Genomic DNA, 227995 nt, shown 5'->3' with positions numbered 1-227995 from the left:
TTGAACCAGTCCAGCGTCCACTGATTGCTCACCGCATAGCGATAACGCCCGGCCAGCAATTTCTCCAGCACCTGCTCCTGATTGCGCGCATCTTCGCGTTGCAGTCGGTCGGCATCGAACAGCGGTTGCAGGGTAGGGTAGGTGTAGCCGAGGACGGTGCCGATGGATTGGCGGGGCAGGTGAGCGGGATCGGCACTGGCCGGTTGATCCTTGCGGCTGATCAGCAGGTCTCGCTGAAACAGCAGCGGAAGGCTCCAGATGTAATCCCCCGACTGATTCGGCAGCCACGATTGCGCGGCATAGCAGCGCACGTCGATCTCGCCGTGCTCCATGGCGGTCTGCACGCGGGCGCGGGGCAGGACGTGAAACTCGGCCGGTACGCCGACCTGCGTGGCCAGGCTGAGCATCAGGTCGTAGAGAATGCCCTGGGTCGGGCGGCCGCGTTCGAATTGCACCATGGGCATGGCCCAGCTGTCGGGCATGGCGAAGCGCAACGGGGTTTCCGCTGCCGTCACGCTCAGGCTGATTGCCAGTAGTGCCCCCAAGGCCCAACGCATAAACGCTCCGGTAATTCCCGATCCCGAGCCGATAAAAGCCTCTGCTCATGCAGCTTAGCCATATTAGACGAGGACACCGGATGCAATTTTGCCCCTGCTCCGCTAGCATTAGCCGCTTCAGCTTCCTTCGTTGCGACGGTTTTCGATGAGTTATCAGGTTCTTGCACGTAAATGGCGTCCACGCTCGTTCCGCGAAATGGTCGGCCAGACCCATGTGCTCAAGGCTCTGATCAATGCCTTGGACAGCCAGCGGCTGCACCACGCGTACCTGTTCACCGGTACGCGCGGGGTGGGTAAAACCACGATTGCGCGGATCATTGCCAAATGCCTGAACTGTGAGACAGGTATCACTTCAAGCCCCTGCGGCGAGTGTTCGGTGTGCCGTGAAATCGATGAAGGTCGCTTCGTCGACCTGATCGAGATCGACGCCGCGAGCCGCACCAAGGTCGAAGACACCCGCGAGCTGCTCGACAACGTGCAGTACGCGCCAAGCCGTGGGCGCTTCAAAGTCTACCTGATCGACGAAGTGCACATGCTTTCCAGCCATTCCTTCAATGCGCTGTTGAAAACCCTTGAAGAGCCGCCGCCGTACGTCAAGTTCATCCTGGCGACCACTGACCCGCAGAAACTTCCGGCAACGATTTTGTCGCGCTGCCTGCAGTTCTCGCTGAAGAACATGACGCCGGAACGCGTGGTCGAGCATTTGACCCACGTGCTGACCGCCGAAAACGTGCCGTTCGAAGACGATGCACTGTGGCTGCTCGGTCGCGCCGCTGACGGTTCGATGCGGGACGCAATGAGCCTGACCGATCAGGCGATTGCCTTCGGTGAAGGCAAGGTACTGGCCACCGACGTGCGGGCGATGCTCGGCACGCTGGATCACGGTCAGGTGTATGACGTCCTGCATTCGTTGATCGAAGGCGACGCCAAGGCGTTGCTTGAAGGCGTGCGTCATCTGGCCGAACAAGGCCCGGACTGGAACGGCGTGCTCTCGGAAATTCTCAACGTGCTGCACCGCGTGGCCATCGCTCAGGCGTTGCCCGAAGGCGTCGACAACGGCCATGGCGACCGCGATCGCGTGCTGGCTCTGGCGCAGGCCTTGCCGGCCGAAGACGTGCAGTTCTACTACCAGATGGGCCTGATCGGTCGCCGCGATTTACCGCTGGCGCCGGACCCGCGCGGAGGCTTCGAAATGGTCCTGCTGCGGATGCTGGCCTTCCGGCCGGCAGATACGGCGGACGCCCCGAGGCAACCGCTAAAGCCAGTGGGGATCAGCCAGGCCACAGTTGATTCCGCAAACTCCGTGGCTGCCGCGCCTAAACCTGCGCCGGTAGTCGCTGCGGCTGTTGCGCCAACGCCAACGCCTGCTCCTGCGCCAGTGGCTGCACCTGCACCGGCTCCCGAGCCTGCGCCGGTTGCTCAAGTTGCTCCCGTTGCCGAGCCAGAGCCAGAGCCAGAGCCAGAGCCTGCGCCTGTCGTCGCCGAAGCAGTCGTCGACTTGCCGTGGAATGATCCGGTAGAGCCCGAGCCCGAACCCGAAACCGAGCCCGCGCAGCAACCTGCCGTCGAGCCCATGCTGGAGACGTCCGCCGAGCAACCCGAGTTGCCGCCGATGCCGCTGCCGACTCCGGACAGCGTCGTGCCGGAGGCGCCTGAGTGGGCTGCCGCACCGATCCCCGAGCCATCCGTTGCCGACGTTGATGCCGCCACCCCGGGCATGGACCTGGACGACGAGCCGCCGCTCGACGAGGACTACATCGAGCCGGACATCGATTCGGCTTACAGCTATCTCGACGAACTGGCCAGCGAGCACGCTGCCGAACCGACCCCGGAACCTGAGCCGGAACCAGCGGCGGCACCGGCCACCGGTCTGGCATTGCAGTGGCTGGAGCTGTTCCCGAAATTGCCGATCTCCGGCATGACCGGCAGCATCGCCGCCAACTGCACATTGATCGCCGTCGATGGCGACCATTGGCTGATGCACCTCGACCCGGCGCACAGCGCGCTGTTCAACGCCACGCAGCAGCGGCGTCTGAACGACGCGTTGAACCAGTTCCACGGTCGCACGCTCAGCCTGACCATCGAACTGATCAAGCCCGAGCAGGAAACCCCGGCCCAGGCCGCGTCCCGTCGCCGTGCCAACCGTCAGCGCGAGGCGGAGGAATCGATCCACGGTGATCCGTTCATCCAGCAGATGGTTCAGCAGTTCGGCGCGGTGGTGCGACACGATACTATTGAACCTGTCGACGCCTTGGTCGCCCAAGGCTAATAACTGAAGGCGCCTGGCCGTGCTGGCCGGGCGCTGTTTTGATCCAAGTACTTTTGAGGTGATTCCCATGATGAAAGGTGGCATGGCCGGCCTGATGAAGCAGGCACAGCAGATGCAGGAAAAAATGGCCAAGATGCAGGAAGAACTGGCCAACGCCGAAGTCACCGGTAAGGCCGGCGGCGACATGGTCACCGTGGTGATGACCGGTCGTCACGACGTGAAGAGCGTGAGCATCGATCCAAGCCTGGTCGAAGGCATGAGCGAAGACGACAAAGAGATGCTGGAAGCGGTCATCGCCTCCGCCGTCAACGACGCCGTGCGCAAGATCGAAAAGAACAGCCAGGACAAAATGGGCAACATGACCGCCGGCATGAACCTGCCAGCGGGTATGAAACTGCCATTCTGATTCGCCATTCGGCGGCAGATGAGCTACACAAAATGCCAGGCATCGCGCCTGGCATTTTTGTTTCTGGCTCTTGGCGGTGCGGTGTCTTTGAGGTCGCCTTCGCGAGCAGGCTCGCTCCCACATTTGGAATGCATTCTCCTGTGGGAGCGAGCCTGCTCGCGAATGAACTCACCTCGTTACAACTGAATAAACATCGAACGCGCAAAAGCCACAACGGTCTGCTCCCTATACCCGCTGAATTCATCATTCACAGGAGACGCTGACATGTCCGACCCTCTCACGCTCAACCAACGTTTCGTCCTCGCTTCGCGTCCGGTCGGTGCGCCGACCCCGGAAAACTTCCGCCTCGAGCGCGAAGCGCTGCCGGATCTTGCCGACGGTGAAGTGCTGCTGAAAACCCTCTACCTGTCTCTCGATCCCTACATGCGCGGGCGCATGAGTGACGCACCGTCCTACGCCGCGCCGGTACAAATCGGCGAGGTGATGACCGGTGGCGCGGTCAGCCGTGTCGAGGATTCGCGTCATCCGAAGTTTCATAAAGGCGATCTGGTGGTTGGGGCCACCGGCTGGCAGAGCCACAGCATCAGCGACGGCCGCAACATCATCCCGATCCCTGCCGGGCTACCGAGCCCATCGATGGCCCTTGGCGTGCTCGGTATGCCGGGGATGACCGCGTACATGGGCCTGATGGACATTGGCCAGCCCAAAGAAGGCGAGACCCTCGTTGTCGCCGCAGCTTCCGGGGCGGTCGGCTCGGTGGTCGGCCAAGTGGCGAAGATCAAAGGCCTGCGCGCCGTGGGTGTGGCGGGCGGGGTGGAGAAGTGCAAATACGTGGTCGAGGAACTCGGTTTTGATGCCTGCGTCGATCACAAGGCCGCCGATTTCGCCGAGCAACTGGCCAAGGCCTGCCCGAATGGCATCGACATCTATTACGAGAACGTCGGTGGTCATGTATTCGACGCCGTGGTGCCGCTGCTCAACGCCAAGGCGCGGATTCCGTTGTGCGGCCTGATCGCCGGTTATAACGCCGCCGAGGCGCCGCAAGGCCCGGATCGTCTGCCGATGCTACAACGCACACTGTTGACCAAACGCGTGCGTATTCAGGGTTTCATCGTGTTCGACGACTACGGCGACCGTCAGCCGGAATTCATCAGCCACATGGTGCCGTGGGTACGCGACGGCAAGGTGAAATTCCGCGAGGACGTGGTCGATGGCCTGGAGCAGGCGCCCGAGGCGTTTATCGGTCTGCTGGAAGGGCGCAACTTCGGCAAACTGGTAGTGAAGGTCGCCCAGGACTGAGTATTTGACGCTGGCCGGAGGCGCGGGTATAAACCGCGTCTCGTTGTTTTGTCGGACTTGTTACCCATGAGCTTCAGCCCTTTGATTCGCCAACTGATCGACGCCCTGCGCACCTTGCCGGGCGTGGGTCAGAAAACCGCCCAGCGCATGGCGTTGCAGCTGCTCGAACGTGACCGCAGCGGCGGTTTGCGTCTGGCCCAGGCCCTGAGTCAGGCCATGGAAGGGGTCGGTCACTGCCGCCAGTGCCGCACGCTGACCGAAGACGATCTGTGCCCGCAATGCGCCGATACCCGCCGCGACGACACGTTGCTGTGCGTGGTGGAAGGGCCGATGGATGTGTACGCGGTCGAGCAGACGGGCTTTCGTGGCCGCTACTTTGTGCTCAAGGGCCATTTGTCGCCGCTCGATGGTCTCGGGCCTGAGGCCATCGGCATTCCGCAATTGATGACGCGGATCGAAGAGGCGGGGACGTTTACCGAAGTCATTCTCGCCACCAACCCGACCGTGGAAGGTGAGGCGACGGCGCATTACATCGCGCAACTGCTGAGCAACAAAGGCCTGATCGCTTCGCGGATCGCGCACGGCGTGCCGTTGGGCGGCGAGCTGGAACTGGTCGACGGCGGCACGCTGGCGCATTCGTTTGCCGGGCGTAAGCCGATTTCCCTCTGATTTTGCAGCGTCTGAACTGACGCTTTCGCGAGCAAGCTCGCTCCCACATTGGTTTTGTGTCGTTTACAAATCCCCTGTGGGAGCGAGCCTGCTCGCGAATGGCGCACCTCGGTCTATCTGATTCACACAATTGAGTTGAAAACCAAGCAAGCGCTCGGTTAAGTTCGGCGGACCCTTCCGTGGAGCTCGCCCATGCCTGCCTTTCAGGAATACTTCGACCCCAGCCACCAATTGGTTCGCGACAGCGTCAGACGTTTCGTCGAACGCGAGATCCTGCCGGACATCGATCAGTGGGAAGAAGCCGAAAGCTTCCCCCGTGAGCTGTACCTGAAGGCCGGCGCGGCGGGCATCCTCGGCATCGGTTACCCCGAGGCACTGGGAGGCAGCCATACAGGCGATCTGTTCGCCAAGGTCGCCGCCAGTGAGGAGTTGATGCGTTGCGGCTCTGGCGGGCTGGTGGCGGGGCTCGGCTCGCTGGATATCGGCCTGCCACCGATCGTCAAATGGGCCCGTTCCGAGGTACGTGATCGTGTTGTGCCCCAGGTGCTCAGCGGCGAGAAAATCAGCGCCCTGGCGGTCACCGAGCCCGGCGGCGGGTCCGACGTCGCCAACCTGCAAACCCGTGCCGTGCGTGACGGCGATGTCTATCGGGTCAGCGGCAGCAAAACCTTTATCACCAGTGGCGTACGCGCCGATTACTACACCGTGGCGGTGCGCACCGGTGCGCCGGGTTTCGCCGGCATCAGTCTGTTGTTGATCGAGAAGGGCACGCCGGGCTTCACCGTTGGCCGTCAGTTGAAAAAAATGGGCTGGTGGGCGTCGGATACCGCCGAATTGTTCTTCGACGATTGCCGCGTGCCGGTGGGCAACCTGATCGGCGCCGAGAACATGGGCTTCGCCTGCATCATGGGCAACTTTCAAAGCGAGCGGCTGGCACTGGCGCTGATGGCCAACATGACGGCGCAACTGGCGTTGGAGCAGAGCCTGAAATGGGCGCGTGAGCGTGAGGCGTTTGGTAAGCCGATCGGCAAGTTTCAGGTGATCAAGCATCGCCTCGCCGAGATGGCGACGGCGCTGGAGGTCTCGCGTGAGTTCACTTACCGGCAAGCGGCGAAAATGGCGGCGGGGCAGAGTGTGATCAAGGAGATTTCGATGGCGAAGAACTTTGCCACGGACACCTCGGACCAGATCACCACCGAGGCGGTGCAGATTCTTGGCGGGCTCGGTTACATGCGTGAGAGCTTGGTGGAGCGGCTGTATCGGGATAACCGCATCTTGTCGATTGGCGGCGGGACGCGGGAGGTGATGAACGAGATCATCAGCAAGCAGATGGGGCTTTAGGTTTTGCAGTGAGGCTGTCGGCCCCTTCGCGAGCAGGCTCGCTCCCACAGTTGGAATGGGTTCCCCTGTGGGAGCGAGCCTGCTCGCGAAAGCGGTCTAAGAAGCGCTGCTTACTTATCGGTCAACGCAAACTGCGTCAGGCAGAAAGTAGGGATACCCATGTCTTCCAGGCGCTGCGACCCGTTCAGCTCCGGCAGGTCAATAATCGCTGCCGCCTCATGCACCCGCGCACCCATCCGGCGAATCAGGTTGGCTGCGGCAATCAACGTGCCGCCGGTGGCGATCAAGTCATCGAACATCACCACCGAATCGCCTTCACACAGGCTGTCGGCGTGCACTTCCAGAAACGCTTCGCCGTACTCGGTCGCGTAGCCTTCGGCCAACACGTCCGCCGGCAGTTTGCCTTGCTTGCGGAACAGCACCAGCGGCTTGTTCAACTGGTAAGCCAGCACCGAGCCGATCAGGAAACCGCGCGCATCCATCGCGCCGATGTGGGTGAAGTCGGCTTCCACATAGCGGTGGGCGAAGCTGTCCATCACCAGGCGCAGGGCCTTGGGCGATTGAAACAGCGGGGTGATGTCGCGAAAGATCACGCCCGGTTTCGGGAAGTCGATCACTGGGCGGATAAGCGATTTGATGTCGAAGGAGTCGAAGACCATCGTCGAGGTGTCCTGGCAGGGCTGCAAACGGCGCAGTATACCCGCGGCTGAAACGGTTCGCTCAACCGCGGATCGACATTAACCTTCGATCGAGCCACCGGCCAGCGCGCACAGCTGGATCGGGTCGAGGATGTGAATCTCTTTGCCCTCGGCGGCGATCAGTTCGTTCTGCTGGAAGCGGGTGAACACGCGGGACACGGTTTCCACCGCCAGACCCAGGTAGTTGCCGATTTCATTGCGCGACATGCTCAGGCGGAACTGGTTGGCCGAGAAGCCGCGAGCGCGGAAGCGCGCCGACAGGTTGACCAGGAAAGTGGCGATGCGCTCGTCGGCGGTTTTCTTCGACAGCAAAAGCATCATTTGCTGATCGTCGCGGATTTCGCGGCTCATCACGCGCATCAACTGGCGGCGCAGTTGTGGCAATTGCAGGGCCAGTTCGTCAAGGCGTTCGAACGGGATTTCGCAGACCGAGGTGGTTTCCAAGGCCTGCGCCGACACCGGGTGTTTTTCGGTGTCCATGCCGGACAGGCCGACCAGTTCGCTCGGCAGGTGGAAGCCGGTCAGTTGCTCTTCGCCGCTGTCGCTGAGGCTGAAGGTCTTCAGGGCGCCGGAGCGTACTGCATAAACGGAATCGAACGTGTCGCCCTGACGGAACAGGAACTCGCCTTTTTTCAACGGGCGACCACGTTTAACGATTTCGTCCAGCGCATCCATGTCTTCCAGATTCAGAGAAAGTGGCAGGCAGAGAGGGGCCAGGCTGCAATCCTTGCAGTGAGCCTGGTTGTGAGCGCGCAGTTTAACTGGCTCGGACATTTCTTGGATCCTTGTGGGAAAACACACATAAGCCGTAAGGGTAACCCACGGGAGGACATTCAGGCCAGTCTGGGGCGACTTTGCCCTACAGCCATAAAGCCCCAGGACCAGCAGCCGATAAACAGGTATCAAAGTGCGTACAAGGAACCAATCGATGGCCACCATCGGCACGCTGGGCCCCGGTAACAGCGACGTTGCGGCAGTGCCGGAAACGTTTAAAGCTGCGTCGGGCAATGCGCGCGACCCGGCTTCGAGCGAAGAGGCAACCCCGACCTTGGTCGAGGGCGTCAAAGTGTCGCTGTCCGGTGCATCGATCGAAAAATCCGCCGGCGCTGGCGGCGATAATCGTGATATCGAAGAAAGCGGTTTGCCGGAGAACATCCAGCAATTGCTGAAGATGATCCGCAAATTGCAAAAAGAGATTGCCGAGAAAAAGGCGCTCATCGAAGCGGTGATGGCTGACAAACGCCTTTCCAACGAAGAAAAAATCATCAAGGTTGCCAGCCTGCGCGGCGCCATCGCCGCGTTGAACACCGGGCTGATCACGGCCAATCTTGCCCTGTCGAAAGTGGTCGGGCAGTCCGGCCTGACGGCGGATCAGAATATGAAAGTCGGCTCGCTGCTGATGAAAAACTAAATCACCCGCGAAAAGCGCTGGCGGTTCTGCTGTTCCAGGTAGGCATCGAACACCATGCACACCGAGCGCACCAACAGGCGTCCCGCCGGCGATACCGCGATCCGCTCGCGATCAAGGACAATCAGGCCATCGTCGGCCATGCCTTGCAGTTGCGGCCACAGCGCACCGAAGTAGCCCTGAAAATCGATGTTGAACTGTTGCTCGATCTCGGCAAATTCCAGGCTGAAATTGCAGATCAGTTGCTGAATCACGGCCCGGCGCAGACGGTCATCGGCGTTGCACACCAGGCCCCGGCTGGTCGCCAGTTGCGCGGCGGCAAGCGTGTTCTGGTACTGGCTGAGGTCGCTGCTGTTCTGGCAGTACAGGTCACCGATCTGGCTGATCGCGGAAACCCCCAGACCAATCAAATCGCAATGACCGTGTGTGGTGTAGCCCTGAAAGTTGCGTTGCAGGGTTTGTTCTTCCTGAGCAATCGCCAACTCATCGTCGGGCAGGGCGAAGTGGTCCATGCCGATGTAGCGGTAACCGGCGGCGGTCAGTTGTTCGATAGTGCGCTGGAGCATTTCCAGTTTCTGCGCCGGGCTCGGCAACTCATGGGCGTTGATCCGCCGTTGCGGCATGAAGCGTTCCGGCAAATGCGCGTAGTTGAACACCGAGAGTCGGTCCGGTTGCAGACTGATGACCTCCTCGACGGTGCGGGCGAAGTTGTCCGGCGTCTGCTTCGGTAAGCCGTAGATCAAGTCGATGTTGATCGAGCGAAATTGCAGGGTGCGCGCGGCGTCGATCACCGCGCGGGTTTCTTCCAGGCTTTGCAGGCGATTGACCGCGCGCTGCACCGCCGGATCGAGATCTTGCAGGCCGATGCTGACGCGGTTGAAACCCAGTTCGCGCAGCAGGCCCATGGTCGACCAGTCGGCTTCACGCGGGTCGATTTCGATGCCGTAATCGCCGGAATCGTCGTCGAGCAGATTGAAATGTTTGCGCAGGTGCGCCATCAACTGGCGCAGTTCATCGTGGCTGAGAAAGGTCGGCGTGCCACCACCGAAGTGCAGTTGCTCGACCTTCTGCGCCGGGTCGAGGTGACAGGCGATCAGCTGGATTTCCTGCTCCAGCCGCTGCAGGTACGGCAGGGCACGGCCGCGATCCTTGGTGATGACCTTGTTGCAGGCGCAGTAGTAGCAGATGTTCGCGCAGAACGGCACGTGCACGTAGAGCGACAACGGGCGCAGCGCCTTGCGGCTGTCGCGCAGGGCGTGGAACAGGTCGAACGTGCCGACCTGACTGTGAAATTGCACGGCCGTCGGATACGAGGTGTAGCGCGGCCCCGCCAGGTCGTAGCGGCGGATCAGATCAGAGTCCCAACGAATGGCGTCGAGCATGCGGGCATTCCCCCGGATAGGCTGGCAGTGTGGCGAGTCTATCGGTGGGCGGCGATGGGGCTGTTGATTTGCATCAACGGGGGAGGAGGTGTGTTGATCATGCGGGCCTCTTCGCGAGCAGGCTCGCTTGTATGTTTAGACTTGAAGGGGTGGTGCAACACAAATCTCCTGTGGGAGCGAGCCTGCTCGCGAAGGCTGCGCCGCCGATTTAATGGCCCATCAACCAATGCTGATGCGGTCCCGGCAAAGTCCAGATGCCGAACAGAATCACCAGCAAACCACCGGCCATGCGCACGCTGCGTTTGCGCAAAATGGCCGTGACGCGTTCTGCCGCAAGGCCCGTGGCGAGCAACACCGGCCAGGTGCCGAGGCCGAATGCGAGCATCAACAACGCACTGTCCAGCGCATTGCCCTGACTCGCCGACCACAGCAACGTGCTGTAAACCAGTCCGCACGGCAGCCAGCCCCACAATGCGCCGAGCAATAACGCGCGCGGCACACTCGACACCGGCAACAAGCGGTTGGCCACCGGCTGAATGTAGCGCCACAAGCCGCGTCCAAGGCTTTCAATGCGCGTCAGCCCGCTCCACCAGCCGGCCAGGTACAAACCCATGGCGATCAGCAGCAACCCGGCCAGCACGCGCATGAACAGCGCCGCCGGACTGTTGGCCACCGCCCATCCGGCCAAGCCAATCAACAATCCGGCCGTGGCATAACTGAGAATCCGCCCGAGGTTGTACGCCAGCAACAAGCGGAAACGCCGGCTGCGTTGTTCCTTGGGAATCGCCAGGGTCAGCGCGCCCATCAAACCGCCGCACATGCCCAGACAATGCCCTCCACCGAGCAAGCCGAGAATCAGTGCGGACACCAACAGCGGCGCCAATTCAAGCATGAGGGGGCGCCTTGTCGTCCGGTTTTTGCGCGTTGGCTTCGTCCACCGCAGCGGTGTGGTTCGGGTCCTGATCGTCGAACAGAATGCTGTGGGCAGGGCCGTCGAGATCGTCGTACTGACCGCTGTCCACCGCCCAGAAAAAGATGTACACGGCGATGGCCACGATCAGCAGGGCGGCCGGGATCATCACGTAGAGAGCTGGCATCTGTACTCCAGGCCCACGCGGCTCAGGCCGGCAGCGGGCGGGTTTCTGACCGGGAGCTGACTGGCGGCGGGCTCGGCAAGCGAGTCAGGCGCAAGGCATTGAGTACCACGGTCAACGAACTGATCGACATGCCGACGGCGGCCCACACCGGAGTGATCCAGCCGAGGGCGGCGAACGGCAACATGAGGCCATTGTACAGCGCGGCCCACAGCAGGTTTTCGATGATTACCCGGCGGGTGCGCCGCGCGAGGGTGAAGGCCTGGACCAAGGCGTCGAGGCGATTGGACAGCAGCACGGCGTCGGCACTGGTTTTCGCCAGATCGGTGGCCGAGCCCATCGCCACGCTGATGTCAGCCGCCGCCAGTACCGGCACGTCATTGACGCCGTCACCGAGCATCAGCACTTTGCGGCCCTCCTTGTGCAGCTGTTGCAGCACTTGCAGCTTGTCGTCCGGGCGCAGGCCGCCGCGTGCCTCATCAATGCCCAGTTCGGCAGCCACACTGGCGACCATCGGCGAACTGTCGCCGGACAACAGTAATGTGCGCCAGCCACGCGCCTTGCACGCGGCGAGCAGGGCGGGGGCGTCGTCGCGCAAGCGGTCGTCGAGAACGAACCACGCCAGCGGCCCTGACGTGTCACCGAGCAGCAGCCATTGGCCAGCCTCATTAGGCATGACCGGCACGGCCGCGCCGCTGAGGGCGCAGACAAACTCGGCCTGGCCGATGCGTAGGCGCTGCCCGCCCACCAAACCTTCAAGGCCAAGCCCCGGCGTGCTGTGGACTTCTTCAGCGGCCAACGGGGCACGGCCGAACGCCCGGGCAATCGGGTGTTCCGAACGGTTTTCCAAGGCCGCGGCAAGGCTCAGGCATTGATCGCTGTCAGGCGCGCCGAGTGGTCGGATCGAGCGTAACACCAAGCGGCCTTCAGTCAGGGTGCCGGTCTTGTCGAAGATTACTGTGTCGATCTGATTCAGGCCTTCCAGCACGTGGCCACGGGTCAGCAGCAAACCGAGTTTGTGCAGGGTGCCGGTGGCCGCGGTGAGGGCGGTCGGCGTCGCCAGCGACAGCGCGCACGGGCAGGTGGCGACGAGCATGGCGAGGACGATCCAGAACGCCCGCGACGAATCCAGCTCCCACCACAACAGGCCGATGGCCGCTGCGGCGATCAGTGACAACAGCAGAAACCACTGCGCGGCGCGGTCGGCGATCTCCGCCAGCCGAGGTTTTTCCGCCTGGGCGCGGTCGAGCAGGCGGACGATGGCTGACAGGCGCGTGTCTTGCCCCAGCGCCTGCACTTCAACAGTCAACGCGCCTTCGACATTGAGCGTGCCAGCGGTCACCGCGTCACCCGGCGTGCGCGGTTGCGGCAGGTATTCGCCCGTCAGCAGCGACTCATCGATGCTCGACTGGCCATCGATGATTTTGCCGTCGGCCGGCAGGATCGAGCCGGCTTGCACCAGAATTCGGTCACCGAGGCGCAGCTCGCTGAGCAGGATGCGTTCACTCTGGCCGCTGTCGTCGAGGCGCAGGCACGAGGCCGGGAGCAGATTGACCAGTTGCGCCGTGGCAGCGGCAGTGCGTTCGCGGGCGCGGCGCTCCAGATAGCGACCGGCGAGCAGGAACAGCGCAAACATGCCGACCGCGTCGAAATACAACTCGCCGACGCCGGTGATCGAGGTCCAGATCCCGGCGATGTAGGCGCTGCCGATTGCCAGCGACACCGAGACGTCCATGGTCAGGTGGCGCGTGCGCAGATCGCGCATCGCCCCTTTGAAAAACGGCGCGCAGCTGTAGAACACAATCGGCGTGGTCAGAAACAGCGCGACCCAGCGCAGGATCGTGTGCAGCTCGGGGCTGAGGTCGATGTTGAATTCCGGCCAGGTGGCCATGGTTGCCATCATTGCCTGAAACCACAGCAGTCCGGCCACGCCGAGCTGGCGCAGGGCCAGACGGTTTTCGCTGGCCAGTTGTTCGCTGGCGCGGTCGGCTTGATACGGATGGGCGGCGTAGCCGATGTGGCGCAGTTCGGCGAGGATCTGGCTGAGCGGCAATTGCGCGTCGGCCCAACTCACGTGCAAACGATGGTTGGACAGATTCAGCCTTGCTTCGGCCACGGCGGGCAGCGTACGCAGGTGCTTCTCGATCAGCCAGCCGCAGGCGGCGCAACTGATGCCTTCCATCAACAGCGTGGTTTCGGCCAGATCGCCCTCGTGGCGAACGAAGGGTTGCTGGACATCGGCGCGGTCGTACAGCGCTAGTTCGTCGGTCAGTTGCACCGGCAAGGCTTCAGGGTTGGCTGACGCTTCGCTGCGGTGTTGGTAATAGCTTTCCAGTCCGCCGGCAACGATGGCTTCAGCCACGGCCTGACAGCCCGGGCAGCAGAACTCGCGGGACTCCCCGAGCACAACGGCGGTGAAGCGGCTGCCGGACGGAACGGGCAGGGCGCAGTGGTAGCAGGGGAATGGGGTGGTCATGGCATCGTCGAGGGGGTAAGCCGTTGCATTGGAGTTGTCCGCTTGCCCTCACCCCAGCCCTCTCCCGGAGGGAGAGGGAGCCGATCGGTGTGAGCCGGAAGAACAGGTTCAGTCGCTGGCATCGTCACTGTCATACGTAACGCCTGCAAGCGCTCAAGATCAGTCCCCTCTCCCAGGGGGAGAGGGAGCCGATCGGTGTGAGCCGGATAAACAGATTCAGTCGCCGACATCGTCACTGTCATACGTAACGCATAGGAGCGCCCGAGATCAGTCCCCTCTCCCAGGGGGAGAGGGAGCCGATCGGTGTGAGCCGGAAAAACAGGTTCAGTCGCTGGCATCGTCACTGTCATACGTAACGCATAGGAGCGCCCGAGATCAGTCCCCTCTCCCTCCGGGAGAGGGTTAGGGTGAGGGGCTTCTGAGCTTGACTCACTTCTTCAAGTCTTCTGCGCCTTGCAGCGGCTCATCACCGAGCAACAGATCCTTGTCATGGTTGACCAGTTCTTCTTCGAACATGCGCCAGACGTGATCATCCTGGCTGCCGAGCAATTCGACAAAGCGACGACCTTCAACCTTGTCGTTCAACTGACCGATGTAACGGCCGGTTTCGGTTTCGCTGCGGGTCAGGACGATTTTGCGATCCTTCTCCGGCTGCGTCGGCGAGATCAGGTTCAACTCCAGGGTCTTCGGTTGGCTGTCGCCGCTCAGGCGCAAGTCGACTTCACCGGTGACATCATCCAGATGCACAGCCGCACGCATCTTCAGATTCTGCGCCAACAATTCACGGTCCAGCGAACGGTTGATGCCTTTGCCGGCCTCGTAATAGTTGTCGTTGACCAGGTTGTCCGGGTTGTTCACCGCGATGGTCACCATCGACAGGGTCAGGGTCACCGAACAGGCCAGAATCCCGATGATGATCCATGGCCAAAGGTGCTTGTACCAGGGACTTGCGGCGTTTGCTGCGGGCATGTTCAGTACTCTCAACGGATTTGTGGGCCGATGAATCGGCTCTTGGCTTCAACGTGGACGCTGTCGTCATCGGCATCCTTGAGGATGAATTTCACCTCGTTGGTGCTCGACGGCAGTTGTTCCGGTGCGCTCGACAACTCGACCGGCATGCTGAAAATCTCGCCGGCCGGCACTTTGATTTCGCGTTTGCCTTGCAGGCGCAGATCCGGCAAACCGCTGGCTTCCAGCACATAGGTGTGGTCGCGCTGGTCCTTGTTCATGATCTTCAGGCTGTAGACGTTTTCGATCCGGCCTTCGGCGTTCTCGCGGTACAGCACACGGTCCTTGCTGACGTCGAAACCGACCAGCGAGCGCATGAAGAACGCGGTGACCAACAGGCTGATCATCGCCAGCAGCACGATGGCGTAGCCAATCAGGCGCGGGCGCAGTTTATGGGTTTTCTGCCCGGACAGGTTGTGCTCGGTGGTGTAGCTGATCAACCCGCGCGGGTAATCCATTTTGTCCATGATGCTGTCGCAGGCATCGATGCATGCCGCGCAGCCGATGCACTCGATCTGCAGGCCGTCACGGATGTCGATGCCGGTCGGGCAGACCTGCACGCACATCGTGCAATCGATGCAATCGCCCAGGCCCAGGGCCTTGTAGTCGACGCCTTTCTTGCGCGGGCCACGGCTTTCACCGCGCCGCGGGTCGTAGGAAACGATCAGCGTGTCCTTGTCGAACATCACGCTCTGGAAGCGCGCATACGGACACATGTAAATGCACACCTGCTCGCGCAGCCAACCGGCGTTGCCGTAGGTGGCGAGGGTGAAGAAACCGACCCAGAAGTACGACCAGCCGTCAGCCTGGCCGGTGAAGAATTCGAAAACCAGTTCGCGGATCGGCGAGAAGTAGCCGACGAAGGTCATGCCGGTGACAAAACCGATCAACAGCCACAGCGCGTGTTTGGCGAATTTGCGCGCGAACTTGTTGGCGCTCATCGGCGCCTTGTCGAGTTTGATGCGCTGGTTGCGGTCGCCTTCGGTGACCTTCTCGCACCACATGAAAATCCACGTCCACACACTTTGCGGACAGGTGTAGCCGCACCAGACTCGGCCGGCATACACGGTGATGAAGAACAGGCCGAACGCGGCAATGATCAACAGGCCTGAGAGCAGAATGAAATCCTGCGGCCAGAAGGTCGCGCCGAAGATGAAGAACTTGCGCTCGGGCAAGTTCCACCACACGGCCTGATGGCCGCCCCAGTTCAGCCACACCGTCCCGAAATACAGCAGAAACAATGCGGCGCCGCCCATCATCCGCAGATTGCGGAACAGGCCAGTGAAAGCGCGGGTGTAGATTTTTTCTCGAGAGGCGTAAAGGTCAACGCTGTTGTTCGCGTTTTTGCTCGGTGGTGTGACGTCGTGTACCGGAATCTGGTTGCTCATCATTGCATCCCACGGCAGTGGAAAAATGCCTCGGTCGATACGTGCCAACCAAGGTCAAAAAGGGTCGTTGCAGTGGCGCAATGATACGCCGGTCGCTCTGGCTCAAGGGTGCGACCTTTGGTCGCGTTGGGTAAAAAACCTGAATGGTGTAGCGAATGCAGCAAAGCATGATGCAGGTCAATTGACTTGTTGAGTATGGCTGAGTTTTTGGTCGCTGCAGACAAAACGGTGGACAGGCTTTTCGCAACAATCTCGCAAAGGCATTAGCTAAGTGTAATGTTTTTAATATGCAGGCAAGTTGTTGCAAGTCTGGGTTAATTAATTTGCAATGGAATAGCGGTTCTATTGTTTTAGGTTTTCAACTAACTTTTGCCTGCGGTTGTTTTGGTTGCCGCGATTTTAATGATAGACAAAAGGAATTGTATGAAAGGCTTATTTAAGTTTTCGCGTGTCTGTGCGCTTGTGTGGGTTGTCGGTTTTATTCCGTCGATGGTGTTCGCTGGGCAAACTCCAAACCACTTGGTATTTGCGTCCGATCCACAATATCCATGGACTGATAAAACGGACAGTGGTGAGGCTGAGTCCCAGTCGGTCAAAGAGGAGCGTTCCCGTGCGTTGATCGAGAGCCAGTTTTCGGATATCGCAAGCTTTCGGAAAAATTTCAGTACATCGCCGGAGAATATCCCGGTCATGATTAATGGCGATATAACGGCCTATGGTCATGGTTGGCAGCGTAGTTGGTTAAGGCCAGTGTTGAACAAATACTTTGGTAGTCACGTGCTTTACGGTCTTGGTAACCATGATTACGAGAAGAATGACTGTTTTTCCGAAAGTTGTGCTGCCGGTAGTATCACCGATTTTGAAGAACATCATCGTGACAAGGTCCAGAATCTGGACCTGAAAATCAGTGGCAGTGCGGTTAACAGACTTTATTCTGGAAGCCTGGCTTATTCCAGGGATGTTGGCGATGTGCACCTTGTCCAGTTGCACAACGAGCCGACATATTCAGTACAGATTTCTCACTTCTTGAATCCGACGACGTTCGATATCAAAAACTCCCTGGACTGGCTGGAAGAGGACTTGAAGGCGGCGCGCAAGAAAGGACAGATTATTATCCTCAACATGCACAAACCCTCCCGCTGGCAGGGCAACGATGAGCAGATCAAGCGATTCACCCAGATCATCGAGGATTACAAGGTCACGGCGGTGTTCGCCGGCCATTTGCATACAAGAGCAGGGCGCTTCTGGCAGGCCCATAATTTCGGCAGCGTACCCGTTTATCTGAGCGGTGCCGCTTCTCAGCAAACTTACCTGATTGCCAGTTTTTCCAAAGACAGGAAGAGTCTGGACATCAGCAAGGTTGAGAATAATAGCTGGCCGAGTCGGCGAGTGGTGGACACGATTCCGGTCAAATAAGTAGGGCTGGCCAGCGCGAACCCCGTCAGTGATCTGGCGGGGTTTTTTGCGCTCAGCTATTGGCAGCGATCCATGGGTTGATCAGATGAACGCCGCTGAGTTGAAAGTCCGCAACATTGCGGGTGACCAACGTCAGCCCATGGACAAGTGCGGTGGCGGCAATTAAGGCGTCGCATTCATTGCTGCGATCAGGCACATGCAGTTGAGCGCATCGGGTGGCGACGGCGGTATCGACCGAAAGAATTCTTCCCGAGAATGCGGGTTTGACGTGACGTTCGAGCCAGTGACGCAGCATCCCGCCTTGTGCCGAGTCGCGGCGTTCGATGCGCAGAATGCCGGTTTCCAGTTCCAGCACGGTGATGGCCGATAAATACAGGCTGGCCGGGGCAACGCTGTTCGCCCATGTCACCACTTGCCGGTCGGCTTGGGGTTTTCGCAGCTCGGAAACGACATTGGTATCCAGTAGAAACATCAGGACAGGTCCACGCTGCGAGGGGTGATGACGGCGCGCTCTGGTTCGAATTCGATGTCAGGCGCATTCGGCATGACCAGCAGTTCGACAATGCTGGTCTGGCTGCCGGTCAGTTTCTGGTACTCCTCAATGCTCAGCAGTACATGGGCAGGCTTGCCACGATCGGTAATGAAGACCGGGCCTTGATGTGTAGCCTTTTTGGCAGCACTGGTGTCCTGGTTGAATTCGCGGCTGGAAATGGTCGTGATGGCCATCATGTTCGGCCTCCGGTAATTCTGATGTAGAAACGTTACTACTTTGCGCTTTGTCCAGCAATCGAAAAGGTGGGTTGCGGACGATCGGTTTATCACTGTCATAACGACACCGGCGAAAGCGCCTCCGTCAAAGGGCGGGGCGCTGGATGTTGGAAGAAAATTCGCTGTGTTTTGCTGCAATGGTCAGGGCAGTCTGCCGCCGCCGAGGCCGTCCAGACCGCCACCATGACCTGGATGGCCCATGGTGTCTGGTGAGCGTGAGCAGGCGGGCGCCACAGGCGTCTTAATCGGTGCTGCGTCCTGAGCAGGGCGGGGCTGCAAACGTTTTGGCAGTGTGCTTTGGGCATTCTTTGACATCTGGACTTCATCCTTGAAGGTTGCCCCGATGCTGTTCATCGAGGTGGGGAAAACCTACAGGGCAGTGCTGTTCAGGTCTATCGAGCAAATGTCTCAAGGCATGAATGCCAGCATGCAAAAAGGCCCCGCCAATCAACATTGGCGGGGCCTTTTTTTGCTTCAGGCGTTGGCCTTATTCGGCGTTCGCTTGCGGTGCTTTTTCACCGTGGGACAGGCTGTAAACATACGCCGCCAACAGGTGAACCTTATCGTTGCCTTGCAGTTGTTCCTGCGCTGGCATCTGGCCCTGACGGCCGTAACGGATGGTCTGTTGCAGTTGCGCGAAGCTCGAACCGTAGATGAACGCGGCCGGATGAGTCAGGTTAGGTGCGCCCATCGCTGGCGTACCTTTGCCTTCCGGGCCGTGGCACGCCACGCAGTTGCCGGCGAACAGTTTCTGGCCGTTAGCGACATCTGCCTTGGTACCTTCCGGCAGCTTGCGACCATCAAGGTTGCTCACCACGAAAGCGGCAACGTCGGCAACGCCTTGCTCGCCAATCACTTCGGCCCAGGCCGGCATCACTGCGTGACGACCGCCCATGATGGTGGTCTTGATGGTTTCCGGCTCACCGCCCCAGCGCCAGTCGGCGTCGGTCAGGTTAGGGAAACCGTAGGCACCCTTGGCGTCGGAGCCGTGGCACACCGAGCAGTTGGAGGCGAACAGGCGGCCACCCATTTTCAGTGCCTGCGGATCCTTGGCGACTTCTTCGATTGGCATCGCCGCGAACTTGGCGAAGATCGGACCGAACTTGGCGTCCGAACGGGCCATTTCCTTTTCCCACTCGTGCACGCCGGTCCAGCCGGTCTGGCCGTTGGCGAACGCGGTCTGCTTGTCGTTATCGAGGTAGTTGTAACCCGGCAGCAGGCCTTTCCAGTTGCCCAGGCCCGGGTAAAGCACCAGGTAACCCAGGGCAAAAACAATGGTGCCAACGAACAGCATGAACCACCATTTCGGCAGTGGGTTGTCGTACTCCTCGATCCCGTCGAAGGAGTGCCCGACCGTCTCGTCCGTCTGTTCGCTGCGCTGGCCCTTGCGGGTCGACAGCAGCAGCCAGGTCAGGGAAAAGATCGTACCGAGACTGAGGACTGTGACGTACAGACTCCAGAATGTAGTCATTCTTTGTTACTCCTAGAAGCTTGCTCGACGTGCTTGATGGCTTCGGGATCATCCGCAAAAGGCAACAAGGTCGCGTCTTCAAACTCCGACTTGCGCTTGGGGCTGAACACCCAGAGCGCCAGACCGATGAAGGCCACCATCACAACAACGGTGCCCAGGCCACGAATCATCCCGATATCCATCTAGATCACCGTTTGCTTTTGATGATGGTGCCCAGGCCTTGCAGATAGGCCACCAGCGCGTCCATTTCGGTTTTGCCCTTCACGGCATCCTTGGCCCCGGCGATGTCTTCGTCGGTGTAAGGGACGCCGAGCGTGCGCAACACTTCCATTTTCTTGGCGGTGTCTTTGCCGTCGAGCTTGTTTTCCACGAGGAACGGGTACGCCGGCATTTTCGACTCAGGCACCACGTTGCGCGGGTTGTACAAGTGCGCACGATGCCAGTCATCGGAGTAACGACCGCCGACACGGGCCAGGTCCGGCCCGGTACGCTTGGAACCCCAGAGGAACGGGTGATCCCAGACGCTTTCACCGGCGACCGAGTAGTGGCCATAGCGTTCGGTTTCAGCGCGGAACGGACGGATCATCTGCGAGTGGCAGCCGACACAACCGTTGGCGATGTAAACGTCGCGACCTTCCAGCTCCAGCGCCGAACGAGGCTTCATGCCTTCGACCGGCTTGTTGGTGACGTCCTGGAAAAACAGCGGAACGATTTGGGTCAGGCCGCCAACGCTGACGGCAATGACCATGAAGAAGGCCAGCAGGCCAATATTCTTCTCGACAGCTTCATGCTTCATCAGTGAGCTCCAACGACAGCGATCTGGGCAGCGGCTTCGGCTTCAGCCGGGTTCGAGGCGCGCACGGTGCGCCAGACGTTGTAAGCCATCAGGAACATGCCGCTGGCGAAGAACGCACCGCCCAGGGCACGAACGATATAACCCGGGTGGCTGGCTTGCAGCGCTTCAACGAACGAGTAGGTGAGGGTGCCGTCGTCGTTGATTGCACGCCACATCAGGCCCTGAGTGATGCCGTTGACCCACATCGAAGCGATGTACAGCACGGTGCCGATCGTCGCGAGCCAGAAGTGCGCGTTGATCAAACCAACACTGTGCATCTGCGCACGCCCGAACAGTTTCGGGATCATGTGGTAGATCGCGCCGATCGAGATCATCGCCACCCAGCCCAGCGCGCCGGCGTGTACGTGGCCGATGGTCCAGTCGGTGTAGTGCGAGAGCGAGTTGACGGTCTTGATCGCCATCATCGGACCTTCGAAGGTCGACATGCCGTAGAACGCCAGGGAAACCACGAGGAAGCGCAGGATCGGGTCGGTGCGCAGCTTATGCCAGGCGCCCGACAGGGTCATCATGCCGTTGATCATGCCGCCCCAGCTTGGCGCCAGGAGAATGATCGACATCGCCATGCCCAGCGATTGTGCCCAATCCGGCAGTGCGGTGTAGTGCAGGTGGTGCGGGCCGGCCCAGATGTACAGGGTGATCAGTGCCCAGAAGTGCACGATCGACAGGCGATAGGAGTAGATCGGACGTTCGGCCTGTTTCGGTACGAAGTAGTACATCATCCCGAGGAAACCGGTGGTCAGGAAGAAGCCCACCGCGTTGTGGCCGTACCACCACTGGATCATCGCATCGGTCGCGCCCGCGTAGGCGGAGTAGGACTTGAACAGGTTCACCGGCAGCGACATGTGGTTGACGATGTGCAGCATCGCCGTGACGACGATGAACGCGCCGTAGAACCAGTTACCCACATAGATGTGCTTGGTTTTGCGCTTGGTGATGGTGCCGAAGAACACCAGACCGTAGGTGACCCAGACAATGGCCAGCAAAATGGCGATCGGCCATTCCAGTTCCGCGTATTCCTTGGTGGTGGTGTAACCCAGCGGCAAGGTAATGATTGCGCCGACGATGACCGCTTGCCAGCCCCAGAAGGTGAAGGCGGCGAGGCTGTCGGAGATCAGTCGCGTCTGGCAGGTTCGCTGCACGACATAGTAGGAAGTGGCAAACAGTGCACAACCACCGAAGGCGAAAATCACCAGGTTTGTGTGCAACGGGCGCAGGCGTCCAAAGCTCGTCCACGGCAGACCGAAGTTCAACTCCGGCCAGACCAGTTGCGAGGCGATGAAGACACCGAGCCCCATGCCAAGGATCCCCCAGACCACCGTCATGATGGCGAACTGGCGGACTACCTTATAGTTATAAGCAGTCGGACTGATTGCTGTGCTCATTCTAAGGTTCCACGGTTTGGGTGTTTTATTAGGATTAAAATCGGCCGCAAGTATGCAGAGAGCAGGGGGTCATTGCAACGCGCCATGACCTGGGTCAATGCTTTCCAAGGCTGATTCTGCGGCCTTTCCATGCGCCGCGTAAGGACAAAATCAGCCTCGGACAAAATGTCGCAGCGGACGAAAAAAGCGAGGGGTTCAGGTCACTTGTAACGAGGTATGTTCGAACGGCCAGTTCGCCTGATGAATGGCAATCGGCGCGACAGCCGGTATCTACCGGCCTTTGCGGCGAGTCTGTCAGCCAATTCATCGAACACATCGCTCGGGGTCGACCTGGAACCGGCACGGGCCAGTCCGCATCGAGCAAGCGTAGACCCGAATCCGGGGAACCGAAAGGTGAGGGTGTGAAGGGGTGCGACAATGCGTCGCAAAGGGGCAGGATGCTGCCGCACCGAGAAAGGTGCGGCATAGGTGTACGCAATGTGTACTACTTGTTGTCTTCAGTAATAAGTTTTTCTGTATTCAATTCGTGCGACAGGCTGTACACATAAGCGGCGAGCAATTGCACTTTATCGTTACCCAACAGTTCGTTCTGCGCCGGCATGTGACCCTGACGGCCATGGCGAATGGTCTGTTCGAGTTGGGTCAGGCTGGTGCCATAGATAAATCCGGCCGGGTGCGTCAGATTCGGCGCACCCATGGCTTCAGTGCCGTGGCCGGTTGCCCCATGACAGGCTACGCAGGTGGTGCTGAACGCTTGCTGTCCGGCTTGCAGGTCAGCCTTGTTGTCGGCGGGCAATGGCAGACCGGCCAGTTCATGACGCACATAAGCGGCCACGTTTTTCACCCCGGCCTCGCCCAACACTTCGCCCCAGGCCGGCATCGCCGCCATCCGGCCACCCATGATGGTGGTCTTGATGGTGTCGGCGTCACCGCCCCAGCGCCAGTCGCTGTCGGCAAGGTTAGGGAAGCCGAACGCGCCTTTGGCGTCCGAGCCGTGGCATACCGAGCAGTTGGAGGCGAACAAGCGGCCGCCCATTTTCAGCGCCTGCGGATCCTTCGCCACTTCTTCCACCGGCATGGCGGCGAACTTGGCGAAGATCGGTCCGAATTTGGCGTCGGCCTTGTTCATTTCCTTTTCCCACTCGTGCACGCCGGTCCAGCCATCCTCGTAACCGGGCAGGATGCCTTTCCAGTTGCCCAGGCCTGGATAGAGGATCAGATAGCCCACGGAAAACACCAGCGTGCCGGCGAACAGCATGAACCACCACTGCGGCAGCGGATTGTCGTACTCCTCGATGCCGTCGAAGCTGTGCCCCATGGTCTGGTCGACGCTGCCTTTGGTTTCGCCCCGGCGGGTGCCGATCAGCAGCCACGTCAGGCCGATCAGGCTGCCGATGGTCAGTACGCAGATCCACGTACTCCAGAAGGTGGTCATGGCCGGGTACTCCTTGTCTCATTTGCTTGGGTTGTTTCGGCTTGCGGTTCGTCGGCGAACGGCAGCAGACGTGCTTCGGCGAATTCCGGCGTGCGCTTGCGGTTGAACACCCAAAGCGTCAGACCGACGAAAGCGACGAACACCACGACTGTGCCGAGGCCGCGGATCAGGCCTGCACTCATTTCAATGACCATGGCTCACCTCTTGCTCTTGATCGCAGTGCCGAGCACTTGCAGGTAGGCGACGAGGGCGTCCATTTCGGTCTTGCCCTTGAGGCTGGCCACCGCGCCGCTGATGTCGTCGTCGGTGTACGGCACGCCGAGGGTGCGCATGACTTTGAGCTTCGTTTCGGTGTGGCTGCTGTCGACCGCTTGCGTGACCAGCCACGGGTAGGCCGGCATCTTCGATTCCGGTACGACGTTGCGCGGGTTGTACAAGTGTGCGCGGTGCCAGTCATCCGAGTAGCGTGCGCCGACCCGTGCGAGGTCCGGACCGGTACGTTTCGAGCCCCACAGGAACGGGTGATCCCAGACGCTTTCACCGGCCACCGAGTAGTGCCCGTAGCGCTCGGTTTCGGCGCGGAACGGACGGATCATCTGCGAGTGGCAACCGACGCAGCCTTCGCGGATATAGATGTCGCGACCTTCCAGTTGCAGCGCGGTGTAGGGCTTCATGCCTTCCACCGGTTTGTTGGTGACGTCCTGGAAGAACAGCGGGACGATCTGGGTCAGGCCGCCGATGCTCACGGCAAAGACCATGAGCAACATCAACAGGCCGACGTTCTTTTCAATCGTTTCATGTTTCATGGCGGACTCCTCAGGCCATCTGCGCGGCAGCAACGACGTCAGCAGGCTGCGAGGCCCGCACGGTGCGCCAGGTGTTGTAAGCCATCAGGAACATGCCGCTGAGGAAGATCGCCCCACCAATCAGCCGCACGACGAAGCCTGGGTGGCTGGCCACGAGGGTTTCGACGAAGGAGTAGGTCAGCGTGCCGTCCTCGTTGACTGCGCGCCACATCAGGCCCTGGGCGATGCCGTTGACCCACATCGACGCGATGTAGAGCACGGTGCCGATGGTCGCGAGCCAGAAGTGCGCGTTGATCAGGCCGACGCTGTGCATCTGCGCCTTGCCGAAGATTTTCGGGATCATGTGGTACAGCGCACCGATGGAAATCATCGCTACCCAGCCGAGGGCGCCGGCGTGTACGTGGCCGATGGTCCAGTCGGTGTAGTGGGAGAGGGCGTTGACGGTCTTGATCGCCATCATCGGACCTTCGAAGGTCGACATGCCGTAGAACGCCAGCGACACCACGAGGAAGCGCAGGATCGGGTCGCTGCGCAACTTATGCCAGGCGCCCGAGAGGGTCATCATGCCGTTGATCATGCCGCCCCAGCTCGGTGCCAGCAGAATCAGCGACATCACCATGCCCAGCGACTGCGCCCAGTCCGGCAGTGCGGTGTAGTGCAAGTGGTGCGGGCCGGCCCAGATGTACAGGGTGATCAGGGCCCAGAAGTGCACGATCGACAGGCGATACGAGTACACCGGACGCTCGGCCTGTTTCGGCACGAAGTAGTACATCATCCCGAGGAAACCGGCGGTGAGGAAAAAGCCTACGGCGTTGTGGCCGTACCACCACTGCACCATCGCGTCGGTTGCACCGGCATACACCGAGTAAGACTTGGTGAAACTCACCGGCAACTCAAGGTTGTTGACGATGTGCAGAATCGCCACGGTGATGATGAACGCGCCGAAGAACCAGTTGCCCACATAAATGTGCTTGGTCTTGCGCTGCATGATCGTGCCGAAGAACACGACGGCGTAGGCGACCCAGACGATGGTGATCAGGATGTCGATCGGCCATTCCAGCTCGGCGTATTCCTTGGAGCTGGTGTAACCCAGTGGCAGGCTGATGGCTGCCAGCAGGATCACCAGTTGCCAGCCCCAGAAACAGAACGCGGCGATTTTTGGCGCAAACAATTGGGTCTGGCAGGTGCGTTGCACCGAGTAAAACGAACTGGCGAACAGCGCGCAGCCGCCGAACGCGAAGATCACCGCGTTGGTGTGCAGCGGGCGCAGGCGGCCAAAACTGGTCCAGGGCAAATTGAAGTTGAGTTCGGGCCAGACCAATTGGGCCGCGAGAAAAACCCCGAGCCCCATGCCGACGATGCCCCACACCACCGTCATAATGGCGAATTGGCGGACCACCTTGTAGTTGTAGGCGGTACTGATAGAAGTGTTCATGGTTCCCCATCCACGGTTCAGCCGAAGTGAGCGCGCGCAAGACACGCGGCGAATCCTTCGTCTGGAGTTATAGGCAGACTAAAAGCGAGGCAAGCATGGACAAACAGCACAAGGCCAGTATTGACTGGGATCAATGGGCGCAGTGCGTGCGTGATCATGGATGGTTGTGGGATGCCGCCACGGGTAAGGCTTCGGCGACGTTGATCCTGGCGCATGGGGCGGGGGCGCCGATGGATAGCGAGTGGATGAACGACATGGCTGGGCGCCTTGCCGGGCTTGGGGTGAATGTGTTGCGGTTTGAGTTTGCGTATATGGCGCAGCGGCGGGTGGATGGGGTTAAACGCCCGCCGAATCCTGCTGCGAAACTGCAGGAATGTTGGCGTGAGGTGTATGCCGAGGTGCGGCGTCATGTCGCTGGGGGTTTGGCCATTGGCGGGAAATCCATGGGTGGGCGGATGGCCAGTCTTTTGGCTGACGAATTGGGTGCTGATGCGTTGGTGTGTCTGGGCTATCCGTTTTATGCGGTGGGGAAACCGGAGAAGCCGCGGGTTGAGCATTTGGCTTCTTTGCAGACGCGGACGTTGATTGTGCAAGGCGAGCGGGATGCGCTTGGCAATCGTGAGGCTGTCGAGGCTTACACCTTGTCACCGAGTATTGAGGTGACGTGGTTAGCGGCCGGCGATCATGATTTGAAGCCGCTCAAGGTTTCCGGGTTGACCCATGAACAGCATTTGGCCAGCGCTGCGCAGAAAATAGCCGAGTTTCTCAGCAACTGACCGAGGCGGGCTGAGATTTTGAACTGCACGAAGATCTGCTCCCTTTCCCCTCGCCCCCATGGGGGAGAGGGCTGGGGTGAGGGGGATGGATCTTGGATGCGCTGCAGTTTTCGTTTTGGGTACATATCCATTCCTGCGGCAACGGCCACTTAGGGTTTCGCCCTGACGGCGACTCACTTTTTTTACAAACGCCTAAAAAAAGTAAGCAAAAAAACGCTTGCTCCTACGTACGGCCCGCTCGCTAAAGCTCGGGGTTCCTTCGCTNNGATCCGGGCGCAGCGCCTACGGTTTGCTTCGCTGCACCTCCTCTCGCTGTGTTTGGCTGCGCCAAACGGTCGCTGCGCTCCCACCCCCGGATCAATCCCTCCACTCAGCCTTCCGACGTCGCCCGTGGATCAAGATCAAGAGCAGGCGAGCTGACACTCGGCCTATTGAGTGGTGAAGAGCACGGCGTGGCCGGCTTTTGATTTGCGTTGGATTCGCCCCTCACCCCAGCCCTCTCCCGAGGGAGAGGGAGCCGATTGGTGAGCTTTTCAAAATTTGCGTTCAACGCGGTATCGCAAGTCGGCGCACCTTGCCCAAACACCTCGGTCAGTCCCCTCTCCCTCTGGGAGAGGGCTAGGGTGAGAGGCTTTTGATCTGTTTCAGAATCTGAGCTCGACTCGGTATTTCACGTCGGCGTACCTTGCCCAAACACCTCGGTCAGTCGCTTCTCTCTCTGGGAGAGGGCTAGGGTGAGGGGCTTTTGATCTGTTTCAGAATCTGAGCTCGACTCGGTATTTCACGTCGGCGCACCTTGCCCAAACACCTCGGTCAGTCCCCTCTCCCTCTGGGAGAGGGCTAGGGTGAGGGGCTTTTGATCTGTTTCAGAATCTGAGCTCGACTCGGTATTTCACGTCGGCGTACCTTGCCCGAACACCTCGGTCAGTCCCCTCTCCCTCAGGGAGAGGGTTAGGGTGAGGGGCTTTTGATCTGTTTCAGAATCCGAGCTCGACTCGGTATTTCACGTCGGCGTAACTCTCCCAAACACCTCGGTCAGTCCCCTCTCCCTCTGGGAGAGGGTTAGGGTGAGGGGCTATTTCGCTGACACGATAAAAAACTGGAAGCGCTCACTGTCCAGCATTTCCTGTGCGTAAACGTGATTCCGCGAGCGCGTTTAAAGTACACGAACCGTTACGCCATAACGGCTACAACACCTTGCGCCGTTACCTACGCGTACGCCAGAATCCGCCGGCTTACAGGGCTATGGGGTGGGCTATATCGTTTGCCTGTCACTGCAAATCAGTGATCGGGTTTGGTAGCCCGTCTGTAATAGTTGTGTGGCAACACCTTATAAAGTCTCTTTTTTGAAGATCGATTTTATGGTGGTCATGCGTGGGGCTCACTCGTGAGCGCCGGGTTCCTATTGCAGCCGGTCTACCAACCCGCGTATGGCCACCACCCACGCCAAACTCGCCAAAATTTCGCCCCGTCTATCTCGTCGACCCCACGCTGGATGACGAAACCCCGCTTGTCGAAGCGAGCGAGTCGCTTCTACGCCCACGCCATGGCCGGCAACATCACCAACTCAATCGGCGGCCCGGAGCGCAAGCCACTGCTGGCGCTGCAACAGGTGATCATGCTCAACGAACTGTTGGTCAATCGACTATTGGATAAGCTGAAGTTGCCTTAGTAGTTATGGGGTCAGCCCTCACCCTAACCCTCTCCCAGAGGTAGAGGGGACTGACCGAGGTGCATGTGCGAGGTACGCCGACTTGAGATGCCGAATCGAACTCAAATTCTGAAACGCACAGGGATCGGCTCCCTTTCCCCCTCGCCCCCTTGGGGGAGAGGGCTGGGGTGAGGGGGAATGTTCACTGACCCAATAAAAAACCCGGAAGCTCTCGCCCTCCGGGTTTTTTGTTATCGCCAGTTCAATCAGCGGTTAAACCGCTCCACCAACGAATATTGCGTGTTAGCCGTCTTCGTCAGCTCTTCACTCAGCAACGCCGAGTTATGCGCCTGCTCCGACGTCTGATCCGCCAACTCCGAAATATTGCTGATGTTGCGACTGATCTCCTCAGCCACCGCACTTTGCTCTTCCGTCGCCGCAGCGATCTGCGTGGTCATGTCGGTGATGTTGGCCACCGCTTCACTGATCCCGACCAATGCCTGATCCGCTTCCAGCACCCGCGCTACACCTTCTTCCGCCTGGCGATGCCCGGCTTCCATGGTTTGCACGGCGCTGGATGCAGTCTGTTGCAGCTTGGCGATCAGAGCATGAATCTGCCCGGTCGATTCGCTGGTGCGTTGCGCCAGTTGGCGAACTTCGTCTGCTACCACGGCAAACCCACGACCCATCTCACCGGCACGTGCCGCTTCAATCGCAGCGTTAAGCGCGAGCAGGTTGGTCTGGTCAGCGATGCCTTTGATCACGTCGACCACGCCGCCGATTTCGTCGCTGTCCTTGGCCAATTGGGTCACGGTCAGGCCGGTTTCGCCGACCACCACCGACAAGCGCTGAATGGCTTCGCGGGTTTCGCCGGCGATGTCACGACCGCGACCGGTCAGGCGATTGGCTTCCTGAGTCGCGTCAGCCGTGCGCTGTACGTGGCTGGCCACTTCTTGAGTGGTCGCGGCCATCTGGTTGACGGCGGTGGCGACCTGTTCGGTTTCCACGCGTTGACGTTCCAGGCCGCTGGAGCTGTTGTGCGCCAGGGCGTCGGATTGTTTGGCCTGATCGGTCAGGTGTTCGGCGGTGTCCTGCAGGCGGGTCAGGCAGGTTTTCAGGCGTGCTTCCTGACTGAGGATCGACATTTCCAGACGCGCCTGGGCGCCACGGCTGTCGGTGTACATCTGCGCGATCAACGGGTCGGAAGTGGTCTGCTCGGCCAGGCGCAGCAGGCGCTTGAGCCCGCGTTGCTGCCATTGCAGGCCCATCAGGCCCAGCGGCACCGACAAACCGGCAGCGAGGGCGAAGCCCCAATGCGAGTTCAGCGTCGCGCCGATCACGAAGCTCAGTTGGCTGACCAGAATGAACGGCAGCCAGTCCTGTAGCACCGGCAGCCATTTATCGCTGGAAGGGATCGCCGACTTGCCTTGGTTGATGCGTTGGTAGAGCGCTTCGGCGCGGCGGATCTGTTCGGCGGTGGGTTTGATCCGCACCGACTCGTAACCGACCACCTGACTGCCGTCGAACACCGGTGTGACATAGGCATTAACCCAGTAATGGTCACCGGTCTTGCAGCGATTCTTGACAATGCCCATCCATGGCAAGCCTTGTTTCAGTGTGCCCCACATGTGCGAAAACACCGCAGCCGGGACGTCGGGGTGACGGACCAGGTTGTGCGGCGCACGGATCAGTTCCTCACGCGAAAACCCGCTGATTTCGACGAAAGCGTCGTTGCAGTAGGTGATCACGCCCTTGGCGTCGGTTGTGGAAATCAACCGCTGCTGAGCCGGGAAAGTCCGTTCGCGTTGTGTAATGGGCTGGTTATTACGCATGGTTTTTCAATCCGCAAGGCTTTGAAAGGTTGTCGGCGGTGACAGCTTTTTATTGAAATTTTTTTTCAATAATCAGCACGGCGTCGCAAAACGGCGCTTGCTTCAGCCAGCGAGCATCGGATAGGTGAACAAGCCGAAATGCAGCAGGTTCAGGCCGAAATGCGTGGCGATCGCCGCGCCGAGTCCGCCAAAACGGTAGGCCAGACCATAGCCGACACCCGCCAGGCCTGCCAGCAACACCCAGGTCCAGCCTGCGCCGGCGTGCACCAGGCCGAACAGCAGCGAGGCCAGTAACAGGGCGAGGTTTTCGCCATACGGCAGGTGTTTGAAACGCTGACTGAGGCCGCCCTGTATATAGCCGCGAAACAGCGCTTCCTCGACCAAAGTCACCAGCAGCAGGTTGTTCAGGATCCACAACCATGCCTGATCCGGCCACTTCGGTGCCCAACTGATCACGCCCAGCAACAGCGCGCCGCCGAGGGCGAGAACCGCGCTCAGGGTCAGGGCGAGGGTGGTGGCGTACACGCTCAGACGCAATGACCGCCGCGCGACAAGCCACGGGCACACCAGCAGCAGCCAGAAACCAATCAGCGGTTTATCGAGATTGAGGTACATCGAGAACGGCACGGCGTCGTCGGTGAAACGCTGCGGGTCGATGGCGCGACCGTTGGCGAAACCCGGCAGCCAATGCAGGGCCAGCGCCAAAGCCAGCACGATAAACAGACCGTGACCGAGAAAACGGGCGACCGGCACCTGTTGCTGGCGCACCGCAAAGCCTGCAAATACCAGAAGCCCAATGGAAATCAAAGCGAGCCAGCCGAGGTGACCGTAGCTCAGCGCCCATCCGTAACCGAGGCTGAGAAGCGCCAGATAGAGCCATGGCAAAGCCTTCATCGAAAGTCCCTGTGTAAATTTGTGGAAGGGCTTTCTACACGGGCGAGGGCGTGGGGACAAGTGAAGGTGAGGCGGTAAAGCGGGACAACTCCGATACCGTTGGCCAAACATAAATCCCCTGTGGGAGCGAGCAAGCTCGCTCCCACAGGGGATTAGTATTCCAGAAAGGGTTTTGCGTTTGGCGTGGGATCTAGTGCAGGTTAAGTTTCGCTGCCGCGCGCCCGGTGATTTCCGTGCGCAGCTTCAGCGATGGCGCCGCCCGCAGTCGGGCTTCATCGACAATCGCACCCGGCGCAGTCTCCGGGCTGCCGGAATTGAACGGCGGCGCCGGGGCATATTCCAATTGCAACTGGATCAGTTGCGCCGCGTCGGGGCCCACCAACTCTTCAGCCAACACCAAAGCAAAATCAATTCCCGCGGTAATCCCGCCGCCGGTAAACAGATTGCCGTCACGCACCACCCGATCCTTCACCGCGATCGCACCCAGTGTCGGCAACAGATCGTGATAGGCCCAGTGCGTGGTCGCCCGTTTGCCCTTCAGCAAACCCGCTGCGCCGAGCACCAGCGAGCCGGTGCACACCGATGTCACATACCGCGCCTGCGCGGCCTGACGCTGGATGAAGTCCAGCGTCACCTCGTCTTCCATCAACGCCCCGACGCCACCGCCACCCGGCACACAGATCACATCCAGATCCGGGCAATCCTCAAACGTCGTGGTCGGTTTCAGCAGTAGGCCGGTGCTGGCGGTGACCGGCATCAGATCCTTCCAGATCAAATGCACCTGCACACCCGGCAACGACGCGAGTACGTCATAGGGCCCGGTCAGGTCGAGTTGCTGAACCTGCGGAAACAACAGAAAACCTATCTGCAACGTCATCGTTCTTACTCCATGAAAAGGGGTGGACGGCTTCACTGTAGGCGCGTAGGTTCTGGCGCATACGCCAATCACCCCACGAATTACGCCAAATGCCCAAAGCCATTCACGTACTCGCGTTTGCCAACATGCAGATCCTCGACGTCACCGGGCCATTGCAGGTGTTCGCTTCGGCCAATGACCTCGCCCGTCAGCGCGGCTTGCCAATGCCTTATGCGCCGAGCGTGATCGCCAGCGGCGGCGGGGCGGTGATGTCGTCGGCGGGGCTGGCGGTGTTGGCCGAACCGTTGCCCGAAGCGCCCAGCGATACGTTGATCATCGCTGGCGGCTGGGGCATTTATCCGGCAGCCGAAGATGCGCTATTGGTGGATTGGGTGCGCGAGCATGCCGGCAAATGTCGGCGCGTGGCCTCGGTCTGCACCGGCGCGTTTCTGCTGGCGGCCAGTGGCTGGCTCGACGGCCGGCGCGTGGTCACTCACTGGACCCGCTGCGAGCAACTCGCGCAGCAGCATCCGAATTTGCACGTCGAGGCCAATCCGATTTTCATCAATGACGGCCCGGTGTGGACTTCGGCAGGGGTCACCGCCGGTATCGACTTGGCATTGGCAATGGTCGAAGAGGATCTGGGTAGCGACATCGCTCTGGACGTCGCCCGCCATCTGGTGGTGTTCCTCAAACGTCCGGGCGGGCAATCACAATTCAGCGTGACCCTGTCACTGCAGAATCAGGGCAACCGGTTTGATGAACTGCACGCGTGGATCGCCGAAAATCTGACCTGCGATCTTGGCGTGCCGACCCTCGCCGAGCAGGCGGGGATGAGCGAACGCAGTTTCGTGCGCCATTATCGCGCCGACACCGGCCAGACCCCGGCGCGGGCGATTGAGCTGATCCGCGTCGAAACCGCCCGGCGCTTGCTCAGTGATACTGGCCTGCCGGTGAAACGGATCGCCGCCAATTGCGGGTTTGGCAGTGAAGAAACGTTGCGGCGCAGTTTCCTGCGGGCGATTGGCGTGACGCCGCAGGCGTATCGGGAGCGGTTTTCGGTCAGGGCTGCAGCAGATGCGGTGATGCCTTGAGGGAATGCCTAACCGAACAATACTTTCAACCAATGATCTTCGCCAACAATGGCGATGGGGACGCCGTTTTCTCTGAGTTCAACGGCTTTTTTTATCTTGGTTCCATAGGTACTGTGCAGCCATTGTTCGTTGCCGATGTTGCCAACGACCAGATAATGAACCTTTTTGCTGACGGAACCACCGATCAGTCCGCCTCGTTCGAGGATCAGGGATTCACATTCCTTCCGTGGTCCATACGACATCACGCCGGTAAACAGGAACACTCGATCAGGCAAACTAAGTTCCGGGGCAGGATTATCGAAAGGAAGGCTCGTAGGCGCGTAAGACATAGTCGCAGCACCGGTTGGCAAACCAGTGAATTGATGAAGCATTCCCAGTAATTCCACAGACTCGTCGGCATCCAGCACGCCGTCACTGAGCATGTTGGCAAGACGTCTATAGAGAATGTTTACGACCGGATCTTCCAAGTGCACCAAGTGAGTTTCGATCCAGGTCTTGAGAAACTCGGCTTCCTGCTGGTTAATCTTTCCGTCTGCGGCGAGCCCGACAGCAATACCTGCCAGAGCATCCGCCGAACGCCTGTCTATCCGCGCTTCGTGAAAGAAACGGCTGTTCTGAAATTCCTGATGTAAATCGACCATCGCTGCTTCTCCTTAAGCCTCGGCTTCCGCCACCTGATTGAAATACTTCGTCCGATCCGGGGTAAACGTGACCAGCATCTTTGTCCGCGAGCAGGTCAGCGAACGCTCTTCGCTCAAATCAATATCCAGATCCTCACCGCGCAAACCCTGCCATTGGGCCAGGTATTTCAGCGAGCCATATTTTTCGTTTTTCTTCAGGCTGCGGCTCACGCCACCTTTCCAGCCGAGCACGGGCAGTTCGCCGGTGAGGCATTTTTGTGCGAGGTCGGGGAAGCGGGTGGCGCGCTGGCGGCCGATTTCCCAGCATTTGATCAAGCCTTTGTCCGCGGCTTCCCAGAGCTGGGTGCGGGTCAGGCCCTTGCGAAGAGGGGAGTCGATGCTGCGCTGGACGTGCTGGGACATTCTGGTTCCTTGAATTCGGGTTTTATTGGACAGCTCCGCTGTGCCCGTTGCGGTGGATGGTAGGGGCGGATGTAACAGCTGGCAACAGGGTATTTCCGCGTGTGACTGCGAGTTGCAGGGTAGGGACGGGGCAGAGAATGTTGACCGTCTGTAGTCTTGTGACAGTTGAAAACTGTGGCGAGGGAGCTTGCTCCCGCTCGGCTGCGTAGCAGTCGCAAAGCCAGGCAATTCGGTGCTTCTGGGGGATTGGGGAGGCAGGTTTCGGGGCCGCTTCGCGACACGGCGGGAGCAAGCTCCCTCACCAAAGGGGGAGGGAGCCAGACTGTTTTCGTGTAGGTATCAGTCCTACATCTTGGCGCTGGTGCGGGATATTTCCTACAGCTCTTGGTGATTATTACGGCTGCCACTCACTCTTTTCCCCGCTCAAGCGGCGATCCAGAAAGCTCGCCGCACTGATCAGCGCCAGATGCGTCAGCGCTTGCGGCGTATTACCCAAATGCCGGCCATGGCTGTCGAATTCCTCGGCGTACAAGCCCAGCGGGTTGGCGTAACGCAGCAATTGCTCAAATTCCAGGTGCGCTTTTTCCACCTGCCCCGCGCGGGCCAGGCATTCGACGTACCAGAACGAACACGCGGCAAACGCGCCTTCGGTGCCGACCAGGCCATCGATATTGCTGTCGTCGTTGCGATAGCGGTAAACCATGCCATCGCGCACCAGATGTTTTTCAATCGCCTCAAGTGTCGACAGCCAGCGCGGATCCTTGGCGCTGACGAAGCGTACCAGCGGCATCAACAGCATCGAACCGTCGAGCGCGGTGCCACCCTTGTACTGCACGAAGTGCCCGCGTTCCTCGTCCCAGAAGTTGTCCCAGATATCGGCGTAGATCGCCTGACGGGTCTGATCCCATTGCGCAAAAGGTGCCGGCAGCGAGCGTTTCGAGGCCAGACGAATGGCCCGATCCAGCGCGACCCAACACATCAGCCGCGAATGCAGAAAGTGGTGCTGTTCACCGCGCATTTCCCAGATGCCGACATCGGTGGTCTGCCACGTCTCACAGACCTGATCGACCACTTCGCGCACATGCTTCCAGCCTTCGTGGGAAATCGCGTCGCCGTACTTGTTGACCAGATAGACCGCGTCCATCAGCTCGCCAAAGATATCCAGCTGGATCTGGTCATACGCGCCATTGCCGATCCGCACCGGTTGCGCGCCGCCATGGCCGGACAAATGCGTGAGTTCGGTTTCCGGCAATTCCTGTTGTCCGTCGATGGCGTACAGAATATTCAGTTTCATCGGTTGCCCGTGGCAATCGCTGACCCGTCCGCGCAGCCAGCCCATGTAAGCGTTGGCTTCGCCGACAAAGCCCAGGCGCATGAACGCGTACACCGTGAACGAGGCGTCGCGGATCCACGTGTAGCGGTAATCCCAGTTGCGTTCGCCGCCGGGCGTTTCCGGCAGACCGAAAGTGGCGGCGGCGAGAATCGCGCCGTGTTTGCGCGAGGTCAGCAGCTTGAGCGCGAGGGCCGAACGGTTGACCATTTCGCGCCAGCGCCCGCGATAGATCGACTGGCCGAGCCAGTCGCGCCAGAACTTCAGGGTGCGCTCCATGCACAACTGCGCGGCGCCTTCCTCGAAACGCGGATCGTCTGCGCCGCCGAGCATAAACGCCGCCGTCTGATCCTGTTTCAAGGTAAAGGAGGCCAACGCTGCGTCGGTCTCGATGTGCAACGGTTGATCGGAAGTCAGTCGCATCGATGGCTGGCCATCGGCACTGAAGATCACCGCTTGCTGGTCCATCCGCGCACGGGTGTTGGCGCGCGCATAGTCATGGCGCACCGCGCAACGTACGTGGAAGGTCGCTTCACCGCTGACCACGCGCACCCGGCGCATCAGCAACGGCAAATCGTCTTCGTTATCGGCCACCGGCAGCAGGTCGGTGACCTCGACCACCGCACGCTCACTCAGCCAGCGGGTTTGCAGGACATTGGTGTCGGGCAGGTAGATCTGCTCGCGGCGTGCATCGGGCAAGTCCGGTGCCAACTGGAAAATCCCCGCGTCGGGGCTGTCCAGCAACGAACAGAAAATCGACGGACTGTCGAACTCGGGCCAGCAGAAAAAATCCACACTGCCGCGATCATTGACCAGCGCTGCACTGCGCATGTCGCCGATGATGCCGTGGGCGTCGATCGGACTTTGTCGTTCCAGGTGATGCTCAGCCATTGCCGCGAAACTCCGGATAGAGGCTCATGCCGCCGTCGATGAACAGGGTGGTGCCGACGATGTAGTCGGATGCATCCGAGGCGAGAAAGACCACCGCGTTGGCGACGTCTTCGACATCACCGATACGGCCGTAGGGGATCAAGTCCAGCAACTTTTCGCCGGCAGCGCCTTCGGTGGCGTCCTGATTGATCGCCGTGCGAATGGCGCCCGGTGCGATGCTGTTGATGCGAATGCGTTGATGGCTGACTTCCTGCGCGAGGGTCTGCATCAACTGATCGACGCCACCCTTGGACGCGGCGTAATTGACGTGCCCGGCCCAGGGAATACGCTGGTGCACCGAACTCATGTGAATGATCTTGCCGGCGGCGCGGGACACGCCTTGGCGAACGCCCTGACGAGTGAAGATGCGCAGGGCGGCGCGGGCGCAAAGGAACTGGCCGGTGAGGTTGACGCCGATCACCGCGTTCCAGTCTTCCAAAGTCATATCCACTGCGGCCGCGTCTTTCTGCATACCCGAATTGGCTACCAAAATGTCCAGCGAGCCGAAGCCCGCGAGGGTTTCAGCGAACAGCCGTTCAACCTCGTCCTCCTTCGACACGTCGGCGCCGATGGCCAGCGCTTGACCACCGTCGGCAATGATCTGCCGGGCCAGTGCTTGCGCCGGTTGTGCCTGGCGGTTGTAGTTGATGACGACGGCGGCGCCGGCTGCGGCCAGGGCTTTGGCGGCGGCGTGGCCGATGCCGGAGCTGGCGCCGGTGATCAGGGCTACTTGTCCGGTGAGGGAGATGTGCATACGGTGGCGCGCCTTGAGTGAGGGCTTACATAGCTGACCGGTTGCCAATAGTGAGAGTTCATTCGGCAGAAAGGGCTGTGGTGATTTCGCCGACGCTTTCGCGAGCAGGCTCGCTCCCACAGGGGGATTTGTGTACACCACTGATCCAGTGTGGGAGCGAGCCTGCTCGCGAAGGGGCCTTCACATTCCACCAACAATTCCCCGCTTCCACGCCTCCCGGCGCTATGGCAACTTGGCGGCCCCAGTTGAGGCAGCCCCCCATGGCAAACCCCTACCGCGAGTTATTCACCGCCCCCGGTGCACGCAATTTTGTGCTGGCCGGGATGATCGCGCGCATGCCGATTTCCATGACCGGTATAGGCGTGATCACCATGCTTTCGCAACTCAAGGGCGGTTATGCATTGGCCGGTGCGGTGGCGGCGACGTTTGCCCTGGCGACGGCGTTTTGCGCGCCACAGGTGTCGCGTCTGGTCGACCGTTACGGTCAGCGAAAAGTGCTTCCGGTGTCGGCGTTGATCGGCGGCGGGGCGCTGTTGATGTTGCTGCTCTGTACCCGTTTGCAGGCGCCGACCTGGACCTTGTTTGTGTTCGCCGCGCTGGCCGGGTGCATGCCGAGCATGTCGGCGATGGTGAGGGCGCGCTGGACTGAAATCTATCGTGGCCAGCCGCAATTGCAGACGGCCTATGCGCTGGAGTCGGTGCTCGATGAAGTCTGTTTCATCGTCGGCCCGCCATTGTCGGTGGGGTTGTGCGTGGCAGTGTTCCCCGAGGCCGGACCGTTGGCGGCGTTGTTGGCGCTGGCGATTGGCGTGACGGCGTTCGTCGCTCAGCGCAGCACCGAGCCGGCGGTGCATCCGCACGCGTCGCACGATCAGGCGTCGATCATTCGTTCGACCGACATTCAACTGCTGCTGGCGCTGATGACTGCCATGGGCATCATTGTCGGTGTGATCGACGTAGTCAGCGTCGCGTTTGCCCAGCAGCAAGGGCAACCCGCAGCCGCCAGCATCGTCCTGTCGGTGTACGCCATCGGTTCGTGCCTGGCCGGGATCGCCTTCGGTGCGATGCGTTCGAAACTACCGTTGCCACGGTTGTTCCTGTACGGCGGGGTAGCGACGGCGGTGACGACATTACCGTTGTTACTGGCGAGCAATATTGTCGAGTTGTCGCTGGCGGTATTCATTGCCGGGCTGTTCTTCGCGCCGACGCTGATTGTGGCGATGGCGCTGGTCGAACGCATCGTGCCGCCGGCCAGGCTCACCGAGGGCCTCACCTGGCTGGTGACCGGTTTGAGCATCGGTGTGGCGGTAGGTGCCGCTGGCTCCGGCTGGCTGGTGGATGCCTTCGGCGCGCGCAGCGGTTTCTGGCTGGCAATAGCGGCCGGAGCGGTGGTGCTGGGTGCGGCTGTGCAGAGTTTCCGTCACTTGAAATGACTGGATAGACGCGCGCGGGCTAATTTCTGCTGGGCCGCCTTCGTTCTTTTATACAGACAACTTTTCGAGGTAAGCCGGGTGACTCAGCTGACATTGCTGTGCCTTCCTTATTCGGGCGCCAGTGCCATGGTTTACAGCCGCTGGCGGCGCAAACTGCCGCAGTGGCTGACGCTGCAACCGGTAGAACTGCCGGGTCGCGGCGCACGGTTTGGTGAAGCGCTGCAAACCGATATGCGGGCGCTGGCCCGTCAGTTGGCCAGCGAACTGCAAACGACCCTGCGCGCGCCTTATGCAATTTTCGGCCACAGCCTTGGCGCGCTGCTGGCCTGCGAGCTGGCCCATGCCTTGCGCGCCCTGGGGTTGCCGGAGCCGGTGGCGCTGTTCGCCTCCGGCACGGCAGCGCCGACGCTGCGCAGTGAATATGATCGCGGTTTCGCCGAACCGAAAAGTGATGCCGAACTGATCGAGCAGTTGCGCACCTTGAATGGCACCAGCGAAGAAATTCTCGCCAATGCCGAATTGATGAGCCTGACCCTGCCGGTGCTGCGTGCCGACTTCCTGTTGTGCGGACGTTTTCAGCCCATCCAGCGCCCATTGCTCAAATGCCCGGTGCATGTGCTCGGCGGCACCACCGACCGGGCGACCACCGAGCAATTGATCGGCTGGAGCAAGGAAACCCTCGGCAGTTTCTCCGTGGACATGCTCGCCGGCGGTCATTTCTTTATTCATGAACACGAAGCCAAAGTGCTGAAAGTCATCAAGGATCAGCTCGACGTTCATCACCGCCGGCACTCAATGCCCGCCACTGCCTGAATATCAGCACATTTCCTGAGGGAGCAAGCGCGCTCCCACAGGGTTTCCTGCCCGTCTGAAAATCCCCGCCTGCCTCGCTCCTGATACTTCTTCTCATTCGCTAATTTTTCCGGTGTGCATTCGTTTTATAGGGACGACGTGCCTTTGTGCTTCCTGCCTACTGATCCGGATGCTAAGAAATGAATGCTGAAGACTCCTTGAAACTTGCTCGCCGGTTTATCGGGTTGCCCCTGGAAAAGCGCCAGATGTTCCTTGCGGCCCTGCAAAAGGAGGGCGTGGATTTCGCCCGGTTCCCGATTCCCGCCGGGATCGAGGCCGACGATCGCCAGGCGTTGTCTTACGCGCAGCAACGGATGTGGTTTCTCTGGCAACTGGACCCGCACAGTGGCGCCTACAACTTGCCGGGTGCGGTGCGCCTGAGCGGGCGGCTGAATCTGTCGGCACTGGAGCAGGCGTTTGCCGTACTGGTCGCCCGCCATGAAACCCTGCGCACGGTGTTCCAGCGGCAGGCGGATGACAGTCTGCAGCAAGTGCCGGCCACGGCGACCTTGAACATCCGTCACGAAGATTTCAGCGCGCTGCCGGCCGCCGAACGCGAGCAGGCTGTCGTTCGTGCCGCCGAGCAGCAATCGGTGTTGCCGTTCGATCTGGCCGTCGGTCCGTTGCTGCGGGTCACCTTGCTCAAGCTCGCCGAGCAGGAGCACGTATTGCTGCTGACCCTGCACCACATCGTTTCCGATGGCTGGTCGATGAACGTGCTGATCGACGAATTCATCCGTTGCTATGACGCCTTTGATGCCGGCCAGCCACCGGCGCTGGCAGCGCTGCCGGTGCAGTACAGTGATTACGCGCTGTGGCAACGCCGTTGGCTGGAAGCCGGCGAGCAGGCGCGGCAACTGGAATATTGGCAGGCGCAGTTGGGGGATGAGCACCCGGTGCTGGAGTTGCCGCTGGACCATTCGCGCCCGGCCATGCCGAGCTATCGCGGCACGCGCTACGAGTTTGCCGTCGACGGTCAATTGGCCGAGCAACTGCGCGCCACCGCGCAACAGCATCAAGTCACGTTGTTCATGTTGTTGCTCGGCGCGTTCAATGCGCTGCTGCACCGTTACACCGGGCAGACCGACATCCGCGTCGGCGTGCCGATTGCCAACCGCAATCGCGCCGAGATCGAAGGCCTGATCGGTTTCTTCGTCAACACCCAGGTGCTGCGCACAAAAGTGGATGGCCAGACCCGCGTCGATGCGTTGCTGCAAGCGATCAAAGAGACGGCGCTCGGCGCTCAGGCCCATCAGGATCTGCCATTCGAGCAACTGGTCGAAGCGCTGAAACTGGAACGCAGCCTCAGTCACACGCCGCTGTTCCAGGTGATGTACAACCACCAGCCGCAGGTGGCCGATATCGCCGCCCTCAGCACGGCCTCGGGCCTGGTGCTCGACAGCCTCGAATGGCAAAGCCGCACCACCCAGTTTGACCTGACACTCGACACCTACGAGAAGGGCGGCAAGCTACACGCTGCACTGACTTACGCCAGCGATCTGTTCGACGCGCCGACCATCGAACGGATGGCGCGCCACTGGTTGCGCCTGCTCAAGGCAATGGTTGCCGATCCTGCGCAACGCATTGGCGAACTGCCGTTGCTGGACGCGGATGAGCAGCACACGCTGGTGCATGCCTGGAACACTACAGCAGCGGTTTATCCGAGCGGGCAGCCGATTCATCAATTGATCGAAGCCCAAGTGGCGCGCACCCCGAATGCCCCGGCGCTGGTGTTCGCCGAGCAAACCCTGAGTTATGCGCAACTGGATGCCCGGGCCAACCAATTGGCGCATCTGTTGCGTGAGCAAGGTGTGCGGGCCGACAGTCTGGTGGGCATTTGCGTCGAGCGCTCGCTGGAAATGGTGATCGGCCTGCTGGCGATTCTCAAGGCCGGCGGCGCCTATGTGCCGCTGGATCCGGAATACCCGCAAGAGCGTCTCGCCTACATGGTCGAGGACAGCGGCATCACTTTGCTGCTGACCCAGAGTGCGCTGCTGGCGTCCCTGCCGACGGCGGGGGTGAACGTCATTACCCTCGATCAGGAAGCTGACTGGCTGGATCGCTACAGCGAAGGCCGTGTCGATGTGGTCGTCGATCCGCTGAATCTCGCGTACGTGATTTACACCTCCGGCTCCACCGGCAAACCGAAAGGTGCCGGCAACAGTCATGCGGCGCTGGTCAACCGTTTGTGCTGGATGCAGGAGGCTTACGGACTGGATGCCAGCGATTCGGTGTTGCAGAAAACCCCGTTCAGCTTTGACGTGTCGGTCTGGGAATTTTTCTGGCCGCTGCTGACCGGCGCGCGTCTGGTCGTGGCCGCACCGGGTGCGCACCGCGATCCATCGCTGTTGATCGAAACCATCAACCGCTACGGCATCAGCACGCTGCACTTTGTCCCGTCGATGTTGCAGGCGTTTATTCATGAGCCGGGCGTCGAGGCCTGTGTCGGCCTCAAGCGCATTGTCTGCAGCGGCGAAGCGCTGCCGCTGGATGCGCAACTGCAAGTGTTCGCCAAGCTGCCGAACGCCGGGCTCTACAATTTGTACGGCCCGACCGAAGCGGCCATCGACGTCACCCACTGGACCTGTGTCGACGAAGGCGCCGACAGCGTGCCGATCGGTCGGCCGATCGCCAACCTGCGCACGCATGTGCTCGACGCCGAACTGTTGCCGGTGCCGAGCGGCGTCGCCGGTGAGTTGTATCTGGGCGGGGCAGGGCTGGCGCGCAGTTATCACCAGCGCCCGGCGCTGACTGCCGAGCGTTTTGTGCCGTGCCCGTTCCACGACGGCGCGCGCCTGTACCGCACCGGTGACCGGGTGCGCCAACGTGCCGACGGCGTCATCGAATACCTCGGGCGTCTCGATCATCAGGTGAAGTTGCGCGGCTTGCGTATCGAGCTGGGCGAAATCGAAACCCGCCTGATGCAGCATCCGCTGGTGCGTGAAGCCGTGGTGCTGGTGCAGGGCGGCAAACACCTGGTCGGCTATCTGGTGCTGGAAACTGCTCAGGCAGACGAACAATGGCCACAGGACGTCAAGGCCTGGCTGCTCGGCAGCCTGCCGGAATTCATGGTGCCAACCTACCTGCTGACGCTGGACCGGCTGCCGGTCACCGCCAACGGCAAGCTCGATCGCAAAGCCTTGCCGCAACCGGATGCCGCGCCGCAGCAAGCCTTCGTTGCGCCGCAGGATGCCATGCAAAAGGCCCTGGCCGCGATCTGGGAAGACGTGCTCGGTCTGCAGCGTGTGGGTCTGGAAGACAACTTCTTCGAGCTGGGCGGTGATTCGATCATTTCGATTCAAGTGGTCAGCCGCGCGCGGCAGGCCGGGATCCGCATCAGCCCGCGCGACCTGTTCCAGTATCAGACTGTGCGCAGTCTGGCGTTGGTCGCAATCCTCGACAGCCACAGCTCGGTGGATCAGGCGCCGGCGACGGGCGAAGCGTTGCTGGGGCCGATCCAGCAGCAGTTCTTCAGCCGGACTATGCCGCAGCGTGAGCACTGGAACCAGTCCCTGTTGCTGGCCCCGCGTGAGGCGCTGAATGCTCAGTGGCTCGACACGGCATTGACCCATGTAATTAATCACCACGATGCCTTGCGCCTGCGTTTTGTCGAGGGCGTCGACGGCTGGCAGCAAGCGTACGCAGCACAGATCGAACGCGCTGACGTGTGGCTGCGCACGGCCGAGACGACCGAGCAACTGAGCGCCCATTGCGACGAAGCCCAGCGCAGTCTTGATCTGGCCAACGGGCCGCTGTTGCGCGCGGTGTTAGTGACCATGGCCGATGGCAGTCAGCGCCTGTCGCTGATCCTCCATCACCTGGTGGTGGACGGTGTGTCGTGGCGCGTGTTGCTGGAAGATTTGCAGCAAGCCTACGAACAACTCGCGGCGGGCGGTGGTGTGCAATTGCCGGCCAAGACCAGTGCGTTCCAGCGCTGGACGGCGCGCCTGAGCACCGAGGCTTCGCGCTTTGAGGATCAACTGGCTTACTGGAAAGCCCAGCACAACACCGCGCAGGATCTGCCGTGCGAACGCCCTGAAGGCAGCCTGCAAAACCGTTTCGGTCAAAAGATCGAATGGCGTCTGGACGCCGAGCGCACCCGCCAATTGCTGCAACAGGCACCGGCGGCCTATCGCACCCAGGTCAACGATCTGCTGCTGACGGCATTGGCGCGCACCATCAGTGGCTGGAGCGGTCAGCCGGGCACCCTGATCCAACTGGAAGGCCATGGTCGTGAAGACCTGTTCGACGACATTGACCTGACGCGCAGCATCGGCTGGTTCACCAGCCTGTTCGCCGTCAATCTGGTGGCGACCGAGGACCTCGACGGTTCGATCAAGGCGATCAAAGAACAACTGCGCGCGGTACCGGACAAAGGTCTGGGTTACGGCGTGCTGCGTTATCTGGCCGCACCGTCGGTGCGCGAAGAACTGGCTGCATTGCCTGCGCCGCGCATCACCTTCAACTATCTGGGGCAGTTCGACCGTCAGTTCGATGAGCAGGCGCTGCTGGTGCCGTCCACCGAGTTTGGCGGTGTCGCCCAGGATCAACAGGCGCCGCTGGATAACTGGTTGACGGTCGAAGGCCAGGTCTATGGCGGCGAATTGAGCCTGAGTTGGGGTTTCAGCTCGCAGATGTTCGATAGCGCCACTGTGCAGCGTCTGGTTGATCGCTACGCCGCAGAATTGACTGCCCTGATCGAGCACTGCTGCGCCCTCGACACTGCGCAAGTGACGCCGTCGGACTTCCCGTTGGCGCGCATCAGCCAGGCGCAACTGGAGGCGTTGCCGGTCGCCGCCGCTGTCATCGAAGATGTTTATCCGTTGTCGCCGATGCAGCAGGGCATGTTGTTCCACACCCTGTATGAACCGCAGGTCGAGGCGTACATCAGCCAGATGCGCCTGGACATCCAGGGCCTCGATCCGCAGCGTTTTGCCGACGCCTGGCAAGCGACGCTGGCGCGTCATGATGTGTTGCGCAGCAGTTTCCACTGGCAAGGCCTGGACAGCGCCCATCAAGTGATCAGCCGCCAAGTGCAACTGCCGCTGCAGGTGCTGGACAACACGGACACCGATGCGCTGGCCGAGACGGAGCGGGCGCAGGGTTTCGAACTCGACTGCGCGCCGTTGTTGCGCCTGAAACTGGTGCGCACCGGTGCCGATCACTGGCACTTGATCTACACCAGCCATCACATCCTCATGGACGGCTGGAGTAACGCGCAACTGCTCGGCGAGGTGATTTCGCACTACGCCGACGCGCGTTCATTGCCGGCGCCGGTGGGGCATTACCGCGATTACATGGGCTGGTTGCAGCAGCAATCGGCAGACGCTGGCAAGGCGTTCTGGAACGCTGCGCTGGCGCCGTTGCAGGCGCCGACACTGCTTGCCGATGCCGTGCGTGCGCCCGTGGCTGGCCACGGCACAGACGAGCATCGCGAGGTGATCGACGCCGCCGCAACGCGGCGTCTGGGCGAGTTCGCCCGTCAGCAGAAAGTCACCCTCAACACGTTGCTGCAAGCGGCCTGGAGCCTGTTGCTGCAACGCTACACCGGGCAGGACTGCGTGGCGTTCGGCGCCACGGTGGCCGGTCGTTCGGCGCCGCTGCCGGGCATCGAGCAGCAACTGGGGTTGTTCATCAACACCTTGCCGCTGGTGTGCAACCCGCGCCCGGATCAGCACGTCGGGCAGTGGTTGAGTGATCTGCAGGCGCAGAACCTCGCCCTGCGTGAATTCGAGCATGTGCCGTTGTACGACATTCAAGGCTGGGCAGGGCATCAGGGCTCGGCGCTGTTCGACAGTCTGCTGGTGTTCGAAAACTTCCCGGTCGCCGAGGCGCTGAAACAGGGCGCGCCGGCCGGGTTGAGCTTCGGCAACCTGCATAACCATGAACGCACTCACTATCCGCTGACGCTGGGCATCGAACTGGGCGCCACGCTGAGCCTGGAGATGAGCTACGACGCCGCGCGATTCAGCGCCGCGCAAGTGCACATGCTCTGCGCCAACCTGCGCCACTTGCTTGAGCAATTGATCACCAACGTCACCGCTTGCCTCGGCAACCTGACGTTGCTCGATGAAGCTGCAACGCACGCCATGCTCGCCCATTGCCAGCCGCCGGCGCTGCAATTGCAGCACACCGGCCTGGTGCACGAGCGCATTGCCGCGCAGGCCAAAGCCACACCGCAGGCACTGGCCGTACAGTGCGGTGAACAGTGTCTGAGCTATGACGAACTCAACCGTCAGGCGAATCGCCTTGCTCACCGTCTGCTGGCCAGCGGTGCCGCACCGGGCAAACGCATCGGTCTGGCGCTGCGTCGTGGCCCGCAAATGATCGTCAGCTTGCTGGCCGTGCTGAAGACGGGCGCCGCTTACGTACCGCTGGATGCCAACTACCCGGCCCAGCGTCTGGCCTACATGATCGAAGACAGCCGTGTCGATCTGCTGCTCGATGAGTCCGCTCTGCTGCAAGACGTGCCGCTGCCGGCAGGTCTTGAACATTTGCACCTGGGCGAAATCATCGAGACGCTGGGCGCTTATCCGGACAGCGATCCGCTGAATCACGCCACGGTCGATGACCTGGCGTACGTGATTTACACCTCGGGTTCCACCGGCCAGCCAAAAGGCGTGGCGATTGCTCACGCGGCGCTGCGCGAATTCTGCCAGACCGGTGCCGAGTATTCGGCGCTCACCGCCGAGGATCGCGTGCTGCAATTTGCGACGTTCAGCTTCGACGGTTTTGTCGAGCAATGTTATCCGCCGCTGTGTGTCGGTGCGGCGCTGATCATGCGCGGTGACGAACTCTGGGACGTTATCCAGTTGGCCGACCAGATCGTCGGCCATGGCGTGACCCTGGCGGACTTGCCGGCGGCTTACTGGTTCTTGCTGGCGCGTGAATGCGCTGGCGGCAACATCGCCAGCCTGGGCCCGTTGCGTCAGGTTCACGTCGGTGGTGAAGCGATGTCGGTCGAAGGCCTGCGCCTGTGGCACGAGGCCGGGTTGAGCCACGTGCGCTTGCTCAACACCTACGGGCCGACCGAGGCGACGGTGGTGTCCAGCGTCCACGATTGCCGCCTGAGCGATGCCAGCGATAGTTTCGGCATTCCGATTGGCCGAGCCATCCCCGGCCGCGCGTTGTACGTGCTCGACAGTGCCGGGCAGTTGCTGCCGGCCGGTGGTGTCGGCGAGTTGTGCATTGGTGCGAGCGCCTGTCTTGCGCAGCAGTATTTCGACCGTCCGGCCCTCACCGCCGAACGCTTCCTGCCAGACCCGTTTGCCGCCGAGGCAGGGGCGCGGCTGTACCGCAGCGGCGACCTGGCCCGTTACAACGAAAACGGCGATCTGGAATACGCCGGGCGGATCGACCACCAGGTGAAGATTCGTGGCTTGCGCATCGAGATGGGCGAAATAGAAGCCTGTCTGCAAGCGCAGGAAGGCGTGCGCGCCGCCGCAGTCATCGCTCAGGATTTCCCGGGGGGCGCACAACTGGTGGCTTATGTGGTGCCCGAAACAGGCACAAAACCGGCGACCGCGCAGGCGCAGTGGCTGGGCTCGCTCAAAGCTTCGCTGCAACAAGTGCTGCCCGATTACATGGTGCCGGCGCACTTGCTGTTGCTGGATGCGTTGCCCCTGAACAACAACGGCAAACTGGATCGCACCGCGCTGCCGAAAGCCGAACTGAGCCAGGATTTGTGCGCTTATGCCGCGCCGCAGACCTTGCTGCAGGTGCAACTGGCGCAGATCTGGGAAGCCGTGCTGGAGTCCGGCGCGGTGGGGCTCAACGATCACTTCTTCGAACGCGGCGGCCACTCGTTGCTCGCCACCCAGGTGATTTCCCGGGTCCGCCAGACGCTCAAACTCGATGTGCCGATGCGCACCCTGTTCGAGCAGCCGACGCTGCAAGCCTTCGCGGCCGCCTGCGCGACCCTGCAACACAGCGAAAGCGCGCCAATGCTGGCGGTGCCGCGCGGTGATGCACTGGCGTTGTCTTATGCCCAGGAACGTCAGTGGTTCCTCTGGCAGCTGGAGCCGGACAGCGCCGCTTACCACGTGCCGAGTGCACTGCGTTTGCGCGGTGCGCTGGACATCGCGGCGTTGCAGCACAGCTTCAATCAACTGGTGGCCCGTCACGAGCCGTTGCGCACCACTTTCCGTCAAGACGACGAACGCACCGTGCAGATGGTGCATGCGCAGGGACAATTGACGATTGAACAACACCGCCTCAACACCGAAGAGGGTCTGGCGGATTGGGTGCAGGCGCAGATTCGCCAACCGTTCGATCTGTTGAACGGGCCACTGTTGCGTGTCGCCCTGCTACGGATGGCCGCGGATGATCATGTGCTGGTGATCACGCAGCACCACATCGTTTCTGACGGCTGGTCGATGCAAGTGATGGTGCGCGAACTGATGGCGATGTATGCCGCAGAATGCGCCGGACAACCGCTCGAACTGGCAGCACTGACGCTGCAATACGCCGATTTTGCCCAGTGGCAACGACAGTGGATGGAGGCCGGCGAACGTCAGCGTCAACTCGATTATTGGAGGGCTCAACTCGGCGGCGAGCAACCGGTGCTGGAGCTGCCGCTGGACCATTCGCGTCCGGCGGTGCAGAGCTATCGTGGCGCGCGGCTGGATGCGCCGCTGGAATCCGCGTTGAGTACGCAATTGCAGGAGGTTGCCCGACGTGAGGGGGTGACGATGTTCATGCTCTTGCTGGCCTCGTTCCAGACCCTGTTGCACCGCTACAGTGGTCAGGACGATATCCGCGTCGGTGTGCCGATTGCCAACCGCAACCGCGCTGAAACCGAAGGCCTGATCGGCTTCTTCGTCAACACCCAAGTGATGCGTGCACAGTTTGCCGGCGACCTGAGTTTCCGTGATCTGCTGGCGCAGACTCGTCAGGCCGCAATGGGCGCCCAGGCGCATCAGGATTTGCCGTTCGAGCAATTGGTCGAAGCGCTGGCGCCGGAGCGCAGCCTGAGCCACAGCCCGTTGTTCCAGGTGCTGTTCAACCACCAGCGCGATGCCGCGCCGGTCACCGATGTGGCGGGTTTGCGCATCGAAGGCTTGCCGTGGAACAGCGCCACCGCCCAGTTCGACCTGACCCTGGACACCACCGAAACCGCCGCCGGGCTGATGGTCAGTCTGACCTACGCCAGCGATCTGTTCGAGGCGACGACCATCGCGCGCCTGTTCGAACACTGGCAGGCATTGCTGCGGGCGATTGTCGCTGCGCCGCAACAGGCGATCGCCGCGTTGCCGATGCTCGCCGCACAAGAGCGTCAGCAGATTCTCGAAGACTGGAACGCCACTGCCACCGAGTACCCGCTGCACCTGAGCGTGCAGCAGTTGATCGAAGCGCAAGTGCTGCGCACGCCGGACGCCATGGCGCTGAAATACGCCGATGAATGCCTGAGCTACGCGCAACTCAATACCCGCGCCAACCAGTTGGCGCACAAGCTGATGGCGCTGGGAGTCGGACCTGAAAGCCTGGTCGGCATCGCCGCCGAACGTTCGATCGAAATGGTCGTCGCGCTGTTGGCCGTGCTCAAGGCCGGTGGCGCCTACGTGCCGCTGGACCCTGAATACCCGCAGGATCGCCTGGCCTACATGATCGAAGACAGCGGCGTGCAGCTGTTGCTGACTCAGGCGCATCTGCTCGATGCCTTGCCGCTGAGCGGACAGGTGCAAACCCTGTTGCTCGAAGCATCGCTGGAGGGCTTTGCCAGCCACAATCCGGATGTAGCGGTCACGGGTGAAAACCTTGCCTACGTGATTTACACCTCCGGCTCCACCGGCAAACCGAAAGGCGCCGGCAACCGTCATGTCGCCCTGACCAACCGTCTGTGCTGGATGCAGCAGGCCTATGAAATCGGCGCGGGCGACAGCGTGCTGCAAAAGACCCCGTTCAGCTTTGACGTGTCGGTGTGGGAGTTCTTCTGGCCACTGATGACCGGCGCACGTCTGGTCGTCGCAGCCCCGGGCGATCACCGCGATCCGGCGAAACTGGTGGCGCTGATCAATCGCGAACACATCACCACGCTGCACTTTGTGCCGTCGATGTTGCAAGCCTTCCTGCAAGACGCCGACGTCGCCACCTGCACCAGCCTGCAACGCATCGTCTGCAGCGGTGAAGCGCTGCCGGCTGATGCGCAACAGCAAGTCTTCGCCAAACTGCCAACTGCCGGGCTGTACAACCTTTACGGCCCGACCGAAGCGGCCATCGACGTGACGCACTGGACGTGTGTGGAGGAGGGCCGCGACAGCGTGCCGATCGGTCAGCCGATTGCCAACCTCGGCTGCTACATCCTTGACGATAACCTTGAGCCGGTGCCGACCGGCGTGCTCGGCGAGTTGTACCTGGCGGGCGTCGGTCTCGCGCGCGGCTACCACCAGCGTCCGGCGCTGACCGCCGAACGTTTTGCGGTCAGCCCTTATGGCGCCGGCGAACGGCTCTATCGCACCGGTGACCTGGCGCGCTACCGCGCCGACGGCGTGATCGAATACGCCGGCCGAATCGACCATCAGGTCAAGCTGCGCGGCCTGCGTATCGAACTCGGTGAAATCGAAGCGCGTCTGCTCGAACACGCCAATGTCCGGGAAGCCGCGGTGTTGGTGATCGACGGCAAACTGTTGACCGGTTACGTGGTGCTGAACGAAGAACGCGCGGACTGGCGCGACATTCTGATGCGTCATCTGCACGCCGGGCTGCCGGAATACATGGTGCCCAACCAGTGGCTGACGCTGCCGCAGATGCCGTTGAGTCCCAACGGCAAGCTGGATCGCAAGGCGCTGCCGAAGCCTGAATTGGGCGCCGGCAAAGCCGAATACATCGCGCCGCGCAATGAGCTGGAGCAGCGTATCGCTGCGGTGTGGGCCGATGTGCTGAAACTGCCGCGAGTCGGCTTGGCCGATAACTTCTTTGAACTGGGTGGCGATTCGATCATCTCGATTCAAGTGGTGGCTCGTGCCCGTCAGGCCGGAATCCGCTTTACCCCCAAAGACTTGTTCCAGTACCAGACCGTCCAGGCGCTGGCGGGCGTCGCGACGCTGGGCGATGGCGCGGCGCAGATCGATCAGGGCGCGGTCAGTGGCGCCACGCCGTTGCTGCCGTTCCAGCAGTGGTTCTTTGCGGCAGACATTGCCGAGCGGCATCACTGGAACCAGTCGGTGATGCTCAAACCGGCCGTGAGCATTCAGGCAAATGCGCTTGAGCTAGCCTTGCAAGAACTGGTCGCGCATCACGATGCCTTGCGCCTGTCGTTCACCGAAACGGCCAGCGGCTGGACCGCAAATCATCAGGCAACAACGGTGCAACACAGCCTGCTGATGCAGGCGAGTGTCAGCGATGAACAACAGTTGCAGGACGCTTGCCTTGAGGCACAACGCAGCTTCGACCTGGCTCACGGCCCGCTGTTGCGTGGCTTGTTGGTGACTCTGGCCGATGGTTCGCAACGCTTGCTGCTGGCGGTGCACCACTTGGTGGTGGACGGTGTGTCCTGGCGGATTCTGCTGGAAGATTTGCAAAGCGCTTACCAGCAGCGCATCGACGGCAAGACCCCGCGCCTGCCAGCCAAGACCAGTGCCTTCAAGCACTGGGCCGAACGTTTGCAACAACACGCGCCGCAACGCGCTGGCGAACTCGAACTGTGGCGCGCACAACTGGCGGGTGCGCCTGTCGACCTGCCGTGCACCCATCCGCAGGCCAGCCTGCAAAACCGCGATGCGCACACCGTACAGACGCGCCTCGATCAAGTGCTGACCCGACAACTGCTGCAACAGGCGCCGGCGGCGTATCGCACTCAGGTCAATGACCTGTTGATGACCGCGCTGGCCCGCGTCATCTGCCGCTGGACGGGGCACGCCTCGACCTTGATTCAGCTGGAAGGCCACGGTCGTGAAGACCTGTTCGACGACCTCGACCTGAGCCGCAGCGTCGGCTGGTTCACCAGCCTGTTCCCGGTGCGCCTGACCCCGACCGCGTCGCTTGACGGTTCGATCAAGCAGATCAAGGAACAGCTGCGGGCGATTCCTGACAAGGGCCTGGGCTTCGGCGTGCTGCGTTACTTCGGCGACGAAGCGACCCGCCGTGAGCTGGCGGCGCTGTCGACACCGCGCATCACCTTCAACTACCTCGGCCAGTTCGACAGCCAGTTCGATGACGGCGCACTGTTCGCCCCGGCCAGTGAAAAGGCCGGCGACGAACAGAGCCCGTTGGCGCCGCTGGGCAACTGGCTGGAACTCAACGGTCAGGTCTACGGTGGCGAGTTGAGCCTGGGCTGGACGTTCAGCCGGGAAATGTTCGATGAAGCGACCATTCAACGTCTGGCCGATGAGTACGCGATCGAACTGGCGGCGCTGATCGAGCATTGCTGCGCCGCGCAGAACGCCGGCATCACGCCGTCGGACTTCCCGTTGGCGTCGCTCAACCAGCAACAGCTCGACGCCTTGCCGGGTGCCGGCGCCGATGTCGAAGACATCTACCCGCTGTCGCCGATGCAACAGGGCATGTTGTTCCACAGCCTGTACGAACAAGGATCGGGCGATTACATCAACCAGATGCGCGTCAGCGTTGAAGGCCTGGATCCCGAGCGCTTGCGTCAGGCCTGGCAGGGTGCGGTCGACCGCCATGCGATTCTGCGTACGCGGTTCGTGTGGATCTCCGAGCAGGAACAGCCGCTGCAAATCGTCCAGCGCCAGGCCGAGTTGCCGTTCAGCCTGCATGACTGGCGAGATCGCGCTGACCTGCCGGCGGCGCTCGACATGCTGGCGCAGGAGCAACTGCAACAGGGCTTCGACCTGTTGCAGGCACCGTTGCTGCGTCTGGCGCTGGTGCGCACCGATGATGACCGCCACGAAATGATCTACACCAGCCATCACATCCTCATGGACGGCTGGAGCAACTCGCAGTTGCTCGGCGAAGTGATGCAGCGCTACGCCGGTGCAACCCCGGCCGCGCCGCTGGGCCGTTATGCTGATTACATCGGCTGGCTGCAGCGTCAGGACGGTCAGGCCAGCGAACGCTTCTGGACTGAGCGACTGGCTGACCTGGATGAACCGACTCACTTGGCCCGCAGCTGCCTTGATACGCTGGCGACCGCTGGCCAGAGCGGTTACGACCAGCAAACTCGTTGGCTGGACCGTGAGCAGACGCAACGTCTGGGCGCATTCGCCCGTCAGCACAAGGTCACCCTCAACACCGTGGTGCAGGCTGCCTGGTTGCTGTTGTTGCAGCGTTACACCGGGCAACCGACCGTGGCGTTCGGCGCGACGGTCGCCGGGCGTCCGGCCGAGCTGCCAGGCGTCGAGCAACAGGTCGGGTTGTTCATCAACACCTTGCCGGTGATCGCCACCCCGCGTGTCGAGCAACCCCTCGGTGAGTGGTTGCAAACAGTGCAGTCGCTGAACCTGGCCATGCGCGAATTCGAATACACGCCACTGGCCGACATCCAGCGCTGGTCGGGGCAGCGTGGCGAAGGCTTGTTCGACAGCCTGTTGGTGTTCGAGAACTACCCGGTGTCGGAAGCGCTGAACAGCGGTGCGTCGCAAGGCTTGCGTTTCGGTCAGGCGTGCAGCCAGGAACAGACCAACCTGCCGTTGACAGTGCTGGTGGACCTGAGCGACAGCCTGTCGTTGCAATTTGCCTATGCCCGGCAACATTTCAGCGCTGCGCAGATCGAGCAGATAGGCGGCCACTTGCAGCACTTGTTGCAGCAAATGGCCGACTCGCCGGCGCAACGTCTGTTGGCCGATCTGAGTGTGTTCGATGCCGCGCAGCACCGGGTGGTGTTGCAGGACTGGAACCGTGCGCCGGCCACCTTTGCGCCAACCCGCACCCTGCCACAGCTGATCGAAGCACAAGTGCGTCGGGCACCGCAGGCCATTGCCGTGAGCCTGGGCGAGGAGCAATTGAGCTACGGCGAACTCAACGCCCGTGCCAACCGCCTGGCCCATGCCCTGATCGCACGGGGCGTCGGCGCCGATGTATTGGTCGGTCTGGCTGCCGAGCGTTCGATCGAAATGATCGTCGGCCTGGTCGCCATCCTCAAGGCCGGCGGCGCTTACCTGCCGCTGGATCCGCAGTACCCGGCCGAGCGTCTGCAATACATGATCGAAGACAGCGGCATTGCCTTGCTGCTGATGCAGCCGGGGGTGCTCGATCACCTGGCGGTGGCCGACAGCGTCGAAACCCTGCTGCTGGGGGATGACAGCCGCTGGCAGGATCAGTTGGCAACCGATCCGCAGGTCTGGGCCGACAGCGCCAGCCTCGCTTACGTGATCTACACCTCGGGCTCCACCGGCAAGCCGAAAGGTACGCTGCTGGCTCACGACAACGTGCTGCGTCTGTTCCAGGCCACGGACCCTTGGTTCAGCTTCGGTGCCGAGGATCGCTGGACGCTGTTCCACTCGTACGCGTTCGACTTCTCGGTCTGGGAAATCTTCGGCGCGCTGTTGCATGGCGGGCGTCTGGTGATCGTGCCGCACAGCGTCAGCCGCTCGCCGCAGGAGTTCCATGCGCTGCTGAGCCGCGAGCGCATCACCGTGCTCAACCAGACGCCGTCGGCCTTCAAGCAACTGATGCAAGTCGCCTGCGACGCACCGCAGGATGCGCAACTGTCGCTGCGTTACGTGGTGTTTGGCGGTGAAGCGCTGGAAGTGCGCAGCCTGCGTCCATGGTTCGAACGTTTCGGTGATGCTGCGCCACAACTGATCAACATGTACGGCATTACCGAAACCACGGTTCACGTGACTTACCGTCCGTTGACCCTGGCCGATCTCGAACAGGATGCCGGCAGCCCGTTGGGCGAACCGATCCCGGACCTCGGCTGGTACGTGCTCGACGCCGACCTGCAACCGGTGGCCAAGGGCTGCATCGGCGAATTGCACGTCAGCGGCGCCGGGCTGGCACGCGGTTATCTCAAGCGTGCCGACCTCAGCGCCTTGCGTTTCGTGCCCAACCCGTTCGCTGACGACGGCGCGCGGCTGTACCGCACCGGTGACCTGGCGCGCTATCGCGCCGATGGCCGGATCGAGTACGCCGGACGCATCGACCATCAAGTGAAGATCCGTGGTTTCCGGATCGAGCTGGGGGAAATCGAGGCGCAATTGTTGGCGCTGCCGCAAATCCGTCAGGCCGTGGTGCTCGATCAGCCAGGCGCCGGTGGCGTGCAACTGGTCGCGTATCTGGTGGCCGATCAGTCGGTCGAGCTCGATCAACAGGGCCCGTGGCGTGAGCACCTGCGCCAGGCGCTCAAGCACAACCTGCCGGATTACATGGTGCCGGCGCACCTGTTGTTGCTCGACAGCCTGCCGCTGACCGCCAACGGCAAGCTCGACCGCAAGGCCCTGCCGCAACCGGATGCCAGCCTGCTGCAAAACACCTACGTGGCGCCTGAAAGTGAACTGCAACAGCAGATCGCCGGGGTCTGGGCCGACGTGTTGAAGCTGGAGCGAGTCGGCCTGACGGACAACTTCTTCGAACTCGGCGGCCATTCGCTGCTGGCCACTCAGGTGGCCCTGCGTTTGCGCGAGTTGTTGGGCTTCGAAGTGCCGTTGGCCAGCCTGTTCGCCAGTGCCGATCTGGCGGCTTTCAGCGCCGCCGTACAAGCCCTGCAACCTGATTTGCAGCCCGTTCATGATGTTTTGGCTAAATCCTTGGAGGCTCTCAATCGTTTATCAGCAGATGAACTTGAAAAACTGATTTCCTGAGAGGACCACGGCATGCAGCAGTTGATTGAATCGGTAGGCGCGCTTTCTCCCGAGAAACGCAAGGCGCTGGCGATTCTACTGGGCAAACAGGGCATTAACCTTTATGGCATCGCGCCGATTTTCCGGCGCACCGAAGGTGAACCGCTGCTGTTGTCTTATGCCCAGGAGCGGCAGTGGTTTCTCTGGCAGATGGAGCCGGACAGCGCGGCGTACCACATTCCCACGGCGTTGCGCTTGCGCGGCGCCCTGGACATGGCGGTACTGCAGCGCAGTTTCGATACGCTGATCGAGCGTCACGAAAGTCTGCGCACCGGGTTTGCCCGAGGTGATCAGGACAAGGCCATTCAACTGATCAAGGCGCCGTATGCCTTGCAGATCGAGGTTCATGCCCTGGCGGGCGAAGTCGATGAACCGCGTTTGCGCGCGGCCATCGAAGCGCAGATCGCCCGCCCGTTCGACCTTGAACAGGATGCGTTGCTGCGCGTCTGCCTGTTGCGGTTGGCACCGGACGATCACGTTCTGGTGATGGTGCAACATCACATCATTTCCGATGGCTGGTCGATGCAAGTGATGGTCGGCGAACTGATTGAGCTCTATGCCGGGTTCAGTCGGGGCGCGCCGGCCACGCTGGCACCGTTGCCGATCCAGTACGCCGATTTCGCCCAGTGGCAACGCAGCTGGATGGACGCCGGTGAGCGCGAGCGGCAACTGAGCTATTGGGTCGAACACCTGGGTTCGGATCCGGGCGTGCTGGAACTGCCGGCCGACCATCCACGCCCGCTGGTGCAAAGCTATCGCGGCGCACGGCTGGATCTGCAACTGGACGCGGCATTGAGCAAAGGCTTGCAGGACCTCGCGCGCCGTGAAGGCGTGACGATGTTCATGCTGTTGCTGGCGGCGTTCCAGACCTTGCTGCATCGCTACAGCGGTCAGGATGACATTCGCATCGGCGTGCCGATTGCCAACCGCAACCGCGCGGAAACCGAAGGGTTGATCGGCTTTTTCGTCAACACCCAAGTCTTGCGCGCCAGCCTCGACAGCAGCATGCCGTTCAGCGCTCTGTTGGCCCAGGCCAAGCAAACGGCGCTGGGCGCGCAGGCGCATCAGGATCTGCCGTTCGAGCAATTGGTCGAAGCCCTGGCGCCGGAACGCAGCCTGAGCCGCAGCCCGTTGTTCCAGGTGATGTTCAACCATCAGAGCGGCGCGCGGCAGGCCAATCAGGCCATGCAATTGCCGGGGCTTGCGGTTGAAGGTGTGAACTGGGACAGCCTAACGGCGCAGTTCGACCTGACCCTGGAAACCCACGAGTCGCCGCAAGGCGTGTGGGCCTCGCTGATCTACGCCACGGACCTGTTTGAGGCGACGTCCATCGAGCGGATGGGCCGGCACTTGCAGGCGTTGCTCAAGGGCATCGTCAGCGATGCGCAACAGCGCGTCGGCGAGTTGCCGTTGCTCGATGCCAGTGAGCGGCAGGTGTTGCTGCACGACTGGAATCCTGTGGACGCTCCGTTTGCCAGCGATCTGTGCATTCATCAGTTGATCGCTCGCCAGGCGGCGCAGACCCCGGATGCACGCGCGGTGACCTTTGCCGAGAGGCACCTGACGTATGCCCAGCTTGAAGCGCGGGCCAACCCGTTGGCGCATGCCTTGATCGAACGTGGCGTCGGCCCGGAAGTACGGGTCGGCGTGGCGATGCAGCGCTCGGAGAATCTGCTGGTCGCGCTGCTGGCCGTGCTCAAGGCTGGGGGGGTGTACGTGCCGCTCGACCCGGATTACCCGGCCGACCGTGTCGCTTACATGCTCGAAGACAGCCGTGCGCTGTGCCTGCTGACCGAACGCGAGGTCGCCGCCAATCTGGCGATCGCGGCCGACACCGACGTGCTGCTGATGGACAACGCCGCCGAAGATTTTGCCGCGTACCCTGCGCATGCGCCGGACACGCGGGTGTCGGCCGACAACCTGGCGTATGTGATTTACACCTCCGGTTCTACCGGCAAACCGAAAGGCGTGGCGATTGCGCATCGCAACGTGCTGGCGCTGATCGACTGGTCGCAATCGGTGTACAGCCGCGACGATATTCAAGGCGTGCTGGCCTCGACCTCGGTGTGTTTCGACCTGTCGGTGTGGGAGCTGTTTGTCACCCTGGCCAACGGTGGCTCGCTGATCATCGCCCGTAATGCGCTGGAGTTGCCGCAGTTGCCGGCCCGCGATCAGGTGCGCCTGATCAACACCGTGCCGTCGGCGATTGCCGCCTTGCAACGCAGCGGCGAGATCCCGCCGGGCGTGCGCATCATCAATCTGGCCGGCGAGCCGCTCAAGCAAGCGCTGGTCGACACCTTGTACGCGCAACCGACGGTCGAGCATGTTTTCGACCTGTACGGTCCGTCGGAAGACACCACCTATTCGACCTGGACCCGGCGCACGGCCGGTGGCCAGCCGAGCATCGGCCGGCCACTGAAGCACACCGCCAGCTATGTCCTCGATGGCGAGCTGCAACCGGTGCCGCAAGGCGTTGCCGCCGAACTGTATCTGGCCGGTGCCGGCATCACCCGCGGTTACCTGGCCCGGCCGGCGTTGACCGCAGAAAAATATCTGCCGAACCCGTTCGGCGCTCCGGGCGAACGCTTCTACCGCACGGGTGACCTGACGCGTTATCAAGCTGACGGCAACCTGCAATACGTCGGGCGTATCGACCATCAGGTCAAGGTGCGCGGTTTCCGCATCGAGCTGGGCGAGATCGAAGCACGCCTGCTGCAACAAGACGCGGTGCGCGAATTGGCGGTGCTGGCGCAGGAAGGCGCGAGCGGTCAGCAACTGGTCGCCTACATCGTGCCGAACGGTGCCCTGGGCAATGCCGAAGAACAGGCGCGGCTGCGCGAAGTGCTCAAGGCCGGCCTGCGTGAACACCTGCCGGAGTACATGGTGCCGGCGCACTTGCTGTTCCTTGAACAACTGCCGCTGACCCCCAACGGCAAGCTTGATCGCAAGGCCCTGCCCAAACCTGATGCAGCGCTGGAACAGCACACCTATTTGGCGCCGAGCAACGACAACGAACGGCAATTGTGTGAGATCTGGCAGGCCGTGCTCGGGTTGGAGCAGGTGGGCGTCACGGATAACTTCTTTGCTCTGGGCGGTGACTCGATCATCTCCATTCAAGTGGTCAGCCGCGCGCGTCAGGCCGGTCTGCGCATTACCCCCAAGGATTTGTTCCAGTACCAGACCGTGCAAGGTCTGGCCCGGGTCGCCCAGCGTGGCGAGGCGGCATTCAGCATCGAGCAGGGCGCCGTCACCGGCAGCACACCGTTGCTGCCGTTCCAGCAACGATTCTTCGAACTGCAGATTCCTGAACGTCAGCGCTGGAACCAGTCGCTGCTGCTGAAACCTTCGCAGGCGGTCGACGCCAATGTCCTCGAACGCGCCTTGCAAGCGCTGGTGGCGCATCACGATGCCTTGCGCCTGAGCTTCAGCGAAGGCGCTGAAGGCTGGACGGCCACGCACCGTGCGCCGGATAACCAGGCGTTGCTGCAACAGGCGAGCGTGCAGCACGTCGACGAAATCGAAGCGGTGTGCGACGTCGCGCAAGGCAGTCTTGATCTGCAAAACGGCCCGCTGTTGCGCGCCGTGCTGCTGAATGTGGCCGACGGCAGTCAGCGCCTGTTGCTGGCGATCCATCACCTGGTGGTCGACGGTGTGTCGTGGCGTGTGTTGCTGGAAGATTTGCAGAACGCTTGCGAGCAACTGCAAAACGGCCAGGCAATCAAACTCGCGGCCAAGACCAGCCCGTTCAAGGACTGGGCACAACGCCTGCAAACGTTCGCCGCCGGCGAGCTGCATAACGAACTGGCGTGGTGGGCCGAGCAGTTGGGCGAGGCGCCTGCCGATCTGCCTTGCGACAACCCTGCGGCGACCTTGCAAAACCGTCACGCGGTCAGCGTGGAAACCCGCCTGAATGTCGATCAGACCCGCCAACTGTTGCAGCAGGCGCCCGCCGCCTATCGCACACAAATCAACGATGTGTTGCTGACGGCACTGGCGCGGGTGATCTGCCGCTGGACCGGGCAGGCCTCGACCCTGATTCAACTCGAAGGTCATGGCCGGGAAGAGCTGTTCGACGACATCGACCTGAGCCGCACCGTCGGCTGGTTCACCAGCCTGTTCCCGGTGTGCCTGACCCCGGCCATGGACCTGGCCGACTCGCTCAAGGCGGTCAAGGAACAACTGCGTGGCGTGCCGAACAAAGGCCTGGGTTTTGGAGCCTTGCGTTACCTGGGCGATGAGCATGCGCGACAGACCCTCGCCGCGCAGCCGGTACCGCGCATTACCTTCAACTATCTGGGCCAGTTCGACAGCCAGTTCGACGATGCCGCGCTGTTCGTGCCCGCCAGTGAAAGTACCGGCCGTGAACAGAGTTCGCTGGCACCGCTGGCCAACTGGCTGGACATCAACGGCAAGGTCTATGGCGGCGAGCTCAACCTCAGCTGGTCGTTCAGCCACGAAATGTTCAATCAGGCGACGATCCAGCGTCTGGCTGACGACTATGCGCAAGAACTCAATGCACTGATCGCCCATTGCTGTGAGGCGCACAACCGCGGCGTGACGCCGTCGGACTTCCCGTTGGCCGATCTGACTCAGGCGCAGCTCGATCAGCTGATCACCGATCCGCAAGCGGTGGACAACGTTTATCCGCTGTCGCCGATGCAGCAGGGCATGCTTTTCCACACCCTGTACGAACAAGGTTCGGGCGATTACATCAACCAGATGCGCGTGTCGGTGGAAGGGCTCGATGTCGAGCGTTTCCGTCAGGCCTGGCAAGCGGCGCTGGAGGCTCATGACATTCTGCGTACGCGGTTTGTCTGGGGCGGCGAGCAAGCACAGCCACTGCAAATCGTCGAACGCACGGCCACGCTGCCGTTCACCGTTCACGACTGGCGCGGCCAGCCGAGTGAAGCGCTGGACGCGCTGGCCGAGGCCGAGCGCAGCCGTCCGTTCGACCTGAACGAGGTGCCGTTGCTGCGCCTGGTGGTTGTGTGCACCGCTGCAGACCGTCACGAACTGCTCTACACCAGTCACCACATTTTGATGGACGGCTGGAGCAACTCGCAGTTGCTCGGTGAGGTGTTGCAACGCTATGCCGGGCAAGTGCCCGCAGCGACCATCGGCCGCTACAGCGATTACATCGCCTGGCTGCAGCGTCAGGACAGTCAGCTCAGCGAGCAGTTCTGGCTTGAGCGTCTGGCGCAATTTGATGAACCGACCCGCCTGGCCCAGGGGCTGGCGGATCGTTCGGCGAGCGCAAATGGCGGGACCGAACAGTATCAGCAGTGGATCGACGCCACCGGCACGTTGCGCCTGAGTGAATTTGCCCGTCAGCAAAAAGTCACCCTTAACACCTTGGTGCAAGCGGCATGGCTGCTGCTGTTGCAGCGTTACACCGGGCAATCGACCGTGGCGTTCGGCGCGACCGTGTCGGGGCGTCCGGCGAGCCTGCCGGGCGTCGAGCAGCAGGTCGGCCTGTTCATCAACACCTTGCCGGTGATTGCCCGTCCGGAACCGCAACTGACGGTCGGCCAGTGGCTGCAAACCGTGCAAGAACTCAACATCGCCCTGCGCGATTTCGAACACACGCCACTGGCCGATATCCAGCGCTGGTCGGGGCAGGGCAGCGATGGCCTGTTCGACAACCTGTTGGTGTTCGAGAACTACCCGATCTCCGAAGCGCTGGAGCAAGGCTCAGCGCTGGGCCTGAATTTCGGCGCGGTGGACACCCGTGAACAAACCAACTTCCCGTTGACGGTCGGGGTCAATCTGGGCGAAACCCTGTCGGTGCATTACAGCTTTGCCGCGGCAAGTTTCAGCCAGGCGGCGATTGCTCGTCTGCACGCACAACTGGCCTCGCTGCTGGAGCAATTCGTGCAGTCGGCCAATGCGCGTCTCGGCGCGTTGACCCTGCTCAGCCGTGCAGAACAGCACCGTTTGCAGGACAGCAATCGTGCGCAGCCGTGCACCGATCCATTGCTGGTGCATCAGCGCATTGCAGTGATTGCGGCGCAGCAGGCGCAACAAGAGGCCGTGCGTTGTGGCGATCAGGCGTTGACCTTCGCCGAGCTTGAAACCCAGGCCAATCGTCTCGCGCATGTGCTGATCAATGAAGGCGTCGGCCCGGAAGTGCGCGTCGGCGTAGCCCTGCCGCGCAGCCCATCGATGTTGGTGGCCTTGCTCGCTGTGCTCAAGGCCGGCGGCGCCTACGTGCCGCTGGACGCCAGTTATCCGCGCGAACGCCTGGCCTATCTGATCGAAGACTCGGGCATCGCCCTGTTGCTCACTGATTCGCAACTGCGCACCCAGTTACCGCTGAGTGCCGGTTTGCGCGCACTGGACCTGGACACGCTGCCCACCGCCGAATGGCCAGACGTTGCGCCGCAGATCGACGTGCAGGCGGAAAACCTCGCCTACGTGATTTACACCTCAGGTTCCACCGGCCAACCCAAGGGGGTGTGCGTGGCGCACGGCCCGTTGGCGATGCATTGCCAGGCCATCGGCCAGCGCTATGAAATGACCCCGGACGATTGCGAACTGCATTTCATGTCGTTCGCTTTCGACGGCGCACATGAACGGTGGCTGACCCCGCTGACCCATGGCTCGCGGCTGTTGCTGCGTGACGACAGTCTGTGGAGCCCGGAGCAGACCTATACCGCCATGCAGCAACACGGCGTGACGGTGGCGGCGTTCCCGCCGGTGTACCTGCAGCAATTGGCCGAGCACGCCGAACAGGTTGGCCAGCCGCCGGCAGTGCGCATTTACTGCTTCGGCGGCGACGCCGTGCCCAACGACAGTTTCGAGCGGGCGCGTGCCGCGCTGGCGCCGCAGTACATCATCAACGGTTACGGGCCGACCGAAACCGTGGTCACTCCGCTGATCTGGAAGGCCGGGCGCCATGACGAGTGCGGCGCGGCCTATGCACCGATCGGCACGCGTATCGGCGACCGCAGCACCTGTGTGCTCAGCGCTGATCTCAATGCGTTGCCACAGGGCGTGATGGGCGAGTTGTACCTGGGCGGCAGCGGGCTGGCCCGGGGTTATCTGGATCGTCCGGCGATGACCGCTGAACGCTTCGTACCCGATCCGTTCGGGGCGCCGGGCAGTCGTCTGTATCGCAGCGGTGACCTGGTGCGTGAGCGCGCCGATGGCGTGTTCGACTATCAGGGCCGCGTCGACAACCAGGTGAAAATCCGTGGTTTCCGCATCGAACTGGGCGAAATCGAAGCGCGTCTGCTGGCACTGAGCAGCGTGCGCGAAGCCGTGGTGCTGGCGCATGCCGGGCTCAGCGGCAAGCAACTGGTGGCGTATCTGGTGCCGGCGCAGCCGGTGGCAGAAGCCCATCTGGGCGAATGGCGCGACAGCGTGCGCAACACCCTCAAGGAGAGTCTGCCAACGCACATGGTGCCGGCGCACTTGATGGTGCTGGCGCACCTGCCGGTGACCCCGAACGGCAAGCTGGATCGCAAGGCGCTGCCGGCACCGGATGCCAGCCTGATGCAGAACAGCTACGTGGCGCCGCGCAACGACATGGAGCAACGCATCGCCACGATCTGGGCCGATGTCCTGCGCCTTGAACGGGTCAGCGCCACGGACAATTTCTTCGAGCTGGGCGGTGATTCGATCATCTCGATTCAAGTGGTCGGCCGTGCGCGGCAGGCCGGTATCCAGTTCACGCCCAAGGATTTGTTCCAGCACCAGACCGTGCAGGCACTGGCGGCAGTCGCGCAACTGGGCGGCACGCTGCTGAGCATCGACCAGGGACCGGTCAGCGGCGCGACGCCGTTGTTGCCGTTCCAGCAATGGTTTTTCGCCAGCGAAATTCCCCAGCGGCATCACTGGAACCAGTCGTTGTTGCTCAAACCGGCGATGACCCTGCACGCCGACAGCGTTGCGCAAGTGCTTCAGGCACTGGTTGCGCATCACGATGCCTTGCGCTTGTCGTTCAGTGAAACGACTGACGGCTGGACAGCCACTCACCGCCCGATCGAGCCTGCGCAAACACTGCTCTGGCAGCGCACGCTGACCGATCCGGGTGAAATCGAAGCCACCTGTCAGCAGGCTCAGGGCAGCCTCAATCTGCACGACGGTCCGCTGCTGCGAGGTGTGCTGCTCGATCTGCCCGACCACACTCAGCGTTTGTTGCTGGTGGTGCATCACCTGGTGGTCGACGGTGTCTCGTGGCGGGTTCTGCTGGAAGATCTGCACACCGCGTTCAGCCAGATTCAGGCCGGGCGCGAGGTCGCGTTGCCGGCCAAGACCAGTGCCTTCAAAGCCTGGGCCGAGCGCCTGCAGGCGCACACCGCCAGCCTCGATGATGAACAGGCCTTCTGGCGTGAGCACTTGCAGGGGGCGAGCGCCACGCTGCCGTGCGAGCGCCCGGACGGCAGCCTGGAAAACCGCTACGCGCAAAGTGTGCAGACGCGTCTTGCCCCTGAGCTGACCAAACAACTGTTGCAACAGGCCCCGGCGGCTTATCGCACGCAGGTCAACGACCTGCTGCTGACCGCACTGGCGCGCGTCATCAGCCGCTGGAGCGGGCATGCCTCGGCGCTGATTCAGCTGGAAGGTCATGGTCGTGAAGACCTGTTCGACGATATCGATCTGAGCCGCACCCTCGGCTGGTTCACCAGCGTGTTCCCGGTGCACCTGACGCCGGCCAGCGGGCTCGCTGATTCGATCAAGCAGATCAAGGAACAACTGCGCGCGATTCCCGACAAGGGCATCGGTTTTGGCGCCTTGCGTTATCTGGGCGATTTCTCGGCGCGTGAGGCTTTGGCAGACCTGCCAACGCCGAAAATCACCTTCAACTACCTCGGCCAGTTCGACAGCCAGTTCGACGACGCTGCGCTGTTTTTGCCGGCCGGCGAAATTGCCGGCAGTGACCTCAGCGATCGCGCCCCACTGGGTAACTGGCTGTCGGTCAACGGCCAGGTGTATGGCGGTGAACTGAGCCTGTCGTGGAGCTTCAGCGAGCAGATGTTCGACACTGCGACCGTGCAGGCATTGGCCGATGATTACGGGCGTGAACTGACGGCGCTGATCGACCACTGCGTGGTTCCGGGCAACCACGGCCTGACGCCGTCGGACTTCCCGCTGGCCGCGCTGAGTCAGGCGCGTCTGGACGGTTTGCCCGTGGCGGTCGCGGACATCGAAGACATCTATCCGTTGTCGCCGATGCAGCAGGGCATGCTGTTCCACACCTTGTCCGATGATGGCGACGATCTCTACGTCAACCAGCTCAACCTGTCGGTGGAAGGCCTCGATATCGAGCGCTTCCGGGCCGCGTGGGAATGCGTGGTGCAGCGCCACGAAATTCTGCGCACCTCGTTCCACTGGCAAGACAGCCAGGCGTCACCCGTGCAGATCGTCCACCGTCAGGGCGTGGTTGACCTGCAAGCGCTGGACACGCCGATGGATGAAGCGCAACTCGCCGAGTTCGCCCGTCAGCAGCGCGTTCAGGGCTTTGTGCTGGACCGCATGCCGTTGCAGCGCACGCGCCTGATTCGTCTGGGGGCGGACAAGTACCAATTGATCTGGACCAGCCACCACATCCTGATGGACGGCTGGAGCAGTTCGCAGTTGTTCGGCGAGGTGCTGCAGCATTACGCAACCGGTCAGGTTGAAGGCGAGAGCGGTCGCTATCGCGACTTTATCGCGTGGTTGCAGCAGCAGGATTCGGCGCAACTGCAGCAGTTCTGGCGCGGCCACTTGCAGACGCTGGTCGAACCGACCGCGTTGAGCCAGGCGATGCACCCGCGTCACGAGTCCGCCGAGCACGGTCACCAGGCGTTGTACACCCGTTGGGATGCACAGCAGACCGCCTTGTTGCAGCAGCATTGCCGAGCGCAGGGCATCACCGCCAACACGCTGATTCAAGGTGCATGGTTGCTACTGTTGCAGCGCTACACCGGTCAGCACAGCGTGGCGTTTGGTGCCACCGTGGCCGGACGCCCGGAGGGCTTGCCGAATGCCGGCAGCATGCTGGGCCTGTTCATCAACACTTTGCCAGTGATCCAGACCCTCGATCCGGCGCAGCCACTGAACGCCTGGCTGAGCAGTCTGCAGGCTTATAACCTCGACCTGCGTGAACATGCTCACGCACCGCTCGCGGACATTCAGCGCTGGTCGGGGCAGGGCGGGCAAGCCTTGTTCGACAGCATCATCGTGTTCGAGAACTACCCGATCGACCAGCGTCTGGAACAGGCACCGGGCGGCTTGCGCTTCGGCACCTCGGCCAGCCATGACGTGACCAACTTCCCGATGGACCTGGCGGTGCATCTGGGCGAAGAGTTCTCCATCGAGTACCTGTTCCTGCGTGATCGTTTCAGTGTCGAAGCGGTGGAGCAGATTCGCCAGACCATGGAAGTGTTGCTGCACAGCATGATGCAGCAGCCGACCGAGCGTCTGGGCAATCTGCAACGTCTGGCTGCGCCACAATGGCAGGCCTTGCAACAGTGGGGCGCAGAACCGGCGGCGGTGCACCGGCGCGAGCTGTTACCGGCGATGATTGCCGCACAACGCCCTGAGGCGATTGCCGCCGAATGTGCCGACGAGCAGTTGAGCTATGCGCAACTTGAGCGCCGTGCCAACCAGTTGGCGCATCATTTGATCGCGGCGGGTGCCGGTCCGGAAGTGCTGATCGGTGTCGCACTCGAGCGCTCGCTCGACATGCTGGTGGCCTTGCTCGCGGTGTTCAAAAGTGGCGCTGCCTACGTGCCGCTGGACATCGATTATCCGAGCGAGCGGCTGGCCTTCATGATCGAAGACTCCGGCATGCGTCAGATGATCAGCCGTGGCGCCGCCAGCCAGCGCTTGCCGCTGCCGGCGAACCTGCCATTGCTCGATCTCGATCATTTCGATGGCAGTCAATATCCGCACACCGCGCCGCGCGTGCAGACCTGTGATGACAGCCTCGCGTACCTGATCTACACCTCGGGCTCTACCGGTTTGCCCAAAGGTGTGGCGGTGACCCACGGACCGCTGAGCATGCATTGCCAGGCGATCCGCGAACTGTACGAAATGGACGCCAGCACCCGCGAATTGCACTTCATGTCGTTCGCCTTCGATGGCGCGCATGAGCGCTGGCTGACCACCCTGGCTTTCGGCGGCACCCTGGTGCTGCGCGATCATGAACTGTGGACGCCGGAGCAGACCAGCCACGCCTTGCTCAGCCGTTCGATCGACATCGCCTGCTTCCCGCCGGCCTACCTCAAGCAGGTGGCCGAGTACGTCGAGGCCAGCGGTATGGCCGTGCCGAACGTGCGCATTTACTGCCTGGGCGGTGACGCTGTGCCGGAGCAGACCTTGGCGCAAGTGCGCCGCGTGTTGCAGCCGCAGTTCATCACCAACGGTTACGGCCCGACCGAAACCGTGGTCACGCCGATGCTCTGGAAAGCGCCGAACGATGAAGCCTGCGCTGCCGCCTATGCGCCGATCGGGCGAGTGGTCGGCCAACGCTCGCTGTGGGTGCTGGACGACGACCTCAATCCGCTGCCACAAGACTTGTCCGGCCAGTTGTATATCGGCGGCTACGGGGTTGCCCGTGGTTACCATGGCCGTGCGGCCATCACCGCCGAGCGCTTCGTGCCGGATCCGTTCGGCGCGCCGGGCAGTCGTCTGTACCGCAGCGGTGACCTGGTGCGCCTGCGCCATGACGGCATCCTCGATTACGTCGGCCGTGCCGACCATCAAGTGAAGATTCGCGGCTTCCGCATCGAACTGGGTGAAATCGAAGCCTGCCTGCGCGCTCAGGACGGCGTCACCGATGCCGTGGTCATTGCCCGTGACGGCGTCTCGGGCAAACAGTTGATCGGTTACGTGGTCAGCGCCGACGACAACCCCGGTGACCGTCTGAAGACCCTGTTGCGCGCACAACTGCCGGAATACATGGTGCCGCTGCAGATCATTGGCCTGGCGCGCCTGCCGATCTCGCCGAACGGCAAACTGGACCGCAAAGCGCTGCCGGAGCCAGCGTTTTGCGCCGATCAATATCAGGCACCACGCAATGAGCAGGAATGTTGGCTGGCAGAGATATGGGCCGACGTGCTGCAAGTGGAACAAGTGGGTATCAGCGACAACTTCTTCGAGTTGGGCGGTGATTCGATTCTCAGCCTGCAAGTGATTTCCCGGGCGCGCAACCACGCGCAACTGAAACTGGAGATCAAGCTGCGCGACCTGATGCGCTTCCAGACCATTGGCAACCTGTTCGACCAGCAAGCGGTCGCCCGCTCGAGCCAGACTGCCGACAGCAGTCATGTGGCGCAGGCTGGCGCGTTTGGTCTGTTGCCGATCCAGGAGTGGCTCTTCGCCGAGGGCATGAGTGAACCGCAGCATTTCAATCAGGCGATGATGCTGCGTTCGCGCCAGGCACTGGATGCCCCGGCGCTGGAGCAGACGCTGCGGTTGATGCTCGAGCAGCATGATTCGTTGCGCCTGCGCTTCTATCAGGATCAGGGCCGCTGGTTGCAGCACTATCAAACGTTGCCGGACAGCTTGCGCATTGCGGAGCGCAACCCGTTGCTGTGGCAACGGGAGATCAGCGACATCGAGCAACTCGACGCACTGGTCAACCAGGCCCAGCGCAGCCTCAACCTGCTCGAGGGGCCACTGATGCGCGGCCTGCTGGTGAACCTGCCGGACGGCGAGGTGCGTCTGCTGTTGGTGGTGCATCACCTGGTGATCGATGCGGTGTCGTGGCGGGTATTCCTGCAAGACTTGCAACTGGCCTACGAGGCGTTCAGTCAGGGCCGCGAGCCGCAACTGGCGCAGCGCACCAGCAGCTATCGCGCCTGGGCCGATGGCCTCGCGGCGCAGGTGCCGGCACTGGTCGAGCAAGAGCTGGATTACTGGCTGGCACAGCTGGATCAGCCGAGCAAGGATTTGCCGTGTGACAACCCGCGTGGCAAGAACCTGGTGCGTTTCCGCGAAGAAACCTTCATGGGCCTCGACGCCACCCGCACCGGGCAATTGCTCAAGCAGGCGCCAGCGGTGTACGGCACGCAGATCAACGATCTGCTGCTGACGGCGCTCGGTCGTGTGCTGTGTCGCTGGAGCGAGACCGAGTCGGTACTGGTGCAACTGGAAGGGCACGGCCGTGAAGACCTGGTCGAAGGGCTGGACCTGAGCCGCACGCTCGGCTGGTTCACCACCATGTTCCCGGTACGGCTGGCGCCGTTGACCGAGCAGGATTTCGGCGCGTCGATTCTGGCGGTACGCGAACAGTTGGCGGCGGTGCCGCAGAAGGGCGTCGGCTACGGCGCGTTGCGCTACATGGCTGATGCGTCGGTGCAACAGCGTCTGGCGGCGTTGCCACAGGCGCGACTGACCTTCAACTACCTGGGGCAGTTCGACCAGACCTTTGATGAGCAGGCGATGTTGATGCCGGCGGACGAGCACATCGGCGACGTCTACAGCCTGGACGCCAACCTTGGCAACTGGCTGGAAATCGTCGGTCAGGTGTTCGACGGCAAGCTGTCGATGCGTTGCATGTACAGCACCCGTCGCTTCCGCCCAAGCACCATCGAGACCTTGATGCAGCAGTATCAGGCCGAGCTGGAAGCGCTGGTCGAGCATTGCCTGCAACAGTCGGCGCACTGAGCCGGTCTTAAACTTTTTGAGAGGGCCGAAGCGCATTGCGCGCAGCGGCCCGGGATGTGATGCATGTCATTGAATTCGGAAGTAGCGGCGTTTCTTGATCTGGTCGAAGACAGCCAGAACGACGCGTTTCACCAAGGGACACCCGAGCAGGCGCGTGAGGCGTTCGAGCAGTCCTCGCAACAGATGCGTTGGGCCGTGCCGGATGTCGACGTGAGCGAGGTGCAACACCGTGCCCGCGACGGCGCTGAACTGACCTTGCGGCTGTACCGTCCGTTGCAAAAGGGCGGTGTCTTGCCAGTGCTGCTGTTTTTGCACGGCGGTGGTTTTGTCGTCGGCAGCCTCGATTCCCACGACGGTATCTGCCGCGAGTTCTGCGCGCGCACGCCGTGTGCAGTGTTGTCGGTGGGCTACCGCCGCGCGCCGGAACACAAGTTCCCGGTGGCGTTGCACGATTGTGCCGATGCACTGGATTGGCTGCGCGAACAGGCTGGTGAATTTGCTCTCGATCTGTCGCGCCTGGTGTTTGGCGGCGACAGCGTCGGCGCCACGCTGGCGACCGTGCTGGCGCTTGAGGCGCGCGTCCCCGGCGCGCTGAAACCCTGCCTGCAATTGCTCTGCTACCCGGTGACCGACGCCTCGCAGCGCCGTGAATCGATGGACTTGCTCGGCGAAGGCTATCTGCTGGAAAGCGATTCCCTGGAATGGTTCTACCAGCACTACGCCCGCAGCATCGAGGACCGCAGCGACTGGCGCTTCTCGCCACTGCTGAGCAACGACCTCGCTGGCGCCGCGCCGGCCTACATCGCCCTGGCAGGCTTCGACCCGCTGCTGGACGAAGGCCGCGCCTACGCCGAACGTTTGGCCAGCACCGGAGGACTGCTTGAATGCCGCGAATTCAGCGGCCACGTGCACGACTTCCTGCGCATGCGCATGGTCACCGAAGAAGTGGAGGCGATCTATCAGGAACTGGTGAGCGTGCTGCGCACCGTGATGTATCCCGAAACGGTCTGATCCGCCCTGGCCTGATGTGTGCGTCACACCTCAGGCCATCAACATCCGCCCCTGTGGGAGCGAGCCTGCTCGCGAAGAGGCCGGTCCTGACAGCTTGTTTCAGGAACTGACTATTGCGGTTTGAAACCTGGTTTACCGTTGGCGGCTCGCCATTCTTTGATGGTGTTTAAAACGCCTTCTGGACTGTCCTCAACGCCCTCCGAGGGATAATACAAAACGTTTGATCCTGCAGGGTGCTCGGCTGCATCGACGATGAGTTCTACAATTTCATCCAGCTCTTTTTCTGATGAATAGTCTCCTGCGAACAGGCGGCTAATCAGGGCTACATATTCTGACTCTGTGTACTCTTCGAACTTGGCCTTCAATACCATCTTCAGTTGCTCCACCGATACCGGAAAATCTTCAACCCGTGGCGAGGGAGCTTGCTCCCGCTGGTCTGCGCAGCAGACCTGAGTCGGCATACGCGGAGTGTCAGGCACACGTTGAACTCTGGTTTTACGACTGCTGCGCAGCCGAGCGGGAGCAAGCTCCCTCGCCACAGGGTTATGTTGGAACTCTATTCTGGTTTGAAATCAGGTTTGCCGTTGGCGGCTCGCCATTCCTTCACTTTGCTAACGATCGCTTCCGGGGTCGCCTCCTCGTCGGAGTCGGCGTAATAAATCATGTCCGAGCCGTGGGGGTGTTCAGTCAGCTCTTCAAATAACAGGACTGCGCGGACCTGTTCTTTTTCCGAGTCAAATTGCGCATTGCAAATTCCGGATACGAACCGCAGAAAATCTGCTTCGGTGTAATCGGAAAGAATTGGTTTGTGCATTTCAATTTTTTCCCTTGTGGATTTCAGAGTGTTGTTTTGGTGTGGTGACTCTTATGTTTTCAATGTCGTAGACCTTGCCGCTTTTGGATATGTATTTCGTGTGGTGTAGTTTGAGATTAATCTGGGTGACAGTTTTTTCAGGGGCTGACTATTCCGGTTTAAAAACTGGTTTATCGTTGGCGGCTCGCCATTCTTTGATGGCTTTTAGTACGCCGGCTGCGCTGTCCTCAACGCCTTCTTCGGGACAGTACAGAATGTCTATTTCATTCGGGTGTTCCGAAGTTTTTACGATGTTTTCTACAATGTCATCGTGTTCTTTCTCTGAACGGTAATTTCCTTGGAATAGCCGGTTTATAAGGCTGAGATATTCTGATTCTGTGTAGTGTTCAAACTTGGCCTTCAATACCATTTTCAAATTATCTCTACCAATACCGGACAATATTGAACCCGTGGCGAGGGAGCTTGCTCCCGCTGGTCTGCGCAGCAGACCTGAGTCGGTATACGCGGAGTGTCAGGCACACGTTGAACTCTGGTTTTACGACTGCTGCGCAGCCGAGCGGGAGAAGCTCCCTCGCCACAGGGTTATGCTGGAATTGACTATTCTGGTTTGAAACCTGGTTTACCGTTGGCGGCTCGCCATTCTTTGATGGCTTTTAAAACGCCTGCGGGACTGTCTTCAACGCCCTCTGCCGGGTAGTACAAAATCCCTGTTCCGTTTGGATGCTCTGAAGTCCGGACGATATTATTTACAATTGCATCGTGCTCCCGCTCTGAGGAATAGTCTCCCTCCACCAAACGATTTATTAAGGCTGCATATTCTGACTCTGTGTATTCCTCAAACTTGGCCTTCAATACCATTTTCAAATTATCTCTCCCAGTGCCGGACAACATTGAACCTGTGGCGGGGGATCAAGTTCCCCCGCCACAGGGTTATGCATCTTCAGGGCTGTACCGGTCTAAGTATCACTCCCAGTGGGATTGAGCCTGCTCACGAAGTGGTCGGCCCTGACAGCTTGTTTCAGGGACTGACTATTCCGGTTTGAAACCTGGTTTTCCGTTGGCGGCTCGCCAATCTTTGATGGCTTTTAACACGCCTACGGGGCTGTCTTCGACTCCCTTGGCCGGATAGTACAAAATATCCGAACCGCCACTATCGCGTCGTGCTCTCTCTCGGAAGAGTAGTCTCCTTCAATCAAGCGGTTTATGAGAGAGATAAACTCTGACTCTGTGTACTCTTCGAACTTGGCCTTCAATACCATCTCAGTTGCTCCACCGATACCGGAAAATCTTCAACCCGTGGCGAGGGAGCTTGCTCCCGCTGGTCTGCGCAGCAGACCTGAGTCGGCACGCGCGGAGTGTCAGGCACACGTTGAACTCTGGTTTTACGACTGCTGCGCAGCCGAGCGGGAGCAAGCTCCCTCGCCACAGGGTTAAGCTGGAACTGACTATTCCGGTTTGAAACCTGGTTTACCGTTGGCAGCTCGCCATTCCTTGACCGCACCAAGCACTCCATTCGGGCTATCCTCAACACCCTCTCTGGGGTCGTAGAGCACACCCGTGCCATCAGGATGTTCAGAGGTCCGAACGATGTTTTCTACGATTTCATCGTGTTCTTTTTCTGATGAATAGGTGCCTGAAAATAATTTTTCGATCAGTTTCAAGTATTCACTTTCCGTGTATTCAAATAAATGATCTTTAAGCTTCATGTCATTGGTCTTCTGTTTTTTTGTGAATTTTGATGTGCGCTCTAGGTGTCATTACTTTAAGGTTGTCCATGTTGTAGACTTCTCCGCCCTCACTGATAGGGTCGTGATGGTGGATCTCAAGTTTCGCTCGCTTTCCAACTTGCTCCTGAGGAACTGCTGTAGGGGCTAATTTTTTTCTCATATCCGTTTGCCTAAGCTTCGTAAATTGCGCACTCAGCATCTCGTCTTGTCCCATTGCCTTCCAAAACGCCCGCCTAAATGCTTTAAAACTGGAAAACTCCCGCCCCCTCAGCTTATCCGCAATCTGCGCGGGTATCGGTGCGCCCTCCGGGGTTGACGCCGCCCCCAGCCAATTACCCGATATCACTTGTCCATTCCCTGTAGCGACTCCCGGATCCTGTCGGCGATCCCTGAACATCGTGAAGGTCGGCGGGATGCCGGACTCGATCGGGAATACGGTGATGAAGCCACCGAAGCCGTACTGATCCAGTTCGGGAAACGGGTCGACTCGCCCGCCTTGCGGGGTGGCCGTTGCACCTTCGTAGATCGGCAGATCGGTGTCGGCGAACGGTAAGTCCGTCGAAGGATTCAGCGGCAGTACCAAAGGCGTCCAGGTCAAGGTGGGACCCTTGGCCTCGGCGTCGCCGGAGACGTACACATTTTTGCCGGCATCAAAGCGGGCCAGTCTTACCGGCACGTTGGCGGGTACCGTGACGCCGTCCGTACCGACGATGACAATCTCTACGCGGTTGCCGATCGTCCTGGAACCCAGCCTTGCCGGCAGGTCGACGTCTTTGCCGTTGGCCGCTTGTTCGTACAGGTCGACAGCGTTCAGATCGGGAGCGAGTTCCGCGAGCGGAACGCTGGCCGAATAAAGATCACCGCTGCCCAGCCTGGAGGGAATCAGCAGTGCTGCGAAGCCGACCAGCACGGGCGCAGCCGCGGCGCTCACGATAGAAACGGCTGTGCGCAAAGCGGTTCTGAGCGCCAGTGAGGTGGCCTGGCTGGTGGCGATGTGGCCGAGGGTGCCGCTGAACGTTGAGTCAAACGCCGCCATTGAGCCAACGTTGGCGAACGTCGGACTTTGCCAGCGCGCGTCGCTCTGGGCTTGCCATTGTTCATGCTGGCGTTTGTTTTGCGCGGCCAGTTTGGCCTCGGCTTGGGCCGCGCGGCGCGCCTGCTGCTGCCTTTTCCTTTTGGCTTTTTTCTGTGCCTGACTCTGTTCCCTCAGGCGCTGTGCTTCCTCGTCTCGCTGAATCCGCGCCTGTTCAGCCTCGGCTTCTGCCTCACGTTTTGCCTGCGCCTGACGCGCGAGAAGGGCTTGCTCGGCGGCGAGGCGATCCCGCTCGGCAGCCGCGCGTTGAGCTTCTTCCTGTTCCCGTTGGCGACGTGCTGCATCTGCCAACGCCTGTTGCCGCTGTTGCTCCGCAGCAATCCTTGCGTGTTCAGCGGCCTGACGTGCCGCTTCGGCGGCAGCGGCTTGCGCCTGTTCGTTGGCCTGCACGGTGGTCAGCCAGTTGTGCACATTGGCTTGTTGTTGATGCAGAACCGTGAGGGTCTGGGCCAGCAGTCTGGCTTCCAGCGCCGCGCGATAGGACTGTTTCCACAGGTTCATTCCCGGGCCGTTGGGGCTCAGGATGCGGTCGACGATCTGTGCGCGGGAAAGGAACTGGAAAACCGTTTTATCGGTAGGATCGCTGCCGTAGAAACCGTGGGACACCTTGATCTCGTGCTGCAGTTGCCGCGTCTTACGCTCGATCACGGTGTTGCGCACACCCAGCTCGCGGATCAGCGATGCAGCCGGTGGTAGCGGGTGGGTAGAAATTTCCTGTCGTGCGGCAGCCAGGTCTGCTTCGATGGTCACCGGAATCTGTGCGGTCTTGCCTTGATATTCCGCTTCCAGCGGGCCGGTAAAATTTTGCAGAACTTGTTGATATCGGCCGGTGTTTCGCGGCGGTCCGAACATTCCGCTGTTGGGAATCGTGGTGCCGGTTGCGGGACTGATTGGAACGTTTTTGGGGGCTGGTGCGGTTGTATGGACAGCCTCGTCCAACTCCCAGGCTTGGGGCTTCTTCGGCATATTCATATCCTTTTGAATGTGCGCGGTTATCGATAAGCAACTGGCAATGTTCCGTTGCTTTCTGCCATTCAAAATTACAATGAAACGGTTGCAGACTTTTCCGAGAAGCCCGTAGCTGATTGCAGGAGATGAGGCAGGCGTTTTCGACGGGGCGTCGGTTTTAGCGCAGGCTTCTTTTGTGTAATCGGACGTTTCCTATGCAACGAAAGGAAATGCCTTTCAAACCGCACGCCGTTTAGTCCGTTAAACCTTCACCCATAAAAAAAGCGCCCCGGTTTGGCCGGGGCGCTTTTTGTGTTGCGGTGGTTAAATCAGAACGTGTACTTGAAGCCGGTCATGATGTTGCGCGGTGCGCCGTACATGCCGTGGTCGCCGGCGTAGCTGAGGTATTCGCGGTCGAATACGTTGTTCAGGTTGACCGATGCGCTGAGGTTTTTGTTGATGTCGTAGCGTGCCAGCAGGTTGGTGACGGCGTAGCTGCCTTGCTGGAAGGTGTGCAGGTCGGCACCGGTCTTGCTCTGCCAGTTCACGCCACCGCCAACGGTGACTTTGTCCAGAATGCCCGGCAGGCGATAGCTGGTGAAGGTCTTGAGGCTGTGACGGGGCAGGGTGGTGACGATGCGCTGGTCATCGGCATCGGTGCTGACCGCGTAGGCGTAACCGGCAGACGCTTGCCAGCCTTCGGCCAGTTCGCCATCGAGGGTGAATTCCGCACCTTTGGTGGTGGTGCCCTGTTCGGATTTGTAGGTGTTGCCGCCTGGGGTGTCGATCCAGATCGCCAGGTTGTCCTGCTCGATCTTGAACAGCGCGAAGCTGGAGTTCAGCTTGCCATCGAAGTGGCTACCCTTGACGCCGACTTCGTAGCCGGTGCCTTCCATCGGGTCCAGCGGCTTGTTGTTGATGTCGCGAACCCACGACGATTGCGGGTTGAAGATCTTGGTGTAGCTGGCATACAGCGACCAGGTGTCGTTGACGTCGTAGACCACACCCGCGTACGGGATGTAGACGCCGGTTTCCGATTCCTTGGTCTTGGTTTCTGCACCGCCGTACGGTTTGTCTTCGATCTCGCGATGCCAGTCGACCACACGGCTGCCGAGCAGGATGCTCAGGTCATCGGTGGCGCGCAGGCGGGTGGCCAGGTAAGCGGCGTATTGCGTTTCATCGACGGTGGATTTGCCGGTGACGTTGAATTCGGGTTTGACCGAGTCGCCGTTCCAGTTCAGCAGGTTGTCGATGGCGCCGGCAGGGGAGCTGGAATAGTCGTATTTCCAGCCGCCGTAGCTCGGCACGTTTTCGTAGTATTGGGACAGGGTCACACCGGCGATCAGCTCATGCTCGCGACCCAGCAGGCCGAACGGGCCGGTCAGGTAGGCGTCGATGTTGTTCTGGCGCGGGGTACCGGAGAAGCGCACCGGCAGTTGGGTGGTGCCGCTGCCGTCAGGGTTCAGGCCGCCGTTGACGTAGTTGAAGACTTCGTCGAATTTGTTCTCGGAGTGAGTCAATTCAACCTTGCCGCTCCAGCCATTACCGAATTGCTGTTCGATCGAGGTGAAGAAGCTGGTTTGTTCGTGGTCGTTGTAAGACCAGGTCTGCGCCGAGTTCAAGGAACGTTTGAGGTTGGTGCGCGAGCCGTCGGTGAAGCGGGTCGGCAGGCCCGAACGCATTGGCGAGTCGACGTCGGTGCGCTGGTAGCTGAAGCCCATCGTCAGCAAGGTGTCTTCGGTCAGGTCGAACTCGGTGATGCCATACATCAGTTGCGAATCTTGCTTGTAGCGGTCGACCCAGGACTGTTCAGTCTTGAAGTCGCCGACCAGACGGCCACGGATGTTGCCGGTTTCGGTCAACGGCCCGGAGACGTCGAAGCCGGTGCCGTAGCGATCCCAGTTGCCGGCTTCGGCGGTGACGCTGGCCTGAGCTTCGGCGGTCGGACGCTTTCGGATCAGGTTGATGGTCGCCGAAGGGCTGCCCAGGCCGCTGATCAGACCGGTGGCACCACGCACCACTTCAACTCGGTCGTACATCGCCATGCTCTGGGTGTAGTTGTCCATGCGCTTGACGGTCGGCACGCCGTCGATTTCGAAGTTCTGGATCTCGAAACCACGGGAGAAGTAACCGTCGGACTCTGCGCCCTGGCCGTCACGCAGGACGATGATGCCCGGTGTGGCGTCGAGGGTGTCGCTGAGGTTGGTCAGGCGCTGGTCGTCGAGGCGCTGACGGGTCATGACGGTCAGCGACTGCGGGGTTTCCTTGGGTGTCAGGTTCAGACGCGTCGAACTACTGGAGGAGTACGTGGTGTACAGCCCGGTGCCTTCAGTGGTCGACCCCGGCGCCTTGCCGGAAATCGATACCGCGCCCAGCTCCAGTGCGTTTTCCGCACTTGCTCCGGCGGCCGGCACCAGCGAAACGGTGTTGCCGGTCAGTTGATAAGTCATGCCGCTCCCCAGCAGCAAGTTGTCCAGCGCCTGTTTCGGCTCCAGGTGACCGGAGACCGCACTCGATTTCAGGCCCGCCAGGGTTTCCGGGCTGTAGAGAATCTGCAGGTTGGCTTGTTGCCCAAGCTGTTGCAGTGCGCTGGACAGCGGTTGCGCAGGGACGTTGACGTCGACCGGCGTCGCTTGTGCCTGGGCGCTGCCCAGCAGCATCAGCGTCAGCAGGGCACCTGACAGCACGGCGCCACGCGGATTGCGGCGGGAAATGGCTACAGCCAGAGGGGTGCGGGACAACTTTAAGGCTTGCATTTGCTCGGGATGCTCCTGAAGTGCGAGTGCAGTTTTATTAGTTAATGATAATTAGACGCAACACTGCGTAAAAACCGGAAAAAATCCCGCCAGCCGCGAAAAACTCTGCTATCGCGTGAAGGCGGGATCGGCCCATCCCTGAGCGGTTGGCGGGTCAGGCCGGGTTGAGCGCGGTTTTGACTTTGCCGGCATCCATGCGCACCAACTGGTCGGCGACATCGAAGTAACGGTCATCGTGGGAGATCACGATGATGGTTTTGCCCAGGCGTTTGAGGTCGGGCAGCAACTCGGTGTAGAAGATCCGGCGGAAGGTCGGGTCCTGATCCGCGGCCCATTCGTCGAACACCAGCACCGGGCGTTCCTCCAGCCAGGCATTGACCAGCGCCAGACGCTTGCGCTGGCCGGTGGACAGGTCGGTGGTGGTGAAGCTGCCGTCCTGCACGCTGACCTTGTGGGCGATTTCCAGGCGTTGCAGGTATTTGTTGGCGTCGTCGGGAATGTGCGTATCGCCTTGCACCACGTCATCGAACAGGTAGTAGTCGGCAAAGACTGTGGTGAACAACTGGCGGTAATCGTCGCGGGTGAGGGCGGTCACGCACTCGCCGTTGAGGCGGATTTCGCCTTGTTGTGGCGGATACAGGCCCAGCAGCAGTTTGATCAGGGTGGTCTTGCCGCAGCCGTTTTCGCCGACGATGAACACGATGTCGCCCTGTTCGATCTTCAGGTTCACCGGCCCCAGCGTGAACGGACTGGCGTCGCCCACGGCCGGGAAGGCGTAGCGCACGTCTTTGAGTTCCAGGCTCTGCACCGGCTCGGCTTTCTTGCCCTGATCGCTGAGCAACAGATGCGGCTCGGGCGAGGAGAACTGCGCCGACAGCTCAGCGATGCGGCGGAAGGCGATCTGTGCGCGGCTGACCACCGGCAAGGTGCCGACCAGATGTTCCAGCGGACCTTTCATGTACAGCAGCACCAGGACGAAACCGCTCATCACGGTTTTGTCAGCGCTGGGCCAGAACGATTGCAGGGCCAGTGCCAGACCGATGACCACAAAGAACAGCATCGAGCCGAAACTCTTGGCAATCACGAAGGTGTTGATCGATTTGATCTGGGTCTTGCAGATGAAATCGGCAGTGCCCTTGATGCCGCTGTTGAACATGCGTTGGCGACGCGGGCGGTGAATGCGCAGTTCCTTGGCACCTTCGGCAATCGCGTTGTAGTGCTTTTGCAGCTCGTCTTCAGCGTCACGGGCGGCGAAGAAACCTTTGATCCCGCGCCCTTGGGCGAAGTACTGAATGCCCGTGCCGATCAGGATCGCCACCACCATGATCAGGAACATTGGCCACGACAGCATCGCCAGATAACCCATGCAACCGAGGGTTACGGTCAGCGAGATGGCCAATGGCGCGAAGGCGAAGGCGAAGTCGCTGATGGTATCGACATCGTGGGTCAGCACCGGAATCAGGCGATGGCTGCGATAGCGTTCGATCTGTTCGATCGGTGCCGACAGGACTTTCTCGCCCAGTTGTTTGCGCAGGGTGGCGATGATGTGCTGGCCGACATAATTGGTGCCGATGTCCGAGCAGATCGAGCTGAGCAGCGCCAGCACACACAGGCCACCGAACAGCGCGACCACGCCTTGGGTCAGACCGGATTCGGAGTGCAGCGCGTTGTTGATGGTGGCCAGCAGGACCGTGACACTCAGGCCACCGACCATACCCAGAATGACCGACAGTGCGACGACGAGCCGAAAAGGTTTGAGTAGGGTGAACAATTCATGAATTGCACCGCGCGTAGGCTGGGTCATGACAGGACAGTTCCTTGGGTCGTAAAGGCAGATACCCTGTAGAACGTCTGATCCGCTGCTTAATTTAGACGGTCGCCGACTGGCGGCGACCGGGGGGAGAGGAGAAGCGTTACTGCCGATTACAACTCACGCACGACACGGAAACCGATCCAGTCGCCGCGGGTCTTCGGATCAATGTCGTTGCGGTTGCCCGAACGGGAGAAGACCGGCGCTTCACCCCAGTCATTGCCGCGAATGCGCAGGGTCTCGCAGTTGGGTTCCAGCCACGCGCTGCCGTCGGTTGGCGCACCTTTGTAGTCCGGGTGATAGCAGTCTTCGACCCACTCATAGACATTGCCGTGCATGTCGTACAGGCCAAAGGCGTTGGGCGGATAGCTGCCTGCCGGCGAGCTGAAACTGTAACCGTCCGCCGGGCCGTAGGTGTTGGCGTGCTTGGCGATGCTGTAACCCTTGCCCTCGTCGAACGGGAAGGGGAACGGTCCTTTGGAACCTGCACGGGCACCGTATTCACGCTGGGCTTCGCTGAGCATGCTGTAGGTCTGGCCGGTTTTTTTCGACAACCAGGCGACGTAGTTCTTGATGTCCTGGAAGTCCATGCACACCGCCGGCTGGCGCGGGGTTTGCGGGTAGCGCGGTTTGCTCGCGACGCATTCGCGACCGGGGCGCGTGTCACCGTCGGCGATCACCGCACCGCTCTCGCGAATGTAGCTGTCCCACTCACCTGCGGTGACTTGAAAGCGGCTCATGGCGAAGGGTTTGGCGAAGGTCACTGCATGCATCGGGCCTTCGTCGGGTTCGCGCCCGACTTCATCGTCCGGTGTGCCCATGGTAAACGTGCCGGCCGGCAGGACGACCATCTCCGGGCAGTCTTTGCAGTCCTTGAATACTTTGCCCGCGGCGGGCGCTGTCGCGGCCTGTGCGGCGCTCGGCAGCAGACCGGTCATGAGGGCGGCGAGGGCCAGTGCCTTGAGCGCCTTGGCGCCGAGGGCAGGGGTCAACAGATCACGTTTCATGAGTCATCTCGTTTAAAGGAAAGCGGGGCGTCACAGCTGTTTGTTGAGCACGGCCATGAAACGCTCGATGTCGTTTTCGCTGTTCAGCAGGCCGGGTGCGATGCGGATCACCGGGCCGACGTCGCGCTCCACCGCGTCGCATACCACGCGGTTTTGCATGAGTTGAGCGGCGACCTGATCGCAATCGCGATCCTTGATCCGGAAGAAGGTGAAACCGGCAGACAGATCGCTGCTGCGCGGTGTCACCAGTTCAATCGAACGGTGTTCCAGCAAGCGGTTTTTGGCGTAGGTATTGAGTTCGTGAATACGCGTTTGCACCTCGCGCTTGCCCAGCGTCAGATGCAGCTTGAACGCTTCGTCCAGTGCCCAGCGGTGTTCGAAACTGTGATACCCGCCGGGGGTCATGATGGTCGAGAACGTGGTGGCTTCGGAGAAGGTCGGGATGGTCGGGGTGACGTCCTTCAGTTCGCTGGAACGTGCGCAGATGATCCCGGTGCCGCGCGGGCCGAACATCCACTTGTGGGTACCGGCGATAAAGAAATCGCAATGCATGTCGGGGAAGTCGAGGTCATCGACACCAAAGCCGTGCACGCCATCGACGACATAGAGGATGCGATCCTTTTCCTCGCGCTGGCGATTGTGCTGGTCCACCAGTTTGCCGATCTCGCCGATCGGCAGCTTCACGCCGCTGCCCGATTGCACCCAGGTCATGCCCAATACGCGGGTTTCGGGGCGAATGCCTTTGTCGATACGGGTCAGTATTTCGTCGACGGATACCTTTGCGCTGCTGTCGAACAGCTTCAGTTTGCGTACCTTGACGCCATCTTTCTGCTGGCGGTAAGCCAAGGTGTAGTTGGTCGCGTAGTGCTCGTGTTCGGTGGTGAGGATTTCCTGATCGGCGCGCACATGAATGCCGCCATAGATCAGCGCCAGACCTTCGGTGGTGCTGCCGGTGAGGGCGATCTGCTCAGGCTTGGCCTTGAGGTAGCGACCGGCCCATTCGCGCACGGCTTGCTCGCGCTTTTCGGTTTCACCCAGATCCCAATCCATCGCGCGACCGGGATTGCGGTCGAGGGTCACGCGGTAACGCTCGATGGCTTCGCGCACCGGGCGCGGATGGGAGGTCACGAGGAAGTTGGCGAAATGCAGGTAATCCGGATCCTGATCGAACAACTGGCGCAGTTGCGCCCATTTGTTGCCGCCGATCGGTTGTGGATTGGCGGCACGGGCCGGCAGGTTGACGGCAGCGCCCAGGGGCAGGCCGGCGGCAAGAATGCCGGCTTGTTTGAGAAAAGAACGACGGTTGGTCATGAGGTCTGATCGCTTGTTCGAAGAGGTGTCAGCGGTTGACGACAGGCTTGGAGGATTTTTGCACCTGTTCCCAGACTCGCAAGAAGTTGCCGCCCCACAATTTGGCGATGTCGGCCTCGCTGTAGCCACGCGAGATCAACTCGGCGGTCACGTTGCGTGCTTCGCTGACGTCCTTCCAGCCATCCAGACCGCCGCCATCGTTGAAGTCGGAACTGATGCCGACATGGTCGATGCCGATTTTCTTCACGGCGTAATCGATTGCGTCACCGAGGTCCTTGAGGTTGGCCTTGGGTTCTTCGTCGACGATTGCGTAGAGCTGGCCGGCGTACTCGCCAAAGCGTTGTTCCGGCCAAACGGTGATGATCGGGTCACCAGGCATCAGCGCCATCTCCAGGCCCTGCAGTGGCTGCAGATCAAACCTGGCACGCAAGGCATTGAGCTTGTCCTGCGTTGTCTGGCTCAGGGGGCGCAAGTAGGTCGGGAAACCGACGATTTGCACAACGCCGCCACTGTTCTTGATCAGTTGCATTTCCTGGTCGCTGATATTGCGCGGGATATCCACCAGTGCCCGTGGCGCCGAGTGGGAGGCCACGATCGGTGCGCGACTCAGTTGCGCGACCTGTTCCAGTGCCTTGGTCGACATCTGCGAGACATCGATGATCACGCCCAGATCGTTGAGGCGATGCACAGCTTGTTTGCCAATGTCCGACAGGCCGCCGAGCGCATCGCGGGTGTCATTGAAAAACGGCAGTGGTCGTGAAGAGTCGGCCCAGTCGTTGTTGCCCACGTAACTGAAACCGAACATGCGCATGCCACGTGCGGCCCACTTGTCCAGGGCGTTGAGATCGTTGCCCAGTGGATAGGCGTTGAGCATGCTCATGAAAATCGCAAACTTGCCTTCGCCATGCAGACGGCGGAAATCGTCCGGGGTGTAGGCGATGGCGACCTGATTGGGGAAGTCGCGCACCAGGGTGCTGATGATCTTGTAACGGGTTTCCTGTTCGAGGCGTGCTTCTTCGACAAACCCGGCGGTCGGACGGTGGGGGGCGTTGGCGCCGTTCCAGATTTCCGGCCAGCCGAAGATCGTCAGGGCGGCACCGGACAGGCGCCCGCGGGCGGTTTTCACCAGATCGAACTGGCCGCTGCCATCCTTGTCGGCTTCGTTGCCGGCGGTGCCGAAATCGAGCGGCACGGTGATGTGGCTATCGAAAGAAATGATGCGGTCCTGCAACTCATCGGCTTGCTGCATGACTTTGACCGGGTAGCCGGGATTGTCCTTGAACCAGTGTTCCCAAACCGCAAAACCTGCGGCGGCACTGATCGCCAGAGCCAGCGGCAGGCCGATGTAAAGAGCCTTTTTCGAACGTGGTTTTGTCATTGCCATCTCAGTCAGGTTCGCCGTCGAGGTGCAGGCGCAAGGGCCTTCGCTATCTGGGTGGAACGACTGGGCTGCCGGGTAATTTAGGTCTGGCTGAAAAGAACGCGCGCGATGCAGGAACTGTCGAAGGCTGCGATCTTTTCAGGACGGCATAAATTTACCTCCGCAACAAACGTTCTAGCTTGGATAAAGCCTGCTTCATGGCTGACACAGGTAGGGCAATGAAGATTTCTCGACGATGGTTCATGGCGGGCCTGGCACTGACCGGCGCCGCTGTGCCTGCAGCGTATTTTGGGCATCGTGAATGGACGAAGCCGGATCCGACGATCACCCCGGGTGAGGCGTCGTTCGACGTCGCGGATGTCGCCGGGCAACGCCTGGCGGATGCACTGCGCGGTGTCTGGCAGATTCGTTTCGAGGGTCATGACGCCGGTATCGCGGGTTTGCCCGGAGAAGGTCTGGAGGTGTTTCTCGATGTTGCTCACAAAGGGCGCGGCGTCATCGGCTTTCTCGACACGGCCGAGCGCTTGCGTTCGTCTCAGGCACCGCGCTATCGAATTCTCGCGGACCTGGCCGATGTCAAAGCCTCGCAGTTGAGTTGGCGTCTGGTCAGCCTGTCCGCAGCCGACGGTGCACCGGACTACGAATTCAGCATGGCGCTGGATGAGGTCTGGGGCGGTTTCGGCAACGCCGGCAGCGGCAGCCTCAGCGGGCGCGTCCTCAACCTTGATCGGCCCTTGATGCTGCCGGCGCAGGACAACCGTTTTATTGCCGTCAAACGCGTATTCCCCGAGGCACGCGAGCGCGCAGGCTTGAACCCGACGTTGCTGGCCTGGCTTATTTCTCCTGAGCACCGTTTGTTCCATCAGCTCTGGCACGCCAGCCGCGACAAGTGGCATACCTTGAGCGAGGAAAAACGCGGCGCCCTGCGCGGTATCGGCTGGCAACCCGGCCCGCGTGACAAGGAGCGCGACGCCCGTGGTCCGCGCAAGGACCGCAATGGCTCGGGTATCGATTTCTTTTTCATGCACCGGCACATGCTGGGCACGGCGCGTTCAATGCAGGATCTGCCGTCGTGGCAGCATTTTCCGCTGCCGCAGCCGGAATTGATCCGCGACCGCCAGGGTTTTGCCGATTATTTCGACAATCACGACGGCACTTCACTGCCGCCGACCTGGCTGGCCGAGGACGATGACGAATACTCGCAATGGGTCAGCGACATCAAGACGGCCGAGACTTATCACAGTAATTTCCTGGTCTGGGAATCGCGCTACCGTGACCCGCGCTACCTGGCCAGACTGACCTTGGGGCAGTTCGGTTCGGAAGTCGAACTGGGGCTGCACGACTGGCTGCACATGCGCTGGGCGTCAGTGCCACGGGACCCGTCCAATGGCCATCCGGTGCCGTTCGCGCGCGATCCGGCAGATTTTTCCGCACGTTGGTACGCCGCTGAAAACGACTTCCTCGGCGATCCGTTCTCCTCGCATGTGAGCCCGGTGTTCTGGCATTTTCACGGCTGGATCGATGATCGTCTGGAAGACTGGTTTCGCGCGCATGAGCGCTTTCATCCGGGCGAAGTCAGTCGCTTGCAGGTCAATGGTGTGCCGTGGTTTGCACCGGGGCGCTGGGTTGAAGTCGCCGACCCGTGGCTCGGGCCGAGCACTCACGGCTGCAGCACGGTGCCGGGCCTGCAATCAGGCAAGTCAGTGGAGATGGATCCGGAAACCATGAAGCTGGCGCTGCGCATCACCTTCAGCGATGACGAGAAGGTGCTGTCGTCGTTGTTTCGCAAGGTGCCGCAGCGCCCTTGGTATGCGCGTCATCTGAAACCCAAACAGACTTCGGCCTGAGGCCGCGTCATCGTTCTTGGCGAGCAGGCTCGCTCTCGCAGGTTTTTGTGCTGATCCGTAGTTGGCGGCGGCACCTCTGAACACGGTGGGAGCGAGCTTGCTCGCGAACGGGTTTGACCGGCAGAGCACTTACAGCGCCTGCCAGCCACCCCCAAGCGCCTTGTACAACGCAATGCTTGCCTGCATTCGCGACAATCTCAACTGCACATTCAAGTCCTGCGCGGCGTACAACGTGCGTTGGGTTTCCAGCACCGTCAGCAAGTCTTCGGCACCGGCCTGGTAGCGGCTCTGGGCGATGTCGAACGCGGTCTGCGCTTGCCGCAGTTCTTCGCTCTGCCACTGCCGCTGTTCGTCGAGGCCGCGAATGCTGTTCAAGGCTTTTTCAACATCGGCGAAGCCGTTGATGATCGCACCACGATAGTTCTGCAGCAGTTCTTCCTGGCGAGCGGTGGCCTTGTCACGTTCTGCGCCGAGGCGACCATTATTGAAGATTGGCCCGATCAATCCAGCAGTAAGGTTGTAAAAGGGGCTGCGTAGAACGTCGCGGAACTGGTCCGCCCCCGAGCCGATATCGGCACTGAGGGTGACGGTGGGCAGCATGGCGGCGCGGGCAACCTTGACGTCGGCTTCGGCGGCAGCCAGTTGCGCTTCGGCGCGGGCGATGTCCGGGCGTCGATCGAGCAGATCGCTTGGCACGCCGGCGGCGACTTCCGGCCATTGCAACTGATCGAACGATTCCCGGTTCAGTGCAAGTGCCTGAACGGGTCGACCGAGCAGCGCCGCGAGGCTGATCGAAGCGTCGCGGGCTTGTTGTTGCACCAGCGGCAATTGTCGTTGTTGGGCGGCCACCAGGCTTTTCTGCTGAGCCAGTTCCAGAGCGGTGGCCGAGCCTGAGTCAAAGCGCGTTTGCACCAGTTTCAGCACGCTTTGCGCGTTGCCCAGATTGAGTTCGGCAATGCGGCTCTGCTCGCGCAACGACAAGGTTTGCGCATAGGTGTCGGCGACACTGCCGAACAGCGTCAGCTCCACCGTGGCGCGGTCGAACTCGCTGGCCTGCAAGGCAAATTGCGCACTGTCGCGCGACGCCTGTTTGCCACCCCAAAAGTCGATTTCGTAACTGGCATTCAGATTGGCGTCGAAATAATCCACAGCCTTGTTACTGCTGTCGGCGTCCAGTTGACTGTAGCCGTTGCCCCGTAGCAGTTTCTGCCGATTGGCATTGAGCGAGGCCTTTACCTCAGGCAATTGAGAACCGCCGGCGATCACGGTGCCGGCCTGGGCCTGGCGTACCCGGGCCATGGCGGCGGCGAGGTCGAAACTGCCGGCGCGCGCCTGTTCGATCAGACGATCAAGGTCTGGGCTGCCAAACTGCGTCCACCATTGCGGGTTGTTGCGAGCACTGCTGGCAGCAGGCGCTGACTGCCACGCGGCAGGAGGCTGCAAGCCGCTGTCCGGGCGCTGGAGGGGACTGCCGCAGGCGCTGAGAATCAGGCATGCGGTCAACAAACTGAGGCGCGGTTTCATAGATCGATCATTCGCTGGTAAGGGCCGTGACCGGGTCGAGCCGGGCAGCTTTGCGGGCCGGCATGAAGCCGAAGACAACACCGGTGACCAGCGCGCAGCCAAAAGCGCCGAGCACCGCCAGTAACGAGAAGGCGACCGCGACGTCGCTGAGGATCAGCACGCCGCCGACGAGTAACGCCAAGGCAATCCCGGCGATCCCGCCGACCACCGAGAGCATCACCGCTTCGGTGAGGAACTGGCGCAGGATGTCGCGCTGACGCGCACCGGTGGCCATGCGAATACCGATCTCGCGGGTGCGTTCACGCACGGTCATCAGCATGATGTTCATCACGCCGATACCGCCGACCAGCAGGGAAATCGCGGCAATCGAACCGAGCATCAGCGACAGGGTGTTTTGCGTGCGCGCCTCGGCCTGGATCATCGCGGCGTTGTTGGTCAGCTCGAAATCTTTCTTGCCGTTGTGCAGGCGCAGCATCATCCGCTCGATGTCCTGCTCGGTTTCCTTGACCCTGCGCGCATCGGCGGCGGCGATGGCGACGTACTCCGGGTTATAGGTGCCAAACAGGCGCGTGCTGGCGGCGGAGTAGGGGATGGCAATGCGGTCGTCGCTATCGGAATCCCCAGAGCTGGAACCCTTTTCCGCGAGAACCCCGACCACTTGAAAGGGTACGTTTTCAATCAGAATGTACTGCCCGATAGGGTTGGCGACATCCTTGAGCAACTTGCTTCTGACTTTGTGCCCGATGACGGCTACCGCAGCGCCACTGGCTTCGTCGGCAGCGGTGAAGTAAGTGCCTTCAACCACTGGCCAATTGAAAATCTTCGGGAAATTGGTGTCATTGCCGCCGACGTAACTGTTGTGGTCGAGATTGCCGAAACGCACCACGGCTTCGGCGCCGTTGACGGGCATGATCTGCTTGATCAGCGGCAGGGTGGCGAGCACGGCGAGGTCGTCGAGGGTGATGATGCCCTGCGGTGCGCGCGGGTGCGGAGGGACGCCGCCCAGATAAATGATGTTGGAGCCGAACGCACCCATTTGCGCCATGACCTGACGCTTGCTGCCTTCGCCGACGGCCAGCATCACCACCACCGAGGCCACGCCGATGATGATGCCGAGCAGGGTCAGCGCGGTGCGGAAACGGTTGATCCACATCACTCGCCACGCGGCGTGCAAGGCGTCGACCAGTTCGCCTTTCCAGGCGCCGGTGGCTTCGGCGCCCTCGGCCAGACGCTTGCGCAGATCGACCGCTTGCAGGGCGCCGGGGTTGGCGCTGGTCTGAGCCGCGGGGTTGTCCTTGGCGCTGTCGCTGATGATCAGGCCGTCGCGGATTTCGATGATGCGTTTGGCCCGCGCCGCGACTTCGCGATCGTGGGTGATGAGGATCACCACATGGCCCTGGCTCGCCAGCTCGTCGAGCAGCGCCATGACTTCTTTGCCGCTGTGGCTGTCGAGGGCGCCGGTCGGTTCGTCGGCAAGAATGATGTGGCCGCCGTTCATCAAGGCGCGGGCAATCGACACCCGCTGTTGCTGACCGCCGGAGAGCTGATGCGGGCGGTTGCCGGTGCGTGAGGCGAGGCCGAGGCGGTCGAGCAGGGCGGCAGCGCGGGCATGACGCTCGGCGGCGGGCGTGCCGGCATAGATCGCCGGCATCTCGACGTTTTCCTGGGCCGAGCCGGACGGAATCAGGTGGTAACCCTGAAACACAAAACCGAAGGCTTCGCGGCGCAGCCACGCCAGCTCATCGCTGTCGAGGCCGGCGACGTTTTCCCCGGCGAAGCGGTATTCGCCGGACGTCGGCCGGTCGAGGCAGCCAAGGATGTTCATCAGAGTCGACTTGCCGGAGCCGGACGCACCGACAATCGCCACGAATTCGCCAGCGTGGATCGACAGGTCGATGCCGCGCAATACGTGAACTTCAGGCGCATCGCCGCCGCCGTAGGATTTGCGGATGTCCTGCAGGTCGATCAGGGGCGTTTGCATTTAACCCCCGTTGCCGTCAGCCGGGCCGATCAACAGATGATCACCCTCGCTCAGGCCGTCGAGAATCTGCACCTTGAGCCGATCGCTGATGCCGGTGCGCACTTCGCGGGATTCGATTTTGCCGTTGGCGGCAACCACCTGCGCGGTCTGCAGGTTGGCGGTGGCGCTGCCTTGCAGGGCCGCCACCGGGGCGGTGAGGACATCCCTGGCCTGATTGGCGACGAAGAACACCTGGGTAGTCATCTCCGCCATCAGTGCGTTGTCGGCGTTATCGACGTCGAGCAATACGGTGTAAAGCACCACGCGGGCGCTGCCGCTTTTGCTGCTGCTGGCCGGGCTGCCGCCGCCCTGGCTGGTTTGATCAAGAGGTTTGGGCGGTACCGGCAGAATCTGCCGCACCGTGCTGCTCCAGCGCCGATTGCCGCCGCTGAGGGTGGTGAAGTAAGCGGTCATGCCCGGTTTGACGTGGCCGATATCGGCCTCGGAAACCTCGGCCCACACGGTCATTGGCGACAGTTTGGCGATGCGCAGAATCAGCGGCGTTTGCTGCTGCGCGTTGAGTGTCTGGCCTTCGCGGGCATCGAGGGCGACCACGGTGCCGGCCATCGGCGCGTAGATGCGTGTGTAGCCGAGCTCGGCCTGATCGCTGCGCAAACTGGCCTCGGCCTGGCGGATCTGCGCCTGGAACATGTCGATGCGTGCTTGCGTGGCTTTCAGTTCGGCGCGAGCGGTCTGTACGTCTTCTTCGCGTGTGGCGCCACCGGCCGCGAGGTTTTGCTGGCGCTGATATTTCTGCTGCGCCAATTCATGTTGCGCGCGTTGTTCCTGCAACTGCGCCTTGAGGTTCTCGATCGAGAACCGGCCGGCGTCGAGCTTGGCCTTTTGCGTCGACGGATCGATCTCCACCAGCAATTGGCCTTCCTTGACCACGTCGCCGACTTCGACATGGATCTTCTGGATCTGCCCGGAGGCCTGCGCGCCGACGTCTACGTAACGGCGTGGTTGTAACGTGCCGAGCGCGGTGACGCTGCTTTCGATATCGCCACGGCTCACTTGCACGGTGGCTAACTTATCCCGGCCCGGCGGCAGCATTTGCCACGCGGCATAGCCGAAAACAGGGATCAGACAGAGGACTACGAGCAGGGCGCGTCGGGCGGGGCGGGGACGTTTCATGCAGGGTTCCGGCCAGTGGAAATCGGCCCGTCGTTCGGCTGGCACACAGGTTCGGGCAGCGCTGAACGCTGTCGCAGGGCGCGACAGACACGGGGAGCTGTCCTGTAAACGTTGCAAGGGCGGGGGAATTTAAGCGCGGAAACACGAAGTTACAGCTATAGAGCAGGACTATTTGTCGGTCAACGGCAAACACCACTTTAAATCTATATGAGAATTACTATAAATTACGCGCCTCAAGTTGCCACTATCTTGCTACCGCGTTTCGCGCCGTCGTAAAGCGGTGTGCTCAAGGACACAAACCGCATTTTCGCGGCCGGGAGTCATGTTGGAAAACTACTATCGAGAGCTGGTGTGTTTCCTGAACGCCAAGCTCGGCAACCGTCAGGTTGCCGAAGATGTGGTGCATGACGCCTATGTGCGGGTGCTGGAGCGCTCCAGCGACACGCCGATCGAGCAACCCCGCGCCTTCCTCTATCGGACCGCGTTGAATCTGGTCATCGATGACCATCGCCGCAACGCCCTGCGCCAGGTCGAATCGCTGGAAGTGCTCGACAATGAAGAGCGCTATTTCACCCCCTCGCCCCACAGCAGCCTCGATCATGGCCAGCGCCTGCAGATGCTTCAGCGTGCGTTGGCCGAGTTGTCGCCGCTGTGCCGCGAAAGTTTTCTGCTGCGCAAGATCGAAGGTCTGTCGCACCCGGAAATCGCCGGGCAACTCGGCATTTCCAAGGCTTTGGTGGAAAAGCACATCGTCAACGCCATGAAACATTGCCGCCTGCGCATCAAACAATGGGATGCCCATTGAGCTGTCGGCGTTAAATTTTATTTCACTGTCCTCGTTCCTACTCAACAGACGACCTGCTGTCCTGCTCAAGGCCGGTCAGGTCACTTAGGCTCTCCTTGCCCCTTTGTTGAGGGGTTCATCCAGAGGACACTGGAAATGACTCAGGCAATTGCATCGCCCATCGTTCACGACCTGATCGGCGTCGGTTTCGGCCCTTCGAACCTGGCGCTGGCCATCGCTCTGCAAGAGCGTGGCCCGAGCCACGGTGAGCTGGATGTGCTGTTCCTCGACAAGCAGGCAGATTACAGCTGGCACGGCAACACCCTGTCGACGCAAAGCGAGTTGCAGATTTCCTTCCTCAAGGATCTGGTGACCCTGCGCAATCCGACCAGCCCGTATTCGTTCGTCAACTACCTGAAATACCACGGTCGTCTGGTCGACTTCATCAACCTCGGCACCTTCTATCCGTGCCGCATGGAGTACAACGACTACCTGCGCTGGGTGGCCGGGCAGTTCACCGAGCAGAGCCGCTACGGCGAAGAAGTGCTGACCATCGAGCCGGTGCTGCACAACCATCAGGTTGAAGCACTGCGCGTGATTTCCCGCGATAGCCAAGGCCTGCAACACGTGCGCACCACCCGTTCGGTGGTGGTCAGCGCCGGCGGCACGCCGCGTATTCCCGAGGCGTTCAAGGCGCTGAAGGGCGACACCCGGGTGTTCCACCACTCGCAATACTTGTCGCAGATGGCCAAGCAGCCGTGCGTGAACAACAAGCCGATGAGCATTGCGATCATCGGTGGCGGGCAGAGCGCTGCAGAAGCCTTCATCGACCTGAACGATTCGTTCCCGTCGGTGCAGGTCGACATGATCTTGCGCGGCTCGGCACTCAAGCCTGCGGACGACAGCCCGTTCGTCAACGAAGTGTTCTCGCCGGAGTTCACCGACCTGGTGTTCCAGCAGAACAGCGCCGAGCGTGAACGTCTGGTCAACGAGTACCACAACACCAACTACTCGGTGGTCGACATCGACCTGATCGAGCGCATCTACGGCATCTTCTATCGTCAGAAAGTATCCGGGATTGCCCGTCACGCGTTCCGCACCCTGACCACCGTCGAGAGCGCTACCGCCACCGACAACGGCATCGAACTGGCCGTGCGCAATAACGCTACTGGCGAAGTCACCGTGCGCAACTACGACGCCGTTGTTCTGGCCACCGGTTACGAGCGGCAGATGCACCGCAAACTGCTGGCGCCGCTGGAAGAATACCTGGGTGACTTCGAGGTCGATCGCAACTACAAGCTGATCACCGACGAGCGCTGCAAGGCCGGCATCTACATGCAGGGCTTCTGCCAGGCCAGCCATGGTCTGAGCGATACGTTGCTGTCGGTGCTGCCGATTCGTGCGGACGAGATTGCCGGTTCGCTGTATGAGCATGGCAAGAACCGTGGGCATCGTTCGATGGCGGATCTGCTGTTGGCGACTGCCAGCTGATTTTTTAGCGCCTCACATACCGCTTTCGCGAGCAAGCTCGCTCCCACAGGGGATTTTCAGTGAACACAGATTCTGTGTCAGATGAAGACCCAATGTGGGAGCGAGCTTGCTCGCGAAGGGGTCGTCAAAAGCACCCTGAAATCTGAATCCTGAACCCTTCCTGAACATCCCCCACATTCCCCGACACACTTCCTTTTGCCGGTTTACTCTCCAGACATCGGGGCGTAAGCTTCGCGCGTTTTCATCAATAGCGGAGACCCACAGTGGGTACTTGTTCGAGTGACAGTTGTCGGCCGGTCTCGGTAACCGGCAGATTCTCGGCAAGATAACGCGCAGCCTTTCTCTGCCGTTGTCTCGCCGTAAAAGCGAGCAGCGGCATCCCGTGCATGACCCGTCCTGGGCCATGTCTGGACGTTCCTTCTCATCGACGCTGAACAGAGCGTGATTGCGACTTCACTGTCGTCATCGCAGCCCTATCGACACGCCTGTCTTTTCTGACCGGCGCGCCAAGCCTTGCCGTGCCGGTTTTTCCGGCGGACGAGGCGCGGCCGTACCTGCTTGACGGTTTCCCGGCTGACCATAGGGGCAACAGCCATGAAACTTACGCTTAAGGAATTTTTCGCAGGTTTTCTGCGCACTCGCCACATCGCCCGGCACTTCCGTCGCCTGGCGCTGCTGGAATCGATCAACGACACCACGGTCAGCCGTGAAGTCCCACCCACTCTGGCCAACACCCTGGTCGATGCCGCGCATTGCGACAGCGGCGTACTGCTGTCGTCACTCGGCACGCATTCCGATGGCCTGACCGATTTCGAAGTCGATGCGCTGCGTGCGCAATACGGCCTCAACGAAGTCGAACACGAGCAGCCGCTGCCTTGGTGGACTCACCTGTGGCACTGCTACAAAAACCCGTTCAACCTGCTGCTGACCCTGTTGGCGGTGATCTCGTGGCTGACCGAAGATCTCAAGGCGGCCGTGGTGATTTTCTCCATGGTGGTGCTGTCGACGCTGCTGCGCTTCTGGCAGGAAAGCAAATCCAACCAGGCCGCCGATGCGCTGAAAGCCATGGTCAGCAACACCGCCACGGTGATGCGCCGCGACGCGCCACGCAGTGAATTGCCGATCAAGCAATTGGTGCCGGGCGACCTGATCGTGCTCTCGGCCGGTGACATGATTCCTGCTGATTGCCGCGTGCTCAGCGCGAAAGATTTGTTCGTCAGCCAGGCAGCGATGACCGGCGAATCGATGCCGGTGGAAAAATTCCCGCGTCAGGCTGATCGCGACACGCGCAATCCGCTGGAGCTGGAAAACATCCTGTTCATGGGCACCAACGTGGTGTCGGGAACAGCGGCGGCGGTGATTCTGACCACCGGCAACAGCACTTATTTCGGCGCGTTGGCGCAACGTGCTGGCGCCACTGATCGGGCGGTGACCTCGTTCCAGCAAGGCGTCAACAAAGTCAGCTGGCTGTTGATCCGCTTCATGTTCGTCATGGCACCGCTGGTGCTGTTCATCAACGGTTTCACCAAGGGTGACTGGACTGAAGCACTGCTGTTTGCGCTGTCGATTGCCGTCGGCCTGACCCCGGAAATGCTGCCGATGATCGTCACTTCGACTTTGGCCAAAGGCGCGGTGTTTCTGTCACGGAAAAAAGTCATCGTCAAACGCCTCGATGCAATTCAGAACTTCGGTGCCATGGACGTGCTGTGCACCGACAAGACCGGCACGCTGACCCAGGACAAGATCTTCCTCGCACGCAATGTTGACGTCTGGGGCGCAGATTCCGATGACGTGCTGGAAATGGCCTATCTGAACAGCTACTACCAGACCGGCCTGAAAAACCTGCTGGATGTCGCGGTACTGGAACACGTGGAAATCCACCGTGAACTGAAAGTCGGCACGGCGTTTCGCAAGGTCGACGAGATCCCGTTCGACTTCAATCGTCGGCGCATGTCGGTGGTTGTAGAAGGGCGTGGCCAGCCGCATCAGTTGATCTGCAAAGGTGCGGTGGAAGAAGTGTTGGCGGTGTGCAGCCGCGTGCGTCATGGCGAGGTCGATGAAGCCTTGAGCGATGAATTGCTGACCAAGATTCGTCAGGTCACTGCAGCATTCAACGCTGAAGGCTTGCGCGTGGTGGCGGTTGCCGCACGCTCGATGCCCGAAGGTCGAGAAGTTTATAGCTTGGCCGATGAACAGGAACTGACGCTGATCGGTTACGTGGCGTTCCTCGATCCACCGAAGGAGAGCACGGCGCCCGCGCTGAAGGCATTGGCCGAACATGGCGTGGCCGTGAAAGTGCTGACTGGCGATAACGAGTTGGTGACCGCGAAGATCTGCCGTGAAGTCGGCCTCGCGCAACAAGGCCTGCTGCTGGGCAATGACGTTGAACGCATGAGCGATGCCGAACTGGCCGTGGCCGTAGAGACCACCAATGTCTTCGCCAAACTGACGCCATCGCACAAGGAGCGCATCGTGCGCATCCTCAAAGGCAATGGCCACGTCGTCGGGTTCATGGGCGACGGCATCAACGATGCACCAGCGTTGCGCACTGCTGACATCGGTATTTCCGTGGACAGCGCAGTGGACATCGCCAAGGAAGCGGCCGACATCATCCTCCTCGAAAAGAGCCTGATGGTGCTGGAGGAGGGCGTACTCGAAGGGCGGCGTACCTTCGCCAACATGCTCAAGTACATCAAGATGACCGCCAGTTCCAACTTCGGCAACGTGTTCTCGGTGCTGGTCGCCAGTGCGTTTATTCCGTTCCTGCCGATGCTGCCGATGCACCTGCTGGTGCAGAACCTGCTCTACGACATTTCGCAGATTGCGATTCCGTTCGATAACGTCGACGAGGACATGCTGAAAAAACCACAACGCTGGCAGCCAGGCGACGTCGGGCGCTTCATGCTGTTCTTTGGCCCGATCAGTTCGATCTTTGACATCACCACGTTCGCCTTGATGTGGTACGTATTCGATGCCAACACCCCGGATCACCAGACCCTGTTCCAGTCCGGCTGGTTCGTGGTCGGGTTGCTGACCCAGACGCTGATCGTGCACATGATCCGCACGCCGAAGATTCCGTTCCTGCAAAGCCGTGCAGCCATGCCGCTGCTGGTGATGACCGGGATCATCATGGCGGTCGGCATCTTCCTGCCGATGGGGCCGCTGGCGCACTACTTCAAATTGCAGGCGCTGCCATCGCTGTACTTCGTGTTCCTGCCGGTGATTCTGCTGGCGTACATGGCGCTGACTCAAGCGGTGAAAGGCTTCTACATCCGCCGGTTCGGCTGGCAATAACAGCAACACAACATTTTCCCCTGTGGGAGCGAGCTTGCTCGCGAAGGCGTCCTGTCAGTGAAACATCTGTTAGCTGACACACCGCTTTCGCGAGCAAGCTCGCTCCCACAAGGAGTTGATGCGTTCTCAAGAGAGATTTACACATGCAAGCCATCAACAACCTCAACCTCGATTCGCTGCTCGACACCCTCGTCAGCCTCAGCGCCGCGTTCATCCTCGGCGGCCTGATCGGCTTCGAGCGCCAATACCGGCAACGCACCGCTGGCCTGCGCACCAACGTGCTGGTCGCCGTCGGCGCCGCGATTTTCGTCGACATGGCCAACCGCCTCGCCGGCGCAGAAGGCGCGGTGCGGGTGGTCGCCTACGTGGTGTCCGGCATCGGTTTTCTCGGTGCCGGGGTGATCATGCGCGAAGAAGGCAATGTGCGCGGCCTCAACACCGCCGCGACGCTGTGGACGTCCGCCGCAGTCGGTGCCTGTGCCGGCGCCGACCTGCTCGCCGAAGCTGTACTCGGTACGCTGTTCATTCTTGCCGCCAACACCTTGCTGCGGCCGATCGTCAATAACATCAACCGTCAGCCACTGGACGTGGTCTCGGCGGAAGTCACCAACATCGTCTACGTCATCGCTCGGCGCTCACAGCAAAAAGCCGTGTTCGCCTTGCTTGAAGCCGAACTTGAGCGCAGCAACTACCCGGCCAGCGATGTCGACGTGCATGCCTTCGGCGCCGATGAAATCGAAATCGAAGCGACGCTGGCGACGACGTCGGTCGATGGTGATGAACTGGACGCACTGATCGCGCGGATCTCGACCTCAGCGCTGGTGGTGCAGGCGTTCTGGAGCCCGAGCACCACTGAGTGATAGGTCCAGGCTGCGCTGCAGTTCTCGATCACTCAGCGATGAATGAACGTTTTTTTAGGAAAAGTCCTACAGAACCCTCCGCGAGGCTTGCGTAGTCTTGCCGCACTCAGACACCTGACAGCGGTAGCTTGCCCATGACCAACAAAACCCTGCGTATCCTGATCGCCGACCCGCAGCATTTTCACCGGATGAAAATCGAGCGTCTGTTCAACAGCCTTGATTACTACCGCGTCGCGCCGGTGCAGAACCTTGTGGAGTTGTTGACCCTGGTGGACTACGGTTGCGAGCCGTTCGATGTGGTGGTCATCAACGCTGCACTGTCCGCAGGCGCACTGGATCTGGCGGATTTCTTTGTCGATAACCCACAGGTTCGTCAGGCCTTGATCTACAACGAGCCTTCGGCACCTGTGCACGCCGTTTGCGGATTCGCCGGGGAACATGTGCACATCCATCACGCCGCCTTACCTGGCGTTCAGTTGATCAGGCACTTGATGGCGCTGGCCGAGGGCCCCGCAGCGTTGCAGAATCTGCGCCCGCAACGCCGGGCCAATGCATAGAAAAGTGCTTGTCGCAACTGTCAGGTCTGACAGGTGATTCATCTCCCGTTCCGTGCGACATTCTCTGCGCAGCCATTGCGTCAGGATCAGCCAACACCGGTGGCGGCATCATGTCTTTTGTACAGGGAGTGGTCATGAAGTCAGCGCTGATCGTCGATGATCATCCGGTGGTGCGCGCCGCCATCCGCATCGTGCTGCAAGCCGAAGGTTTCAAGATCATCTACGAGGTGTCCAGTGGCAATGAGGTCCTGGCGCTGATTCGTGAGAAAAAACCCCACCTGGTGATTCTCGATCTGCGCTTGCCGGCACTCGACGGGCTGGAGGTGCTGGTACGGATCAAGGCTAACGATCTTGGTTGTCGGGTGCTGGTCTTCAGTTCGCACGACCCGCTGTTCTATCAAGAGCGCTGCCTGCGCGCGGGGGCCATGGCCTACGTAACCAAAACCAATCAGTTGCAACAACTGCACAAGGCCATTCAGGCGGTGATGGCTGGCTACACCTATTTTTCCGCGCTGCCGGAGCATGTCAGCGTACTGACCACCGTGCAGATCACGGAAAAACAGATGATCGATCAGCTCTCCGATCGCGAACTGAGTATTTTCGAGCAGTTGGGGCAGGGCAAATCCAACAAGGCGATTGCCGAGGACATGCACCTGAGCCACAAAACCATCAGCACTTACAAAACCCGCCTGATGAAAAAGCTCGGCGTGTGTTCTGCGGTGCACTTGCGCGATTTCGCCAAGCGCAATCACTTGATCTGAGCCTGTGAACATGAGGCTGGGGTACTTGGTCTGTGGGTTGTGGTTGGGCCTTGTGCTGGTGTGCCGGGCGAGTGAACTCCCGCAGCCACTGCAGGTGCTGACGCGGGCCGGGCCGGACAACGTGCAGGTGCGACTGGATGAGCAGGAGCGGCAATGGCTGCGTCAGCATCCGGTGTTGCGCATGGGCATTTCCGGGCCCGATTACCCGCCGTTCGAAATCACCCGCAATCAGCATGAACTGGAAGGGCTCACGGCAGATTACGCGGATCTGTTGGCGCAACTGCTCGGCATCACCATGGAGGTGCGGCGCTATGCCAATCGGGACGCAGTGATGGCCGCCCTCAAGCGCGGCGATCTCGATCTGTTGGGGACATCCAATCAGTTTGAAATAGCCGACCCGGATTTCATGCTGTCGCGCTCTTACGCTGAAGATCAGCCGATGCTGGTGACCCGGCATGACGAAACGTTGCCCATGGACCTCGCTGGCAAACGTCTGGCCATGGTCGAGGACTATCTGCCGCTGGCGAGTGTGCAGGCGTTTTATCCGCAGGCGCGGGTGCAGCGCTATCCCTCGGCGATGGACGCGCTCGGTGCCGTGGCGTTCGGCGCCGACGATGTCTATCTGGGCGACTTCATCAGCGCCAACTACTTGATCAACACCAATTATCGCAACGACCTGCAACTGGCCGGGCCGTCGGGGCTTGATGCCAATCCGTTCGGCTTTGCAATGTTGCGCAGTGATGTGCGCCTCAAGCGCATTTTCGACAAGGCGTTGGCGGCGATTCCGCTTGAGCATCGCTACCGCATTGAACAACGCTGGAGCGCCGGGCCTGCGGAGATGGCCGAGCAGGCTCGGGTGCAACTCAGCGCCGCCGAACAGCAATGGCTGGAGCAACACCCGTCGGTGCGGGTCGGCGCTATCGAAGATTTCGCGCCACTGACTTTTTTTGATGCGGACGGTCGTTTCAGTGGCCTGTCAGCGCAACTGCTCAGCCTGATCAGCCAGCGCAGCGGGTTGCATTTCGAGATCGTGCGCGGCGGCTCGCTGGATCGCCAGATCGAGCAACTGAAGGCCGGTGAGCTGGATATGTTGCCGGTGGTCACGCCGAGCAGCGAGCGGGAAGCCGAGCTGCAATTCACTCGGGCCTATCTGAACAACCCCTTCGTGCTGGTCAGCGCGGCAACGGCGCAAAGCCCGCGTACGCTTGACGAGCTGAAGGGCAAGCGCCTGGCGATTTATCGCGGACACCCGTTGCGCGGATATCTGCTGGCGCGCGTGCCGGGGATTCGTCTGGTCGAGGTCAAAAGTCCGGCCGAAGGCATGGCGTTGATTGCCAAGGGGCAGGCCGACGCTACGGTGAGTTCGTTACTGGTCGCGCGCTTTCTGATCGCCCGGCAATACCGCGAGCGTTTGCGCATCCTCGGCACTGTCGGCGACCAGCCGGCGCGCATTGCACTGGCGACGACGGCGCAGGCGCCAGCGCTGCATTCGATCCTGAACAAGGCGTTGCTGAGCATCGCCCCACAACAGATGGACGATCTGGTCGAGCGCTGGGGCCACGATGTGGTGGTGGAGGACAGCTATTGGCTGCGGCATCGCCGCACGATTGTGCTGGGGTTTGCCGGTGCGGCAGGCTTGCTGGTACTGGCGCTGGCGTGGATCGGTTTCCAGCGCTGGCAGATCCGCCAGCGCCAGCAATGGCTGCAGCAATTGCAGGAAGCCAAGGAAGCGGCGGACGATGCCAACCGCGCCAAGACCACGTTTCTGGCGACCATGAGCCACGAAATCCGCACGCCGATGAACGCGTTGATCGGCATGCTCGAACTGGCGCTGAAACGTGCCGAAGAAGGTGTCACCGATCGTTTGGCGATTCAGGTGGCGTCCAATGCCGGGCAACAACTGCTGGCCCTGATCGGCGACATTCTCGACATCGCCCGCATCGAAACCGGGCATTTGTCGCTCGCCCCTGAACGCGCCAATCTGCGTGAATTGGTGGTGTCGGTGTGCCGCGTGTTCGAAGGGCTGGCCCGGCAGAAACGCTTGCTCTGGCACATCGACGTCGACGTGCGCAGCGACGTCGATGTACTGATCGATCCGACGCGCTTCAAGCAAGTGCTGTCGAATCTGCTGAGCAACGCGATCAAGTTCACGGAGGAGGGCGAAGTGAGTCTGCGGCTGAAAGTGAGCGCAGTCTCGCCCGAGCGACTGGCGGTGCAAGTGGTCATCGAGGACAGCGGTATCGGCATCAGCGCGCAGGATCGGCAGCGGCTGTTCAGTCCGTTCGTGCAGGCGCGCAACAACACGCAATCGGTGCGCAGTGGTTCCGGGCTGGGGCTGGTGATCAGTCGCAATTTGTGCGAAATGATGGGTGGCACCTTGCGTCTGGACAGCGAGCCAGGCCAGGGCACCCGTGTCGAGGTCAGTCTCGAACTGCCATTGCTGGTCGCACTCGCGCAGCCTTCCAAACCCTCCGAAAGAGTGGCGGCGACCACTTGTTCACTGAGCGTGCTGGTGGTGGACGATCACCCGGTGAACCGTTTGTTGTTGTGCTGGCAATTGAGCGAGCTCGGCCATCGTACGGTCGACACCGAGGATGGTCATGAGGCACTCGAGCGTTGGCGGGCGCAGCCGTTCGATGTGGTCATTACTGACTGCAACATGCCACGGCGCAATGGTTATGAACTCGCCCGGGCCATTCGTGATGAGGAAGCCGCGAGTGCTCGCACGTCGTGCCTGATTCTCGGGTTTACCGCCAATGCGCAGGTCGAGGAGAAAGTCCGTTGTCTTGCCGCCGGCATGGACGAGTGCCTGTTCAAACCGATTCGCCTGCACGATCTGGCGCAGGCTTTGAGTGGCGCCAGCCCTTGTGAGGGGATTGTCGTCGAGGACGATGAAATCGCCCTGGCCGTGCTCGACTTGAGTGCGTTGGAACAAATGGCTGGCAGTGATCACGCGCTGATCGAGCGTCTGCGCGAAGAAGTCTTGAGCAGCCTGAACCACGATTTGCAACGCCTCGACGCCTTCAGTCAGGCGCAGGATGCGGGCGGGCTGAGTGAGCTCGCCCATCACATCAAGGGCGCCGCGCAGATGGTTGGCGCGGCGCGGGTGGTCTTGGCCTGCGACGAGCTGGAGCGGGCATGCGCAGATGCCGAAAGCGTCACGCTGGGCAGCGCGACCGAAACCTTGCGCGAAGCCATGCACGGCCTCGCGCAACGCCTTCAGGCTTGAGCGTCAATCCCAGACCGGCGCGATGCCTTTCGGGCTGGTCAGGCGATGGCCGCGATCGAGCGTGGCGATCTGCGCCATGTCGGCTTCGCTCAACGTCAGCGCAGTGGCGCCGAGATTGCTCTGCAGGTTGGCGCGCTTGGTCGACGACGGAATCACCGCGTAGCCCGACTGCATGGCCCAGGCCAGGGTGACTTGCGCCGGGGTGGCTTGCAGGCGCACGGCGATCTGCTGGATCAGCGGATCGTTCAGCACTTCACCGTAGGCGAGGGTCATGTACGAGGTGATGTGGATGCCCTGGCTTTGGGCGAACTCGACGACTTTGCGGTTTTGCAGGTACGGGTGCAGTTCGATCTGGTGGGTCGCGATGTTTTCGGCACCGACGGCCGCGATGGCCTGTTGCATCAGGTCGATGGTGAAGTTGGACACACCGATCTGCCGGGTCAGGCCCAGGCGCTTGGCTTCCAGCAAGGCGCCCATGAATTCTTCGACCGGTACCTGGTCTTCCGGCGATGGCCAGTGGATCAATGTCAGGTCGAGGTAGTCGGTCTGCAGTTTCTGCAGGCTTTCCTTGAGACTGTCGATCAGACGGTCCTTGGCGAAGTTGGCAATCCAGATCTTGCTGGTGATGAACAGTTCTTCGCGCGGGATACCGCTGGCGGCGATGGCCTGGCCGACATCGGCTTCGTTTTCGTAGATTTGTGCGGTGTCGATGACGCGGTAGCCGAGTTCAAGGGCGGTGCTCACCGAATCGATGACGACCTGGCCTTGCAGGCGAAAAGTACCTAGGCCGAAAGCGGGAACAGACATGTAAGACTCCAGGGGGTGCAGTGGGAATGGGGTCGAGTATCCGCGTGTGCATCCGTGAGAAAAACCGCTGCTGGGGCAAAGCACTGTTGATCAGAAGTCATGAATCAGAATTTTGGATTTTCTGTGTCTGGGCTGGCCTCTTCGCGAGCAGGCTCGCTCCCACATTGGAATGCAGTTTCCTGTGGGAGCGAGCCTGCTCGCGAAGGGCGCACTGCCGATTCAGGCAATGTCGCTGTGGGCAAACTCCTCGCCGAGAAAATCAATCAAGGTGCGCACCGACGGCAGCAACCCGCGTCGCGACGGAAAGATCGCATGCACCACACCGCACTTCGGCGCCCAGCCCGGAATCAACTCCACCACCCGTCCCGCGGCAATGTCCTCGCGCACCACCACACTCGGCAAATGCGCCACGCCAACTCCGGCGATTACTGCCTGACGCAGGGCAATCAAATCATCAGTAACCATCCTCGGCGAATGCCGAATCAGTGCCGTGTTGTCATTTGGCCCGAGCAGTTCCCACTGATATTCGCGCTGCGCCGCGCCCCAGTGCAGGCTCGGCAAACCGTTGAGGTCGGCGGGCGAGGGCGGTGATGACAGGCGTTCGACAAATACCGGGCTGCCGACCACCGATTGCGTGCTGTTGCCCAGCACCTTCATGACCATGTCGGTGTTCTCCAGCGGCGGAAAACGCACGCGCAGGGCGATGTCGAAGCCTTCGTGCAACAGATCGACGCGGCGATTGGTGCTCTCGATGAACAATTCCACCAGCGGGTATTTGAGCATGTAGCGGGTGAGCATCGGCCCGACCCAGGAGTTGAGCAGCGCTGTCGGACAACTCAAGCGCACCAGCCCTTGCGGCTCGGAACGATTGCGTTCGATCAGCTCGGCGGCGCTTTCGGCCTCGACGCGCATGGCCAGGCAGCGCTGGTAATACGCCTGGCCAATTTCGGTCAGCGAGCAATGGCGACTGGTGCGGTGCAGCAAGCGCACGCCAAGGCGTTGTTCCAGTTCGGAAATGCGGCGGCTGAGTTTTGATTTCGGCATGTCCAGCGCGCGCCCGGCGGCGGCGAAACCCTGATGTTCGACCACTTGGGTGAAGTAGTAGAGGGTGTTGAGGTCTTCCACCATCGTTCTCCATATAGAACGCTAAGGCTGATTTTTGCAGTCTAGTGCATTAATGGTCATGGATTTAAGCTTGATCCATCGCATCACTCACCCAATTTGGAGACAACCATGAAAAACATCATCGGTATCTACACCAGCCCGCGCGGCCATTGGGTCGGCGATGGTTTCCCGGTTCGCACGCTGTTTTCCTATGACAACCTGGGCAAACACATCAGCCCGTTCCTGCTGCTTGACCACGCCGGCCCTGCCGATTTCACCCCGACCACCGAACGCCGTGGCGTTGGTCAGCATCCGCACCGTGGTTTCGAAACCGTGACTATCGTTTATGAAGGCGAAGTGCAGCACCGCGATTCGACCGGCAGTGGCGGCGTCATCGGCCCGGGCGATGTGCAATGGATGACCGCCGCTTCCGGGATCCTTCACGAGGAGTTCCACTCGGAACACTTCGCCAAGACTGGCGGCAAACTGGAGATGGTCCAGCTGTGGGTCAACCTGCCGGCCAAGGACAAAATGGCCGCGCCGGGCTACCAGACCATTCTCGACAGCGACATCCCGAGCATCGCGCTCAAGGACAACGCCGGCAGCCTGCGCCTGATCGCCGGTGAGTTCGATGGCCATACCGGCCCGTCGCGCACTTTCACACCGATCGACGTGTGGGACTTGCGCCTGAACGCCGGCAAGTTGCTGACGCTCGATCTGCATGAAGGCCGCAACACCGCGCTGGTGGTGTTGAAAGGCTCGGTGCAGATCAACGGTCTGGAATCGGTGCGCGAAGGGCAGTTGGCGCTGTTCGAACGTGACGGCCATCAGATGACGCTCGAAGCCAGCCAGGACGCGGTGGTGTTGCTGCTCAGCGGAGAGCCGATCGACGAACCGATCGTCGGCCACGGCCCGTTCGTGATGAACACCGAGCAGGAAATCCACCAGGCCTTCGCCGACTTCCAGTCCGGCCGCTTCGGCCAGATGCACGCTTAACGCACCACCACTCCGCTCTACACAGGACGCGTAGGCCGGTTCGCAGGCCAGGGATGGCTGTTGCCTATAGAAAAGAGGAAACGCACATGAACACTGTCAATGCAGCGAACTTCGACGGCCAGAAACCGACCATCGATGCCAGCGACGCAGCGATGCTGCTGATCGACCACCAGAGCGGTCTGTTCCAGATCGTCAAGGACATGGACGTGCCGCAACTGCGCGCCAATGCCATCGCACTGGCCAAAGCCGCGACCCTGTTGAAGATGCCGGTGATCACCACCGCCTCCGTGCCGCAAGGGCCGAACGGGCCGTTGATCCCGGAGATTCACGAAGCAGCGCCGCATGCGCAATACGTGGCGCGCAAAGGCGAAATCAATGCCTGGGACAATCCGGAATTTCACGCAGCGGTCAAAGCTACCGGCAAGAAGACCTTGGTGATCGCCGGAACCCTGACCAGCGTCTGCCTGGCGTTCCCGTCCATCGCCGCCGTGCACGAAGGCTACAAGGTATTTGCCGTGGTCGATGCGTCCGGTAATCACTCGAAACTGGCCACTGATCTGACAGTGGCCCGTTTGGCTCAGGCCGGGGTGGTGCCGATCGACATCATGGCTACGCTTTCCGAGCTGCAAGGCTCGTGGAACCGTCCCGATGCCGAGCAGTGGGCGGCCGTTTACGCCCAGGCCATGCCACATTATCAATTGCTGATCGAGAGCTACCTCAAGGCCCAGCAAGTCGCGAACGAACACGAAGTGCTGGATTCCCAGCGCTGATCGAGTCACCTGAGGCCGACCCCGTCGGCCTCTACCACCCGCGAGGATTACTGCTATGACCACTCAATACAAACGTCTGGACAAGAACAACGCTGCGGTGCTGCTGGTCGATCACCAGGCCGGACTGCTGTCGCTGGTGCGCGACATCGATCCGGACAAATTCAAGAACAACGTGCTGGCGCTGGCCGATCTGGCCAAGTACTTCAAGCTGCCGACGATCCTCACCACCAGTTTCGAAACCGGCCCCAACGGCCCGCTGGTGCCGGAACTCAAGGCACTGTTTCCCGATGCGCCGTACATCGCCCGTCCGGGGCAGATCAACGCCTGGGACAACGAGGATTTCGTCAGGGCGATCAAGGCGACCGGCAAGAAGCAGTTGATCATTGCGGGTGTGGTGACGGAAGTTTGCGTGGCGTTCCCGGCACTGTCGGCGCTGGAAGAGGGCTTCGATGTGTTCGTGGTGACCGATGCCTCAGGCACGTTCAACGAGCTGACTCGCGAATCGGCGTGGAACCGCATGTCCACTGCCGGCGCGCAATTGATGACCTGGTTTGGCCTGGCGTGCGAGTTGCACCGCGACTGGCGCAACGACATCGAAGGCCTGGGCACGCTGTTCTCCAACCACATCCCGGACTACCGCAACCTGTTCACCAGCTACAACAGCCTGACCAACGATAAATAACCTGGGTCACACGCAGTCCCCTGTGGGAGCGAGCCTGCTCGCGAAGGCATCATGTCAGTCGATGCACCTTTGACTGATCGACCGCATTCGCGAGCAGGCTCGCTCCCACATTTGGTTTTGTGGTGTTTTTGCGGGCGTGTTCATCCGCTGAAATCAATTGCTCCTACACTTGCTCAATCTGTGCGATCTTCTCGCGATTGGCCTTCGTCGGAGTTGTTTGATGCTGTCTCTGCTGACCGAACACCCGTTGTTTTGCGCGTTGATCCTGATCCTCCTCGATCTCGGTCTGTGGCGTCTGATCAGCTCCCGTGGCAGCGAGTGGAAACTGCTGGTGCGGGTGCTGATTTTCACCTTGTTCAGCGTCCTGCTGTTCAACGAAGGCCTCAACCCGATGGAACCGGCGCCATGGGCCGACAACGTGCCGCTGCACCTGGCGGCGACCGGGTTGCAGATTGGCTGGTGGCTGTTCGGCGCGCGCACCCTGACGGTGTTGATCGGCGCGGTGATGATGCAACGGGTCGGCCACACCGGGCGATTGTTGCAGGACTTGCTCGGCGCGGTAATTTTCCTCATCGCGATCATTGCGGCGCTGGCCTATGTGCTCGATCTGCCGGTCAAAGGCGTGCTGGCCACCTCCGGGGCCTTGGCGATCATCGTCGGTCTGGCCTTGCAGAGTACGCTCAGCGACGTGTTCTCCGGGATCGTCCTCAACACCACCAAGCCTTATCAACTGGATGACTGGATCTCCATCGACGGCACCGAAGGTCGGGTCACCGACATCGACTGGCGCGCCACGCGTTTGCAGACCAGTCAGGGCAGCATGGCGGTGATTCCGAACTCGTTGGCGGCCAAAGCGAAGATCATCAACTTCAGTCGGCCGAGCAATATGTTTGGCGTCGCGGTCAGTGTGCAAGTCAGCCCGCATGCGCGACCCAATTCGGTGATCGATGCACTGGAGCGAGCGATGCAGGGTTGTCGGCAACTGCTCGACACACCGGCGCCGAGCGTAGCGCTGAAAAGCTCCGGCAGCAGTGGTGCGGAATACGAGATCAGCGGATTTGTCGCTTCAATGGGTGAGAAGCGCGTGGTGCGCAATCAACTGTTTGACCTGGCGTACCGGCACTTGCAGGCGTCCGGGGTCAATCTGCTGTCGAGCGATGAAAGCGCTGCACCGACCAACCTGTCGCGGCCACGGGCATTGCTCGACAGTTCGCCAATCTTCTCGACTTTGCGTCAGGAAGAGAAAGACACCTTCAGTCAGAACATGAGTCTGCAGACGTTCCGGGTCGGGGAGACGATCCTTGAGGCGGGGGAGGTCAGCGATCACTTGTTCATTATCGAATCAGGTGTGGTCACGGTGACGTTGACGCGCCATGGCTCGCCGTTCGAGTCCGGACGCATGGGCCCGGGTGAAGTCATCGGCGAGGCGGGCATTCTTTCCGATTCGTCTGTACCCGCGACGTTTGCCGCGAAGACTTTCTGCGCCCTCTACCGCATCGAAAAGACTTACCTGAAACCGTGCCTCGATGCGCGCCACGACATCAACGACGCAATGAAAGCCTTGCTCGACTACCGCTTGCACAAGGCGCAGTCGCTGACCGAGGAAGCGCCGGTGGTGGTGGCGAAAAAAGGCTTTCTGCAATGGCTGCGCAGTCGCGCCTGAAGGGTCAGGCGCCGAGTTTCTGCTCCAGGTGCAAGCGCACCTGCGGCCACTCGTCGTCGATGATGCTGAACCGCACCGAGTTGCGCTTGCGCCCGTCCGGCATGATCCGCTCATGCCGGACAATGCCTTCCTGCTGCGCGCCAAGGCGCAGGATCGCGTTGCGCGACTTTTGATTGTTCTCGTCGGTGGTGAACTGCACGCGCACGCAATCGAGCACCTCGAAGGCGTGGCGCAGCATCAGGTACTTGGCTTCGGTGTTGACGAAGGATTTTTGCCAGCTCGCCGAAATCCAGCTGCTGCCGATCTCAAGTTTGCGATTGAGCGGGTCGATCTTCCAGAAACGCGTTGAGCCGATCACTTCACCGCTGTCCTTCAGCACAATGACGAACGGCATCACCGTGCCGGCGTCACGGCCGTCGAGGGCTTTTTTCAGATAGCTGTCGACGGTGCTTGCTGAAGGCACGACCGTGACGGTGAGGTTCCACAACTCGCCATCGGCGGCAGCGTGGAGCAGGGCGGCGGCATCTGAATACTGAAGCGGGCGCAGAAGGATGCGCTGACCTTGCAGCGGGGTTTGCATGGGATTCAGGTCTCGGCGGTGCGGGCGAATGGCGAGGGCCTATTACGCCGCACCGGGTGGATCCGATGCAACCGGCGTGATGTTCACGCGGTCACAATTTTCACAGCCCATGGGCAGGAGCCTCAGTTGATGAAAAACCTGCGGATTGCCACCTACAACGTCAACGGTTTACGCGCGCGTTTGCCGAATCTGCTGGATTGGCTCAAGCGTGAGCAACCGGACATTGCCTGCCTGCAAGAACTCAAATCGGTCGACACGGCATTCCCCGCCGCCGAACTGGAAGCCGCCGGTTACGGCGCGATCTGGCAAGGCCAGGCCTCGTGGAACGGCGTGGCGATTCTCGCCCGCGACGCGCAACCGCTGGAGAGCCGCCGCGGACTGCCCGGCGATCCTGATGACAAGCACAGCCGTTATCTGGAAGCGGCGGTGCACGGCGTGCTGGTCGGTTGCCTGTACCTGCCCAACGGCAATCCGCAACCGGGGCCCAAATTCGATTACAAGCTGGCCTGGTTCGAACGGCTGATCAGTTACGCGAAAGACCTGCAAAGCAGTGATCACCCGGTGGTGCTGGCCGGTGATTACAACGTCGTGCCGACCGACATGGACATCTACAACACCCGTTCCTGGCTCAAGGATGCGTTGCTGCAACCGCAGAGCCGCGCCTGTTATCAACGCTTGCTTGATCAGGGCTGGACCGATTCGCTGCGGCATTTGTATCCCGAGGACCGTCTCTACACGTTTTGGGATTACTTCCGTCAGCACTGGCAAACCAATTCCGGCCTGCGCATCGATCATCTGCTGCTCAACCCGGCGCTGAGTCCGTATTTGCACGAAGCCGGGGTCGACGCCTGGGTGCGCAACGAACCGCACGCCAGTGATCATGCGCCGACGTGGATACGCATCGGTTCACGCAAAAAACGCTAGCGGGCGATTGGCGAAATCAATTGTCGAAAACCGTGCCCGATCCCGTATACATGGCGACCATCAACGCAGTGAACTGCGGCCCCATGCATAAGGATCGAGCAATGAGTGAGCCACGCCTGACGAATCTGAAGCTGTACCTGCAACGTCTGGGTTTTGATGCACCGCCAGCGCCGACGCTGGAAAACTTGCGGCTGCTGCAATGGCGCCACACCGGAGTATTTCCTTTCGAGAATCTGGCGACGATTACTGGCGCACCGGTGCTGATCGATTTACCGTCCATTGAAGAAAAAATCCTGCTCGGCGGTCGCGGTGGTTACTGCTACGAACTGAATAATTTGTTCTTCACCCTGCTGCTTGAGCTGGGCTTCGACGCTCGCGCCATCAGCGGTCGCGTGGTGATGAATCAGCCGGAAGGTAGCTGGACGGCGCGCACGCACCGCTTGAGTCTGGTCACGCTGGACGGTGTGCGTTACATCACCGACGTCGGCTTCGGTGGCATGGTGCCGACGGCGCCGCTGCTTCTCGATACCGAGGCAGAACAAACTACCCCGCACGAACCCTATCGCATCGACAAACAAGCCGATGGCTACATGCTGCAGGCCAACGTCGCGGGCGAATGGCGATCGATGTATCTGTTTGATCTACAGCGTCAGGAAGACATCGATTTCACCATCGGCAACTGGTACGTCTCGGCCCATCCCGACTCTCCGTTTACCCAACGCCTGATGGCGGCGCGTACCGGTGATGGCTGGCGCAAAACGCTCAACAACGGCAGTTTCGCTCTTCATCGCATGGGCGCAAGCAGCGAGCGGCGCGAAATCACCGAGGTGGCGGCATTGATCGAACTGCTGGAGCGAGAATTCGACATTCACCTGCCGGACGTGCCGCATACACGGCATTCCCTCGAACGAATGATCTTACCGGCCAAAGCCTAAGGCTTGGCATCGGGTTCCAGCACCCGGCGAATTTCCCCGGCCGCTGCCGACAATTTTTTCTCAATACTCTTGAGGTCGGCGGCGGTAATGCCCTTGCCGAAATGCAGCGGGTCGACCTGATCCTGCTTTTCAGCATCGAGCAAGGCATGGCGCAGCGTGTTGTTGATCACCGTCTGATAACCAAATCCCTCGTTTTCCGCCACCGTGCGTGCGGCGTCGATGACGGCATCGTCGAGCATTATAGTGATGCGCGTTTTGCCCTTGGTGGGCGCCACAGCGCCGCGTTTGCCTTGGGAGAAGTCATATTCGTCTTTCATTGGTCAAGCCTCCAGAAAATAGGCGCAACGCTCGCCCGGTGTGGCGACACGTGCAGAAATAATTCGAACGACATTCGGCTCGCGATAACTGTATGCGACGACCAGCAAGCGTCCCTTGGCGTCGAGACCGAGAGTGATCCAGCGTTGTTCGTCATGGTCGTTGTCTTCAACAGTTATTGCTCGTTCGTCGTAAAAGACCACTTCGGTCTGGGCGAGGCTGATGCCCCTGTGCTTGAGTTTGTTGGCTGCGTTCTTGCTTTTGTCGAACTGAATATCGATTAACTGCATTATGCATACTTTATATGTATAAAAAAGACTGCGGCCGCACCGTCGGTCGCCATGAACACTTCAGCCTATTGGTCGTTGGCGCAGATGCAGGTAGGGATGTGTTGCCGGATTTGTGGGGGATACAAGCGGCGGTATAGAAGGTTGGGTGGCTACCTATCCATTATGTGACTGACAAGTTGTATACAACTCTATGGACATTTGTCACGAGTATTGAATACAGTGTGCGCATAACAAAAACCAGGGAACCCCCCACCATGAAAACGCCCCATGTTTCACACCAACGGCCCGAGGATGAAAATCTCGGGGTCGGCGCGAATATGGCTTACGGCCTGCAACATGTTCTGACCATGTACGGCGGTATCGTTGCGGTGCCACTGATCATCGGCCAGGCGGCCGGCCTGTCGCCGGCGGATATTGGTTTGCTGATTGCTGCTTCATTGTTTGCGGGGGGGCTGGCGACACTGCTGCAAACCCTGGGTCTACCGTTTTTTGGCTGTCAGTTGCCGCTGGTACAGGGCGTGTCGTTCTCCGGTGTTGCGACCATGGTCGCGATCGTCAGCAGTGGCGGGGAGGGCGGTTTCCAGTCGGTGCTTGGCGCGGTGATTGCGGCCTCCTTGATCGGCTTGCTGATCACGCCAGTGTTCTCGCGCATCACCAAGTTCTTCCCACCCTTGGTCACCGGCATTGTGATCACCACCATCGGCCTGACGCTGATGCCGGTGGCCGCACGCTGGGCGATGGGCGGCAACAGCCACGCGCCGGACTTCGGCAGCATGCAGAACATCGGTCTGGCGGCAGTAACGCTGGTGCTGGTGTTGCTGCTGAGCAAAGTCGGCAGCTCGACCATCTCGCGTCTGTCGATCCTGTTGGCCATGGTGATCGGCACGGTGTTGGCGGTGTTCCTCGGCATGGCGGATTTCTCCAGCGTCACCACCGGGCCGATGTTCGGCTTCCCGACGCCGTTCCACTTCGGCATGCCGACTTTCCACTTCGCCGCGATCCTGTCGATGTGCATCGTGGTCATGGTGACTTTGGTGGAAACCTCCGCTGATATCCTCGCGGTCGGTGAAATCATCGGCACCAAAGTCGACTCCAAGCGTCTGGGCAATGGCCTGCGCGCTGACATGCTGTCGAGCATGTTTGCGCCGATCTTCGGTTCCTTCACCCAGAGCGCCTTCGCCCAGAACGTCGGGCTGGTGGCCGTGACCGGGATCAAGAGCCGTTACGTGGTGGCCACTGGCGGTGTGTTCCTGGTGATCCTCGGTTTGCTGCCCTTCATGGGCCGGGTCATCGCGGCGGTACCGACTTCGGTACTCGGCGGCGCCGGTATCGTGCTGTTTGGCACTGTGGCGGCGAGTGGTATTCGGACGCTGTCGAAAGTTGATTACCGCAACAACGTCAACCTGATCATCGTCGCCACCTCGATCGGTTTCGGCATGATCCCGATTGCTGCGCCGAACTTCTACGATCACTTCCCAAGCTGGTTCGCGACCATTTTCCACTCGGGCATCAGCTCGTCGGCGATCATGGCGATTCTGCTCAACCTGGCGTTCAACCACTTCACGGCCGGTAACTCCGATCAACAGTCGGTGTTTGCCGCGGCAGAGGAGCGGACCCTGCGCTATCGCGATCTGGCGGCGCTGCGTGAAGGCGATTATTTCAGCGACGGCAAACTGCACGACTGCGACGGCAAGGAAGTGCCGGTGATCGAGCCTGATGACCACGATCATGGGCATGGTGCGCCGAAGGTGCAGGTGAGACCCAGCGAGCACGTCTGACGACTGCGCCTGAATAGAAAAGGGCCGATCTGTTAAACACAGGTCGGCCCTTTTTCGTTTGTAGATCAATAGGTGATCTTTTCGAGCGCCCACAAAAAAGCCCCTGAATCTTTCGATTCAGGGGCTTTGCTATTTGGCTCCACAACCTGGACTCGAACCAGGGACCCAATGATTAACAGTCATTTGCTCTACCAACTGAGCTATTGCGGAATTGGTGCGTATGTTACTGATTCAAAAAGAGAAGTCAAGCACCGGTTGCAAAAATGAGTGAATTTTCGGGATGGATGGCGGTTTGTCAGCGATTGGCGGTTACCAGAACCGTAGCAGAGGTCTACCATGGCCGCCCGGAAGTGGTCACACGCGCTGCCGGCCATTCGCCGAAAAGGTACGCGCCATGAATGAATCAACCCGCAACAGCGCGGTGCTCGCATGAGCATTGCGCAAATCAGTCTGCCCAAAGGCGTCGGTCCCCACGCCGAAAAGCTCTTCGACGCAATCACCCAGGCCAGCACCGCCGAGGAATTGAACCGCGCTGGCGGCAAGGCCGAAGGGTTCGTCCTCGGTCTGGAGAGCACCAAGGCGATCAAGAGCCAGATCGCCGAATCGCTATACGTCGTTTACGACGATGCCGCGACTCAGCGCGCGAGCGAATTGGCTTAACTGCCGAAAGTAATCGTTCCGAGCAGCAATTTGGCGTACGCCGCTGTGGCTGCCAGTTGCACCAGCCACAGCGCCAGACCGCCGAGAAACACCCCGGCGGCGACTTGCAGCACCAGGCTTTTTTCGCGTTTGGCCGAGGTGCGAGGGATGAAGTCATCCAGATCGTCACGGTCGGCGCGCAGGTTGTCGTTTTTCATTTGGGTTCTCTCAAAAATCTCGGATGTACGCATAACCTGTGGGAGCGAGCCTGCTCGCGAATGCGGTTTGTCTGTCAACAATGATGGCGACTGACCCACCGCATTCGCGAGCAGGCTCGCTCCCACTCTTCAGATTTGTGTGCAGTTTAGAGGGAATGTGGCATTCCTTCGGACAAATAAAAAACGGGAAGCCCCAAGGCTTCCCGTTTTTCACCACGCAGCGTGATCAGATGACCTGAACGATCGCATCCGTCACAGCCTTGATGTTGCTCTGGTTCAGCGCAGCCACGCAGATGCGGCCGGTGTCCAAGGCGTAGATGCCGAACTCGTTACGCAGGCGATGAACCTGTTCAGTGGTCAGGCCGGAGTAGGAGAACATCCCGCGCTGGCGACCGACGAAGCTGAAGTCGCGGCCCGGGGCTTTCTCTGCCAGCAGATCAACCATCTGCGTACGCATGCCACGAATGCGCAGACGCATTTCAGCCAGTTCGGCTTCCCACTGTGCGCGCAGTTCCGGGCTGTTCAACACCGCAGCAACGATGCTCGCACCGTGGGTTGGCGGGTTGGAGTAGTTGGTACGGATAACGCGTTTGACTTGCGACAGTACGCGCGCGCTTTCTTCTTTCGACTCGCTGATGATCGACAGCGCGCCAACACGCTCGCCGTACAGCGAGAACGACTTGGAGAACGAGCTCGAGACGAAGAAAGTCAGACCGGATTCTGCGAACAGGCGCACGGCGGCGGCGTCTTCGTCGATACCGTCACCGAAACCCTGGTAAGCCATGTCGAGGAACGGCACGTGGCCCTTGGCCTTGACCACTTCCAGCACGTTGTTCCAGTCCGCCGGAGTCAGGTCGACGCCGGTCGGGTTGTGGCAGCAAGCGTGGAGGATAACGATCGAGCCGTTCGGCAGGGCGTTGAGGTCTTCGAGCATGCCAGCACGATTTACGTCATGGGTAGCAGCGTCGTAGTAGCGATAGTTCTGCACCGGGAAACCGGCGGTTTCGAACAGCGCGCGGTGGTTTTCCCAGCTCGGGTCGCTGATTGCCACAACGGCGTTCGGCAGCAGTTGCTTGAGGAAGTCGGCACCGATTTTCAGTGCGCCGGTCCCGCCGACGGCCTGAGTGGTGATGACGCGACCGGCGCTGATCAGCGGCGAGTCGTTGCCGAACAGCAGCTTTTGCACAGCCTGGTCGTAGGCAGCGATGCCATCGATCGGCAGGTAACCGCGCGAAGCGTGTTGAGCGACGCGAATCGTCTCGGCTTCGATTACAGCGCGCAGAAGTGGAATTCGCCCCTCTTCGTTGCAGTAAACACCCACGCCCAGGTTGACCTTGGTGGTCCGGGTATCGGCGTTGAATGCTTCGTTGAGGCCCAGGATTGGATCGCGGGGTGCCATTTCGACAGCGGAGAACAGGCTCATTATTACGGCGGCTCTGAATGGAGTGTGGAGGGACGTGTGGCGCTCCAGCCGAATGCACTAGAGCGGTGCACAAACGGGGAGCTAGTATAGAGGCCATTACTGAGCGATGGCGACAGGCGAATCGGCTTTTCAGGCAAGTTTTTCCGATTATTTCTTGACCGTTAGTCGATTGCTCGTGTCAGAGTCTTTACCGGATGTAGGACGTTTGCCTTGAAACAGCGGGCAATCGCCACCACATTGAGCACAATCCAGCTTTTTTCTTGCGCGACATCGGTCGTTTGCGGTCGTCCCCGTGGTGCTCCGCTTTGCTCGGAATGCCGCGATCCCAGAGGTGTGTATGTCCGAATTCCAGCTTGTCACCCGCTTCGAGCCCGCCGGCGATCAGCCGGAAGCCATTCGCCAACTGGTGGAGGGCATTGAAGCCGGGCTGGCGCACCAGACGCTGCTCGGTGTGACCGGCTCGGGCAAGACCTTCAGCATCGCCAATGTCATCTCGCAGATACAGCGCCCGACGCTGGTGCTGGCGCCGAACAAAACCCTGGCTGCGCAGTTGTACGGCGAGTTCAAGGCGTTTTTCCCGAACAACGCCGTCGAATATTTCGTTTCCTATTACGACTACTACCAGCCCGAGGCCTACGTGCCGTCGTCCGACACCTTCATCGAGAAGGATGCGTCGATCAACGACCACATCGAGCAGATGCGTCTGTCAGCGACCAAGGCGTTGCTGGAGCGCAAGGACGCGATCATCGTCACCACGGTGTCGTGCATCTACGGTCTCGGTAGCCCGGAAACCTATTTGAAGATGGTCTTGCACGTCGATCGCGGCGACAAACTCGATCAGCGCGCACTGCTGCGGCGTTTGGCCGACCTGCAATACACCCGCAATGACATGGATTTTGCCCGCGCGACTTTCCGTGTGCGCGGCGATGTGATCGACATTTACCCGGCAGAATCCGATCTGGAAGCGATCCGCATCGAGCTGTTCGATGACGAGGTTGAAAGCATTTCCGCATTCGATCCGCTGACCGGCGAAGTCATCCGCAAGATGCCGCGCTTCACCTTTTACCCGAAGAGCCACTATGTGACGCCACGGGAAACCCTGCTCGACGCCATTGAACACATCAAGGTCGAATTGCAGGAACGCCTCGAATATCTGCGCAGCAACAACAAACTGGTCGAAGCCCAGCGTCTGGAACAGCGCACCCGCTTCGACCTGGAAATGATCCTCGAACTGGGTTACTGCAACGGCATTGAAAACTACTCGCGTTATCTGTCCGGACGTCCGGCCGGTGCCGCGCCGCCGACCCTTTACGATTACCTGCCGGCGGATGCCTTGCTGGTGATCGACGAATCCCACGTCAGCGTGCCGCAGGTCGGCGCGATGTATAAGGGCGACCGTTCGCGTAAGGAAACCCTCGTCGAATACGGCTTCCGTTTGCCTTCCGCGCTGGACAACCGGCCGATGCGGTTTGACGAGTGGGAAGGGGTCAGCCCGCAGACCATTTTCGTCTCGGCGACGCCAGGCAACTATGAAGCCGAGCACGCCGGGCGCGTGGTCGAGCAAGTGGTGCGGCCGACCGGTCTGGTCGACCCACAGGTTGAAGTGCGTCCGGCACTGACTCAGGTCGACGATCTGCTCTCGGAAATCGGTAAGCGCGTGGCGGTCGAGGAGCGGGTGCTGGTCACCACCTTGACCAAGCGCATGGCCGAAGACCTTACCGATTACCTCGCCGACCACGGCGTGCGCGTGCGTTATCTGCACTCGGACATCGACACCGTTGAGCGCGTGGAAATCATCCGTGACCTGCGCCTCGGCACCTTCGACGTGCTGGTCGGGATCAACTTGCTGCGCGAAGGGCTGGACATGCCGGAAGTGTCGCTGGTGGCGATTCTCGACGCAGACAAGGAGGGCTTCCTGCGCTCCGAGCGTTCACTGATCCAGACCATTGGCCGCGCTGCACGTAACCTCAATGGCCGGGCGATTCTCTACGCTGATCGCATGACCGGTTCGATGGAGCGGGCGATTGGCGAGACCGAGCGTCGTCGCGACAAGCAGATCGCCTTCAACCTGGAAAACGGCATCACCCCGCGTGGTGTGATCAAGGATGTCGCCGACATCATGGAAGGCGCCACCGTGCCGGGCTCGCGCAGCAAGAAGCGCAAGGGCATGGCCAAAGCCGCCGAAGAAAACGCCAAGTACGAAGCCGAACTGCGCTCGCCGAGCGAGATCACCAAACGTATTCGTGCGCTGGAAGAGAAGATGTATCAGCTGGCGCGGGATCTGGAGTTCGAAGCGGCGGCGCAGATGCGTGATGAGATTGCCAAATTGCGCGAGCGGCTTTTGGCTGTTTGATCTTCATTGCCTGAGCGGGCCTCTTCGCGAGCAGGCTCGCGCCCACCTTGGATCTGTGTCGTTCACAAATCCCCTGTGGGAGCGAGCCTGCTCGCGAATGGAGGCAACGCGGTCTCAATGGGATTCCCCAGCCTTCAACCCTTGTGGCAATTTCTTGGTCAGCAAAATCGCCAACATACTGATTCCCAGCGCAATCCCGACAAAGTGAAACGCATCGTTGTACGCCATGATCGCCGCCTGCTGATGGACGATTTCACTCAACTTGCCCAGCGCCGCCGTGTCATTGCCAAACCGATCGGTCATCGACGCCAATCGCTCGGCCACCTGCGGGTTGGTCGGCACCACCGCCTCGCGCAAATAATCGAAGTAAGTCTTGGTGCGCGCATCCAGCAGCGTCGCCAGCAGGGCAATGCCGATCGCACCGCCAAGGTTACGCAGGATATTGAACAGACTCGACGCCGAGCCCGCGTCCTGCGGCAGAATGTACGCCGTGGCGATCAGCGAAATGGTCACCATGATCAATGGCTGCCCCAGAGCCCGAATGATCTGGATCTGATTGAACTGCGGCCCGGCAAAGTCGGGATTGAGCACGCCGGATGAAAAACTCGCCAACCCGAATAGCCCGAACCCCAAGGTGCACAGCCACTTCGGCGAAATGAACTTCATCAACTTCGGCACCAGCGGAATCAGGAACAGCTGCGGCACGCCCATCCACATGATCACTTCGCCGATCTGCAAGGCGTTGTAGTTCTGGATCTGCGCCAGATACAGCGGCAACAGATAGATCGAACCGTACAACCCGACACCCATGCCCAGGCTGGAAATACTCGACAGACCGAAGTTGCGATTGCGCAGGATCCCGAGGTTGATCAGCGGATTGGGTTTGGAAATCTGCACGATGACGAAGGTGATCAGGCTTACTAGCGCGATGCTGCCCAGCGTCACGATCAGGCTCGATTCGAGCCAGTCCTTGCGATGACCTTCTTCCAGAAACACCTGCAAGCAACCGAGGCCAATCCCTAGCGTGAGGATGCCGGTGTAGTCGGTGCTTTTCAGCAGTTCCCAGTGCGCTTCTTTCTTCTCCAGTCCGTACATCAAACCGGCGATCATGATCAGGCCCGGTGGAATGTTGATATAGAAGATGTATTCCCAGCCCCAGTTTTCCGTGAGCCAGCCGCCCAGCGTCGGGCCGATTGACGGCGCGAACGTCGCGGTCATGGCGAACATCGCCATGCCTTTGGCGCGATGGTGTTCGGGGAGTTTGATCAGGGTCAGGGTGAACGCCAGCGGGATCAGCGCGCCGCCGGTGAAGCCCTGCATGGCGCGGAAAACGATCATGCTCTCCAGGCTCCAGGCCATCGAGCACAGCAACGAAGACACCAGAAACCCCAGCGACACCCACACGGCCAGGCGCCGCGCCGACAGCAGTTGCACCAGCCACGCGGTCAGCGGAATCATGATGATTTCCGCGACCAGGTACGACGTGGAAATCCACGAACCTTCTTCCAGCGTCGCCGACAGCGCGCCCTGAATATCTTTCAGCGAAGAGTTGGTGATCTGGATGTCGAGCACGGCCATGAAGGCGCCGAGCATCACGCTCATCACCGCAATCCAATCGCGCCGGGTCGGTTCGCCGACCGGGCGGATCAGCGAATCACCGGCCATTGTCCGGGGCGTCTTTGATGTTCACGGTGGCGGTGACGGACATGCCCGGGCGGATCTTGCCGTGCAGCGGGTTGTCGGCCTTGAAGGTCAGTTTCACCGGAATCCGCTGCACGACTTTGGTGAAGTTGCCGGTGGCGTTGTCCGGTGGCAGCAAGCTGAACTGCGCGCCGGAAGCAGCGAACAAGCTGTCGACCCGCGCTTCGATCGGCGTGTCGCCATAGGCATCGAAGGTCAGCTCGGCTTTTTGTCCGGGTTGCATATGACCGATCTGGGTTTCCTTGAAGTTGGCCTGGACCCAGATGTCTTCGTCCGGGACGATCGACAACAGGTAAGCGCCGGCCTGCACCACTTGGCCGTTACGCGCGGCGCGCTGGCCGACGAGGCCGCTGATGGGTGCGTGGATTTCGCTGCGGGTCAGGTTTAGTTCGGCTTGCGCGAGATCGGCGCGGGCGTTGGCAATCTGCGCGTCGAGGCGTTTGATTTCGGCGTTCAGGGCGTTGACTTGCTGACGCTGGCCTTGCGCGTCGGCCTGCGCCTTGGCCACTTGCGAACGGGCAATGTGGGTGTCGGCGGAGAGGGTGGTCACGCGCTCTTCGGAAACGTAACCGGGTTTGCGCAGCGTCTCGGCGCGCGACAAATCCATCTGCGAACGGCCGAGTGTCGCTTGAGTGGTCGCCACTTGCGCATCGCTGGCGGCGATCAGGCTCGATTGTTGGGTCAGTTTGCTTTGTGCTTGCAGGCGCTCGGCTTCGCGGGTGGCGAGGGCGGCATTGGCGCGATCGATGGCCAGGCGGAAATCATTCGGTTCGAGGCGCACCAGCAGTTGGCCTTTTTCCACGTGCTGATTGTCCTGTACCAACACTTCATCGATGCGCGCGCTCAGTTGGCTCGAGACACGGGTGATTTCGCCCTGGACATAGGCGTTGTCAGTGCTTTCATAAAAGCGTCCCTTGAAAAACCAATGGGCGAAAAAGCCCCCGGCGATCAGCAGGACGAGCAGCAGGAAAATCAACAGGCGACGCTTGAGTTGGGCAGGCATGGGCAAACTGTAGTCGAGGAATTGTAAGGAAAGTTATCAGCAGGCGAATCTGGCATACAGCCGATAAACGGTAAATGCCAACCGTTGATATTTGCCCATTCACCACGGCTTACGGGCGTTCCAGACGCAAACTTGGCTTAAATGCCCTGTCTGCTGGAGCGGGGCGGGTGTCGCCTGTTACCATTCGCCGCTTGATAGTTTTGCTTTTCATTCTTTTCGAGACATGCCATGACCACCGTCCGCACTCGCATCGCGCCATCGCCTACCGGGGACCCCCACGTAGGTACCGCTTACATCGCATTGTTCAACTACTGCTTTGCCAAGCAGCATGGCGGTGAGTTCATCCTGCGGATCGAAGACACCGACCAGTTGCGTTCGACCCGCGAGTCCGAACAGCAGATCTTCGACGCCCTGCGCTGGCTGGGTATCGACTGGAGCGAAGGGCCGGACGTCGGCGGCCCGCACGGTCCATACCGTCAGAGCGAGCGCGGCGACATCTATCAGAAGTACTGCCAGCAACTGGTCGACATGGGCCACGCGTTCCCATGCTTCTGCACTGCTGAAGAACTCGATCAGATGCGCGCCGAGCAAATGGCTCGTGGCGAAACCCCACGCTACGACGGCCGCGCGCTGTTGCTGTCGAAAGAAGAAGTCGCGGCCCGTCTGGCGGCTGGCGAACCGCACGTGATCCGCATGAAAGTGCCGAGCGAAGGCGTCTGCGTGGTGCCGGACATGCTGCGTGGCGACGTCGAGATCCCGTGGGATCGCATGGACATGCAAGTGTTGATGAAGACCGACGGCCTGCCGACGTACTTCCTCGCCAACGTCGTCGACGACCACCTGATGGGCATCACCCATGTGCTGCGTGGCGAAGAATGGCTGCCATCGGCACCAAAACTGATTCTGTTGTACGAATACTTCGGCTGGGAACAACCGGAGCTGTGTTACATGCCGCTGCTGCGTAACCCGGACAAGAGCAAGCTGTCCAAGCGCAAGAACCCGACCTCGGTGACGTTCTACGAGCGCATGGGCTTCATGCCTGAGGCGATGCTCAACTACCTCGGTCGCATGGGCTGGTCGATGCCGGACGAGCGTGAGAAGTTCTCGTTGCAGGAAATGGTCGACAACTTCGACCTCAAGCGTGTGTCCCTCGGCGGGCCGATCTTCGACATCGAGAAGCTGTCGTGGCTCAACGGCCAATGGCTGCGTGATCTGCCGGTGGAAGAGTTCGCCAGCCGTCTGCAGACCTGGGCGTTGAACCCGGAATACATGATGAAGATCGCGCCGCTGGTTCAGGGGCGCGTTGAAACCTTCAGCCAGGTTGCTCCGCTGGGCGGCTTCTTCTTCGCCGGTGGCGTTAACCCTGATGCCAAGCTGTTCGAATCGAAAAAGCTCTCGGGTGATCAGGTTCGGCAGTTGATGCAGTTGATCCTGTGGAAGCTGGAAAGCCTGCGTCAGTGGGAGAAAGACGCCATCACTGCAACGATTCAGGCGGTGGTCGAGTCGCTGGAGTTGAAACTGCGCGATGCGATGCCGCTGATGTTTGCCGCGATCACCGGGCAGGCGAGTTCGGTATCGGTGCTCGATGCGATGGAAATCCTTGGCCCGGATCTGACCCGTTATCGTCTGCGTCAGGCGATCGACCTGCTGGGCGGCGTGTCGAAGAAAGAAAACAAAGAGTGGGAAAAACTGCTGGGCGCTATCGCTTAAGCGCGCCTGACTCTGCAGGATCTACCGAAGGCCGGGATCTTTTGATTCCGGCCTTCGGCGTTTTTCCCCCGAATTTACGGGGGAGGGCGGTAAGTGATTGTTATGCCGACGAAAAACTTTGAAAAATTTCAAAAATAAGTTTGACAGGCTTTCCGTACACCCTTAAGATTCGCCCCGTCCTCAGCGATGACATCAACGATGAGGGGCTATAGCTCAGCTGGGAGAGCGCCTGCATGGCATGCAGGAGGTCAACGGTTCGATCCCGTTTAGCTCCACCAATTTTACACTTCAAGGCCTGGCCACACTGGTCTTGAAGGGATCAACACTCAGCGTTGATCAGTTGTATAGAAGGGTTTGCGTCCCCTTCGTCTAGTGGCCTAGGACACCGCCCTTTCACGGCGGTAACAGGGGTTCGAGTCCCCTAGGGGACGCCAGTTTTACAGAAGTGATGTTGCAAGATGTCACTCCGCCGCGAGGCGAAAAATCCGGGGCTTTAGCTCAGCTGGGAGAGCGCCTGCATGGCATGCAGGAGGTCAGCGGTTCGATCCCGCTAAGCTCCACCAATTTTACAAGTTCAAGGTCTGGCCACACCGGCCTTGAATCGATCAGTTCTCAGCGCTGATCAGTTGTATAGAAGGTTTGTGTCCCCTTCGTCTAGTGGCCTAGGACACCGCCCTTTCACGGCGGTAACAGGGGTTCGAGTCCCCTAGGGGACGCCACGATTACCCGCTCTGCGGGATTTATAAGGGTCATTCAATTATTGAATGGCCCTTTTGTTTGTCTGGCGTTTGGCCAATTCTCCTTTTTCCTTACACTGTGCTTCAGACCAGCGGTCATATCCTTGACTTGCAGAATATTATTATGCGAATAATATTCTAGTCGTAATATTCGGAGGCAACGATGAACGATAAAAAAGCTCAAACCCGCGAACGCATCCTCAAGGCTGCCAGCGCCGCACTGATTCAGCGTGGCCCGGCCGACCCTAGCGTGGGCGAAGTGATGGGCGCAGCCGGCCTGACGGTCGGTGGTTTCTATGCGCACTTCGAAAGCAAGGACGCAATGATGCTCGAAGCGTTCAAGCAGCTTCTCGGTCGCCGCCGCGACCTGATTGCCGACATGGATAGCGAATTGACCGGTGAAGAGCGCCGCGCCCTGGTCGCTGCGTTTTACCTGTCGCGCAAGCATCGTGATTCCAGTGACGCGGCATGCCCGATTCCCGCTTCGATTGGCGAATTGGGTCGTTTGCCGGAATCGTTCCGCATCGCGCTGAACGAGCATCTGGAACTGATGATCGCGCAGTTGGCGTCCAGCCCTGAGGACACCGACAAAGCCCTGGCCGACGTGGCCTTGATGGTGGGTGGTCTGGCCCTCGCAAGAGCGCTGGGCCCGGGAGATTTATCCGATCGATTGCTGCGCGCTGCCAAGTCGGCGGTGCGTTGACCTGAAGGCAACAGGCCTGAGGAGAGAGCGATGAACACGTTGAAGTGGGTTCGTGGCGTTAATGGCACCTTGGGCTGGATTGCACCGAAACGCGTGGCGAGCAAAATGCGTCTGGCGTTCATGACGCCGCGGTCGTTGCCTCTACGGGATTGGGAGTTGCCGCTGCTGGCCAGTTCCGAACGGATCACTTTGCGTTTTGGTCTCTCGGCGCTGCGCTGGGGGCAGGGCCCGACAGTGCTGCTGATGCACGGTTGGGAAGGGCGGCCAACCCAATTCGCCGCGCTGATCAGCGCACTGGTCGAGGCCGGTTACACCGTTGTCGCGCTCGATGGCCCGGCTCATGGTCGTTCGCCGGGGCGTGAAGCTAATGTCGTGTTGTTCGCTCGGGCAATGCTCGAAGCGGCTGCCGAGTTGCCGCCACTGCAAGCGGTCATCGGTCATTCCATGGGCGGCGCCAGCGCCATGCTCGCTGTGCAACTGGGCTTGCGCACCGAAACCCTCGTCAGCATCGCCGCTCCTGCGCGAATTCTTGGTGTACTGCGCGGTTTTGCTCGCTACGTCGGCATGCCACCCCGGGCTCGTTCGGCGTTTATTCGTCAGGTCGAACAAGATGTCGGGATGCGCGCCGCCACGCTCGACGTTGCTCACTATCAACTGGATATGCCCGGCCTGATCGTGCATGCCGAGGACGACAACTTCGTCTCGGTCAAGGAATCGCAACTGATCCACGAATCCTGGTTCGACAGCCGCCTGTTGCGTCTTGAAGGCGGCGGTCATCAACGCGTGCTGGCTGACCCGCGTGTGGTTGATGGCGTGTTATCACTGCTTGCCGGCCGCAGCCTTCAGGCGCGCCAATCGGCGTGAGCTCCGTTACACTGCCTCGGTTGAATACATTGACCGGGAGTGGGGCATGGGCTGGGATCGGGCAACGCCGTTTACCATTGATCTGCAAGTAGGCGCCGAAGACATCGACGGGCTGGGCCACGCGAATAACGCGGTGTACGTGACCTGGCTCGAACGCTGCGCCTGGCGCCACTCGCAGCGTCTGGGCCTGGATCTGGTCGAGTACCGACGTCTGGATCGGGCGATGGCGGTAGTGCGCCACGAGATCGATTATCTGGCAGCGGCTTATGAAGGCGACGAACTGCAATTGGCGACGTGGATCGTCGATTGGGATCAGCGCCTGAAAATGACCCGGCATTTCCAGCTCAAGCGCCCGAGCGACAACACCACGCTGCTGCGCGCGCAAACCACGTTTGTCTGTATTGAACTGTCCACTGGTAAGCCGAAGCGCATGCCGGCCGAGTTCATTGAGGGCTATGGCCCGGCGATCCAGATCCCGGATACCACCCAAATCTAAATGTGTGCGAGCCTGCTCGCGAATGCAGTCTGTCAGTTGAAATATGCATGGCTGATCCACCGCTTTCGCGAGCAGGCTCGCTCCCACAAGGTTTCTGCGATTTCCTGCGATATCCAGTAAACTGCCGCACGTTTTTTCTTCAAGTAGTGTTTCCCCATGCAAATTGCTCTGGCACCCATGGAGGGGTTGGTCGACGACATTCTCCGCGACGTGCTGACCCGCGTTGGCGGCATCGACTGGTGCGTGACCGAATTCATTCGGGTCAACGACCAGTTGCTCACGCCGGCCTATTTCCACAAGTTCGGCCCGGAGTTGCTCAACGGCGCGCGCACCGCATCCGGTGTGCCATTGCGCGTGCAATTGCTCGGTTCCGACCCGGTGTGTCTGGCAGAAAACGCTGCGCTGGCCTGCGAGCTCGGCTCCGAAGTCATCGATCTCAACTTTGGCTGCCCGGCCAAGACCGTGAACAAATCCCGGGGCGGCGCCGTGCTGCTCAAAGAGCCGGAGCTGCTCAACCAGATCGTCGAGCACGTCCGCCGCGCCGTACCTGCGCACATTCCTGTCACCGCGAAGATGCGTCTGGGCTTCGACAGCCCGGACGGTTCACTGGTCTGCGCCACGGCATTGGCTGAGGGCGGCGCCGAGCACATCGTGGTTCACGCGCGAACCAAAATGGACGGCTACAAACCGCCGGCGCATTGGGAGTGGATTCCGCGCGTGCAGGACGTGGTCAAGGTCCCGGTGTTCGCCAACGGTGATATCTGGAGCGTCGAAGATTGGCGGCGTTGCCGCGAAATCAGTGGCGTCGAAGACATCATGCTCGGCCGCGGTCTGGTGTCGCGCCCGGATCTGGCCAAGCAGATCGCCGCCGCTCGCGCTGGTGAAGAAATTGTCGAGATGACGTGGGCCGAGCTGATGCCGCTGATTCAGGACTTCTGGCTGCAAGCCAAAGCGCAGATGACCGCACGTCAATCGCCGGGCCGTTTGAAGCAATGGCTGGCCATGCTGACGCGCAATTATCCGCAAGCGACCGAGCTGTTCACCGTCCTGCGGCGTGAAACCGAGCCGGATCACGTCTCGCGTTTACTCGGTCTGCCGGTTGCCGAAGCGGCCTGAAAAAAATCTGCAAATAGTCTCTTGAAATCATTTCAGCGGTCCCTATCTAAGGGTTACGCGATGCCGAATTCGGGTCGCGGAGTCAAAAAACCTTGCTGATTGTTTTCAGGAGATTTGAACCATGAGTACTGCATTTTCCCTCGCGCCACTGTTCCGTTCCTCGGTAGGTTTCGACCGTTTCAACGACCTGTTCGAAACCGCCCTGCGTAACGAACCAGGCAGCAGCTACCCACCTTACAACGTCGAAAAGCACGGTGATGACCAGTACCGTATCGTCGTGGCCGCCGCTGGTTTCCAGGAAGATGACCTGGAGCTGCAAGTCGAGAAGGGTGTGCTGACCATCAGTGGCGGCAAGCGTGATGCCAACGAAGGCGTGACCTTCTTGCATCAGGGCATCGCCCAGCGTGCTTTCAAGCTGTCCTTCCGCCTGGCCGATCACATCGAGATCAAGGCGGCGGATCTGAGCAACGGTCTGCTGAGCATCGACCTGTTGCGGGTGATCCCGGAAGAAGCGAAAGCCAAACGCATCCCGATCAATGGGGTGCAGAAGCCGGCGTTGCAGCACTGAGTCATGTGCCGCAACACAATCGCCTGAACCGGCGATGAGCCGCTGAATGAAGGCCCCGATACGTCGGGGCCTTTTTTGTGCACGCAAGAAAACCGACGCAACGTTTGCCGCTGCTGTTATGGCTCTTTACAATCCGCGCCATCAAGGCCGGCACTCCCTCATTCCCGCTGGCCCCGGAGCCTTTGTTCATGGACGAATTGGAACAGCGCTGGCTGTATGCGCTTTCTGCGCCTTTGGTCGCCCTCAATCCCGACGCCGATTACGCCGCACCCACCTATTGCTTCGATCTCAAACACGTCGATGTCGAGGGCGGTTGGGGTATCACCACACGCCAGCAACTTCTGGACATGCTCAGTACGGCTGACACTGGCCACGCTACGCAGTTGAACGAAGCCTATCGGCAGTGGGAGCGGTGTCTGCCGTCTGAATGGCAGGCGTTGCTCGAAACACTCGACACCCGCCAGCGCGCCTTTTACGAACTAGCGAGTCGTACCTTTGGCGAGTGCGGTTCCGGCGGCATCCGTGCCTGGGACATTGGTCGCATGGGCTTTCTGCTGCGCTCGGCGGTGTTGCACGGCTGGATTGATCTCACCGAAAGCCTCTGGCTGCACGGCCGAATGGCGGCGCGCGCGCGGTACTACTACGACAGCTGGACGAGCTACCTGAACGGCTTTGTCTTCGGCAAAGCGTTCTGGCATTGCCTGGGCAACAAGGATGAAGAGCTCACTCACGAATACGATCGGCAGGGTGACTACATCGGTACCACCGTGGTCATCACGAAGCTCGACCGCGATGCCCGCGAGTTTTTTGCGCAATTGCCGTGGGACATGCCTCTGCATTTACCCGAACGGCCCGATTCGTTAGGGGAGTTCGACTGGTCATGAGCTGCTGGATTCGCTTGGGTATCGAGCCCACCAAAGACAATGACGTCATTCGCGGGGCCTATCGCGCGCGCCTGCCGCAACACCATCCGGAAACCGACCCGGAAGGCTTTCAAGCACTGCGCCAAGCCTATGAACTGGCGCTTCGGTTCGCTCGTGAGGAGGCTGCCGAGGCGGATGAGCCGGCCGATGATGAGACAAGCCCTGCCGATCAGACGATGGCGGCCTTCGACGCCTTGCTGCTTGATTCCACACGTCGCTTCCATCCGGCGGCCTGGCAGGCATTCAACCTTGAGCTGGATCGCTTGCCGCTGGAAGTGCTGGACGAGGTGTGCTGGCCATTGTTGCGCGAGTTGCTCGACGCCGGCCCGATTTCCCACGTCTGCGCACGCTTGTTGGCCCAACGCCTGGGCTGGGCAAGCCGCCTGCTGGATCTGGATTTCGACAACGCGCGGCATGTCGACGAGTTTTTGCAGCGTATCGACGCGGCGGATCCGTTCGACACCTCGCTGATGAGCCACTGGCCCGCTGTCGCGCAACTGGAAACACTCTGGTATGTGCGCACGCTGAATCACCTGCACCGAGAAGCCTCGCTGGACGACTACCGCTATTTCGCCAGCCTGCATACCTGTATCCCGCTGCCTGCGGATGATCAGTTGATGCAGCGTCTGGCAATACAGTCCAGTCAGGCCGGCGTCGCCAGCAAAGACTTTCTCGACATTTTCAGTGAGCAGCATCGACTCGCGCCGCAGAATGTCGACTGGCTCTATCTGTTGGCGAGTCAGCGCAGCGCGCTGGGCATGGAGGAATTGGCGCTCCAGGCCTGGGTGCAGCTCTGGCGTGAACATCAGTACCCGAAAGCCGCGACCTGGCTGTTGGCGTTGTGCGCGCGCCATCAGCCGCAACGCTTGCCGCTGCTGATTCAGGCTTTCGATCGTCTGGAAAACTTCCGCGACTGGTCCGATGACCTGAGTGATGTCAGCCAGGAATACGGCAGTCCATCGCAGCGCCCGGAAACCCTGGGTCGCTGGTTCCGGGCCCGGCAACTCGACTTGCAAGACATTGCCGATGCCTTCGTCGAGTGGCGTATCAGCGGGGATGAGTTGCCGTTGCTGGCGTGGCTGATCACTGACAGCGATGACCGGCCGCTGCAAACCCTCTATCAACACGCCTGGGCTTTGCATCGCGGTGATGTACCATTGCTGCAACGGATCATGGCGGCGCCCGAGCCGCCGGATGTGATTGATCAACTGATCCTGGAGGGTTTCCGCTATCAGGCTGATCAGCAGATCTGCTGGTTGACCCAGGCGCCGATTCCGTTGGCGCTGGAGGCCTTTCTGGCTGGCGACGCAGCAACAGCACTCGCGCCCGAACTGCACAAGGGCGAGCCACTGGAACTGAGCCTGCGGTGGATGCAGCGTTTGCGGGCCTATGACGTCCAGGCGCTGGCGCGGCTGGACGAGGCGTTCAGTCTCGACAAGCGCGACGCGGTGCTCGATGGGCTCAAACTGCAAGCGCGACTGGCTGAACAAGATCTGCACCTTCCGGTGATCGATGGCCATTCTGATGTCTGGGAGTGGCACCGTCAGGCGCTGTACCTGCTCGCTACGCTCAACGAGCCAGTGCGCTGGCTGGGTGCGCAATCGGCGCACTGCATCGACGCGATGAATATTGTGCGTGAGCATCCACTGGCACGTTTGCAGCCGCTGCTCTGCCGATTGAACCGTGAGCAGGGCAGCGCCAGTGGCCTGCTCGGCTGGCTGCAAGCGGCAGATCCGGTGCATGCCTTGCTTGCGCGGCAGTTGTTCAGCGTTCAGGAGGCACTCGACAGCACCCGGCTGTTGAGCAATGACCGTTTGTTCGAATGCATGCGCAGCGACATCGGCAGCTTCAGCGAGGATTTGCTCGGCCGCATGCTCGCGGGAGGCGTGCTGTATCACGATCCGTTACTCAATGCGCAACAACGCAAATACCTGCTCGAAAGCATCACCGAGGTGGTCAATCCTCAGGACTGGTTCGACGGATTCCGTCACGGCCTGATCAAGGGCGAACCGACGCGCCCGCCACGTCAGGCGCTGACGGATGAAAGCGTTAACGATTGCGCTGCGTTTTATCTGGCGCTGGATGTGCTCAAGGACCTGGTGGCCTACGGCAGTGCTGGTGTGCCACGGCAGAAAATCCTGCTGCGCCTGCAGCGGGCCAAGGACGATGGGCAAAATGGCCTCGGTTTGCGCTTTGCGTTGAGTGCGCTGTTGTCGTGGTCGGAGCGTCTGCTGCTGGCCAAAGCCGACACTCGCCCGACGCCGGCGATGGCGTTCTGGCGTATCGGCACTCGATTGGGCCGTGAGAAGTTTATCGGTCAGGTCATTGCCACCTTGCTGCTGACGCCACTGTTGGCATTGTTCAGTGGATCAATGGCATTCGCCTACGGGGTGTTGGCCCTGGCGCTGGTGCTGTTGTTAAGCGCCATCCTGCGCCGCTTGCATGATATGGGGCGAGGCGTTGCGACCTTTGTGCTGCTGGTCGGCCTGTCTCCGGTGTTGCCGTTTCTGCCGCTCGTGTTGTTCGGTTTCCCCGGCGAGAAATTACCCAATCGCTATGGCGTGCCACCGGACAGTGATCGTGAGGACACGTTGTCCGGTGGGTTGCAGGCGGCTTTGCGCCGGCTCAACGGCTAGAGGCGCAACTCATCGAGTACCTTGTTCAGTTGTGAGCGGTGGCTGGCGATCTCTTCCGATCGCTGGCCGCCCAGCACCGTGGTAAAACTGTCCAGCCAGTCGGCAATGCGCTGGCGTTCTTCCCCAAGACTCTGCGTCCACGCCCGTTCCAGTCGAGCCAGCAGGGTGCGATTGGGCAGGGTGTCGCGCGGATGAATCTTCAGCGAGGTCAAGCGCTCATGGCTGGCTTGGCGCGATTGCGCGTCGAGGCCGGTCGGACTGCGGTCGATGCTGTGGCTGTGGCGTTCGCCCGTCTCCGCAAGCGTGACATCAACTTCAAGCAGGCCGTTGATGTCATAGCTGAAGCGCACATCCAGCGCCTGGATATGCTCGCTGGGCGTTAGTTTGACATCGAAGGCATCGATGAAAATGTTGTCGCGCACCCACGGACGTTCGCCCTGATAGACCGAGATACGGATGAGTTCCTGGCCTGGGGAAGTGGTGTGATAGCGCTCGACCTTCGAGGTCGGGATGATGGTGTTGCGCTCGATGATGGGCGAGAAAGCGCCTTTGATGTCGCCGCCGCGCATAGTTGAAATGCCCAGCGTGTAAGGGCAGACATCCGTCAGAATCAGCTCTTCCACCGCACCATCGCGCGCTTTGCATGCCGCCTGCGTCGCCGCTCCCAGCGCAACAATCGTGTCCGGATCAAGGTGCCGATAAGGCAGGCGACCGAACAGTGTCGCAACCATTTGCTGCACCGCCGGCATGCGCGTCGCACCGCCGACCAGCACCAGGCTGTCGAGATCGCGAGGTTTCAGGCGAGCATCGCGCAGCGCCTGTTCGATCGGCGCACGCAAACGGGCCAGCAGGGGTTCCCAGATTTTCACCGCAGCCGCTTCGTCCAGCGACCATTCGAACGTCGTGTCAGCATGGCGCCAGCTCAGTGGTTGAAGCCCTTCACCGAGTTTGCATTTGAGCTGTTCCAGCGCGTCACCGAGGCTGGCCATGCTTTGCGCATCGACCATGGCCGGGGTCAGTTGCCAGTGTTTCAGGCAGGCCTGCAACAGCGCTGCCGTGAAGTCTTCGCCGCCGAGAAAGTTGTCGCCGGTGGAGGCGTGCACTTCGATCAGTGGCAAAGCGTATTCCAGCACCGTGACGTCGAAGGTGCCGCCGCCCAGATCGAAGATCAGCGTACGTTCGAATTTCTGCTCATGCAGCCCATAAGCCATGGCGGCGGCGGTCGGCTCGTTGATCAGGCGTGTCACCGCGAGCCCGGCCAGTTCGGCGGCAAACAGCGTGCGTTTGCGTTGTTCGTCGCTGAAATACGCCGGGACGGAAATCACCGCTTCCGACACCGGATGGCCAAGAAAGGCTTCGGCGTCTTGCTTGAGGGCGCCGAGGACCAGCGCCGATAACTCTTCCGGACTGAACTGACGCGCACCGAGCTGGACTTGTTTATCGCTGCCCATGAAGCGCTTGAACGCCGCGGCGCTGCGCTCCGGGTGCGTGGTCAGGCGGGCGCGGGCGGCTTTGCCGACCAGAATCGTGTCGTCGTCATCGAGACTGACCACCGATGGCGTCAGCACCTCGCCGAGGGCGTTGGGGATCAGTCGGGCCTGACCGTCCTGCCAGACGGCGATCAGGCTGTTGGTGGTGCCAAGGTCGATACCCAGCAGAGCCGGGCGGGGGAGGGTTGCATCCTGCATGACAGATCTCGAAACGGCGCAAAAACCGCGACCCTACAGGTTGCTGCAAATCGTGGCAATTGCGCGTCTGTTGCAACGTGCGCAGTTGCCAGCGTCATGGCAGCAGCTTTTTCAGGACCTCCAGGGCTACCGGGCGACTGTGCAGATAACCCTGATACAAGTGGCAGCCCAGCCCCTGCAGGAAGGCCAACTGCTCTGCGGTTTCCACGCCTTCGGCAATCACCTCGAGTTCCAGGCTGCGTGCCATGGCGACAATCGCGCGAATGATCTCGGCATCGTTCGGGTCAGTGGTTGCATCACGGATGAACGACTGGTCGATTTTCAGCGTGTCCACCGGCAGGCGTTTGAGGTACGTCAGCGACGAATAACCGGTGCCGAAATCGTCCATGGCAAAACTCACGCCGAGCTTTTTCAAGCGACGCATTTTGCTGATGGTGTCTTCGAGGTTCTGGATGACGATGCCTTCGGTGATTTCCAGTTTCAGCAACGAGCACGGCAGGCCGTGGCTGATCATGCTGTGTTCGATACGCTCGACGAAATCGTTCTGCCGGAACTGGCGCGGGCTGATGTTCACGCACAGGCTGAAATTCAGCGGGTCGACCAGTTTCAGCGCGATCAATTGTTTGAATGCCTCGCACGCCTCATCGAGGATCCAGGTGCCGACTTCGAGAATCAGCCCGCTGTCTTCCAGCACCTTGATGAATTCGGTGGGCGACTGCGCGCCGAGTTCCGGGTGATTCCAGCGCACCAGCGCTTCGGCGCCAATGATGCGATTGTCTCGAGCGTCGATTTGCGGCTGGAAATGCACGTTGAACTCGCCACGTGACAGTGCCAGACGCAGGTCGGTCTCCATGCGCAGCCGTTCGCTGGCCGCTTTTTGCATGGTGTTGTGGTACATCTGCGTGGTGTTGCGCCCGGAATCCTTGGCCCGGTACAGAGCGATGTCGGCGCGTTTGAGCAAATCCGTCGGGGTCGAGCCGTGATCGGGGATCAGCGCCACGCCGATGCTCGGCGTCACTTGCAGGCGCTGGCCGTCGAGGAACATCGGTTCCGAGAGCAACTCGCGAAGGGTGTCGGCCAGATTGCGCACTTGTGCGCTGACTTCATTGCGCGAGCCTTCGAGACCACTGAGCAGCACCACGAACTCATCGCCGCCGAGGCGCGCGACGGTATCTTCCATGCGCACACTGGCTTCGAGCCGCGCGGTGATGATCTTCAGCACTGTGTCGCCGACCGGATGGCCGAGGGAATCGTTGATGTGCTTGAAGTGGTCGAGGTCGAGAAACAGCAACGCGCCGCGCAGGTTGTGGCGTTTGAGCAGGGCGATCTGTTGGCTCAGGCGATCCATCAACAGCGCGCGGTTGGGCAGGTTGGTCAGCGGGTCGTGGTAAGCCAGATGACGGATCTGTGCTTCGGCGTTTTTCAGCAGGCTGACGTCGCGCGCGGTCAATAGCAGGCAGGCAGTTTCATTGAGGGTGATGGGCTCGACCGACACCTCCACGGTCAGTAATTCCCCACGCTTGTTGCGCCCGAGCATTTCCTGATGGTGCACGCGGCCCTTGATCTGCAATTCGGCGAGCAGTGCCGAGCGTTGTTTTTCCTCAGCCCAGATACCTACCTGATAAACGGTTTTGCCCACGACTTCCTCGGCCCGATAGCCGGTGAGCCGGCAGAAACCGTCGTTGACCTCCAGATAACGGCCGGTGTCGCGTTCGGTGATGGTGATCGCGTCGGGGCTTGAGTGAAAGGCCTTGGCGAATTTCTCTTCGCTGGCCTTCAGTGCCGCTTCCGAACGCTGTTGCTGGGTGATGTCGCGCAGGGTGGTGACGATGCACGGCTGGTCGCCAACGCTGATCTGCCGGCTGGAAATCACGCACGTCAGCGATTGGCCGTCCTTGTGCTGGACGATGATCGCGACATTGCTCAGGCCTTGTTCGCGGATCACCCGCTCAATGCGTTGCAGGCTTTTTGCCGAGGCGTCCCACAAGCCGATTTCTTCGGCGGTGTGGCCGATCACGTCGGCAGCGCTCCAGCCAAAGGTCTGGCTGAAGCTGGAGTTGGTCTCGATGAATTCACCGGTTTCCTGGCGGGTGACGCAGATCGGGTCGGGGCTGACCTGAAACAGCGTGGCGAATTTTTCTTCCGAAGCCACCAGACGCTGTTCGCGCTCCACCTGATCGGTGATGTCGAGCAACGTGCCGGCCATGCGCAGCGGCGCGCCGTTGTCGTCACGATAGAGCCGCGCGCGGCTTTCCAGATAGCGCGAACTGCCGTCCGGCAGTTGCACGCGATAGGTCAGTTGATAGTTGCCCGCCGGGCCTTCGCGCAGGCTGCGGTAGGCGTCGCGCATGCTGTCGCGTTCTTCGCCGGGCACACCTTCGAAAAACTCCTCGAACGACTCATGGAACGGTTTCGGTTCCAGCCCGTGCAATTGCGCGGCGCGCGCCGAGCCGTAGAGCATGCCGCTGGGAATGTGCCAGTCCCAGGTGCCGAGTTGTGCAGAATCCAATGCCAGATCGAGGCGTTCCTGGCTGTCCTTCAAGGCGTGTTCAGCGGCTTTGCGTTCGGTGGTGTCGAGGAAGGTGCTGAGCAGATAGGGCTGGCCTTCGAGTTCGACCTTTTGCGCACTGAGGATGCCATCGTGGATCTGTCCGTTGCTGGCGCGAAACTGCACTTCCATGCTGATCAATTCGCCCTTGGTGTTGGTCTTCTTGACCAGTTCGGCGCGTTGCTCCGGGTGCACCCACAGGCCCAATTCCAGCGTGGTGCGGCCAATGGCGCTCTGTACCGGCCAGCCGAACAGGCTTTCGAAATACTGATTGGCCTCGCTGATCAGGCCGTCTTCCTGACGGGTCAGCAGGACCATGTTCGGGCACAGGTGAAAAAGTGTCGCGAAACGTTTCTCCGAGCTGCTCAGGGCTTGTTCGCGTTGACGCTGGTGGGTGATTTCGCGAATCACCCCGATCATTCGGGGGCGGCCGTTTTTATCCGGCAGCAGGCTGCCGCTGATCTCCAGCCAGTGCAGGCTGCCGTCCGGCCAGCGGATGCGGTGGTGCATCGCCTGTTCCAGCGGTGCGCCGGCAATTACCGCGTGGAAGGCGCGGACGGTCTTGGCGCGATCCTCCGGGGGCAGCAAATCGAGGTATTCAAGGTCTTCCGGCAACGGCTGCCGTGGGTCGAAGCCAAATAAAGCCTGAGTCCCCCGTGACCAACTGATCTGCCCGCGCTCGATGTCCCAGTACCAGGCGCCGAGCCGCGCGCCGTTGAGCGCCGCCAGCAATTGCGGCGCACTCTCCCAGCTCTGCTCGGAATGACGCGGGTCAATCGCCTGAATACGCGGCATCGGCGGAATTCGGTCAACAGATTTCGGCATTGATAACGGGCCTTGAGCTGATGGTGGCGTTAGGCACAGGGGCAGCGGCTCTATAGGAGTAGCACAAGTTAGCCTCAAGTCCCTGGCAGATCGATTTGTGCATCCAGCAATGCCATGAAGGCTCTTGCCGCATTCGATAGCGTCCGTTCGGTGTGCAAGATATAGCCTAGCTGGCGACTGAGCTGTATGCCCGGCAATGCGATGCTTGCCACCTGTTCATCGAGCATGGTCCGGGGCAAAACGCTCCACGCGAGGCCGATCGAGACCATCATCTTGATGGTTTCCAGATAGTTGGTGCTCATGGCGATGTTCGGCGTCAGGCCCTGAGCTTCGAATAAACGCTGCACGATATGGTGTGTGAAAGTGTTGCCGCCGGGGAAAACCGCCGGATGACCGGCAATGTCCGCCAGACTGACGGCGCCGTTATTGATCAGCGAATGCTCCGGGGCAACCACGAAATCCAGCGGGTCATCCCAGACGGGCGTGGCTTTGACCAGCGAGTGAGGTTCCGGCGCCAGGGTGATGACCGCCAATTCAGCGCGGCCATGGAGAATTTCCTCGTAGGCCACTTCCGAATCGAGGAACTGAATATCCAGCGCAACCTGTGGGTAGCGGCGGGTGAACTCCCTTAATAGCGGCGGCAAACGGTGCAGGCCGATGTGGTGACTGGTGGCCAGGGTCAGGCGACCGCTGACTTCGCCGGTCAGGTTGGTCAGCGCGCGACGGGTGTCATCCAGCACGTTGAGAATCTGGTACGCCCGTGGCAGCAGGGCGCGGCCGGCCTCGGTCAGACCGACTTCACGGCCCAGCCTGTCGAATAGCCGTACCTTCAATTGTTGCTCCAGCCCGGCGATACGTTTGCTGATTGCCGGCTGGGTCAGGTGCAGGCGTTCGCCGGCGCCGGAGAAGCTGCCGGTCTCGGCGATGGCGATAAAAGCATTGAGGTTGGCCAGATCCATGTTCGTATTCCAGTTGGTTATCCAAAGCATAAAAAATATGAATTTGAGTTATTTAATCTAACCCCATAGGATCGGCCTCACAAGCCAAAGGGTTATTGATAAGCCCAGGGCATAGAAACAAGCTGATGAGGAACCGTCTGATGGCCGGCAAAACGCTCTACGACAAGCTCTGGGATTCGCATTTGGTCAAGCAGCGCGACGATGGCTCGGCGCTGATCTACATCGATCGTCACATCATTCACGAAGTGACCTCGCCGCAAGCCTTTGAAGGCCTGCGTCTGGCCGGGCGCAAGCCTTGGCGCATCGATGCCAACATCGCGACCCCGGACCACAACGTACCGACGACCCCAGAGCGCAAGGGCGGCATCGAAGCGATTGCCGATCAGGTCTCGCGTCTGCAGGTTCAGACCCTCGATGACAACTGCGATGAATACGGCATCGTCGAGTTCAAGATGAACGACGTGCGCCAAGGCATCGTCCACGTGATCAGCCCGGAGCAGGGCGCGACCTTGCCGGGCATGACCGTGGTTTGCGGCGACTCGCACACTTCGACCCACGGCGCGTTCGGCGCTTTGGCTCACGGTATCGGCACTTCCGAGGTCGAGCACGTGCTCGCCACCCAGTGTCTGGTCGCCAAGAAAATGAAAAACATGCTGGTGCGCGTTGAAGGGCAATTGCCGTTCGGCGTGACCGCCAAGGACATCGTCCTCGCGGTGATCGGCAAGATTGGCACCGCCGGCGGTAACGGCCACGCCATCGAATTCGCTGGTAGCGCAATCCGCGACTTGTCTGTCGAAGGCCGCATGACCATCTGCAACATGTCCATTGAAGCCGGCGCCCGCGTGGGTCTGGTGGCGGCGGATCAGAAGACTGTCGATTACGTGAAGGGCCGTCCATTCGCCCCGAAAGGCGCCGAATGGGACATGGCTGTCGAGGCCTGGAAAGAGCTGGTCTCTGACGCTGACGCCAAGTTCGACACCGTCGTCGAACTCGACGCTGCGCAGATCAAGCCGCAAGTCAGCTGGGGCACTTCGCCGGAAATGGTTTTGGCCGTCGATCAGAACGTGCCGGATCCAGCGAAAGAGATGGATCTGGTCAAGCGCGACTCGATCGTGCGCGCCTTGAAATACATGGGTTTGACCGCCAATCAGGCGATCACCGACATTCAGCTGGATCGCGTGTTCATCGGTTCCTGCACCAACTCGCGGATCGAAGACTTGCGCGCTGCGGCGGTCATCGCCAAGGGCCGCAAAGTCGCCTCGACCATCAAGCAAGCGATCGTGGTGCCGGGTTCGGGTCTGGTCAAGGCGCAAGCCGAGGCCGAAGGTCTCGACAAGATTTTCCTCGAAGCCGGTTTCGAATGGCGTGAGCCGGGTTGCTCGATGTGCCTGGCAATGAATCCGGACCGTTTGGAGTCCGGCGAACACTGCGCCTCGACGTCCAACCGTAACTTCGAAGGCCGTCAGGGCGCCGGTGGCCGTACCCACCTCGTCAGCCCGGCCATGGCGGCGGCGGCAGCGGTGAACGGTCGTTTCATCGACGTTCGTGAATTGATTTAAGGAGCGCAGCATGAAAGCTTTTACCCAGCACACTGGTCTTGTCGCGCCTCTGGATCGTGCCAACGTCGACACTGACCAGATCATTCCGAAACAATTTTTGAAGTCGATCAAGCGCACCGGTTTCGGTCCGAACCTGTTCGACGAGTGGCGTTATCTGGATGTCGGCCAGCCGTATCAGGACAACTCCAAGCGCCCGCTGAACAAGGACTTCGTCCTCAACGCCGAGCGCTATCAAGGCGCCAGCGTCTTGCTGGCCCGCGAGAACTTCGGTTGCGGCTCCAGCCGTGAGCACGCGCCGTGGGCGCTGGAAGAGTACGGTTTCCGCAGCATCATCGCGCCGAGTTATGCCGACATCTTCTTCAACAACAGCTTCAAGAACGGCTTGTTGCCGATCATCTTGAGCGACGCCGAAGTCGATGAATTGTTTAAGCAAGTTGAGGCTGAGCCGGGCTATCAATTGCAGGTCGATCTGCAAGCGCAGACTGTGACCCGTCCGGATGGCAAGGTTTACAGCTTTGAGATTGATGCGTTCCGTAAGCACTGCCTGCTGAACGGTCTGGACGATATCGGTTTGACCTTGCAGGACGGCGATGCGATTGCGACGTTTGAGGCCAAGCATCGTGTTAGCCAGCCGTGGTTGTTCCGCGACGCATAAGCAAGTTTTGAATTGATGCAGTTCAGGCTGGCCTCTTCGCGAGCAAGCTCGCTCCCACAGGGGAATGCATTTCAAATGTGGGAGCGAGCTTGCTCGCGAATGCGGTAGTCCAGGCAATACAAGGCTAAAACCCAGAAGGAAGTCCCCATGACCAGCACCGCCCAACACACCCAGGTCGTACAAAAGCAATTCGGTGAACAGGCCGCCGCCTACCTGAGCAGCGCCGTTCACGCGCAAGGCACCGAATTCGCTCTGCTACAGGCTGAGCTGGCCGGGCAGGGCGAGGCTCGCGTGCTGGACTTGGGTTGCGGCGCCGGTCACGTCAGTTTCCACGTCGCGCCGCTGGTCAAGGAAGTGGTCGCCTACGACCTGTCGCAGCAAATGCTCGACGTGGTTGCCGCCGCTGCCGTTGATCGCAACATCAGCAACATTGCCACGGTCAACGGCGCCGCCGAGCGTCTGCCGTTTGCCGATGGCGAGTTCGACTTCGTGTTCAGCCGTTATTCGGCGCACCATTGGAGCGACCTCGGTGTGGCCCTGCGCGAAGTGCGCCGGGTGCTGAAGCCGGGCGGTGTGGCAGCGTTCGTGGATGTGTTGTCACCGGGCAGTCCGTTGTTCGACACTTACCTGCAAAGCGTTGAAGTGCTGCGCGATACCAGTCACGTGCGCGATTATTCCGCCGCCGAGTGGTTGCGTCAGGTCAGTGAGGCCGGACTGCATGTGCGCAGCACCTCGCGTCAGCGTCTGCGTCTGGAATACACCAGTTGGGTTGAGCGCATGCGCACCCCCGAAGTGATGCGCGCGGCGATCCGCCAGTTGCAGCAGTCGATGGGCAACGAAGTGCGCGAATATTTTGAGATTGCAGCCGATGGTTCGTTCAGTACAGATGTGATCGTGCTGTGGGCTGAAAAGTAGATTCTGATCGATAAGCATTTTTCCCGGCGCGCCCGAAGTGGCGCACCGACTGAAGACACGAGGAAAGCATGAGCAAGCAGATTCTGATTCTCCCAGGTGATGGCATTGGTCCGGAAATCATGGCCGAAGCGGTCAAGGTGCTGGAATTGGCCAACGACAAGTACAGCCTGGGCTTCGAGCTGAGCCATGACGTGATCGGTGGCGCCGCCATCGACAAGCACGGCGTGCCGCTGGCCGACGAAACCCTCGACCGCGCCCGCGCTGCCGACGCTGTGCTGCTGGGCGCCGTCGGTGGGCCGAAATGGGACACCATCGAGCGTGACATCCGCCCCGAGCGCGGCCTGCTGAAAATCCGTGCGCAACTGGGCCTGTTCGGCAACCTGCGTCCGGCAATCCTGTACCCGCAACTGGCCGATGCTTCGAGCCTGAAGCCGGAAATCGTTGCCGGTCTGGACATCCTCATCGTCCGTGAGCTGACCGGTGGCATCTACTTCGGCGCGCCGCGCGGCACCCGCGCGCTGGAAAACGGCGAGCGTCAGTCCTACGACACGCTGCCGTACAGCGAAAGCGAAATCCGCCGCATCGCCCGCGTCGGTTTCGACATGGCCATGGTCCGTGGCAAAAAGCTCTGCTCGGTGGACAAGGCCAACGTGCTGGCGTCCAGCCAACTGTGGCGTGAAATCGTCGAAGAAGTGGCCAAAGACTATCCGGAAGTCGAACTGAGCCACATGTACGTCGACAACGCCGCCATGCAACTGGTGCGCGCGCCGAAGCAGTTCGACGTGATCGTCACCGACAATATGTTTGGCGACATCCTCTCCGACGAAGCGTCGATGCTCACCGGTTCCATCGGCATGCTGCCGTCGGCCTCGCTGGATTCGAACAACAAGGGCATGTACGAGCCTTGCCACGGTTCCGCTCCGGACATCGCTGGCAAAGGCATTGCCAACCCGTTGGCAACCATTCTGTCGGTGTCGATGATGCTGCGTTACAGCTTCAATCTGCATGACGCAGCCGATGCCATCGAAAAAGCCGTCAGCGTCGTACTCGATCAGGGGCTGCGTACCGGCGACATCTATTCGGCCGGTTGCAGCAAAGTCGGTACGCAGGAAATGGGCGACGCAGTAGTCGCCGCGCTGCGGAATCTGTAATCTCTCGGGCCCGCTGCGAAATTCAATACAAAGCAGCGGCCCACTTTTCAAGAAGGTGTAGTTGCGATGAAACGTGTAGGTCTGATCGGTTGGCGCGGGATGGTCGGTTCCGTGCTCATGCAGCGGATGCTGGAAGAGCAGGATTTCGATCTAATCGAGCCGGTGTTTTTCACCACGTCCAACGTCGGTGGCCAAGGCCCGTCCGTGGGCAAGGACATTGCTCCGCTCAAGGATGCTTACAGCATTGATGAGCTGAAGACCCTCGACGTGATTCTGACCTGCCAGGGCGGCGACTACACCAGCGAAGTGTTCCCGAAACTGCGCGAAGCCGGCTGGCAGGGTTACTGGATCGATGCGGCCTCGAGCCTGCGCATGAACGATGACGCGGTGATCATTCTCGACCCGGTCAACCGCAAGGTCATCGACCAGCAGCTCGACGCGGGCACCAAGAACTACATCGGCGGCAACTGCACCGTCAGCCTGATGCTGATGGGCCTGGGTGGTCTGTTTGAAGCCGGTCTAGTCGAGTGGATGAGCGCCATGACCTATCAGGCAGCCTCCGGTGCCGGCGCGCAGAACATGCGTGAACTGATCAAGCAAATGGGCGCGACCCACGCCGCTGTCGCCGATCAACTGGCCGATCCCGCCAGTGCGATCCTCGACATCGACCGTCGTGTGGCCGACGCCATGCGCAGCGACGCGTACCCGACCGAAAACTTCGGCGTACCGTTGGCCGGCAGCCTGATCCCGTGGATCGACAAGGAACTGCCGAACGGCCAGAGCCGCGAAGAGTGGAAAGCTCAGGCCGAGACCAACAAGATCCTCGGTCGCTTCAAGAGCCCGATTCCGGTCGACGGCATCTGCGTGCGCATTGGCGCCATGCGTTGCCACAGCCAGGCGCTGACCATCAAGCTGAACAAAGACGTGCCGATCGCCGATATCGAAGGGCTGATCAGCCAGCACAACCCGTGGGTCAAACTGGTGCCGAACCAGCGCGAAATCAGCATGCAGGAGCTGAGCCCGACCAAGGTCACCGGCACCCTGAATGTTCCGGTGGGTCGTCTGCGCAAGCTGAACATGGGGTCGCAGTTCGTCGGTGCGTTCACCGTCGGCGACCAACTGCTGTGGGGCGCGGCCGAACCGCTGCGTCGCATGCTGCGGATTTTGCTTGAGCGTTGATTGCATGAAGCAATGAAAGAGCCCGTGCCTTGAAAGAGGTGCGGGTTTTTTTATGCCTGATGGCTCTCGGTTGCCGGGTCTGGCCCCTTCGCGAGCAAGCTCGCTCCCACAGGGGAATGCATTTCAAATGTGGGAGCGAGCCTGCTCGCGAAGAGGCCGGTACTGCCGCCGCAAATCCCGGCAGAAATTGCCTGTGCGCCAGTCACCCGGTAAAGTGCCGCTCCCCCCGTTTCGCCAGAGGCTCGCACCATGACCCAGACCCTAGATATTGCCGTGATCGGCGCCACCGGTACTGTCGGCGAAACCCTCGTACAGATTCTCGAAGAGCGCGACTTTCCGGTCGGTAACCTGCACCTGCTGGCCAGCAGCGAATCCGCTGGCAGCTCGGTGCTGTTCCGCAACAAGAACGTACGCGTGCGCGAAGTCGACGAGTTCGATTTCAGCAAGGTCAAACTGGTGTTTTTCGCCGCTGGCCCGGCCATCACCCTGAGCTACGTCGCGCGCGTCCATGCCGCCGGTTGCTCGCTGATCGACCTGTCCGGCGCGCTGCCGGCCGATCAGGCGCCACAAATCGTCCCTGAGGCCAACGCCAGCAAACTCGAAGGTTTGAAGGCACCGTTCCAGGTCAGCAGCCCAAGCCCGTCGGCCACTTCACTGGCCGTGGTGCTGGCGCCGCTGCTTGATCTGCTCGACCTGCAAGCGGTGCATGTCACCGCCAATCTGGCCGTTTCCGCCCAAGGTCGCGAAGCCGTCACCGAACTCGCGCGGCAGACCGCCGAGTTGCTCAACATGCGCCCATTGGAGCCAACCTTCTTCGATCGGCAAATGGCCTTCAACCTGCTGGCCCAGGTCGGGACGCCCGACGCGCAGGGCCATACGCTGCTGGAAAAACGCCTGGTGCGCGAGTTGCGCCAGGTGCTGGCGCTGCCTTTATTAAAGATTTCCGCAACTTGCGTTCAAGCCCCGGTGTTTTTTGGCGATAGCTTTAGCGTGGCCTTGCAGTCAACGCAGGCCGTCGACCTGGTCAAGGTCAACGCCGCACTCGAAGATGCGCCGGGTATTGAACTGGTCGAGGCCGGTGATTACCCGACTGCAGTCGGTGACGCGGTAGGGCAGGATGTTGTCTATGTCGGTCGCGTGCGCAGCGGTGTCGACGACCCGGCGGAACTTAATCTGTGGCTGACGTCAGATAACGTACGCAAAGGCGCGGCCCTTAACGCTGTGCAGGTGGCTGAATTGTTGATAAAAGACCTGCTGTAAAAGATACTTGGCAACAATTTGTCGACTGATTCTAGGTGAGCGCTATGCTTGCCCAGATTGCTTGATAACGTGTCACCCTCCGGGACTTTCCGGGGCATCAAAGAAATGATCGCGCGCGACATCTGTCGTCGTCGCGCGCAATGCCTTACGGCAGCGGTATTCAACATCTTCTCGCTGGCCGAGGAACGTTCAAACAAAGGATGAGGCTATGGTTCAAGTTCGCAAACTGGTGTTAGCAATAGCGGCCGCCTCGGCGCTGTCCTCCGGTATGGCGCATGCCCTCGGGCTCGGGGAGCTGACCCTGAAGTCGACCCTGAACCAGCCGCTGGTGGCTGAAATCGAGCTGCTCGACGTCAAGGATCTCACCGCTGCCGAAGTGGTGCCGAGCCTGGCTTCACCCGAAGATTTCGCCAAGGCCGGCGTTGATCGCCAGGCCTTCCTCAACGATCTGACATTTACCCCGGTGCTCAACGCCAGCGGCAAAAGCGTGCTGCGCGTGACGTCGAGCAAGCCGCTGTCGGAGCCGATGGTTAAATTTCTCGTGCAGGTGATGTGGCCGAACGGCCGTCTGCTGCGTGATTACAGCGTGCTGCTCGATCCGTCGAAGTTCTCGCCACAGACCGCTGACGCCGCCGCCCAACCGGCGCCGTCGCAGACCATCGCCGCGCCGACCACTGGCGCCACGCACCCGACGCAATACACCACCACGCCGCGCGATACCCTGTGGGAAATCGCCGCGAAGGCGCGTACCGGCGGTTCGGTGCAGCAGACCATGCTGGCCATTCAAGCCTTGAACCCGGATGCGTTCATCGGCGGCAACATCAACCGCCTGAAAACCGGCCAGGTGCTGCGTCTGCCGGATGCGGTGCAAAGCACGGCGTTGCAGCAATCGAAAGCGATTGCCGAAGTGGCAGCGCAAAACGAAGCCTGGCGTCAGGGCCGTCGTTATGTGGCCAAGCCGGGCACCGGTCAGCAGCAACTCGATGCGACCAACCGTGGCCGCGGTAATACCGGTACTGCGCAGAACGCTCAGGACAATCTGAGCCTGGTCTCCGCCGAAAGCGCCAAGGCGCGCGGCAAAGGCCCGGCCGGCGACGCCAAAGCCTTGAGCAACAAGCTGGCGGTGACTCAGGAAAGCCTCGACACGACCCGTCGTGATAACGAGGAACTGAAAAGCCGCATGTCCGATCTGCAAAGCCAGTTGGACAAGCTGCAGAAATTGATCGAGCTGAAGAACAATCAACTGGCGAAGATGCAGGCCGAAGGGTCGGGCGCTGCGCCGGCGGCAAACGCCGCCGCACCGGTGGTGCCAGCGATCACTGCTGAATTGGCCGCCACACCGCCGGCCACTCCGGCAGAAGCCGCCACCACTTCGCCGACGCCGGAATCGGCTATTGCGCCACCTGCCGAGACACCGGTTGAGCCCGTGGTCGAGCCGGTTGTCGAGACCAAACCGGCCGCCGATGATGAAAAAACCTTCAACGAACTGCTGACCAATCCGATCCTGCTGGGGCTGGTCGGCGGTGGCGCTGTGGTGCTGCTGCTCCTGTTGTTGCTGTTGGCGCGTCGCCGCAAAGCGCAGCAAGAGGCCGAGAAACACATGCGCATGGCTCGTGCGCTGTCGGAGGAGCAAGAGTTCTCCGCTGAACAGGATCTGCCGGAAAGCAGCTTCGAAGGCCTGGAAACGCCGGCGGCGAGCGTCAAGCTCAACACCCCGGCGCCAGCCCCTGCGCCGGTCGTGGCTCCGGTAGTGGCGCCGATCGTGATGGCAGAGCCGATTGCCGCGCCGCTGGTGGCGCCGGCCGCCGAGCGTTCCGACGACGTCCTCGACAAGGCTCAGTCGCACATCAATGCCGGTCGCCTGAATCAGGCTGCCGCGCTGCTGGAAGAGGGCGTCAGCCTTGAGCCGCAGCGCAGTGATCTGCGTCTGAAATTGATGGAAGTCTACGGTCAGCAGGGCGACCGCGATGCATTCGTCGGCCAGGAGCGTCAGTTGGTCGCCAATGGTGACAACTTCGCCAAGGTCGAAGAACTCAAGAGCCGCTTCCCGGCCATGGCCGTCGTCGCTGCCGCTGGTTTGGCTGCAGCCGCTGTCGCTGCCGAACTGGACGCGCAGTACGTCAAGGATCTGTTGCTGGATGAACCTGAAGCACCGGCGCCGGCGCCAGTGGAAGATGATCTGGACAGCGCGTTTGACCTGAGCCTGGACGATCTCGACAACATCACGCCGGTCGAGCCTGCGCCGGTTGTTGAGCCTGAAGCGCCGATCGAACTGGACGAATTCCCGTCGGACGACGATCTGAGCTTCGAATCGGTGCTGCAACAGCAGACCGAGATCAAAGAGAACCTCGACGATCTGTCGGACTTCGACCTGGATCTGGACCTCGGTGCCGAGCCGGCGCCAGCGGTGGATCTGGCCGACGACGACTTCCTGCTGGATCTGGACGAAGGCGTGAAGGATCTGCCGCCGGTCGAGCCGCCGGTGGTGCCTGACGTGCCACAGGATGATCTGGAGCTGCCAGCCGATTTTGATCTGTCGCTGGCCGATGAAATGGACAGCAATCCGGCTGCCGAACCGGATGCCTTCGCGACAGAGCTGGATGACGTCAACGCCGAGCTGGATCGTCTGTCGCAAAGCATTAGCGAGCCGACCTTCACCGAAGCCGATGCAATGAAGGCTGATGATCTTGGCGAAGATGATTTCGACTTCCTCGCCGGCACCGATGAGGCGGCGACCAAGCTCGATCTGGCTCAGGCCTACATCGACATGGGCGACAACGACGGTGCGCGCGACATCCTCAACGAAGTGTTGACCGAGGGTGACGAGAAGCAGCGTGGTGAGGCCAAGGACATGCTCTCGAGCCTGTAGTCATTTCAGCAGTAAACGAAAACGGCAGCCCGGTGAGGCTGCCGTTTTTGTTTTGGGCGGATCCAGTGGTGTCTGATCCATCGCTTTCGCGAGCAGGCTCACTCCCACCTTTTGAAATGCATTCCCCTGTGGGAACGATCCTGCTCGCGAAGAGGGCGGCACTGCTGATAGAGAACTCTGGTATCCCCGGTCTACAGCCTTATAATGCCCGCCTTTGCACAAACAGCAGGCTGTCCCACCTTGGCAAACATAGAAAACCCGGTCGCTGAAATGGCCCCCGACGGCTTTTACCGCGTGGCACTGGGCGTTGAGTACAAAGGCTCGCGCTACAGCGGCTGGCAGCGTCAGTTGACGGGTGTGAAGACGGTGCAGGAAGAGCTCGAAAAAGCTTTGTCGAAAGTCGCCAACTCGCCGGTTTCACTACAGTGCGCCGGCCGCACCGACGCCGGCGTGCATGCCTGCGGACAGGTGGTGCATTTCGATACTCAGGTTGATCGTTCGCTGAAAGCCTGGGTCATGGGCGCCAACATCAATCTGCCGCATGACATCAGTGTCAGTTGGGCGCGGGTGATGCCGGCGCATTTCCACGCGCGATTCAAAGCCATCGCCCGGCGTTATCGCTACGTGATCTACAACGATCAGATTCGCCCGGCGCAACTCAACGAAGAAATCACCTGGAACCACCGTCCGCTCGACGTCGAGAGCATGGCCGAGGCCGCGCAATACTTGATCGGTACCCACGATTTCAGCGCGTTCCGCGCCGGCCAGTGCCAGGCCAAGTCGCCGATCAAGAAGATGCACCACCTGCGCGTGACCCGTCACGGCAAGATGATCGTGCTCGACATTCGCGCCAATGCCTTCCTGCATCACATGGTGCGCAATATCGCTGGTGTGTTGATGACCATTGGTGCCGGCGAGCGTCCGGTCGAGTGGATGAAGGAAGTCCTCGAAAGCCGTGAGCGCCGTTCCGGTGGGGTGACCGCGCATCCGTACGGCTTGTATCTGGTGCAGGTCGAGTACCACGACGAATTCCCGTTGCCCGAACGTTTTATCGGGCCACATTTCCTTACGGGTTTCTCCGAACTTGACGGCTGACGCCCTCGAACGCTTTTGTTACCATCCGGGACTTTCCCGGATTTTACCTTGGAGTTTTTCTCGACATGTCAGCCGTTCGCAGCAAGATCTGCGGGATTACCCGCATAGAAGATGCGCTGGCAGCCGTCGAAGCCGGGGCGGATGCGATCGGTTTCGTGTTTTACGCCAAGAGCCCGCGTGCGGTGACCGTGCAACAGGCGCGGGCGATCATCAAGGCGTTGCCACCGTTCGTGACCACCGTGGGTTTGTTCGTCAATGCCAGTCGCTGCGAATTGGGCGAAATCCTCGATGCCGTGCCGCTGGATCTGTTGCAGTTCCATGGTGATGAAGTCGCTGAAGACTGTGAAGGCTGGCATCGGCCGTATATCAAGGCGCTGCGGGTCAAGGCCGGCGATGACATCGCGGCGGCTGTCGATGCCTACCCGAGTGCCAGTGGCGTGCTGCTCGACACTTATGTCGAAGGCGTGCCCGGCGGAACCGGCGAGGCCTTCGACTGGTCATTGATTCCGCAGGGTTTGAGCAAGCCGTTGATTCTGGCGGGTGGGTTGACCCCGCAGAACGTTGCAGACGCCGTGGCGCGGGTAAAACCCTACGCGGTAGACGTCAGCGGTGGGGTAGAGGCGAGTAAAGGCATCAAGGATCACGCAAAGGTTCGCGCGTTTATCAACGCGGTACGCAAAGCGCCATATTGATGTGACGGCTGGCAGTCTGCCGCCGTCCATCAATGCACTTGCATAAAGCAGGCGAGGCTGAGGGTTTATGGAATGCACGCAGGTCATGTTTCGCGCTGACCGTGGCAGTCCCGCAACCATCGCCACACACATGAATTTAGCTGAAGGGCATACGCGGGGCTGCGAACCAGAGCGTTCGGGCCGCCGGTACTGGAGATAGAAAGCATGAGCAACTGGTTGGTAGACAAACTGATCCCTTCGATCATGCGTTCCGAGGTCAAGAAGAGCTCGGTGCCTGAAGGTCTGTGGCACAAATGCCCGTCTTGCGAGGCTGTGCTGTATCGTCCGGAGCTGGAAAAGACCCTGGACGTTTGCCCTAAATGCAACCACCACATGCGCATCGGCGCACGTGCGCGCATCGACATCTTCCTCGATGCCGAAGGTCGCAACGAACTGGGCGCCGATCTGGAGCCGGTTGACCGTCTGAAATTCCGCGACGGCAAGAAGTACAAGGATCGCCTGACCGCTGCACAGAAGCAGACCGGCGAGAAAGACGCGCTGATCTCCGTCAGCGGTACGTTGCTGGGCATGCCAGTGGTGGTTTCGGCCTTTGAATTTGCTTTCATGGGCGGTTCCATGGGCGCCATCGTCGGTGAGCGCTTCGTCCGCGCGGCCAACTACGCGCTGGAAAACCGTTGCCCGATGATCTGCTTCGCCGCCTCCGGTGGTGCGCGCATGCAGGAAGCGTTGATCTCGCTGATGCAGATGGCCAAGACCTCGGCGGTGTTGGCGCGTCTGCGTGAGGAAGGCATTCCGTTCATCTCCGTGCTGACCGACCCGGTCTACGGCGGTGTTTCGGCGAGTCTGGCGATGCTCGGCGACGTGATCGTCGGTGAGCCGAAAGCCCTGATCGGCTTTGCCGGCCCGCGCGTTATCGAACAAACCGTGCGTGAAAAACTGCCGGAAGGCTTCCAGCGCAGTGAGTTCCTGCTGGAGCACGGTGCAATCGACATGATCATCCATCGTCAGGAACTGCGCCCGCGTCTGGGCAACCTGCTGGCACAAATGACTGGCAAGCCGACGCCGAAATTCGTCGCCGCGCCAATCGAGCCGATCGTGGTTCCACCGGTCCCTGCTGGCCTATGACCGAGCGCACCCTTGGCGAATGGCTCGCCTACCTTGAGCAGTTGCATCCGTCGGCCATCGACATGGGCCTGGAGCGTTCACAACAGGTAGCGTCCCGCATGGGGCTGGGCCAGCCGGCGCCTCGGGTGATCACGGTCACCGGCACCAACGGTAAAGGTTCGACTTGCGCATTCGTGGCTTCATTGCTGCGCGCGCAGGGCCTTAACGTCGGTGTCTATAATTCTCCGCACCTGCTGCGTTACAACGAGCGGGTGCAGCTCAATGGCCTCGAAGCCACTGACGCGCAGCTGTGCCAGGCCTTCTCGGCGGTCGAGGTCGGGCGCGGCGACACTTCCCTGACTTACTTCGAAATGGGCACCCTCGCGGCGTTCTGGCTGTTCCAGCAGGCCAAACTCGACGCAGTGGTGCTTGAAGTCGGGCTGGGCGGGCGTCTGGACACGGTCAACGTGGTCGATGCCGACATCGCACTGGTTACCAGTATTGGCGTCGATCACGCTGATTATCTGGGCGATACCCGCGAATCGGTGGCTTTCGAGAAAGCCGGAATCTTCCGTCAGGGCAAACCGGCCTTGTGCGGTGATCTGAATCCTCCGCAACCGTTGCTCGACAAGGCGCGTGAGCTGGCGTGCCCATTCTTTCTGCGTGGACGCGATTTCGATCTCGGCATCACTGATCAGCACTGGCAATGGCGCGGCACCGATGCGCAGGGGCGGGCGGTCGAGTTGCGTGATTTGCCGCTGCTGGATCTGCCGATGGAAAACGCCGCGCTGGCATTGCAGGCGTATCTGCTGCTCGGGTTGCCGTGGAACGCTCAGCAGATCGTCGCGGCGATGCAGTCGACTCGCGTAGTGGGGCGTCTGGATCGTCGTTCGTTCGACTGGAACGGCAAGCGCCTGAATCTGTTGCTGGATGTGGGCCACAATCCGCACGCCGCCGAGTATCTGGCCCGTCGTCTGGCCGCGCAGCCACCGGTCGGCAAGCGTCTGGCGGTATTTGGCCTGCTGGCGGACAAGGATCTGGATGGTGTTGTCGGCGAATTGAATGCTAGTGTCGAGCACTGGGCTGTGGCGCCGCTGGATTCTCCGCGCGCACGGCCAGTAGCTGAATTGCACGCGGCATTACAGAACCTTGGCGCGTCGGTCACGTCTTACGACAGTGTCGCCGCCGCGTTGGAAGGGCAGTGTGCCGTGGCCACCAGTGACGACGAGATTCTGTTGTTCGGATCATTTTATTGTGTCGCCGAGGCCCTTGAATGGCTGGCCCGGCGCTCCACGGAGGAAGCGGCAAATGGCTTTGCTGGATAAAGCGTACAAGCAGCGCATGGTTGGCGCTTTGGTGCTGGTTGCGCTGGCGGTGATTTTCCTGCCGATGCTGTTTTCCCGTCAGGATGAGCAGCGTCAGGTGACTGTCGAAGCTCCGGCGGCGCCACAGGCGCCCGTTGTGCCGCAGGTGCAAATGGAAACGGTGGCCGTGCCTGAGCCGCAAGCCTTGCCGCAAGAGCCAGTGCCGACGGATGAAGAAGTCGCCGAAGACACGGCGCCTGCTGCGCCGGTGGCGCCAGCACCTGCGCCGACGGCTCCGATCATGATCACCAAGCCTGCTGCGCCGCCCGCGGTGGCCAAGTCGATTCCGGCGCCTGCCCAGCCTATCGCTGCGGCATCGAGCAAACCCGACACCACGCCAAGCCGCGTCGATGCCAACGGCCTGTCGGTGAGTTGGTCGGTGCAACTGGCCAGTCTGTCGAGTCGTGCCAGCGCCGAAAGCCTGCAGAAAACCCTGCGCAGCCAGGGCTACAACGCCTACATTCGTTCGGCCGATGGCAAGAATCGGGTGTTTGTCGGCCCGCTGATCGAGCGTGCCGAGGCCGATCGTCTGCGTGATCTGTTGGGTCGTCAGCAGAACCTCAAGGGTTTTGTCGTGCGTTTCCAGCCTGAGCGCGGCTAGAAACTATCACCTCGATTGAAATGCACTGACAATCGCAGCTTACCGAGAGGCATGCGCTCTGCTAAAATGCGCCGCCTTATCCGTCTGTAGGCTGCACTGTGCCATTTACCTGGGTTGACTGGGCGATCGTTGCAATCATCGCCATCTCCGCTTTGATCAGTTTGAGCCGCGGCTTCGTCAAGGAAGCATTATCGCTGGTGACCTGGATCATCGCAGGAGTCGTCGCCTGGATGTTCGGTGGCTCATTGTCCGAGTACCTCGCCGGATACATCGAAACCCCATCGGCTCGCGTGATCGCGGGCTGTGCCATCATGTTTGTCGCCACACTGATCGTGGGCGCAATGATCAATTATCTTATCGGCGAGTTGGTTCGCGTCACCGGGTTGTCCGGGACCGATCGATTCCTCGGCATGGCCTTCGGCGCTGCGCGTGGCGTGTTGCTGGTGGTCGTGGCGGTCGGGCTGTTGAGTCTGGGGCCGGTACAGCAGGACGGGTGGTGGAAAGAATCACAGCTCGTGCCAAAGTTTCTATTGGTCGCCGACTGGTCCAAAAACCTGATTCTCGGGTGGAGCAGTCAGTGGCTTGCCAGCGGAATCAGCGTACCCGCTGATATTCCGTTCAAGGAGCAACTCTTGCCGTCGGCGAAAACGCCTCAGTGAGTGTTGTTCAGTTCAGATCCATTAAGTAGGGGTTGCGTCGCATGTGTGGCATCGTCGGTATCGTCGGTAAGTCGAACGTCAATCAGGCGCTGTATGACGCGCTAACCGTGCTCCAGCACCGCGGCCAGGACGCTGCCGGTATCGTCACCAGCCATGATGGCCGGTTGTTCCTGCGCAAGGACAATGGCCTGGTGCGTGACGTGTTTCAACAGCGTCACATGCAGCGTCTGGTCGGCCACATGGGTATCGGCCACGTTCGTTACCCGACCGCGGGCAGCTCGACTTCGGCCGAAGCCCAACCGTTTTACGTCAACTCGCCTTACGGCATCACTCTGGCGCACAACGGTAACCTGACCAACGTTGAACAGTTGGCCAAAGAGATCTACGAATCCGATCTGCGTCACGTCAACACCAGTTCCGACTCGGAAGTGCTGCTCAACGTGTTCGCTCACGAGCTGGCCCAGCGCGGCAAGCTGCAGCCGACCGAAGAAGACGTATTTGCCGCGGTGACCGACGTGCACAACCGTTGTGTCGGCGGTTACGCCGTGGTGGCGATGGTTACCGGTTATGGCATCGTCGGTTTCCGTGACCCGCACGGCATCCGTCCAATCGTGTTCGGCCAGCGTCATACTGACGAAGGCGTCGAGTACATGATCGCCTCGGAAAGCGTTTCGCTGGACGTGCTTGGTTTCACCCTGATTCGCGACCTGGCTCCGGGCGAAGCGGTCTACATCACTGAAGACGGCAAGCTGCACACCCGTCAGTGCGCGACCAACCCGTCCCTGACCCCGTGCATTTTCGAACACGTCTACCTGGCGCGTCCGGATTCGATCATCGACGGCGTGTCGGTCTACAAAGCCCGTCTGCGCATGGGTGAGAAACTCGCCGAGAAGATCCTGCGCGAGCGTCCAGAGCACGACATCGACGTGGTTATCCCGATTCCGGACACCAGCCGTACCGCGGCACTGGAACTGGCCAATCACCTGGGCGTGAAATTCCGCGAAGGTTTCGTCAAGAACCGTTACATCGGCCGTACCTTCATCATGCCGGGCCAGGCGGCGCGCAAGAAATCGGTACGCCAGAAGCTCAACGCCATCGAGCTGGAATTCCGCGGCAAGAACGTGATGCTGGTCGACGACTCGATCGTGCGCGGCACCACCTGCAAGCAGATCATCCAGATGGCCCGCGAAGCCGGCGCGAAAAACGTCTACTTCTGCTCGGCGGCTCCGGCGGTTCGCTTCCCGAACGTCTACGGCATCGACATGCCGAGCGCGCACGAACTGATCGCGCACAATCGTTCGACTCAGGACGTGGCGGATCTGATCGGCGCTGACTGGCTGATCTATCAGGACCTGCCTGACTTGATCGAAGCGGTCGGTGGCGGCAAGATCAAGATCGAGAACTTCGATTGCGCAGTGTTTGACGGCAAGTACGTTACCGGCGACGTTGACGAGGCTTACCTGAACAAGATCGAGCAGGCACGCAACGATGCCTCGAAGGTCAAGACCCAGGCGGTCAGTGCGATCATCGATCTGTACAACAACTGAGTTTCTACCGGCCCTGAGGGGCCGGTTTTGTATCTGACTTTCAATTTTCGTGAACAGGGCAAGGAGTGACAGCATGAGTCAGGAATGGGATGCCGGTCGGCTGGACAGCGACCTCGAAGGCGTAGCGTTCGATACCCTGGCCGTACGTGCCGGTCAGCATCGTACGCCGGAAGGCGAACACGGTGATCCGATGTTCTTCACCTCCAGCTACGTGTTCCGCACCGCCGCCGACGCGGCCGCACGGTTTGCCGGCGAAGTGCCGGGCAACGTTTACTCGCGCTACACCAACCCGACCGTGCGCGCGTTCGAAGAGCGCATTGCCGCACTGGAAAGCGCCGAGCAAGCCGTTGCGACTGCCACTGGCATGGCTGCGATCATGGCCGTGGTGATGAGCTTGTGCAGTGCCGGCGATCATGTGCTGGTTTCGCGCAGCGTATTCGGCTCGACCATCAGTCTGTTCGAAAAGTACTTCAAGCGTTTCGGTGTGGAAGTCGATTACGTGCCGCTGGCCGACCTTTCGGGTTGGGATGCGGCGATCAAGTCGAACACCAGGCTGCTGTTCGTCGAGTCGCCATCCAATCCATTGGCTGAGCTGGTCGACATCACCGCACTGGCGGAAATCGCCCACGCCAAAGGCGCGATGCTGGTAGTCGACAACTGCTTCTGCACGCCAGCGCTGCAGCAGCCATTGAAAATGGGCGCAGACATCGTCGTGCACTCGGCGACCAAGTTCATCGACGGCCAGGGTCGTTGCATGGGCGGTGTGGTGGCCGGTCGCAGTGAGCAGATGAAAGAGATCGTCGGCTTCCTGCGCACGGCCGGGCCGACCTTGAGCCCGTTCAACGCGTGGATCTTCCTCAAAGGTCTGGAAACCCTGAACCTGCGAATGAAGGCACACTGCGCGAATGCTCAGGAACTGGCCGAATGGCTGGAGCAGCAGGACGGCATCGAGAAGGTGCATTACGCCGGTCTGAAGAGCCATCCGCAGCACGAACTGGCCCAGCGTCAGCAGAAGGGCTTCGGCGCGGTCGTAAGTTTCGAGGTCAAGGGTGGCAAAGAGGGGGCGTGGCGCTTTATCGATGCGACGCGACTGATTTCGATCACCGCCAACCTCGGCGACAGCAAGACCACGATCACCCACCCGAGCACCACTTCTCATGGCCGTCTGGCGCCGCAGGAGCGTGAAGCGGCGGGTATTCGTGACAGCCTGATCCGCATCGCGGTCGGTCTGGAAGACGTCGCTGACCTGCAAGCCGATCTGGCGCGCGGTCTGGCAGCGTTGTGATCGAGTTGTCGGCACCGACAGCAGGTACCCATGGCCGCGTTGCGCTGGTCACGGGTGCTGCGCGGGGCATCGGTCTGGGGATTGCAGCGTGGCTGATCAGCGAAGGCTGGCAAGTGGTGCTGACCGATCTGGACCGTGTGCGCGGTTCGAAAGTGGCGAAGGTGTTGGGCGAGCACGCTTGGTTCATTGCCATGGATGTTGCCGATGAGGGGCAGGTCGCGCTCGGCGTTGCCGAAGTGCTGGGGCAGTTTGGTCGCCTTGATGCGCTGGTCTGCAACGCGGCGGTCGCCGATCCGCACAACATCACTCTGGAAAGCCTCGATCTGGCTTACTGGAATCGCGTGCTGGCGGTAAATCTCAGTGGGCCGATGCTGTTGGCCAAGCATTGCGCGCCGTACCTGCGCGCGCACAACGGTTCGATCGTCAATCTGGCTTCGACCCGGGCGCGGCAGTCGGAGGCAGACTCCGAGGCGTATGCGGCGAGCAAGGGCGGCTTGTTGGCGCTGACGCATGCGTTGGCGATCAGCCTGGGGCCGGAGATTCGCGTCAACGCCGTCAGTCCGGGCTGGATTGATGCGCGCGATCCTTCTGCGCGCCGAGCAGAGCCGCTCGCCGATGCCGATCATGCTCAGCATCCGGCGGGCAGGGTAGGGACGGTCGAAGATGTCGCGGCCATGGTTGCGTGGTTGCTGTCGAGGAATGCCGGGTTTGTTACCGGGCAGGAGTTCGTCGTCGATGGCGGTATGACGAAAAAGATGATCTATAGCGAGTAGATCGCCTTTTTCTCTGAATTTGCGTTGGATGAACTGACGCCTTCGCGAGCAGGCTCGCTCCCACATTTGGAATGCATTCCCCTGTGGCAGCGGGCTTGCTCGCGAAGGCGGTCTTGCAGGATGGAAACAATTTCGTCTTTTTAAGAAAAACTTCAATCCTGCTATTGACTTAGGTTCGCTACCTGCGTAAATTTCGCGGCCTCGGAGATGCAAACGGGTGATTAGCTCAGCTGGGAGAGCGTCTGCCTTACAAGCAGAATGTCGGCGGTTCGATCCCGTCATCACCCACCACTCCCCGAGAAACTTGCTTAAGCAAGAACGTAGGCTGAAAGTGCCTGCACCGACGCGCAGCGGTAGTTCAGTCGGTTAGAATACCGGCCTGTCACGCCGGGGGTCGCGGGTTCGAGTCCCGTCCGCTGCGCCATATTTTACGAGTCAGACAAGTCTGGTTCGCGATTGCAAAGCACCGAAGCTAGCAATCAACACGAGTTACTTGAGCGCAAGCTCAAAGCGATACGCAGCGGTAGTTCAGTCGGTTAGAATACCGGCCTGTCACGCCGGGGGTCGCGGGTTCGAGTCCCGTCCGCTGCGCCATATCTGCTTCAAGGACCACTGAACGCCTTGAAGCACCGAAAACAGCCATTGGCTGGTTCGGAATCGATAGCAAAGACCCTGGTCGAAAGACCGGGGTTTTTTGTGTCTGAAATTTGGCTTTTTCTTTTTCCTTCCTGCAACACCCATCCTGAATCCGATGCAATTCCCTGTGGGAGCGAGCTTGCTCGCGAAGGCGTCTGCACATTCAAAATTTGCATCGACTGGAACAACGCTTTCGCGAGCAAGCTCGCTCCCACATGTTTATGCCCAGTTATATCTGATCTAGATGCGCTGCCACGTCGCATTGATTTTTTGATTCTTTAGTCAAATTTTTGTAACTGGTTGTTTGCTGCGAGCGCAGAAACCTTTAAAGTTAACCTTTCGGTCAGCTTTGCACTGTCAACACGCCCTTCGTTTAGCCAAGAAGGGCTTCTGCAAGACTCGAGATTCCCCAGTAGATAACCAGAAGGGCGGACGTATAACCGCCCAGAGGATGATCCATGTCCAACCGTGATATATCCCGGCGCTCGTTCCTCCAGGGCGGGCTGGTGGCGGGTGTGAGCGTCACGCTCACGCCGCTCAGCACCCAGGCGCTGGCTGCCTTGATGGAAAACAGCGTCACCGTGCCGTCCGAGAAGTGGCTCGGCAATAACGGCAAGGCGCGTCAGCGTAACGATGCACTGTCCAAGGTCTGCGGCAGCAAAGTCTTTGCCCGCGACATCCGCTCCAAGGACATGCCGGGCTGGCCTGAACAGCAAGGCCACGCCATGCTGCTGAAAACCATCAAGGCCGATCGCATTTACGACGGTTACGACCTGTCGTGGCTCGGCGCCGACTTGCAGCCGGACCGCATCGTCACCGCCGCTGACCTGGACAAGGACGGCATCGTCTTTCCGGAAGAACACGCGCCGGATCCGCTACTGCCAGAAGGCAAGGTGCCGATGTTCATCGGTCACCCGGTGGCCATCCTGATCTGGAACGACTTCGAGCGTTTCCGCCAAGCGAAGAACAAACTCAAATTCAATGACAAAGCGATTCGTTACGGTGCACAAGTGCCGTATTACGAAGGCGATCCGTATGGCAGTTTCCGCTACGTACGTGTGGGCGGCGCGACCTCGGCCGACGAGGACGAATTCGCCAGCCTGAAGGACTCGATCCTCTTTCCGATGCTGAAAAACCGGCGTCCGGTGTGGAATTCCCAGCCCAACCTGCACGGCAATCTGACCGAGCGCGGCCTGTTCTATGCTGACCGCATGAAGAAAGAGATCGATACCCCGCCGGAAAACTGGCTGGTGTTCGACGAGCGCTACAAGACCCCGTCGATCGAACCGGCAGCAATGGAGCCGGACAACGGCAACGGCTGGTACGATCCGAAAACCAAGACCCTGCATTTCGTGGTGGCGACCCAGTGCCCACTGGAAGCTGCGACCGAGACCGCAAAAATGATCTCGCCGTCGCGCTTCGGCCTCGACAACCTGAACATGCACCCGGGTTACACCGTCGGTTACGGTTCCAAAGACCACAACATCTTCGTTTACTACGCAGCCCTCGCCGCGTTGTACGGCGCCGGTGTGCCAGTGCGCTTGGCCAACGACCGCTACGAGCAGTTCCAGAGCGGCATCAAGCGTCACCCGTTCGACATCCGCTACCAATTGGCCGTGGACAAGAACGACTACAGCTTCAAGATTTTTCGCGCCGAAATGAGCGTCGACGGTGGTGGCCGGATCAACTACAGCCCTTCGGTTGCCGCTGTTGGCGCCACGGCGGCGCAGTCGATCTACTACATGCCTCAGAACGATCTGCAAGTCACCGCTTACCACTCACGTGGGGTTGAGGCAGGTTCGATGCGCGGTTACGGCACCCTGCAAAGCATGGCGGCGACCGAGATGATGGTCGACGAAATCGCCAATCGCCTCGGTGTCGATGCCATCGACTTGCGTCGCAAGAATGCTTTGCGTTCCGGCATGAAAAACACCCAGGGCGCGATTCCGGCCGGAGCGCTGCGCCTGCACGAGATTCTCGACAAGGCCTCGGTACACGAAGTCTGGAAAAACCGCGACGCGATCAAGAAACAGCGCGAAGCCGCAGACCCGGACAACTGGTATGGCGTCGGTTTCGCCATCTGCCAGAAAGACTTCGGCACCGGTTCCGAAGCGCCGATGGCCAGCATCGAATTCACCGCCGACGGTCGCATTACCCTGCGCCACATCGGTATTGAAATCGGCACCGGCATGTCCACCTCGCAAGCCCTGGTGGTTGCCGATTTCCTCGGCAGTCCGGCGCACGAAGTGAAGACTGGCGAAACCGAATGGAAGGAAATGCAGCTGATCACCAGCGGCAACCCTTACATCATGAGCCAGGCCGAACAGGACAATCTGCTGCGCAACCCGCGTTGGGTCGGCAAATTGGCCTCGGCCTCGTCGGCGACCAACTCGGCGTACTACTTCAGTCATGCCACCCGTGAAGCGGCGCGCGTGCTGTTCAACAACGGTTTGTGGCCGGCGGCCATGGAAATCTGGCGTCAGGGCCCTTACGGCGGTCAGGCCAACCCTTACGTGGTGCGTCGCGAAGATGCGCATTGGGTCGACGGCAAGCTGACGGCCAACGGCATGCAGCCGCTGAGCTTCGAAGAACTGGCCAAACGCGCTCACGAGCGTGGGCTGGTGACCGGCGCCACCGTTCACGCGTTCAACCGCTGGAGCTGGGCTGAAGCCGAATACAGCATCGACGGCGTGCGCGAACGTCTGCCGCTGGATGGTCTGGCAGTGAAATATGGCGATGGCGCGCCGAAGGCGAAAAAAGCGCTGATGAACACGGCGGGTTTCCACCTGCTGGATCGCCAGAACATCAATTACCCGGTGGTTCAACTGAACAACGCCGCGGTGACTTACTACAGCCCGGTCGCCACGCTGGTCGAGTTGAAGGTCAACAAAGGCTCGGCAGAAGTCGAAGTGCTCAACCACCATTCGTGGGTCGAGTGCGGCCGTGTGCTGGTCGAAGAATTGGTCAAGGGTCAGCTCGAAGGCGGTATCGCCATGGGCATCGGCCACGCCTTGATGGAAGAGATGCCGCTGTACGAAGGCGGGCCGGGGGAGGGTGACTGGAACTTCAACCGTTACCGTCTGCCGATGGCCCGTCACGTTGCCGTGTGGAAGCAGACCGCGGAGATTCTCCCGGCGCTGTCGCCAAGCGATCCGTCCAAAGGCATCGCCGAAGTGGTGATGATCCCGATTGTCGGTGCCATCGGTAACGCCGTGGCTCACGCCATCGGTAAACGTGTTCGCGATCTGCCAATCACTGCTACGCGCATCAAGGAGGCCCTCAATGGCTAACCGTCCGCTTCAACTGACCCTCAATGGTCAATCCGTCGGCCCGGTGGACATCCCTGATGACCTGCCGATGATCGACTACCTGCACGAATACAAAAACCTCACCGGTTCGCGTCTGGGCTGCGGCCAGGGCATCTGCCACGCCTGCGTGGTGATCGTCGACAACCCGGACGGCACCAGCGAAGAAGTGCGCACCTGTATCACTGGCGCGCATTACTTCGAAGGCAAGAAAGTCCGCACCATCGAATCTCACGCCAAGCGTGACGAGAGCGGCCAGGTCACCGAGTTGAACCCGATCCAGCAGCGCTTCGTCGACGAGTTCGCCTTCCAGTGCAGCTACTGCGCTCCGGGCTTCGTTAACGCCGCGACCGTGCTGGTTGAAAAGCTGCAACGCCAGCCGACCGTGCAAAGCAAGCTCGAACAAGTCATCGAGGACAGCCTCGGTCATCACGTCTGCCGTTGCACCGGGTACGTGCGTTACTACAACGCCACCCGCAACGTGCTGACCGATCTCGGCCTGGTCAAGGAGGGTTAAGCATGAAGCTTTTTCTGACCCGCCTGACCCTGGCGGTCGGCCTCGCTGCGCCGGTGTTGTTTGCCCACGCCGATGACCAGGTCAAGCGCGGCGAGTATCTCGCACGCGCTGCTGACTGCATGGCTTGCCACACCGCACCAGGTGGCGCGCCGTTTGCGGGCGGCCTGCCGATCGTCTCGCCGTTCGGCACGATCTACGGCACCAACATCACCCCGAGCAAGGAGCACGGCATCGGTTTGTACAACGATGACGAGTTCTTCGCGGCGCTGACCGAGGGCAAACGTCGCGATGGCGCCAATCTGTATCCGGCGATGCCGTACGCCTCGTATCACCTGATGCCGCGCGAAGATTCGGACGCGATCCATGCGTACCTGAAAACCATCGAGCCGATCGAGCGCGCCGCACCGGTCACCAGCCTGAGCTTTCCATTCAACGTGCGTCCGGGCCTGATCGGCTGGAACATGATGTACGGCAAAGCGCTGAAGCTGGAGTCGGCGGAAGGCAAAAGCGAAGCCTGGAAACGTGGCCAGTACATGGTCGAGGTGCTCGGTCACTGCGGCGAATGCCACACCCCGCGCGGTCTGCCGGGTGCTATGCAGTTGGATAAGCGCCTGACTGGCGGCATTCTCAATGGCTATCTGGCGCCGAGCCTGCTCGCTACTGATCTGGCCGCTCGCGGTTGGAACGAGCAGGATCTGAGCACGTTCCTCAAGCACGGCATGAGTGCGCAAGGGACGATGTTCAACGAGATGTTCCCGGTGTTCCACAACAGCACGCAAGGCCTGAACGATGCGGATCTGGCGGCGATGGCGACGTTCCTGCTCGGCGACAAACCGCCGGCAGCCAAAGCGCTGGTTGAAGTGCCAGTCGAGAAACTCAGCGCCAGTGCCCAGCGCGGCCAGCAGGAATACCTGAATGTCTGCGCCGGTTGCCACGCGGTCGGTGGCGAAGGCAAGCCGCACATTGCGGTGGCCATGCGCGGCAATACTACGTTGCGTCTCGAGGATCCGCGCAACCTGCTGCGGGTAATCGAGGATGGGATCGGCGAGCAGAAGTTCTCCGGGTTCGAGCATATGCAGCCGATGCCGGGTTTTGCCGACAAACTCAGTCCGGAACAGCTGACCGATCTGCTCAACTACCTGCGTCAGGGCTGGGGTGGTCAGTCCGCCGAGCTGGCAGTGAGCGAGGTGCAGAAGCTGCAAGCCGATGCACCGTCCATCGAGCACAAGGCGCACTGACATGCAGCATCTCGATCTACAGGTGGTGCGGCGGGCGCTGGAGTGGTCGGTGGCGGGGCAGCGCATCTGGCTCTGCACCGTGCTGACGACTTACGGCTCGGCACCGCGTGCGCCGGGTTCGCTGCTGGCGGTGAACGATGGCGGACAGTGGATCGGCTCGCTGTCCGGCGGCTGCGTCGAGGAAGACTTTCTCGAGCGCGTCGCCGAAGGTGCGTTTCTCGATGCGGTCAACGTCGTGCGTTACGGCGAGGGCGACGATCCGCGTTCGCGGGTCAGCCTGCCCTGCGGCGGCATCCTTGATGTGCTGGTAGAGAAATTTGACGCTGACTGCGAAGTGCAGGCGCATTTGCGTGAATTGGAGTCGGCGCTGCTCGGTCAGCGTCGCTTGATTCGCGAGGTCGATCTGGCCAGTGGTGCGCGGAGTCTGTTCGCTGATCGCGAGCAGGGTGCGCGGATCGAGCGTGAGATTGATCGGGTGCGGATTCGCGTTGGCGCGGCGCAGCGCTTGTTGCTCGCCGGTTATTCCAGCGTGGCGCAGGCGTGTGCCGAATTTGCCGTCGGCCTCGGGTTTGAAGTGATTCTCTGCGATCCGCGCGATGAGGTGCTCGAAGGCGTGGTGCTGGATGGCGTGGAAATTCGTCGGCAACTGCCGTCGGTGTTTATTGCTGATGGTGGCTGTCATCGTGATACGGCGGTCGTGGCGTTAACGCATGATCCACGTATCGACGATCTGGCGATGATGGAAGCGGTGCGCACTGAAGCCTTTTACATCGGCGTGATGGGTTCGCTGCAGACATCGCAGAAACGTTTCGAGCGGTTGCGTCGGATCGGCGGTCTGGGCGAGGCTGAGTTGGCGCGTATTCATGCGCCGATCGGCCTTAACCTGGGTAGCAAGACGCCGGCGGAAATTGCTCTGGCGGTGCTGGCGGATATCCTGCGGATTCGCAGCGGGATTGCTCGGGATCAGCTTTAAGAGTTGTGCAATGAAAAGGGCCGCTATCAGCGGCCCTTTTTTACATCCCGAATTTGTCGCGCAAGCCGTAATACCAAGCACCCAACGCTGCAAATGGTGTTCGCAGCAATTGGCCGCCGGGGAACGGATAGTGGGGCAAATCGGCAAACGCATCAAAGCGTTCAGCCTGACCGCGTAACGCCTCAGCCAGCACCTTGCCCGCCAAGTGTGTGTACGTCACGCCATGGCCACTGCAACCCTGCGAATAATAGATGTTGTCGCCCAGGCGCCCAACTTGTGGCAAGCGCGACAACGTCAGCAGGAAATTACCCGTCCAGGCGTAATCAATCTTCACATCCTTGAGCTGCGGAAACGCCTTGAGCATTTTCGGACGGATGATCGCCTCGATGTTCGCCGGATCCCGCGCGCCATAAACAACGCCGCCGCCGAAGATCAGGCGTTTGTCGCCAGTCAGACGGTAATAGTCGAGCAGGTAGTTGCAGTCTTCGACGCAGTAATCCTGCGGCAGCAACGTTTTCGCCAGCTCGTCACCCAGTGGCTCGGTGGTGATCACCTGCGTGCCGCACGGCATCGATTTGGCCGCCAGTTCCGGCACCAGGTTGCCGAGGTAGGCATTACCGGCAACGATGATGAATTTGGCCCTGACCTTGCCTTGCGGGGTGTGCACGACCGGGTTGGCGCCGCGCTCGATACGCACGGCGGGCGATTGCTCATAAAGGGTGCCGCCGAGGGACTCAACCGCTGCCGCTTCGCCGAGCGCGAGGTTCAGCGGATGAATATGCCCGCCACTCATGTCGAGCATGCCGCCGACATACTGATCACACGCAACCACTTCGCGAATGCGACGCTGATCGAGCAGTTCGAGTTGCGTATGACCGAAGCGCTCCCAGAGGCGCTTCTGCGATTCAAGATGGCCCATTTGCTTGGCAGTCAGGGCGGCGAATACACCGCCGTCCTTCAGGTCGCACTGGATGTTGTACTTGGCCACGCGATCGCGAATGATCCGGCCCCCTTCGAAGGCCATCTGCCCGAGCAGTTGCGCCTGCCGGGGGCCGACGCTGCGCTCGATCACGTCAATATCGCGGCTGTAGCTGTTGACGATCTGCCCGCCATTGCGCCCCGATGCGCCGAAACCGACCTTGGCCGCCTCCAGCACGGTCACGCGAAACCCGTTCTCCAACAGGAACAGCGCCGAGGACAATCCGGTATACCCGGCGCCGATCACACAGACGTCCGTCTCCACATCATCCTGCAAGGCAGGGCGGGGCGGTACGGCATTGGCCGACGCAGCGTAATAAGACTCTGGGTAAGGGGTGTGCGCCATCCTGTAGCCTCTGTTTAATATATTTTACGAGTGCGTCGATCCTACCCGAGTTGAAAAACCTCCGCCAGCCAGCGGAAAATCTGCCTCACAGGCCGGAAATTAAATATTTTGCATATTCATAGGGTTAGGTGAAAAAAAGGTGTTGACACCCCTCCGGAATTCCGTAGAATGCCGCCTCACAGCAGGCACGTAGCTCAGTTGGTTAGAGCACCACCTTGACATGGTGGGGGTCGTTGGTTCGAGTCCAATCGCGCCTACCAAACAAAATCCGCTCTGCTGGGCGGTCTAGAAGGGCTCACCGAAAGGTGGGCCCTTTTTTGTTGTCTGCGATTTGCAAAACTTTTGCAAAACCCCCACCTCAGAACGCCAGTTCGGTGCTCACCTCAACATAGTCGATCGTCTTGTCGCCGTGTCCCTCCTGATAGTGCTTCGTCTTCTTCTCGTCCGCGTGGCCAAGCGGCGGCTGGATGTATTCCTGCGGGAAGTTCTGCTGCTCGTACAAGAGGCACCCAGGTGCCAACCATAACGAGTCGGGGCAGGGGGGGGGGGCGTTTTCAATCCGGCTCCGGGCATTTGAAGTGCCATGAGTAGACCTTCATATCCTTGATCTCTTCCCCGACGGTACCGACACCCAGGCAGGTATTGTTTTTGGTGTAATTAAAGAGGCAGTACTGAACGCCCACGGAGCAGAATTCAATTTCAACAAAGCCTTTTCGCATGAGGATGTTTTCGACACCGTATTCACCGGAATAGGTTTTGTTGGGTTTCCAGCCATTGTTGAGCAGTGCTTTTCTTGCACTGACAAACGACATGCCTTCCTTGATGGGGGCGTTGGTCGCGCTGGCGAAGAAGCTGATGCAACACAAGAAGCTGATGAGCAGTGTTTGTCGTCTCAATTTTTACCGTCCGTGTAAATTTGCGCCCGAATAATCCTCTTGGGCTGAAGTGGTGGTCAACAATTCTTACAGCAATTGGATGGTCGATTTTTGACCGTCTGTCGCCAGCGACCTTCTAAATAGTGTGGATATTGAATGACTTACGATAATTTTTAACTGACCGGTTATCAAAAATAAGTTGTTGCGCGGCCATTGATTCAGTAAGATCCGCCCCGCGTTCACCACCACGGTTTATGCATTTTTAAATCCCAAGCTTCCATCAGCTGCTTGGGATTTTTTTTGCCTGCGATTTGGCTCTCTTCCCTCAATACGTTTAGCGACGGTCTGTCCGTTACGGGCAAGTCCCTGCTTTTTCGACTACTACTGACTGGCCGATTTTCAACTCTCTATAAAGGAGTATGTCGATGCTGGTTCACTGGTCTCTTGCAGCGGTTCATCTATTGGCTTTTGCCTTGGCTTTCTGGGCAGTGCTGACTCGCGGTACGGCGTTCAGCCGCCTCGCTGCCGGGACGGGGGAGGCTGGGCGAGTTTTGCTCGCTGACAATATCTGGGGGATTTCAGCGCTGATCCTGCTGGTCACGGGTGGGATGCGAGCGTTTGGCGGGTACGAAAAGGGCACTGACTATTATCTTCATCAGCCACTGTTCCATTTGAAGATGACGTTGTTCGTGCTGATTTTGCTGGTAGAGCTCGCGCCGATGATCACATTGATCAAGTGGCGGATTGCGTTGGGGCGGGGCCGAACGCTCGATACCGGGCGCACAAAGTTGTATGCGCGGATCAGTCATTTCGAGGCGTTGCTGATGGTGCTGATGGTGATCGCGGCCACTGGCATGGCCCGAGGTGTGACATTTGGTTAGGAGGGCGCGCTTCTCTGTGTTCTCTCGGAAACGTCCTACATCCAGTCCTGAGAATGCTAGGTAGTATCGACGCTCAGGGGGTTGTGACAATGTCAGGCGCCGTGCCCAGTGAGGTGGGGAGCGGGTGGCAATACGGCGCGTGAATCTTTAGCCAGTCATTACACAGGTAAACGAACTGGCTAGTGACTGCGATGCGGTTCAGGGCGTTTGTGGCTTGTCCGGGGCGGTCAGGCCAGCTTGAATGCGCTGATAAATCTCTTCACGGTGCACGGCAACGTTTTTCGGGGCGTTGATGCCGATGCGGACTTGTTGGCCGCTTACGCCGAGGATGGTGATCGTAATGTCATCACCAATATTTATGCTTTCACCGACTTTGCGGGTGAGTATCAGCATGGTCTTCTCCTTGATTGCTTTGTAGGGCACCTGATTCAGACAGTGCAGAGGTCGGTGGTACGTATAGATTAGTGCGAAGTCTCACGGTTTGGGTGCCTCTTTCTGACGCGCAGACGCGGCATTAATTCCCAGGGCGTAACTATACAGAGGCTGCATTCATCAATCTCGTTGTTTTGTGCCCATTTTGCGGGGCTCGCGAAGTATTTATGAATGATAAGATCGCCGCTTTGAGAATTCCGAGGAAAGTGTTGTGCGCAAATTGGTCTGGGTCATCGCGGCACTGGTGTTGGCAGGATGTGGTGAAGGCAAGCGTGTAGACGTGCAGAAACCGAAAGCGGCAGTTGCCACGTCGCCTGCAGCGGCTGCCACCCCGCAGTGGGATCTTGAGGTGCGCGGTGAAACGCCTCAGGCAGTGAGCGACTTGAGCGGCTGGTTGATCGAGCACGCTTTCGTGCCAACCGTGATCAAGGACGGTAACGGTAAAACGCGGATTCTGATCGGCCCGTTCAACTCCCAGGCGGAAGCCGAGGCGCGGAAGGTGCAAGTGGATGCGGCATTGGTGAAAGCCAAAAAGCAGAACGTTGAATCGGTGTTGATCGAGCATCCGATCACGCCATAAGCACTCCATTCGGCGGAGCTGCCTAAAGGCAATCAAGCGCGATTCGTTCCTATTGGAGTCGTTGTTGATTTCCAGAAGGAGCTCCCCATGGCCTCCGCCAATCCGTACAAACTCTTCGATGTCACTTTGCATCGTAAAACCCAGCTAAGTCCGCACATGATGCGGATTACGCTTGCTGGTCCGTCGGCCCACGAAATGGCTACCTGGGCGCCAGATCAGCGGGTGAAGCTGTTTTTCCCGGCGGCAGACGGTTCGCAGTCAAAGCTCTCCCAAGAGGATGGCTGGTACGCGCGATTCAAGGCGATGCTGGTCGACCGACGCCCCGCCATGCGCACCTACACCATCCGCCATCTGCGCGCGGAACAGGGCGAGGTGGATATCGATTTTGTTCTGCACGGTGAAACCGGTCCGGCCTCGCGTTGGGCGTTGCGCGCCCAGCCGGGGGACTCGATGCAGATTCTCGCTCCTGAGCGAGGTTTTTCCGCGCAGCAAGCCGGTGGCTTCGAATGGAAACCGCCACAAGCCCTCAAGCAGTTACTGCTGGTTGCCGATGCAACAGCGTTACCGGCGGCGTTGGGTATTCTGGATGAGTTGGTAGCGCTCGCTGAGCCGCCGAAAACGCAGGCATTCTTTGAAGTCGACAGCGCGCAGGACATGCTGGCCGTACCTGACTGGCCCGGATTGACGGTGCAATGGCTGGTGCGCGATCAGGCCAATGCGACGGTTGCCGGAACCCTGATGGTGGACGCCGTGCGTCAGGCGACATTGCCCGTCCATGCGTCTTTGGCGGGGCAGACCACAGAGTTGGCCGAGGTCGATATCGATAAAGACATTCTTTGGGAAATCACCGATACGGCGACTGACGGATTCTATGGCTGGATCGCCGGAGAAAGCGCGGCGGTCATGAGCCTGCGCAAATACCTGATCAAGGACTGCGGCATCGCGCGCGAATCGCTCAACCTGATGGGCTACTGGCGCTACAACAAACCTGGCAGTTGAGTACAAAAAAGGCCTCGAACATGACGTTCGAGGCCTTTTGTTTTGGGCGTTCGATCAGCCGCAGGCTTTCATATTCACCGGGCCGACAAACTCGTTGCCGCGCCCCATCACGCACGCCACGCTTTGGTTGCGCTGGCGCTCCCAGTCCTGCACCGGGTAAGTCTTGTCCCAGGCCTCATACAATTGCCGGTCCTGCTTCGACAGGCGCAAGCCGTATTGCTTGCTCATGTAGAAATATGTGCGGGCAATCATGCCGCGAATCGAAGGGCGAGGCATGACCTTCTTGGTTTTGAAGTCGACCTGCGTCAAGCACGATCCGTACTGTCCGGATTGCACCGGCAGCCAACCGTAACTGAAGTTGCTGCGATCGCCATTGACCTCGCCAATGCTCGGCACCAGATTGTGCAGATCGGCTTCGGCCTTTTGATAGCTCGGGTCGTAGCGCGTGCAGTTTTTGCGTCCGCCGTCCTGCCAGCATTGACGCTGATGACCGAATTGCCAGGCCGGGACAATGTGTTCCCATTCGATGCGTGAGGCCCGTTTGGCGTTCTTGCGTGGCACATAACCGCAAGCCTTCAAATCAACCTTGTTGCCGGTGTATTTGCACCCGCAATAAAACTCGGTTGACTGCGGTGCATAGAGTTTCCAGGCGACCTTTTTGGCTTCGGAGAATGTGCGAGGGGCGCCGGCCTGGGCGCCCATGGTGATGAACAACAACAGCAATGCAAAACAGCGGACGCTCATTGAATCAATCTTCCTTCGGCACAACCCAAAAAATCTGTACGCCACCGTCGTCGCGGTAGGCGAGGGTGACGTTGTCGTTCTCGTCGATTTCCTCGAGCAGGCGCTCCCAGTCATCCATCGGCTCGTCGGGCAGGCGGAAGATCAGTGCGGCTTTGGCTTTTTGAGCGGTGGGCGAATTGATGATTTTTTGAACGCGCATACCCATGCGTTCGTAAGCGTCAGGAGCATCAGGGGAGGTGGCCACGAGGTTATCCTTATTAAGCTGTACGTGCATACAGTATTTAACTGTAAGCATTTTCGCAACTGCTTAAAATTCAAGAAAATCCTCTGACAGCGGTTTTCCGAATTTGGTGTAAGTCGTGTCGAGTTTTTTGTGGGAAAAATACGCGTGGGTTGTCAGCGAGACACCACTCGCCATGCAGGCGAGTGGTGAGCAGTTGCCCGATCGAGAATGGATCAGGCGACGGTCAATCAATATTCCCAGAACATCCGTTGCAGTTCTTTGCTGTCGTTGGTTTTGGTCAGGGCGACCATTGCCAGGATGCGAGCTTTCTGTGGGTTCAGGTCGTGGGCGACAACCCAGTCATATTTATCGTCTGGTTGTTCGGCGTTGCGCAGAACAAACCCGCCGGCATTGACGTGGGAAGAGCGGATGATCTGCACGCCGTCCTTGCGCAGAGCTTGCAGGGTCGGCACTACGCGCGAGGACACCGAGCCGTTGCCGGTGCCGGCATGGATGATCGCCTTGGCGCCGGACTGTGCCAGGGCCTTGTAGGCGGTATCGCTGACGTTGCCGTAGGAATAGGCGATTTCTACGTCAGGCAGGCTTTTGATGTTTTTGATGTCGAATTCCGAATCCATGGTGTGACGCTTGGCAGGCAAGCGGAACCAGTAGGATTTGCCTTCCACCACCATGCCCAGTGGGCCCCAGGCACTTTTGAAAGCCTCGGTCTTGATGTTGATCATTTTGCTGACGTCGCGACCGGACTGGATTTCATCGTTCATGGTCACCAGAACGCCTTTGCCGTGCGCTTCTTTGCTGCTGGCCACGGCTACGGCGTTATACAGGTTGAGCATGCCGTCGGCGGACATGGCAGTACCCGGACGCATCGAGCCAACGACGATGATCGGCTTGTCGGTTTTTTCTACCAGATTGAGGAAGTAAGCGGTTTCTTCCAGGGTATCGGTGCCATGGGTGATGACGATGCCATCGACGTCTTTGCTGTCGGCCAGTTCGGCCACGCGACGACCCAACTGCAGCAGGTTTTCGTTGGTGATGCTTTCCGAAGCGATCTGCATGACTTGTTCGCCACGCACATTGGCCAGTTTGTTCAGCTCGGGAATGCCGGCAATCAGTTGCTCGATACCCACTTTTGCAGCCTGGTAGGTGGCGCTGTTAGCGGCGCTGGCACCCGCACCGGCAATGGTGCCGCCAGTGGCGAGCACCACGACGTTGGCGAGTTTGGCCTGGGTTTCGACTTCTTTTGCCTGAAGGGCGGTGGGCAGGAGCAGGAGAAGGGCCAAAGCGCCCGGAACCAAAGTGTTGAAAGCAGATTTCATTATTTTTCTCTCTAGTAGTGAGACGGTGCTGATGCAGGTTCATCTAGATGCACCCCGAGCCGATCTGGATGCTCGAGATGCTGTGAAGGGAGCAGGATCTGTACCAGCCGTACTTTGCGTCAGAGAAATGTTTAACTTGATGATTTGCATCAAGATTTTATGAATTGGCGAATCGCGGGGAGAATCGTTTATCCGGGTTTCCGAACACAGGGCGCTTTCGCGTTCGGCTCTCCGAAAAGGACTACCGCTTTTGTCCACTGAAGCGAGTGGCGGGTTTCGGCGTTTCTGCTAAAGAAACCTTCACGCGGGCCGATGGGTGTTCAAGGAAACTTAAATTGAGGGAGTTCACATGTCACTGACGGTCGGTTTAGCAAATCCTGGCGCGGTCACCATTGGCGGCAAAACCGCAGCGACCATCAATGCATTGAGTCAGGCGGAGGCGGACGCTTCTGCCGAAGCGCTAGGCACTGAGAAAGAGCAGGGCAATCAGGTCCGAACCGGTGGTCCTGCCGCACCGGAAGACAGCAAGGCTGAAAGCGGCGACAACCTGAGCGTCACGGTCAAGATGCTGCTCAAGCGAATGCAGGAACTGCAAAAGCAACTCCAGGAGCAGCAACAACAACTGGCGGCCGCACAAGCCAAGACCTATCCGACGCCTGAGGCCAAATCGCAAGCGGTGATGTCCATTCAGGGGCAAATCGCGCAAACCAGCGCCGCGATGGCAGAAGTGGCCGGTGCACTGGTCAAGGAAATGACGAAGAATTCCACCAGCGGTAATCTGGTCAGCACCACGGTATAACCAGCGAAGGGCGAGTCAGACGATTCGCCCTACAAAAAATGACGATTGCTGATTGTTGACAAATGTCGGCGGGATTCGCATAGTTCGGTCTACGCAAACGTTTGCGCGGCTTCCCCGGCGCACTATGGCCTCGAGGAAAGCGCAGTAGCTTACGCCAGCGCAAGCGTTGCTCACAATAATCATAAGATCGGAGTGAACCCATGAAGCTGCCATTCGCTGGACGCCTTCTTGCTGTCGCTATGCTGGCTGCCACAGCCGCCGCACTACCTGTCTCCTCGGCGTTCGCCGAATCTGCTGAAAAACCCAAAGTCGCGCTGGTCATGAAGTCTCTGACCAACGAATTCTTCCTGACCATGGAAGATGGCGCCAAGGCCTACCAGAAAGAACACTCTGCCGATTTCGACCTGATCTCCAACGGCATCAAAGACGAGACCGATACCGCAGGCCAGACCCGTATCGTCGAGCAGATGATCCTCGCCAAGGTCAATGCGCTGGTCATCGCGCCTTCCGACTCCAAAGCGATGGTGCCGGTGATCAAGAAGGCCGTGGATGCCGGTATCACCGTGATCAACATCGACAACCAACTCGATCCGGCCATCGTCAAAAGCAAAAATATCAGCGTGCCCTTCGTAGGCCCGGACAACCGCAAAGGCGCGCGTCTGGTCGGTGAATACCTGGCCAAGCAGCTCAAGGCCGGTGACGAAGTCGGCATCATTGAAGGCGTGTCGACGACGACCAACGCCCAGCAGCGTACTGCAGGCTTCAAGGATGCGATGGACGCCGCGCAGATCAAGGTCGTTTCCCTGCAGTCCGGTGATTGGGAGATCGACAAAGGTAACAAGGTTGCCGCTTCGATCCTCAGCGAATACCCCGACGTCAAAGCATTGCTGGCCGGTAACGACAGCATGGCGGTAGGTGCCGTTTCCGCAGTCCGTGCCGCTGGCAAGGCCGGTCAGGTGCAGGTTGTCGGTTACGACAACATCAATGCCATCAAGCCAATGTTGAAGGACGGTCGCGTGTTGGCCACGGCTGACCAGTTTGCCGCCAGGCAAGCGGTGTTCGGCATCGAAACCGCGCTGAAAATCATCAAGGGCGAGAAAGTCGACAGCGGCGCCAACGGTGTGATCGAAACACCGGTCGAGCTGGTCACCAAGTAAGTCTTCTGGCGACACAACGGCGCTCGTCCGTCCGGGCGAGCGCATGGAGAGTTTTTATGTCAGTTTCCGCCCCGAACGCTGTCCTCTCGGTCAGCGGTATCGGTAAGACCTATGCGCAACCGGTGCTTGCCGGCATCGATCTGACGCTGATGCGCGGTGAAGTGCTGGCGCTGACCGGCGAGAATGGTGCCGGCAAAAGTACCTTGTCGAAGATCATCGGTGGTCTGGTCACGCCGACCACCGGCCAGATGCAGTTTCAGGGCAAGGACTATCGTCCGGGCAGCCGTACCCAGGCCGAAGACCTCGGCGTGCGCATGGTCATGCAAGAACTCAATCTGTTGCCGACCTTGTCGGTGGCAGAGAATCTGTTTCTCGACAATTTGCCGAGCAACGGTGGCTGGATCAGCCGCAAGCAATTGCGCAAGGCCGCTATCGAAGCCATGGCGCAAGTCGGCCTCGACGCGATCGACCCGGATACGCTGGTCGGCGAGTTGGGTATCGGGCATCAGCAGATGGTCGAAATCGCCCGTAACCTGATCGGCGATTGCCATGTGCTGATTCTCGATGAGCCGACCGCGATGCTGACCGCTCGCGAAGTCGAAATGCTCTTTGAGCAGATCACCCGATTGCAGGCGCGCGGCGTTGCGATCATCTACATTTCCCACCGCCTCGAAGAGCTTGCCCGAGTAGCTCAGCGCATTGCTGTGCTGCGTGACGGCAACCTGGTCTGCGTCGAGCCGATGGCTAATTACAACAGTGAACAACTGGTCACCCTGATGGTCGGCCGCGAACTGGGCGAACACATCGACATGGGCCCGCGCCAGATTGGCGCGCCGGCATTAACGGTCAAAGGCCTGACACGTTCGGATAAGGTTCGCGACGTGTCGTTCGAAGTGCGCGCCGGCGAGATCTTCGGGATTTCCGGGCTGATCGGGGCAGGGCGCACAGAATTGCTGCGGCTGATTTTTGGTGCCGACCTCGCTGACAGCGGCACCGTCGCACTCGGTTCGCCCGCCAAGGTGGTCAGTGTGCGTTCGCCGGTCGATGCCGTACGCAATGGCATCGCGTTGATCACCGAAGATCGCAAGGGCGAAGGTCTGCTGCTCAGCCAGTCGATCAGCGCCAATATCGCGCTGGGCAACATGCCGGAAATCTCCAGTGGCGGTGTCGTTAACAACGGCGATGAAATGGCTTTGGCGCAGCGTCAGATCGACGCCATGCGTATCCGCAGCTCAAGCCCGACGCAGCTGGTTTCAGAGCTGTCCGGCGGCAATCAGCAGAAAGTGGTGATCGGTCGTTGGCTGGAGCGTGATTGTTCGGTGCTGCTGTTCGATGAGCCAACCCGGGGTATCGACGTTGGCGCCAAATTCGACATCTATAACTTGCTCGGCGAATTGACGCGCCAGGGCAAAGCGCTGGTGGTGGTGTCCAGTGACCTGCGTGAACTGATGCTGATCTGCGACCGCATCGGCGTGCTGTCGGCGGGGCGTCTGATCGACACCTTCGAGCGCGATAGCTGGACCCAGGATGATTTGCTTGCCGCCGCGTTCGCCGGCTACCAAAAACGTGATGCGTTGCTCAATGAAGCGGCGCCTAGGGATCTCCCATGAAAACTGCATCTTCTGCCGGCAAACGTAGTGGCAATTTCTACGGCCTGGGCACCTATCTGGGCCTGGCCGGTGCCTTGTTGGCAATGATTGCGCTGTTCTCGGTCTTGAGCAGCCACTTTCTGTCCTATAACACCTTCAGCACGCTGGCCAACCAGATTCCGGATTTGATGGTCCTGGCGGTCGGCATGACCTTCGTGCTGATCATCGGCGGCATCGACCTTTCGGTGGGTTCGGTGCTGGCGCTTGCTGCTTCGACGGTCAGCGTGGCGATTCTTGGCTGGGGCTGGGGCGTGTTGCCCTCGGCGTTGCTCGGCATGGCGGTGGCGGCACTGGCCGGCACGGTTACCGGTTCGATCACTGTGGCCTGGCGGATTCCATCGTTCATCGTCTCCCTCGGCGTGCTGGAAATGGCCCGCGGTCTGGCCTATCAAATGACCGGGTCGCGCACGGCGTACATCGGTGATTCGTTCGCCTGGCTGTCGAACCCGGTTGCATTCGGTATCTCGCCGTCGTTCATCATTGCCTTGCTGGTGATCATCATTGCCCAGGCAGTGCTGACCCGAACGGTGTTCGGTCGCTACCTGATCGGCATCGGTACCAACGAAGAAGCCGTACGTCTGGCCGGGATCAATCCCAAGCCTTACAAGATTCTGGTGTTCAGCCTGATGGGCCTGCTCGCCGGTATCGCTGCGCTGTTTCAGATTTCCCGCCTGGAAGCAGCAGACCCGAATGCCGGCTCCGGTCTCGAGTTGCAAGTGATTGCCGCAGTGGTCATTGGCGGTACCAGTCTGATGGGTGGGCGTGGTTCGGTGATCAGTACGTTTTTTGGTGTGTTGATCATTTCCGTACTGGCGGCCGGGCTGGCGCAGATCGGCGCTACTGAGCCGACCAAACGCATCATCACCGGCGCCGTGATCGTCATCGCTGTGGTACTCGACACGTATCGCAGTCAACGCGCCAGTCGCCGGGGCTAAGACATGGCAACGATCAAGGATGTAGCGGCGCTCGCGGGGATTTCCTACACCACCGTCTCCCATGTGGTGAACAACACTCGGCCGGTCAGTCAGCAAGTGCGGCTTAAAGTCGAAGCGGCGATCAAGAGCCTCGACTACGTCCCGAGTGCCGTGGCGCGCTCGCTGAAAGCCAAGACCACCGCCACCATCGGTCTGCTGGTGCCGAACAGTCTCAACCCGTACTTCGCGGAGCTGGCGCGCGGCATCGAGGATTATTGCGAGCGTAACGGCTACTGCGTGATCCTCTGCAACTCCGACGACAATCCGGAAAAGCAACGCAGCTATTTACGTGTGCTCCTGGAAAAACGCATCGACGGTTTGATCGTTGCCTCGGCGGGCGGCGACAGTGGCCTGGCGCAAGGTTTGGCAGGGGTTAAAACGCCGATGGTCATCGTCGACCGAGGCCTCGAAGGGGTCGATGCCGATCTGGTGCGCATCGACCACGAGTACGGCGCCTACCTGGCGACCCGTCATCTGCTGGAATTGGGCCATCGCGATATCGCCACCATCGGCGGTCCGGCGAGCACCAGCGTGGCGCAGATGCGTCAGGCCGGTTATTGCCGGGCGCTGAAAGAGGCGGGCATCGACATCCAGCCAGCACGCATGCTGGAAAGTGATTTCACCAGCACCGGCGGTTACAACGCGGCGGCGACGCTGCTCGAAAGCAATCCGCCGAGTGCGATTTTTGCCGGTAACGACATGATCGGCATCGGTGTTCTGCGCGCCGCCGCTGAGCGTAACGTGCGCGTACCAAGCGAACTATCGGTGATCGGCTTCGACGATATCCAGATGAGCCGTTATGTGTACCCGGCATTGACCACTGTCGGCCAGTCGATCCTGCAACTGGGTGAGATGGCCGCAGAAGTATTACTGCGCAGAATCGCAACACCGAACCTGGGCACTGATCAACGCATCGTGACCCCGAGTATTGTCCTGCGCGAATCGACTGCGCCGCTGTCCGGCGTGTTCACCGAATACCGCTGAAAACCGAATTGACGAGTACTGATGTATGCCAGCAAATGTAGTGGTAATAGGCAGCCTGAACATGGATCTGGTGACTCGGGCGCCACGGCTGCCGCGAGGCGGTGAAACGCTGATCGGTCATTCCTTCACCACCGTGTCCGGTGGCAAGGGCGCCAATCAGGCTGTGGCTGCGGCCCGCCTGGGCGCACACGTGGCGATGGTTGGCTGCGTTGGCAACGACGACTATGGCGTGCAATTGCGTGATGCGTTGCTGGCCGAGCAGATCGACTGTCAGGCGGTGAGCATCGTCGACGACTCCAGTGGTGTCGCGTTGATCGTGGTGGATGACAACAGTCAGAACGCCATTGTCATCGTTGCCGGTGCCAACGGCGCAATGACGCCTGCGGTGATCGATCGCTTCGATGCCGTGCTGCAAAACGCGGACGTGATCATCTGCCAGCTCGAGATTCCTGATGCGACGGTGGGGTATGCGCTCAAGCGCGCGCGTGCGTTGGGCAAAACTGTCATCCTCAATCCGGCGCCTGCCAGCCGCCCATTGCCGGCAGACTGGTTCGCGGCGATCGATTATCTGATCCCCAACGAAAGTGAAGCCGCCGCGTTGAGCGGGCTGCCAGTCGACTCGTTGCAAACCGCAGAAAGTGCCGCCAGTCATCTGATCAGTTTGGGCGCGGGCAAAGTCATCATCACCCTCGGCGCCGAAGGTTCGTTGTTTGCCAACGGTAAAGGTTTCGAGCATTTTCCGGCACCGAAAGTGAAGGCCGTGGATACCACGGCGGCCGGGGATACCTTCGTCGGTGGTTTTGCCGCTGCGCTGGCGAGTGGTAAATCCGAGGCCGAAGCGATTCGCTATGGGCAGATCGCTGCCGCGTTGTCAGTCACCCACGCTGGTGCACAGCCTTCCATTCCTAATATGTCCGACGTACAGGCGTTTAAACCCGCATGAAAAAAACTCCTCTGCTCAACGTCGCGTTGTCGCGACTGATCGCGTCCCTGGGCCATGGCGACATGGTGGTCATCGGTGATGCCGGGTTGCCCGTGCCTCCCGGTGTCGAGTTGATCGATCTGGCGCTGACTCACGGTGTGCCTGATTTTGTCAGCACCCTCAACGTCATCCTCAGCGAAATGCAGGTGGAAAGCCATGCGCTGGCCAAGGAGATCTTCGACAAGCAACCGACCGCGCTGAGTACGCTGGACGCGTTAAATGAAGAGGGTGCACTGGGTCGTCGTGACTTGCTCAGTCATGAACAATTCAAAGTTCTCAGCCGCCAGGCTCGGGCGATTGTCCGTACCGGTGAGTGCCAGCCGTACTGCAACATCGTGCTGGTTGCCGGGGTTACCTTTTAATTTTTGATTTCACCTGCACAAGGAATGCGCCATGCAACGCTATGCTCAGAAACTGCATCAACTCATCCGGGGTTTACTGCTTTTGTCCGTCATCACTGCGACCGGCGCTCAGGCGGCGGAAAAAATCGACCTGATCATTGATACCGATCCAGGCGCCGACGACGTCGTCGCGCTGCTGTTTGCGCTGGCCTCGCCGGACGAACTGAATATCCGCGCGCTGACCACCGTGGCCGGCAACGTACGCCTCGACAAGACATCGCGTAACGCACGCCTGGCGCGTGAGTGGGCAGGGCGCGAGGACGTGCCGGTGTATGCCGGTGCGCCCAAGCCGCTGATGCGTACGCCCATCTACGCCGAGAACATCCATGGCAAGGAAGGCCTGTCGGGTGTCACCGTGCATGAACCGAAAAAGGGTCTGGAGGAAGGTAATGCGGTCAACTATCTGATCGACACCTTGAAGAAGGCCAAGCCACACAGCATCACCATCGCCATGCTCGGTCCACAGACCAACCTGGCGCTGGCGCTGATCCAGGAGCCCGAGATTGTTCAGGGCATCAAGGAAGTGGTGATCATGGGCGGTGCGCATTTCAACGGCGGCAACATCACCCCGGTGGCCGAATTCAACCTGTTTGCAGATCCGCAAGCGGCTGAAGTGGTGCTGAAAAGCGGCGTGAAACTGACTTACCTGCCGCTGGACGTGACCCACAAGATCCTTACCAGTGACGCGCGCCTGAAGCAGATTGCCGCGCTGAACAACAACGCGAGCAAGATTGTCGGCGACATCCTCAACGAGTACATCAAAGGGGATATGGAGCACTACGGCATTCCGGGTGGCCCGGTGCATGACGCCACCGTGGTGGCTTATCTGCTCAAGCCAGAACTGTTTACCGGTCGTTCGGTGAATGTCGTGGTGGACAGTCGCGAAGGGCCGACTTTCGGTCAGACCATTGTCGATTGGTACGATGGCCTGAAGGCGCCGAAAAACGCCTTCTGGGTGGAAAATGGTGATGCTCAAGGCTTCTTTGACCTGCTCACCGAGCGTCTGAAGCGCTTGAAGTAAGCGACTCGCCCGCAGGTGCCAGCCTGCGGGTTTTACCCCTTCTGCGCGTGTTCGTGCTCGACCTGTTCGGTCGGGTAGCGCTCGAAAATCTGCTTGATGAATTGCTTGGCCGCTTCAGTGCCCAGCTCTTTGACCAACAAATCGATACCTATCAGCGCCAGTTCTTCGGTGGTTCCCGGGCTGTAGGAGCTGTGTCCGTCTGCCCATTTGGCTTTGATGTCGGCGTCGATGCTGATGGTGGTCATGAGAGCGCTCGAAAAGTCGGAAAGTCTGAGATTCGAGTTAACCATTTTGTCGGGCGTTTGGCACTGCGACTTAGGCATGAGCGGAGTGCTATGCGACACTTGGTCTTTTAAGGCTTTCCAAGGATCGTGTTGTGCAGATCGATTTGAATACCCCTGACGGCCTGACGCTCGAGGCCGTGCGCCAGTTGCTCGCATCGGCCAGTGATGACGAACACACTCAGCTGCGTGTGACCAAGGGCGGTATCGCTTACATTTCTTCGGGCGTGACGGGCGGGCAGGATATCGACGGTTTGCTGTTTCGCCTGGAAACCTGGGCGAAGGGTTCGGGTTACGTGGGCAATGTCGCGGCCAGCGATGAAGTCTGGGTGATGCAGATCTTCAATGCGCTCAAGGACAACTGGCCGAACCCGCCGTACGACTACATCGACGTCTACTGAGTGTCGTTAATATTCAGTCACGATTGATTGCTGAAGAGCAGGGCAGGGCTCAGGCAAACTCGGCGTTTTTCCGATTGTGGGGCAGGATGATGGCATCCGCCGTGAAACCAAACGCCGGATTGGCGGTCGCACAATCTCAGCTTAATCATTTGAAAGTAAGGAGGCTTCATGCCTTTGAAGTTCGCGACACTGGGTGCTCTGATGGCCGTTGCCATGCTGGCCGGTTGCAGCACAACCTCCAGCGAGTCGGCAAAGGATCCAGTGGCGGCCGAATCCGGTCACAGCCGCTGCGAAGCGACGGCAGCGGAATTCGCCATTGGCAAAAAGGCTTCGCCGGAACTGCTGGAGCAGGCCCGTGCCAAAGCCGGGGCACAGAATGCCCGCTTCCTCAAGCCAAACGACATGATCACGCTCGAGTACCGCTCTGATCGCCTGAATCTGAACACCGACAACAATCTGCTGGTCACTCGCGTCAACTGCGGCTGATCAGCGAAGGCTTTTGTTGCAGGCATAAAAAACCCCGTCACATGGACGGGGTTTTTTTAGTGCGCCGAGAAATTACTCTGGGCGAACCTGTGCAGCTTGCATACCCTTTTGGCCTTTCTCAGCCACGAAGGAGACGGTCTGGCCTTCTTTCAGGCTTTTGAAACCGTCGGATTCGATAGCTTTGAAGTGTACGAACAGGTCGTCACCGCCACCTTGAGGAGTGATGAAGCCGAAGCCTTTTTCATCGTTGAACCACTTAACGGTGCCGGTTTGGCGATTAGACATGGTGTATCTCCAAGAAACATATATTTTTCAGTACTGTGCTGCTCAGGCCAACTGGGCACACCCGGGTATCATAGTCGAAATGTTCGCTTTGGTAGCCCCCCGGACGTGCTGTTTGCCAATCAGTCGTGTTTTCTTTACTGCCTGTTTCTGCTGAAAGCCCCGGTTTACAAGGCTTTGAGCGGAACGTAAAGACAATAAAAAAACCTGTAAAACCTGCATAAATCCTCCGAAAAGGCTCAAATTCAGCCCTTTTTAGAGGCGCTGAGCCGACTCAAAAGACCTTTTTGATCACTTTTTAGCCGGGGTATTTGCCTTGCATTTGGCAATTTGGCCCAACGCTTTCTGTTGCAATTCAGGGGTGGCCTTGTTGTCCATCAGCGCTTGAATGTCAGCAGCAGGATAGGACTTGATGGCATCAGCGCCACAAGCGCAGTGCGATTTGGCCGCGGCGGCACCAATTTGCGGAGTCGCCGCCTGGGTGCACTGCGCCATGTACTTCTCGCGCTCGCCCTTTGGCCAATCGGCGTGGGCGCTCAGCGGCAGCAGCATAACGAGGGGGGCGACTACGGCGAACAGGGTATTCAGACGCATGCGAGGATGCTCCTTGTGGGTCAATGTCTTGTTATCTGAGGGCTGAAGGGGCCATCAAGTTCAGCACTCTGGCATAAAAACGGACGATTTGCCTTCTGGCAAAACAGAGGCATAAGTGACCGCTCATCTGTGCTAGCATGCCGGGCTCAAGCGTTCTCAGGCTCCGGATGACCTTCAGTCCCGGTGCGGTCAACGTGCGAATATTTCTGATTTGAATCCCAGTCACTCTGGTTCGGTTTTCCGGTTGGCCGCAAGGCTCCTGCCGCTGTAAGGCAGGCGTTCGTCATTGAATGGCCTGGATCGGATCTTGTACTGGCTCATCCCAACCCACGTGACCTTTGGTAGGGGTCACCACTAGGAGAGGAGGCGCCATGCCAACTATTACTCTTCCCGACGGCAGTCAACGTTCATTCGATCACCCGGTTTCCGTAGCCGAGGTCGCCGCATCCATTGGTGCCGGTCTGGCCAAAGCCACCCTGGCCGGCAAGGTCAATGGCCAACTGGTCGACGCCAGCGACATCATCAGCAGCGACGCGACCCTGCAAATCATCACGCCAAAGGATGAAGAGGGGCTGGAGATCATTCGCCACTCTTGCGCTCACCTGGTTGGCCACGCGGTCAAGCAGCTGTACCCGACCGCGAAAATGGTCATCGGGCCGGTCATCGACGAAGGCTTCTATTACGACATCGCCTTCGAGCGTCCTTTCACTCCGGACGACATGGCCGCGATCGAACAGCGCATGCAGCAGCTGATCGAAAAAGATTACGACGTGATCAAGAAAGTCACTCCGCGCGCCGAAGTGATCGAAGTGTTCAAGGCTCGCGGCGAAGACTACAAGCTGCGCCTGGTCGAGGACATGCCGAACGAGCAGGCCATGGGTCTGTACTATCACGAAGAATACGTCGACATGTGCCGTGGCCCGCACGTGCCGAACACTCGCTTCCTGAAATCCTTCAAGCTGACCAAGCTGTCGGGCGCCTACTGGCGCGGCGACGCCAAGAACGAGCAATTGCAGCGCGTTTACGGCACCGCTTGGGCAGACAAGAAGCAGCTGGCGGCTTACATCCAGCGCATCGAAGAAGCTGAAAAGCGCGATCACCGCAAGATCGGCAAGCGTCTGGGCCTGTTCCACACCCAGGAAGAATCGCCGGGCATGGTGTTTTGGCACCCGAACGGCTGGACTCTTTACCAGGTGCTCGAGCAGTACATGCGCAAGATCCAGCGCGACAACGGCTACCTTGAGATCAAAACCCCTCAAGTCGTTGACCGCAGCCTGTGGGAGAAATCCGGGCACTGGGCCAACTACGCCGACAACATGTTTACCACGCAGTCGGAAAACCGCGACTACGCCATCAAGCCGATGAACTGCCCGTGCCACGTGCAGGTGTTCAACCAAGGCTTGAAGAGCTACCGCGAGCTGCCGATGCGTCTGGCCGAATTCGGTGCCTGCCACCGTAACGAGCCATCGGGTGCGCTGCACGGCATTATGCGCGTGCGTGCGTTCACTCAGGACGACGCCCACATCTTCTGCACCGAAGAGCAGATGCAGGCTGAATCCGCTGCGTTCATCAAGCTGACCATGGACGTTTATCGCGATTTCGGTTTCACCGATGTCGAAATGAAGTTGTCCACTCGTCCGGAAAAACGCGTCGGTTCCGATGAGCTGTGGGATCGCGCTGAAGCCGCACTGGCTGCAGCCCTTGATTCTGCGGGCCTGCCGTACGACCTGCAGCCGGGCGAGGGCGCTTTCTACGGTCCGAAGATCGAATTTTCGCTGAAAGATTGCCTCGGTCGCGTCTGGCAATGTGGTACCTTGCAGCTCGATTTTAACCTGCCTGTCCGTTTGGGCGCTGAATACGTCTCCGAAGACAACAGCCGCAAACACCCAGTGATGTTGCACCGTGCGATCCTTGGTTCCTTCGAGCGATTCGTCGGGATTCTGATCGAGCACTACGAAGGTGCGTTCCCTGCTTGGCTCGCGCCAACCCAGGCGGTGATCATGAATATCACTGATAAACAGGCAGATTTTGTTGCAGAAGTTGAAAAAACTCTCAACGAAAGCGGATTTCGTGCCAAGTCCGACTTGAGAAATGAAAAGATCGGCTTTAAAATCCGCGAGCATACTTTGCTCAAGGTTCCTTATCTTTTGGTTATCGGAGATAAGGAAGTCGAGATGCAGACTGTCGCTGTGCGTACTCGTGAAGGTGCTGACCTGGGCTCGATGCCCGTCGCCCAGTTCGCTGAGTTTCTCGCGCAAGCGGTTTCCCGGCGTGGTCGCCCAGATTCGGAGTAATTATTATTAAGCGTGAAATGAGACAAGATAAACGAGCTGCACCGAAAGCCCCGATCAACGAGAATATCTCGGCACGCGAGGTTCGGTTAATTGGCGCTGATGGCGAGCAGATTGGCATCGTCTCGATTGATGAAGCGCTTCGTATTGCTGAAGAAGCAAAGCTTGATCTGGTGGAAATCTCCGCAGACGCAATCCCACCGGTTTGCCGGGTGATGGATTACGGCAAATCGATCTTCGAAAAGAAGAAGCAGGTTGCCGCGGCGAAGAAGAACCAGAAGCAGATTCAGGTAAAAGAAATCAAGTTTCGTCCAGGGACGGAGGAAGGGGATTACCAGGTAAAACTGCGCAACCTGGTACGTTTCCTGAGTGATGGGGACAGGGCCAAGGTATCCTTGCGATTCCGCGGCCGTGAGATGGCCCACCAGGAGCTGGGGATGGAACTCCTCAAGCGGGTTGAAGCTGACCTGCTCGAGTACGGTTCGGTCGAACAGCATCCTAAGATGGAAGGACGCCAGCTGATCATGGTCATCGCCCCGAAAAAGAAGAAGTAATCAACAGGGCACGGCAGGCCTTCTGATTATGTTTATCAACTGAATGCGGAGTATCCGAACATGCCAAAAATGAAAACCAAAAGTGGTGCTGCTAAGCGGTTTCTGAAAACTGCTAACGGTATCAAGCACAAGCACGCTTTCAAGAGCCACATCCTGACTAAAATGTCGACCAAGCGTAAGCGTCAACTGCGCGGTAGCAGCTTGCTGCATCCGTCTGACGTGGCAAAAGTCGAGCGCATGCTGCGCCTTCGTTAATTTTAGTCAAGAATAGAGGAAGTAACTCATGGCTCGTGTAAAGCGTGGCGTCATTGCCCGTAAGCGTCACAAAAAAATTCTGAAACTTGCTAAAGGCTACTACGGCGCACGCTCCCGCGTATTCCGTGTTGCCAAGCAAGCGGTAATCAAGGCAGGCCAATACGCCTACCGTGACCGTCGTCAGAAAAAACGTCAGTTCCGCGCTCTGTGGATCGCTCGTATCAACGCTGGTGCTCGTGTTAACGGTCTGTCCTACAGCCGTTTCATCGCTGGCCTGAAAAAAGCGTCCATCGAGATCGACCGTAAGGTTCTGGCTGATCTGGCAGTGAACGAAAAAGCGGTGTTTGCTGCGATTGTCGAGAAAGCTAAAGCCACCTTGGCTTAAGTACCCCCGACAATCACCCGGCCTCACTTCCGTGGGGCCAGGTGGTAAACGTCTTAAATAGGGGAAGAGCCTTCAAGCTCTTCCCCTATTTTGTATCTGGAGTCTGTACATGGAAAACCTGGATGCGCTGGTCTCTCAAGCACTAGAGGCTGTGCAAAGCGCTGAAGATATCAATGCCCTGGAGCAAATCCGGGTTCAATACCTTGGCAAAAAGGGTGAATTGACTCAGGTGATGAAGACCCTGGGGAATTTGCCGGCAGAAGAGCGTCCGCAAGTCGGCGCCCTGATCAACGTTGCCAAGGAACGTGTCACAGGCGTTCTCAATGCGCGCATGGCGCTGTTTGAAGAAGCCGAACTGGCTGCCAAACTGTCTGCCGAATCGATTGACGTGACGTTGCCGGGCCGTGGTCAGACCTCCGGTGGTCTGCATCCGGTAACCCGCACTCTGGAACGTGTTGAACAGTTCTTCACCCGCATCGGCTACGGCATTGCCGAAGGTCCTGAGGTAGAAGACGACTATCACAACTTTGAAGCGCTCAACATCCCAGGCCACCACCCGGCCCGGTCGATGCATGACACCTTCTATTTCAACGCCAACATGTTGCTGCGCACCCATACCTCGCCGGTACAGGTCCGCACCATGGAGTCGAAACAGCCGCCGATCCGCATCGTCTGCCCAGGCCGCGTGTATCGCAGCGACTCCGATATCACCCACTCGCCGATGTTCCACCAGGTCGAAGGCCTGCTGGTCGATCGCGACATCAATTTTGCCGATCTCAAAGGCACCATCGAAGAATTCCTGCGGGTGTTCTTCGAAAAAGAACTGGCCGTACGTTTCCGTCCTTCGTACTTCCCGTTCACCGAGCCATCCGCCGAAGTCGACATGGAATGCGTGATGTGCAGCGGTAAAGGCTGCCGCGTCTGCAAACAGACCGGCTGGCTGGAAGTGATGGGCTGCGGCATGGTTCACCCGAACGTGCTGCGTATGTCCGGTATCGATCCGGAAGAGTTCTCCGGTTTTGCCTTCGGCATGGGCGTCGAGCGTCTGGCCATGCTCCGTTACGGCGTGAACGACTTGCGTCTGTTCTTCGACAACGACTTGCGGTTCCTCGCGCAATTTCGCTAGTCGTAACGAATTCTTAGGAGAGCAGGATGAAATTCAGTGAACAATGGCTGCGTGGCTGGGTTAGCCCGCAGGTAAATCGCGATGAGCTGGTTGCTCGTCTGTCGATGGCCGGTCTTGAGGTCGATAGCGTGACCGCGGCCGCCGGCGTATTCAGTGGCGTGGTGGTGGGCGAGGTGCTGAGCACCGAGCAACACCCTGATGCCGACAAGTTGCGCGTGTGCCAGGTCAGCAATGGCGCGGAAACCTTCCAGGTCGTGTGCGGTGCGCCAAACGTGCGTCCGGGCCTGAAGATTCCGTTCGCCATGATTGGCGCTGAGCTGCCGGGCGACTTCAAGATCAAGAAAGCCAAGCTGCGCGGCGTCGAGTCCAACGGCATGTTGTGCTCGCAATCTGAGCTGCAGGTCGGTGAAGGCAATGACGGTCTGATGGAACTACCGGCCGATGCGCCGGTGGGCGAAGACTTCCGTGTGTATCTGGATCTGGAAGATGCCAGCATTGAGGTCGATCTGACCCCGAACCGCGGCGACTGCCTGTCCCTGGCCGGTCTGGCCCGCGAAGTCGGCGCGCTGTACGACGCGCCTGTTACTCGTCCCGTGGTCATGACCATTCCTGCCGCGCACGACGAAGTGCGTTCGGTGGAAGTGCTGGCCCCAGCGGCATGCCCGCGCTATCTGGGCCGCGTTATCCGTAACGTTGACCTGTCCAGGCCAACCCCGCTGTGGATGGTTGAGCGTCTGCGTCGCGCCGACGTGCGCAGCATTGACGCTGCTGTCGACATCACCAACTACGTGATGCTTGAGCTGGGTCAGCCATTGCACGCCTTCGATCTCGCTGAAATCAATGGTGGCATCCGCGTGCGCATGGCGGAAGAGGGCGAGAAACTTGTGCTGCTCGACGGTCAGGAAGTCAGCCTGCGTAGCGATACGCTGGTAATTGCCGACCACACTCGTGCTTTGGCGATTGCCGGCGTGATGGGTGGCGAGCACAGCGGTGTGTCCGCAACCACTCGCGACGTTTTCCTTGAGTCTGCGTTTTTCGACCAGATCGCTGTTGCTGGCAAGGCGCGTTCCTATGGCCTGCACACCGATGCGTCGCACCGCTACGAGCGTGGTGTCGACTGGCAACTGGCCCGTGAAGCCATGGAGCGCGCCACTGGCCTGCTGCTGGAAATCACTGGCGGTGAAGCTGGTCCGATCATCGAGACCGTCAGCGAGCAGCATCTGCCGTCGATCGCGCCGATCACGCTGCGTGCTCAGCGCATCACTCAGATGCTCGGCATGGAAATGGATTCCGCTCAGGTTGAGCGTTTGCTCGGCGGCCTGGGTCTGGGCATTGCTGCCGACGGTGAAGGGCAGTGGCGTGTAGAAGTGCCAAGCCATCGCTTCGACATCAGCCTGGAAGTCGATCTGATCGAAGAGCTGGCGCGTCTGTACGGCTACAACCGTCTGCCGGTTCGTTACCCGCAAGCGCGTCTGGCGCCACAAGCCAAGGCTGAAGCCCGTAGCGATCTGCCTGAGCTGCGTCGCCTGCTGGTGGCCCGTGGTTATCAGGAAGCGATCACTTACAGCTTCATCGATCCGCGTCAGTTCGAACTGTTCAACCCGGGCGTCGAGCCGCTGTTGCTGGCCAATCCGATCTCCAACGACATGGCTGCCATGCGTTCGTCGCTGTGGCCGGGCTTGGTCAAGGCGCTGCAGCATAACCTCAACCGTCAGCAGGATCGCGTGCGTCTGTTCGAAAGCGGTCTGCGCTTCGTTGGTCAGCTCGAAGGCCTGAAGCAAGAGCCGATGCTGTCCGGTGTGGTTTGCGGTAGCCGTCTGCCGGAAGGCTGGGCGCAAGGTCGCGATACCGTGGACTTCTTCGACGTCAAGGCTGACGTGGAAGCGGTACTGGGCTTCGCCGGTGCATTGGATTCCTTCACTTTCGCACCGGGCAAGCACCCGGCGCTGCACCCGGGTCAAACCGCGCGCATCGAACGTGAAGGGCGTGAAGTCGGTTTCATCGGCGCCATTCACCCGGAATTGTCGAAAGCCTTGGGTCTGGATCGGCCAGTCTTCGTTTTCGAGCTGGTTCTGGCTGAAGTGGCACTCGGTAAAATGCCGAAATTCCACGAGTTGTCGCGCTTTCCTGAAGTGCGTCGTGACCTTGCACTGATTGCGCACAAAGACGTCGCGTCTGCGGCCGTACTGGACGTAATCCGTGAAAATGCAGGCGAATGGCTCACAGATCTCAGGCTGTTTGACGTGTATCAGGGTAAAGGTATTGATCCTGATAGAAAAAGCCTTGCAGTTGGCTTGACCTGGCAGCATCCATCGCGCACTCTTAATGACGATGAGGTGAATTCGACGACGCAAAATATCCTCACCTCGCTCGAACAAAGGTTGAACGCCACGTTAAGGAAGTGACGTATGGGGGCTTTGACGAAAGCTGAGATGGCGGAACGTCTGTATGAAGAGCTGGGCCTGAACAAGCGGGAAGCCAAGGAATTGGTCGAACTGTTTTTCGAGGAAATCAGGCACGCTCTTGAAGACAACGAGCAGGTCAAATTGTCCGGTTTCGGCAATTTCGACCTTCGGGACAAACGCCAGCGGCCTGGCCGCAACCCGAAAACGGGGGAAGAAATCCCGATCACGGCTCGCCGTGTGGTCACCTTTCGTCCAGGGCAGAAGTTGAAGGCCCGAGTTGAGGCTTATGCTGGAACCAAGTCATAACGACGAACTACCCGTCATCCCGGGCAAACGCTACTTCACCATCGGTGAAGTCAGCGAGCTGTGTGCCGTAAAGCCACACGTGCTGCGCTACTGGGAGCAGGAGTTTCCTCAGCTCAACCCCGTCAAACGCCGCGGAAACCGCCGGTATTATCAGCGCCAGGACGTGCTGATGATCCGGCAGATCCGCGCGCTCCTTTACGATCAGGGTTTCACCATCGGCGGTGCGCGCTTGCGTTTGTCCGGCGATGAAGCCAAAGACGACACGACCCAATACAAGCAGATGATTCGGCAGATGATTGCCGAATTGGAAGATGTGCTGGTGGTTCTCAAGAAATAAAAAGCAGCGTTTGAATACTTCCAGTTTTCAAACGCTTGCGCTATATTCTTGAGCGTTCTTCGAGGTGAAGAACGGTTGCAACACCAGTCGGGGCGTAGCGCAGTCCGGTAGCGCACTAGCATGGGGTGCTAGGGGTCGAGTGTTCGAATCACTCCGTCCCGACCATATTTTTCAATGACTTAGGCCAATGTTCACAGCATTGGCCTTTTTCATGCGCGTGACATTTGCGTGACTTCTCCATTTCTCACGCTTGCTTCCTCTTCAAAATTGTCAGCACCGTGTAAGCGCGCGCCGGATTTGGCACCGCGTTACGGCGTGATTGGCACCGCCGCATTTGCTCAACCAGGCTGAACCGGCCAATTAATGTCGCTTGGGAATCCTTCTTGCTGTTCTACACGGTTGAGTAGCACGCGGTAGAGCCGCCAAGCGTCGTAGAGGGCCTTCTCGACATCAGTGGCCAGCTTCAGGTCTACCGCATCCTGCAGCGGCGCTATCTGGCTTCCAGCATATGCCATGAGCGCTGAGCGCTTTGCTTGGGCGTCTTTCGTCACGCCCTCAAGCTCGGCGCTCTTATCCAGCCTCCACGCGTCCTCCAGCCACACATAGTACCGACCAGGCTTAGGCTGAGTAGTTATGCCAGACGGCAGCTCCCCCAGTAGCACCCACTCCTGCGATTCCCCTGAATCGATCTTATATACCGTGCCTCTTTGGTCAGGCAGCTCCTGCGGCCCTTCATCGGTCCAGCCCCACGCTTGCCCTTCGCTGGCTGGCGGTAGCTCAGTATCAAGCTCAACCGCATTACCTGGTAACTGGGTTCCGAATCCGGGAATAACCGGAAACTCTACCGGGCCTATCAAGGCACCAGACCTGTCGATTAGATAATTCATAGTCGGCCCCTCAGATAAGTTTAATACGGCCCGGATACGCGACGTTAGTCGGTCGGGTTTCGTTTGCAGTCCTGACAACGCGAGATGCGTCGAAGTTGAAAGCGTCCGCACCGGCTACCGCTGAACCGGTCCAGTAACCGCTTCCTGACGCATAAGTCTGGAATGCACCACCCGCGCCTTGTATCGCTGTTCCCGTGTCTTGAATGGCCCCCACAATGTTTTGAATTGCATCGCGCTGCCAGTTACCAGGAGAGCGCCCAGGATCGACCCCTCTTGTCTCGTCTAGGAGACGGAGGAACACACCGCGACCGTCGGGCCCTCTGAACGTCAGTACGCCATCGCCGCTCGTCCAGGAACCTTCCCACTCAGCGCGTGCGCCGTCGGCGATAATCATTCCCGACTGTTGCGCGTGATCCCAGAGCCATGGCCATTCAGTCCGGGTCAGCAACGATCCATTAAAAGCACCGTAGCCACCAGGGCTGAACAGTTTGGTTGTCTCGAAAATTGGCCGGCCAAGTGCCGTATTATCGAAGCGTCCCACTGGCCACCAACCGCCTTGGCCATCACTTCGCAAATGCCACCAGTCGCCAGCCCCCATAAGCACCAAAAACGTATACCCCGCAGCATTCAGGTGCGTATGAAACTTGATCCGGTCACCAGCTACTGCCTGCACCGTCAGCCGATTTTCGGTGTTATCCGTCCGTCTTACGATGACATCCACCACGCCAACCAGTGCTGAGGACGGCAGATTGACGGCTCGGGTCGATGCGCTTGCGTCGATCAACACCAAGCCCATTTGCTCTGGGGTCAACGTAGCGTCAGCAGTGACTTTAGTGATACGACTCAACGCCAGTAAGGCACTGGGCCTGTTGCTGACATTCCCCCAACTGGTGGCAGACTTGATTGCAGCAAGGAGCTGCGCATCGTTGTTCGGGTCAAGAGGAAATCCGAGCCCTGCAATGGCATTGATCAACTCCCGCTGCACGCTGTTGAGCCAACCCACTGTTATCTGGGTCGGCTCCACCCCGGCCGCTGGATTCCCATTAGTGAATTCACCGGCCGCATTTGCGCTGCTGGTGCTTTGTCCGACCTTTTGCATCAGTTGTCTCCGTAACCGAACAGTAAAATGGATTCGGCGGGCTGCATTTGACGCAGCCTGCATTCGAGGGATTTATTGCCCCAAGCCGCAACGGGGTCGCCCGCTCTGGCGATTCCGGCTCTGGCGTAGGTGATGGATACAGCGGGGGCGTTGACGCGCCAGGTGAAGGCCCAATCCCCGCCGTAGACGGGATCGCCTGCTCTAGCGATGCCTGCTCGGGGCGGGCGGAATGTGGTGATAGTGATGTCGTAGCCAAGGCTTTTGGCGAGGGAGATAAAGAACGCTTTGCTCTGCCCACCTCGCCACTTAAGTTTGCTGACCACGGCCTGTACACGCTGACTGCCTGACTGAGGCACGCCGATTAGACAGGGATCAGGTAAGCCCAACACTCTTTCCCAATCGGTTAACGCTTCTCCTGAGTCGGGGAAAATGGCCCTATACACCAGATCTGCACTCGACTCACTGAGCGTCAAGGCATCGGCTTCCGCTTCAAGCGCAGCCGACAGTCCAGGTGCAGCGCCGTCGTACGACACTGGCGGCAGCAGCAGCTTTAATTGATCAGAAAGACTGCTCATTCCAGCAGCCCCAAAGTCAGTGTTCCCGGCCGAATCCAGCCGATCAGGGTTGGATCTTCCGACGGCTTAACGTTGGCAACAGGCGTTGTCACCGAGCGATCCACAACGCCTGCAAGGTTGTTGATCATGGCCTCAATTTGCGAGCGTTTCAGCATCTCGCGAGGCTTCAAGGCCCCCAGCAGGGCGTCATAAGCTACCTGTGCGGCAATCTGTACATCTGCAAGTAAATAGCCGCTTGCTAACTCAACTTTTGCGGTGGAGTGGACGACACGAATAGTCGGGACATACACCCATACATCGGCGATAACCGAACACTGGTCTAGAACGTGTTCCAGGCATGCAGCTATGACCTCAGTCGAAGGAAGTCCGCTGCCCGACGTAATGACCAGATCGACCGTACCCGCGCCTCGGCGCTTGGGTAGCGGCAGCACATCGGTGACGCCGTCGACCTCCTTGGCCCAGCGCACATAGTCGTAAACAGCCCCTCCTGCGGGAGGTTTTTGCATGATTTCCAGAAGCCTCGCCAGAACGGATTCGACTTTCTCCTGGTCAAGCCCACCGATGGTTTCTCCAACCAGAATGGCGGTCGAATCCATGCCTAGGGGCGGGCTGGTAACGATCAATTCGCCGGTCAACTTGTTGAGTGCGCTGCCGAGCGTTTGTGCCTTGATGACGACGGTCCCGCTGCCATCAGGCCCGAGGGTGACGTCGGACTGGGTGATGAACGTTTCACCGGAGACAACATGCCGCAGGGTGGCGCCAATCAGCAGCGTTACTCCCGCTGTTCCTTTCAGTGCAACGGTTCCCGTTGCCGCTACCTGGTCTTTACGCGGAACGCCCCGAATAGCGGCCGCATGGATGACTTCAGCTTCATCTGCGGTATCGGGAAAAATCTGGCGAAACACCCAACCGATCTTCTGATAAAGCCCTTCAATCGCAGCCGCCGTAACTGCCGAGCGGACGTAGTTGTCGCTGTCGGTGCCGATATCGGCTTCGGCCTGAAGGTTGCGGATGTCCCGCAGGATGTTGCCGAGAATGACCTCTAGCGAAGGAGAGGAATAAGGCATATCAAATCACCCTTACAGGTTGGCGAAACACCTGCGGATTGCCGGTGGCGTCGAGGATGTCAATTAGGAGGTCAAGCCAGCCGTTGTGGGGCTGCTCGGCAGTAATGGCGATCTTCTTGGCGCGGCCATCATCGAGCAGCGGCTGGAGCGCCTGCTCGGCATATTGCTTGGCAAGAATGCCGACCCGAGGGCGGTCTTTTTCGCGTCGAAGTTCGTGCAGTCGGGAGCCCAAGGCGGGGTCAGCCCACCAGGTTCCGAGGGGTGTCATGAGGCGGATGTAGACGGCGTTTGCCAGCGTATTGATACGCTGGCCCGTCAAGTCGCCAGTGGTGGGGTTTATGCCTGCGTCCATAGCAGGCATGGTGCCGCGCTAACTGGCGGTACTGTATTTCAGCAAAGTTTAAGAATCAGTAGGTTCTTTTTGCCGCTGATCTTTGCTTGTCCGTCAGTTTTGTTTCGTGAACAAATCTCCCCCCGCACGGAGGGGCAGGTTCCAAGTGGGGATATTTTGGAAATGCAGAGTTATTCCTCGTACCGCTGACAGGGATCATCCCTACAGATTCACCTTCGCTTGTAAGTGCCCAAGCAGCCACAGGTGTTACTGACCATTCAGAGTTATCGTCCTGTTCAGCGTAATACCAGTCAGAGCAAGGGATAAGCTGGGTAATTTTCATTGATACCTCCGTGTCTAAAATTCCGAAGTTATCACAGCTTATTGCCGCTGGGTTGGAGTAGGCCCACCACCGTGATTGTGCCCGTTGTAGATGACACGATCTGCCTGCATCGTTCGCGTGTGATCGGCAATATCGCCATCCGCTTTGACGCTGCCTTCAACATATTCATTCCCGGACATCTCCACCAACGGCGTTTCAAACCGCACCTTCTTTCCAGCCTTGACCACAAGCGTGTCCGTCACGATCTCTATTACTCGGCCACGCTTTAAATGTACGTAATCGCCTTCATCCGTATATAGCGACACTTCACCGTCCTGGAGTTGCAATCGGTAGCGGCCGTCTTCGCTGGCCACAACAACCGTGTGCTTACTATTGCCACCCACCGGGATAACGATGAACTCCGCACCAGGTAACGGCGCCGAACTGAATCCGTAATTTTGAAACTGTTCGCCGTCAACGGTCTCACCGGCAAGCCCCTGCATTTGGACACCGATCAACTTGCCATGGGTATTACGGGCCGCAACAGCTCGGAACGGTAGACGCAGGCTCGACAGGGCTCGGCTGATTTGTTCGCGCATCAAACGCGGCAGGCTGGACATCAAAGCCCTTTGATCATTTCAATGAAGGCCGCGTCTTTATTGACCTTGCCTTTGTGTTTCTTCTGTTTGATGCCATCGAGCACCCACATTTTGTCCTCACGCAAGCGCAGTTCAGTGATTGCACCTTCGCCTCGGGAGAGTCGCAAGGTGCGGGCCATCAGGAAGTAAATAGCATCCAGTTCGTGGGGCTGGCTACGGACAATGACTCGCTGGCCAGGACTCCAGACCTGACCGTTATCAGCTCGATGGCCCTGGACGATGGCGCGAATTTCGAAACCCTCCAGCCGACTATCCGCCAGCAGCTTGCGAGCACGGATGGTGGCCATGTCCTGGTTCTCGCTGGCACTATCAATGAAAACCTTCGGCCGGAAGATGCCGCGACGAGCCAAGGTTTCGTCTTGAATCACAGACTTCAAATGCGAGCGCTTGGTATCGAGTCCATCGTTTTCGTACTGACCATGCTGGCCGAGGACGGTAATCTGGCTGTAGCGATTGGCGATGGACCGGCGCACGCTCAGCCGCTGGACGTTGTTGCCTGCACCGTCTTCGCGCAGGATCAAGGTGCCTACGGCGGGCGCATTGTAGTCTGGGCCGCCGATAATCAGACGGCCGTCCGGCTCAACCCATGGCCATAACCCGTTGGCCTCAGCGACCTGCAACAATGCTTCCCAGGCAGTCTGCCCCGGTTCGATCTGGATGCGGCGCCGAGTCTTCGCTTGGTCAGCTCGGATTTCGACTTGGAAGATACCCAGAGGCTTTACCACTTGGTCGAGGACCTGCGCCAGTGACGCTTCGCGCATCGACACGAACGGCGCCGAACAATCGACCAAGGTCGCCGCACGGTCCCGGCCGTTGATGCGCATGGAAATGCTTTGGCGCGAGATGTCGTATTCGAATTCGTCGATTTGTCCGGTCAACACGCGGTCATTGCCAAGAGTCAACGAACAGGGCGCGCCTTCTTTCAGAACGGCAGGCAGTCGCGTCGAGTGCTTCGTGTACAACTCCAGTTCAAAGGCGTCAGCCGGTGTCAGCAAGTCGGATTCAACCGACCAGCCGTCCCAGGTGTCATGAGCCAAGCCACCGATGGACAGGCGAATGGGCGTCGTCTGGATGTCATTCTGCATATGCACGCAATACCTTACCGCCCGGAATATTGTGGGGAGATTTGAGGTCAGGATTGAGCCGGATCAATTCGAGAGCGCGAGCGTGGTCGCCATACCAGCGGTGCGCCAACAAGCGCAGGCTGGCCGGGGTTTCAACACGGCGCTCGATCATCGGTGGGCTCTGCAAAATGACCTGCCGGGCGCGGGCCTGGATCAGCGCGGCCATATTGCGCAGGGCTTCGATGATCGGCCGGGAGGTTTCCACGTCGTAGAGTTGGCGCTGAAGCAAGATTGAGGACTGAATCAACGAGCGCACCAAGTTAACCAGGCCTTCCAGCTGCAACGGGCTTAAAGTTGGTTTCTGACTCTCGTCCTCGATGATGATAGCAACGGCTTGGGCATGCGCTGTCGCCAGTTCCGTGATGACCAACATAATCAAAGCGAAGGCACTGGCAGCTATCGGATCTTCCGGCATGCTGTCTGGTAAAAGATCAGAGTTTGATGCTACGCCCTGGCGGGCACTCATCAAGAAGGAATTGCCCGCACGGGCCGCGTCCGTGGTCAGATTGCCGCCGCCAGGAACAGTGGCCGGTACACCGGACATTGATAGCAAGGCTGTGGGCTTCTCGGGCGTGCTCCCTTGAATCGCACTGCGGATCTGCGTTGGCGTGCGAAACAAATCGGTCAGCGGGTCATAGGCGGCAGAGGGATGCTTGGCCATGGAGGCTACACCGGAAACGATACCGAGGATCTGTGAGCGCAACTGCTGCACTCGCAGGAAAATGCCAGGTAAACCGAGTGCCTTTTCGATCAGTCCAACCCAGCCGCCACCAATCCACGACTGAATCTCGCCGACCAGCGAATCAATGCGGCCAAACAGATCGAATACGCCATCCTGCCAGGTGTATTCGTCTGCCACATCGGTGACGCCGACATCTATGAACTCAAACTGGCGAGCGAAGAATGGCAGCTCCGGGGTTTCTTCCAAAAACAGCAGGGTGATCGTCGCTGAGTCGGGATTGTCCGCATTGTGCTTGACCTCCCACGTTTGGGTGACGACGCTGACGCTGCCATAGATCGGGTGGACGAGTTCACCAGGCCCCGGAGTGTCGAGCGCACGCAGGATATTTTGCAGCTCGATCTCATAGTTGACGCCGAAGGCCACGACCTCCATCTGGAAACGACGTGATCCGCGCCCCAAGTCTTTGACGCTGTCGCCGTCTTTAAAAGGCGTGCCATGTTCAGACAGTGCGCGCTGAGCCTGGAGACTCTCCTCGACGACCTGAATGGGCACAGTACGGAAGGAGGCGTCGAGCAGCGTTTCCGACCAGCTCATTGGCCGCGCCTCACTTGCAAATCGGCGCGCCGCTCGACCTCGGCTTGAATCATCCGGGAATCAGAGCGAACCTCAATCACCAGCGGTTTGTCCAGGAGCTGTTGCAAACGGGCCACGGCGGCTTGTGTCTCACCTCCTGCAGCCACAGCGCGGTTGGCAGCACCCGCTGCCCACGCATTAGCGCCAGCAACGGAGTTACCCGATGCCGTCAAACCGGTTTGCTGTTGCGCCAGGCGTTGGGCTTGGGTGGAAAGCCAATCTTGCGACTGATCGGGGGCCTGACCCGCTAAAGCTATGCGGTTGCCGTAAAACGCCGACTGATAGGTGCGCTGGCCTTCATCCAGCAGCTTGTTTCTGGCCACCATTGCCAAGCGATCTTCATCAGCGTTCTGGCCGGTCGATCCGCCGAGCTGAGTCGCACTGGCGGCAAGTGCGAGCGGCCCCAACCATGGCACGAGCGCGCCACCAGATTTGCCCTTGCCGGAAGAGGACGTACCCGGTAGGTCGGGCAGTCCAGCGGCGCCGAGACTTGTGCCGCCGTTAGGCCAATTGGTGACGAATACCGATGTAACACCCGTTGCTTCTTCCAGCACCTTGCCGACAGCAATGTTTTTGAGGGTTTCAGGGCCACCCATAAACGTGTTCAGCAGCGCCCCGGCGCCAGCTTTGGCACCGCGCCCAGCGTAATAGCCGCCAACCCCCAGCGCAGCGCCACCGAATAACATTTGCTCGCCAGACAAATTCAGGTCATCGAGCAGGTAAGTACCAAGGTCTGCAAAGCCCTTGTTCAGGGGCGTAGCCATGCGGTCGATGGCTTCGCCAAGTGTCGCTTTCATGCGCGCAGCAGTGCCGCTTGCACTCTGCGTGTTTTCCTTAAGGTCGTTATTGAAAATAGGCTCAGCTTTTTTAAGTTCAGTGGTGCCGTTGCGGAAGTCGTCCAGTCGTTCGCCGGTCAACATGCTGCGCATCCCCCGAACGGTGTCCTGATCCATGCCCTTGAATACAAGCCCCATGAACTTTGCTCGTTGTTCATCGGTTTTCATTGCTTGGTATTTTCTTTTCAGCTCTTCGAATATCTCGACCGGATTCTTGGAAGTACCGTCTTTCTTGTTGAAGAAACTGACACCACTCGTCTTGGTGATTTGATCTCGATATTGCTTGTTACTGAAGACGCGCAATGTTGACTCGGCCAAGGTTCCCAAGCGGTCAGGTTGTAGCTCCACCTTTGACAGCGCTTCGGTAAATGCCAGGGCTTGTTCGATAGACATACCTGCGGCCGACGCGGCAACGCCAATCTTGGGGAATAGGTCGGATAAGTTCTCAAGTTCAGCGTTCCCCAGGCGTCCGGCTACAGTCATTTTCTGCAAGAGATCCAGCGCCGCGTCGCCTTCATTGAGATCAACGTTAAAGGCACTGGCGGCAGCTACTACAGCCTTGCCCAAGACGCCGGAGTCCGCGCCTGTAACACTCGATGCCTGGCCAATCGCGTCAGCCGTCTTTTTTGCTGGCGCGTACTTAACACCTGAAGCAATCAGCGTGTTGAAGCCGCTGTCGACACTCTCACGGCCGAGGCCATATTTTCTGGCGATCCTGAAGCCATCCCTTTTCCAATCTTCTTTTTCTTCCGCAGACATGTCAGCCGTTTGCTTGGTGCGAATCAGCTGCCGATCCAGGTTGGCGCTGGTGGTCAAACCGGCAACCGCGCCAAGCCCGACGCCGACAGTCGCCAATTGTCCTTGGGCACTGCTACCTAAACCTTTAAGCCGATTGAACTCCTGACGCACGCCCATGGCGATAGTTTTGAGAGCGCGCAAATGGCGACCGCTGTTCGTCGCCATGCGACGGAATGACGATTCGGTTTTTTCTACACTCTGACGCAACGGTTGTACGCCTTGCCGATCGGCGTTGGCCAGTTCGGTTTTGGTGTCTCTGGCTGCCTTGCGCGCGGCGTTGGCCATTTCCTTCAACTCGGCCGCCGTTTTCGTCACCACGATCTTAGTGTCGGAACCAGCCTTGGCGGTCTCGCGCATGGCCGTGCGGATGACCTTGTAACTGGTGGCCCCGGCTTGGCCGACTTTAGTAATGGCTGCCCCGGCTTTCCAGCTTTCATCAGCCAAGGATTTGGCGCCCTCTTTTCCTGCCTTGCGCAGGTCGCGATTGATCTGCTCGATCTCGCGTCGGCTGTCGCCCGAGTGGGCTTGAATGCGAAGCGCGACGCGCAGGTCGGAACTCATGCGGTGCTTCCTCTAAGGGGTTTTGGCAGGGGCTTACGCTGGCGCTTGCTGACGTAGCGGGTGGTGTTTGGTTTGCCGATGATGATCTCGATACGGGCCTCGATTTCCGCACGGGTCATATGGCGCAGGTCCTCTAATCGGTAGCCGTGGCGGATAAAGGCGTGTTCGATTCGTCGCCACTCGGCATTGCCGCGCTCGGCGGCGCGAGCTTTTTTTCCAGTTCCAAATCAGCATCGGCAATGACGCCTAGATCGGTTTCGGTCAGCGCTTCACGTAATAGATCCACGGTCAGTACCTCAGGTGGAATATCCCCCAAGGACAAGAGTTGGCGACGGTATACCTCTAAGGTGACCAGTTGAAACGGCCCATTGGGGTGGTGTTCTTGGGCCGCCACTAGATCGCCAGCCATGCCTACACGCAAGGTGAAGCGCTTGTGACGCACGCCGGAGTAGTAAACGCCATGGTGTAAATCGCCAGTGTGGGTGAGGCCGTCCCACTGTTTGTTCGCTTGTTCGGTCATTGAGTTACTCCGGGTAGTAGTTCAGTGCTGCGACAGTCAGATCACGGGTGGCTTCGCCCTCGACTTGGTACTTACTGCCCATCTCAAGCAGTGCGCAGCCTGTCCAGGTCTGGCGTTTGCTACCTCCGTCTTCGGGGTAGATGGTGATCTTTGCGTCCATCAATGCACGCCAGTCCGGCTCCCCTGATTTTGGAATGGCCACTGAGATTTTCAGATCGTGTTCTTCGATACCCTTGGCCGTGCCGGTGGCGCGACCGGTGCGATTCATGGTCTTGACCACTTTGCGCCCGGTCTTGAGGCTAGGTTCGACACTGATCACTTCGTAATCCGTACCGTTGATTTCAAGAACAATTTGTCCCACAAAACTGTCAGCCATTTGGGTTTACCTCTTACAAGAGCAAGTCGATGCGACCGGCGAAAACATGCAGGCCGTTGACGACATCGGTGGGAATAGCGGCGTTGAGCCGGTTTACGTCTTGGGGCGAACGCACGACGACCAAGCTGTCGGCGTTGGCCTCGACCTCTTCGACGATCTCCAGTTCTTCCAGCTTGTACAGCACGTCCAGCAGCTCACCGCGCACGGCATCCGGGGTTTTCTTGGACAGCTTCGAGCGGGGGAAACGCAGTCGGATGCGTTCGCGGCAGGCGTTGCGCACGTAATACAGTGTGCGGATGGTGGTCAGGTCTAAGAGCGATACATCCGTCGCACCGGCTGCCGATTTGGTGTAGGTGGTCACTGCGCGAACAATCTGGATCACGTCACCGGCCGCGACTTCCAACGGTGTCACTCCGTTGGCCAACGCGGTTTCCTGTTCGGTGCGTCCAAGGCGTTGGGTAATTGCGGGAACCTGGATACCTTTGAGCACCAACGTATTCAACGGACGTGCCGGGTCTTCTTCGGAGGCAATGACAGCCGCATAGGCGGCCGCCACTTGGCGTGCTGTCGATGCAGTACCAGGCAAAACGGCCAAGGTAATGGCGCCGGAGTTTAGCGACGCCGCCAACGTAGTGGACGCTGACAAGGTGCTGGTCAGTGCCGCCACGCCGATGATGCTCTGTTGCTCGATTGAGTCGGTGTAAGTCTGGAGGTGGCCGCGCAACGCGGTCAGCGCGGTCTGGCTGAACCAAGCAGGAACCAACAAGGTGAAGTCGCCCAAGGCTGTCGCATCCAATGCGGTCGCGATGTTTGGCTCCGCATCGCCTTCTACCACCACACCCACAGCGGAGATGGCCACATAGCGATAGGCAGTAATCGCAGCGGCGGCCATCTCTTCGGCAACTGGCCCGAACAGCTTCCCGGCCTCGATGGCGCTGTAAAACTGGGTAGGCACGTTGGGTTGCGCAGTGGCTCCAGCGCTCAGCGGCACAATCAGGCAGATGCTTTGTTTATTGGTCGGCAGTGTGCGCACGGCCAAGCTGGTATTGAACTCAAAATAAGCACCCGGCTTTCGGATTGAAGCGGGGATGGTGTCAAACTCGATGTTCATTCGACGGGTTCCTGTGCGGGTTGTTTGGCACTGTTGCGCGGTTTCTTGCTCATCAGCAGTTCGCCCGCCGCGATCCGACGACGGTAGTAAGAAGTGTCCGGCACCTCGACCGAATCGGCAGGCGCTGGATCGATATGCTGGTACGGGTCTGTTTCTGTGGGCACCCGATGACCCGGTGCGGCGATGACATGCATTACATGTCTCCCAATTTGACGTTGTCGGTGGCCACCGGTTGAGGGTTGCCCGCTGGCGAGTGATAAGCCATGTTGATGCCGAGCAGATCCGGCAGCGCCTCTGTCGGCCTCTCCCAGTCCAGTTCGATGACGAACGATTGCCCCAGGACAGAGAGGTGGTCGCTCGCGAACTTGCCGTTGACCAGATTGGAGAGTTCAGTCGGCCGGATGGCGGCGCGGTTTTCCCAGGGCTGCCATTCCACCAACTGGTGCATGCAGGCTTCCCAAAGTGCGTAGCTGCCGATGTCGGTAGGCGTGGTGCCACGCCGGGTCTCCCGTTCGCCACGAGGGTGGCGGGTGGCGATGACCAGGCGAAACGTGATCAACACGCTGTAGCGGCCATGGGCTTTGCGCGTTAGCGCAGCTCTGGGCACCATCAGCAGGATGGTCGGGCAGCGCTTGAGTAAGTCCGGCAAGAGATCCGGGTCGCTCAATTCGCCGCCGTAACTTGCCACCGCCAAGCGCGGCAACTTGGCGTTCAGTTCCTTGAGGCGCGCTTCGATTAAGTCCTCCAGTTCGCCAAGCATCACAACGCCCTCAAGGTGCGGCGGCTCATCAGCCGAAGTTGGCTGCTGATCTGCAAGCCAGACTCTCCGCTGTCCGACGCCCCGCGTTCCTTGTCTTCCAAAGCCAAGGTTTCCAGACGTTTGATCACGTCTTTGTAAAGCACCCGTACCGTTGAATCCTCTTTGCCGGCATCGTCATATAAGTGATAGCGGGCGATCTCGGCCAGATCGTCGGTTACCCACTGGGGCGCCTCGTCTGCGGCCGAGCGGAAGCGCAGGTAAAACGAAACCTCACTGCGCGCCCTGGTCACCGCGTCGGCGATCCTGACTAACGTTGCTGCCGCAATCAGCACATCTTCAGCCGGCCATTCGCCCAGTGGCTCTCCAGATGCCACCGCTACCAGCAGCTCTGGCTCAATTGTCCGACCTGAATCCGGAGCAGCAATTTGGGCAATGTCACGAGCGCCGAAACGGATCAGAAGCTGGGTGGCGGTTGGCAGCGACAGGTTCATTTGTTGTTGTCCTTGGCTTTGGCAGCTCGGCTTTTATCGGGCTTGGCGGGCTGCTCGATTGCGTCACCCGGTGCCGGTAGGGTGGCCGTCGGATCATCGTGTGTAGGTTGTTCCTGATTAACGTGGAGATTCGAAGTGTCCACTGGGCCGGTCACAGGCACCGGGCCAGTTCCCTCAACGTTCGATCCATGCTCGCTGTCGCCCAGGATCGGGCCGACGGTGCCGACCACTGCATCACCCACAGCTGTAGCGTTTGTTTCAAGCGCTTGCGGCTCGATTGCTTCCAAGGCGTTGGGCGCTTGCGGTAGCGCGACTTGCGACAAAGGTTCATGGGGCGGCTCCTGCACCAGGTCGAATCCGTCCGCCGCATAGGCGAGCACCAATTGCGGTTCTTTATCCAAAGCGTCCAACTGTTCTTCCGTGAAAAAATCGTCTGGATAAGACGTGGGCGTGCTGGGGTGCGCGATACCGCACCGACGGAAGCCGTCGCGCTTGGCGCTGATAACGATGGTCATGGCGCCCCCTTATCCGAGCCAGCTCGGTGCCAGCACTTCGGCGGTGCCTGCCCATTCGTTGCCGTTGTCGGCGTCTTTGACCAGAATCTTGCGGGCCGGGCCTTCCAGTTGAGACGGGACGACCAACAGCCCAGGATTGATACCGAGCGGACGGCCCCCGTCGGCCTTGAAGTTCTTCATGGCAGCGCGGGCAGCGCCATAGGTCGCGGCGGTCAGTGGCTCTTTCGAGCAGTAAGCAAATTGCCAGAAGCCAAAGCCCACATTGACGCGGGCATCGACGCCGTAGCGGTATTCGTCACGCATGAATACCTGCTCGTCGTCCATGTTGGTCATGGCTTTGAGTGCGTAGTTGCGGCGGTTCTGAAAGATCAGCGGTTTGATGGCGCGGCTGACATCAAGCAGATACCAGGCAGGGCCGGTGCCTTCATTGAAGTTGCTGACAGACTCTGCTGTGCCGGTGCCGTCCGTCTCGGGAAAGACCGGATGATCGGGATCAAAGAAATTTTGCCCGTCATAGCACAGCGTTTCTAAACCTGCGTTGAGCAGGCCGAATACCAATTCGTCGGGGTGGGCGGAAGACGCTCGACCCATTTCAGCGAAGAGGGGTTTGTACACGCCGATTTCGTCATCTTCGATGGCATCGCGAGGCACTGCGACCGAGGATTCGAATTTCTTGTTGGTGATGGAGTAGCTGTGCGCCGCCATATTTTTGAGAACGCGGTCACCCATCCACTCGCGAAATGTCGGGAACTGCCCGAGCCAGCCGTATGTATTGCTGGCAGACGACGACGGGACTTGGGTTGCAATGCGCTTCCAATCGGTGGGTGTTGCGGTTTGTGATGCTTGGAACTCAGCCTTGAACGCAGTAAACAACGCGGTCAAGGCACCCGATGTAATGATCATGAAAGCTTCCTTTATAGAGGGGCAGGTTTACGCCTTGCCCTTGATGAATTCGGCCTCACTCATACCCAACAGCTTGGCGACCTGTTGTTCTTCTGCGTTGAGAGCGGTGGCGGTGTTTTCTGGTTTGCGTTCGCCGAGGGTGGTATCTGCCGCCACGACAGGCGCTGCTTCTACAAAAGCCTTGAAGCGAGCCAAGCCGGTTTCGTCCTGACAGGCAGCACGGTGATAGTCGACGGTGGCAGGCGTGATCTTTCCAGCCTTGGTTGCAAAGGTGATCAGCGTATCGACAGCCTTTTCGTGCTCGGTCTTCTTCTGAGTGGCCAGGGCTTGTTCGGCATTGGTGGCGCGGGTTTCGAGTGCGTTGTAATCCGCCCGGGGGACGAATTGCTCCAAGTTGGGCCGTTCGGTGTTCAGCGCTTGGGTCGTGGACTTGATCAGTTGTGTGGTGGCCGCGACGGCCTGTTCTTCGGTGGCTGTCTCGGGCAAACCGAGCGCGGCCAAAAGCGCAGGTGAAAGCTTCACTGGCGTGTTCTCCGGGGTTTCTTGATTGAGGGCTGTGAGCAGGAAGTTGGGTTTGTTGGTCAGGCCTGCGCTGACCAGACGCACGATGCGAGTGGTGTCGGGTTCGTAGTCGAAGACGGGCGATAGAAAGCGGTATTCGCGGCTGATTACCTGGGCCGACGCACGGGGCGTCCAGTCAACGAAACCCCAGAGGGCGCCGCTGCGCATTTCAAGTTGTTTGATCCAGCCAGCGGCCGGTGCGCTTTCACCCTTCGTCGCGCGGTGCTGGGTGGCATGTTCCCAGTCAATGGGCAGGTCAATCGCCCGGCCGGTGAAGCTGGACTGCACCAGCGCCCCGGCGAGTTCATCGAAAAGCCATTGCCGGCCGTCGCGACCTGAGACCTTTGGGCCGGGCGGGATAAGTTCGACCCAGTCGGGCGCCTTGCCATCAGCGATGGCAGCGGAGAGGTCGGTGTTTAGGGCGAGCTGTGTCTTCATGCCGCCAGTTTGAGGAACCTGGCGGCGACGCTGAGTTTCAGCGGTGTTTAAGATTTATTTGAGAAACAAGTTTTTCTACGATCAGTTTTGCACCATTCTGCAAATCAGCACTATTAATGACCAGTGTTTCTGCAGCAACCAGCTCCTCCACAGTGTTATTCCCATCGCTGTCGATCAACAACTGAACTACTGGCTTATCTTTCACGCGGTACTTTAAACTTTCTAGGCGTTCAGCTTCTAAAATTTTCCCTCGCCTGAAAACCACGATGGCACAGCTTGCGTATGGATTTGCCTGTCGGCGATCAAGAGCCCCCTCCATTGCAGTTCCACTAAGACAGCTTATTCCTTTGTCTCTGAGGGCATTTTGAATAAGATCTAGCACTCGCATAAAATCGCCCGCTTGATCTAAAAGTATAATGTCACATTTGTGACCGCTCCAAACCTGCAGGTTATATGCTCCAGGGTTCAGATCGTCGTTGGAAGAACAAGACGTCACAAAGTCTTTTCCGAGCTCACTCAGTTCTAGGCCCGCAACAAAGCCCTTTGAAGTAAGATTGACAACGGCCAAGTGCTCAACGCTGCCGGGAACATATCCTGTCAAAATGGTTTCGGCAGTAAGCGCACCTGAACCCTGTGGAGGGATAATTGAGAACTTGGTAAGCACATATGCCTGTCTAAGGAAGTCTAAGTGCTCCCAAGCCAAATCTTTAAGCGACAAAATAAAGTGCCGTCTTAGCTCTTGCTTTACTTTTCCAAGAGCAATGGCCCGAGTCAAAAGTGCGTATGGAACTGTTTTCTCATCTTCAATATCAGTCAAGCAGGCTTGCATCAACGCATGGAAATTCGCTTCGTCCAATTCGCCTTCTAACATTTCCACGTCAAGCACTTCATCACGAAAAAGGAGGTGCTGGTGAAATTCTAAAATTCGACGATCATCCCTTGCATGGACGTATTCCCGGATCTTACCTACCCCCGTTTTTGAGATTTCGTAAAGGGCATCCACCAAAGGTGCTCCTGCTGACATTATGTTCACACCAGCCTTCGCAGCAATGTCGGCAACCTTTAACACCTTGCCTGTTGATGGATGTTTTGAAATTTTCATCAGGCTTTTTGTAATCCTTGCCATACACGATCCTATTGAGAAGGGGGGCTATTGAGGCAGACTAGCATTGGCAGCCAATCTAACGCACACCTAACGCCCTATAGAGACGCAAGCTAGCCGGACATGTACCTCACCGCGCTCCGCGTCTCTCAGGCGATGTAAGCAGCCAACATTAAAATGGGGCGAGCAGATAGTCTTTGATGATCCAAACAATCTCGCCGACGTCCTCAGAAGAAAGCCCGAGATATGGGCGCGCAGCAATATCTGTTGAATGCGCACCACGTGTCACCCACTGCGCGAAATTGGATTTCCGCTTCTGCACAAAACGGTTGCCGACAGAACCATGCTTGCCTTGACGGAAGTAAACCTGCTGCGATCTTGCTGCGTGCTCGATCTTGCCGCCGAACTGGTGAATGGCGCCGTAGATTCGATCAGTACCGAACGCCAATTCATTATTGCTGACACTGTGCCGCATCGTGTCCTGCAGCGTGCCTTTGTCGCGCAGGATGCGCCCACCTTTCTTGCGTGCCAGCGTCGACGGGGCCAGCGGTGCCCAAGGTGTGCCGTCAGGTGCAACTTGCCTGCTGAAGCGGTCGTCAGTGGACTGGTGCAGGTATTCGGCAATGTCGTTGAGTGGGGTTGTCAGGTCTCCCAAACGTTCGGACAGTTCGCCCAGGGCTTTACCAATATTGGTTGTATCAATGACGACATCGAGCATTGTACCGGCCATGGTTTCTCCTATTCTGTGCGTCGATAAAGGCGAACACCGAGGCGCAAGGCCTCCAGATACTGCTCGCTGTCGTCAACAAAACCGGTTGCTCCTGTCCAGCTATCGCCGTCTTGGTCGAACACTGCCACGGCGGGAGCAGCTTTGCCTTTGACTTGGATGTGCGCGAAATAGCGACGCCGCAGTACGGCCTTGCCCAGATCGGGCTGCCATTCCAGACGCACCCAAATTTCGTCGGGTGTCTTAATGGCTTCGGCCAGTAAAGGCAGTTCGCGGGGCTTGATTCGTTGGGTTAGCGCTGTCGCGCCGGTTTTGGCATCAGTGAACATCGCTTGGCCGATCACCAGCGTATCGCCGGTTACGTCACGGAATATGGCGGGGGTGGTATCGGTGGCCCCGAACTCGCTCAGGAACTGGGTCACCGCTTTCGGTGCCTGGACTTTGGCCGGGAGTAGTCGCGTTGCTGGAACTGGTCGAGGTAGCGGCAATGAGTCGGTCGGACGACGCTTGGGCAGGTCCGTTGTCGAAACTGTGGCTGGCGTAGCTGACATTGCCGGCAGGGGATCACGGGTGCGCGGCTGGGGCACGGCGTTCGTCAGGCGTGATTGACCGGGCGCATATTCAAACCCCGGATCAATCCCTTTTGGCACGCGAACAGTGCGTGGGCCATTGGGGCCATTCTTACCGATGACTCTGTCTTCCCATTCAATCGCGGGCGCAGGGCCGATTGTCAGGCCTTGGCGCTCTACATCTCTGGCTGAGAGCATGAACTTTTTGCACTTGCAGCCCCAGCCGCACGACGGGGTATGAGTCGCCCACCACGCGTCATCCAAAGGCAGTGTCGTTCCGTTCCATGCCAAGTGCATAGGGCGCGGGTGGGCGCTGTCGCCGTGTCGATACAGGCCATAGGGGCGGCGTTTGCGTAGCTCGGGGTCGGCCATCTGCGCTTCACGACCAGCGTTGTAGGACTGGCGCAGGTTGGTTTCCCAAATGACGTTGGTGCGCCAGCCACGTTCGCCCTGATACTGCCAGCCGTGTTTGCCGACGATCTGGTCGAAGTCCTTGCGGAACTGTTCCAGGGTTGTGCCGTTGGCAATGGACTTCTCGACCGCGCCGCGCAGGTCGGTCAACAGATTGCGCTTGATCGCACCGGCCACGACGAAGGCGTAGTCATGTTCAGCAGTGTAGATGTCTGTCCATGAGTGGGTAGGCAAATTGACCTTGTCACGGAAGTAGCTGATCTGCTCTTTGAAAGGAAGTGATCCGTGAGAAAGGGCCATTGGCAATTTTCCTGTTACGTATGTTAAAAAACGTACTTCTGACTAATACGAGATACCAAAAAATGACTGATAAAACTGATTTGAATGAATTAGGGCATGAGCTGGGCCGTGAAATAGGTGGACAAGTCGGTGAAGTTATCAACGCCTTTGTCTTCATAGTCCACGTCCTAAAAGCACAGCCCGGATTCGATGTGGGGTTTTTTGATCAGTACATAAAAAACTTGTCTGCAGAGCTGGACGAGAAGGACAAGCTGACTAAATTGATTTTTGATCAAGTGGTCTCATAAGCCGCGTAAAATGTCACTGCGGCCTGCCAAGCTGGCCGCTGCCAACCCATCAGCAATAGCGTCCGCCAACTCATTGGTGGTCATAGTCGGATAGGTCTCAATCAACCGATCCCGAAACTCTTCCAGACTGTTGACTGAATCGAGCAGCTCCTTGATCTGCTCGACCATGTCATCCAGTGGATTAGTGGCAGCCTGTTCTAATGTCCGCACTTGGTTATCGACAATATCGACTGTTGCGGCTGGTTTGGGTGTCTGCTCTCGATTGACAGCCTGTGATAATGCTGGTGCTGCGACAGGAGCCATGCTCCCCAGCAGCTTTGCGCCTTTCGCAGGTTCGGGGATGCTGAGTTTATCTCGTATCACGGACTGCTCAACCTCTAGCCCAAGCGGAACAAGTTCTTTCAGAGCCTCTACCAGTAGCTTGGTGTTCTCCGGTTGCGGAACGTCGATGATCAGTCGAGGATATTTTCGGCCCGGTGCAAAATTCAGATCGCACCAGGGCCGCACGAAGTAACGATTTAGCGTGTTGGATTCGGCTTTGGCGTCGGCTTGCAGCAGGTCGAGGCGTACTTCGTTGTGGATGGTTGCCTGGGCCTGACTAGAGCCATCATCGGTGGACATGGTCTGGCCGACCACCGCTTTACTGACTTGTTTGTCCCACCACTCGGCCAGGCCTTTGAAGAAGTCCCCGGCACCCGTGACATTTGCGGCCTGGGTAAAGTCGATGCGCATGCTGTCCGGGATGACGGCGGCGGCATCGCTGCCGAGGTTGGCCACGGCTGACATCAACGTTGTAATATCGTCCTTGCTCGCGCCAGGTCCGTAGCGGCCGACACGCATGGGCATGCCGAAGATGTCGGCAAAGCCCATCCAATCTTTCCATGTCCACGCCTTGCACATGTAGCCAACGGCCGCGAGGCGCGCCAGTCCACCTCGGATCGGCAGGCCCGAACGAATGCGCGGCAGGTGGACGATAAATTTGTAAGGGGCCAAGGCTATCCCGTTGACCGGGTCGGCCTCATCGAGCAGCCGCAGTTCGCGGCCCGTGTCGCGGTCGAACTGAAAGAAGCGCTGGTCGCGGGGTTCGAAGCGCGATGGGTTCCAGGTCTTGCCGCTGCGATCCCACATGATTTCGGAGACCGCATAGCCTTTGCCCATGGCGTCGGTCAGGTCGGCTTGCAGTTCACCGAACTCGGGTGAGTCGACAATCTCTTTGAGCTGGTCGGCGCGGCGCACGTCTTCCGCGTCGTCGCTGGCGGCTTCAACGCGGATCGATAAACCGGACACAGCCAGTTTGCGTGTACCTAGCACCGAGGCGTAATGCAGATCCCGTTCTTCCATTTCTTCGGCGAGGGTCAGGTAGTCATGGGCTGAACCCTCGGCAGCGCCTTGCAGGATGTTGGCCAGCCGCCCCGGCGTCAGGCCGGTGGCCACCGACTGATGCCAAACCTGGCGTATGCCGGTGGTGCGGGCAGTGGCAAGCTCTTCCGTAAGTTTGTCGTACTGGATCGGTCGACCGTACTGGTCGACGATGCGGGAGTCAGCCATTACCAAATGCCTTTCTGGATGCGCCAACCGGCGCCGAGCTTGATCTCGCGATCATGCTGGGATGCGGGTTGGACTCGGTGAAATTCGAATATCTCTGTTTCCTGACGGGAGGCGTAATCCGCCAGCACGGCGGCGATACCGGCGTCGCCATGGCGTTTGGGGCCTGACTTTTCGCCTTTCTCGTTGGTGCGTTTTTCCGGTATGCGAGCTACGCCCTTGACCATGCGGAAGGCACGTACGTCGCTGACTACGTCTTTGTCGGCCGGGATGTCGTAGAAGGTGTCGTCTTCCAGTGCTGCTTTGAAGGGCGGCATGTTGTCGCGATACCAGCCTTCGGTGAGCATCACCCGTTCAATGCGATTGAAGCCGTACTCAATCGCGGTTTCTTCCGAGAGCTGGGAGCCGTTGCCCCTTGCGTCGTCTGCGCCTTTCAGGAAGTTGGGCAGGCGGTCGAGGATGTAGAACTTGATTTGCCGTTGTTGCTTGAATGGAACGTTGCGCAGCTCGACTACGAAGGGGGTGCGCTTGCGCAGGTTTTGTTCCTTGACCAGCGGCCAGATGACCGAGAGGTCGCCGGAACGGGCGAAGTCCATGCCGTAGAAGCTTTGTACGTCGAGCGGGATTGCGGCCAGTAACGGCTTGAGGTTTTCTTCGCACCATTCCAGGGACTCGGCTAACCGTAGGTGTTCGGGCAGGATCTCGTAACCTTGTGGGTATGCCAGACGCAGAACTGGCACCTTCTGATTACTGCGTTGTTCAACCAGCGCCAGGCTCAGGAAGGCGCCGCCGCCCTGGGACGGTACGCAGTCCAGCTCCTCTTCGGCAGCATCGCCGTAAAAGTCGTACACGTCCTGCACCCAGGCAGCTTCTTCTTTGGCTTTGTACTCGATGCCTTTGCGCAGACAGACACGCTGATAAAGGCCATCTGTTACGGCGTCGCGAAACTCGCAACGAAACAGCTTGCCCTTACGCTTCCCGGCACGAATGTCGTTGATCAGTTCGTTGAAGGCATTTTCGGTGCCGTCGTGCGTGCTGATTACGTGCACTTCGCCGCCCCAGATCAGCAGAGCCAGCGCAGCTTTCAGTAGTTCGGCCAAGTCTTGGTGGAAGGCTGCTTCGTCGATCACGACGACACCTTGGCGACCACGCAGGTTTGACGGGCGACTGGTCAGCGCGACGATACGGTGCCCGCTGGGGAAGGTGATGGTGTAGGTCTTGATGTGTTTGTCTGGATCGCTTTCGGGCCAGATGCCTTCTTCGATTTCACCGGCCGCATAGTTGAATGCACGGGCCCACATTGCGCAGGCCTGAATGTATTCAACCGTCATGTCCTGGTTGTAGCCGAGGTAGTAGACGGTCTGGCCTGCGGCAGACTTCTCCGAAGCGGCAACCAGCACGTTGTCCGCTGCTTCTGCCCAGGTGAGACCAATGCGCCGAGATTTTTCGCCTACCTTTAGCGGGGCGCGGATTCCTATCCACCTTTTCTGGTAGTCCAATAGGACTGTAGGCACAGGTGATGAGACGGCTGTATTCTCCAGAATTATCGGAACACTCATGCTGACCCCCTCTTGGGGGAGAACTTTGTGTGTTCCCTAATACATAAGGAGAAGGTCCCATGATTGACTGGATTGCAGGTGCATTGGCTAGCACGAGATCGGCTACTGATATCGCGAAAAGCTTGGTTACGCTCCGTGACGAAGAAGTGATTAGAAGCCGCGTATTTGATCTGAACGCGAGCCTGATGGAACTGCAACAACAGATGATGACCGCGCAGCGAGAACAGATGGCGCTTATTGATCAAGTTGGGGAATTGAAAAAGGAACTTAGAGCCGTCAAGGATAAGTCCAGTGTGCTGGATCGTTACCAGTTGTTGAAGGTGGGGCCAGGAAGGGTGGTCTATGCGCTCAAACCCGAATTTAAAGGCACTGAGCCTGAGCATTTTTGCTGTACTAATTGCTTTGACAATGGAAAACGCTCTGTTTTCAAAGGACTCAACCCAAGTGACGGTGTCATGTCTTTCCATTGCCCTGCATGCCGGTACGGCCTTGGAATAGAGTTGTCGTACGTCCCTGATGAAATGAGGGCGAGTTAACAGTCGGTGGCTCATGCGGCAACACCCAGAATTTCGCGACGGATTTCATCAACCGTCGCCTGATTCAAACCACCTTTCTTAGCGATTTTTTCGACACGCGATGCAGCTGCCTCGGCCTTTTCTCGATACTCGGCCTGCCATTTCTTCTGCGCGATAGAGGCCTTGCCCAGTTCCGCAACAGCTTTGGCCACCTTGGCCAAATCGAATGGCTTATCGTCGGTCATTAGTAACTTGAACAAATGCTCCTGTACCAATCGCATCAACGCCTCGTTAACGGCGCCTTCTTCATCTGGTGCAGCCGCGACTACGGCGCGTGCCTGTTCGCTGGCGACCTTGAGCGCGGAGAGCTTGGACTCGAAGTCTTGGCCATAGCGATGCAACGCAGACTTGCTGATCGAAAAGCCCTGGACCGACAACTCGGCCGCGAGGCTTTCGTATTCGCTGAAGCTGTTTTCAGCCAGTGCCTTGTCGAGCCAGGCTTTAACGGCCTTGGGCAGGCTGGCGACTTTGCTGCGCGGCGGCATGGGGTCAGCTCCAGTATTTTTCGGGGCGGGCAATACCGGGATTGCAAGGAATGGTGTACTCGGCGACATCGACGCCGTAGTGGGTCAGGCCACAAATCCATACGCCACTGGGTTGTTTATCCAGTGTGGCTAGACTGCGATCTTCCAGGTAGTCGAGTTCGCGTCGTAGCTCCAGACTGGTGACGTCTGGGAAGATGCCCTGAATGGTCGAGAGCACCACGGCTTCGTGAGGATCAACGGGGCGCGAAGTATTAAGGGTCAGAATGATGTACCAGCGCAGGGATTCCCGACGCGCTTTGGCTGGATCGATGTTCATGGGCGTAGTCCTTTGAGCTGAACGTTCTCTAACTTGAGCGCCAAGCCGTCGAGCTTGGCTTCGATGATGGATTGATTGCGCACCCAATCTTCGCGGCGGACATAATTCAAGGGCATCTCGCCACGCAAACGCTCCAGTCCGATTTCAACTTCGCGCAGGCGATCGCTGTCCCTGTCGACAACCGCGAATCGCTGATCCAGGCGCCGTTCCATTTGCACCAGCAGCATCTTTACCATGCCGACAAACGCCCCCAGGATGGTGCCGCCCAAGGTGATCATCTGCCAAAGCGGCATCTCAATTGTTGTCATCAGAATTGGTTCCTTTCACGACGCATTTGGCAGAGCGCGCAATGTTGTACGCCCTCGACGGCTTGGCGCCGGTCTTCGGGGATCGGCATGTCGCAATCAGCCGCTTGGCAGAATTCGGCGGACGGGCCAGTCAAGGTTTCCCGTTGTGCCAAATGCGCCGCTAAAGCGGAGTCGTTGTGGAGGGCCTCCAGCAGGCTGGCTTCATCAGTTGCTTCCATTGCGTGTCCAATCAATCAGGTTGTCGAGTTGCGCTCGACAGATGCCATGCAGCTCGGCATTGCGTACTTGGTTAGTCAGGATCTCGGCTTGGTGAATACCGGAGTCGAGGTCGTCAGCGATTGTTGCTTCGCTGGCGTTCATCGGTGTAAGTGGTTCCGGTTCCGCCGGGCGGCGCAGCAAGTCCGCTGGTGTCGTTCGGGGCTGGCATTGCGGAACGGATACCGTTTGCAGTGTTCCACACGCGGACAAAGCCGACAGTGAACACAGCACCAGGTAACGGCTCACGCGGCGCATCCAGGGCGCGCCGGTAAAGTTGGGTGACATGGGCTATTTCCCCTGTGAGCTTGTCGGTGGTTTTGCGCAGACGTTCTTTGCTGTCAGCGAGTTGGCTGGTGAGTTGGTTGTTCTTGGTTTGTTGAGCACGCAGATCAAAAAGGGCGTTGTTCGCGGTATCTGCGGCGGCTTGGGCTAATCCAAGTTTTTCGCTGGTGAAGGATTCGCGAAGTTCGGCGGTGGCCTTATCACCCACGGCGGTGGCCAGCGCGAAGCCTTCGTCATAGCCTTCCTGGCGGTAAACGTGCAGGCCATAAACCACTGCGACAATCAACGCCACATACCAAGTGGCCGAGCTGAAAAGAGCCAGCATGGTTTTCATTGGCACAATCCTTGGCCCCAGCCGTTTGCGACGTACAACGCTTCCCAGCGCAGCAAGATCAAGCGCGGGTACTGGCGGTTTTCTTTGAAGGCCGCGGCCGAACGACCAGCGTTGTGCCGTTCGACCGAGTTGAACCATGTCAGCGGATCGGCGCCTTTTGCCAATGCCAACTTGCGGTCACGGATGACCCAGCCCAGTCCGCCGTTGTAGCTGGCGAGGATGAATGCCCCTTGTTCGCAAGTACTGCGCGCGCGGTTACGATCCGCTAACCAGCGGTCGTAACTGACGAGTGCCTGCATTGACCACGTAGGGTTAAACGGTTCGATACTGCCCAGCGCTTTGGGGAATAGTTGGGCAAGCCATGTGGCGGTCGAGGGCATCACTTGGCCCAAGCCTTGCGCACCGACCGGCGATTTCGCATCGAATCGCCAGCGGCTTTCCTGATGGATCTGTGCGGCGAAGGTCGCCACCGGAGCATCAAGGCCCCATTCCGCCTGGGCGATGCGGATCAGGTCGCGGCGGTAGCGCTCAGCGTCGGCCGGAATTTCGGCGTGAGCGGGCGCGCCTGTCGCAAGTCCGAAGAGAGAGGTCAGCGAGACTGCACTTATGTATAGAAATATTCGCCGCATGCTCAAAGCCCCAGCGTCAGGCCAAGGATGCAGGCCAGCACGACGAGGGCGCGGCGGATACCGGCCATGGAGCGCTCATAGCACCGAACCCTGTTCGGGCGGGCATAGGGGAACAACGCACGGTCGATCCAGTAGCCGAGTACACCGCCTAGAGTGACCAAGCCACATTTATAGACAACGACCGGCAGTTTGGTTGGCGCAACGATTGCCAGGCACACCAGCAGTGCGATGGTGATCAGTGTCCAGTTAGTCATACGGGGCGCACGGGGACGCCGCCTCGGTAACGGAAGATTCATGCAGTTACTCGCAAGGGGTGTATGGCGGAACGCAATGCGGCTAGATGAGTGCTAGCGACAATGGCGCTGCCACGTAGGCGTGAGGGTTCTTGGTATTCAGCTAAGGCAGGCGCTGTAGGACTTGCACGCGTCTGTAACTGCTCACTTTGCTGAATGTGCGACTCTGTGCGTGCCTCGGCCTGGGAGATATGCAGTTGCACCATGTCACACCAGCCTGTCGGAACCTTTGCCCATAGCACTTCGCGGGCCAGATCATCACCTGCAGCGAGTATGAGTTGCGCGTGTTGGCGTGGCCATTTGGGCCGTGAGACTTTTGGGGAAGCGTGAGCGGAGTGCATGGTGCGAACCTGCCGTTTGATAGAACGGGGGTAGGTTCGCCTTTGATGGGGGGTGGTTGAGTATCAGCAGTGTGTAAGAAAAAGCCCCGCTCGATGGCGGGGCTGGGTAGAACTATTCTGCGGCAAGATTTAATGCCTTCGTCGCGGCTATGGGTAGGTATGCAGGATCTCTGTCTATCGCTGTAATCCCACAGATTTTCTTGCACGGTGCCTTGGCGGTCATCAACCCACCATGGCCGATATCGAATTGGCAAGTATGGCCAGAGGCGTAGAAATCACGCGGTAAGCTCTTGGCTGGGGACGCCAGTTTGATTTGGACTTGAACGATCTCTCGCCATCCCATGTCACGCTCTGAGCTGTCTTCGGCAGGTAGACGACTGGTTTTCAGATCGACAATTTCGGAGGCGTTTCGGGCAGTCGCCAATGTTGGACATGCATCGAAAAGCATGGCGGTTGCTTGTTGCTCAACAGGTTCAGCCCCGACACTGTCGAGTGCAGTAAGCCCTGTCACTAGTGCGAGAACTGAAGCAGCCGCCATTCCTTTCATTAGTGAATCGTCCTTTCATCAAAACCAAATAAATCGGGTTCGCTCCTGCGATGTAGCACCCGTTGTTTGGCGATAATCTCATAAATGGTCTGGTTAGCAAGTTTGTACGTGCGCCCAAGATCTGCAGGGTGGATACCTTTTTCCCGCCAGTCGCGATAAATGGAGGCATCGCGCAGCGCTCGTTTCACTGCGTCGCCTCTGGGTAAATAGATCACGCTGCCACCCATCGTTGAGCAGATTGCAAAGACGACATGGTGTGCCAATTCCGGCGCCGTTGACGACGGTTTCAGCTCCACAAGGAGCGTGGCCTCGGCGATCTCGACCATCTCTTTGAGTGAACCTTCCCACCGGGGAATCACCGTTGGGTCTTGCAGGTTGGCCAAGACTTTTTTAGCGTCCAACTGGTCGCTATCGTCCGGGAATAGATCCTCAGTCATTTTGTAGGCCTCGCGTGTCGGCGGGCGTCGTAGGTCAGCGCTGCAACCATTTTGTGGAGTCGTTGCGGATCTAACCATTCCACGCGTTCAACCTTGAACATGCGCAAGGCCATGCCGTCGGCATACGCCCAGGAGCGATTGGCCTCGGTGAGAAAGGCTTCGATCTTGCCTATCAGTTTTTCCCGATCCGGTGCCGGGGTGGGAGCCTTGCGGCCGGGATGCTTTGCGCTTGTCGCTGTCCAGCCCAGCCGGGCGAACTCGGCCAGTACTTGGCCGATCTGACGCAGATTGAGGTCTTTAGCCGATCGCACGCCAGCCACCCGGCCGAGTAGTTCGCGATAAGTGTCATCGTCCAGGCCAAGGTCTTTCTTGGCGATATGTATTTTGCTGAGTTGCACGTTTCTGGTGTTCATTTTTCGCTCCGTTGCATCAGGGCGCGGAATACGACCGGGTCACGTCGTGACAGTTCGGCGACGCTGTGAATCGTCACCGTGAGCGCATGTTCGGATTCGTCGAACTGCCCGGCCGTGCGGATCTGTTCCAGCGCGCGTTCCGTGCCACTGTAGATTTCCATTTTCAGTTTGCTGGCGCCCATGGCCAGCCGTTTGTCCTTGAGCCGCTGGCGCTGTGCTCGCTTGCGCTCACGGGCCAGACGGGTTTTTCGTGCAGCGGATGTTTCGTCGGACATGGGTTGGCTGCTCATCAGTACCAGGCAACCACGCCTGGCAGACCGTCCCGGATGGCCGGGACGGTTTCGCTTAATGAAGTGTGTGGTTGTGTGGCTGACGACGGCAGGCGGGTACACCGCCCAATGCCTCTTCACAAGCGGCCATACCGAAGAGCATTTGCGAGATGCGCAGGGCCTCAGTCGGCGAGGTCTGGCCGAACGGCCCGACTCGGGCGCCGGTCATGTCGAGGGATACAGTCGGTTTTCCGTTTTCGTCGTGCCGGTCTTCAAGGGTCAGGGTGATCTTGGCCATGGGATGTCCTATCGCTGTACATGGAAGGTGATGTGATAGTCGCGAGCGATCTGGCGCACGCGTTTTTCGGTCATGTGGTGTTTCTTGGCGATCCACTTGGACGAATTGCCCACGGTGGCGTCTGCCATGATCAGCGCGGCGAGCCGTCGCTCATCTGTTTGGTCAGACTCGGTTGTTGGTTCAGGCCGTACCTGTGCAGGAGGGACCGCTTCGGCGGCAATCGGCGCGAACAAATGGGCGTAGACCGGTGAGCGTTCCGGGTTGATGGTAAATGCTGCGGGTGTGTTGCTCATGCGGTGGCCGATCTGCTCGATTTCGCCGCCGCGAGCCAGGTACTCTGAGACTAAACGGGATACATAAGTGCGCTCGGTTTCATGCAGCGGCGAATGAATTGGCAGCGGGTCATTGCGGGTATCGTGATAGCGCTGCATGGTCAGTCATTCTCCTGATCGTTAGCGGCCGGGAACTTCTCTGTTCGCAAGGGGAAGGGAGAGAGCATCTCCACGGCGATACGGAGCGCTGATCTAAAACCTTTACGGGCATCACCTGTGATTTCGATCTGGTGACCATCAGCCCCGCGCAAAACGATACTGACTTCTTCCTCTGCATTGATGAGGCTCTTAAGTTGCTCGATACGCTTGGCGTGCCAGGTCTGAAGTCGTTCAAGCATTTCGGCAATTTCAGGATCGTGGAGAGTTACGGTTGTGGAGTTAGCCTTGACCATTTCACACTCTTTCGGCAGCAGGCGGCGCTGTGCGTCCATTCGATAGCCTGCTGGAATGGTGTTTTGTTGTGCAGTCATTGTGTTGTTCCTCAGTGGAGAGTCGGACTAGACCAGTCATCTGTTCGGGTTGAGCTGATGGGTTCGCGCCATACCAGGGTCACTCCGTGGAACTGCACGGCGTAGCGAGTGCTGCCAGCACTCGCGTCACGTTGGAAACCACTAACGGCGCGGGCATCGATCAATGCGCGGGCTGCCACCGGTTCTATCGTCAGTTGGTTTTGTACCGGGTCGAGGTGCAACAGCCGGACATGCATCCCTTGCAAAATCCGGGCGGCCCGATTGAACACTCGCAGGTGCTCAGCAAGGGATGGGGTCAATACTTTCAGCGTGCAGTTAGTGGAAGCGAGCATGGTCTATCTCCTGATGGCAGCGGTCGGGGTTATGGGGGCAGTGCTGGCACGCGCGCCAATGCTGCATGGATTGCGGGTTGTGGGTCGGTGCCGGCTTTTTGCGATAGCTTTGGCACTGGTCGGTGGTGACCACATCGTCCAAAGCGACACACTCGATTCGGCCGAGGACTTCCATGACGCGGCGCTCGACTCCCGCCGTACTCGGTGAGGGGTAGCGGTTGGCCAGAATCAAGCTGACGGCAGTGCGGCTCATGCGAATACGTTGGCTGGCTTTGGTCTTGTTGGTGGCAGCGACTTCCGCCGCGAGCAGGCGCACGAACAGCGGCGGGGCATCGCCCCAAGCGGCGAGTTCAAGGTTCATAGTGCTTCTTCCGTTGGCTCTGCCTGTCGGAATACGACTTCTCCCAGGTTGGGGTCGAAGACTTGACCGACGCGCTGGATCATTGGCGGGCGCGGGCCGGTGTATTTTCCTGGCGCCAAGCGATAACGGGCTTTTGTTCCCGGTTTGCTGACGCGAACTTCGATGACATAACCCGCACGCTTGAGCCATTTCAGGTAGCCGCGGGCTGTCCATGTGGTGGTCGGCACCACAATGGAGGCTTGCGCGGCCAGTTCGTCGGCATCCAGTTCGCCCAGGATGCGAAGGGAGCGCCACATGGCTTCGGTGCCTTTCCCGGCTGCGCTGGGCTTACCATCACGAGTGACTGCTGGGGCTTCAGCGCCAATGTCTTTGATCAGACGCAGCGTCTGTTCTTCGAATTTTTCTCCGTCGACGACTTCGACGTATTTCCCTTTAATCAGGGATCGCAGATAGCTGCGTACTGTGGAATCGTCGACGCTGGCGCGACGGGAAATGTCATAGGCTCGAAAACCATTTGCGCCGATACGGATGGCTTCCCAGATGCGTTGACGGTTGCCTTTGGCGCCCTGCATTTCCAGATCAATTGGTTTACGTCCTCGACCTCCAGCCATTACAAGCCCCTCCGAACTGGAGCTTCGCCGGTAAACCAGACTCGATTGCCCCAACCGGCCAAGTCGATTTGATCGATGGCCCGGGTCTGCGTGTCGTTGTAGATTTTGTAGAGGTTGACCGCGACACGACGCAAGCAGCCGTGCACCTTAATCCGCAGGTCTTCCAGCAGTTCGTCGGCGATGTGCAGGTTGGGATAGCTGGCCTTGGCGAGGTTGCGCAGGTCGTCAAGGGTCGCCCTTTGGGCGGGCACCCATTCCAGCACTCTGTTATGCAAACGCTCCAGCTTGGCCAAGCTGCTGGGTACACGCTCTTCGCCGATCAAGACGATGGTGCCCTGACTGGCGTTGTAGATATCGGTGAGGACGTTGGCCACAGCTTTTTCTAGCAGATACTGAACGTCGTCGATCAACAAAGGGCGGCCGCTACGGGACAGCTGTTCGGCCACTTGGTCAACCATGATCGACAGCGTTTGGCCGGGGGCGATGCTCATTTCTCGCAGGATCGCTTGCAGGAAAGCTTTCTTGCTCCAGGTATCGCGGCACTCGACATAGTAGGCGCGGTGTAGATTGGCGGCGAAGGCCGCGCCCACGCTTTTACCCAGACCGCTGGCACCGTACATCACCACTAAACCGGGTAGGCCTTGCGGGCGGGAATGAGCGCGCTCGATGGCGGCGGACAGCAGGCCGACGTTTGTCAGCGGGACAATTTTTGAAACACTCATAGATAGCTCCTTGCGGGTGTTGAATTACGCGCGTTGTTCGGCGAACTCGAACATGCGGCGGATCGAGGCAAAGTCGGGGTGGCTGGGGTAGCGGCTGTGCCACTGGGTTTCTTCAGGCGTCAGCGTTTCGCCGCTACTGATGCGGTCGGCGAGCTTGTGCCAGAGGTGGTAACGGACAGTAGGGTCTGATGGCAGGTCGAAAGCCGAAGCCTGTGGGCTCGACAGTTGAGCGAAACGTTGTGCTTCGGCGAGTTGTTCGACAGTGAGCTGAGCGGACGGGGCGCTGGTAGTCGCGATCATTTCCACGCGCTTGCCGGTCAAGGTTTCCAGTTTGTCCAAGGCGCGTTTCATCTGACCGGTCTCGCGCTTGTCGTAGGCCTTTTCAATCATGGCTTTCGGCATGTAGTCGCTGGCGTTGCCATCCAGTAGCGCTTCGCCGATCAGGTCACCGTCGATGCTCCGAACCCATACACGGGAGGCGTCCCGCACGTCGTAGGCCACGCGGATTTCTTCGCCGTGGAAATTGCGTAAGGCGTCGAGGAAGTAGGTTTCGTTTGACCAGGTCACTTCGCCGCGACGAGTTGGGCGAATGACCTGGGGGCGCATTAGGTCGTTCAGCACATCGGCCGGAGCGATCATCGGTTCCCAGCCATCAACGCGGGCGGCGTCCCAAGCTTCATTCGGACTCATGTGGCGCAGCTTGCCGGTGAGTCGGTCGCGGATTTTTGCGAGGCCACGGTGGGGGCTGTCGTTGTAGGTTTTGATTTCGTATTCAACACCCGCCATGAATTCGGCGAAGGTTGGAATCAAGCGCGTGGCGCCAGTTTCACGAAGTTGTTTACGGCTGATCCGATGGACTTTGGTTCCGGCATGCTTGTCCATGTCGGCACCGATGTAGCTCGTCAGCTTTTTGGCCGCATTGACCCAGATGGTTTGGTGGGCGCGTTCAATCAGGCCCCGTGCCTGACTGTTGTAAGGCAGTGCATGGGTCATCTCGCCGCCAAGACGGTCGACCACTTCTCGAACGGTGTCATTGGCGAAACCAGAACCGTTGTCGACGTAGAACAGGGCGAACATGCCGTGTTGCACTGCGTCGCGAAGCGCATCCATAACGCCGATGGTGGATTCGGCTTCGCCGATGGATATACCCAATGCCTTACGCGTTGCGACATCGATGACGGTGGTTGTCTCCGGGCGATAGGGTTTGCCGGTACGTGGATTCAGTACCTCAGCATCGAACTTGTGGCCGTCGGCGGTGAATACGTCGCACGGCAGCAGGTTTTTGGTAAGGCGCCGTTTGAACGGTTGCAGCGCTTTGAGCTCTTGCGGTGTACGACGGCCGCGCTCCCGGGCTTCGGCACTTAGCTTATTAAGGAAGCGGCGTACCACATGGATGCTTGGGCGTTCGGCCGGGTGCTTGAGGGCGAATTCCGCATAGGCGGATTCCACGCTGGGCTTTGTCGGGCGCTGGTAGCAACTGAGGAATGATGCTGACCATTCGGGCACGCTCATGTCTTTTTCGCGGCGACCGGGCGCCAGACCGGTTTCGCCTTTTTTACGATAGTCGGACAGCCAGCGTTTGAGGGTGCGCTCGCTCAAGGTGCGGTCGCTGGTTTTACGGTCGTTGGCGCGTTGTACGAGGTTGCTCAGGTAGCGACTGAGCTGGTCTGCTTTGGCCAAAGCGACCAGTGAATCAATAGCGCGTTGCTGGCTAATGGTCTGGCTGATGCGCTCGATTTCACGCACGAAGGCCAGCCGAGCGATCATCACTGAGCGTTGGTCTTCGCTTAAGCGTGACGCGGAAACGGGGTCACGCTCGATAGCATTTGGTTCCGGCTCCGCCGCTTGTAAGGGCTGGCTTTCGCTGACCGATGCCGCAATCAATGCAATTTGCGTGGCTTTCGGCAGGACGGCGAAAGCGTATTCGATGGCTTTACTGCCCAGACGTTGTTGGCCTTCCCAGCTTTCGCGAGCCGCCATAGCTTTGACATTGCGAGCAGTGCTGGGCAAACCGGGCAGGCCTGCCAGTTCCTGGGCGGCAAACCAGTTACGCATGGTCTTCACCCAGAAGTTTTTTCAGTTCGCGAGCTTGGCGCTGGGCGTTTGCCGCGACTCGTTCAAGACGGCCCAGCTCTGTATCCAGTGCCTCGCGACCATAGGCAACGCGACCGCCGCGCAAGTGAACCTGCCAGTTCGTGAGGATGTGGCTGGCGCAGACCTCTTCCAGCAATGCAGCTCTATATAGAGGAAGGTTGTGGTCAGCACGGGCAGGACTTGCCCAAGCGTCTAACATGTTTTTGCTGACGTCATCGCCTGACAGGCGCGACATGTGAGCCGCTATTTCGTAACGGTCGAGTTCGGAGCCTTTGAGTACTTCGCTCACCAGCTCGCTGACTTGGGAGGCGTAGTTTCCGTGACCAGGGACAGAGAGGATGGGCTGTGGGACAGAGAAGATGTCTAACGTCTTGTCATCTTTTAGACGGCGCATGTCTAGACACTCCTTACGGCTTTACAGTGTTCTACTGGAGAGAGTCCGGTATCCTTGCCATAGGGCGTATTTTTTCCTGTGCTTGTAGGAAACTGCCTACGCAACATGCAGTCTTTTTTAAACGGGTCTAAACAGAAGTCTGTTGATTCGTTAACGGTGTAGGTGTTTTCTTCTGCTCGCGTGGGACGTTGTCTATGGGGCGTGCCATCTGGGTTCCAGCGCTCTGGCCAAATGTCTGCTGGGTTAAGGCTCAGAGCTTTAGCGAGTGAGCGCTCAATACGTGGGTAAGGGGTGCTTTTGGCATTGCGGATTGCGCGGTCGGTGACTTTTAACCGGCGTGCGAGCTCGGCCATTGAGGTGCCCCGAATGCGGAGTTGGTATTTGATCCACTCCCATCGGCTAGCGGGGTCTGTGGGCATGTCGATTTCGCTCATAGGTTTGAACCATCTTCACGGGTGGTTTTTTTAGGATGTCTAACGTCCTGTTGCGGATAAACATAGCGCGGATATCCGCGCATATCAATCAGAAAAACGCGCATCCGATTCTTTTTTATGCGTGAAGCGCTCAGAAAAATGAATAACCGAGAGAAATCAATGACTTATAAGGAATCGGATAAACCGGATGCTTCAGATGCGGGGCATCCGATTCCACTGGGGGCAATCGGATGCTTCCGGGATAGGCTCAAGGATGCGATGGGTACTAGGGCTGCACGCGTTTTTTCGCGCGATTCTGGTCTTTCAGAGGGGGCGATACGCAGTTATCTGAGCGGGGAAACTTATCCGACACTTGATAGGTTGGAGCAGATTGCTCAAGCGGCTGGTGTTTCGGCGAAGTGGCTGGCATTTGGCGAAGATCGGCAGCAATGCCTTGTTGTAGAAGACGGCACCTATAGCTATGTGCCCTTATACGATTCGCGGTGCGGTCCTGGACATGGCTCTTGGGCCGAAACGGCACCGGTCTTAACTCAATTGGCCTTCACGAATTATTCACTGCGTCGACAAGGTTTGGAGGCGTCGAGGCTGTCCGCAATCAGAGTTGATGGGGATTCAATGGAGGGATTTCTCAGTGACGGCGACACTGTGCTGATTGATCACAGCCGCAACACGCTTGAGGGGGAGGCTGTCTATGTGATTCGGCTTGACGACCATCTCTACGCCAAGCGCCTGCAACGTCACATAGGCGGTGGCGTGGCGGTGATCAGCACCAATCCGGCTTATCAGACGATGATGGTTGCTAAAGAAAACCTGAACGAACTGGAGATCGTTGGGCGTGTGGTCTGGGCTGGCGGTTGGATGTGAAGACCTCGGTATAATATATCTATACCTTGCAAGGGGATGGTCTGTGCCAAAGCTTCCGCGAAATTTGGTGGTGGCCATCCCTGATGTCTAAATTCATCTGTTTATTGTTTGGCGATGCTTTGGCATTAGTCCCAGTGAGGGGCAATTCTCTGGGCCCTTACGGGCTCTGGCTTTCCTGCCTCATACCGCGTTGTCCCGCGTCATCCCACCAGTCTTCTGGCCAGTGCCAAACATAGAACCTCCTCACACTCCGGCCCACGCGAATCGGTTGCTGATACCATGTTCGCAGCCTCAATCAGATGCCCGAGCTCAGCGCCCGAATAGTGACTGGTGATGCTGCCGTTCTTGTGACCCAGAAGTGCCTTTCGGTCTTCTTCGGTTACTCCTGCCGCTCGAAGGCGACGGCCAAACGTATGCTTCAAATCGTGAATCCTGATCGACAGATAGCCAGGGTGAGCGGGGCGAAGGTTTTCCTCCTGCCAGAGTTTCGCCGCTCTCACTCGCGCCTTCTTCCAAGCAGAGTCGTTCATCCGATGCATTGCGTTACCGTTGTAAGGAAAAACCCATTCCTTGCTCAGCCCGCGCTGCTTATCAATGATCGACTTGGCAACGCTGTTCAGCACTACCAGGCGCTCGTCGCCATTCTTCACGCCAGAACGTTCGTGTCTGCCGCCAAAGTCAGCCGGGATTAGGAACACACTGGTACCGAGCTCCGGCACCGAAATCTCCCAGTCCCACCTCAGCTTGCAAACTTCCTGCTCGCGACAACCGGTGTTCACTTTGAACAGCGCCATCGTCTGCAGGTGGGCCGGCAACTCCCCGAAAAGAATCGACTGCTCCTCCCACGACATCGGATAGGGCTTGCGACTCGATTTCTTCTCTTCCAGCTTCGTGAGCATTGGCACGCTATCCAGCCACGGCCGTCGCTCATCGTCTCGCCACTTCCTGGCACACAACGACAAAACCCGAACCACACGCTCGATCGAGATATTCACCGTTCTGTTGCTCACGCCTTTCTTCACCTTGCCATCCGGCAGCGTTTTGGTCGCCAACCTGTCCTTAATGAAAGGCCCAAGGGCCTGGTCATCAATATGGGTCAGCGGCATGTCGCCGATGAATTCGTCCAGCTGTGAAAGGTGGTGAGCCGAAAGCTTGATCGAAGGCTGATCCTTGAATTCGACCAAAAAACGCATCGCCGCATCCCGCCACGTTCTGACCTGCCGAACGCCGTAGACCTTCTCCTGCCGGATCTGCTCCAGTCGATGTATCAGGTAGCGCTCTGCTTCTTGCCGGTCACTTGTTCCAGTAGATTCGTAAAGTCTTTCGCCGTTGATCTTCTTGTCGATATGCCAGAGACCTTTCCTTTGGGAGAGGCCTGTGATCGTTTTTCGCGCCATTGTGTTTCTCCTTTCTGGCGCTCGCTGCGGGGCAATTGTTGCTCCCTCGCGCCCTTTTTATCAATTGCCTTGGCTGCCACGTAGGACGATGCCCACGCATCAAGCTCCTGACGATCGAAGCCGACCCCGCGCTCCCCGATCGGGAACTCGTTCACGAACGGCCTGACGATTTCGTTAAACAACGGCAAATTCATGCTCAAGTAGGCAGGCGCCTCGCCGGCGCGGATAAAGCGTGGCTGCAATTTTTGTGCGCCCATACAGCATCCTTTTCCCCTGCTGGGGCAGTTAATTGGTGGTGCTCCATGCCGCGCGTGGCGGCAGAAGGTGGTTATTCGGTGCGGAAGACTTCGGCGCGGACGGCGCGCCATTCCTGTTTTGTAGTGACCGGCTCTCGGCCAAACCATTGCTCTGCTTCTTTCGCCAGATCCTCGCGCGCCTGACTCCAACCGCCACCGAGGCGAAGCGCCAGAACGCGCACCTGATCGCCGAGCGATTTGCACCGCCCGATCTTGGTTTCTGCGCAAATAAACATGCATGCACCTCGCCCGCCGTACAGCGGCAGGCTGTTGAGTGGTTGGGGGTTACTGCTGGATGAGTTCGGCGGGGACCTTCACGGTGGCGCCGCGCTCGGCGAAGACCACGGCGCGGAACACGGCAACGGTTCTGGTTTCGCCGATGACCCGGTTGAACGGATCGTTTGTCGCGTCGGCCAGCCATGGGTGCCGGTGGCCGGCTTCGCACCAGACGCCGTACTTCGTGATCAGTTGCTCGGCGTCGGGCTGGGCGAAGAGATCCAGCTGACCGGTGCCGGGCTGCTGATCACTCTCGATCGCGTTGATTGCCCAGTCCAGCGCCAGGCCGGTCAGTTCCTCGGTGCGGACGCTGACCATGCGGTTCATCGCGGGCGGCCTTTGGCGCGCCAACCAAGTTCGCAGTCTGCGGCCAGCCTCAGCAGGTTCTTCGTTGTCGGCCTGAAGCTTCCTGTGTCTGGATAAGATTCGAACTCATGGCCTTCGGGGTAGGATTCGAAATGGCCATACCATGACCAGTTGTTACGCCAATCTGCCCAAACCGTGTAGGCCTCTAGGCCCTCACCCCAGTAGTCAGTGCCACCACCTACGCTTAGGCAGTGCCTGACTTTCGAGCCTTGCTCATAAGCGAGTTCCGACTGTTCGTCGTCGCGCCAAGCCGTTCGATACATGGCTGGGTGCAGTTGAACGAGTCGCTTGCTGAGCTTTTTCTCAATGCGAGCTTTCATCGCCACGGCCCCTTGTAGATGAGGTAGGCCATGTAGAGCGGGGCGAGGATCATAGTAGGTGCGCTCCTGCCTCGAGGAGGCCGTCGCGGTCTTGGCGCAGTGCTTCGTTCTCGGCGATCAGTGCCAGCACCGCCTCGGGCGAACACTCTTTGAGGAACTGCTCATCACGTTGCAACAAGCCGGCATCCTCGATCATGGCCACCCAGCCGTGCGAACGAATGACCTCATCGCGGCATCCCTCGGCCAGTTGTTTCAGTTTTGAATGGTCGCTCATCCGATCACCGCCTTTATGGTCAGTACCAATGGAAGCCAGAAGAAGATTAAGTTGACGGCAATGCTGGTGAGGATCATGGCGTCACCCGTTTGAACTCGACGACCCAGACCCACGGGTTGGCGTCCCAGTCGCCGCCGGTGGCGTTCCACAACTCCTTCCAAGCCGCCGGGTACCAGTCTCGGTAATTCGGCGAAACGTCATCGCTTGCCAGCTCCGGCGGACACTGCAGGCCTTCCGCCCGGATATCGGAGCGGCTGATGTCCTGCAACCGCTCGACGCGCACGTTGGTGATCTCCAGCAGGATGCGGCACGCGGCACGCGGCATGTGAATGCTGGGTTTGTACTTCAGGCCGAAGTCTTTCCTTGCCTCGTCGCTGTGTGACCCTGGGCGACAGTCGGCAGCGTAAGCGTATCGCTGGAGCGGGCCGTCCGGGTCTCGGCGATGCTCTACACCGGTGCCGCGCAGATCGATGAAAGTCTCGCGCACCCACAGCCGATCGCCTTGCCGCCCGTACGGGCAGCCACCGTACATGGCCAACTCGGCCGCGCATTCCTCCTCAGTCGCACCGAATGCAGCGAACCCCCAACGCGGATGGTCTTGAACCACGGCGATCCACTTATTCTCGGGGTAATCGGATTTGCTGAGGCTCGGGATCTGATTCCCTTTGATCGGTCGCCGAGTGACTGTCTTGTGGCCCGACAAGATCGCGCGGACCATCGCACCGTTGAAAAGAATGGGACGCTCTTTGTGGAATGGCTCTGGAGCCGGCCGCGGCTTGGCCATTTTTGCCAGGCATCGTTTGCAGCTGACAAATTCGCGTTGGTGGGTGCCGTCCCATGCGACTTCGGATTCTTCATTCAGGCCGCAAGCCGACAGCGACCAGCGTTCGTTGTCCTGCGTGCAGCCGGAGTCGACTATGAGGTGGTTTTTCCTGGGCATGCCGGTTCCTTGCCGCTATAGCGGCTGACTTTGAAGGGGGGAGGGGGCAGTGGTGGCACTGCAATCGAATGGTAAATCTGATCGTCGCTTACAGATCACTTTCGCTGTAAACGACGAACAAGGTCTTGGTCAAAATTGTGCCCATCGACTACAAATGAATAGATGGGTGACCAGTTCGCGCTTCGACCTGGTTTGATGGTTTTTTTGAAAAAAAGGGAATTTATATGTCGTATGAAGGCGTGACTAGAGAAAAGTTTTTTACTATTTTCCCAAACCTTGAAATACAGAAGCTCAGCCATACATGTTGGGCTGCGAGTTTTTCGGTGTTAATGCGATTAAATGGTGTGCAGGTCTCGGAACAGGCTGTGATTAATTTCTATCCTGAGTGGGTTTTTGAAGGGATTACCTTTGATCAATTGGAGAGTATTGCTGTTTTCTACAATAGATTTTATTTTTCAAAGGAGAGTGGCCTTTTGCATGGTGTGCGTGAGATTAAGGTCTATGAGGAGTTAGAACCAATTTTGCAATATGCAGACCAGTACTCAGGGTTTTTGGTTTTTGTTGAAGGGCACTATGTGGTGGTGCTGGGATGTGACGATGATCAAGGAACAATTGATTATTATGATCCTTGGGTCGGAGTTATTGAGACATGTGGTTTGCAGTATTTTTTTAATTGGGGTACGCAGCAAACATTAGTGATTTCTGGTATTTAATGTTTGGGTTGAGTAATTTCGTGGAGCCTATGGGGCTCGTCCGAAAGCAAAGAGATATTTATTCGTCAGCGACATTGGCAGGGTTGGTGTTTCGAAAATATCGGAAGTGTTACTGAGGATATCAATGCTCCAGTTTTCTTTAACCATGTGGCGTCCTATGCCGGGGCATGCCCGGGCGGTGGAGGGTGGGTTAGCTGATGAGCGGTGCGCCGCAATTAATTGCAGGATTACTTGGAAAACACCTCCCACTGGGGGCACGATTAGACCTAATCGAACAGGTGGAGAAGTTAGAAATGGAGACTTGTATTTACGTTGAACCAATAATTATCCCGCTCGAGCTCACTCAGGGCAGAGAGGCATGGCTTGATTACCCAGAAAGCGCCAAGGAGCTGCCCGACAAAGTGCGTGTGTGTACACGGCTTGGAGGCTTGTTTTCCGTGATGGGCATCGTAAGCGGACCATTCGAAAGCTGGATCGACATCAACCAGCAGGCTGCTGAGATCGCAAACAACTGGTATGACCGAGGTAATGGCTGAGTTTTGCGGTCAACGGGTTAAAGTTAGGCCGCTGCTTTGAGCGCTTCTATGATCCGCTGCCCGGCGAGCGGCGGCACTGCGTTTCCCGCCATGTGCATAGTCAGCCGGTGGTTGTCGGGCCGCAGGGTGTCGGCGGGGAAGGACATCGCGGCAAGCGCCTCATTCGCTGTGAGCATCCGCATCTCATCACCGCGAACGAGCGCCCAACGGTCAAGCGTGGTGATGGTGCCGATTGGCCGGTTGATGTCTCGACCGGTCAGGCCGGAGCCTTTGCCGTAGTACGGCATGATGAACTGATCGCCGAAGCGCTCTCGCCCGTTTCGCACCCGGTCGAGCGTTGCTTGTGCGCGTCCCGGCTTCTCGATTGGTGACCAGCGTCCAGCGTTGAACTGGAGGAAGCTGGCGGCGGGAACGTGCTGACGCCGGTGCAGCTCGAGCATCAGCGGCGATTTGCTTCGGGTACAGACCAGGAACAGGCGTACGCGGTGCTGTGGCACGCCGAGATCGGCGCAGTCGACTACGTGCGGCGCGATCATGTAGCCCAGCGCAGCCATTGCCTGCGACCAGGCGGGGTACAAAGTCCAGTCCGTGAACTCTTCGACATTCTCGACCAACACAACTTCTGGCCGGTGATACTCGGCGGCCGACACAACGGCCCACGCCGTGGAACGCGAAGCGTCGTGCTGAGCATTGCCGGACTTCTTTCCCCGTGCCTTCGAATGACCCTGGCAGCACGGCGAGGCCAGCATGATGTCGTGGGCCGGAACCTTCGACCAATCCGCCTGATGCAGGTCTTGGCAGATATGAATGGCTTCCGGGTGGTTGGCGCTGTGCCATTCGACGGCGACCGGCCAGTGGTTGGCCGCCCAGATAACGTCGATGCCGGCATTGCGGGCACCGGTGGACCATCCGCCTAGGCCGGCGAACAAATCGATTGCAGTGGGCACGGGATTACCTCGCGGCTATAGTGCGAAAAAGCTGGAAGGGGATTACATGGAATTACGTAAAAAACTGAAAACGCTGCTGCCTGCTTCGTACCTTTTTAAGGTGCGACTTCGGGAGCTAGACGAGCTTGGGGATAGGATTTGGTCAGAAAGACCTCCAAACACCCAAGAGGCTCACGACACAGGACTTCAGCATTCTTTTTATTGCGAGTGGTCAGATCTAACCCAAGATCGGCGGGTACTGATCACAAAAAACTACCGTCGCCTGATAGAAAATCTATCAATGCCAATGCCGGACCCGGCTGATCCGAAGCTTTGGGAAGATGTTGAAAGCGGCTTCACTCAGCAGAGTGAGCGGTGTCTCACTATGGCCGGAGAGCACGCTGCGATTTCCATAATCAGGGAAGCGAGGAAATACAGGAGGGATGCACTGATGGCTTGGTGTACGGCTTTAACTGGGCTCGGTGGTAGCGTAATAGGCGTGCTTTCACTTCTGAAGGTTTTTGGCTAATCACCGCAGAAGCAGTCAATGTCTTCGGCTAGATATTCAAAATCGAAGTCGGTCTGCCTAGAACGTTGCTCGGCAGACCATCCCATCGTCTTATAGTCAGCTCGATCCTGCCTGAACACTTGACCGAACCGTTCCTCAGTACCTGACCACCAGATCACCCGCGACGGGTCATCCATGATGGTCTTGATCAGCTTTCCTTCGTTTTTCTTCCAGCACAGGTCGCAGTTACCGAAGTCTGAATCCATCCCCAGATCGAAGGGTTGGGCTGCCCAAAACTCACCGACGTCCTCCTTAGTGACGCCGGCGGTGTAGGAAGGGCAGACATTGTCCCAACGGGTGCCGCCGCGATCATTGGCGGCCATCATGCGGTGGTATCGCTTTGGCTCGTCGTAGCGAATGCCGACGACGCAATCCCACTCGGTGTAGCCCAGAGCGCGCATGTGCTTCTCGCCGATTTTCACCTTCAGGTACGCGGTGCACATGTTGTTCGAGAAGTTCGGCAGCACCGGCGGCAGGTTCTTCTCTGCCTTCCGGTATGCGGAGTAATACTCGAGCATCATGGTGAACGGCTCGCCGTTGCGGCTGGCCGTCTCGAAGTCCACCAGCTTGTACCAGGGCGCGTCATCGGGTTGGCCGTACACGCGGCACCACTCCATCCAGACGATGTTCACGTTCCAGCGCTTGGCGATCTGGTCGATGAAGAACAGCGTTTCCTCGCGCTCTTTGCCGGTGTTCTGGAAGAACAGGTGCACATCAGGCGGGAGGGTTCCGCCGTGTGCTTCGAGGATCTTGTAGACCATGTGCCCGCTGGTGCGACCACCGCTGATGCCGATCTGCGCCGGTCCGGTGATCAGGTAGGGATTCATAATTGCTCCAGACAGCCGATTGCCTCGCCGGCTGGCGTGATTCGTAGAAGTGGGGTATTTGTGTTCGGCCCGGCATGGGGCCGGGACAAAAGGAGTTTGGAATGGCGACTGATACGGTAGCTGCAGTAGATAAAGCCTTGGGCAGCCCGGTAGATTTCGAAAGCTCTGACGAAGCAAAGAAGATAAAGCGCAATCTCCTAACTATATCTGTAATAGTTATCGCATTAATTCTCGGGGAAATAACCGCTTCAGATAAGATATCATTATTTGGTGTGTCTCTAGAGGGCGTTACTCCTCAGAAGCTAATGTCAGGGCTTGGATTATTCCTTATTTATAACTTCTTGCACTACATTTGGTTTTGCTTTGACTTGTTTGGCGAATGGAGCATTAGAATCACAGGAACTAGGTCAGCATTCATTACAGCAGGAATGTTCGCGAGTAAAGATTGCGACTATCCATCAGATCCTAAACAATCTTCCCTTTACAACTGGTGGCGGTCGGAGCGCCATGGGCTAATAAAAACCGAGCGAAGGATTGAAGATGCCGAGGAGATCGCCAAATATCTTGATGAGGTCAGGACGCCCCCGCCGAATAAATCGTTTGGAGACCTTCGAATAGACAGCCACCTTGGCGAACAAGCGTTAACGAAAGAGATAAACTCGATACGTTCTGATTTGCAAGAGATCAAGAAACTATTGGATGCACCGCGCATCACTGTATCACTGCGAAGATTTGATAAAAGATTCGAGTTATTGCTTCGCTCTCAGAATTTAAAGGTTCTGCTATTCGAATTGCTGCTTCCTAACTTGATCGCAGCTTTTGCTGTTTTACTTCTCTACGGATTCTTTACAAAGTGATGGTTCGAGAACCTCATCTTCGGGGTCTGGCAGATCGTCGGCAAGCGACTTCATGCCAGCCTCCCTGATCAGTCGCGACACCTTTTCGGTAACTACATAAGGTGTCGTGACACTGCGAAGCATCAAAGCCTGTGTTTCGAAGTCGGCGGCGATCAGGTTTCGAATGAGATTCTGATGGATCTCCTGCTGGTTGTTGAAGCCGTGGGCCTTCATCACCGCCTTCAGATCAGGCTTGAACACGCCGGCGACCTCAACTGTAAACTTCTCGACGCCCAATGCAGCGTCCTTTGCTGCTGCCTTCTCGCGCTTCCTGCGCTGCTTCTTGGCTTCCTCCGTCAGTTCCTTTTCCTCGGCCATGGCCTACCTCTTCAATCCCGCTGGCCGGCAAGTCCAGCCAGGTCTGTCGTTTGCGTTGTTGGGGTCTGGAACGTCTCACGCTGCGACCTTCACCTGATGCCAGGCGCCGGCGGCGTAGAACAGCTTCGCGGCTTCGGCTTCATCCATCGAGACATCGTCCGGAATGGCGATCCAGCCTGATGCGACCAGATGGGCAGGGTTCGCGCTGTTGCGCAGCTCCAGGTAGTAATGCTCGATGGCATCGGTCAGGCGCTCGACCTTGTAGATGCCCTCGGGTGATATCTCCACCGACTTGATGTACTCGGCGCCGCGCTCGTCGCGACACATGGCGCCGATGTAGATCGTCCAGCGGTAGGAGAAATCGAAGATCGCGTTGGCGATCGCCAGACTGCGGATCTGCTTGCAGCTCTTCCAGTTCGCCATGATCTGGCTGCCGCTGGGGTCGATGTTCACCACCGCGACGTGGTTGGTGCGCAGCAGCGCCCGGCAGCTGCGTTCAGCCCGGGCGAAGCCGTTGTTGGGTTTGCGTTTCGACTTCATAGCGAGTCCGCCATTTGGCGCAGAGCCTTGCGGTCAGCTGCCGATATCGGCTTCGGCCGCCGCTTGAGGACCGTTTCAGGGTCTACCCAGTCCCGCCGTGCAGGCCTGGGCTTTATCCGGGTCGCCGGCATCTCTTTGAAGGTGCTGCCGGGTCGCGCCCAGAAGTCGGCCATCGCAGCCGCGATTCGATCCGACTCAGTCTGCTTTTCACGAACTGCATTGAGGTTGAGGCTGATCATGCTCAAGCTCCTAATCTATGGGCTTGTGCCCGTGCTTTGTCCGCGACTTCATCAACCATGCGGTTCAGCTCCAAGTTGAATTGGACGAGCTCTCTGTGCAGGTTGGCGATGTAGTCTTCGTCGCGGTAAATCGTTTCGATGTAGAGCTGACACTCCTCGTCTTGGCGGGAATCGAAGGAGAGAAAGTCCCACCATTGCCTGCCCGTCACGAACATGCAGCCCTGAATCTGCGGCATATGTTCCTCGGGCATGCCCTCCAGCCAAGTCCTGACGTGGATCGCCTCGTTGAAAGGGCACTTTGATTCGGTACCTCCG

209 protein-coding genes, 10 tRNA genes, 1 other RNA gene and 2 pseudogenes (2 of these 222 cut by a window edge) are annotated in these 227995 nt (G+C 59.5%); 97 read left to right on the top strand and 125 right to left on the bottom strand.

The genetic code is table 11. From position 1 onward, the window contains the following. Nucleotides 1–557: the 5' portion of a substrate-binding periplasmic protein gene (locus A8O26_RS04165; protein ID WP_064116896.1), read on the bottom strand. The gene continues 193 nt to the left of window position 1, outside the view; 557 of the gene's 750 nt are visible here — the first part of the coding sequence; its start codon is at nt 555–557; the stop codon falls past the left edge of the window. A 145-nt stretch (nt 558–702) separates the two neighbouring features. Here A8O26_RS04165 and dnaX point away from each other — a divergent pair, with 145 nt between their 5' ends. The 5 genes from dnaX (at nt 703) to A8O26_RS04140 (ending at nt 6541) form a co-directional block, all read left to right on the top strand. Further along, nucleotides 703–2826, top strand: coding sequence for a DNA polymerase III subunit gamma/tau (gene dnaX / locus A8O26_RS04160; protein WP_064116895.1), 2124 nt, complete (start codon nt 703–705; stop codon nt 2824–2826). 67 nt (nt 2827–2893) lie between these two features. Continuing rightward, complete coding sequence (locus A8O26_RS04155) at nt 2894–3232, top strand: YbaB/EbfC family nucleoid-associated protein (RefSeq protein ID WP_016984747.1); 339 nt, start codon at nt 2894–2896, stop codon at nt 3230–3232. 264 nt (nt 3233–3496) lie between these two features. Further along, nucleotides 3497–4531, top strand: coding sequence for an NADP-dependent oxidoreductase (locus A8O26_RS04150; RefSeq protein ID WP_064116894.1), 1035 nt, complete (start codon nt 3497–3499; stop codon nt 4529–4531). 66 nt (nt 4532–4597) lie between these two features. After that, nucleotides 4598–5200, top strand: coding sequence for a recombination mediator RecR (recR, locus tag A8O26_RS04145; protein ID WP_064116893.1), 603 nt, complete (start codon nt 4598–4600; stop codon nt 5198–5200). A 192-nt stretch (nt 5201–5392) separates the two neighbouring features. Beyond that, nucleotides 5393–6541 (top strand): acyl-CoA dehydrogenase family protein, encoded by a 1149-nt coding sequence (locus A8O26_RS04140; RefSeq protein WP_064116892.1) that lies wholly within the window; start codon nt 5393–5395, stop codon nt 6539–6541. 110 nt (nt 6542–6651) lie between these two features. Here A8O26_RS04140 and A8O26_RS04135 read toward each other — a convergent pair whose 3' ends face one another. Then, complete coding sequence (locus A8O26_RS04135; RefSeq protein ID WP_064116891.1) at nt 6652–7200, bottom strand: adenine phosphoribosyltransferase; 549 nt, start codon at nt 7198–7200, stop codon at nt 6652–6654. Nucleotides 7201–7278: 78 nt separating this feature from the next. After that, nucleotides 7279–8013, bottom strand: coding sequence for a fumarate/nitrate reduction transcriptional regulator Fnr (fnr, locus tag A8O26_RS04130; protein WP_007918332.1), 735 nt, complete (start codon nt 8011–8013; stop codon nt 7279–7281). Between the two features lie 154 nt (nt 8014–8167). On the opposite strand from fnr, the gene A8O26_RS04125 reads away from it, so the two are divergent. After that, nucleotides 8168–8650, top strand: coding sequence for a hypothetical protein (locus A8O26_RS04125; RefSeq protein WP_064116890.1), 483 nt, complete (start codon nt 8168–8170; stop codon nt 8648–8650). On the opposite strand, the gene hemN is transcribed toward A8O26_RS04125, so the two are convergent. The 6 genes from hemN to ccoG all read right to left on the bottom strand — a co-directional run bounded on the left by hemN (nt 8647) and on the right by ccoG (nt 15995). Beyond that, complete coding sequence (gene hemN, locus A8O26_RS04120) at nt 8647–10029, bottom strand: oxygen-independent coproporphyrinogen III oxidase (protein WP_064116889.1); 1383 nt, start codon at nt 10027–10029, stop codon at nt 8647–8649. The two genes, A8O26_RS04125 and hemN, sit on opposite strands and share 4 nt — an antisense overlap. A 208-nt stretch (nt 10030–10237) precedes the next feature. Further along, complete coding sequence (locus A8O26_RS04115; RefSeq protein ID WP_064116888.1) at nt 10238–10921, bottom strand: sulfite exporter TauE/SafE family protein; 684 nt, start codon at nt 10919–10921, stop codon at nt 10238–10240. Next, nucleotides 10914–11126 carry a cbb3-type cytochrome oxidase assembly protein CcoS gene (ccoS, locus tag A8O26_RS04110; protein ID WP_064116887.1) on the bottom strand — a complete coding sequence of 71 codons (213 nt, stop codon included), beginning with the start codon at nt 11124–11126 and terminating at the stop codon, nt 10914–10916. The genes A8O26_RS04115 and ccoS overlap by 8 nt, the downstream gene beginning before the upstream one ends. A gap of 22 nt (nt 11127–11148) precedes the next feature. Then, on the bottom strand, nt 11149–13599 hold the full coding sequence (locus A8O26_RS04105) for a heavy metal translocating P-type ATPase (RefSeq protein WP_064116886.1): 2451 nt from the start codon (nt 13597–13599) through the stop codon (nt 11149–11151). 429 nt (nt 13600–14028) lie between these two features. Beyond that, nucleotides 14029–14568 carry a FixH family protein gene (locus A8O26_RS04100; protein ID WP_064116885.1) on the bottom strand — a complete coding sequence of 180 codons (540 nt, stop codon included), beginning with the start codon at nt 14566–14568 and terminating at the stop codon, nt 14029–14031. Nucleotides 14569–14579: 11 nt separating this feature from the next. Then, nucleotides 14580–15995: a cytochrome c oxidase accessory protein CcoG gene (gene ccoG / locus A8O26_RS04095; protein WP_064116884.1), complete on the bottom strand. Its 1416-nt coding sequence runs from the start codon at nt 15993–15995 to the stop codon at nt 14580–14582. 423 nt (nt 15996–16418) lie between these two features. On the opposite strand from ccoG, the gene A8O26_RS04090 reads away from it, so the two are divergent. After that, complete coding sequence (locus A8O26_RS04090; RefSeq protein WP_064116883.1) at nt 16419–17411, top strand: metallophosphoesterase family protein; 993 nt, start codon at nt 16419–16421, stop codon at nt 17409–17411. Nucleotides 17412–17463: 52 nt separating this feature from the next. Here the strand turns inward: A8O26_RS04090 and A8O26_RS04085 are convergent, their stop codons facing one another. The 10 genes from A8O26_RS04085 to ccoN (A8O26_RS04040) form a co-directional block, all read right to left on the bottom strand. Next, entirely contained in the window at nt 17464–17883 is a 420-nt protein-coding gene (locus A8O26_RS04085; protein WP_064116882.1) for a type II toxin-antitoxin system VapC family toxin, read from the bottom strand. Next, the gene (locus A8O26_RS04080) at nt 17883–18137 is read right to left on the bottom strand and encodes a type II toxin-antitoxin system Phd/YefM family antitoxin (RefSeq protein WP_172828117.1); all 255 of its coding nucleotides are present in this window, start codon (nt 18135–18137) and stop codon (nt 17883–17885) included. Before A8O26_RS04080 ends, A8O26_RS04085 begins: the two co-directional genes overlap by 1 nt. A gap of 529 nt (nt 18138–18666) precedes the next feature. After that, nucleotides 18667–19650 (bottom strand): cytochrome-c oxidase, cbb3-type subunit III, encoded by a 984-nt coding sequence (gene ccoP, locus A8O26_RS04075; RefSeq protein ID WP_064116880.1) that lies wholly within the window; start codon nt 19648–19650, stop codon nt 18667–18669. Beyond that, nucleotides 19647–19832 (bottom strand): CcoQ/FixQ family Cbb3-type cytochrome c oxidase assembly chaperone, encoded by a 186-nt coding sequence (locus A8O26_RS04070; RefSeq protein ID WP_003175465.1) that lies wholly within the window; start codon nt 19830–19832, stop codon nt 19647–19649. Before A8O26_RS04070 ends, ccoP (A8O26_RS04075) begins: the two co-directional genes overlap by 4 nt. Nucleotides 19833–19837: 5 nt before the next feature. Further along, the gene (gene ccoO / locus A8O26_RS04065; RefSeq protein ID WP_064116879.1) at nt 19838–20446 is read right to left on the bottom strand and encodes a cytochrome-c oxidase, cbb3-type subunit II; all 609 of its coding nucleotides are present in this window, start codon (nt 20444–20446) and stop codon (nt 19838–19840) included. Beyond that, nucleotides 20446–21888, bottom strand: coding sequence for a cytochrome-c oxidase, cbb3-type subunit I (gene ccoN, locus A8O26_RS04060; RefSeq protein ID WP_064116878.1), 1443 nt, complete (start codon nt 21886–21888; stop codon nt 20446–20448). Before ccoN (A8O26_RS04060) ends, ccoO (A8O26_RS04065) begins: the two co-directional genes overlap by 1 nt. Before the next feature lie 484 nt (nt 21889–22372). Further along, on the bottom strand, nt 22373–23323 hold the full coding sequence (ccoP, locus tag A8O26_RS04055) for a cytochrome-c oxidase, cbb3-type subunit III (protein WP_064116877.1): 951 nt from the start codon (nt 23321–23323) through the stop codon (nt 22373–22375). Further along, nucleotides 23320–23517, bottom strand: a complete 198-nt coding sequence (locus A8O26_RS04050; protein WP_008082033.1) for a cbb3-type cytochrome oxidase subunit 3 — start codon at nt 23515–23517, stop codon at nt 23320–23322. The genes ccoP (A8O26_RS04055) and A8O26_RS04050 overlap by 4 nt, the downstream gene beginning before the upstream one ends. Nucleotides 23518–23520: 3 nt before the next feature. Then, the gene (ccoO, locus tag A8O26_RS04045; protein WP_064116876.1) at nt 23521–24129 is read right to left on the bottom strand and encodes a cytochrome-c oxidase, cbb3-type subunit II; all 609 of its coding nucleotides are present in this window, start codon (nt 24127–24129) and stop codon (nt 23521–23523) included. A gap of 10 nt (nt 24130–24139) precedes the next feature. Further along, complete coding sequence (gene ccoN / locus A8O26_RS04040; protein WP_034152830.1) at nt 24140–25564, bottom strand: cytochrome-c oxidase, cbb3-type subunit I; 1425 nt, start codon at nt 25562–25564, stop codon at nt 24140–24142. Nucleotides 25565–25659: 95 nt separating this feature from the next. On the opposite strand from ccoN (A8O26_RS04040), the gene A8O26_RS04035 reads away from it, so the two are divergent. After that, on the top strand, nt 25660–26340 hold the full coding sequence (locus A8O26_RS04035) for an alpha/beta family hydrolase (RefSeq protein WP_064116875.1): 681 nt from the start codon (nt 25660–25662) through the stop codon (nt 26338–26340). 1510 nt (nt 26341–27850) lie between these two features. Then, nucleotides 27851–28012, top strand: a complete 162-nt coding sequence (locus A8O26_RS04030) for a DUF6124 family protein (RefSeq protein WP_253756676.1) — start codon at nt 27851–27853, stop codon at nt 28010–28012. A 245-nt stretch (nt 28013–28257) separates the two neighbouring features. On the opposite strand, the gene A8O26_RS04025 is transcribed toward A8O26_RS04030, so the two are convergent. The 3 genes from A8O26_RS04025 to inhA all read right to left on the bottom strand — a co-directional run bounded on the left by A8O26_RS04025 (nt 28258) and on the right by inhA (nt 31594). Next, entirely contained in the window at nt 28258–29823 is a 1566-nt protein-coding gene (locus A8O26_RS04025) for a methyl-accepting chemotaxis protein (protein ID WP_064116874.1), read from the bottom strand. A gap of 102 nt (nt 29824–29925) precedes the next feature. Then, entirely contained in the window at nt 29926–30717 is a 792-nt protein-coding gene (locus tag A8O26_RS04020) for a CPBP family intramembrane glutamic endopeptidase (protein WP_064116873.1), read from the bottom strand. A 190-nt stretch (nt 30718–30907) separates the two neighbouring features. Beyond that, nucleotides 30908–31594, bottom strand: coding sequence for an isonitrile hydratase (inhA, locus tag A8O26_RS04015; RefSeq protein WP_064116872.1), 687 nt, complete (start codon nt 31592–31594; stop codon nt 30908–30910). Nucleotides 31595–31683: 89 nt separating this feature from the next. Here inhA and A8O26_RS04010 point away from each other — a divergent pair, with 89 nt between their 5' ends. Beyond that, nucleotides 31684–32667, top strand: a complete 984-nt coding sequence (locus A8O26_RS04010; RefSeq protein WP_064116871.1) for a GlxA family transcriptional regulator — start codon at nt 31684–31686, stop codon at nt 32665–32667. Nucleotides 32668–32675: 8 nt separating this feature from the next. Here A8O26_RS04010 and A8O26_RS04005 read toward each other — a convergent pair whose 3' ends face one another. The 4 genes from A8O26_RS04005 to A8O26_RS03990 form a co-directional block, all read right to left on the bottom strand. Next, on the bottom strand, nt 32676–33308 hold the full coding sequence (locus tag A8O26_RS04005) for a BRCT domain-containing protein (protein ID WP_064116870.1): 633 nt from the start codon (nt 33306–33308) through the stop codon (nt 32676–32678). A gap of 12 nt (nt 33309–33320) precedes the next feature. Next, entirely contained in the window at nt 33321–33710 is a 390-nt protein-coding gene (locus A8O26_RS04000) for a hypothetical protein (RefSeq protein WP_064116869.1), read from the bottom strand. Between the two features lie 394 nt (nt 33711–34104). After that, the gene (locus tag A8O26_RS03995; RefSeq protein WP_064116868.1) at nt 34105–35931 is read right to left on the bottom strand and encodes a glycoside hydrolase family 15 protein; all 1827 of its coding nucleotides are present in this window, start codon (nt 35929–35931) and stop codon (nt 34105–34107) included. Further along, nucleotides 35924–36724, bottom strand: coding sequence for a glucose 1-dehydrogenase (locus tag A8O26_RS03990; RefSeq protein ID WP_064116867.1), 801 nt, complete (start codon nt 36722–36724; stop codon nt 35924–35926). Before A8O26_RS03990 ends, A8O26_RS03995 begins: the two co-directional genes overlap by 8 nt. 260 nt (nt 36725–36984) lie before the next feature. On the opposite strand from A8O26_RS03990, the gene A8O26_RS03985 reads away from it, so the two are divergent. The 5 genes from A8O26_RS03985 to A8O26_RS03965 all read left to right on the top strand — a co-directional run bounded on the left by A8O26_RS03985 (nt 36985) and on the right by A8O26_RS03965 (nt 69356). Then, entirely contained in the window at nt 36985–38157 is a 1173-nt protein-coding gene (locus A8O26_RS03985; protein WP_064116866.1) for an MFS transporter, read from the top strand. 78 nt (nt 38158–38235) lie between these two features. Continuing rightward, the gene (locus tag A8O26_RS03980; RefSeq protein ID WP_081265155.1) at nt 38236–38970 is read left to right on the top strand and encodes a thioesterase II family protein; all 735 of its coding nucleotides are present in this window, start codon (nt 38236–38238) and stop codon (nt 38968–38970) included. Nucleotides 38971–39149: 179 nt separating this feature from the next. After that, nucleotides 39150–54710 (top strand): non-ribosomal peptide synthetase, encoded by a 15561-nt coding sequence (locus A8O26_RS03975; protein ID WP_064116864.1) that lies wholly within the window; start codon nt 39150–39152, stop codon nt 54708–54710. Between the two features lie 12 nt (nt 54711–54722). Further along, complete coding sequence (locus A8O26_RS03970) at nt 54723–68345, top strand: non-ribosomal peptide synthetase (protein WP_064116863.1); 13623 nt, start codon at nt 54723–54725, stop codon at nt 68343–68345. A 63-nt stretch (nt 68346–68408) separates the two neighbouring features. Then, nucleotides 68409–69356: an alpha/beta hydrolase gene (locus A8O26_RS03965; protein WP_064116862.1), complete on the top strand. Its 948-nt coding sequence runs from the start codon at nt 68409–68411 to the stop codon at nt 69354–69356. Between the two features lie 110 nt (nt 69357–69466). On the opposite strand, the gene A8O26_RS03960 is transcribed toward A8O26_RS03965, so the two are convergent. From A8O26_RS03960 to pvdM, 13 genes and pseudogenes are all read right to left on the bottom strand, one after another. After that, a complete protein-coding gene (locus A8O26_RS03960) occupies nt 69467–69817 on the bottom strand; it encodes a bacteriocin immunity protein (protein WP_367600700.1) in 351 nt (116 codons plus the stop codon). A gap of 95 nt (nt 69818–69912) precedes the next feature. Further along, nucleotides 69913–70170 carry a bacteriocin immunity protein gene (locus A8O26_RS03955; protein WP_064116860.1) on the bottom strand — a complete coding sequence of 86 codons (258 nt, stop codon included), beginning with the start codon at nt 70168–70170 and terminating at the stop codon, nt 69913–69915. 1 nt (nt 70171) lies between these two features. After that, nucleotides 70172–70297: pseudogene (locus A8O26_RS30500) on the bottom strand (HNH endonuclease); the annotation flags it as partial. 21 nt (nt 70298–70318) lie between these two features. Next, a complete protein-coding gene (locus tag A8O26_RS03950; protein ID WP_253756673.1) occupies nt 70319–70609 on the bottom strand; it encodes a bacteriocin immunity protein in 291 nt (96 codons plus the stop codon). Nucleotides 70610–70767: 158 nt separating this feature from the next. Then, nucleotides 70768–71028 (bottom strand): bacteriocin immunity protein, encoded by a 261-nt coding sequence (locus A8O26_RS29290; protein ID WP_081265154.1) that lies wholly within the window; start codon nt 71026–71028, stop codon nt 70768–70770. Between the two features lie 171 nt (nt 71029–71199). Continuing rightward, nucleotides 71200–71429: pseudogene (locus tag A8O26_RS03945) on the bottom strand (bacteriocin immunity protein). Nucleotides 71430–71615: 186 nt separating this feature from the next. Then, on the bottom strand, nt 71616–71876 hold the full coding sequence (locus A8O26_RS03940; RefSeq protein ID WP_064116858.1) for a bacteriocin immunity protein: 261 nt from the start codon (nt 71874–71876) through the stop codon (nt 71616–71618). 1 nt (nt 71877) lies between these two features. Further along, nucleotides 71878–73956, bottom strand: coding sequence for an S-type pyocin domain-containing protein (locus tag A8O26_RS03935; RefSeq protein WP_064116857.1), 2079 nt, complete (start codon nt 73954–73956; stop codon nt 71878–71880). A 311-nt stretch (nt 73957–74267) separates the two neighbouring features. Then, on the bottom strand, nt 74268–76694 hold the full coding sequence (locus A8O26_RS03930; RefSeq protein WP_081265153.1) for a TonB-dependent receptor: 2427 nt from the start codon (nt 76692–76694) through the stop codon (nt 74268–74270). Nucleotides 76695–76848: 154 nt separating this feature from the next. Next, entirely contained in the window at nt 76849–78498 is a 1650-nt protein-coding gene (locus A8O26_RS03925) for a cyclic peptide export ABC transporter (protein WP_064116856.1), read from the bottom strand. Between the two features lie 119 nt (nt 78499–78617). Next, nucleotides 78618–79511, bottom strand: a complete 894-nt coding sequence (pvdO, locus tag A8O26_RS03920; protein ID WP_155740638.1) for a dihydropyoverdine dehydrogenase — start codon at nt 79509–79511, stop codon at nt 78618–78620. Between the two features lie 30 nt (nt 79512–79541). After that, nucleotides 79542–80822, bottom strand: a complete 1281-nt coding sequence (gene pvdN, locus A8O26_RS03915; protein WP_064116855.1) for a pyoverdine-tailoring periplasmic protein PvdN — start codon at nt 80820–80822, stop codon at nt 79542–79544. Between the two features lie 28 nt (nt 80823–80850). Next, a complete protein-coding gene (gene pvdM / locus A8O26_RS03910; protein ID WP_064116854.1) occupies nt 80851–82200 on the bottom strand; it encodes a pyoverdine-tailoring dipeptidase-like protein PvdM in 1350 nt (449 codons plus the stop codon). A 221-nt stretch (nt 82201–82421) separates the two neighbouring features. Here pvdM and pvdP point away from each other — a divergent pair, with 221 nt between their 5' ends. Continuing rightward, entirely contained in the window at nt 82422–84050 is a 1629-nt protein-coding gene (gene pvdP, locus A8O26_RS03905; protein ID WP_064116853.1) for a pyoverdine maturation tyrosinase PvdP, read from the top strand. A gap of 129 nt (nt 84051–84179) precedes the next feature. Here pvdP and A8O26_RS03900 read toward each other — a convergent pair whose 3' ends face one another. Genes A8O26_RS03900 through A8O26_RS03890 form a run of 3 tightly spaced genes read right to left on the bottom strand, consistent with a single transcriptional unit; the run spans nt 84180 to nt 88728 of the window. Continuing rightward, nucleotides 84180–85574 carry an efflux transporter outer membrane subunit gene (locus A8O26_RS03900; RefSeq protein WP_064116852.1) on the bottom strand — a complete coding sequence of 465 codons (1395 nt, stop codon included), beginning with the start codon at nt 85572–85574 and terminating at the stop codon, nt 84180–84182. 7 nt (nt 85575–85581) lie between these two features. Beyond that, on the bottom strand, nt 85582–87555 hold the full coding sequence (locus A8O26_RS03895) for a MacB family efflux pump subunit (protein WP_064116851.1): 1974 nt from the start codon (nt 87553–87555) through the stop codon (nt 85582–85584). Beyond that, nucleotides 87556–88728, bottom strand: coding sequence for an efflux RND transporter periplasmic adaptor subunit (locus A8O26_RS03890; protein WP_064116850.1), 1173 nt, complete (start codon nt 88726–88728; stop codon nt 87556–87558). It abuts the gene before it with no gap. A 322-nt stretch (nt 88729–89050) separates the two neighbouring features. Here A8O26_RS03890 and A8O26_RS03885 point away from each other — a divergent pair, with 322 nt between their 5' ends. The 7 genes from A8O26_RS03885 (at nt 89051) to A8O26_RS03855 (ending at nt 99704) form a co-directional block, all read left to right on the top strand. Next, complete coding sequence (locus A8O26_RS03885; protein WP_064116849.1) at nt 89051–89533, top strand: sigma-70 family RNA polymerase sigma factor; 483 nt, start codon at nt 89051–89053, stop codon at nt 89531–89533. Between the two features lie 135 nt (nt 89534–89668). Further along, nucleotides 89669–91003, top strand: a complete 1335-nt coding sequence (locus tag A8O26_RS03880; protein WP_064116848.1) for a lysine N(6)-hydroxylase/L-ornithine N(5)-oxygenase family protein — start codon at nt 89669–89671, stop codon at nt 91001–91003. Nucleotides 91004–91597: 594 nt separating this feature from the next. Further along, nucleotides 91598–94297: a magnesium-translocating P-type ATPase gene (gene mgtA / locus A8O26_RS03875; protein ID WP_064116847.1), complete on the top strand. Its 2700-nt coding sequence runs from the start codon at nt 91598–91600 to the stop codon at nt 94295–94297. Nucleotides 94298–94440: 143 nt separating this feature from the next. After that, the gene (locus tag A8O26_RS03870; RefSeq protein ID WP_064116846.1) at nt 94441–95157 is read left to right on the top strand and encodes an MgtC/SapB family protein; all 717 of its coding nucleotides are present in this window, start codon (nt 94441–94443) and stop codon (nt 95155–95157) included. A 134-nt stretch (nt 95158–95291) separates the two neighbouring features. After that, the gene (locus A8O26_RS03865; protein ID WP_064116845.1) at nt 95292–95714 is read left to right on the top strand and encodes a hypothetical protein; all 423 of its coding nucleotides are present in this window, start codon (nt 95292–95294) and stop codon (nt 95712–95714) included. Nucleotides 95715–95848: 134 nt separating this feature from the next. Continuing rightward, entirely contained in the window at nt 95849–96475 is a 627-nt protein-coding gene (locus A8O26_RS03860) for a response regulator transcription factor (protein ID WP_064116844.1), read from the top strand. Nucleotides 96476–96485: 10 nt separating this feature from the next. Next, nucleotides 96486–99704 (top strand): transporter substrate-binding domain-containing protein, encoded by a 3219-nt coding sequence (locus A8O26_RS03855; protein WP_064116843.1) that lies wholly within the window; start codon nt 96486–96488, stop codon nt 99702–99704. Between the two features lie 3 nt (nt 99705–99707). On the opposite strand, the gene dkgB is transcribed toward A8O26_RS03855, so the two are convergent. Continuing rightward, a complete protein-coding gene (dkgB, locus tag A8O26_RS03850; RefSeq protein WP_064116842.1) occupies nt 99708–100511 on the bottom strand; it encodes a 2,5-didehydrogluconate reductase DkgB in 804 nt (267 codons plus the stop codon). A 219-nt stretch (nt 100512–100730) separates the two neighbouring features. Then, nucleotides 100731–101639, bottom strand: a complete 909-nt coding sequence (locus A8O26_RS03845; RefSeq protein ID WP_064116841.1) for a LysR substrate-binding domain-containing protein — start codon at nt 101637–101639, stop codon at nt 100731–100733. 105 nt (nt 101640–101744) lie between these two features. On the opposite strand from A8O26_RS03845, the gene A8O26_RS03840 reads away from it, so the two are divergent. From A8O26_RS03840 to A8O26_RS03825, 4 genes are all read left to right on the top strand, one after another. Further along, nucleotides 101745–102611: a pirin family protein gene (locus A8O26_RS03840; RefSeq protein ID WP_064116840.1), complete on the top strand. Its 867-nt coding sequence runs from the start codon at nt 101745–101747 to the stop codon at nt 102609–102611. 86 nt (nt 102612–102697) lie between these two features. Continuing rightward, nucleotides 102698–103381 (top strand): isochorismatase family protein, encoded by a 684-nt coding sequence (locus tag A8O26_RS03835; protein ID WP_064116839.1) that lies wholly within the window; start codon nt 102698–102700, stop codon nt 103379–103381. A gap of 55 nt (nt 103382–103436) precedes the next feature. Beyond that, nucleotides 103437–104063, top strand: coding sequence for an isochorismate family cysteine hydrolase YcaC (gene ycaC / locus A8O26_RS03830; RefSeq protein ID WP_064116838.1), 627 nt, complete (start codon nt 103437–103439; stop codon nt 104061–104063). Between the two features lie 220 nt (nt 104064–104283). Then, entirely contained in the window at nt 104284–105726 is a 1443-nt protein-coding gene (locus A8O26_RS03825; protein ID WP_064116837.1) for a mechanosensitive ion channel domain-containing protein, read from the top strand. Nucleotides 105727–105730: 4 nt separating this feature from the next. Here the strand turns inward: A8O26_RS03825 and A8O26_RS03820 are convergent, their stop codons facing one another. Further along, the gene (locus A8O26_RS03820) at nt 105731–106306 is read right to left on the bottom strand and encodes a GNAT family N-acetyltransferase (RefSeq protein WP_064116836.1); all 576 of its coding nucleotides are present in this window, start codon (nt 106304–106306) and stop codon (nt 105731–105733) included. Nucleotides 106307–106435: 129 nt separating this feature from the next. Between A8O26_RS03820 and xth the strand changes: the two genes are divergently transcribed. Beyond that, nucleotides 106436–107230, top strand: a complete 795-nt coding sequence (xth, locus tag A8O26_RS03815) for an exodeoxyribonuclease III (protein WP_064116835.1) — start codon at nt 106436–106438, stop codon at nt 107228–107230. Between the two features lie 101 nt (nt 107231–107331). After that, a complete protein-coding gene (locus tag A8O26_RS03810; protein WP_064116834.1) occupies nt 107332–108165 on the top strand; it encodes an arylamine N-acetyltransferase family protein in 834 nt (277 codons plus the stop codon). On the opposite strand, the gene A8O26_RS03805 is transcribed toward A8O26_RS03810, so the two are convergent. After that, a complete protein-coding gene (locus A8O26_RS03805) occupies nt 108162–108482 on the bottom strand; it encodes a BrnA antitoxin family protein (RefSeq protein WP_064116833.1) in 321 nt (106 codons plus the stop codon). The two genes, A8O26_RS03810 and A8O26_RS03805, sit on opposite strands and share 4 nt — an antisense overlap. Before the next feature lie 3 nt (nt 108483–108485). After that, on the bottom strand, nt 108486–108770 hold the full coding sequence (locus A8O26_RS03800) for a BrnT family toxin (protein WP_064116832.1): 285 nt from the start codon (nt 108768–108770) through the stop codon (nt 108486–108488). A 254-nt stretch (nt 108771–109024) separates the two neighbouring features. Between A8O26_RS03800 and A8O26_RS03795 the strand changes: the two genes are divergently transcribed. Beyond that, nucleotides 109025–110548, top strand: a complete 1524-nt coding sequence (locus tag A8O26_RS03795; protein ID WP_064116831.1) for a nucleobase:cation symporter-2 family protein — start codon at nt 109025–109027, stop codon at nt 110546–110548. 134 nt (nt 110549–110682) lie between these two features. Here the strand turns inward: A8O26_RS03795 and A8O26_RS03790 are convergent. Continuing rightward, nucleotides 110683–110758 (bottom strand) — tRNA-Asn (locus A8O26_RS03790). Nucleotides 110759–110977: 219 nt separating this feature from the next. Here A8O26_RS03790 and A8O26_RS03785 point away from each other — a divergent pair. After that, the gene (locus tag A8O26_RS03785; RefSeq protein WP_064116830.1) at nt 110978–111208 is read left to right on the top strand and encodes a hypothetical protein; all 231 of its coding nucleotides are present in this window, start codon (nt 110978–110980) and stop codon (nt 111206–111208) included. On the opposite strand, the gene A8O26_RS03780 is transcribed toward A8O26_RS03785, so the two are convergent. Both A8O26_RS03780 and A8O26_RS03775 read right to left on the bottom strand, forming a co-directional pair. Continuing rightward, a complete protein-coding gene (locus A8O26_RS03780) occupies nt 111205–111405 on the bottom strand; it encodes a hypothetical protein (protein WP_064116829.1) in 201 nt (66 codons plus the stop codon). The genes A8O26_RS03785 and A8O26_RS03780 overlap by 4 nt on opposite strands. Nucleotides 111406–111631: 226 nt before the next feature. Continuing rightward, the gene (locus tag A8O26_RS03775; RefSeq protein ID WP_064116828.1) at nt 111632–112828 is read right to left on the bottom strand and encodes an amino acid aminotransferase; all 1197 of its coding nucleotides are present in this window, start codon (nt 112826–112828) and stop codon (nt 111632–111634) included. Nucleotides 112829–113165: 337 nt separating this feature from the next. On the opposite strand from A8O26_RS03775, the gene uvrB reads away from it, so the two are divergent. Continuing rightward, nucleotides 113166–115181 carry an excinuclease ABC subunit UvrB gene (gene uvrB, locus A8O26_RS03770; protein WP_064116827.1) on the top strand — a complete coding sequence of 672 codons (2016 nt, stop codon included), beginning with the start codon at nt 113166–113168 and terminating at the stop codon, nt 115179–115181. Nucleotides 115182–115295: 114 nt separating this feature from the next. On the opposite strand, the gene A8O26_RS03765 is transcribed toward uvrB, so the two are convergent. Together A8O26_RS03765 and A8O26_RS03760 are read right to left on the bottom strand one after the other, a co-directional pair. After that, nucleotides 115296–116786, bottom strand: a complete 1491-nt coding sequence (locus tag A8O26_RS03765; protein ID WP_172828116.1) for an MDR family MFS transporter — start codon at nt 116784–116786, stop codon at nt 115296–115298. A gap of 49 nt (nt 116787–116835) precedes the next feature. Next, complete coding sequence (locus A8O26_RS03760; RefSeq protein WP_064116825.1) at nt 116836–117885, bottom strand: HlyD family secretion protein; 1050 nt, start codon at nt 117883–117885, stop codon at nt 116836–116838. 228 nt (nt 117886–118113) lie between these two features. On the opposite strand from A8O26_RS03760, the gene gltX reads away from it, so the two are divergent. The 12 genes from gltX (at nt 118114) to A8O26_RS03700 (ending at nt 127638) form a co-directional block, all read left to right on the top strand. Beyond that, nucleotides 118114–119595 (top strand): glutamate--tRNA ligase, encoded by a 1482-nt coding sequence (gene gltX, locus A8O26_RS03755; protein ID WP_064116824.1) that lies wholly within the window; start codon nt 118114–118116, stop codon nt 119593–119595. A gap of 202 nt (nt 119596–119797) precedes the next feature. Further along, a tRNA-Ala gene (locus tag A8O26_RS03750) sits at nt 119798–119873 on the top strand. A gap of 80 nt (nt 119874–119953) precedes the next feature. After that, a tRNA-Glu gene (locus A8O26_RS03745) sits at nt 119954–120029 on the top strand. A 53-nt stretch (nt 120030–120082) separates the two neighbouring features. Next, nucleotides 120083–120158: transfer RNA gene (locus A8O26_RS03740), tRNA-Ala, on the top strand. An 80-nt stretch (nt 120159–120238) separates the two neighbouring features. Beyond that, nucleotides 120239–120314: transfer RNA gene (locus A8O26_RS03735), tRNA-Glu, on the top strand. Between the two features lie 181 nt (nt 120315–120495). Then, complete coding sequence (locus A8O26_RS03730) at nt 120496–121035, top strand: TetR/AcrR family transcriptional regulator (protein ID WP_045122549.1); 540 nt, start codon at nt 120496–120498, stop codon at nt 121033–121035. A 30-nt stretch (nt 121036–121065) separates the two neighbouring features. Next, nucleotides 121066–121899 (top strand): alpha/beta fold hydrolase, encoded by an 834-nt coding sequence (locus tag A8O26_RS03725; protein ID WP_064116823.1) that lies wholly within the window; start codon nt 121066–121068, stop codon nt 121897–121899. Between the two features lie 46 nt (nt 121900–121945). Further along, nucleotides 121946–122395, top strand: a complete 450-nt coding sequence (locus A8O26_RS03720; RefSeq protein WP_064116822.1) for an acyl-CoA thioesterase — start codon at nt 121946–121948, stop codon at nt 122393–122395. 156 nt (nt 122396–122551) lie between these two features. Beyond that, nucleotides 122552–123511 (top strand): tRNA dihydrouridine synthase, encoded by a 960-nt coding sequence (locus tag A8O26_RS03715; protein ID WP_064116821.1) that lies wholly within the window; start codon nt 122552–122554, stop codon nt 123509–123511. A 121-nt stretch (nt 123512–123632) separates the two neighbouring features. Further along, nucleotides 123633–124079, top strand: coding sequence for an Hsp20 family protein (locus A8O26_RS03710; protein WP_064116820.1), 447 nt, complete (start codon nt 123633–123635; stop codon nt 124077–124079). 188 nt (nt 124080–124267) lie between these two features. Beyond that, complete coding sequence (locus A8O26_RS03705) at nt 124268–124963, top strand: DUF1266 domain-containing protein (RefSeq protein WP_064116819.1); 696 nt, start codon at nt 124268–124270, stop codon at nt 124961–124963. Then, a complete protein-coding gene (locus A8O26_RS03700) occupies nt 124960–127638 on the top strand; it encodes a DUF805 domain-containing protein (RefSeq protein WP_064116818.1) in 2679 nt (892 codons plus the stop codon). The genes A8O26_RS03705 and A8O26_RS03700 overlap by 4 nt, the downstream gene beginning before the upstream one ends. On the opposite strand, the gene A8O26_RS03695 is transcribed toward A8O26_RS03700, so the two are convergent. The 3 genes from A8O26_RS03695 to A8O26_RS03685 form a co-directional block, all read right to left on the bottom strand. After that, nucleotides 127635–129326 carry a molecular chaperone HscC gene (locus A8O26_RS03695; RefSeq protein WP_064116817.1) on the bottom strand — a complete coding sequence of 564 codons (1692 nt, stop codon included), beginning with the start codon at nt 129324–129326 and terminating at the stop codon, nt 127635–127637. The genes A8O26_RS03700 and A8O26_RS03695 overlap by 4 nt on opposite strands. Nucleotides 129327–129420: 94 nt before the next feature. Then, nucleotides 129421–132699: a PAS domain S-box protein gene (locus A8O26_RS03690; protein ID WP_064116816.1), complete on the bottom strand. Its 3279-nt coding sequence runs from the start codon at nt 132697–132699 to the stop codon at nt 129421–129423. 74 nt (nt 132700–132773) lie between these two features. Beyond that, nucleotides 132774–133658: a LysR family transcriptional regulator gene (locus A8O26_RS03685; RefSeq protein ID WP_064116815.1), complete on the bottom strand. Its 885-nt coding sequence runs from the start codon at nt 133656–133658 to the stop codon at nt 132774–132776. A gap of 140 nt (nt 133659–133798) precedes the next feature. On the opposite strand from A8O26_RS03685, the gene leuC reads away from it, so the two are divergent. From leuC to A8O26_RS03570, 23 genes are all read left to right on the top strand, one after another. Next, nucleotides 133799–135217 carry a 3-isopropylmalate dehydratase large subunit gene (gene leuC, locus A8O26_RS03680; RefSeq protein WP_064116814.1) on the top strand — a complete coding sequence of 473 codons (1419 nt, stop codon included), beginning with the start codon at nt 133799–133801 and terminating at the stop codon, nt 135215–135217. A 10-nt stretch (nt 135218–135227) separates the two neighbouring features. Beyond that, entirely contained in the window at nt 135228–135872 is a 645-nt protein-coding gene (leuD, locus tag A8O26_RS03675) for a 3-isopropylmalate dehydratase small subunit (RefSeq protein WP_007913445.1), read from the top strand. Between the two features lie 147 nt (nt 135873–136019). Next, a complete protein-coding gene (locus tag A8O26_RS03670; protein ID WP_064116813.1) occupies nt 136020–136787 on the top strand; it encodes a class I SAM-dependent methyltransferase in 768 nt (255 codons plus the stop codon). A gap of 68 nt (nt 136788–136855) precedes the next feature. After that, nucleotides 136856–137938, top strand: a complete 1083-nt coding sequence (gene leuB, locus A8O26_RS03665; RefSeq protein WP_064116812.1) for a 3-isopropylmalate dehydrogenase — start codon at nt 136856–136858, stop codon at nt 137936–137938. A 66-nt stretch (nt 137939–138004) separates the two neighbouring features. Then, the gene (gene asd, locus A8O26_RS03660; protein ID WP_064116811.1) at nt 138005–139117 is read left to right on the top strand and encodes an aspartate-semialdehyde dehydrogenase; all 1113 of its coding nucleotides are present in this window, start codon (nt 138005–138007) and stop codon (nt 139115–139117) included. Nucleotides 139118–139366: 249 nt separating this feature from the next. Continuing rightward, nucleotides 139367–140377 (top strand): aspartate-semialdehyde dehydrogenase, encoded by a 1011-nt coding sequence (locus A8O26_RS03655; protein ID WP_064116810.1) that lies wholly within the window; start codon nt 139367–139369, stop codon nt 140375–140377. Between the two features lie 208 nt (nt 140378–140585). Beyond that, nucleotides 140586–143246 (top strand): FimV/HubP family polar landmark protein, encoded by a 2661-nt coding sequence (locus tag A8O26_RS03650; protein ID WP_064116809.1) that lies wholly within the window; start codon nt 140586–140588, stop codon nt 143244–143246. A 270-nt stretch (nt 143247–143516) separates the two neighbouring features. Then, nucleotides 143517–144341, top strand: coding sequence for a tRNA pseudouridine(38-40) synthase TruA (truA, locus tag A8O26_RS03645; protein ID WP_064116808.1), 825 nt, complete (start codon nt 143517–143519; stop codon nt 144339–144341). Nucleotides 144342–144406: 65 nt separating this feature from the next. Then, nucleotides 144407–145033 carry a phosphoribosylanthranilate isomerase gene (locus A8O26_RS03640; RefSeq protein WP_064116807.1) on the top strand — a complete coding sequence of 209 codons (627 nt, stop codon included), beginning with the start codon at nt 144407–144409 and terminating at the stop codon, nt 145031–145033. A gap of 204 nt (nt 145034–145237) precedes the next feature. Continuing rightward, nucleotides 145238–146158, top strand: coding sequence for an acetyl-CoA carboxylase, carboxyltransferase subunit beta (gene accD / locus A8O26_RS03635; protein WP_007913458.1), 921 nt, complete (start codon nt 145238–145240; stop codon nt 146156–146158). Beyond that, nucleotides 146155–147462: a bifunctional tetrahydrofolate synthase/dihydrofolate synthase gene (gene folC, locus A8O26_RS03630; RefSeq protein WP_064116806.1), complete on the top strand. Its 1308-nt coding sequence runs from the start codon at nt 146155–146157 to the stop codon at nt 147460–147462. The genes accD and folC overlap by 4 nt, the downstream gene beginning before the upstream one ends. Next, on the top strand, nt 147446–148102 hold the full coding sequence (locus tag A8O26_RS03625; RefSeq protein ID WP_064116805.1) for an SPOR domain-containing protein: 657 nt from the start codon (nt 147446–147448) through the stop codon (nt 148100–148102). Before folC ends, A8O26_RS03625 begins: the two co-directional genes overlap by 17 nt. Nucleotides 148103–148200: 98 nt before the next feature. Next, nucleotides 148201–148761 carry a CvpA family protein gene (locus A8O26_RS03620; RefSeq protein ID WP_007913461.1) on the top strand — a complete coding sequence of 187 codons (561 nt, stop codon included), beginning with the start codon at nt 148201–148203 and terminating at the stop codon, nt 148759–148761. A 41-nt stretch (nt 148762–148802) separates the two neighbouring features. Beyond that, nucleotides 148803–150308: an amidophosphoribosyltransferase gene (gene purF, locus A8O26_RS03615; RefSeq protein WP_007956466.1), complete on the top strand. Its 1506-nt coding sequence runs from the start codon at nt 148803–148805 to the stop codon at nt 150306–150308. Between the two features lie 73 nt (nt 150309–150381). Next, nucleotides 150382–151593 (top strand): O-succinylhomoserine sulfhydrylase, encoded by a 1212-nt coding sequence (locus A8O26_RS03610; RefSeq protein ID WP_064116804.1) that lies wholly within the window; start codon nt 150382–150384, stop codon nt 151591–151593. Further along, nucleotides 151590–152366, top strand: a complete 777-nt coding sequence (locus A8O26_RS03605; protein ID WP_064116803.1) for an SDR family oxidoreductase — start codon at nt 151590–151592, stop codon at nt 152364–152366. Before A8O26_RS03610 ends, A8O26_RS03605 begins: the two co-directional genes overlap by 4 nt. 215 nt (nt 152367–152581) lie before the next feature. Next, a tRNA-Val gene (locus tag A8O26_RS03600) sits at nt 152582–152657 on the top strand. 56 nt (nt 152658–152713) lie between these two features. Continuing rightward, nucleotides 152714–152790 (top strand) — tRNA-Asp (locus tag A8O26_RS03595). A 93-nt stretch (nt 152791–152883) separates the two neighbouring features. Beyond that, nucleotides 152884–152960 (top strand) — tRNA-Asp (locus A8O26_RS03590). A gap of 500 nt (nt 152961–153460) precedes the next feature. Further along, the gene (locus A8O26_RS03585; protein WP_064116802.1) at nt 153461–156292 is read left to right on the top strand and encodes a xanthine dehydrogenase family protein molybdopterin-binding subunit; all 2832 of its coding nucleotides are present in this window, start codon (nt 153461–153463) and stop codon (nt 156290–156292) included. Continuing rightward, a complete protein-coding gene (locus A8O26_RS03580) occupies nt 156285–156824 on the top strand; it encodes a (2Fe-2S)-binding protein (RefSeq protein ID WP_038369461.1) in 540 nt (179 codons plus the stop codon). The genes A8O26_RS03585 and A8O26_RS03580 overlap by 8 nt, the downstream gene beginning before the upstream one ends. 2 nt (nt 156825–156826) lie before the next feature. Continuing rightward, complete coding sequence (locus A8O26_RS03575) at nt 156827–158062, top strand: c-type cytochrome (protein WP_064116801.1); 1236 nt, start codon at nt 156827–156829, stop codon at nt 158060–158062. A 1-nt stretch (nt 158063) separates the two neighbouring features. Continuing rightward, the gene (locus A8O26_RS03570; RefSeq protein WP_064116800.1) at nt 158064–159035 is read left to right on the top strand and encodes an XdhC family protein; all 972 of its coding nucleotides are present in this window, start codon (nt 158064–158066) and stop codon (nt 159033–159035) included. Between the two features lie 40 nt (nt 159036–159075). Here A8O26_RS03570 and A8O26_RS03565 read toward each other — a convergent pair whose 3' ends face one another. Next, the gene (locus A8O26_RS03565) at nt 159076–160359 is read right to left on the bottom strand and encodes an NAD(P)/FAD-dependent oxidoreductase (protein ID WP_064116799.1); all 1284 of its coding nucleotides are present in this window, start codon (nt 160357–160359) and stop codon (nt 159076–159078) included. Nucleotides 160360–160542: 183 nt separating this feature from the next. On the opposite strand from A8O26_RS03565, the gene A8O26_RS03560 reads away from it, so the two are divergent. After that, nucleotides 160543–160619, top strand: a tRNA-Val gene (locus A8O26_RS03560). A gap of 98 nt (nt 160620–160717) precedes the next feature. Here the strand turns inward: A8O26_RS03560 and A8O26_RS29740 are convergent. Further along, a complete protein-coding gene (locus tag A8O26_RS29740) occupies nt 160718–160861 on the bottom strand; it encodes a hypothetical protein (RefSeq protein ID WP_253756670.1) in 144 nt (47 codons plus the stop codon). 52 nt (nt 160862–160913) lie between these two features. Next, nucleotides 160914–161255, bottom strand: a complete 342-nt coding sequence (locus A8O26_RS03555; protein ID WP_253756667.1) for a hypothetical protein — start codon at nt 161253–161255, stop codon at nt 160914–160916. A 404-nt stretch (nt 161256–161659) separates the two neighbouring features. Between A8O26_RS03555 and A8O26_RS03550 the strand changes: the two genes are divergently transcribed. Continuing rightward, complete coding sequence (locus tag A8O26_RS03550) at nt 161660–162115, top strand: DUF2214 family protein (protein ID WP_064116797.1); 456 nt, start codon at nt 161660–161662, stop codon at nt 162113–162115. A gap of 198 nt (nt 162116–162313) precedes the next feature. On the opposite strand, the gene csrA is transcribed toward A8O26_RS03550, so the two are convergent. Then, complete coding sequence (csrA, locus tag A8O26_RS03545) at nt 162314–162508, bottom strand: carbon storage regulator CsrA (RefSeq protein ID WP_003179932.1); 195 nt, start codon at nt 162506–162508, stop codon at nt 162314–162316. A gap of 250 nt (nt 162509–162758) precedes the next feature. On the opposite strand from csrA, the gene A8O26_RS03540 reads away from it, so the two are divergent. Next, the gene (locus tag A8O26_RS03540; RefSeq protein ID WP_064116796.1) at nt 162759–163127 is read left to right on the top strand and encodes an SPOR domain-containing protein; all 369 of its coding nucleotides are present in this window, start codon (nt 162759–162761) and stop codon (nt 163125–163127) included. An 87-nt stretch (nt 163128–163214) separates the two neighbouring features. Next, nucleotides 163215–164126, top strand: coding sequence for a siderophore-interacting protein (locus A8O26_RS03535; protein ID WP_064116795.1), 912 nt, complete (start codon nt 163215–163217; stop codon nt 164124–164126). A gap of 54 nt (nt 164127–164180) precedes the next feature. Here the strand turns inward: A8O26_RS03535 and A8O26_RS03530 are convergent, their stop codons facing one another. The 3 genes from A8O26_RS03530 to A8O26_RS03520 form a co-directional block, all read right to left on the bottom strand. Further along, complete coding sequence (locus A8O26_RS03530) at nt 164181–164870, bottom strand: endonuclease (protein WP_064116794.1); 690 nt, start codon at nt 164868–164870, stop codon at nt 164181–164183. 4 nt (nt 164871–164874) lie between these two features. Beyond that, entirely contained in the window at nt 164875–165144 is a 270-nt protein-coding gene (locus A8O26_RS03525; protein WP_090282667.1) for a DUF1654 domain-containing protein, read from the bottom strand. A 197-nt stretch (nt 165145–165341) separates the two neighbouring features. Then, on the bottom strand, nt 165342–166430 hold the full coding sequence (locus A8O26_RS03520; RefSeq protein ID WP_064116793.1) for an asparaginase: 1089 nt from the start codon (nt 166428–166430) through the stop codon (nt 165342–165344). Nucleotides 166431–166779: 349 nt separating this feature from the next. On the opposite strand from A8O26_RS03520, the gene A8O26_RS03515 reads away from it, so the two are divergent. The 8 genes from A8O26_RS03515 (at nt 166780) to A8O26_RS03480 (ending at nt 174397) form a co-directional block, all read left to right on the top strand. Next, nucleotides 166780–167229, top strand: coding sequence for a hypothetical protein (locus tag A8O26_RS03515; RefSeq protein ID WP_064116792.1), 450 nt, complete (start codon nt 166780–166782; stop codon nt 167227–167229). Nucleotides 167230–167429: 200 nt separating this feature from the next. Then, nucleotides 167430–168386 carry a sugar ABC transporter substrate-binding protein gene (locus tag A8O26_RS03510; protein ID WP_064116791.1) on the top strand — a complete coding sequence of 319 codons (957 nt, stop codon included), beginning with the start codon at nt 167430–167432 and terminating at the stop codon, nt 168384–168386. A 56-nt stretch (nt 168387–168442) separates the two neighbouring features. Continuing rightward, on the top strand, nt 168443–169996 hold the full coding sequence (locus tag A8O26_RS03505) for a sugar ABC transporter ATP-binding protein (RefSeq protein WP_064116790.1): 1554 nt from the start codon (nt 168443–168445) through the stop codon (nt 169994–169996). Beyond that, entirely contained in the window at nt 169993–170970 is a 978-nt protein-coding gene (locus A8O26_RS03500; RefSeq protein WP_064116789.1) for an ABC transporter permease, read from the top strand. Before A8O26_RS03505 ends, A8O26_RS03500 begins: the two co-directional genes overlap by 4 nt. A 3-nt stretch (nt 170971–170973) precedes the next feature. Continuing rightward, the gene (locus A8O26_RS03495; protein WP_064116788.1) at nt 170974–171993 is read left to right on the top strand and encodes a LacI family DNA-binding transcriptional regulator; all 1020 of its coding nucleotides are present in this window, start codon (nt 170974–170976) and stop codon (nt 171991–171993) included. Nucleotides 171994–172018: 25 nt separating this feature from the next. Beyond that, on the top strand, nt 172019–172936 hold the full coding sequence (gene rbsK, locus A8O26_RS03490; protein ID WP_064116787.1) for a ribokinase: 918 nt from the start codon (nt 172019–172021) through the stop codon (nt 172934–172936). Further along, nucleotides 172933–173337: a D-ribose pyranase gene (gene rbsD / locus A8O26_RS03485; protein ID WP_064116786.1), complete on the top strand. Its 405-nt coding sequence runs from the start codon at nt 172933–172935 to the stop codon at nt 173335–173337. The genes rbsK and rbsD overlap by 4 nt, the downstream gene beginning before the upstream one ends. Before the next feature lie 31 nt (nt 173338–173368). Further along, the gene (locus A8O26_RS03480; protein ID WP_064116785.1) at nt 173369–174397 is read left to right on the top strand and encodes a nucleoside hydrolase; all 1029 of its coding nucleotides are present in this window, start codon (nt 173369–173371) and stop codon (nt 174395–174397) included. Nucleotides 174398–174429: 32 nt separating this feature from the next. Here A8O26_RS03480 and A8O26_RS03475 read toward each other — a convergent pair whose 3' ends face one another. Next, a complete protein-coding gene (locus tag A8O26_RS03475; protein WP_064116784.1) occupies nt 174430–174642 on the bottom strand; it encodes a hypothetical protein in 213 nt (70 codons plus the stop codon). A gap of 131 nt (nt 174643–174773) precedes the next feature. Between A8O26_RS03475 and A8O26_RS03470 the strand changes: the two genes are divergently transcribed. Together A8O26_RS03470 and A8O26_RS03465 are read left to right on the top strand one after the other, a co-directional pair. Continuing rightward, entirely contained in the window at nt 174774–175079 is a 306-nt protein-coding gene (locus A8O26_RS03470; RefSeq protein ID WP_064116783.1) for a hypothetical protein, read from the top strand. Between the two features lie 168 nt (nt 175080–175247). After that, on the top strand, nt 175248–175565 hold the full coding sequence (locus A8O26_RS03465; RefSeq protein ID WP_064116782.1) for an I78 family peptidase inhibitor: 318 nt from the start codon (nt 175248–175250) through the stop codon (nt 175563–175565). A gap of 72 nt (nt 175566–175637) precedes the next feature. Here the strand turns inward: A8O26_RS03465 and A8O26_RS03460 are convergent, their stop codons facing one another. Together A8O26_RS03460 and A8O26_RS03455 are read right to left on the bottom strand one after the other, a co-directional pair. Continuing rightward, nucleotides 175638–175850 (bottom strand): cold-shock protein, encoded by a 213-nt coding sequence (locus A8O26_RS03460; RefSeq protein WP_003179963.1) that lies wholly within the window; start codon nt 175848–175850, stop codon nt 175638–175640. A gap of 288 nt (nt 175851–176138) precedes the next feature. After that, nucleotides 176139–176441, bottom strand: a complete 303-nt coding sequence (locus tag A8O26_RS03455; RefSeq protein ID WP_064116781.1) for a hypothetical protein — start codon at nt 176439–176441, stop codon at nt 176139–176141. Nucleotides 176442–176812: 371 nt separating this feature from the next. On the opposite strand from A8O26_RS03455, the gene thrS reads away from it, so the two are divergent. The 9 genes from thrS (at nt 176813) to A8O26_RS03410 (ending at nt 184265) form a co-directional block, all read left to right on the top strand. Next, nucleotides 176813–178735 carry a threonine--tRNA ligase gene (gene thrS / locus A8O26_RS03450; RefSeq protein ID WP_007913488.1) on the top strand — a complete coding sequence of 641 codons (1923 nt, stop codon included), beginning with the start codon at nt 176813–176815 and terminating at the stop codon, nt 178733–178735. Then, complete coding sequence (gene infC, locus A8O26_RS03445; protein ID WP_171057393.1) at nt 178735–179286, top strand: translation initiation factor IF-3; 552 nt, start codon at nt 178735–178737, stop codon at nt 179284–179286. Before thrS ends, infC begins: the two co-directional genes overlap by 1 nt. Nucleotides 179287–179346: 60 nt before the next feature. Further along, entirely contained in the window at nt 179347–179541 is a 195-nt protein-coding gene (rpmI, locus tag A8O26_RS03440) for a 50S ribosomal protein L35 (protein WP_002553160.1), read from the top strand. A gap of 28 nt (nt 179542–179569) precedes the next feature. Continuing rightward, entirely contained in the window at nt 179570–179926 is a 357-nt protein-coding gene (gene rplT / locus A8O26_RS03435; RefSeq protein ID WP_007913489.1) for a 50S ribosomal protein L20, read from the top strand. A gap of 109 nt (nt 179927–180035) precedes the next feature. Beyond that, the gene (gene pheS / locus A8O26_RS03430) at nt 180036–181052 is read left to right on the top strand and encodes a phenylalanine--tRNA ligase subunit alpha (protein WP_003226365.1); all 1017 of its coding nucleotides are present in this window, start codon (nt 180036–180038) and stop codon (nt 181050–181052) included. A gap of 26 nt (nt 181053–181078) precedes the next feature. Beyond that, on the top strand, nt 181079–183457 hold the full coding sequence (pheT, locus tag A8O26_RS03425) for a phenylalanine--tRNA ligase subunit beta (protein ID WP_064116780.1): 2379 nt from the start codon (nt 181079–181081) through the stop codon (nt 183455–183457). 3 nt (nt 183458–183460) lie between these two features. After that, nucleotides 183461–183763, top strand: coding sequence for an integration host factor subunit alpha (gene ihfA, locus A8O26_RS03420; protein WP_002553164.1), 303 nt, complete (start codon nt 183461–183463; stop codon nt 183761–183763). Next, nucleotides 183744–184100: a MerR family transcriptional regulator gene (locus A8O26_RS03415; RefSeq protein WP_003179985.1), complete on the top strand. Its 357-nt coding sequence runs from the start codon at nt 183744–183746 to the stop codon at nt 184098–184100. Before ihfA ends, A8O26_RS03415 begins: the two co-directional genes overlap by 20 nt. 88 nt (nt 184101–184188) lie before the next feature. Then, nucleotides 184189–184265, top strand: a tRNA-Pro gene (locus A8O26_RS03410). Nucleotides 184266–184438: 173 nt separating this feature from the next. Here the strand turns inward: A8O26_RS03410 and A8O26_RS03405 are convergent. From A8O26_RS03405 to A8O26_RS03305, 23 genes are all read right to left on the bottom strand, one after another. Continuing rightward, a complete protein-coding gene (locus A8O26_RS03405; protein ID WP_064116779.1) occupies nt 184439–184987 on the bottom strand; it encodes a tail fiber assembly protein in 549 nt (182 codons plus the stop codon). 10 nt (nt 184988–184997) lie between these two features. Next, nucleotides 184998–186086: a hypothetical protein gene (locus A8O26_RS03400; protein WP_064116778.1), complete on the bottom strand. Its 1089-nt coding sequence runs from the start codon at nt 186084–186086 to the stop codon at nt 184998–185000. Then, nucleotides 186086–186661 carry a YmfQ family protein gene (locus A8O26_RS03395; RefSeq protein ID WP_064116777.1) on the bottom strand — a complete coding sequence of 192 codons (576 nt, stop codon included), beginning with the start codon at nt 186659–186661 and terminating at the stop codon, nt 186086–186088. The genes A8O26_RS03400 and A8O26_RS03395 overlap by 1 nt, the downstream gene beginning before the upstream one ends. Next, nucleotides 186658–187728 carry a baseplate J/gp47 family protein gene (locus A8O26_RS03390; protein WP_064116776.1) on the bottom strand — a complete coding sequence of 357 codons (1071 nt, stop codon included), beginning with the start codon at nt 187726–187728 and terminating at the stop codon, nt 186658–186660. Before A8O26_RS03390 ends, A8O26_RS03395 begins: the two co-directional genes overlap by 4 nt. 1 nt (nt 187729) lies before the next feature. Next, nucleotides 187730–188089: a phage GP46 family protein gene (locus tag A8O26_RS03385; RefSeq protein ID WP_253756663.1), complete on the bottom strand. Its 360-nt coding sequence runs from the start codon at nt 188087–188089 to the stop codon at nt 187730–187732. A gap of 46 nt (nt 188090–188135) precedes the next feature. Further along, entirely contained in the window at nt 188136–188402 is a 267-nt protein-coding gene (locus A8O26_RS29735; protein ID WP_155740636.1) for a hypothetical protein, read from the bottom strand. Between the two features lie 38 nt (nt 188403–188440). Further along, complete coding sequence (locus A8O26_RS03380; protein ID WP_064116775.1) at nt 188441–189001, bottom strand: phage baseplate assembly protein domain-containing protein; 561 nt, start codon at nt 188999–189001, stop codon at nt 188441–188443. Continuing rightward, a complete protein-coding gene (locus A8O26_RS03375) occupies nt 189001–190125 on the bottom strand; it encodes a phage baseplate assembly protein (protein WP_064116774.1) in 1125 nt (374 codons plus the stop codon). The genes A8O26_RS03380 and A8O26_RS03375 overlap by 1 nt, the downstream gene beginning before the upstream one ends. After that, nucleotides 190115–191440: a DNA circularization protein gene (locus A8O26_RS03370; RefSeq protein WP_064116773.1), complete on the bottom strand. Its 1326-nt coding sequence runs from the start codon at nt 191438–191440 to the stop codon at nt 190115–190117. The genes A8O26_RS03375 and A8O26_RS03370 overlap by 11 nt, the downstream gene beginning before the upstream one ends. Next, nucleotides 191437–193674, bottom strand: a complete 2238-nt coding sequence (locus A8O26_RS03365) for a phage tail tape measure protein (RefSeq protein WP_064116772.1) — start codon at nt 193672–193674, stop codon at nt 191437–191439. Before A8O26_RS03365 ends, A8O26_RS03370 begins: the two co-directional genes overlap by 4 nt. Further along, the gene (locus A8O26_RS30420) at nt 193671–193793 is read right to left on the bottom strand and encodes a hypothetical protein (protein ID WP_301336269.1); all 123 of its coding nucleotides are present in this window, start codon (nt 193791–193793) and stop codon (nt 193671–193673) included. The genes A8O26_RS03365 and A8O26_RS30420 overlap by 4 nt, the downstream gene beginning before the upstream one ends. 14 nt (nt 193794–193807) lie before the next feature. After that, complete coding sequence (locus tag A8O26_RS03360; protein ID WP_064116771.1) at nt 193808–194194, bottom strand: hypothetical protein; 387 nt, start codon at nt 194192–194194, stop codon at nt 193808–193810. 4 nt (nt 194195–194198) lie between these two features. After that, nucleotides 194199–194570 (bottom strand): hypothetical protein, encoded by a 372-nt coding sequence (locus A8O26_RS03355; RefSeq protein WP_064116770.1) that lies wholly within the window; start codon nt 194568–194570, stop codon nt 194199–194201. Nucleotides 194571–194583: 13 nt separating this feature from the next. Further along, nucleotides 194584–195681 carry a phage tail sheath C-terminal domain-containing protein gene (locus tag A8O26_RS03350; protein ID WP_064116769.1) on the bottom strand — a complete coding sequence of 366 codons (1098 nt, stop codon included), beginning with the start codon at nt 195679–195681 and terminating at the stop codon, nt 194584–194586. Next, on the bottom strand, nt 195678–195875 hold the full coding sequence (locus A8O26_RS03345) for a DUF2635 domain-containing protein (protein ID WP_064116768.1): 198 nt from the start codon (nt 195873–195875) through the stop codon (nt 195678–195680). The genes A8O26_RS03350 and A8O26_RS03345 overlap by 4 nt, the downstream gene beginning before the upstream one ends. Then, nucleotides 195875–196441 carry a phage protein Gp37 gene (locus tag A8O26_RS03340; protein ID WP_064116767.1) on the bottom strand — a complete coding sequence of 189 codons (567 nt, stop codon included), beginning with the start codon at nt 196439–196441 and terminating at the stop codon, nt 195875–195877. Before A8O26_RS03340 ends, A8O26_RS03345 begins: the two co-directional genes overlap by 1 nt. Then, nucleotides 196441–196932 (bottom strand): phage protein Gp36 family protein, encoded by a 492-nt coding sequence (locus A8O26_RS03335; protein ID WP_064116766.1) that lies wholly within the window; start codon nt 196930–196932, stop codon nt 196441–196443. Before A8O26_RS03335 ends, A8O26_RS03340 begins: the two co-directional genes overlap by 1 nt. After that, on the bottom strand, nt 196929–197447 hold the full coding sequence (locus A8O26_RS03330; protein WP_064116765.1) for an HI1506-related protein: 519 nt from the start codon (nt 197445–197447) through the stop codon (nt 196929–196931). Before A8O26_RS03330 ends, A8O26_RS03335 begins: the two co-directional genes overlap by 4 nt. A gap of 9 nt (nt 197448–197456) precedes the next feature. Beyond that, on the bottom strand, nt 197457–198350 hold the full coding sequence (locus tag A8O26_RS03325; protein WP_064116764.1) for a Mu-like prophage major head subunit gpT family protein: 894 nt from the start codon (nt 198348–198350) through the stop codon (nt 197457–197459). A gap of 27 nt (nt 198351–198377) precedes the next feature. Further along, nucleotides 198378–199349 (bottom strand): phage protease, encoded by a 972-nt coding sequence (locus tag A8O26_RS03320; protein ID WP_064116763.1) that lies wholly within the window; start codon nt 199347–199349, stop codon nt 198378–198380. A gap of 37 nt (nt 199350–199386) precedes the next feature. Further along, nucleotides 199387–200475: a hypothetical protein gene (locus A8O26_RS03315; protein WP_064116762.1), complete on the bottom strand. Its 1089-nt coding sequence runs from the start codon at nt 200473–200475 to the stop codon at nt 199387–199389. 148 nt (nt 200476–200623) lie between these two features. Continuing rightward, the gene (locus A8O26_RS03310) at nt 200624–201181 is read right to left on the bottom strand and encodes a phage virion morphogenesis protein (protein WP_064116761.1); all 558 of its coding nucleotides are present in this window, start codon (nt 201179–201181) and stop codon (nt 200624–200626) included. A gap of 8 nt (nt 201182–201189) precedes the next feature. Then, the gene (locus A8O26_RS03305; RefSeq protein ID WP_064116760.1) at nt 201190–202458 is read right to left on the bottom strand and encodes a PBECR2 nuclease fold domain-containing protein; all 1269 of its coding nucleotides are present in this window, start codon (nt 202456–202458) and stop codon (nt 201190–201192) included. A 62-nt stretch (nt 202459–202520) separates the two neighbouring features. Between A8O26_RS03305 and A8O26_RS03300 the strand changes: the two genes are divergently transcribed. Then, entirely contained in the window at nt 202521–202745 is a 225-nt protein-coding gene (locus A8O26_RS03300; RefSeq protein ID WP_155740635.1) for a hypothetical protein, read from the top strand. Here the strand turns inward: A8O26_RS03300 and A8O26_RS03295 are convergent. Together A8O26_RS03295 and A8O26_RS03290 are read right to left on the bottom strand one after the other, a co-directional pair. After that, complete coding sequence (locus A8O26_RS03295; RefSeq protein WP_064116758.1) at nt 202740–204293, bottom strand: DUF935 domain-containing protein; 1554 nt, start codon at nt 204291–204293, stop codon at nt 202740–202742. The two genes, A8O26_RS03300 and A8O26_RS03295, sit on opposite strands and share 6 nt — an antisense overlap. Further along, nucleotides 204293–205690 carry a hypothetical protein gene (locus A8O26_RS03290; RefSeq protein WP_253756660.1) on the bottom strand — a complete coding sequence of 466 codons (1398 nt, stop codon included), beginning with the start codon at nt 205688–205690 and terminating at the stop codon, nt 204293–204295. Before A8O26_RS03290 ends, A8O26_RS03295 begins: the two co-directional genes overlap by 1 nt. A gap of 218 nt (nt 205691–205908) precedes the next feature. Between A8O26_RS03290 and A8O26_RS03285 the strand changes: the two genes are divergently transcribed. Further along, nucleotides 205909–206385 carry a hypothetical protein gene (locus tag A8O26_RS03285; RefSeq protein ID WP_064116756.1) on the top strand — a complete coding sequence of 159 codons (477 nt, stop codon included), beginning with the start codon at nt 205909–205911 and terminating at the stop codon, nt 206383–206385. 11 nt (nt 206386–206396) lie between these two features. Here A8O26_RS03285 and A8O26_RS03280 read toward each other — a convergent pair whose 3' ends face one another. The 22 genes from A8O26_RS03280 to A8O26_RS29285 all read right to left on the bottom strand — a co-directional run bounded on the left by A8O26_RS03280 (nt 206397) and on the right by A8O26_RS29285 (nt 217369). After that, on the bottom strand, nt 206397–206909 hold the full coding sequence (locus A8O26_RS03280) for a DUF3486 family protein (RefSeq protein ID WP_064116755.1): 513 nt from the start codon (nt 206907–206909) through the stop codon (nt 206397–206399). 4 nt (nt 206910–206913) lie between these two features. After that, nucleotides 206914–207225, bottom strand: a complete 312-nt coding sequence (locus A8O26_RS03275; RefSeq protein WP_064116754.1) for a hypothetical protein — start codon at nt 207223–207225, stop codon at nt 206914–206916. After that, nucleotides 207222–207533 (bottom strand): hypothetical protein, encoded by a 312-nt coding sequence (locus A8O26_RS03270; RefSeq protein ID WP_064116753.1) that lies wholly within the window; start codon nt 207531–207533, stop codon nt 207222–207224. Before A8O26_RS03270 ends, A8O26_RS03275 begins: the two co-directional genes overlap by 4 nt. Next, nucleotides 207533–207751, bottom strand: a complete 219-nt coding sequence (locus A8O26_RS03265) for a TraR/DksA C4-type zinc finger protein (RefSeq protein ID WP_064116752.1) — start codon at nt 207749–207751, stop codon at nt 207533–207535. Before A8O26_RS03265 ends, A8O26_RS03270 begins: the two co-directional genes overlap by 1 nt. A gap of 113 nt (nt 207752–207864) precedes the next feature. Further along, nucleotides 207865–208407, bottom strand: a complete 543-nt coding sequence (locus tag A8O26_RS03260) for a DNA-packaging protein (RefSeq protein ID WP_155740634.1) — start codon at nt 208405–208407, stop codon at nt 207865–207867. After that, nucleotides 208404–209036, bottom strand: coding sequence for a transglycosylase SLT domain-containing protein (locus A8O26_RS03255; RefSeq protein WP_064116751.1), 633 nt, complete (start codon nt 209034–209036; stop codon nt 208404–208406). Before A8O26_RS03255 ends, A8O26_RS03260 begins: the two co-directional genes overlap by 4 nt. A 2-nt stretch (nt 209037–209038) precedes the next feature. After that, nucleotides 209039–209290, bottom strand: a complete 252-nt coding sequence (locus A8O26_RS03250; RefSeq protein ID WP_081265152.1) for a putative holin — start codon at nt 209288–209290, stop codon at nt 209039–209041. A 492-nt stretch (nt 209291–209782) separates the two neighbouring features. Further along, entirely contained in the window at nt 209783–210217 is a 435-nt protein-coding gene (locus A8O26_RS03245; protein WP_064116749.1) for a hypothetical protein, read from the bottom strand. Continuing rightward, complete coding sequence (locus A8O26_RS03240; RefSeq protein ID WP_064116748.1) at nt 210217–210654, bottom strand: Mor transcription activator family protein; 438 nt, start codon at nt 210652–210654, stop codon at nt 210217–210219. Before A8O26_RS03240 ends, A8O26_RS03245 begins: the two co-directional genes overlap by 1 nt. Beyond that, the gene (locus tag A8O26_RS03235; protein WP_064116747.1) at nt 210651–211067 is read right to left on the bottom strand and encodes a gp16 family protein; all 417 of its coding nucleotides are present in this window, start codon (nt 211065–211067) and stop codon (nt 210651–210653) included. Before A8O26_RS03235 ends, A8O26_RS03240 begins: the two co-directional genes overlap by 4 nt. Then, nucleotides 211064–211342 (bottom strand): hypothetical protein, encoded by a 279-nt coding sequence (locus A8O26_RS03230; RefSeq protein WP_064116746.1) that lies wholly within the window; start codon nt 211340–211342, stop codon nt 211064–211066. The genes A8O26_RS03235 and A8O26_RS03230 overlap by 4 nt, the downstream gene beginning before the upstream one ends. Before the next feature lies 1 nt (nt 211343). Further along, nucleotides 211344–211414: hammerhead ribozyme type II (locus A8O26_RS03225), an RNA gene on the bottom strand. Then, entirely contained in the window at nt 211413–211634 is a 222-nt protein-coding gene (locus tag A8O26_RS03220) for a hypothetical protein (protein WP_064116745.1), read from the bottom strand. Before A8O26_RS03220 ends, A8O26_RS03225 begins: the two co-directional genes overlap by 2 nt. A gap of 8 nt (nt 211635–211642) precedes the next feature. Beyond that, nucleotides 211643–212065, bottom strand: a complete 423-nt coding sequence (locus A8O26_RS03215; RefSeq protein ID WP_064116744.1) for a hypothetical protein — start codon at nt 212063–212065, stop codon at nt 211643–211645. Nucleotides 212066–212067: 2 nt separating this feature from the next. After that, complete coding sequence (locus A8O26_RS03210) at nt 212068–212436, bottom strand: hypothetical protein (protein ID WP_064116743.1); 369 nt, start codon at nt 212434–212436, stop codon at nt 212068–212070. A gap of 11 nt (nt 212437–212447) precedes the next feature. Further along, on the bottom strand, nt 212448–212768 hold the full coding sequence (locus A8O26_RS03205; RefSeq protein WP_064116742.1) for a hypothetical protein: 321 nt from the start codon (nt 212766–212768) through the stop codon (nt 212448–212450). Continuing rightward, nucleotides 212752–213129: a hypothetical protein gene (locus A8O26_RS03200; protein WP_064116741.1), complete on the bottom strand. Its 378-nt coding sequence runs from the start codon at nt 213127–213129 to the stop codon at nt 212752–212754. The genes A8O26_RS03205 and A8O26_RS03200 overlap by 17 nt, the downstream gene beginning before the upstream one ends. After that, nucleotides 213126–213740, bottom strand: a complete 615-nt coding sequence (locus A8O26_RS03195) for a hypothetical protein (protein ID WP_081265151.1) — start codon at nt 213738–213740, stop codon at nt 213126–213128. The genes A8O26_RS03200 and A8O26_RS03195 overlap by 4 nt, the downstream gene beginning before the upstream one ends. Further along, nucleotides 213740–214462: an AAA family ATPase gene (locus A8O26_RS03190; RefSeq protein ID WP_064116739.1), complete on the bottom strand. Its 723-nt coding sequence runs from the start codon at nt 214460–214462 to the stop codon at nt 213740–213742. The genes A8O26_RS03195 and A8O26_RS03190 overlap by 1 nt, the downstream gene beginning before the upstream one ends. Nucleotides 214463–214486: 24 nt before the next feature. Beyond that, complete coding sequence (locus A8O26_RS03185; RefSeq protein ID WP_064116738.1) at nt 214487–216517, bottom strand: Mu transposase C-terminal domain-containing protein; 2031 nt, start codon at nt 216515–216517, stop codon at nt 214487–214489. Next, nucleotides 216510–216950, bottom strand: a complete 441-nt coding sequence (locus A8O26_RS03180) for a hypothetical protein (RefSeq protein ID WP_064116737.1) — start codon at nt 216948–216950, stop codon at nt 216510–216512. Before A8O26_RS03180 ends, A8O26_RS03185 begins: the two co-directional genes overlap by 8 nt. Before the next feature lie 2 nt (nt 216951–216952). Then, complete coding sequence (locus A8O26_RS29285; protein ID WP_301336270.1) at nt 216953–217369, bottom strand: helix-turn-helix domain-containing protein; 417 nt, start codon at nt 217367–217369, stop codon at nt 216953–216955. Nucleotides 217370–217543: 174 nt separating this feature from the next. Between A8O26_RS29285 and A8O26_RS03175 the strand changes: the two genes are divergently transcribed. Continuing rightward, on the top strand, nt 217544–218248 hold the full coding sequence (locus A8O26_RS03175) for a S24 family peptidase (RefSeq protein WP_064116736.1): 705 nt from the start codon (nt 217544–217546) through the stop codon (nt 218246–218248). A 200-nt stretch (nt 218249–218448) separates the two neighbouring features. On the opposite strand, the gene A8O26_RS03170 is transcribed toward A8O26_RS03175, so the two are convergent. The 7 genes from A8O26_RS03170 to A8O26_RS03145 all read right to left on the bottom strand — a co-directional run bounded on the left by A8O26_RS03170 (nt 218449) and on the right by A8O26_RS03145 (nt 222117). Further along, nucleotides 218449–219630, bottom strand: a complete 1182-nt coding sequence (locus A8O26_RS03170; RefSeq protein WP_253756680.1) for a tyrosine-type recombinase/integrase — start codon at nt 219628–219630, stop codon at nt 218449–218451. Next, entirely contained in the window at nt 219516–219902 is a 387-nt protein-coding gene (locus A8O26_RS30135) for a hypothetical protein (protein ID WP_253756657.1), read from the bottom strand. The genes A8O26_RS03170 and A8O26_RS30135 overlap by 115 nt, the downstream gene beginning before the upstream one ends. 71 nt (nt 219903–219973) lie before the next feature. Continuing rightward, a complete protein-coding gene (locus tag A8O26_RS03165; protein ID WP_064116734.1) occupies nt 219974–220177 on the bottom strand; it encodes a hypothetical protein in 204 nt (67 codons plus the stop codon). Between the two features lie 49 nt (nt 220178–220226). After that, on the bottom strand, nt 220227–220544 hold the full coding sequence (locus A8O26_RS03160) for a hypothetical protein (protein WP_064116733.1): 318 nt from the start codon (nt 220542–220544) through the stop codon (nt 220227–220229). Beyond that, on the bottom strand, nt 220541–220903 hold the full coding sequence (locus A8O26_RS03155) for a hypothetical protein (protein WP_064116732.1): 363 nt from the start codon (nt 220901–220903) through the stop codon (nt 220541–220543). The genes A8O26_RS03160 and A8O26_RS03155 overlap by 4 nt, the downstream gene beginning before the upstream one ends. Nucleotides 220904–220952: 49 nt before the next feature. Next, nucleotides 220953–221177, bottom strand: a complete 225-nt coding sequence (locus tag A8O26_RS03150; RefSeq protein WP_064116731.1) for a hypothetical protein — start codon at nt 221175–221177, stop codon at nt 220953–220955. Nucleotides 221178–221250: 73 nt separating this feature from the next. Continuing rightward, the gene (locus A8O26_RS03145) at nt 221251–222117 is read right to left on the bottom strand and encodes a hypothetical protein (RefSeq protein ID WP_064116730.1); all 867 of its coding nucleotides are present in this window, start codon (nt 222115–222117) and stop codon (nt 221251–221253) included. Between the two features lie 224 nt (nt 222118–222341). On the opposite strand from A8O26_RS03145, the gene A8O26_RS03140 reads away from it, so the two are divergent. After that, entirely contained in the window at nt 222342–222830 is a 489-nt protein-coding gene (locus A8O26_RS03140) for a papain-like cysteine protease family protein (protein ID WP_064116729.1), read from the top strand. A gap of 197 nt (nt 222831–223027) precedes the next feature. Next, on the top strand, nt 223028–223366 hold the full coding sequence (locus tag A8O26_RS03135) for a hypothetical protein (protein WP_064116728.1): 339 nt from the start codon (nt 223028–223030) through the stop codon (nt 223364–223366). A gap of 23 nt (nt 223367–223389) precedes the next feature. Here A8O26_RS03135 and A8O26_RS03130 read toward each other — a convergent pair whose 3' ends face one another. Further along, nucleotides 223390–224313, bottom strand: coding sequence for a DNA cytosine methyltransferase (locus A8O26_RS03130; RefSeq protein ID WP_064116727.1), 924 nt, complete (start codon nt 224311–224313; stop codon nt 223390–223392). 46 nt (nt 224314–224359) lie between these two features. Between A8O26_RS03130 and A8O26_RS03125 the strand changes: the two genes are divergently transcribed. Beyond that, nucleotides 224360–224821 (top strand): hypothetical protein, encoded by a 462-nt coding sequence (locus A8O26_RS03125; RefSeq protein ID WP_064116726.1) that lies wholly within the window; start codon nt 224360–224362, stop codon nt 224819–224821. On the opposite strand, the gene A8O26_RS03120 is transcribed toward A8O26_RS03125, so the two are convergent. Continuing rightward, nucleotides 224818–225687, bottom strand: coding sequence for a hypothetical protein (locus A8O26_RS03120; protein ID WP_064116725.1), 870 nt, complete (start codon nt 225685–225687; stop codon nt 224818–224820). The two genes, A8O26_RS03125 and A8O26_RS03120, sit on opposite strands and share 4 nt — an antisense overlap. Nucleotides 225688–225788: 101 nt before the next feature. Between A8O26_RS03120 and A8O26_RS03115 the strand changes: the two genes are divergently transcribed. Continuing rightward, nucleotides 225789–226544: a hypothetical protein gene (locus A8O26_RS03115; RefSeq protein ID WP_064116724.1), complete on the top strand. Its 756-nt coding sequence runs from the start codon at nt 225789–225791 to the stop codon at nt 226542–226544. Here A8O26_RS03115 and A8O26_RS03110 read toward each other — a convergent pair. From A8O26_RS03110 to A8O26_RS03095, 4 genes are all read right to left on the bottom strand, one after another. Then, complete coding sequence (locus A8O26_RS03110) at nt 226515–226901, bottom strand: hypothetical protein (RefSeq protein WP_064116723.1); 387 nt, start codon at nt 226899–226901, stop codon at nt 226515–226517. The two genes, A8O26_RS03115 and A8O26_RS03110, sit on opposite strands and share 30 nt — an antisense overlap. A 75-nt stretch (nt 226902–226976) precedes the next feature. Beyond that, nucleotides 226977–227441, bottom strand: coding sequence for a hypothetical protein (locus tag A8O26_RS03105; protein ID WP_064116722.1), 465 nt, complete (start codon nt 227439–227441; stop codon nt 226977–226979). Then, complete coding sequence (locus A8O26_RS03100) at nt 227438–227680, bottom strand: hypothetical protein (protein WP_064116721.1); 243 nt, start codon at nt 227678–227680, stop codon at nt 227438–227440. Before A8O26_RS03100 ends, A8O26_RS03105 begins: the two co-directional genes overlap by 4 nt. 2 nt (nt 227681–227682) lie before the next feature. Continuing rightward, nucleotides 227683–227995, bottom strand: the end of a protein-coding gene (locus A8O26_RS03095) for a lambda exonuclease family protein (RefSeq protein WP_064116720.1). Its footprint extends 350 nt past the window's final position; 313 of the gene's 663 nt are visible here — the last part of the coding sequence; the start codon falls outside the window, past its right edge — the gene reads right to left on this strand; the stop codon is at nt 227683–227685.

Source organism: Pseudomonas fluorescens (genome assembly GCF_001648775.1).
GTDB classification, from domain to species: domain Bacteria; phylum Pseudomonadota; class Gammaproteobacteria; order Pseudomonadales; family Pseudomonadaceae; genus Aquipseudomonas; species Aquipseudomonas fluorescens_M.
This window is presented reverse-complemented; position numbering and strand designations above follow the sequence as displayed.

Excerpts from the sequence above, each read along its gene's own strand:
- dnaX (WP_064116895.1), top strand. The coding sequence starts at position 703 with ATGAGTTATCAGGTTCTTGCACGTAAATGGCGTCCACGCTCGTTCCGC.
- A8O26_RS04155 (WP_016984747.1), top strand. The coding sequence starts at position 2,894 with ATGATGAAAGGTGGCATGGCCGGCCTGATGAAGCAGGCACAGCAGATG.
- A8O26_RS04150 (WP_064116894.1), top strand. The coding sequence starts at position 3,497 with ATGTCCGACCCTCTCACGCTCAACCAACGTTTCGTCCTCGCTTCGCGT.
- recR (WP_064116893.1), top strand. The coding sequence starts at position 4,598 with ATGAGCTTCAGCCCTTTGATTCGCCAACTGATCGACGCCCTGCGCACC.
- A8O26_RS04140 (WP_064116892.1), top strand. The coding sequence starts at position 5,393 with ATGCCTGCCTTTCAGGAATACTTCGACCCCAGCCACCAATTGGTTCGC.
- A8O26_RS04135 (WP_064116891.1), bottom strand. The coding sequence starts at position 7,200 with ATGGTCTTCGACTCCTTCGACATCAAATCGCTTATCCGCCCAGTGATC.
- fnr (WP_007918332.1), bottom strand. The coding sequence starts at position 8,013 with ATGTCCGAGCCAGTTAAACTGCGCGCTCACAACCAGGCTCACTGCAAG.
- A8O26_RS04125 (WP_064116890.1), top strand. The coding sequence starts at position 8,168 with ATGGCCACCATCGGCACGCTGGGCCCCGGTAACAGCGACGTTGCGGCA.
- hemN (WP_064116889.1), bottom strand. The coding sequence starts at position 10,029 with ATGCTCGACGCCATTCGTTGGGACTCTGATCTGATCCGCCGCTACGAC.
- A8O26_RS04115 (WP_064116888.1), bottom strand. The coding sequence starts at position 10,921 with ATGCTTGAATTGGCGCCGCTGTTGGTGTCCGCACTGATTCTCGGCTTG.
- ccoS (WP_064116887.1), bottom strand. The coding sequence starts at position 11,126 with ATGCCAGCTCTCTACGTGATGATCCCGGCCGCCCTGCTGATCGTGGCC.
- A8O26_RS04105 (WP_064116886.1), bottom strand. The coding sequence starts at position 13,599 with ATGACCACCCCATTCCCCTGCTACCACTGCGCCCTGCCCGTTCCGTCC.
- A8O26_RS04100 (WP_064116885.1), bottom strand. The coding sequence starts at position 14,568 with ATGCCCGCAGCAAACGCCGCAAGTCCCTGGTACAAGCACCTTTGGCCA.
- ccoG (WP_064116884.1), bottom strand. The coding sequence starts at position 15,995 with ATGAGCAACCAGATTCCGGTACACGACGTCACACCACCGAGCAAAAAC.
- A8O26_RS04090 (WP_064116883.1), top strand. The coding sequence starts at position 16,419 with ATGAAAGGCTTATTTAAGTTTTCGCGTGTCTGTGCGCTTGTGTGGGTT.
- A8O26_RS04085 (WP_064116882.1), bottom strand. The coding sequence starts at position 17,883 with ATGTTTCTACTGGATACCAATGTCGTTTCCGAGCTGCGAAAACCCCAA.
- A8O26_RS04080 (WP_172828117.1), bottom strand. The coding sequence starts at position 18,137 with ATGGCCATCACGACCATTTCCAGCCGCGAATTCAACCAGGACACCAGT.
- ccoP (WP_064116880.1), bottom strand. The coding sequence starts at position 19,650 with ATGACTACATTCTGGAGTCTGTACGTCACAGTCCTCAGTCTCGGTACG.
- A8O26_RS04070 (WP_003175465.1), bottom strand. The coding sequence starts at position 19,832 with ATGGATATCGGGATGATTCGTGGCCTGGGCACCGTTGTTGTGATGGTG.
- ccoO (WP_064116879.1), bottom strand. The coding sequence starts at position 20,446 with ATGAAGCATGAAGCTGTCGAGAAGAATATTGGCCTGCTGGCCTTCTTC.
- ccoN (WP_064116878.1), bottom strand. The coding sequence starts at position 21,888 with ATGAGCACAGCAATCAGTCCGACTGCTTATAACTATAAGGTAGTCCGC.
- ccoP (WP_064116877.1), bottom strand. The coding sequence starts at position 23,323 with ATGACCACCTTCTGGAGTACGTGGATCTGCGTACTGACCATCGGCAGC.
- A8O26_RS04050 (WP_008082033.1), bottom strand. The coding sequence starts at position 23,517 with ATGGTCATTGAAATGAGTGCAGGCCTGATCCGCGGCCTCGGCACAGTC.
- ccoO (WP_064116876.1), bottom strand. The coding sequence starts at position 24,129 with ATGAAACATGAAACGATTGAAAAGAACGTCGGCCTGTTGATGTTGCTC.
- ccoN (WP_034152830.1), bottom strand. The coding sequence starts at position 25,564 with ATGAACACTTCTATCAGTACCGCCTACAACTACAAGGTGGTCCGCCAA.
- A8O26_RS04035 (WP_064116875.1), top strand. The coding sequence starts at position 25,660 with ATGGACAAACAGCACAAGGCCAGTATTGACTGGGATCAATGGGCGCAG.
- A8O26_RS04025 (WP_064116874.1), bottom strand. The coding sequence starts at position 29,823 with ATGCGTAATAACCAGCCCATTACACAACGCGAACGGACTTTCCCGGCT.
- A8O26_RS04020 (WP_064116873.1), bottom strand. The coding sequence starts at position 30,717 with ATGAAGGCTTTGCCATGGCTCTATCTGGCGCTTCTCAGCCTCGGTTAC.
- inhA (WP_064116872.1), bottom strand. The coding sequence starts at position 31,594 with ATGACGTTGCAGATAGGTTTTCTGTTGTTTCCGCAGGTTCAGCAACTC.
- A8O26_RS04010 (WP_064116871.1), top strand. The coding sequence starts at position 31,684 with ATGCCCAAAGCCATTCACGTACTCGCGTTTGCCAACATGCAGATCCTC.
- A8O26_RS04005 (WP_064116870.1), bottom strand. The coding sequence starts at position 33,308 with ATGGTCGATTTACATCAGGAATTTCAGAACAGCCGTTTCTTTCACGAA.
- A8O26_RS04000 (WP_064116869.1), bottom strand. The coding sequence starts at position 33,710 with ATGTCCCAGCACGTCCAGCGCAGCATCGACTCCCCTCTTCGCAAGGGC.
- A8O26_RS03995 (WP_064116868.1), bottom strand. The coding sequence starts at position 35,931 with ATGGCTGAGCATCACCTGGAACGACAAAGTCCGATCGACGCCCACGGC.
- A8O26_RS03990 (WP_064116867.1), bottom strand. The coding sequence starts at position 36,724 with ATGCACATCTCCCTCACCGGACAAGTAGCCCTGATCACCGGCGCCAGC.
- A8O26_RS03985 (WP_064116866.1), top strand. The coding sequence starts at position 36,985 with ATGGCAAACCCCTACCGCGAGTTATTCACCGCCCCCGGTGCACGCAAT.
- A8O26_RS03975 (WP_064116864.1), top strand. The coding sequence starts at position 39,150 with ATGAATGCTGAAGACTCCTTGAAACTTGCTCGCCGGTTTATCGGGTTG.
- A8O26_RS03970 (WP_064116863.1), top strand. The coding sequence starts at position 54,723 with ATGCAGCAGTTGATTGAATCGGTAGGCGCGCTTTCTCCCGAGAAACGC.
- A8O26_RS03965 (WP_064116862.1), top strand. The coding sequence starts at position 68,409 with ATGTCATTGAATTCGGAAGTAGCGGCGTTTCTTGATCTGGTCGAAGAC.
- A8O26_RS03960 (WP_367600700.1), bottom strand. The coding sequence starts at position 69,817 with ATGCCGACTCAGGTCTGCTGCGCAGACCAGCGGGAGCAAGCTCCCTCG.
- A8O26_RS03955 (WP_064116860.1), bottom strand. The coding sequence starts at position 70,170 with ATGCACAAACCAATTCTTTCCGATTACACCGAAGCAGATTTTCTGCGG.
- A8O26_RS29290 (WP_081265154.1), bottom strand. The coding sequence starts at position 71,028 with ATGGTATTGAAGGCCAAGTTTGAGGAATACACAGAGTCAGAATATGCA.
- A8O26_RS03940 (WP_064116858.1), bottom strand. The coding sequence starts at position 71,876 with ATGAAGCTTAAAGATCATTTATTTGAATACACGGAAAGTGAATACTTG.
- A8O26_RS03935 (WP_064116857.1), bottom strand. The coding sequence starts at position 73,956 with ATGCCGAAGAAGCCCCAAGCCTGGGAGTTGGACGAGGCTGTCCATACA.
- A8O26_RS03930 (WP_081265153.1), bottom strand. The coding sequence starts at position 76,694 with ATGCAAGCCTTAAAGTTGTCCCGCACCCCTCTGGCTGTAGCCATTTCC.
- A8O26_RS03925 (WP_064116856.1), bottom strand. The coding sequence starts at position 78,498 with ATGACCCAGCCTACGCGCGGTGCAATTCATGAATTGTTCACCCTACTC.
- pvdO (WP_155740638.1), bottom strand. The coding sequence starts at position 79,511 with ATGAAACGTGATCTGTTGACCCCTGCCCTCGGCGCCAAGGCGCTCAAG.
- pvdN (WP_064116855.1), bottom strand. The coding sequence starts at position 80,822 with ATGACCAACCGTCGTTCTTTTCTCAAACAAGCCGGCATTCTTGCCGCC.
- pvdM (WP_064116854.1), bottom strand. The coding sequence starts at position 82,200 with ATGACAAAACCACGTTCGAAAAAGGCTCTTTACATCGGCCTGCCGCTG.
- pvdP (WP_064116853.1), top strand. The coding sequence starts at position 82,422 with ATGAAGATTTCTCGACGATGGTTCATGGCGGGCCTGGCACTGACCGGC.
- A8O26_RS03900 (WP_064116852.1), bottom strand. The coding sequence starts at position 85,574 with ATGAAACCGCGCCTCAGTTTGTTGACCGCATGCCTGATTCTCAGCGCC.
- A8O26_RS03895 (WP_064116851.1), bottom strand. The coding sequence starts at position 87,555 with ATGCAAACGCCCCTGATCGACCTGCAGGACATCCGCAAATCCTACGGC.
- A8O26_RS03890 (WP_064116850.1), bottom strand. The coding sequence starts at position 88,728 with ATGAAACGTCCCCGCCCCGCCCGACGCGCCCTGCTCGTAGTCCTCTGT.
- A8O26_RS03885 (WP_064116849.1), top strand. The coding sequence starts at position 89,051 with ATGTTGGAAAACTACTATCGAGAGCTGGTGTGTTTCCTGAACGCCAAG.
- A8O26_RS03880 (WP_064116848.1), top strand. The coding sequence starts at position 89,669 with ATGACTCAGGCAATTGCATCGCCCATCGTTCACGACCTGATCGGCGTC.
- mgtA (WP_064116847.1), top strand. The coding sequence starts at position 91,598 with ATGAAACTTACGCTTAAGGAATTTTTCGCAGGTTTTCTGCGCACTCGC.
- A8O26_RS03870 (WP_064116846.1), top strand. The coding sequence starts at position 94,441 with ATGCAAGCCATCAACAACCTCAACCTCGATTCGCTGCTCGACACCCTC.
- A8O26_RS03865 (WP_064116845.1), top strand. The coding sequence starts at position 95,292 with ATGACCAACAAAACCCTGCGTATCCTGATCGCCGACCCGCAGCATTTT.
- A8O26_RS03860 (WP_064116844.1), top strand. The coding sequence starts at position 95,849 with ATGAAGTCAGCGCTGATCGTCGATGATCATCCGGTGGTGCGCGCCGCC.
- A8O26_RS03855 (WP_064116843.1), top strand. The coding sequence starts at position 96,486 with ATGAGGCTGGGGTACTTGGTCTGTGGGTTGTGGTTGGGCCTTGTGCTG.
- dkgB (WP_064116842.1), bottom strand. The coding sequence starts at position 100,511 with ATGTCTGTTCCCGCTTTCGGCCTAGGTACTTTTCGCCTGCAAGGCCAG.
- A8O26_RS03845 (WP_064116841.1), bottom strand. The coding sequence starts at position 101,639 with ATGGTGGAAGACCTCAACACCCTCTACTACTTCACCCAAGTGGTCGAA.
- A8O26_RS03840 (WP_064116840.1), top strand. The coding sequence starts at position 101,745 with ATGAAAAACATCATCGGTATCTACACCAGCCCGCGCGGCCATTGGGTC.
- A8O26_RS03835 (WP_064116839.1), top strand. The coding sequence starts at position 102,698 with ATGAACACTGTCAATGCAGCGAACTTCGACGGCCAGAAACCGACCATC.
- ycaC (WP_064116838.1), top strand. The coding sequence starts at position 103,437 with ATGACCACTCAATACAAACGTCTGGACAAGAACAACGCTGCGGTGCTG.
- A8O26_RS03825 (WP_064116837.1), top strand. The coding sequence starts at position 104,284 with ATGCTGTCTCTGCTGACCGAACACCCGTTGTTTTGCGCGTTGATCCTG.
- A8O26_RS03820 (WP_064116836.1), bottom strand. The coding sequence starts at position 106,306 with ATGCAAACCCCGCTGCAAGGTCAGCGCATCCTTCTGCGCCCGCTTCAG.
- xth (WP_064116835.1), top strand. The coding sequence starts at position 106,436 with ATGAAAAACCTGCGGATTGCCACCTACAACGTCAACGGTTTACGCGCG.
- A8O26_RS03810 (WP_064116834.1), top strand. The coding sequence starts at position 107,332 with ATGAGTGAGCCACGCCTGACGAATCTGAAGCTGTACCTGCAACGTCTG.
- A8O26_RS03805 (WP_064116833.1), bottom strand. The coding sequence starts at position 108,482 with ATGAAAGACGAATATGACTTCTCCCAAGGCAAACGCGGCGCTGTGGCG.
- A8O26_RS03800 (WP_064116832.1), bottom strand. The coding sequence starts at position 108,770 with ATGCAGTTAATCGATATTCAGTTCGACAAAAGCAAGAACGCAGCCAAC.
- A8O26_RS03795 (WP_064116831.1), top strand. The coding sequence starts at position 109,025 with ATGAAAACGCCCCATGTTTCACACCAACGGCCCGAGGATGAAAATCTC.
- A8O26_RS03785 (WP_064116830.1), top strand. The coding sequence starts at position 110,978 with ATGAGCATTGCGCAAATCAGTCTGCCCAAAGGCGTCGGTCCCCACGCC.
- A8O26_RS03780 (WP_064116829.1), bottom strand. The coding sequence starts at position 111,405 with ATGAAAAACGACAACCTGCGCGCCGACCGTGACGATCTGGATGACTTC.
- A8O26_RS03775 (WP_064116828.1), bottom strand. The coding sequence starts at position 112,828 with ATGAGCCTGTTCTCCGCTGTCGAAATGGCACCCCGCGATCCAATCCTG.
- uvrB (WP_064116827.1), top strand. The coding sequence starts at position 113,166 with ATGTCCGAATTCCAGCTTGTCACCCGCTTCGAGCCCGCCGGCGATCAG.
- A8O26_RS03760 (WP_064116825.1), bottom strand. The coding sequence starts at position 117,885 with ATGCCTGCCCAACTCAAGCGTCGCCTGTTGATTTTCCTGCTGCTCGTC.
- gltX (WP_064116824.1), top strand. The coding sequence starts at position 118,114 with ATGACCACCGTCCGCACTCGCATCGCGCCATCGCCTACCGGGGACCCC.
- A8O26_RS03730 (WP_045122549.1), top strand. The coding sequence starts at position 120,496 with ATGAACGATAAAAAAGCTCAAACCCGCGAACGCATCCTCAAGGCTGCC.
- A8O26_RS03725 (WP_064116823.1), top strand. The coding sequence starts at position 121,066 with ATGAACACGTTGAAGTGGGTTCGTGGCGTTAATGGCACCTTGGGCTGG.
- A8O26_RS03720 (WP_064116822.1), top strand. The coding sequence starts at position 121,946 with ATGGGCTGGGATCGGGCAACGCCGTTTACCATTGATCTGCAAGTAGGC.
- A8O26_RS03715 (WP_064116821.1), top strand. The coding sequence starts at position 122,552 with ATGCAAATTGCTCTGGCACCCATGGAGGGGTTGGTCGACGACATTCTC.
- A8O26_RS03710 (WP_064116820.1), top strand. The coding sequence starts at position 123,633 with ATGAGTACTGCATTTTCCCTCGCGCCACTGTTCCGTTCCTCGGTAGGT.
- A8O26_RS03705 (WP_064116819.1), top strand. The coding sequence starts at position 124,268 with ATGGACGAATTGGAACAGCGCTGGCTGTATGCGCTTTCTGCGCCTTTG.
- A8O26_RS03700 (WP_064116818.1), top strand. The coding sequence starts at position 124,960 with ATGAGCTGCTGGATTCGCTTGGGTATCGAGCCCACCAAAGACAATGAC.
- A8O26_RS03695 (WP_064116817.1), bottom strand. The coding sequence starts at position 129,326 with ATGCAGGATGCAACCCTCCCCCGCCCGGCTCTGCTGGGTATCGACCTT.
- A8O26_RS03690 (WP_064116816.1), bottom strand. The coding sequence starts at position 132,699 with ATGCCGAAATCTGTTGACCGAATTCCGCCGATGCCGCGTATTCAGGCG.
- A8O26_RS03685 (WP_064116815.1), bottom strand. The coding sequence starts at position 133,658 with ATGGATCTGGCCAACCTCAATGCTTTTATCGCCATCGCCGAGACCGGC.
- leuC (WP_064116814.1), top strand. The coding sequence starts at position 133,799 with ATGGCCGGCAAAACGCTCTACGACAAGCTCTGGGATTCGCATTTGGTC.
- leuD (WP_007913445.1), top strand. The coding sequence starts at position 135,228 with ATGAAAGCTTTTACCCAGCACACTGGTCTTGTCGCGCCTCTGGATCGT.
- A8O26_RS03670 (WP_064116813.1), top strand. The coding sequence starts at position 136,020 with ATGACCAGCACCGCCCAACACACCCAGGTCGTACAAAAGCAATTCGGT.
- leuB (WP_064116812.1), top strand. The coding sequence starts at position 136,856 with ATGAGCAAGCAGATTCTGATTCTCCCAGGTGATGGCATTGGTCCGGAA.
- asd (WP_064116811.1), top strand. The coding sequence starts at position 138,005 with ATGAAACGTGTAGGTCTGATCGGTTGGCGCGGGATGGTCGGTTCCGTG.
- A8O26_RS03655 (WP_064116810.1), top strand. The coding sequence starts at position 139,367 with ATGACCCAGACCCTAGATATTGCCGTGATCGGCGCCACCGGTACTGTC.
- A8O26_RS03650 (WP_064116809.1), top strand. The coding sequence starts at position 140,586 with ATGGTTCAAGTTCGCAAACTGGTGTTAGCAATAGCGGCCGCCTCGGCG.
- truA (WP_064116808.1), top strand. The coding sequence starts at position 143,517 with ATGGCCCCCGACGGCTTTTACCGCGTGGCACTGGGCGTTGAGTACAAA.
- A8O26_RS03640 (WP_064116807.1), top strand. The coding sequence starts at position 144,407 with ATGTCAGCCGTTCGCAGCAAGATCTGCGGGATTACCCGCATAGAAGAT.
- accD (WP_007913458.1), top strand. The coding sequence starts at position 145,238 with ATGAGCAACTGGTTGGTAGACAAACTGATCCCTTCGATCATGCGTTCC.
- folC (WP_064116806.1), top strand. The coding sequence starts at position 146,155 with ATGACCGAGCGCACCCTTGGCGAATGGCTCGCCTACCTTGAGCAGTTG.
- A8O26_RS03625 (WP_064116805.1), top strand. The coding sequence starts at position 147,446 with ATGGCTTTGCTGGATAAAGCGTACAAGCAGCGCATGGTTGGCGCTTTG.
- purF (WP_007956466.1), top strand. The coding sequence starts at position 148,803 with ATGTGTGGCATCGTCGGTATCGTCGGTAAGTCGAACGTCAATCAGGCG.
- A8O26_RS03610 (WP_064116804.1), top strand. The coding sequence starts at position 150,382 with ATGAGTCAGGAATGGGATGCCGGTCGGCTGGACAGCGACCTCGAAGGC.
- A8O26_RS03585 (WP_064116802.1), top strand. The coding sequence starts at position 153,461 with ATGTCCAACCGTGATATATCCCGGCGCTCGTTCCTCCAGGGCGGGCTG.
- A8O26_RS03580 (WP_038369461.1), top strand. The coding sequence starts at position 156,285 with ATGGCTAACCGTCCGCTTCAACTGACCCTCAATGGTCAATCCGTCGGC.
- A8O26_RS03575 (WP_064116801.1), top strand. The coding sequence starts at position 156,827 with ATGAAGCTTTTTCTGACCCGCCTGACCCTGGCGGTCGGCCTCGCTGCG.
- A8O26_RS03570 (WP_064116800.1), top strand. The coding sequence starts at position 158,064 with ATGCAGCATCTCGATCTACAGGTGGTGCGGCGGGCGCTGGAGTGGTCG.
- A8O26_RS03565 (WP_064116799.1), bottom strand. The coding sequence starts at position 160,359 with ATGGCGCACACCCCTTACCCAGAGTCTTATTACGCTGCGTCGGCCAAT.
- A8O26_RS03550 (WP_064116797.1), top strand. The coding sequence starts at position 161,660 with ATGCTGGTTCACTGGTCTCTTGCAGCGGTTCATCTATTGGCTTTTGCC.
- csrA (WP_003179932.1), bottom strand. The coding sequence starts at position 162,508 with ATGCTGATACTCACCCGCAAAGTCGGTGAAAGCATAAATATTGGTGAT.
- A8O26_RS03535 (WP_064116795.1), top strand. The coding sequence starts at position 163,215 with ATGGCCTCCGCCAATCCGTACAAACTCTTCGATGTCACTTTGCATCGT.
- A8O26_RS03530 (WP_064116794.1), bottom strand. The coding sequence starts at position 164,870 with ATGAGCGTCCGCTGTTTTGCATTGCTGTTGTTGTTCATCACCATGGGC.
- A8O26_RS03525 (WP_090282667.1), bottom strand. The coding sequence starts at position 165,144 with ATGCACGTACAGCTTAATAAGGATAACCTCGTGGCCACCTCCCCTGAT.
- A8O26_RS03520 (WP_064116793.1), bottom strand. The coding sequence starts at position 166,430 with ATGAAATCTGCTTTCAACACTTTGGTTCCGGGCGCTTTGGCCCTTCTC.
- A8O26_RS03515 (WP_064116792.1), top strand. The coding sequence starts at position 166,780 with ATGTCACTGACGGTCGGTTTAGCAAATCCTGGCGCGGTCACCATTGGC.
- A8O26_RS03510 (WP_064116791.1), top strand. The coding sequence starts at position 167,430 with ATGAAGCTGCCATTCGCTGGACGCCTTCTTGCTGTCGCTATGCTGGCT.
- A8O26_RS03505 (WP_064116790.1), top strand. The coding sequence starts at position 168,443 with ATGTCAGTTTCCGCCCCGAACGCTGTCCTCTCGGTCAGCGGTATCGGT.
- A8O26_RS03500 (WP_064116789.1), top strand. The coding sequence starts at position 169,993 with ATGAAAACTGCATCTTCTGCCGGCAAACGTAGTGGCAATTTCTACGGC.
- A8O26_RS03495 (WP_064116788.1), top strand. The coding sequence starts at position 170,974 with ATGGCAACGATCAAGGATGTAGCGGCGCTCGCGGGGATTTCCTACACC.
- rbsK (WP_064116787.1), top strand. The coding sequence starts at position 172,019 with ATGCCAGCAAATGTAGTGGTAATAGGCAGCCTGAACATGGATCTGGTG.
- rbsD (WP_064116786.1), top strand. The coding sequence starts at position 172,933 with ATGAAAAAAACTCCTCTGCTCAACGTCGCGTTGTCGCGACTGATCGCG.
- A8O26_RS03480 (WP_064116785.1), top strand. The coding sequence starts at position 173,369 with ATGCAACGCTATGCTCAGAAACTGCATCAACTCATCCGGGGTTTACTG.
- A8O26_RS03475 (WP_064116784.1), bottom strand. The coding sequence starts at position 174,642 with ATGACCACCATCAGCATCGACGCCGACATCAAAGCCAAATGGGCAGAC.
- A8O26_RS03465 (WP_064116782.1), top strand. The coding sequence starts at position 175,248 with ATGCCTTTGAAGTTCGCGACACTGGGTGCTCTGATGGCCGTTGCCATG.
- A8O26_RS03460 (WP_003179963.1), bottom strand. The coding sequence starts at position 175,850 with ATGTCTAATCGCCAAACCGGCACCGTTAAGTGGTTCAACGATGAAAAA.
- A8O26_RS03455 (WP_064116781.1), bottom strand. The coding sequence starts at position 176,441 with ATGCGTCTGAATACCCTGTTCGCCGTAGTCGCCCCCCTCGTTATGCTG.
- thrS (WP_007913488.1), top strand. The coding sequence starts at position 176,813 with ATGCCAACTATTACTCTTCCCGACGGCAGTCAACGTTCATTCGATCAC.
- rpmI (WP_002553160.1), top strand. The coding sequence starts at position 179,347 with ATGCCAAAAATGAAAACCAAAAGTGGTGCTGCTAAGCGGTTTCTGAAA.
- rplT (WP_007913489.1), top strand. The coding sequence starts at position 179,570 with ATGGCTCGTGTAAAGCGTGGCGTCATTGCCCGTAAGCGTCACAAAAAA.
- pheS (WP_003226365.1), top strand. The coding sequence starts at position 180,036 with ATGGAAAACCTGGATGCGCTGGTCTCTCAAGCACTAGAGGCTGTGCAA.
- pheT (WP_064116780.1), top strand. The coding sequence starts at position 181,079 with ATGAAATTCAGTGAACAATGGCTGCGTGGCTGGGTTAGCCCGCAGGTA.
- ihfA (WP_002553164.1), top strand. The coding sequence starts at position 183,461 with ATGGGGGCTTTGACGAAAGCTGAGATGGCGGAACGTCTGTATGAAGAG.
- A8O26_RS03415 (WP_003179985.1), top strand. The coding sequence starts at position 183,744 with ATGCTGGAACCAAGTCATAACGACGAACTACCCGTCATCCCGGGCAAA.
- A8O26_RS03405 (WP_064116779.1), bottom strand. The coding sequence starts at position 184,987 with ATGAATTATCTAATCGACAGGTCTGGTGCCTTGATAGGCCCGGTAGAG.
- A8O26_RS03400 (WP_064116778.1), bottom strand. The coding sequence starts at position 186,086 with ATGCAAAAGGTCGGACAAAGCACCAGCAGCGCAAATGCGGCCGGTGAA.
- A8O26_RS03395 (WP_064116777.1), bottom strand. The coding sequence starts at position 186,661 with ATGAGCAGTCTTTCTGATCAATTAAAGCTGCTGCTGCCGCCAGTGTCG.
- A8O26_RS03390 (WP_064116776.1), bottom strand. The coding sequence starts at position 187,728 with ATGCCTTATTCCTCTCCTTCGCTAGAGGTCATTCTCGGCAACATCCTG.
- A8O26_RS03385 (WP_253756663.1), bottom strand. The coding sequence starts at position 188,089 with ATGCCTGCTATGGACGCAGGCATAAACCCCACCACTGGCGACTTGACG.
- A8O26_RS29735 (WP_155740636.1), bottom strand. The coding sequence starts at position 188,402 with ATGAAAATTACCCAGCTTATCCCTTGCTCTGACTGGTATTACGCTGAA.
- A8O26_RS03380 (WP_064116775.1), bottom strand. The coding sequence starts at position 189,001 with ATGTCCAGCCTGCCGCGTTTGATGCGCGAACAAATCAGCCGAGCCCTG.
- A8O26_RS03375 (WP_064116774.1), bottom strand. The coding sequence starts at position 190,125 with ATGCAGAATGACATCCAGACGACGCCCATTCGCCTGTCCATCGGTGGC.
- A8O26_RS03370 (WP_064116773.1), bottom strand. The coding sequence starts at position 191,440 with ATGAGCTGGTCGGAAACGCTGCTCGACGCCTCCTTCCGTACTGTGCCC.
- A8O26_RS03365 (WP_064116772.1), bottom strand. The coding sequence starts at position 193,674 with ATGAGTTCCGACCTGCGCGTCGCGCTTCGCATTCAAGCCCACTCGGGC.
- A8O26_RS30420 (WP_301336269.1), bottom strand. The coding sequence starts at position 193,793 with ATGACCCGTGCGGAAATCGAGGCCCGTATCGAGATCATCATCGGCAAA.
- A8O26_RS03360 (WP_064116771.1), bottom strand. The coding sequence starts at position 194,194 with ATGACCGAACAAGCGAACAAACAGTGGGACGGCCTCACCCACACTGGC.
- A8O26_RS03355 (WP_064116770.1), bottom strand. The coding sequence starts at position 194,570 with ATGGCTGACAGTTTTGTGGGACAAATTGTTCTTGAAATCAACGGTACG.
- A8O26_RS03350 (WP_064116769.1), bottom strand. The coding sequence starts at position 195,681 with ATGAACATCGAGTTTGACACCATCCCCGCTTCAATCCGAAAGCCGGGT.
- A8O26_RS03345 (WP_064116768.1), bottom strand. The coding sequence starts at position 195,875 with ATGCATGTCATCGCCGCACCGGGTCATCGGGTGCCCACAGAAACAGAC.
- A8O26_RS03340 (WP_064116767.1), bottom strand. The coding sequence starts at position 196,441 with ATGCTTGGCGAACTGGAGGACTTAATCGAAGCGCGCCTCAAGGAACTG.
- A8O26_RS03335 (WP_064116766.1), bottom strand. The coding sequence starts at position 196,932 with ATGAACCTGTCGCTGCCAACCGCCACCCAGCTTCTGATCCGTTTCGGC.
- A8O26_RS03330 (WP_064116765.1), bottom strand. The coding sequence starts at position 197,447 with ATGACCATCGTTATCAGCGCCAAGCGCGACGGCTTCCGTCGGTGCGGT.
- A8O26_RS03325 (WP_064116764.1), bottom strand. The coding sequence starts at position 198,350 with ATGATCATTACATCGGGTGCCTTGACCGCGTTGTTTACTGCGTTCAAG.
- A8O26_RS03320 (WP_064116763.1), bottom strand. The coding sequence starts at position 199,349 with ATGAAGACACAGCTCGCCCTAAACACCGACCTCTCCGCTGCCATCGCT.
- A8O26_RS03315 (WP_064116762.1), bottom strand. The coding sequence starts at position 200,475 with ATGGCAAGGATTACAAAAAGCCTGATGAAAATTTCAAAACATCCATCA.
- A8O26_RS03310 (WP_064116761.1), bottom strand. The coding sequence starts at position 201,181 with ATGGCCGGTACAATGCTCGATGTCGTCATTGATACAACCAATATTGGT.
- A8O26_RS03305 (WP_064116760.1), bottom strand. The coding sequence starts at position 202,458 with ATGGCCCTTTCTCACGGATCACTTCCTTTCAAAGAGCAGATCAGCTAC.
- A8O26_RS03300 (WP_155740635.1), top strand. The coding sequence starts at position 202,521 with ATGACTGATAAAACTGATTTGAATGAATTAGGGCATGAGCTGGGCCGT.
- A8O26_RS03295 (WP_064116758.1), bottom strand. The coding sequence starts at position 204,293 with ATGGCTGACTCCCGCATCGTCGACCAGTACGGTCGACCGATCCAGTAC.
- A8O26_RS03285 (WP_064116756.1), top strand. The coding sequence starts at position 205,909 with ATGATTGACTGGATTGCAGGTGCATTGGCTAGCACGAGATCGGCTACT.
- A8O26_RS03280 (WP_064116755.1), bottom strand. The coding sequence starts at position 206,909 with ATGCCGCCGCGCAGCAAAGTCGCCAGCCTGCCCAAGGCCGTTAAAGCC.
- A8O26_RS03275 (WP_064116754.1), bottom strand. The coding sequence starts at position 207,225 with ATGAACATCGATCCAGCCAAAGCGCGTCGGGAATCCCTGCGCTGGTAC.
- A8O26_RS03270 (WP_064116753.1), bottom strand. The coding sequence starts at position 207,533 with ATGACAACAATTGAGATGCCGCTTTGGCAGATGATCACCTTGGGCGGC.
- A8O26_RS03265 (WP_064116752.1), bottom strand. The coding sequence starts at position 207,751 with ATGGAAGCAACTGATGAAGCCAGCCTGCTGGAGGCCCTCCACAACGAC.
- A8O26_RS03260 (WP_155740634.1), bottom strand. The coding sequence starts at position 208,407 with ATGAAAACCATGCTGGCTCTTTTCAGCTCGGCCACTTGGTATGTGGCG.
- A8O26_RS03255 (WP_064116751.1), bottom strand. The coding sequence starts at position 209,036 with ATGCGGCGAATATTTCTATACATAAGTGCAGTCTCGCTGACCTCTCTC.
- A8O26_RS03250 (WP_081265152.1), bottom strand. The coding sequence starts at position 209,290 with ATGACTAACTGGACACTGATCACCATCGCACTGCTGGTGTGCCTGGCA.
- A8O26_RS03245 (WP_064116749.1), bottom strand. The coding sequence starts at position 210,217 with ATGAAAGGAATGGCGGCTGCTTCAGTTCTCGCACTAGTGACAGGGCTT.
- A8O26_RS03240 (WP_064116748.1), bottom strand. The coding sequence starts at position 210,654 with ATGACTGAGGATCTATTCCCGGACGATAGCGACCAGTTGGACGCTAAA.
- A8O26_RS03235 (WP_064116747.1), bottom strand. The coding sequence starts at position 211,067 with ATGAACACCAGAAACGTGCAACTCAGCAAAATACATATCGCCAAGAAA.
- A8O26_RS03230 (WP_064116746.1), bottom strand. The coding sequence starts at position 211,342 with ATGTCCGACGAAACATCCGCTGCACGAAAAACCCGTCTGGCCCGTGAG.
- A8O26_RS03220 (WP_064116745.1), bottom strand. The coding sequence starts at position 211,634 with ATGGCCAAGATCACCCTGACCCTTGAAGACCGGCACGACGAAAACGGA.
- A8O26_RS03215 (WP_064116744.1), bottom strand. The coding sequence starts at position 212,065 with ATGCAGCGCTATCACGATACCCGCAATGACCCGCTGCCAATTCATTCG.
- A8O26_RS03210 (WP_064116743.1), bottom strand. The coding sequence starts at position 212,436 with ATGACTGCACAACAAAACACCATTCCAGCAGGCTATCGAATGGACGCA.
- A8O26_RS03205 (WP_064116742.1), bottom strand. The coding sequence starts at position 212,768 with ATGCTCGCTTCCACTAACTGCACGCTGAAAGTATTGACCCCATCCCTT.
- A8O26_RS03200 (WP_064116741.1), bottom strand. The coding sequence starts at position 213,129 with ATGAACCTTGAACTCGCCGCTTGGGGCGATGCCCCGCCGCTGTTCGTG.
- A8O26_RS03195 (WP_081265151.1), bottom strand. The coding sequence starts at position 213,740 with ATGGCTGGAGGTCGAGGACGTAAACCAATTGATCTGGAAATGCAGGGC.
- A8O26_RS03190 (WP_064116739.1), bottom strand. The coding sequence starts at position 214,462 with ATGAGTGTTTCAAAAATTGTCCCGCTGACAAACGTCGGCCTGCTGTCC.
- A8O26_RS03185 (WP_064116738.1), bottom strand. The coding sequence starts at position 216,517 with ATGCGTAACTGGTTTGCCGCCCAGGAACTGGCAGGCCTGCCCGGTTTG.
- A8O26_RS03180 (WP_064116737.1), bottom strand. The coding sequence starts at position 216,950 with ATGCGCCGTCTAAAAGATGACAAGACGTTAGACATCTTCTCTGTCCCA.
- A8O26_RS29285 (WP_301336270.1), bottom strand. The coding sequence starts at position 217,369 with ATGCCCACAGACCCCGCTAGCCGATGGGAGTGGATCAAATACCAACTC.
- A8O26_RS03175 (WP_064116736.1), top strand. The coding sequence starts at position 217,544 with ATGACTTATAAGGAATCGGATAAACCGGATGCTTCAGATGCGGGGCAT.
- A8O26_RS30135 (WP_253756657.1), bottom strand. The coding sequence starts at position 219,902 with ATGGGCGCACAAAAATTGCAGCCACGCTTTATCCGCGCCGGCGAGGCG.
- A8O26_RS03165 (WP_064116734.1), bottom strand. The coding sequence starts at position 220,177 with ATGTTTATTTGCGCAGAAACCAAGATCGGGCGGTGCAAATCGCTCGGC.
- A8O26_RS03160 (WP_064116733.1), bottom strand. The coding sequence starts at position 220,544 with ATGAACCGCATGGTCAGCGTCCGCACCGAGGAACTGACCGGCCTGGCG.
- A8O26_RS03155 (WP_064116732.1), bottom strand. The coding sequence starts at position 220,903 with ATGAAAGCTCGCATTGAGAAAAAGCTCAGCAAGCGACTCGTTCAACTG.
- A8O26_RS03150 (WP_064116731.1), bottom strand. The coding sequence starts at position 221,177 with ATGAGCGACCATTCAAAACTGAAACAACTGGCCGAGGGATGCCGCGAT.
- A8O26_RS03145 (WP_064116730.1), bottom strand. The coding sequence starts at position 222,117 with ATGCCCAGGAAAAACCACCTCATAGTCGACTCCGGCTGCACGCAGGAC.
- A8O26_RS03140 (WP_064116729.1), top strand. The coding sequence starts at position 222,342 with ATGTCGTATGAAGGCGTGACTAGAGAAAAGTTTTTTACTATTTTCCCA.
- A8O26_RS03135 (WP_064116728.1), top strand. The coding sequence starts at position 223,028 with ATGAGCGGTGCGCCGCAATTAATTGCAGGATTACTTGGAAAACACCTC.
- A8O26_RS03125 (WP_064116726.1), top strand. The coding sequence starts at position 224,360 with ATGGAATTACGTAAAAAACTGAAAACGCTGCTGCCTGCTTCGTACCTT.
- A8O26_RS03120 (WP_064116725.1), bottom strand. The coding sequence starts at position 225,687 with ATGAATCCCTACCTGATCACCGGACCGGCGCAGATCGGCATCAGCGGT.
- A8O26_RS03115 (WP_064116724.1), top strand. The coding sequence starts at position 225,789 with ATGGCGACTGATACGGTAGCTGCAGTAGATAAAGCCTTGGGCAGCCCG.
- A8O26_RS03110 (WP_064116723.1), bottom strand. The coding sequence starts at position 226,901 with ATGGCCGAGGAAAAGGAACTGACGGAGGAAGCCAAGAAGCAGCGCAGG.
- A8O26_RS03105 (WP_064116722.1), bottom strand. The coding sequence starts at position 227,441 with ATGAAGTCGAAACGCAAACCCAACAACGGCTTCGCCCGGGCTGAACGC.
- A8O26_RS03100 (WP_064116721.1), bottom strand. The coding sequence starts at position 227,680 with ATGATCAGCCTCAACCTCAATGCAGTTCGTGAAAAGCAGACTGAGTCG.